This is a genomic window from Saccharibacillus endophyticus (assembly GCF_013185185.1).
Taxonomy (GTDB): Bacteria; Bacillota; Bacilli; order Paenibacillales; family Paenibacillaceae; genus Saccharibacillus; species Saccharibacillus endophyticus.
Map to the genome: position 1 here is coordinate 57,672 of NZ_JAAZWE010000001.1, position 230,686 is coordinate 288,357.

The window sequence follows — 230,686 nt, forward strand, 5'->3', positions numbered from 1 at the left end:
CCTTGCAGATGATCATGAACAGAGCGGGCGATCCGGTCGATCTGTTCCGCTTCATCTAACTCTTCGAGCGGATCGAACCCGACGATCAGCGCGATCTGATCCGGCTTTTGCAGTTCCACGCTATGCAGCTTCGCGCCCAGCTCCGGATATTCCGCCTCGGCCAGCATGGTCAGCATCAACTGCCAATCGCGCGTCTCGTCCGTCGTTGCGCCGGGGCGTTCGCGACCGATCAGCATCGTAAAATAGCGAGCGCGATCAAAGTTCAACCCGAACGATTGCAGCAGCTCGGGAGTCGGCTCTTCATCGCCGCCGTGGCGCAGCAGCATCAGCAAGAAATGATTGCGCGCATAAGGCTCCTGCAAATCCGCCTTCGCGCTATAAGCTTGCAGCGCCGAACGAATCCGATCCAATTCATTGCCCGGTGCCGCGTCATGAACCGGATCGGAATCGCCCGACCGCGAAGTCGGCTTGGACTCGGCAAACTCGGACAATTGGAAAATCGGGCTGTATTGCCGACGCGCGAGCAGCCACGCGCCGAGCGCGCCGAATACGACGACGATCGAGAAGAGCGCTGCGATAAAAGTACGAATATGCAGAACGCTGCTGAAAAATTGAGAGCTTGGCATCAGCGTCACGTATTCCCAGCCGTTCAGTTCGGATTTCACCGAGACGACGGAATGCGGAACGCCGTCGATCGCGATGCTATGCGTTCCGGTGGATAGCGAAACGAGGGAGCCGAGCGCGTCTTCTCCCAATGCTTTCTCCTGATTGCTTTTAACCGCCAGAACTTGTCCTTCCGAGTCGAAAATATAGGAAGACCCTTCATACCCGCCCAAGATCGAATCGATCAGGCCGGTCAGACTGGATTCTTTAACAAAGTACATTAATGTGCCGTGCGGATTCGGACTGTTCGGCACGATCGGAACCAAATAAGCCAGCGTCGACTGCTCGAAGCCGGAACCTCGACTTACCAGATCGGCAGGGCGCATCGTCGCGAAACGCGTCTCGTTCAGATCGGTTTCGACCGTGCCGGCTTGCCAGTTGCGGAACCGATATTTATCAGCAAATACGTCCAGATCATACATGCCCACACTGGAATAAATACGTGGATCCCCCCGGAAGTATAGAAACATCTCATCAATGATTGGACTTGCCGCTTTATAATTCCCTAACGCGTCGATCGCTTCAAGACTGTAATACGGATCATGCACGCGATAGCGGCTGAGCCTCGGATCATACGCCGCGCGCGAAGCGATATCGTTCAACTGCTGCAAATGAGTATCCACGATCGTCTCGGCCTGAGTGAGTTGGTTGAGATGGGATTGTTCGATTTGCGCGCGTAAATTGGCCGCCGTATTGTGATACAGCACGAACGTCAGACAGATCAGCGGAATGAGCAGAACGAACAGATAAGAGGAAATATATTTCAAGAAGAGCCGTGATTTGAAGTAACTCGGTTTCACTTTCATCTTCATTCTCCTTTCCCGGTCTCTGTTTTCAATAGCATCTTGTCAACGATAAAAGTACTGAATGTAAGCCTTTACCTTCTGTCTAAAGTGTACGAAAGTATGGGATTGTCGGACAATATGTAGAATTTGACCAATTACAGGAAGGATCAGCGGCGCTGTCTTTCGGTTTCGGATATGTTGTTTTTTACTTTTGGACAGAAATAGAAAACATTAATCTTTCTTCGCGATGTGAAATTTGATTGGTTTTTCATGAAAAAACCAGTGATTCTGTAATGTATTCTAACACATTTCCCAGTCGATGCGATTGTCAAAATTTCCGGCAGAGCCAAAACCACATATTTACGCTCCGCCTTTCGTTCTGTAAACTCGCTGTAAACCCAAATCAACGAAACGCGGAATGAAGGCAATGGAAATGCTTACAAAAAAATAGGCGCGCGCAAAATCCGATCAGAATATACGGGAATGCCGAAAAAAGGATGCGCCGGAAAGGAGAAGCACCTATAAAAACGCTTGTCAGGTAATATGACTCTTCCATATCTTAATGCGGCCTGATCGGCAAATTCATTTAAAAAGGGAGTGAAGACGATGATGCACGAGGGCGCAAAAGCGGTGCTTGATCAACAAGACGTACCGGCCAAACGAAAAGGCAAGAAGCTTTTCAAAAAAATCATGCGCAACTGGCAGCTGTACATCTTTATGGCTCCCGCGCTGCTGACCGTCATTATTTTCAACTATGTACCGATGTACGGGATTCAGATCGCGTTCAAAAATTACATCCCCGCGCTCGGCATGGCCGAAAGCAAATGGGTCGGCTTCGATCATTTCACCCGGTTTTTCGAATCGTACTATTTCTGGGATCTGATGTGGAATACGCTCAGTATCAGTTTGTACGGATTGCTGGTCGGATTTCCGCTGCCGATCCTGCTGGCGCTGGCGTTCAACGAGATTCGCACCGGTCCTTTCAAAAAGACGGTTCAGACCGTTACATATGCGCCGCACTTTATCTCGATGGTCGTCATGGCCGGCATGATCATCACGTTCCTGACGCCGTCGACCGGCATGATCGTCAATCTGCTCGAAGCGATCGGGGTCACGCCGCCGAGCTTCCTGACCGATCCGCGCTGGTTCAAGACCGTCTACGTGCTATCGGACGTCTGGCAGGCCACCGGCTGGGGAACGATCATTTATTTGGCCGCTTTGACTGCCGTCGATCCGGGACTGCACGAAGCCGCCATTCTCGACGGAGCTTCCAGGCTTCAGCGGATCCGGCATATCAATTTCCCGGTAATCATTCCGACGATTACGATTTTGTTGATCCTGAACATGGGCGGACTGCTCGGCGTAGGCTACGAAAAAATCCTGCTGCTGCAAAATCCGCTCAATATGGAAGCTTCCGACGTCATCGCCACTTCCGTTTACCGAACCGGCCTGCTCGAAGCGCAGTACAGCTACTCGACCGCCGTCGGTTTGTTCAACTCGATCGTGAACGCAATCCTGTTGATCGTGGTCAATCAGGTAGTGCGCCGCACGAGCGAGAACAGTCTCTGGTAAGCGTGAAAATGATGAATTCAGGGAGGGATGAAGGATGGTCAGTTCGATTAAAGAAACCAAGCAGGACAAAGTCTTTCTCGCTTTCGTGTATCTGATCTTGACGGTGGCGCTCGTGATCGTCGCGTATCCGCTGATTTATATCCTGAGCGCCTCGATCAGCAACCCGACCATCGTGGCCGCCGGGGAAATGTGGCTGCTGCCGAAAGATATCACGTTCGAAGGGTATCGCCGCGTGTTTCAGGACTCCAGCATCTGGAACGGTTATATGAACACGATCATCTATACCGTCGTCGGTACGCTGGTCAATCTGGTTGTTACGCTGCCGGCCGCTTACGCGCTGAGCCGCCGCGATTTCGTCGGACGCAACCTGTTCATGATTTTGTTCATCGTGACCATGTTCTTCGGCGGCGGATTGGTTCCGACTTATCTGGTCGTTCGCAGCCTCGGACTCGTCGACAGCATGTGGGCGCTGATTCTTCCGGGAGCGACCTCGGTTTGGAACCTGATCGTGTGCCGGACGTTTTTCCAGTCTTCGATTCCGCGAGAATTGCAGGAAGCGGCGGAAATGGACGGGTGCAGCAATTTCCGCCTGTATTTCCGCATCATCCTCCCGCTGTCGACCGCGCTGATTGCCGTCATGGCTCTCTTTTTCGGCGTCGGACATTGGAACAACTACTTCTCCGCCATGATCTATCTGAACCAGCAGGAGAAATATCCGCTTCAGCTGGTACTTCGGCAGATTCTGGTCCTGCAGCAAATGTCGGCGCAGGCCGGAACGATCGACGCGACCATGGCGACTTCGCTCAACAACAAAGCCGAAGTCGCCGCACTCGTCAAATATGCCGTCATCATCGTCGCGACGCTGCCGATCATCGCGGTGTATCCGTTCCTTCAGCGTTACTTCGTGCAAGGTGTCATGATCGGTTCCGTCAAGGGCTGATTTTGCATAGTAGGTGCTTGTCTCGCATAACCCGCAGGACCATCAGAAAAAAGGGGAGGATTTCGGTATGAAAAAGGGACGTAAAAAAGGAGCAATCGCATTATCCGGTTTGTTGTTGTTCTCGGTGCTGGCTTCGGCCTGTCAATCCGGAGGAACGTCGACGGAGAAAGCGGCGGAAACGGGCGGCGCGGTCAGCAAAGACGGATTCCCGATCGTCGAGCAGCCGATCACGCTGAGCGTGTTCGCGCCGAGCGCCGATATGGCGCCGTGGGACACCATGCCGGTCATCGAAGAGATGGAGAAGCTGTCCAATATCAAGATCGAGTTCCAGACCGCGCCGATCGACAGTTTCCCGACGAAAAAGAACTTGGTCTTCGCCAGCGGCGAACTGCCGGACATCCTCTATGCCGCGGACATCACGCCGGCCGAGCAGGTCAGCTACGGCACGCAGGGACAGCTCGTTCCGCTTGAAGACCTGATCGACAATTACGCGCCCAACCTGAAAAAAATCCTCGACGAAAATCCCAACGTGCGCAAATCGATCACGACGACGGACGGTCATATCTACGCGCTGCCGTTTATCGACACGACGGCGGTCTGGTACCGCGGCCCGATGTGGTACAACGGCGAATTCCTGGAAAAGCTGGGCGTGGAAGAGCCGAAAACGACCGACGAGCTGTACGAATACCTGAAACGCGTCAAAACCGAAGACCCGAACGGCAACGGCCAGGCCGACGAAATTCCGCTGACTTCGGTTAAGCTGGACGACCTGCGCATGTACTTCCTCGGTTTCTGGGGCATCTATAACGAAGTCTACTACGCGGACAAAGACGGCAAAGCGCACTACACGCCGCAGGAAGAAGGCTATAAAGGCTATCTGACCTTCCTGAACAAACTGTGGAATGAAGACCTGCTGGATCACGAGACGTTCTCGCAAACCGATGAGCAGAAAAAAGCCAAAGGCGCGAAAAACCAACTGGCGCTGTTCAGCGACTTCTATCCGTACTTCACGCTCGGCGGAACCGAAGAAACGATGGAAGATCCGATGATGACGCCGGTCAGCAGCGAAATCGCGGATACCCCGGTTTACGGCAAACATCCGGGCATGTCGTCCAACGGCACGTTCGCGATCTCGGTCACCAATCCGAATCCGGAAGCGAGCATGCGCTGGATCGATTATCAATACGGATATGACGGCGCGACGCTATGGACGCAAGGACCGAAAGGCATGATGTGGGATTACGTGGACGAAGCGACGCACGAGAAAAAGTATCTCGAAGTGCCGAACGGCGGCGACCGCGAGGAATTCCGCGCGACGCTGACGCCGAACTACGGCATCGTGACGCCGGGTGTCAATATCCCGGATCTGACCAACGGCCTGCGCAGCGAAGTGGAAGACTGGGTCGTGCAGCAAAACGAAGAAAAGCTCGTGCCGATCGCCAAAATTCCGTTCCCGAACGTGTATCTGACCAACGACGCGCAAACGGAAGTCTCCGCGCTGCTGTCCGATCTGAACACGTACGTGGAGCAGATGGAAGCGAAATTCGTTACCGGACAAGAACCGCTGAGCAACTGGGACGCCTATGTGGCGCAGCTGAAAAAAATGGGCAGCGACCGCATCGTGGAAATTTATCAGGAAGCCTACGATCAGTGGAACAGCGAAAACGCGCAGTAAACCGTTCGTAACGGATAGAAGAATGCGGCAGGCGTCGTTTGAAATCAAAAAACGACGCTTCGTCTAAGAAGTGAATCGAAGAAGCGAAAGATGAAGCGGCGGACTCCGTCTTCATTTTTCGCTTCTCGTTTTATCAAGGAGGACAATCGAACAATGACGGATATGAAAATGACGGAAGAAACTTCGGAAGTTGAAGAAACGGTCGTTCACGAAGGCGTGCACAATTACAGCAGCGAAGACGAATGGGTCAAGCCGGAAGATCCGTTGATTCTGGAGCGGCTGGAATGGTTCAAAGACCAGAAACTGGGACTGATGATGCACTGGGGACCTTATTCGCAGCTCGGCGTGGTGGAATCTTGGGCGCTCAGCGACGGCGATGCCGATTGGGCCAGAGACTGTATCGACTGGGGCGTGGAAGGCGAAGAGTTGAAGCGCGAATATTTCGATCTCGACAAAACGTTCAACCCTATCCGTTTTCAGCCGGAGCTGTGGGCCGATCTGGCCGCGGAAGGCGGATTCAAATATTTGACGTTCACGACCAAGCATCACGACGGCTTCTGCATGTGGGATACGCATACGACGGATTATCGCATTACCGGGCCCGAAACTCCGTTTCATCGTCATAAATACGCGGATATCTGCCGGAATCTGTTCGACGCGTTCCGCTCCCGGGGGCTTGCGATCTCGACCTATTTTTCCAAAGCGGATTGGCATACCAAAGACTACTGGGCACCCGGCATGGAGCGCGGCGAGAAAATGTGGCGCGGCCCGTCTTACGATCCGAAAGAGTACCCGTGGCTGTGGGAAAAATTCGTCCGGTTCACGCATGAACAGATCACCGAGCTGATGACGCGTTACGGACGCATCGATATGCTCTGGCTGGACGCGGGCTGGGTCAACGAGCGCAGCGGTCAGGATATCCGGCTCGGCGAGCTGGTCGACAATATCCGCCGCGAGCATCAGCCATGGCTGCTGTCTGCGGACCGGACGGTCGGCGGCGCGTACGAAAATATCATTACGCCGGAGCAAACGCTGCCCGAGCGCCCGCTGAACGTGCCGTGGGAAAGCTGCATCACGATGGGCACTTCGTTTTCGTTCAATTACGAAGATCGGTACAAAAGCGTGCGCGAGCTGGTTCATCTGCTGGTCGAGATCGTGGCGAAAGGCGGCAATTTGGCGCTCAACGTCGGCCCTCAGCCGGACGGGCGATTGCCTCGGGCGGCGATCGAAGGCATGAAGGGATTGGGCGCCTGGCTGAAGGTGAACGGGGAAGCGATCTACGGAACGCGAATCTGCGAGCCTTACGCTTCCGAGGATGAAAAGATTCGGTTTACGCGCAAAGGCGACGTTGTGTATGCGATCCGGTTGTACGGGGAAGGTGAAGCCGTCGAAACCGAGCTTGCCGTTCCGGCAGTCGGCGGGTTCGAACGGGCTTCGTTGGTCGGAACGGAAAGCGAACTGCCGATGCGAGGCACGGACGCGGGCGTAACCGTGACGCTGCCGGAATCGGCCGCGGCGGAAGGAACGCCGATCGCTCTGGCGATCCGGTTGGAGTAGAACGCAATATGGACAGGAGGAATACAGATGAATTTAAGCGGGATGCCGGAACCGGCGATTCCTTTCGCGCCGCTGTCGTATATCTGCAAGCGCGCGCCGGGCAAACTTGAACTGGACGGTCGCTTGGACAAAAAGTTCTGGGCCGACGCGCCGTGGACGGAAGACTTCGTCGATATCGAAGGCGATCTGAAGCGTAAGCCCTGGAAACGGACGCGAGTGAAAATGTTGTGGGACGACGAGTATTTTTATTTCGGCGCGGAATTGGAAGAAGACGAAATTTGGGCGACGCTGACGGAGCGGGAATCGGTCATTTTTTACGACAACGACTTCGAGATTTTTATCGATCCCGACGGCGACACGCATCAGTACTACGAGTTCGAGATCAACGCGCTGAACACGGTATGGGATTTGATGCTGGTCACGCCTTACCGTGACGGTGGACCGCCGATAAACGGCTGGGATATTCGCGGTTTGCGGACAGCGGTACATATCGACGGCAAGCTGAACGATCCGGGTGCCGACAACCGAAGCTGGAGCGTGGAAGTCGCGATGCCGTGGAATATTTTGCGCGAATGCGCGGAAGGGCAAAAACCGCCGCAAGCCGGGCAGTATTGGCGGGTGAATTTTTCGAGGGTGCAATGGCAGGTGGAGAAGGAGGACGGCGCGTATCGGAAAAAGATCAATCCGGAGACGGGCCGTCCATATCCCGAAGACAACTGGGTGTGGTCGCCGCAAGGCGTGATCAATATGCATTATCCGGAAATGTGGGGATTTGTGCAGTTTGCTGGAGACGAGATGTCCGGCGGCGCCGAGCCGTCGTTCGAACTTCCTGATGATGAGTACGTGAAATGGAAACTGCGCCGCTTGTATTACCGCCAACGGAACCACTATGAACGCTTCGGGGAATTCGCGGCCGAGCTGGCCCCGTTGTTGGAAGACGGCGACGAAGGCGGCGAACTTGCGGCATGGGGAAGTTCGGAACAAACGCCGTTGATCGAGACGACGACGAATTCGTTCCGGATCCGGGCCGTTTCGGCAGACGGAAGCGGGGCGTACTGGATACGCGAAGACGGGAAACTATGGAAGGAGTGAAGCGCCTATGAAAACAGACGAAAGCAAGCCGAAGTTCGGACGAAACGCAAGCTTAAAAGATTCGGGCGGCGAGCAATCGAACGCGTCGGGGAATCCCGGCGCGAAAAACGGTATTTTCTCACTGACTCCCGAACGGCTTGAAGCGATTAACGAAGCGTTCGAGCGGCGGCGAGAATTGGCCTCGGCGCGCGATCATGAACTGTTCGGCGTACTGGACGAGGAACATCTGAGCGACGAAGAACGTCTGGCTTTGATATTCCTGTATGCCCATATGCCGATCAACGATCTGGCCGATTACGAAGGGAAGCTGTTTTTAAGCCATGTTCGGCAGGCTCTTCATATGCGCCGTGCCATGCCGTGGGGAACCGACGTGCCGGACGAATTGTTTTTGCATTACGTGCTGCCGCCGCGCATCAATAACGAACGGATCGAAGATTACCGCGGCATCATCGCAGGCGAGTTGAGCGAGCGCGTTCGTTACTTGTCGATGAGCGAAGCGGTATTGGAGACCAATTACTGGTGTTATGAAAAAGCGACGTACACCGGCAGCGATGCGCGAACGATTTCGCCGCTCGGCATGATCGTCAGCGCGAAAGGACGCTGCGGCGAAGAATCGACGCTGGCGACGGCGGCGCTGCGCAGCATCGGCATACCCGCGCGTCAATGCTACACGCCGCGCTGGGCGCACGTGGATGACAATCATGCCTGGGTGGAAGCATGGGCAGACGGGAAGTGGCATTTTATCGGGGCTTGCGAACCGGAAGCGCAGCTCGACAAAGGCTGGTTCGACGGACCTGCCCGCCGGGCGATGTTGGTCCATACGCGAGTTCCGGCCGGATACGACGGACCCGAGCCGGTCACGCATACGGACGGGGCGCATACCGAGATCAATCTGCTGGCAAACTATGCGCCGGTACGGATGCTGTTTGTGCAGGTATCGGACACAGACGGTCTGCCTGTTTCCGGAGCCGAGGTGCAGTTTCAGCTTTACAACTATGCGGAGCTGCATCCGATCGCTTCGGTACGAACGGACGATAGTGGTAACGCTTCTTTTCTCACCGGATACGGCGATCTGGTCGTGCGCGCGGCGTCGAAAGGCAGCTGGGCGGAAGCTTGGATCAACGGCAGCGCGGAAAAATCGTCGGAGCAGCAGATCCGCCTGATACTGGACCGAAGCGGGCAGCCGGAAGGCACGGTCGATTTCGATCTGACGCCGCCGAAAGAAATACCCGCTCCGGCAGATCGGGAAGCGCCGGGCGAACAAGCGTTGGAAATCCACCGCCGTCGCATGGCTGAAGGCGAACGGATCCGCGCCGCTTACGAATCTGCTTTTGCCGACGAAGCGCAAGCCGGACAGCTGGCGGAGCTATGGGGGATGGAAGCGGATCGCTTGTTCAAGGTGCTGAGCGACGCGCGGGGAAATCACGGCGAAATCGCGGCTTTTTTGAACAAGCACGTGCCCGAGCACGGCGAATGGCCGCTGCGTTTGTTGGAAAGCCTGACCGCCAAAGATATGATCGATATCCGGCAAGAGACGTTAGAAGATCACCTGCTCGGCGGCCTGAAAGCTTTGCGCGATTACGAACGGGATCATCACGGCGAACTTTCCGGCGAGCTTTTCGTTTCGGAAGTGTTTTGCCCGCGCGTGCGTTGGGAGCGTCTTGTCCCTTACCGCGAGCAGCTGCAAGCCGCTTTTTCCATCGGGGAACAGACGGCGTTTCGGGCCGATCCGCAGTCGTTGGCGCGGCGGATCGCCGACGAATGGAGCGTCCGCGACGATCTGACGCCCGTTCCCGGCAAGGCGTCGCCGATCGGGACTTTCGCGTTGAAAGCGGGCGATCGGGAGTCGGTCGAGATTTTGCTGGTGGCGCTGTGCCGCAGCATCGGCATTCCGGCTCGGCTGCATCCCGCGACGCAGCGCCCGCAGGCCATGGCGGGCAGCGAATGGATCGATCTGGAGCGCCCCGCGTCCGCGGGCAAAAGCGAACCCGAGGTCGGCGAAATCCAAGCGGCAGTCAAGGCATCCGCTGCTGCTTCAACAGACAGACTTTCGGATGGAAATTCGGTCTCGACGCGCGGCACTTTGCGTCTGCTGCCGGATCTCGAAAGTTCGGATGCGGCCGTCGCAGTCGAAGCTTCTTACCGGGAAAATTTCACCTTGGCCCGTTTGGAAAACGGTTTGTATACGACGTTGAATTATCCTTTTCGGGAAAAAGACATTTATGCGCAGCCGTTCGAGCTGGAAGCGGGCGAATACCGAATGACGACGGGCATTCGTTTGCAAAACGGACGTGTGCTCGGACGGATGTTTTATTTCGCGATCCGGGCTGAGCGGGAAACAACGCTCGCGCCGATCTTCCGGCAGCCGGAAGAAGTCGTGCCGATACTGGGAAGCGCGCCCGAAAGTTCTCGGCTTACGCTGCCGGACGGAACGGGATCTCCGCTATCCGATCTTGTCGGCAGCGATGGCGCTTTGGTGGCCTGGATCGATTACCGGCTGGAGCCGACCCGACATCTGCTGCGCGAGGCGGGCGAAATGAAAGCGGAGCTGGAGGCGGCAAACGTGCCTTTGGTATTTATCGTAAGCGATCAAGGCGTCAATATGGACGAGATCGCGTCGTTTATTCCCAAACCGCTTCCGACCGGAGCGATCTTCGTTTGCGATGTTTCCGGCGAGGCTTTTGCGGCAATGAGTGCCGTGTGTCCGCCGCCGGGCACGGAATATCCGCATATTTTTGTACTTGATGCGCAGCGGCATATCCGTTATGCCGAATCCGGCTACAAGCCGGGCAGCTGCAGCGAAGCTTTGAGCATTTTACGCACGGTGCGTGCTTGACTTTCGGTTCCGACTATTTTACAGGAAAGAGGAAATGACATGAACGATCCCTTATCTACACAATCCGCAAACCCGAATCCGATCCGCACGGTGGGTTATGTCGGCCACAACGACCTGCCGGACCTCAAAACGGAAGACCTGCTCAAACTGACCCATATCAATATCGCGTTCGGCCATGTGCACGATGATCAGATCGTCACCGACCATTTGAACAACATGACCGAAATCGCCCGTTTGAAAAAAGAGCATCCGGGCATCCTGATTCTTCTGTCGGTCGGCGGTTGGAGCGCGGGCGGTTTTTCCGAAGCGGCATCCGGCGAGGCCGGGCGCCGTCGCATGGCCGAGTCTTCGCTGGCGGCTATCGACGCTTACGGATTGGACGGGATCGATCTCGACTGGGAATATCCGTGTTACGGCGAAGCCGGAATCGGAGCCGACCCGTCCGACCGCGAAAACTTCACGCATCTGCTGCGAACGATCCGCGAAGCGTTCGACGCGCGCGGCGCTTCCGACGGTCGGCATTATCTGCTGACGATCGCGGCGGGGGCCGATCAGTATTACATCGACGGCACGCATATGGACGAAGCCCAGCAATACCTCGATTACGTCCAGTTGATGACCTACGACATGCGCGGCGGTTTCCAGGTGCTGACCGGACATCATACCAATCTGCATACGCCGACGGGAGACTTGTTCCGAATCAGCGTCGAAGCGTCGGTCAACTTGTTCGTCAATGCCGGCGTACCGAGATCGAAGATCGTTATCGGGGTGGCTTTTTACTCCCGGATGTGGAAAGGCGTACCGAACGTGAACAACGGCCTGCATCAGATGGCGGCGACCGGCGGCGGCTACGGACCGGAATTCACCGAACTGCATGAAGCGTATATCGATCTTGGAGGCTTCCTCAGATTTTGGGACGACGAAGCCAAAGCGCCTTATCTGTACGACGGAGGAGAGCATGACGGCGGCACGTTCATTACCTATGACGACGAAGAATCGATTCATTGGAAATGCCGTTACGCGGTGCGGGAAGAACTGGGCGGCGTCATGTTCTGGGAATATCGCTGCGATCGGACCGGATTGCTGCTGGAAGCGATTCGGGCAGGAGTGGCCGGCGGGGAAAAGCCGGCTCCGTCCGCAACTTGAAGAGGATTGAAATACAAGGCGTTTGAGCAAAAATGATCGGGATATCCGTGATTATGGACAAGTTTCCTTTCTATCGCTACAATCGAATACAATGTCCGATAGCCCCGCTCCCGGCAGCGGGGCTGTCGGCATTTGCAGAACGCGGAAGCGGACGCCTGTTAGAGGCGAGCCTATCCGTTTCCCTGTTCGATTTTCGAATAACGCGTGAATAAGGAGCGAATGTACATTGTCGAGCCAATCCGAGCTTTTCGATCAACACGATAATAACGAAGAGTACGCAAATCCCGAGCGGTACGACCTGGAAAACGAACAGTGGAAACCCGAACTGCCGACGCTGCTGGAATACGCAAAGGCGGCAGCGGGAAGTACGGTTCTTGAAATCGGCTGCGGCACCGGGCGCACGGCGATTCCGCTGGCGGAAAACGGCTGCCGCGTCATCGGCGTCGATTTGCATGAAGGCATGTTGGAACTGGCGCGCCGAAAAGCCAAAGCCAAAAACGTTGAAGTTCAGTGGATCGCCGGAGACGTGTCCAAGCTGCATTTGCCGTCTCCCGCGGGTTTCGCTTACATGACAGGAAACGGATTTCAGCACTTTTTGACCAATGAAGATCAGAACGCGCTGCTGTCGGCCGTGTCCGACAATCTGCAAAGCGGCGGCGTGTTCCTGTTCGATACCCGTTTTCCCGGACAAGAAGAATTGATGCAGCCCGAGACCGAAGAGTATTGGCGTACGACGGTCGAAGCTGACGGAACCGAGACAAAGCTGTACACGATCGCCCGTTACGATGCCCTGACGCAGATTCAGCATTACGCGACGATACGCCGCAGCGCCGACGGTTCGGAAGAACGTACGCGTATCGATCTTCGTTATACGTATCCGCAGGAGCTGCATCGTTTGGCGGAAGGAGCCGGATTCGAGCTCGAGGGGATGTTTTCGGACTGGCAGCGTTCGCCGCTGGTTTCCGGCAGCTATTCGATGATCTGCGCGTGCCGCAAACGATAATTATCCCGATTTCCGAATAAACTTTCATTATGTTAACTAACCTGCCGCAAAAAGAAAAACTTTTACATTTGATCTGGTGAATCGTTCTTAAACTCGTTATACTTGAAAAATAGTCCGTACATCAGAGGAGGAAACGCATTGACGACTTTTCAGCAGTTTGACTACGTACGCCCAAATATTGACCAGTTGAAGATTAATTTTAAGGAATTGATCGCCAAGTTCGAAGCCGCGGGAAGCGTTGCGGAGCAGGAGTCCGTCATGCACGAGATCAACGCGCTGCGCAACAGCTTTGACACGCAGCATCAGCTCGTCAGCATCCGTCATTCGATCGATACCACCGACGAGTTTTACAAAAACGAGCAGGATTTCATGGATGAAGTCGGTCCGGTCGTGCAGGAGTACATATCCGATTACTACCGCGCGCTGACGACGTCGAAATTCCGCGGCGAGTTGGAAAGCAAATGGGGCACGCAGCTGTTTGCTTTGGCCGAAAGCGCGATTCGCACGTTCAGCCCGGAGATCATCGAAGATCTTCAGCTCGAAAACAAACTGTCGACCGAATACGATCAGCTGATCGCGTCGGCGAAAATTCCGTTCGAAGGCGAAGAGCGCACGCTGCCGCAGCTGCTGCCGTTCGAATTGTCGACGGATCGCGACATGCGCAAGCGCGCGTCGGAAGCCCGCTTCGGGTTCCTGAACGAAAAAGAACCCGAACTGGACCGCATCTATGACGAGCTGGTCAAAGTCCGTACCAAAATCGCGAAAAAACTCGGCTACCCGAGCTTCGTCGAGATGGGCTACGACCGCATGATGCGTACCGACTACAACGCCGAGATGGTCGCGAACTTCCGCAAGCAGGTGCAAGAAGAAATCGTGCCCGCGGCGACCCGTCTGCGCAAACGTCAGGAAGCGCGTATCGGCGTCGACGAACTGCGTTACTACGATAACGGATTCAGCTTCGAAAGCGGGAACCCGACGCCGAAAGGCGACCCGGATTGGATCGTCAAAAACGGCGAAGACATGTACAAAGAGTTGGCGCCGGAAACGGACGAGTTTTTCCAATTCATGCTGAAAAACGACTTGATGGACCTGGTGAGCAAAAAAGGCAAAGCGGGCGGCGGCTACTGCACGTACCTGCCGGATTACAAAGCGCCGTTCATCTTCTCGAACTTCAACGGCACGTCCGGCGATATCGACGTACTGACGCACGAAGCGGGACACGCGTTCCAAGTGTATTCCAGCCGCGGTCACGAAGTGCCGGAATACTTGTGGCCGACGTACGAATCCGCCGAAATCCATTCCATGAGCATGGAGTTCTTCACCTGGCCGTGGATGGAGAAGTTCTTCAAAGAAGACACCGACAAATACCGCTTCGACCACTTGGCTTCGAGCCTGCTGTTTATTCCTTACGGCGTCTCGGTCGACGAATTCCAGCATTTCGTGTACGCCAACCCGGACGCGACGCCGGACGAGCGCAAAAGCGCTTGGAGAGAAATCGAGAAGAAATACCTGCCGCATCTGAACTATGAAGGCAACGATTACCTGGAACGCGGCGGCTTCTGGCAAAAGCAGGGTCATATCTACGGCGCGCCGTTCTACTATATCGACTACACGCTGGCGCAGCTCTGCGCGTTCCAATTCTGGAAGCGTTCGAGAGAAAACTTCGAAGCCGCGTGGAAAGACTATGTTCACCTGTGCGGCTTGGGCGGCACGCAATCCTTTACCGGACTGGTCAAAGAAGCCGGCCTGATTTCCCCGTTCGAAGACGGCTGCGTATCCTCCGTCATCGGAACGATCGAAGAATGGCTAAACAGCGTGGACGATAAAGCATTGTAAAAAGAATTCGACGGTTCGCATCAACGCAACGCGATCGTAAGCCTGTTTGGATAAACCCGACGGGCCGTCAAAACCGCCGTTCACCCGAGTGTGAACGGCGGTTTTTTACATATTGAAGACAGGCAAGCCGCTACTCGCGTAACATCCGACAGAAGAGGAGTGCAGAAGAATGAAGCAGTCTTTTCACGATTTTCCGTATGTCCGCCCGGATATCGAGGCTTTCCGCCGAGATTTTCAGGCTGCGATCGCTTCTTTCGAATCCGCAAAGAACATCGAACAACAAATCGCGGCCAACCGCATTTACAATGAGCGGTATTCGGCGATTGCCACGCAGGTCACGCTGGTCAATATTCGGCATTCGATCGATACGACCGACAAGTTTTACCAAGACGAAAAAGCGTTCATGGACCGCAACATCCCGATCGTGCAGCAGATGGAAGCGAGTTATCATCAGGCATTGATCTCGTCAAAATTCCGACCCGAGCTTGAAAAGCTATGGGGGACGCAGCTGTTCGCTTTGGCCGATGCTTCGAGCCGCGCGTTCGACCCGGCGATCATCGAAGAGCTTCAGCGGGAAAACGAGCTGTCGACGAAGTATCAAATGCTGATCGCGTCGGCGAAAATTTCGTTCGAAGGCGAAGAGCGCACGTTGATGCAGCTGATGCCGTTCGAATTGTCGACCGACCGGGCCATGCGCAAAAAAGCTTCCGAAGCGCGTTACGCTTTCATGGAGGAACGCGAAGCCGAATTCGACGGCATCTACGACGAACTGGTTAAAGTCCGCACATCGATGGCCCGCAAACTGGGATATCCGAGCTATGTGGAAATGGGCTATGACCGGATGAAGCGAACGGATTACGATGCCGGAATGGTCGCGAATTTCCGCAAACAGGTATTGGACGAAATCGTGCCGGCGGCAAACGCTTTGCGCAAACGCCAGCAGGAGAGAATCGGCGTCGATACGCTTCGTTATTACGATAACGCCTTCAGTTTCGAAAGCGGCAACGCGACCCCGAAAGGCGACGCGGATTGGATCGTGCAAACCGGCGAACGAATGTATCGGGAGATGTCGCCGGAGACGGACGAGTTTTTCCAATTCATGCTGCAAAACGACATGATGGATCTGGTGAGCAAAAAAAGCAAAGCGGGCGGCGGTTACTGCACGATGCTGTTCGATTATAAAGCGCCGTTCATTTTTTCCAACTTCAACGGAACCTCGGCGGATATCGACGTGCTGACGCACGAGGCGGGACACGGGTTCCAGGATTACCGCAGCCGGAATTTCGAAAATAAAGCGTACTGCTTCCCGACGATGGAATCGGCGGAGATCCATTCCATGAGCATGGAGTTTTTCGCTTGGCCGTGGATGGAAAATTTCTTCGAAGAAGATACCGAAAAATACCTGTTCAATCATCTGGAGAGCGCGCTGCAATTTATTCCTTACGGCGTCTCGGTCGACGAATTCCAGCATTTCGTGTACGGCAACCCCGACGCGACGCCGGACGAGCGCAAAACGGCATGGCGGGAGATCGAGAACAAATACCTGCCGCATCTGAATTACGAAGGCAGCGATTATTTGGAACGAGGCGGCTTCTGGCACAGGCAAAGCCATATCTTCACCGCGCCGTTCTATTACATCGACTACACGTTGGCTCAGATCTGCGCGTTCCAGTTCTGGAAACGTTCGAGGGAAGACCGCGAAGCGGCTTGGGCGGATTACGTGCATTTGTGCGGCCTCGGCGGCAGCTTGTCGTTCACGAATTTGGTTCGCGAAGCAGGTTTGATCTCGCCGTTCGAAGACGGCTGCGTGTCGTCCGTGATCGGGCAGATCGAAGAATGGTTGAACGGAATCGACGATCGGGCATTGTGAAAAATTGAAAAGATAACGCGAAAAGGATGAACCCGAATTGTCGGTTCATCCTTTTGGTTTTATTATTAAATGATTAAATAGCGGACGACATGGCTTGTTTGCGAAAATCCTGAGGCGTCTGTCCCGTATGCTTATGGAAAACGTAAGCAAAGTAACTCGCCGATTGAAACCCGCAAGCGCCGGCTACTTCGGATACGGGGCGGTTGGTTTCTTTGAGCAGTTCGCAGCTTTTTTGAATGCGGTACTGCACGAGGTAATTGTTCGGCGTAAGGTAGAGATGCTTTTTGAACAATTCGCAGCATCGGCTGCGGCATACGGAGCCGGACGCCGCGATGTCGTCGGTGGTCAGCTTGGATTCGTAACGTCGATGAATATAGTCTGTCATATCATGAATAATGGCAAGATGGCGGATATCCGCAGAGGCACTCGATTTTTCTTGGATATGATCGGCAATGCATGCAGACAGATAGGAGCAGCGGGAGATGAGATGCAGCAGGTTGCCGGAATCGGTTTTCATTTGCGCGTTGATCTCGATCAGCAGGTTAATAATCTCTTGCTGCCAAGGGACTTCTTCGGACAAAAGAAAAAAGTCGTCGGCGTTCAATCCGAATTTTTGATTCAAAAAAGTTTTCCCTGCCGAAGTATGCTCGCCCAACAAAGTCGGATGCACGGTAACGATAATATGCGAGCAGTTGCCGTTATCGTTAAAAAAACCGCGATGTAGTCTTTTGCTATTCACGAAAATCGCATTTCCTTTTTCCAAACGGACCGTCTGATCGTTGACCAGATAGTTCATGGATCCTTCCAAAATCAATACGAATTCCAGGTCGGCATGCCAGTGATACGCAAAAGCATTCAAATCCTGGATGCGTCTCGAACCTTCATAAATACATACGGGAAACCCCGGCAGATTATACGACAGCTTCTCGGACAGATCCGAAGAAATTTCGAGCGGTTCAACCATATCAAAACCCTCTCATGAAAAAAATACGATATTGATAGCGAAATAGACTATTTTTAGCGCAAAATCGATAATTTTATTATACAATTTCGATAATCGAATGTGAACCGGATTCGAATAACGGAAAAGACAATCTCAAGTCTGCGGAAATAGGGAGGGGTGACGGATGAATACCTTGATTATTGCCGATGATGCCGAGGTCAAAAATACGATCAAGCAGGCGATTTGCGAGCTTGGGTTGGGGTGTACGATTTTCGAGACGTCTTCGCCCAAAGAAGCGCTAAAGCTGATGAAGTCGGATCGTATGCCTATCGTCTTTTCGGAGGTCGACATGCGCCAGATGAACGGCTTGTCTTTTGTCGAAACGCATAAGCGTGCTTTTCCCGGGACCTGCTGGTTGGTCATCTCGGCGTCCAAAAACTTCTACGACATCAAAAAGGCGATCGAGCTCGGCATTATCGATTATTTATTGAAACCCGTCGACGGATCGGAACTGCGCGACGTACTGAAAAATCGCGTCGTGGAGAAAACGAATCGATACGCGGGCAATCCTCATACATGCGCAGCTTGCCATTGAAGTCAAAGAGCCTTCTTTTTCAAAGAAGGTTCAAGGTGCCGAGAAAGTCCGACGTATCTGTAAGCGAGCCGACGGAGAGAAAAATTCAGTGAAGGAATGAAATGTTCGCCTTTGAAATCGAGAAAATTCCGCTAAAATTCAATCCTTTTCTCGATTTCAACACGCGACCGGAACGAATTTTTCTCGGAGTCGGCTCGCTTCCCGCGTCAAAGCCACTTTCTTGACAGCCTCAACCTTCTTTTTCAAAGAAGGTTCTTTTACTTATTCCAATAATCGACCGTTGTCATTCCACTGCCCGTACATGCGATTTTGCTGTGTATTGATGATGAATTTTTTAAGTCTGCTATTGAATAATTCCGGTTGTTTTCGATAGCTTTGAATATTGTCCAGCCGGATCCGTCGATATAATTCGGGAAAGGCGAGGAAGTTTTCAAGCGTTTGCGGATCTTCTCGCAGTCTTCGGTCGATCTCTTCATCTATGGAGAAAGAGTCCAAACCTCCTTTCGGAAAAACAAGTCGTCCGCTTTCATGCATAAGTCCCAGACGTTCCATGCGCAAAGCACGCTGCTTGTTAAGTTCGGTCCATGAGCTGCCGCGTGCCCTTGGCGAAAGACGCTGCATTACGCCGATGCCCGCCGCGGTCTTTTTCACGCCGTCGATCCAGCCGAAACATAAACATTCTTCGACAACATCCAGATACAGTAGCGTATCGGGACTTGGTTTCATGCTCACGGCGACCCAGCAGCAGTTTTGCGAAGCGTGATTCTCCTCCAGCCATTGCCGCAAATCTTCCCGCGTTTTGACCTCCGTTAACAAAGGCTGCATGTCCATCGTCCCGATTCCCCCTTTTTTCAACCGACCCGGTCGTGCTTTCTTAATTCGAATAAACCTGTGCTTCGTCTACCGGATTTTGATACCAGAATAACACATAATCCGTCATCGTCGAAGCATGCCCGAGCTGCCGCAGCATCGCCGAAATATTCCCCCGATGATACGTCCCGTGATTGACCATATGCAGCAAAATCTCCGATAAGCGCGTCTCGCGCTTGCCCGTATACGGATTTACCAGCAAAATGCTTCGTTCCAGATCAGGTTCAGTCCGAAGCCAATCTTCAACCTTGTGCGCGAGAGCTTCGAAAGCGGCAGCAAATTCTTCTGCGCCAAGACCGGACATCTCCTGCTCCAACGACATAAACTGATTCATGGCCTGCTGCATGTCCATGCCGGTCAGTACGTGATACCAGATCGTTTCCACCGCGAACATATGAGCGAATCCCCGGCCGATCGTCGGAAAAGAAGTATTCACCTCCTGATGCATGAGGGAAGAAGGAAGCTCTTTGATCCGTTTCAACAGCGTTTGCGTAGCCCAAGCGTCGTAAGTAAACATTTGTGCAGGATGATTCATTTTTGATGACCTCTTTTCAATAAGTGATGTAAACCGTCTTCAACAACAGAATACGAAAAGAAGACTGACAACAGCGTGTCAGTCTTCTTATTTCAGAGCCAATTCCTGCTCGGGGAAAGAAGCCGGAGACTACGTGGGAAATTGCCAGCATAGGCTTCCGAAGTGCATTTCTTCGAAATGCTTCACAAAACGCTGTTTCACCTGGAAAGTTGATTGAAGTTTTTGTGGAATTTTTCCAGGTTCAAAGGCGTTTTAAACTGAATTTCCCCCTCCGTTTCGCTTCATTTATAAATAAAATCAAAAAAAGACTGACAATGTAAGGTCAGTCTTAAGTCGCCGAGAAACTCTAACGTAGCTGGAAGCGAGAAGACGGAGAGAGAAATTCAGTGAAAGTCGCCTTTGAACTTGGAAAACTTCAACTACAAATTTCAATCGACTTTTCCAGGTGAGACAGCGAATTGAACGAATTTCTCTCGCAGTCTTCTCGCTTCCCCCGCCAACGTAACTTTCGAGAGCATCCTGAGACTGACAACGATGCAGCGTCAGTCTTTTTTTCCGTCGTACAGGAGCAATGCCTTTTGCAAATGATCGCGCAAAATGAACCGCAGCTCCGTCGGCTGCAAGACTTCCGCGCCGGGACCGAAGCCGAGCAGGATCGACCAGAGCCAGCGGGCTTCGAGAGGCTTGTGAATGCGCAGGCGCATCGTGAGGCTCCCGTCCGAATGAAAATTTTTGTCCGCTTGGGGGAATTGGTCGAGCGCACCCGACAGCGCTTCCGGGTAGATCCGAAACACGACATCGCAAGTCTGTTCGTCTTCTTCGTATACCGCCGGCGGTCGATCCGTCAAGCCTTCATCGTGCGCCGCAAAACGGTCTTCCGTCAACCGCACATCCAGCATGCGCGACAACCGGAACTCGCGATAATCGCGGCGCGTCCGGCAGAAGCCGTAGACGTACCAATTGCTGTGTTTGTAATGCAGGCGCAAAGGCTCCAGCGTTCGGGCGGTTCGTTCATTGTCCGCGCGGACGTAATCGAAGCGAACGGCGCGGCGCTCCGAGATTCCCGTTCGCAGCTTGGGCAGCGCTTCGGGATCGACGCGGCGGGTTTCCAGACTGACGGCCAACCCGGCAGCACCGTCCGAATTCGCGGAGATCGTTTGCAACCGTTCGATCGTGCCCTGCGCCCGCTCGTCTTCGAAGACCGAAGAGAGGCTGCGCAGCACGGTGAGCAGCGTCTCGACGTCGTAGGAGCCGAGCAGCGCTTTGTCCATTTTATAACCGTCCATGATGCCGTAGCCGCCATGCTGCCCCAATACGGACACGACCGGGAATCCGGCAGCGCACAGCACGTCGATATCCCGATAAATGGTACGCTGCGAGACTCCGTATTCATCCGCCAATACGGCCGCCGACAGCACCTCGTGATTGAGCAGCTTATAGATCATGGCAATTAATCGTTCCAATTTCATGGGTTTCTCCACCTGTTTTCCGAGTGACGTATCCGCATTATAGCACGCGGATTCGCCCGCAATAGCAAAACGTTCTTGTCGCAACACAAAAAAGACATAACTGCTTGCTACACTGACTCTTGTGATCGCAAAGTGATTAGGAGATGACGATAAATGAGAAAAATGATTCCTTCCGCGCTGACGTTGGCTAATCTGTTATTGGGATTTCTTGCCCTTTTGTTTATTTTCAAAGACGAGCTCGTGCCTGCGATTTGCTTGATTTTGCTTGGCTTATTATGCGATTTCTTCGACGGTTATTTCGCGCGCAAGCTGGATGCCGCATCGGAACTCGGCAAAGAGTTGGATTCCTTGGCCGATCTCGTCACCTTCGGCGTGGCGCCTGCCGCTCTGGTCTATGTCGCGTCGCTGCATGAGATTGCGGTGTTAGGAGCGCTGTGCTGCGTGATTTATCTTTGCTGCTGCGCGGTTCGCCTTGCCCGATTTAACGTGAAGCAGGCTTGTCTGGCGGGTTTTGTAGGCATGCCGACGCCGCTGGCCGCGATCCTGATTCTGCTGATCTCGGTTTTATCCACGCCCGGGGTAACGGCGATCGGGATGTTGGCGGTCGGCGCGTTGATGGTCAGTCGGATTTCTTTTCCCGGTTTGAAAAAGATGAAAAGTGAACCGGCGGAGGAGTATCGATGAACGCGGCGCTGCAATTTTTGTCGGATTACGGATATGCCGCCGTTTACGGTCTGCTTACGCTCGGGATCGTGGGCCTGCCGATACCGGACGAAATCTTGATGACGGGCGTCGGCTATCTGACCTTGATCGGCACGATGAAGCTGCCTTACGCGATCCTGTTCAGCTTCGCCGGGGCGATGAGCGGGATGATGATCAGCTATGCGATCGGCCATAAAGCCGGACGGCCGCTGCTGGATCGGTACGGAAAATGGGTAGGCATGAAGCCGCAGCGAATCGCCAAAGTCGAAGGATGGATGAATAAGTACGGGCCGATCTCGATCGTCGTCGGTTATTTTATCCCCGGCTTCCGGCATGTGACCTGCTACATGTGCGGAATCAGCCGGATGCCGCTGCGCAAATATATGCTGTTCGCCTCGGTGGGAGCCTTGGTTTGGTGCGTATTTTTTATTATGATGGGAAGGGTATTGGGATATGCAAATCATTGAACGGGGAAAAGGGATCTTGTACCGCTTGTTGATGCGCGTGCTCGGCGGAAAACTATGCAGCGGAACGTTAAAAAGATTTTGCGATTCGCGGTTCAGTCGGCATTTGATTCCTGCTTTTGTCAAAATCTATGCGATTTCCGAAAAAGAGATCGAGCAGCCTTTGACGGCTTTTCGTTCGCTTAGCGATTTTTTTATTCGGGAAATTCATCCGAGCCGGCGCCCGATTGACGGGGATTACTCCGCGATCGTCAGTCCGGTGGACGGTTATGTGCAGTCTTTCGGCGACATTGCGGAGGATCAGCGTTTTGAAGTGAAAGGAAAGAGCTATTCGTTCGAAGAGTTAACGTCGCTGAAGGCGGGAAGTTCGAATTACGGCGGCGGCAAGTTTATCATTTTATATTTGAGTCCGGCGCAATATCATCGCTTCCATAGCCCGTTGGCTGGAGAAGGAGCGCAAGTAGCGGAGCTGGGTCGGCGTTCGATGCCGGTTAACCGCAATGGCTGGAAATACGGAGGGCGCTTGCTGTCGTTCAATCATCGCGTCGTTTTCCGAATCCGACGTCGTTCGGCCGGTATGATGATGATTGCGGTCGGGGCTTTGAACGTCAACTCGGTCATTCAAAGCAATAGCTGTCCTTTTTGGGAAAAAGGGCAGGAAGTCGGTTATTTTTCGTTCGGTTCGACCGTCGTTTGCTTGTTTGAAAAAGGCGCGGCGGAGTGGATCGAAGGGTTGAAGGAAGAGGCTTATGTTCAGGTCGGGGAGCGGTTGGCGAATTGGCAATGTCCCGACTCGACGGAAGGAGGATACGGCTTTGACGAAAAAAGTACTGATTGTCGAAGATGAACGTCGAATCCGGGAGTTGATCTCGGATTATTTTGTTGCGCAAAATTGGTCGGTCTGCCAAGCGGCGGACGGCAGCGAAGGTTTGTATACGTTCGAGAACGAGATCCCCGATCTGGTCATTTTGGACCTGATGATGCCCGAAATGGACGGTTGGGAGCTGTGCCGCCGCATTCGCCGCCGCTCTGGGGTTCCGATCATCATTTTGACTGCGGTATCGGGCGATGACCGTCAGATCGAAGGGTATGAACTGGGTGCGGACGATTACGTCACCAAACCGTTCAGCCCCAAGGTGCTCGTCTCCAAGGCGGAAGTGCTGATGCGTCGGGTGGACGGTCATCTGATCTCCGCCTCGGAGACGCCGATCGGCTTCGGCGTTCGGCTCAACACGCGCAGCCGCAAGCTGGAGTACGCGGAAGAGTCTGTCGAATTGACGCCGAAAGAATACGGACTTCTGCAGCTGCTGCTGCGCAACCGGGGAATCGTGCTGTCGCGCGATACGATTCTCGGCTATATCTGGGGTTCGGAATACGAAGGGGACGTACGGGTCGTCGATACCCATATCAAGAAGCTGCGCGGGAAAATGGGTCCGGCGTCGGAGTGCATTCGAACGGTATTCGGCGTCGGATATACGTATGAGGAGAAGTCATGAACAGGAACGGCATCACGGCCAAGCTGTTCATGACGACGGCCGCTATTTTTATTTTGTTTTACATTGTCGTATTGTTGGCGCAGGTTCTGGTTTTTCCGCAATTTTATGAGCAGCGCAAGATGAACAAGCTGGAGCGAAGCGCGGAAGAGTTGGCTGCGGCGTACGCGGATAATCCCGATTCGCTTGCCAGATCCGATTCGCCTCTTGCTCTTCGTTTGCGCCGATCGGACGTGAATTTCGCATTGACCGACTTTTCGGGCAATACCGCCATGGATGATCCTTTTCGCATTCAAATCGCGCAGTCGGACGGCAGGAAGCTTGATGTTTCGCTTTTCTATCTGGTAGTGGCTTTCCGGAGTGAATTCGAGCGTTTGAAATTGACGGCCGGCGAGTCTGTTCAGGTATACGGGGAATACGGACAAGACGGGGACCGGGACACCTTTTATGCGTATTATATCGGAGTAACAGGCCGTGAAGGGGGAGCCGGGAAAGAAGCGGGAGAACGAGGCATGCAAGGCGAAGGCGATGTCGAGCGCGGTCGGCTCCTCACGTCCAAGCTGCCTGAGCTGAACAAGCTCGGACGGCGGGTAGGATTGCTTTATCTGGCGGCAGATGAATTTTTTCCTTTATCGGACGAGTATAAGCAGCGTCTGCAGCGGAAGGAACAAGTCGAACTGACATGGATCGATTCGTTCGGAGGCAATCGGGCCGGCATTATTTTGCAGCCCGTGCAGGATCCGAACGGAGAGGCCAAGCTGCTGCTTTTGGTGACTTCTTTGCAGGAGATCAAAGAAACCAATAGCGCGCTCCGCGTGTTTTTTATCTACTTGGGGGCCGGCGGACTTGTTCTGATTATCCTGCTGTCTATCTTGTATTCCAGAATCGTGACGCGTCCGCTGCTGCTTTTGAACAAGAAAGCAGAGCAAATGAAACGGCTTGAATTCTCGGAAGAGGAGCCGATGCGCCGCAAAGACGAGCTGGGCAGCCTGTCCAACACGTTGTTCGAGCTATCCAGCAAATTGGGGGTCACCCTGGATGAACTCGGTCGGACCAATGTCCGATTGAAAAAAGAAATCGAACAAAACAAAGAGCTGGAGCAGCTGCAAAAAGACTTTTTCGCCAATGCTTCCCATGAATTGAAGACGCCGCTGAGTATCGTGAGAGGCTTTGCGGAGGGCATGCAGGACGGAATCGGAGCCGGCAGGCAGGAACATTACATCGGCGTGATTTTGGAAGAGAGCGAGAAGATGGAACACCTTGTGCAGGATATGTTGGAACTGCTTCGCCTTGATTCTCCCGCCGTGAAATTATACAAATCGCCTGTGCTGTTAAGCGAATTGACCGAAGACGTGCTTCAGAAGCTGGTCTATCAAATGCGGGAAAAGGAACTCGTTGCACGGATCATCCGCCGCGATGAACAAGCCGTATCGGTGGATGCCGGCAAGATCGAACAAGTCGTGCTCAATCTGTTGACCAATGCGATTCGGCATGCCAAGCCGGGCAGTACCCTGGAGATTGGGGTCATCGGTGAGGCGGACGGCATGACTTACCATGTACACAATGAGGGGGATCCGATCCCCGAACCTTATTTAAGCCGGATCTGGGAACGCTTCTTCCGCGCGGAAGCTGCGCGTGACCGAGCCAGCGGCGGGACCGGATTGGGGCTTGCGATCGTGAAGCGGATTCTGGAACTGCATGATTGTCGGTATCAGGTGGAGAATAAGGAAGGAGGCGTGACGTTTACATTGCGCTTCCGGAATCGGGAATCGTAAAAGTTCTGCATACGAGTTAACCCCCAAGCCGCGAATCGACGGCTTGGGGGTTTTTATGGCATGGGTTCGAAATACGTTCGACGGTTATAATCGTTTCCTTTGATTGCGTCTATGTTTCTTCTCCGTCGAATTGTTCAGCGTCAGACCGAATCCGATGCCTAGAACGCCGCCAATGACAAATCCCATCGGGAAATTTTCAAAAGCGACTCCAAGCATGATCCCGAACGTGACGCCGAGCAGGATACCGAAGCCCGCGGCCTTGCGTCTGTTTTCCATATGCGATCCACTCCTTACTTATTATACGACACGTTCTGCTGCATTTTGGCCGCAGCGGGATGCGGCTGATCCAGCTTTAACCGAAGCGTAAGCAGACAGCACGACAGCGTAAGCAATGAAGATGCGCCATACACGACGAATAGCGAAGATACGTTCATCAGCAGTCCCGATACGCCGGTACCGAGCAGAATGCCCGCCATCATCATCGGAATCATGACGCCGTTGGCGCGCCCGATATATTCCTGCTTGACCTCCTGAATCATGAATGCCGTGAAGATGACTTGGAAAAAGGCCCCGCATAAGCCGGATAACACGCGCGCGCTTGCCGTGAGCGGCGTCCATACGGATAAGACCTCGACAAAAGTAAGCATCGACCAGATCAGCATGATCCCGGTCATGACGCCGCGACGGTGACGTCCGACCCATCCGGCGGATGCCGCTGCGGCAAGACCGCCTACCAGCATGCCGACGCCTTCGGAAGCGGTCAACCACTGGACGCCTTCTTTCGGCAGACCCAATCGTTCGATGACCAAAAATACGTCGAGCGGCTGCGTCAATCCGATCGACAGTCCGCTGATCAGGAACAAGGCAGCGGTGATTCGAAGATTCGAACGCTCCCATACGTAGTTCAAGCCGTCTTTCAGATCCGTCCAGGCGGAAGTGGGTTCGGGCCGGGCTTCCCGTTTGGCATCCGGGAGCAATAATTGGATGCCCGCAGCGGTCAGGAAGACGAGGATCAGCGCGATCAACGAGGCATCCAGCCCCAATTGCGTATAGATGAACGTACCGAGAATCGGTCCGAGAATCGTGAAGATCGCCATTAAGCTCTGCGTAATGCCGACGGCGCTGCCGACCTGTTCGACCGGAACGTGCTGCCGGAACAGTACCGAAGACGACGGCTGCGAAAATTGGCTGACGATCGCGGATACGACGGTCGCGACGAAGACGGCCTGCCACAGCCCCGCGAGTACCAACAGCAGAATCACCAATATGGAAACGGCGCTCAGCGCATCGCCTGCGATCACCGTTTTTTTCGGGTTCCAGCGGTCGGCGAACGTGCCCCCGATTAGGGAAAACAGGAAGATGGGCAGGTATTCCAGCGCGGTCAGCAGCGAGACGGCGACGGTATTGTTGCCGCTCTGCTCCATGACGTAGAACAGCAGCGCCATATTGCGTATCCAGATACCGATTTGCTGAAGCAGGTCGGCGCCGGCGACGATCAGGAAAACGCGGTTTTTAAATAGTGAAGTCATTGTGATGTTCTCCTAATCATAGTGTAGTGCGGGTACGGGTCATGGCGGAAACAGCGTTGATCGGAATCAGCTTGGGCTTGAAGAACAGGTACATTAGGAAGCCCATATGGATTTTGAACACGCGCAAAAACTCGTACGGAATCGGTTCGTCCCCTTTAACCAACACCTCATAACTTTCCGCGCCGTGCACCATACGGTATTGGGCATTCCGGTAGCCGTGGTTGAGATAGAAGCGTTTACGTTTGGCTCGTTGATCCGCGTTTTCGGCAGCGACTCCGGTTTCTTCGATATTCAATACCAGACGGTTGCCGCGATACTTTTCCGAAATAAGGCTGAGCACGGCGCCGCCGTAACCTTTGGAACGATGGGCAGGGTCGATCGCCAGATATTGAACGAAGGTAATGTCATTGTGCGAGATCATGTAGGCGAAGCCGATAAAGTCATCCGCGTCGTAAAAAGCAAGAAAGTCGACAAAGTCCTTTTTCGCTTTGCGGAGCAGGAAGCTCATCGGGATCCGTTCTCTTTCCGGGAAAGCCTTCTGATAGAGGCGATCGGCAAGCTCTGCTTTACGAGAATTTTTACGGACGGTTCTGATTTGCAGCATGGTTGTCAATCTCCTTTTATGCGTTTGCGGGTTGTCCTTTTTATTATAAAAAAGGCTTGTGTTTTTCTTGTGTCGTTTGCGGCCTGACCATGACTTTCTCGCCGTTCAGGTCCGACTCGCCGTTAAAGCGGAATCCGAACTTTTCGTATAAGCGCAAAGCGCCTTGATTATCGTCATATAGGCTCAGATAAATATCGCTCGGTCCGAATTGTTCCGTTAAACGATCAAGAAGCGCGCTGAGCATGATTCTGCCGAGTCCGCGTCCTTGATATTGCGCACCGATCAGGAAGCGGTCTAACCAGACGCGTCCCGATTCGTACTCGTCCGGGAAAAATCCGTACATCGCGAAGCCGACCAGCTCGTCGTCCGCATAGAGCGCCACCGGGACATAACATGAACATTCTTCGGCTTCCTGCAGGCATTGCGCCGTGCTTTCGATATAAGAAATTTGATCCGGCGCGACCCGAAGGTCAAGTACGGCTTGAAGATTCTCTACCGAGACGCTGTTGATTGAAATTTGCATAAGATTCACCTTGAATTTCCGGAGTTCCGTAAAGGAAGCTCCACATTTGATAAAGATATCGTTTAGAATAAGGTATACCGTAACCGGATAGTCAAGGAGGGCTTATGGACAAAACAAAAACGGAAATCTACCTGTCGACCGGAGAGTTTGCGAAGCTGTGCGGCGTGAATAAAAGGACGTTGTTTCACTATGACGACATCGGGCTGCTGAAGCCGGCTTTTACCGATGAAAAAGGGTACCGTTCTTACTCGCATCGTCAATTGGACGTTTTTTTGCTGATTCACGGCTTGAAAGAGCTGAAGTTTCCGTTGAAGAACGTGCGCGAATATATGAACAACCGGACGACGCGGCACATGATCGATATGGCGAATCGGGAGCTGCCGAATATTCAACGGGAGATCGAAAAATTGCAGGGAATCCGCAGAATGCTCGAAGAGACGATCGTCATGGGGGAAGAAGGACTTGCCGCCCCGAAAGGAGAATTCAGGCTGGAACATCATGAAGCGCAGCGATTGATCCGAAGCGGCCCGATCGCGAAAGGCGATCCGAGCGCCGGATATCTGGAATGGACGAACGAATTCCGTCAATTCGATCGGTTGACCCAATCCGAAGCCGCGTCTTTTATCGGAACGATGACGGCGGTCGAAGACTTACGGGATAACGAAGAGCCGACGATTTATTTCTTCGTGAAAGCCAAAAGCAAACGTCAAGGGCTGAGCACGTTCGTTAAACCGGAAGGCATGTACGCGGTCGGTTACCATCATGGCAGCTACGAGCGTCTGGACGATACGTACTCGAATATGCTGGCTTGGCTGGAACGGCAAAAGCTGTCTACGGGCGAGTTTTCGTACGAAGAATATTTGATTGACGACGTGGCGGTGCAAAACGAAACCGAGTACGTAACGAAGATCATGATCGAAATCGAAAAAATGGAAGAATAAGTATTTATATAGCTTCAAATTTGAGTTTTAAGAAGAAAATCTGAATATGAATCCCTAGGGATTCAACCTGATTTTCGTAGGGTTTAGGAGCGCCCTCAAACCCTTTAAAATCGATGTTTTTAACCTATATTTTCTGTGTTAATATGTAGCAGTCGATTCGAATCCGACTTACTTGAATAACGAGGAGTCGTGCGTATGGAATTTGTGTGGGTGCTTGTTTTGATTTTGCTCGGAACCAAGGCGGCCGGACATTTGTCGGTCCGTCTGGGTCAGCCGGCGGTGTTGGGAGAACTATTGGTCGGAATTCTGATGGGACCCGCGCTTCTCGGCTGGATCCATCAAGGTTCCTTTATCGAATACATGGCGGAGATCGGCGTGCTGCTGCTGATGTTCATGGCGGGTCTGGAAACGGATCTGGAGCAGTTGAAAAAGAACTGGAAACCGGCGATGGCCGTAGCGTTGGGCGGTATCGCGCTGCCGATGATCGGCGGCTACGGCGTCGGCCAGCTGTTCGGATTTTCCGCGGCGCATTCATTATTCCTGGGCGTTCTGTTCAGCGCGACTTCGGTCAGCATCACGGTCCAGGTATTGAAAGAAATGAACAAATTGGACTCCCGCGAAGCGACGACCATTCTGGGCGCCGCCGTCGTGGACGACGTGCTGGTGGTCGTTCTTCTGGCGGTGCTCACGAGCTTTTTCGCGACGGGAGACGGCGCGGAAGTATCGATCAGCCTGCTGTTGATCAAAAAGATCGCGTTCTTTGCCGTCGTTTTCTTGGCAGGTTGGCTGGTCGTTCCCCGCGTGCTGCGTTGGACATCGAAGTTCAGGGTCATGGAACCTGTCCTGACGTTCGCTTTGATTTTTTGCTTCGCGTTTGCGTATTTCGGCGAGAAAATGGGAATCGCGGGCATTATCGGCGCGTTTGCGGCAGGACTTGCGATCTCGCAAACTTCATTCAAGCACTCCGTAGAGAGCAAAGTCGAGCCGATTGCTTATTCGATCTTCGTGCCCGTATTTTTTGTCAGCATCGGACTTAATGTCTCGCTTGAAGGCGTAGGAAGCCAGATCGGGCTGCTCGCGATCCTGACGGTCATGGCCGTATTGACCAAGCTTCTCGGCGGGGGATTAGGCGCGGCGCTGACCGGATTCAAGCGGCGTTCGGCTTTGGCCGTAGGCGCAGGAATGGTCTCGCGCGGAGAGGTGGCTTTGATCATCGCGGCAACCGGCTTGAGTTCGGGTCTGCTGGAAGCGCGGTATTTCACGACGGTGATCATCACGGTCATCCTGACCACGCTGATCGCGCCGCCGATGCTCAAAGCGTTGTTTGGCGGCGGCGGGCCTCGGCTCCAATTACCGGACCAATGAATGTAAGTCGATCTCTCGCGAAAGGATGAACCTTACCGATTCAAGCGGACCAAGTCCAAATCGATCCGCCGGCGGATGGAAAATATTTGAGCATGGGAAAGAGCCTTTCGAGCGATGGAAGGCTCTTTTCTTATTTTCATTTGCGTATATAAGCATATGCTTATATAATGATTTCAGAAAGAAGAGCGAACGGGAAAGGGGGCATGCCGAATGAGCGCGATCCATGAAGAAGAACGCTTGGACCAAATGTCGAACACGCTCAAACTGCTCGGAGACAAGACCCGGCTGACGATCATGAAATTAGTCGACGAACAGGAATGCTGCGTGTGCGAGTTGGTGGAGATTTTCAAAGCGAGCCAGCCGTCGATCAGCCAGCATCTTCGCAAACTGAAGGATGCGGGCTTGGTCAAGGAAAACCGAAAAGGGCAATGGATTTTCTATTCGGTCAATCCCGACAGCAAGCAAAACGAATTGATTCGGTCTTTGCTGTCCTCGCTTCCTTCGCAAGTCTATAAGATCGAAGAATTAGAGAAAAAAGGATTGCGAATTTCTTGCGGATGACGGAGGAGGGACGGTTTGTTTTTAACCCTTTCAGCTATTTTGATTTTTTTGATCACTTTGATTTTTGTGATTTGGCAGCCTAAAGGACTGTCGATCGGATGGTCGGCTTGCGGCGGTGCCGTTTCGGCTCTGCTGCTCGGGGTCGTTAACATTCAAGACGTCCGGGACGTCACTCAGATCGTATGGAATGCGACACTGGCTTTTGTCGCCATCATTCTGATTTCCCTCATTCTCGACCGCATCGGATTTTTCGAATGGGCAGCGCTGCATATGGCGCGTGCCGCAGGCGGAAACGGCATTCGCATGTTCGTGTACATCAGTGTTTTGGGAGCGCTCGTAGCTGCGTTTTTCGCGAATGACGGCGCGGCGCTTATCCTGACGCCGATCGTGCTCGCCATGGTGCGCGCGTTAAATTTGGACGAGAAAAGAATATTCCCTTTCATTATCGCCAGCGGATTTATCGCCGACACGACGTCGCTTCCCCTCGTGGTCAGCAATTTGGTCAATATCGTGTCGGCCGATTACTTCGGTATTACGTTCATGGAATACGCGCGGCATATGGTCATACCTAACTTGTTTGCTTTGACCGCCAGCATTATGATGTTGTACTTGTTTTTCCGCAAAAGCATTCCTCGGACGTTCGAAGCGAAACAGCTCAAACATCCGAATCAAGCGATCCGCGACCCTCGAATGTTCAAGTGGTCGTGGTATGTGCTCGCGCTGCTGTTGATCGGCTACTTTGTTTGCGAGTTTTTCGATATTCCGGTCTCTATCGTGGCAGGAGCGATCGCGATTTTTTTTCTTCTTTTGGCATCGAAAAGCCCGGTCGTTCCGATTCCGGCGGTCGTCAAAGGCGCACCGTGGTCCATCGTTTTCTTCTCGATCGGAATGTATGTGGTCGTATACGGCCTGCGTAATGCAGGACTCACTAATTCGCTTGCCCGTATTATTCAGGCCATGGCGGACGAAGGCCTGTTTATCGCGACGATCGGCATGGGCTTCTTGTCCGCCGTTTTGTCCTCCTTCATGAACAATATGCCGACCGTGCTGATTGACGCGTTGGCGATCGACGCGACAACGACATCCGACAGCATCCGTGAAGCATTGATTTACGCGAACGTCATCGGGGCCGACCTGGGACCGAAGATTACGCCGATCGGATCTTTGGCGACTTTGTTGTGGCTGCATGTGCTCAGCACCAAAGGCATCAAGATCCCGTGGGGAGTCTACTTCAAGACGGGTATTATTCTCACGATTCCGACCCTGTTTATCACGTTGGTCGGTCTATATTTATGGCTGCTGGCAGTCTAAAAAAGGAGCAATCTACTTATGACGAAAAAAACGCTTTATTTTTTATGTACCGGAAATTCTTGCAGAAGCCAGATGGCCGAAGCCTGGGGCAAAAAATATTTGGGCGAAGAATGGAACGTGCTCAGCGCGGGTATCGAAGCCCACGGACTGAACCCGAACGCGGTCAAAGCGATGAAGGAAGCCGGTCTTGATATCTCGGCTCAGACGTCAGACGTTATTGATCCAAGCATTATGCAAAATGCCGACTTTATCGTGACTCTATGCGGAGACGCCGCCGATAAATGCCCGATTACGCCGCCGCATATTCGCCGCGAACATTGGGGGTTCGACGATCCGGCCAAAGCGAAGGGAAGCGAAGAAGAGAAGTGGGCCGTCTTCGGGCGCGTGCGTGATCAGATCGGCGATCGAATTCGGACTTTTGCGGAGACCGGGAAATAAGAATCGCAAACGTGCGCGTACCTGAAAAATTGATCCGTATCGTCCAAAAGCCGCCTCTTCCCGAATCGGAAGAAACGGCTTTTTTCGAACGACCGCTTTACCGGCCGCGAGGCCCCGTTTCGATCGGAGGAGCTCATACCTCAACCTAATCGGCTGCATTGATCCTGTTCGGAATAAGATCTTTATTCCGCCACGACCGCTTTGAACGATAAGCCTTGCGGTTCTTTTCTTTATCGAACAGATATGGAATGATAGAAGGTAAGGAGTTGAGCGAATGTTTAAAGATTTCAGGGCGGAAGGCGAAAGTCCGGCTTATATTCAATTGAAGGCGTACATCGAGACCTTGATCACGCAGGGCGTCATGCCTTTGCATCATAAACTGCCTTCCACGCGCGAGCTGTCCGGGCTGCTCGGAGTAAGCCGAACGACGGTCATCAGCGCGTATGAAGCGTTGGAGCGTACGGGCTGGATCGAAGCGATAAAAGGCAGAGGCAACTTTGTGTCGCGGGCTGCCGTGCACTTGAACGAGCCGCCGAGCATGATCGAATGGACGGAGCGGCTCGGGCCGCAGGCTTTTTTATCGGAAGAAATGGATTTGATGAAGCACGGAATCAAGTGGGAAAAAGGCATGATCGCGTTCACCAGCATTGCGCCCGATGAGCGATTGTTCGATATGAGCGGCGTCAAGCGTGCTTTTCTCGACCGGATGGCGCTTGAAGGCGACGTGCTGCTGAACTACGGCTATGCGCAGGGATATCGGCCGCTGATGCGTTATTTAATGAGCTACATGAAAGGCAAAGGCGTCGAGACGACAGGCAAAGACATTCTGATTACGAACGGATTTACCGAGGGCTTTGACCTGTTGTTGACGGCGATCGGCAAGCGGAGCGGACGTATCCTGTGCGAGAATCCGACCCATCAAACCGCGATCAAGATCATGAAGCTGCACGGATTCGAACCTGTCGGCGTTCGGATGGAGCGCGACGGCGTCAATATGGACGAACTGAAGCGGACGCTGGATGAAGGCGGCTTCGATCTGGCTTACTTGACTCCTTCTTATCATAATCCGACCGGCATCGTGACTTCTCCGGAGAAACGGATGGAGCTGCTGCGGCTGTTGGGCGAGCATGAGATTCCGGTAGTCGAGGACGGTTTCAACGAAGAGCTTCGCTATTCCGGCGCACATGCGGCTCCGCTGATCGCTTGCGCAGGTACCGGAAACTCGGTTGCGTACGTCGGAAGCTTTTCCAAGATCCTGTTCCCCGGTATCCGGGTAGGCTGGATCGTGGCGGACCGCAAGCTGATCGGCTATCTGGAGAGTCTGAAGCGGGCGCGGACCATTCATACTTCGACGCTCGATCAGGCGCTATTGTTCCAATATCTGCACAATGGCAATTTCGAACGTTATCTGAAACGGGCACGGACGGAGTATAAACGCAAGTACGAATCGGCTGTTCGGGGGTGCGCCGCGCATATCCCGATGAAAAGCATGAGCGGCGAAGGCGGGCTGCATGTGTTCGTCGAGCTGGATGAACGGCTGGATGCCCGCGTCATATTGGAAGACTGCCGCAAGCTCGGCGTCGTGTTTACGCCGGGCGATATCTTTTTCACCGACGGCGGCGGGCAGCACACGCTGCGAATCGGATTCTCGCGAGTGCCGGAGGAACGGATCGAAGAAGGGCTTCGAATCATCGGGACGGTGGTAAAAGAACACGTAAAGGCTTTAAATCATCGTATCGACGTATAGAAGAAAGGGGGACACGAGAATGGTTGATCGAAAAAAACGACTCAAGCCTTGGGCAGCATGTGCCGCGCTCGCATCCATTCTGCTGCTTGGCGGCTGTCTCCGTTTCGGTCCGCAAGAGGATGAGATGGCGAACACGACCCGCACGGAAACGGCGCAAACGCAGCAGCAAACCGATTCTGCAGATGCGCAACCCGCAGAGGCATCGGAAGATTCTGTTGCGGATGAATCCGCTGCGGAGTCGGTAGAATCTACAGAGCCCGAGGAAACGGAGCCTTCGAGCGATACGGAATCGACGGAGAGTACGACTCCGAGCACGTCACAGGAAGAAAAGAAAACCAAAGACGAGGATGAAGACCAGCGTGTCGAAGTGACGGTGAGCCGGGACGATTCACAGCAAATCATTGAATTTGACCTGCAGGTGCTTCCGGCAGGCTATTCGTTAGCGGGCATGTCCTGGGAGCCGGAGGCGGAAGAGCCGGCTTCCGCCGATCCCGGAGAAGACGAAGCAGCAGGAACAACGGCGGATAATGAAGGAACAACTTCAATGGATGAAGCGATATCCGGAACGGACGCGGACGAAGGTGCTGCTCCGACAGCCGAGCCGGAACGTGTCGCATCCACTTACTTAGATGCCGTGATCGCCGGCCAGGTCGGAACCGACGGATTTTTCATTGACGAGAACGGTCAGCGCATCGGCTATCGTTATGCGGCGGATCAGGCCGGGCGTACAGGAACGGTCCGACTGGATTTCCGCGACGGAGAAGGCGGAACTGCCGCGTGGGAAGCTCGAATTACGCTCGGGCTGCAGGCGGAAACGAGTCTTGAAGAAGCAGCGGATGAGGGTCAAGAGTAAATCTCGTTTCAAAGGCGAGGAAAATGGATAAACATGGATTACATCCGGTGTTAGCCGAAGCGCGGCCGGAGCGAAAAAAGGACTTCTTTTTTCCCGCTCCGCCTGCTAACTTTTCACTTGTTGCGGCCGATATAATAAGGGAGGAATAGCGGCACAAGTGTGTAAAGCCGCTTTTTTTATCCTAAAATTTGGAAGCGTTATCAGGCTATCACGCAAAAAGGAGATACACCTATGAGAGTACACGAATTTAAAATCGAAGGGGACTTCGATCGCGACGAACTGCTTCGAATCTCATCGCAGGCTTCGCAGTTTACCTCGGAAATCAAACTCGCCTTCGGAGAAGAGGACAATCAACGAATCGTAGACGTTAAAAGTTTGCTCGGCATGATGCTGCTTCCTATCCATAACGGCAATACCGTCCGGATCAGCGCGCGGGGTCGAGACGAACTGGCAGCGCTGGAATATATGTGCGAATTGTTTCAACATCACGGCTGCGCGCCTCACTAAGGCCGGGGAAAAAACGAAGCAGACCCATCCTCCTTTGAAGGAGCGGTGGGTTTCTTCTCGTTTTATGTAACAAGCGTTTTGTCATATACCGATATTTCATAAAAGGGAGTCGCGCGTGTCCGACATGTTTCGCGCCCGAAACCGATTTGAAAATGACAGCGTCAGGAGGAGTCCGTTCATTATGCTTCAACTTTCCTATAATCTCGGCAGTCTGCAAGAGATCGATTCCTGCCTGCAAGATGTCGGGTTGCAGCAGCATGCTTCTCGAAGTCGTTCCACGCTGGTTCAAATTTTCGCTTCCCGCATAGACCCGCAGCAGGTTCCTGGTTTGCATCGACGCATTGCCTCCTGCATGCCGCGGGCGGTCGTCGCCGGAATTACGACGGCCGGCGAAATTCATGAAGGAGAATCGGTCATCCGGCGTATCGTGGTAGTTTTTTCTTTTTTCGAAACGTCGGAGCTTCAACTGGTCTCGTACGGCTGTGAGCCGGAAAAGGAGCGGGAGGTCGGCCGACGCCTGGTCGATGCCATTCGATCCGAACAAGCCGCTGCCCCGATCAAAGGCATTCAATTGTATGCCACCACGCAGCGAATGAATGCGGCGGGATTATTGGAAGATCTGCAGCATCGGCTGGCCGAGATTCCGGTATTCGGCGCAGGCGCCAGCGCTTACCATAACCATGGAGAAGCTTGGATTTTCGCTGGAGAAAAGGTATACGAAGAAGGCGTGGCGGCCGTTGTGTTCCGCGGAAAAGAACTGGAGATCGAAGCTTACCCATGCTTGGGATGGGAGCCGTTAAGCCGCGCCATGACCGTTACGGAAATCGAAAGTCCGACAGTCTTGAAGACGCTTGACCATATTCCGGCAGCCCATGTTTACGAGAAGTATTTGGGCATTCAAAACGACGATAACTTTTTTAAAAACATGCTTGAATTTCCGCTCATGCTAAAACGAGGGACGGCTGCATTGGCCAGGGTTCCGTTGATACGCCGGGCAAACGGAAGCCTTCAAATGGTTGCGGACTTGCATGTGGGCGAGCAGGTCAGGATCACTTACGGCAATCCGAAGCATATCATCGAAGCCGCTTACGATCTGCAGCAAAAGCTGACTGAATTCCGTCCGCAGGGCATTCTGATTTATTCTTGCTATTGCCGGCAGGTTTATTTGCAGGAAGGATTGAATCTCGAAACGCAGGGCTTCCGTCAGATCGCGCCTTCGGCAGGATTTTATACGTACGGAGAATTTTACGGTCAAGGCGAAGAGTTGGTGCTGCATAACGCAACGATGGTGGCGGTAGGCATGCGCGAAGGTACCCCGGCTGATCCTCTGATCTCGAAAGAACCGGAGCAAGCCCGCTTATCGCAGTCCGAACCGATGGAGATGACGGCAAGACTTGCGCGCTTTGTCGGAGTCGTCGTCGAAGAACTGGAGCAGGCCAATCGCGAACTTCAGGAAATGATGCAGGCCGACGGCTTGACCGGCATCTATAACCGGCGCAAGATGGACGAACTGCTCGGCGAAGCCATCGATTCCGGCGAGTCGTTGTCCGTTGCGCTGCTTGATATTGATTGGTTCAAGCGAATCAACGATACCTACGGGCATCTTTGCGGAGACGAGGTCCTGAAACGTACGGCCGCGATTTTGCGCGAAGACGTCTGCGGAGCGGGAGAAGCGGGACGTTGGGGCGGCGAAGAATTCCTGCTGCTTTTGCCCAACACCAAGGCTGACGAGGCTGCGGCGATTGCCGAGAGGATTCGCGTCACGATGGAACAGACTGATTTCGGTGCCCCGGGCTCGGTAACGGCAAGCTTCGGAGTCACTGCGGCCGTACCCGGGGAAGAAATCAGGCAGCTGTTAAAACGCGCCGACGAGGCGCTTTATTCGGCCAAGCACAGCGGCCGCAATCGCGTGGTTTTGTTTTAGGAGAGGCATGGGGCTTGGCGGCTGCGGCAATGAAAAGGGAATTTTCGAAACCCGGAACCAAGCCTATTTTTTCGCCCCTTTAAAACTGAGTTCATGAAAAGTCTCGATGTGTTCGAATAGCTTTTTTCCGTCGCGGCCGAGCGGGCGAATTTTGCGTTCGTTCTCATTTTGCAGGTCGAGCAGCATGGCGCGATATTTTTCCGGAACCCAAACGTAGCTGTGGATATAGTCCGTGGACTCGAATCCGCATCGCTGCCAGAATCGCAATCGATTTCGGCCTTCTTCGCTGTCGTCGACCTCGGCTTCCAGCAGTAAGCCGTTTATTCCGTAATGTTCGCGGGCCCAGTCAGCCAAAGCGGCAACCGTTCCTTTTCCGATACCGTGTTCACGAAGCGACGGGGATACGGCGAGATAGTCCACGATAAGCAGCCGTTGGTCGGCGCTAAGGCCCGTTAAAGCCATAGAACAGGGTTGGCCTTCCGATATTCCGATATGCAAAAAAGCATTCATGTTTTTCAACATATTGCGTACGATACGCTCGGGTTTGCGAATATGTTTAGGGAAAGACGCTTCATAAATAGGAAGAATAAGATCCCAGAGGTCTTGGCTCCAGTCAGAGCTTGTTTGAAGTTCCACATGCAGCGGGCGAGGCTTGGGGTCCATATAAGCATTCCTTCTTTCCGTGATGTTTCTCTTCATTATATAAGGACAGATGCTCACGCAACAAACCCCTATGCTTATGGCATAGGGGTTTGTTGTGCTCACATGGCGGAAAGTTTGAACAATCCGAGATCCTTTTGCAATCCTATCGCCATATCGCTGAGTTCGCCTGCGGCGCTGCCGATTTCTTCGAGCGCGGCAAGCTGTTGCTGCGTTGAGGCGGCCATCGTCTGAGATTCTTCCGACGAATGCTGCGCGACGCGTGCGACTTCGGAAATGGAAGCCGTAACTTCTTCTACGCCTGCGGAAATTTCCTGCGAAGCCGCGGAGATTTCCTGAATTTGATCGCTGACGGCCCGGGCGCTGTGCCCGATCTGTCCGATAGCGCCGCTGGCACGATCGATGAAGGCCAAGCCTTCTGCCGTCTCGCTATCCGTGCGGCTCATCAATTGAACGGTTTCTCCGATCAAGCCGCGGATATCGCCGATTCGAAGAGAGATGGTTTCCACGGAAGTCTGCGTCTGCTCAGCCAGCTTACCTACCTCCGATGCAACAACGGCAAAGCCTCGACCATGTTCGCCGGCTCGGGCAGCTTCGATATTGGCATTCAGGGACAGAAGCTGGGTTTGACGGGCGATGGCTTTGATCGAAGAGACAATCTCGTCAATTTGCTGAGAGTGGGCATCGAGCCGGGAGACGCTGCCGGCCGATTGGCTGACCGAATCCCGGATGCTCCGCATTTGCCGTACGGCCGCAGTCAGTTCCTGATCGCCCGCTTCGGCTTTTTGAGTCGTTTCGGCGGCCGATTCGGCTGCGGAAGCCGAGGATTCTGCGATTCGCGAGATGCCGACGGCCATTTCGTTCATGGCAAGCGCGGTATCTTCGGTCATGCGGCGCTGCGATTCGGAACCGTCCGCTACCGATTGAACCGCATCGGCAACCTGACGCATGGCCAGAGAGGATTCCCGAGAAACTTCGCTGAGCTGTTCGGAAGCGGCCGCAGAATGTTCGGAAGCTTCCTGACTGCTGCGAAGCGTTTTGTTCAGAGCGACGATCATGCGGTTGAACGACTGGCCGACCTGCCCCAGCTCATCTCGTGTCTCAATTTGAATATCTCGAGACAAGTCGCCATTTGCCATCGCTGTCGCACGTTCGTTGAGTTGTTGAACTGCGGCATTAACACTGCGGTAGAACGCCATGTAGAAGAGCAGCACAAGCAGCAAAGCGGCAACGATCACGGCCACAACCAAGTTGCGTTGAGCTTCCAAACGGTCAATGCGCTGGTCAAGCAGCAATTCCAGCGTCTCAGAGGCTTGCTTGAAAAACGTATTGGAAACGTCGATCGTTGAGGTACCCGCCGAGAAGAAGGCAGCCGGATCCGACGTCAAGTTTTTATCGTCAAACAACTGCTGTTGAACGGCGGAAAGGAATTGTTCGATCGAAGTCGAAGTTTCCTGTCCCGAGGCGCTTATCAGAGCTGCCGCTTCCGGATTCAATTCCGTGATTCGTTGAAGTGCTTTATTCAATTCTCTCAATTCGCTTTCCGCTTGGGTTTTCTTGACGGCAACTTGAGTCAACGTCTGCGCTTCCGCTTGGCGTCGAGTCAGCATTCCGTTGCCCGTGCCGCGGATTTCCGCGGTTTCCTCGATCAGGGCCGGAATACGTTTGACGACCATGTCCATGAGGTAAAAGGAGTCGATTTCCGTATCGAGCGACAAGCCCGATTCATCCGCGCTTTCGACCACGAAGTCGAGCGCGCGTCCGATCAGTTCGCTGTGACGGGCGAAGCTTTCTTCGGCGGAAAGGGAAGTCGTTTCTTGTTCGAGTGTTTTCCATTCTCCGGCAAGGGCTTGCCAGGCGTCGGCGGAGCCGGATAAGCCCGATTTCCGAACCGCAAGGTCGATCGCCGCGGCGTTTTCATTCGTTTGCGCGGTCGCTTCGGAAAGCTTGCTTTCGCTGTCTGCTCCGCCGCCGTTCAAGAAGGCATTGGCTTGTCCGCGATGCTGCTGCAAGGAAAGGATAAACGGAAGAGAGGCTTCGATCTGCACCAGTCCGACTTTCTCTTCTTCGGCGGTACGAATTTTAGCCTGAGTGCCCGTAATCCACAAACTGAAAAGAAGCGCCAACGGAGCGGCAAATAACACGCTGATGAGTACGAATTTTTGCGCATATTTCAATCGGGATAATACGAACGTGAACGGATAAAGCAGCTTGGCCAACATGGGCATCCTCCTCTGTAGTACGCTGATTCTGTTTATTTTTTCATCAGCATAACGGGTTTCGAAAGGGTTCGTTCGACCCTGTACATGATTCTCTATATCTATATCGGAAGAAAACCCTAAAATGAATTGCTTCACCGCCTCAAAGTGAAAAAAAACAAAAATTTGTCGTAAAATGCAAAGCTTCTGCTCGAACGAGCGCTTTCAATGCACGCAAAAAGACCCCGCCCACACAAAACGTGTCGGCGGAGTCGGGATGAAAGGATAGCTAGGTTGGTCTGAATCTGAAATTGTACCCATTATTAATGCAAGCGTTCAAATCGTTTAACTGCCCAATAGGGAAGAGTCACGGAACGCTCCGCGGTGTTAACGGTAAAAAAACGAGTGTCGTTCATATCGGGAAAACAGGGCCCCGTATAAAACTCGCCGCTAACCAGATGTAGGCGCAGTACTTCTTCTTTGAATACGGCCTTTTTGATCTCTTGAACTGCCATGGTGCAGGCCCCCTTATCAGATAAATAAGGTCTTGCTAATTATTGAATACCTTACATTACCCCGCGTTACGATCCTCCAATCATATTGTAAGCAATATTAATGAATAATGTAAAAAATAATTTGAGATTGTAAAAATCAAGGCGGATTTACAATCGACAGCGCACCAAGTAGAATAAAAACAACCGAAAGAATCGGCCTCGTTTGGCAATTTGCCAATGGGGCCTTTTTGCATTTCCAAGGAGGCTATCATGAATGAAACACACTTACCGAGAACTCAAAACGGATAGCGAATTATTGGCAGCGGCAATGTTCGGCATGTTAGTCTACGTCGTTGATGCCTATGACTCCGAAGAGATGCACGAGCTCGGAGGCGTCATTGATGCTTATACGCCCAGACGCGTGCGAATCGATGAGGAATGGCATACTCGCGGGGACTGCTCGTTTCGGGTTGATATATGAAAAGAAGGCCCGCTCGTGTTTCAACTTGAGCGGGCCTTCAAAAGCATGTATTTAATGTAGCGTCAGTCATCGGTCTTACACGGAAATCTTCGAAGCGATAAGCTCCAAAACATGCGTTTCTCGTTCGATCGAAAATCCCATCGAAGCTTCCTGATCCGCAATTACTTTTCGATTATGCCGGATAGATTCATTTAGATCAACCCAAACCGCGGATGAACCGTTGGCAATTTCGTACTCTTCCGGTGCGGCTCGGCCCAAGTTTTGTCCGATGGAACATATATTATGAAGGAAGAGCACGCCTCTGCAAAAAAAAGAACCGTATTGGAAAAGTTGCTGCAAGATCTGCGGATCGGAGATATACTCGTCGTATCGAAGCTGTTTGTATTAGCGGATTCAACCCGACATTTAGTCGAAGTACTGGATGATTTGGAGAAGAAAGAAGCCTATTTGTTATCCGTGCACGATCGGATCGACACGCGAACGGCAGCCGGCCGAACTTTTCGCGCCAACGCGCATTCGCTATTGGGTTTGCAAAAAGACAGCAAGGCAGGCCGACCGCGTAAGATGGACGACAACGTAAAAAAAGCGATTCAGATGTACGAGAGCAAACAGTACAGTCTGGCACAAATCAAAGAGCAAACGGGGATCAGTAAAACGACTTTGTATCGCTACTTGGAGAATTGACCGTTCGCGAATCAAAACGTAAAGGCGGGATAAAATGACACCACAAGAGCTTCAACGAGTCGGATATACGACTTTACATATTGAGCATATTACCAACCTGGCCAAAACCAGTCATCTGCCGTTCGAGACTTCGATTTGGGAGATTCATAAATTAGCGCTTCGCAGAGGAATGGACTTCGTAAGCCAATACACAGACGTTTATGCGCTTTGCAGAGACGATAAGATGCTGACTGAAGTCGGAACAACGCTGTTGGAGTACGAGGGTAAGGTCACGGACTGAATCAGCCGAATCTTTTGATTCCGGAAAATACCTAAATAATATTCTCTATAAAAGACTCTTTCCTGATTTTATAGACGAATATTTTTTTGCCTGCTATACTGTTGATAATGATTTTCATTTAGGCTTACTTGGCGCGTAAGTTGATGCTCGTTGGCAGGATCCGCAACGCCATTAACGATAATGAACCTCATTTGGGCGCGTTTATGCGCATTTCCGGCGCGGACGTGGATGGAATCGGAAATGAAAAAGATGTTCATACATAATCCGGTGATCGAGGCCAAGCTGCCGGCGCCGGACGGGAGTTGTACCGCCAGCCTAAAGATAAAGACAGAATGTCCATGCAGCCTGGCGGCCGCGTATTGTCCATTTTCAATAGGCGGGCCGCATATGAAGGTTTTGGTGTTCATTCGGAAAAGGGTGATGTCGTGAAACAAATGCAAGCAGGCGCGAAAGCGTTGCGAAAAATCGGGCCGTCGCGCGGCGATAGGGAGGAAGGCATCCAATGAAACCTTCCGCTTTGCCTGAAGATCCGCAGCAGGCCGTTCAGCAGGTCAAGGTCCGTTCGAGACCGTGGGCCGCATCGCTGATTCTGGTCGGCGGCGTTATTTTGCTCGTGCTCGGAATGGCGGTCGCGATCGCGATCGGCGCCAAGGATATCGCGCTTCCCGACGTATGGGATGCCGTATTCCATTTCAATCCGGATCTGACCGAGCATCAGATCATTCGAGAGCTGCGCATGCCTCGCGTAATCGGCGCGGCGATCGTCGGTGCGGCTTTCGCGGTCGCGGGCGCGATCATGCAGGGGATGACCCGAAATCCGCTTGCCGATACCGGACTGCTCGGACTGAACGCCGGAGCCGGCTTCGCGCTGGCGCTGTGCTTCGCGTTCTTCCCGGGGATGTCTTTCCTCGGACTGATGCTGTATTCGTTCCTCGGAGCCGGTGCAGGCGTCGGGATCGTATACGGGATCGGTTCCAGGTCGAAAGGCGGCTTGACGCCGATTCGTCTCGTATTGGCGGGAGCGGCGGTCAGTGCGCTGTTTACCGCGCTCAGCGAAGGAGTGGCCTTATACTTCAAGATCGGGCAGGATTTGGCTTTCTGGTATGCGGGCGGGGTCGCCGGCACGCAGTGGGTTCAAATCCAGATCATTTTGCCGGCCGTGGTGATTGCGCTTTTGGCTGCCTTCGCCTTGGCGCGTTCGATCACGCTGCTCAGTCTGGGCGACGATATTGCGACCGGACTGGGTCAACGTACGGGCACCGTCCGCGTATTCGGCGTGATCATCGTACTGGTGCTGGCGGGTACAGCGGTGTCGATCGTCGGTTCGGTCGGCTTTGTGGGGCTGATCATTCCCCACTTGACGCGTAAACTGGTCGGCGTGGATTACCGCTGGATTATTCCTTGTTCGGCCGTGCTCGGCAGTTTGCTGATCGTGTTCGCGGATCTTGCGGCACGTACGATTAACCCGCCGCAGGAAACGCCGATCGGAGCGCTTGTCGCCCTGATCGGCGTACCGTTCTTCCTCTATCTGGCGGTTAAAGAAAGGAGGAGCCTGTAATGGAATCGATGATTCATCAGGCCGAGCGCCGCAAGCGCAGCCGCGGGCTCCTGGTTATCGGCATTTTCATCGTGCTTATTATCGTAGCGTTTATTATCAGCATGAATACCGGCTTTATCCGTTTGTCTCCAATGGAAGTGGTTCGGACGTTGTTCGGCGGAGGAACGGCGCAGCAGCATCTGATTCTGTTCGAATTCCGCTTGCCGCGCATCGTGATTTCGATTCTGATCGGCGCGGGTCTGGCCGTATCCGGCTGCGTGATGCAGGGACTTTCGCGTAATGCATTGGCTGACCCCGGCATCCTCGGCGTTAACGCGGGTGCGGGTCTTATGGTCATGCTGTATGTCTCGTTCTTTTCTTCGACGGTAAGCGGTTCGGTATTCCTTCTTCCGATCTTGGCATTGATCGGAGCCGGAGCAACAGCGGTATTGATCTACGTGTTGTCCTATAAAAAAGGAGAAGGCTTGATTCCGACCCGGATGCTGCTTGTCGGAATCGGGGTTGCGGCAGGGATCAGCGCGGCGATGATCGTGCTTACGCTTCGTCTTCGCCCGGAAGAATACCAGTTCGTCGCTTCATGGCTGGCCGGACGAATCTGGGGCACAAGCTGGAAGTTCGTTGTAGCCTTGCTTCCATGGCTGATTATTTTCCTGCCGTTCGTATTCTACAAAGCCAAAGTCATGAACGTGCTGAATATGGGCGATCAGACGGCGACCGGACTGGGTACTTCGATCGAACGCGAACGACTGCTGCTCCTGGCGGCGGCTGTCGGCCTTGCCGGAGCCTGCGTCGCGGTCAGCGGCGGCATCGGCTTCGTCGGCCTGATCGGCCCGCACTTGGGCCGACGCCTCGTCGGACCGAAGCACCAGATTCTGCTTCCCGTGTCGGCTTTGGCCGGTGCGCTCCTTGTCCTTGTCGCCGACACTCTCGGCCGCTGGATTCTCCAGCCGACCGATATCCCGACAGGCGTCGTCGTCGCCGTTATCGGCGCACCTTACTTCTTGTACCTGCTCGGCAAAAGCAAAATGTAAAATTCAAAACCCTCGCTTCACCCGAGCCGCTCTCCTTCCGGAGAGCGGCTTTTCTTATACAAATACGAAGCGTACATTCAAGCGAAAAATCGTCTGTTTTCAATTGCTTTTTATGGTTTTCTGTTGAATCCCATTCAACCCTATACCAGCGGAGGGCGAAACAGCGTCTTAAACGAATTTCTCCCTCCGCCCACAGGGTTTTACTCCCCCCGCCATTGAAAAAAATGAACGCTTAGCCTATCATGGAAGCGTTACCGAAATATCGAAACCGGTTTAGCGGTTAATCGATCCCAATCTAACCCGAGAGGTGAACAGCAATGAAATACAGAAGACTGGGCAAGACCGACTTGAACGTATCCGTCGTGGGCGTAGGTACCTGGCAGTTCGGCGGCGACTGGGGCAAAGACTACACGCAAAAAGACGCCGACGAAATCCTGATCCGCGCGAAAGAATTGGGCATCAACTTGATCGACACGGCCGAATGCTACGGGCCTCATCATATGTCGGAGACGTTCATCGGCGACTTTTTGTCCCGCGATCGGCGCGAAGATTGGGTGCTTGCTACCAAGTTCGGCCATCATTGGCACGAAAAATGGGAAAATGCGTGGAACGTCGATCAGATCCGCACCCAGCTCGAAGAATCGCTTCGCGCTTTGAAAACGGACTACGTCGATCTGTATCAGTTCCATTCCGGTTCGGACGAAGCGTTCGATAATGACGAGCTGTGGACGATGCTGGACAAGCAGGTGCAGGCCGGCAAAATCCGCAACCTGGGCATTTCGATCGGAAGCAACGACAATCTGTACCAAACGGATAAAGCGACCGAAGTGAATGCCAAAGCGATCCAGGTCGTGTATAACCGCATCGACCGCGTGCCGGAAGAACGGGTATTTCCGTCCTGCGAGCGTCAGGACCTCGGCGTGTTGGCGCGGGTTCCGCTGGCTAGCGGCTTCCTGAGCGGCAAATACAAGCCCGGCGCCGTATTCGAAGATAATGTGCGCAAAGGTCGCGACCGCGCCGATATCGACGAGAAACTGAAACAAGTGCAACAAATTCAAAACACCGAAGTACCTGAAGGCGTCGGCATGGCAGAATGGGCGCTGGCCTGGTGCTTGAAAAATCCGACCGTTAGCTGCGTAATTCCCGGCTGTAAAACGGTCGAACAGGTCGAATCGAATGCCCGCGCGGCCGAAATCGAGCTGTAAATTAGCTATATTGAAAAAAACCACATGACTTTTTTGCATTACTGTTGTAAAGTGGTTGCAGAACGGTTTCCGCGTCGAGTTCGGGCGCGGGGGCCGTTTTTTCTCGAAAACGTTTCATTTAAGCATAAAACGGACTGTAGGAGAAAGAGAGAAGGAGATTTCACATGAAGGGATATTGGCAAAAAATAGAAGCTTTACCCAAACGCAAGCGAATTCTATTCATGGGCGACAGCATCACGGAGAACGGGACTTATATTCGTGATCTGGATGCTATTTTTTTGAAATACATGCCTGAAAGTCAGCTTGAGTGGATAGGTCTCGGCGTCAGCAGCGAGACCGCTTCGGGTACGCAGGAAGCGGCACACCCATTTCCTCGTCCGTGTGTGCATGAGCGATTGGATCGGGCGCTGTCAGAGAGCAGGGCGGATTGGGCATTCCTTTGTTACGGGATGAACGACGGCGTATACAAACCGTTGTCCGACGAGGATTTTTCCGCTTATCGCTGTGGCATAGATAGAGCCGTGCAGAAGATCCAGGCTGCCGGAGCGCTACCGATTCTGGTGACACCGCCTCCGTTTGATATTTTTTCGGTGAACGGACGATTGCAGCCGGACGGAATGCCTGATTATGCGTTCGAAGAACCTTATGAGCGCTACGACGACGTATTGGAACACTACGCGGATTGGCTGCTGCAATATGGACGCGAACAGGGAATCAAAACGGTCGATATTCGTCGTCCGTTACTGGAATGGATCGCGACCGAACGCGCAGCCGATCCGAAATTCCGCTACGGAGACGGCGTTCATCCCCAACGGGAAGGGCATGCGGTGATTGCCCATACGATCTTGCGGCGGATCTTTCGTATCGAATGGGAAAAGATGCCGGAGTGGCTATTTTCGGATAGTGAATTTTTGCATAAGGTGACAGAGCGCCGCGAGTTATTGAAAGCGGCCTGGCGCGAACACGTAGGGCATACTAATCCGTACAAGTTTGAAGCTCTGCCGCTGGATGAAGCGCTAATACTGGCTGAACAGCATTTACCCGGCATTCGCGCAGCAGCAGAGCAGGAAGGCGGCGCGCTGGATGAACGAGTATCGGAATGGGAAGGATTCGTGCGCCGCGATTATGTTCGGAATGGACGAGCCTGCCTGATTGTTGAGCCCGAGTCGCCTGCACCCGGTCGTCCATGGATTTGGCGCACTGAATTTTTCGGACATTTCATGAACGCGGATTTGGAGTTGGTTCGGCAGGGCTGGCATATCGGGTATATTCGGTTGAGCGACTTGTACGGATCTCCTTTCTCCGCCGAAGCGATGGAAGATTTTCGGGATGATGCGGTTCGTCGTTTTGGGTTGGATGCCAAGCCCGTGTTATTCGGCTTTAGCCGAGGAGGGCTGTACGCTATCCGTTACGCCGAGACGTATTCGCAGCATGTTCGCGCGTTGTACGTAGATGCGCCGGTTGTCGATATTGCAAGCTGGCCGGGCGGACTCGGCGCAGGTACAGGTTCGCCGAACGAATGGAGAGACTGGGTGGATATTTACGGGATTTCTGTAGAGCGGCAGAACCCGGGTCCGGCGTCTGCCGAGGCCGATACCGTGACGGCGGAACGTGCTGCACAAGTCACGGAGCGTCTGCTGGAGCTTTTGCGTATTCCGGTCGAAGCCGATATTCCGCTGCTGTTAATCGCGGGCGGGGCAGACGAAGCCGTGCCTTTGGAGGAAAACGGGGACCGTTTGGACCGGCGTTATCGGGAGTTGGGCGGACGCATTACGCGAATCATCAAGCCGGACTGCGGGCATCACCCGCACGGCCTGACAAAATGGCCGCCGACGGTTACAATAGAAGCATATCTGTAGAAACGAAAGAGAGGGTTCCCATGCATAATCTTAATCCCCAGGAGCTGGACAGCAAGCTCGTGTACAAATTGATGACGGGCACGATCGTGCCGCGTCCGATCGCGTGGGTGACTTCGTTTTCGCGCGAACATGATGTCGTCAATGCGGCTCCGTTCAGCTATTTCAATATGGTCAGTTCGGACCCGCCTTTGGTAGCGATATCGGTGGTACGTCGTCCGGACGGACAGATGAAGGATACGGCCCGCAACGTGACGGAGCACGGCGAACTGGTCGTGCACATCTGCGACGAGTCGCTGGTGGAAGAAATGAACCGGACGGCCGCGATGCTGCCGCCGGGCAAAAGCGAGATCGATCTGACGAAGCTGACGCTGATCGACAGCGATGCGGTAAGCGTGCCGAGCATTGCCGAAGCAAAGGTGCGGTTGGAATGCCGGCTGGAGTCGCATCTGCCCATTAAGTCGGATGACGAACGGGTCACGCATGATCTGCTGATTGCCCGTATTTTGAGATTTCAGCTGGACGAATCGATCTACGACGCCGAGCACGGCTATGTGCTGACCGAAAATCTGCGTCCGGTCGCAAGGCTTGCGGGCAGCGAATATGCGGAGCTGGGGCGGTTGTTCAAGATCGAACGGCCGGTTCAACCGGGCGGCGGCGTCTAAGAGGATTGAACGGAAAGCCGAAGGGGCGGAAGCTCCGATCGATCGGAAAACGGATAGGAAGATCGAGCGACCGCGTCTGACGGAGCGTTGGCGCCCCTTGAGGCGGTAATGCTCCGATTCCTTTATTCGCGAAAAAATCCGCTTCAGGCGCCGTATGGGCGTGTCCGAAGCGGATTTTTTACCGGATAAAAAGGGGTTACAGAATCGGCGAGAACAGGCGTGTGAACGATTCGAGCAGTTTACGCAGCAGCGGACGCAGCTTGTACTGTTCGAGGGTCAGGATCTCGCTGTCTTCCATGTCTTTGCGGAACAGGGCTTCCAGCTCGCCGGCTTTTTGCGAATCGTAGACGATGGCGTTGACTTCGAAGTTCAGCTTGTAGCTGCGGATGTCCATGTTGGCGGTTCCGACCGAAGCGAGGCGTCCGTCGACGACCATCGTTTTGGCATGCAGGAAGCCTTTTTTGTACAAATAACAGTTGACGCCGAGATCGAGCAGTTCGCCGAGGTACGAATACGACGCCCAGTACACCATTTTGTGATCGGGAACTTTCGGAATCATCAGATGGACTTCGACGCCGGACAGGATCGCCATTTTCAGCGCGGTCATCATGCTTTCGTCGGGAATGAAGTACGGCGTCTGGATCATGATGCAATCGCGCGCTTCGTCCATCATTTTGATATAAGCCAGCTTAATCGTCTCCCGGCTCTGATCCGGACCGCTGGAGATGATCTGCGCGCCGACTTTGCCGGTGAACGGGCGGGTCACGCTGAGGAACAGGTTCTCCGGAAGCTTCTGCTTCACGGACAGGCTCCAGTCATGCAGGAAGATCGCGTGCATCTGGATCAGCGCCGTGCCTTCGATCCGCAGATGCGTGTCGCGCCAATAGCCGAATTTTTTGACCTCGCCGAGATATTCGTCACCGACGTTGAATCCGCCGATATACCCGCACGAGCCGTCAATGATGACCAGCTTGCGGTGATTGCGGTAATTCATTTTGAAGTTGATGAACGGAATCCGGGACGGGAAAAAGGGAGCGGCTATGCCGCCGGCTTCGCGGAACTTTTGCAGGAAGCGCCGATTGACCTTTTTGCTTCCCCAAGCATCGTACAAGACGCGGACTTCGAGACCCTGTTTCGCTTTTTCGGTCAAGGCGTCGATAAGGCGCCGGCCCAGGTTGTCGTTTTGCCAAATATAATACTGCACGTGGATGTACTTCTGCGCGCGGTCGATATCTGCAAGCAGGGCATCGAATTTCTCTTTGCCGTCCGAATATACGATGACGTCGTTATCCTGCGTGTACAACGAGAAGTCGCCGACCATGTTCATATGCAGCAGCTCGCGGTAACGGGCCGTGCGGGGATCGTTGAATTCCAGCTTCTCGTCGAGCAGCTGTTGACGCTGGACGGAGATGCCGGGCAGCAGAATCTTCTCCTGTTCACGGAATTGGTACCGCTTGACGCGGCTGAGATTTTGTCCGAAAAACAGATACAGGATGAACCCGATGATCGGCAGGAAAAAAAGAACCATCAACCAAGCCCAGGTGACCCCGATATCGCGCCGCTCCAAAAAGACGACAGTCATTGCCAGAAGAAGGTTCAAGACAAGCAAAAACCACGGAGCATGGTTAAACCAATATAATTCCAAATGCCGCGACCTCCGCTTTCTATAATGAAGTGTTTAAGACGATCATACATGCAACCAAGATATTAGTGTACCCGATTGTGATCAATAAGTGAACAATTCCGGGCATCAATCGGTTGAAAAAGTCGAAAAAGCGTCAAACGTAGCCCGAAAGGGCCATTTGTCGCGTTCGTTTTTTGGTTAAAATTTAATGGAAAGCTCGCGTGGTGAGTCAGGAAGGCTGGAAAATCATGAACTATACGCAAATCAAATGGCTGATTTTGTTTCTGCCCACCGTGGTCGTCGGCGTCTGGGAATACGTGCGGCACCAATTTTTGATGCCTGTGCTGTCGATGGACGCGGGCAACGTGCTGACGCCCGTGCTGGTCTTTCTCGTTAGCGTAACGCTGCTGCGTCGTCTGTTCGCCATGCTCGAACGCATGCAGCGGGAACTGGAGCAGGCGCGGACGGTCAAGGCGAATCTCGAAGCGCGCGAGGAATTGGCACGGGAATTGCATGACGGTATTGCCCAGTCGTTATTTCTTTTATCGGTCAAGCTGGATCGGATGGAAAGAGGAGCGGTCGAAGCAGGGCTGGGCAGCGAGCTGGAGACTGTCAGACGAACGGTGCATGAAGTAGATCGTTATGTAAGGCAGGCTCTGGCGAATCTGCGCGAGCCTGCCCGAAGCGGACTTGCCGTCGAAGCAGCAGCGGCAGTGCCGAATCTTCAAGGATCGGTTTCGTCCTCGCACGGATCGAATTTGTCGGGCATTCGCGGAAAGTCGCCGGTTAGCGAGAAGAACATGCAGCCTGAAGAGGCACGGAGAAAAACGTTGGTGACGGCGGACGCGAGAGGTTCCGATAATTCCGCTCCCGTGCATGATGTGACGGAAGAGTCCATGGCTGCGCGCGTCAGCCGACTGGCGGAGGAAGCCATGATCGACGTCAAAGTGGATTGGCATCTGCCGGACGATCAACTAGCCAGCCGTGAAAAAGCCGAACTGCTTGCCTGCATCCGTGAAGCGGTGATTAATGTGCGCAAGCATGCTCACGCGGCGCATGCCGAGGTGATCGGTCGCAGCAGCGGAAGCGGCTGGACGGTCGAAATCGCGGACGACGGACGTGGATTCGATGGCGATCCGTTAGCTGCATCCGGTCGATACGGACTTAAAATCATGGCGGATCGGGCGCAGGAGATGGGTTGGAGTTTTGAGCTGGATTCGAAGCCGGGCCGCACTTCGGTCAAGCTTGGACGAGAGGGGGAAGCGCGATGAACCGCTGCCGCGTACTGGTGGTCGATGATCATAAGCATGCACAGGAAGCGATCTGCGATATTTTGTCGTTGGATGCTGCCTTCGAAGTGATCGGCGTCGTGTCGGACGGAGCGGAAGCGATCGCTTTTACCGAACAATGGATGCCGGATTTGATTCTGATGGATATTCGGATGAGCGGAATGGGCGGTTTGGAGGCTACGGGGCGGATCAAGGTCTCTTATCCTTACGTAAAGATCGTGATCATCACGGTATCGGACGATATCGCTTACCTGCTCGAAGCGTTGAAGCAAGGGGCGCAAGGCTATCTGTTGAAAAATCTGGCCCCGTCGACCTGGATCGAATACCTCAAAGCGATCGTCAGCGAAGAAGCGCCGCTTAGCCGGGAATTGGCTTTTCAAATCCTCAAAGAATTCTCCGCGCCTGCCGCCGAGCCGGAAAGCGATACGCTAACGGCCAGGGAACGGGAAATATTGCGCCAGGTTGCTTCCGGGTTAACGAATCGCGAAGCGGCGGAAGTGCTGGGGATTTCGGAGCATACGGTGAAAAACCATTTGAAAAACATTTTGCAGAAGCTCCAATTACAGAATCGCGTGCAGTTAACCCGGTATGCCATGGAAAAAGGCTGGGTCGGGCGCGACGGATTCGGCGGCGAACGATGAGGGATGAAAGGAAGAATCACATGAAGGCAAGAGACACAAGGTGGAAACGATTGATTTTGCTTCCGCTGCTATCGGCCATTCTGATCGCGACGCTGGCTTTGCCGGGGTTAGCGTGGGCGCATGCGACGCTGACCTCGTCCACCCCGGCGGATCAGACCTCGATGGCGGAAATGCCGGAGTCGATCGAACTGGCATTCAACGAGACGATTCAGGGCGAGTTTTTGTCGATTAAGGTGACCAATACGGCTGGGGAAGAAATGCCTGTCGGTCAGGCCGAAGTATCGGCAAGCGATTTGCATCTCGTTACCGCTTCTGTCGAAGGTGAGTTTCCGGACGGCATCTATACGATGAACTGGCGCGTCGTCTCGGCAGACGGTCATCCGATTCGCGGCACGGTTCGTTTCGGCATCGGATCGGACGGCGTATTGACCGACGCGGGCGTGGCCGGCGGAGCGGCGGATTACACGCCGGGCGCCGATACGGTGGCGCACCGGGCTGCTTTGTACACGCTGCTTTCGCTGGTAGCCGGGGCGATCTTGTACTTGGGCTTTCTGCTTCCGGCAGGGCTGCGCGGTACGAAAAAGCTGACGCGTCCGGCCCGAATCGTATTTTGGGCGGCTATGGCGCTTTTGCTGCTTGTGATTTTGATCGGGCTGCCGCTTCAGGCGAAACTATTCGCGGACGTGCCATGGAGCGAAGCGTTCGGCAAAGAAATTTTAAGCCAGACCCTTGAAGGCACGTCCTCGGGACGAATGTTCCTGCTGCAAGTTCTCGTATGGCTGATGATCGCCGGCGCGGTCGTCGTCAACGATGTGATGGGCTGGGGCAAACGCGGCGGACATTGGACGATCGTGATGATCGGGTTCGTATTGCTGTTGGTGACCAAGGCGCTGACGGGACATGCGGCAGGATCGGAACATGTTTTCGGACAGGTGATGGCGGATACGCTGCATATGCTGGGCGCGACGGCCTGGATCGGCGGGCTGCTCATGCTGCTTATCAGTCTGTCAGCGACGGCGGGTGAAGGCCCGGCCTTTTGGAAAACGACGTTCCGTAGATTCGCGCCTTGGGCATTCGGGTCCGTTATCGCCTTGATCTTCAGCGGCGTGGTCATGAGCGTGACGCATGTGCCTGCCTGGTCGGATCTGTTCACCAGTCGTTACGGACAGCTGATCGTGGCCAAATCGGTGCTGCTGCTGGTCATGGGCATACTTGGATTTCTTCATTTCCGGCGTGCGCGCCGCGAAGGGGAAGAACGCCGAACGTGGTCTTTGGTTACGGAGCTTGCGGCAGGGATCATCATATTGGTTCTGGCAGGTCTGTTGACCAATGTGCCGACGCCGCAGCCTGCGGCCGCGGCGCCGGAAGCGTTCTCGGATGTTCAACCGGCCGAAGATGCGGAAAATGTGCGAATCTCGCTGGATGTACGTCCGCTGCAAGTGACGAAGTCGACCTTTACCGTTCGCTTCACGGATGCGGAGGGCGCGGCTCGAACCGACTGGCAGCAGGTAACGCTTCGGATCGCGCCTCAGGCCGCTTCGAGCGATTACACCGAGGTTCGCGCCGAAGCGCAGGAAGACGGCAGTTATGTCGCATCCGGCTTGTACTTCGGCAGTGCGGGAATTTGGAATGTCGAAGTACATGGATTGTCCGAGAAATTCGAACAAGCGGATCGGACCTTCACGATGGAAGTCAGCGAATAATCGTTTACACATACAAAAAAGGCGGGATTAACTCTAATGAAAACGACAAACATGAATCGAACGTTCAAAAAATTAATGGCTCTTGCAGCTCCGGCTTCGGCGGCTTTGCTGCTGTTCGCAACCGTAGCCAGCGCTCACGTTACCGTGCTTCCGAAAGAATCCGCTACGGGCGCTTGGGAAACGTACACGATGAAGGTCCCGGTGGAGAAAGACGTCAACACGAATAAAGTCGTTCTGAAAATGCCGGAAGGCGTCGAGTTCCAACAGTACGAGCCGATTCCGGGTTGGACCACGACTGTCGATGAATCTGCCGGCACCGTGACATGGGAAGCGGAAGGTGACGGAATCGCCGCCGGCGAATTCCAACGCTTTACCTTCGTTGCGAAAAATCCGGCGACTGAAGGCGAAGCGGCTTGGGATGCGTTCCAATACTACACGGACGGCAGCATCGTGGAGTGGACGGGCGACGAGAACGCGGATACGCCGCATTCGATCACGACGATCGGCGCAGCAGCGGGCGAAACGGCGGCTAACGCGCACGGCCAGACGGTAAGCACGGACGACGCGGCAGTCAGCGATCCGGCCGAAGCTCCGGCAGACGAGTCGACAACCGAGACGGCTGAAGAAACGACGGAAGCCGACGCGGCAACAACCGAACCTGCGGCGGATGCTTCGGCAGTCAGCGAACCGACCGAAGTCGCCGCGGACGCGCCTTCCGATGCGCCTGCGCAGACGAACAACGTGCTGCTGTACGTGACGCTGGCGTTGTCGATCGTGGCGATCGGATTGTCGGGAGCTGCGTTGGCGAGTCGCAAGCGTAAATAACTGATGGATTAAAAAGAAGCCTGCACGCGGAGATGGATTCCGCGTGCAGGCTTTTGGCTTTTTTGTGACGCGGGGTAACATTTTTTTTCTTTCGAACGTTCTATCTTTAGATCGACAAAAGCGAATCAATTCAATACGGCAGAATCGTGATTGTGGATGAACGGCGTCCAAGTACTGATGCTGACTTTCTATGGCTTAAGGAAGGCTTAGGCGAGGAAAAAAGAAAGAATCATATCACTATCTATGTTTTTCATGCAAAAAAACTGCTACAAAGCGAGATAACGTTCTTGTATCAGGTAGCTGAGCATCTCACTGATCATGTCGCACTGGCACATTGTCATGTGACCGTGCTTTTTCAGAAAGAAGCCGAGTATGATGCGGCTTTGGATCGTATTCTGGCATCCAAGGGGTATTCCGGTTCTGACGTAACAGCATTAGAGAAATTCTTCTACTTTTCGCAGGATGGATAGGACAGAATAATCTTTACCTTACTCTTACACATCTCTCGAACCCTCTTGACGCTGACGGCGTACCATGAACGGATAAAAGCGCGTTAAGCATAGGGATGATACGATAACGGAAACCGCTGTAACAATCGGCTTCTTCGCGTATCGGAACGAGAGGAGTTTTATCGAATGACAGCAATCCGGCAGCATACGATTCGCCAATTCGGCGTGAATAGCAGTGAACAGATGGAACCTTTAATGATGGGAATTGGCTTATCTGCCGCCCCGGCCCTGATTCTGCCGGATACGGCAACATGCGGAGAGACCCAGCGTTTGCTGCTTGAACAGCCGCAAGCCGCATGTATCGTGGTATGCGACCGGAAGCAGCGCCCCGTCGGGTTGGTGATGAGCGATGCGTTTTACATCCAAATGAATGCCGAGTACGAGCCTGAGCATCTGTACGAGCTTTCGATCAGCCGACTGATGAATCTGCATCCGTTAAAAGTCGATTTTGCCACGCCGCCGGGAATCGTGCGCGAACGCGCAGAGTCCCGTCCTTCCCGCACGCGGAAAGATGCAATCGTGGTGACTCGTGAAGGTGAATTCTTCGGCGTCATTCTGCCCGAGAATCTGTAAGTGAGAGCAGCATGCCCACCGTGCAATTTTTCGGAATGAAATAAAGGACCTCAACCCCGTAACCGCGGGAATTGAGGTCCTTTTTGCATAGTGAAGCCCAAAACAATCAGGTGCGATCCAGCCAGTCGAACATATCGTTCAGCACTCGTAAACGAATCTCCTGCGGCATATGATGACCTAATCCGTCCAGCGTCATCAACTCGGTCGTTTTGCCCAGCCTTTGCAACTCTTCATACATCCGTTCGCCGTGCCCGTATTCCACCTGCGCGTCTTCCGTTCCGTGCATAATAAGAACCGGGCATGAGAGGCGCCGGGCCATATGGATCGGAGAACGTTCCATGTAGGCTTCGGGGATTTTGTAAACGGAGCCGTTCATGACCCGCTTGAGCATTTTTCGCAGATCGATCCGTTCTTCATAGGTTCGACCCAGATCGGACAATCCGCCCCAGAGTACGAGCTGGGCGGCATGTTCCTCGATCGCGGCATCCGTGGCATTGATCGAACCGCGCGAGAAGCCGAGCACGGCGATTCGTTTCGGATCGGCTTGCGGAAAAACTCGGGCAATCCGCATGGCCACGCGCGAATCCTCCAAGTCTTCTCCTCCGAACCGGTCATGTCCGACGCCGCTTTCGCCGCCGCGGTAACAGGGGGCGACGACGATTCGGCCGAAGGACGCGAATTCGGCCAGCCAGTCCAGTCGTACCTTGCCCACTCGTCCGATCCCGCCGCGGCAATACACGAGTACCGGATAGGGCTCTTTACGCGGGGGCTTACTCATCGCTGACGGCAAGATGCAGGCGACAAGCTTCGCGCTCAATTCCTCGTCATTGAACTCGCGCCTCAAAAATCCGGTGAATGCTTCTTCCGTGAAACTCAATTCCGGCGGAAGGGCCGCATAACCGGCGACCCGCAGTCCTCCGGACAAATAAGTGAATCGATAGATCATGGCAGCCTCCTTTCGCGCTCGTGCGCATTGTGTATGATAGATATGGAATGGTAGCTTGTCCAAGTCAAACGTAAGGTTGATCAAGCTGCTCGTACCATGACCGCTTAAGATGTTAGGTTACGCCCATCGAAAACCCGCTTGAACCGTACGTGTTTCCGATGGACGCAAACCTCAAATGGAATGCGGTCAAAGTACTAGAATCCTTCTATTTTACCCTGTATAAAGCTTCATTTCGAATTTTAAAACTTTTTTTCGCGAATAGGGATACAAAATCCGGGAGGCCCCCGTCTTCTCAGTGTATATACGGCAAGGAAGAGCGGCCGCACTTCACAAGGAGGTTCACCGATGGACAATTTGAATACGGAATCCGACGCGTTCCGCGCGGTATTTCTCGAATATTATCCCGGCGTACGCCGGAAGCTGATCGCGATGGTCAAAGACGAGGCGACGGCGGAGGATTTGGCGCAGGAAGTATTTTTGCGGCTGTACCGCAATCCGCCGGACGATCCGAGAGTGATCGGAGCCTGGCTGCATCGGGTGCTGACCCGGATCGCTTACGACAACACGGATCGCCTGGTCAGACAGCGGAAACTTCAGGAGAAGCAGGAACAGTATTTCGATCGGGAAAAGACCTGGGAAAGCGGCGAAGAGGCGCTGGTGCGGAGCGAAGATCGCCAACAGATCAACGAGCTGCTCGGCGAACTGCCGGAACGGGATCGACAAGCGTTGATGCTGCGATACTCCGGCTACAGTTACGCGGAGATCGCCGAAGAAATTCGCGTCAGCCCGCCAAGAGTGGGATCGCTGCTCAACCGGGCCGCCGAGAAGCTGCGCAAACGCGCCTCGGGCAAGCGTAACGGATTGGAACTGTAACAGGTGAATAATACGAACTTTCGGGAGGGTTAAGCGATGACAACGAACAGAAGCAGCGAGCACGACGAACAAGCGCTTGCGAACCAGGCTTGGGAAAAGATGCAGGCGCGCTTGCGGGAAGAGCCGGTCAATCCGGCGTGGGCGACATGGGAAGAACGCAAAGCGACCTTGCACGGAACGAACAAGGAGGAAGAAAACAGCATGAATAACGACAAACCGGGCATTTCCGCCGCGGAAGATCAGCCGTCCGTTTTGAACGGTCAACCGAGCTTGCCTTTTACGCCTCAAGCTTCGAAAAAGAAACGCAAACGCGCCGTCCGTTTCGCGGTCGCGGCGGCAGCGGCGGCAGTGATCGTCACGGCGGTAACTCCGGCCGGCAACAACGCGCTGGCGAGCATCTTGAACACATTCACGATGCAGGATACCGTGGTCGTGCAGGAAGACGAAATGAGCAACATGATGCAGATGGTGTATAACGCCAACGATCATTACGAATCGATCAACGCGTACGGCAGTTTCGCCAGCACGGCGGAAGGTCATTTCGATCCGGAAATGACGGCGGAACAGATTCGGGCCGAACTGGGGTTCGAGCCGATCTCCGGTCCGGGGGGCGATACGGGAAGGCTGAGCGCTTCGATCGGCAGCAAGACCGAAATGAAGCTTAACGTGCAGGAGATGAACGAAACGCTGAAAAAACTCGGAGCGGATCATTTGTTCCCGGCGGAGGCCGACGGCAAAGCTATCACGATGACGCGCCCGGCTGCGGTCATTTACAACTTCGGCGACGACGAAGCGGAGTGGGCGGTGCTGAACCAATCGGAGATGCCTACCGTAGAGTTCGATCCGTCTTTCCCGGTCGAAGAAACGATGAATGCGGTCATCAATTTCCCTTACCTGCCGCAGGATTTGCGTACGAGTCTCCAAAAGGCAGCCGTATCAAGCGGACGCCTGCCGCTGCCGATGTACGCGAACGGCAAAGCGCAAAGTTTCGAAGTCGACGGCGTGAACGTCACCTATACGTTTAACGATAGCTATTCGCGCAACGCGTTTTGGATCAAAAACGATCAGCTGTTCGAATTCAACGCGGGCGAAAATTTCAAAGGCGGCGAAACCGGATTCCTCGATTTCGTGAAAGGACTGGCTGCCCAGTGAATAGCGTGATTCCTGCGATTCATACTCAAGCACTCAGCAAAATCTACGATAACGGACGCGGCTGCAGGAATATCACGTTGACGGTCGGACAAGGGGAAGCCTTCGGCTTCCTCGGTCCCAACGGCGCGGGTAAAAGCACTTTCGTCAAAACGCTTGTCGGGCTTGTTGCCGCGAGCGGCGGAAGCGGTTCGCTTCTCGGACATCCGATCGACTCGCTCGAAGCGCGCAAACACATCGGCTACCTGCCGGAACTGTACCGTTACCCCGAATGGCTGAGCGGCGAAGAAGTGATGAAATTCCATGCCGGGCTGCTCGGGATCAAAGGCGGCGAAGCCAAGCGGCGGATCCGCGAACGCCTCGACGAAGTCGGCATCGGCAAACGGGGTTCCGACCGGGTCAAACAGTATTCCAAAGGTATGCAGCAGCGGCTCGGCCTGGCCTGCGCGCTGCTCGGCGACCCGAAGCTTTTGTTTCTCGACGAGCCTTCGTCGGCGATGGACCCGGTCGGCAGGCGCGAAGTGCGCGAACTGCTGCTGGAGCTGAAAAAAAGAGGCACGACCCTGTTCCTCAACTCGCATCTGATGGAGGACGTGGAGACGGTCTGCGACCGCATGTCGCTGATGTTGAACGGCGACATGATCCGCAGCGGTTCCGTCGAAGACGTATTGAAAACGAAAGTCCGCTGGCGCTTCAAGGTCGGCGGCTTTTCGCCGCTTATTCTGGACTGGCTGCGCGAGGAAAGCGGTTTGAGCATCGCGTTGGCGGATCCGGCCCATGATGCGGAAGCCGCCTGGGACATGCCCGTGTGGCTGGAAGCGGATGTGTCGGACGAAAATCAGGCAGGCTTGTTGAACATGCTGCTGATCGAGCAGGGCATGACGCTGTACGAATCGTCCATGCAAAAAGAAAAACTCGAGGATTGGTTCGTGGAAACCGTATCCGGACGCGACCAAAGGGGGGAACGGGGATGAATACGATCATTGCTTCGACGTGGCAGGAAATGCTGCGCCGCAAAATGCTGCTGATCACCTTGATACTGACCGCGTTGTTCCTGGCCGTGTTTTGGTTTATCGCGGATACGGTCGGAGCGGATTCGACAGCCGGGGGAGACCTGCTTATGCAATATGCGCGGCGAAGTGCCATCTTGTCGCTCGGATTCTTTTTCGGCGGCTTCGTGGTGGCGTTCCTGGCGATCTTCAGCTCGTTCTCGGTCATTTCGGGCGAAGCCGAACAGGGCGTGCTTCAATCCGTGTTGACCCGTCCCATTCCGCGCTGGAAATGGTACGTCGGCCGCTGGATCGGATACGTTTCGCTGATCGGCGCGTATGCGCTGATATTGTTTGTAGCGATTTTGCTCATTACCAACGTCCATGCCGGCATGACTCGGGATTACGGCGATATTGCCGTTTCGCTGCTATTGTTCCTGGCTGCGGTTCCCGTTCTGGTCAGCGCTTCGATGGTCGGCTCGACGCTGTTCTCCGGTATCGGAAACGGCGTGTTCATGACGATGCTGTACGGGGCGGGCTGGCTCGGCGGAATGGTGGAGAAGGTGCGCGGCGCGCTGCCCGTCGAACCGGACGTGGAAGCGACATTGAGCCGGATCGGGGCGCTGCTGTCTTTGATCATGCCGGCCGACGGACTCAATCGCCGCATGCAGTACGTCTTGACGCAGGGAGCCGGAGAAACGATTCCTTTTCTGACGGGCGGAAATCCGCCGTCGAACGCGTTCGTTTGGTATGCGGGCGTTTTCGCGATTTTTGCTTTCGGTCTCGGATTGTGGTTATTTAAAAGAAAAGACTTTTAAAGCACCGCAAGTTTTTTACCGGGAAGGGGCAATGGCTTATGGGCCGACAAACGTATCACGTGCCGTTCGGGGCCGAACCTGCGAAACGAACGGTCAAAGGAACGCTGATCTTCTACGATTCGTTCGAGCAGGTTTCCGACGAGCAGTTGGAGCGAGCAGCCGAGCTGGCCATCGCCCGTTCGTTCTCGCAGCTGGTGCTGTATCCGCTGCATGAGGCGACGGTGAAGCGGCTGACGGGAGAGAACGCCAGCGCTTTTTACAAACGGGACGATCGAGTTCATGAGTGGCGGCGCAATCAACAGATCATGCGCAATGTGACGGTGGAGAACTGGGACGGCAAACGAAAAAAGTACACGCCGCTCGAAGCGGCACTGCGGTTTATGGACGAAAAGTATCCGTCGCCGCTGTTCCTGTATCTGACCGCCTATAACGCCAATCGCTTCGCGTCGTTCGCCACGTTCGAAGAATGGATCGCGAAGATCCGGCTGGTGCTGGACGAAACGCCGCAGCGCCTGCATCCGAGATTGGAAAAGTTCCGCCATCGTTGGGATACGGTCGGGGAACTGCTGGCGAAGGAGAAGCCGGAGGATCAGCCGGACGCCCGTCCGCGCAAACGTTAAGCAGGATTCACAATCGTTTCACACGTGCATCAGCCGGACCCGAGCCGTTTCCTTTACACTGAAGGAGACGGTTTTTCATATGCGAAAAGAGGAAAAGCGATGCCTACTATTTTTCAAAAAAGTTTCCCTTTGCTGACAATCCTGGCGATCTCCGCGTTGGTTCTATCCGGTTGTGAAAGTGGAGCGGGTTCCGTGTCGGCACAGCCCGCATCGATCGGACGCGGCGAGGACGTCACGCTGGCGGTAGCGACGGATATCCATTATCTGAGCGGACGGCTGACGGATCACGGCAAAGCCTTTGATACTTATGTCTATGCAGGCGACGGCAAGCAGCTCGATTACAGCGAGGAACTGCTTGATGCGTTTACGCAGCAGATAGCAGAAGAACGCCCGAACGTCCTGATTTTAAGCGGCGATTTGACCAACAACGGAGAACTGGAAAGCCATGAGGATCTAGCCGAGAAGCTGCAAAAGGTTGAACAGGCCGGAACCCGCGTTTATGTCATTCCGGGCAATCATGATCTTCTCAATCCGTGGGCGCGCAGCTTCAAGGGAGAGGATCAGTATAAGGCCGCCTCCGTCACCGAAGAGCAGTTTACCGAAATTTATGGAGCATACGGGTACGACGAAGCCGTATCCCGCGATTCGTCTTCGCTCAGTTATCTGGTTAAGCCTTCCGACGGTATTTGGCTGCTGATGCTGGATACGAGCAAGTACAAGAACAACGCCAAGCTGGGCTATCCGGAGACGGGCGGCGAGTTGAAGGCTGGCACGTTGAAGTGGATTCAGGACTGCGGTCAGCAAGCCAAACAAGTAGGTGCCCGAATCATCCCGGTCATGCACCATAACCTGACGGATCACAGCGATGTGGTGAAGGAGGGCTTTACGCTCGATAACGCGGCGGAGGTACAGGAAGTATTGGCTCAATATGAGATGACGCCGTCGCTCAGCGGACATATCCATATTCAACATATCGCGTCGGTCGAAAATGGCGGGCGCAAGTTGACCGATATCGTCACCGGGGCGCAGTCGGTGTCGCCGAATCGGTACGGGCTGCTCGCTTATGATGCCTCTGCCCATGAGCTTCATTACGAAGCGCGCATGACGGATGTTGAAGGCTGGGCGAAGAAGAGCGGCAGCACCGATAAGAATTTGTTGGGTTTCCGCGAGTATTCCCGAGATTTTTTTGCCGGATTCGGATATGACATGGCCTTCAAGCGTCTGATCGCGGACGATACGTACACATCCGAACAAGTCGAAGCAATGGCTCGGACGATGGCGGACGTGAACGTGAGTTACTTTGCGGGCACCCAGCAGCAGGATCGGGCGGCGATCATGGCGTCCGAAGGCTATCGGCTGTGGACAGAGTCGGAAGGGAACTTTACGAAAAGCTATGTGGAGAGCATCGTGGGGACGGAAGGAGCAGCGAATAATCTGTCGTTGACGACGGACTTTTCGTTACCGCGGCCATAAGTTTCGAGCGAAAAGGGTTTGTATTCGTACTCGCGCCGTATTAACATGGAAGCGAATACAAAAGGCGAGCGCTGCGGATTGCGCTGCGGTCATTCGCCATACATAGGAGGAACTCATGTTAAAAGGACTGACGCGTGCCGGATTGGGCAGCATCGAAAACGATGAGCAATTTTTGAAGTTGGCGTCCGACGCCGGATTTGACAGTGTGGATCTGAATGCAAGAGCGTTGATCGAGCAATACGGGGAAAAGGGCGCGATCGAGCTTTTTCAAAGGTATAATCTTCAACTCGGTTCGATCGATCTGCCCGTCGAATGGCGTGCGGATGAAGAAGCATTTCTGGCTGGCCTCCCGGCGCTGACCGAAGCGGCTGCGGCCGCACGCAAGCTGGGCTGTACACGCTGCTGCACCTACGTGCTGCCTTCAACCGACCAAATGTCTGCTCACTTTATGGCTTTGGCAACTCGTCGACTGCGCATCTGCGCACAAATTCTGGGCGCTTACGGCATCCGGCTCGGCTTGGAGTTCGTCGGCCCGCATCATCTTCGCACCGCCTGGAAATACCCGTTCATCTGGACGATGCAAGACACGCTGGATTGGATCGACGCAATCGGCGAACCCAACGTCGGCTTATTGCTGGACGCCTACCACTGGCATACCAACAACTTGACCGTCACGGATCTCGAACGACTACAGCCTCACCAGATCGTCCATGTCCATCTCAACGACGCCAAAGACCTGCCCGTCGACCAAATCCTGGACAACGACCGTATCTACCCCGGCGAAGGTATCATCGACTTGCCCGGATTCTTGCGCGCCTTGAACCAAATCGGCTACACCGACTTCGTGACCCAAGAAATCCTGACGCCGTCCGCGCCGAAGGAAAGTCCTGAAAAACTCGTGCAGCGCTCTAAAAAAGGCTACGATCAAGTGTTTTCCGCCGCAGGCTTGTAGCTAAAAAATAAAGCAATATCTTTCTGACAGCCTGTTCGATACGCTTTTTCCTCCTCTGCCTGTCTTGTCTGTCTTTCTATTTTGTCTTTGTATCCTACCCTTCTAAAAAGAACCCCATCCTAAAAAGAACCCCATCCCTTTCACGGGAAAGGAATGTTCCCCGGAAGCTATAGGCGGAGGGAGAAATTCGATTGAGGAAGCCTTTGAACTCGGAAAAAACAAATAAAAACTTCAATCTATTTTCCGAGTGAGACAGCGCCCGAAACGAATTTCTCCCGCAGCCGTCCAAGCTTCCCCCGAACAGGATCTCCCCGACTTCCGCGGATGGGTTTCTTTTCCCTCTCGCCAAAATGACGGTTTCCGGTTATAATGACGGGTGGCCCGATTGGCAACCGTTTGACAATCCCGCCAAATCCGCAAGATCAATGGAGGCTATCACCGCTTTGACCACTACTTATCCATTTGCGTTCGACCCCGCGGCCCCTTTTCTGGATCAGGCTTCTGACTGGATCGCGGACGTCTTTTACGATATTTTGCCCGAAGCCGGCTTCGAGACCCGTGACGAGCAGATCTTCATGGCGTTTCAATTGGAGCGCGCTTATAAAGAAAAGAAAACCATCTTTGCCGAAGCCGGAGTGGGAACAGGCAAGACGTTGGTCTACCTGCTCTACGCTTCGTTATATGCACGTTATACGCGCAAACCGGCCGTCATCGCTTGCGCCGACGAGTCGCTGATCGAGCAGCTCGTTAAACCGGAAGGCGATATTGCCAAGATTGCCCGCCATTTGAACTTGAACATCGACGTACGGCTTGGCAAATCCCAGGATCAATATTTGTGTTTGAACAAACTTGAAGAGGTCCGCGGACCGGGCAGCGAAAACGAAGTGTTCCAAAACATCTACGAAGAACTGCCGCCGTTCGTGCATTTTCCGGATACTCTTCAATCGTTCTATCCGTACGGAAGCCGTAAAGATTACCCGGAATTGGACGACAAGCAGTGGGATCAAGTCGGCTGGGACGTGTTCCAGGATTGTCTGATCTGTCCGCGCCGTCACCGCTGCGGACAAACGCTGTCGCGCGATCATTACCGCAAAGCGACGGATCTGATCGTTTGTTCGCACGACTTTTACATGGAGCATGTCTGGACCTACGAAGCGCGCAAGCGCGAAGGCCAGCTTCCGCTGCTGCCCGAGCACAGCTCGGTCGTCTTCGACGAAGGCCACCTGCTGGAGACCGCCGCGCAAAGCGCATTGACGTACAAACTCAAACATTCGGCTTTCGAATCGATCGTGACTCGCCTTCTTGAAGGCGAAGTTCGCGAATCGCTCGCGCTGGCGGTCGAACATGCCATCGAACGCAGCGACGATCTGTTCGAGCTGATCGGTCGCTACAGCACGCCGGTTCCGGCGTCGGCGCGCAACGAGTTGGAACTTTCCGCCGAGCTGATGAAGGGAGTGAACGCTTTCCGCGGAGCAGTCGACGCGATCGAGGAAGAGATCGTGTTCGAGAGCGGGATGTTCAGTCTCGACGAGTATCAACTGCGCATCGTGGAAGAGCACTTGGAGATGATGCAGACCGCGCTTGCGTTGTTCGCCAACCCGCGCGAGCTGATCTGCTGGACGCAAGACGACCAAGGGGATATGACGCTCGTGCTGATGCCGAAAAAGGTGAAGGAGATTCTGAACGAACGCGTCTTTTCGAAAAAGATGCCGATCATTTTCTCTTCCGCGACGCTGTCGGCCGACGAGTCGTTCGACTATATCGCGGACAGTCTCGGAGTCAGCGATTATCAGTCGTTTTCCGTCGCTTCGCCGTATGATTATGAAGAAAGCATGCAGGCAAGCTTGAGCACGGAAACATCCGTCGCGGTCAAGGCGGATCATGTGCTTTCCGCGTTGAAGCGCCGCGAAGGAGGCATGCTGCTGCTGTTCCCGTCCCGCGAATCGATGGAAGCTTTCCGTTTCGAAGCCGAGTCGCGTCCTGAGTTCGCGGAGTTCCCGATGCTGTACGAAGGCGATGCCGAAATCAGCCGCCTGATCTCGGAATTCCAAAACGGCAAATTCGTGAATCTCTGTGCCGTTACGCTGTGGGAAGGACTTGATGTACCGGGCGACTCGCTGAATCACGTCGTGATTTGGGAATTGCCGTTCCCGCCGAACGATCCGGTCTTTGCTTCCAAGCGTCGTGAGTCTGCCGATCCGTTCGGCGAAGTGGACATGCCGCATATGCTGCTGAGATTGCGCCAAGGCATCGGCCGCTTGATCCGCACCAGCGGGGATCGCGGACGCGTCGATATTTTCGGCGAAGCATTAAATCAACAGAACGTGCGCGAACGAGTGAGCAGCCTGCTGCCGGCCAGCGCCGCAAAGGAGAATGAATAATGGAATTTACGGAGTATACGGTAGAGAAAATTCGCGACGCTTTCGGCATCGTGCAGGGAGAACGTTACGAATTCGTGTTCGAATTCGAAGTGGACGAAGAAGACGAGCTTTACACGCCGCAAGGATTGCTGCTGCGCGTGATCTACAGCGTGAACGGGGAAGTCAAAAAAATCGTGAAACACGAGATCATCGAACGCGCTACGCAAAAGGTGCTTGAATTTGATCTCGAAGATGACGAACTGGAAGAAACCGAAGCTTTTTGCGCGGCGCACTACAACGAAGGCGAAGAGTCGTAAGCCTGCTTACCCGAAAAGGACGAGGATCGGGCGGAGTCTGAATCTGCGCGCGGTGCCTATTCGTGTCAAAAGAAGCCCATGTTCTTCATTCGAAGAACATGGGCTTCTCTGCATGCGGCGTCGCAACGAAAAAAGGGTACGTTATCCGGCGTCGGAAGGATTTTCCGTAAAGTCCAACGTCAGCAGGCTGAGGTCGTCTTCGAAAGCCCAATCCAAATAAGCGGCATTCAGCTTGCGGTTCAGCAATTTCCGAATCGGCAGTTCTTCCAAAAAGCGGTCCAGCTCCAATTCGCGCTTGGCGACTCGAAGTTGGCTGTTAAAGCCTTTTTTGACGAGCTTTTTTTCCAGATTGATCAATAATCCGCTTCGGATGATTAACAGCAGATTGTCCCGCAGCCAGAACGATTCGATGTTTACCGGCGACTTTTGGACCTTTTCGGTGACGGATTCCACTACGCGATGCAGTTCGGCTTTGCCTGCATACAGATCTTCGGCATAAGGCTGGTTATCGGGCTTCAGCAAGACGGCGATCAACGCGGTGTCGGATTCGATTTTCCAGTCGATATACGCCAAATCGGTTTTTCTGCCCGTTAATTTTTCGATCTTGGGACGAATGGAAGGGAAAATAAATTGTTCGAGCAAAATATAGATGTGCGTGTAGCATTCGTCGGGATCTTTGGGCAGGCGTTCGTCGCGGGCATCGGTCAAGCCTCGGTAAAAAAACAGAATCGAGCGTTCGTTCGAATGAATGTCGACGGACTCCGGAGGTTTGCCGAATTGGCTTTTGCATAAAAGGTTGGAATAGTCTTGAAGGTTTTGAAGCGTCTCGTTGTCCATCTGGATCGAACTCCTTTCCGTATGCCTACCCATTACCCGCAATCAAGATCGACAACATCTTGTCCGCAACAATTTTTTGAAGGGTTATGATTATCAAATAAACGTTTGCTTCCGATAATGAAAAGAAGAGAGCGATTTTGCATCGTGCAAGGAGAGAGACAACTATGATTCGCGACTTATTTATTAACTTCTGCTTGCTGTCTACTTTTCTTTTTTTCGGAGATATGGCGCATAATATGCTGCGTGTGCGGTTCAAGCTCAGTCCCTGGGTCCTCAAGGCGGTATCCGGGGCGGGTCTGGGCTTATTCGGCATTTTGCAGTTAATGTTTACTTTTGAGTTTTCCAACGGCATCTTGCTCGATTTTCGCCAGCTTTCGATCATGGTAGCGGCAGGTATCGGCGGACCGTGGGCAGCCTTGATCGCGACTTTGTTGATCGGAGCGGGGCGGGTTGCGATCGCCGGAGGATTTACGCCCGCATCGGTGCTCGGATTGGTAGCGACGCTGCTTACATTCGTGTTCGTGCTGCCGGCTTTTCTGGTCAAAGGTTCATTCCGGCGGCAGTGGACGTCGGCTGCTTTGTCGACCACGGTGCTCGCGCTCGGTTTGTTGTTGTACCGGCTGGGCGAATCGGGCATTCCGCTGATTTTGTTTTTAGCTGTCCTGCAAGCGGCGGGCTGCACGTTTACGTACCATATGATGCGTTATCTGCGAACGACCCGCGAGATTCAGGACGCGTTGAAGCAGGACATCGAGCACGATTTCTTAACGGGGCTTTACAATTCGCGGGGTTTTGAATCCAGGTATCGCCTCGCGATCGCTTCGGGTAGTCCGTTCGCGCTGCTGCTGTTGGATATCGACCATTTCAAAAAGGTGAACGATACGTACGGCCATCCGGCAGGCGACGCCGTGCTGGAACAGCTCGGCAAGCTGATCCGGGAATATGTCCGCAAAATCGGCTGCGCTTCGCGCAAAGGCGGCGAAGAATTCGCGGTGATCCTGAGGCCGTGCGATTCGAAACGCGCGATCGAAAGTGCGGATAAGCTGCGCGCGCAAATCGAACAGACGCCGTTTCTTTTGCCGGACGGTCAAATCATTCATATCACGATCTCGGTCGGAATCGGAATGTATCCGCGTTTCTCCGAAAGTATACTTGTCGAAGAAACCGACCGAGCCCTTTACCGCGCCAAGCAGGAAGGCCGCAATCGCGGCGTTTTGGCGGTTTGAATACGCTGTACCAAGCCGTTTGAATAACCTTTGCAAAAGCGAAAAATTCCCGCCGGGTCATATCCGGCGGGAATTTTTCGCTTATTGGGCCGCAGGAACGAAAGAGCGGTCGGAATTGGCGGTGCTGCCATTTTTTTTGATCCAATCTTCCAGCAATTCGGTGATGATTGCGCGACAAGGTTTGATTGCGTCGATAAATTGAATACCGCTGGAAACCGTGTTGATTCCTTCTTCCAATTGTCCGTCGAGCATGGCGGTTTTCAAGTTTCCGAGCTGCGCGAACGAAGTGTTGATTTCCGTATCGCTCAGAGCTTTCGCCGTCTGCGCGAGCTCGTGGGGAGTTGCCCGCCAAAATCCGCCGCGTCCGGTACGCACCAGAATCAAATCTTCGGCTCCATGTCGCAGAATATCTTGCTTGGCTTGCGAATGGGCCGGGGATTCATCGGAGGCGATAAAACGCGTCCCCAGATAAACGCCTTCGGCTCCCAGTGCGAAGGCCGCGTTTACGCCGCGTTTGTCCGCGATTCCTCCGGTTGCCATCACGGGGATTTTTACCGCGTCGACGATCATCGGCACGACGGTCATGGTTCCGAGCGGAATCTCCGGCGTCGATCCGCCTTCGTCGAAGCCCGTAGCCACGATAATGTCGGCGCCTGCTTGTTCTGCCGCTTGTGCGCCGGAAAAGGTGGGGTGCAGTTCCCGGAAAACAACCGTGAATCCGAGTGATTTCAATTTCCGGATCTCTGCCGTATTCACCGCTCCCACGACAACCAGAATATCGACTTTTTCTTCAAGCGCGACTTGCAGCGTATGTTCGCTGAACGGGCTTGTTTCGCTGCCTTCCGGCCCGGTGAAGTAATTCAGCCCGAACGGTTGATCCGTGAGCTGCCTGGTTTTGACGATCTCTTGCTTTAAACGAAGCGCATGCTCCGATAAATCTTTCGGCGCGCTCTGTTGTCCCGCATTCGGTCCGAGCGTCCCCATCCCGCCGGCATTTGAAACGGCGGCGACGAGTTCCGCGGACGTGACCCAAGACATCGGGGCTTGAATGATCGGATATCGGATACCCAAAATTTCGGTGATTCTGTTCATTGGATGATTCTCTCCTGTCTGATTGTCGATTGAACGTCACTTCTTTGTAAGCAACAAGTGTTGTATAGTTGATTGTGGAGCAGGAACGACCGCGATACAACCGTCAAAGTCGCCGAAATATCGCTTAGACGACACTCTTTGGATTTTGTCGCTTAATTAAGGAGAGAACGATGATGCCGACTTCCCCGGACAAGATCGATCCGCGCATTTTGCGTACGCAAAAACTGATTATTCAAGCTTTTCACAAACTTACTCTGGCCAAAGATTTCAAAGATATTACCGTCAAAGACATTACAGATGAAGCCACGATTAACCGTGCGACGTTTTATGCCCATTTCGCGGATAAGTACGAACTGATGGAGGAATCCATCCTGCGCATGATTTCCGAACGGATAGGCGGGGAATTGAAGCGCTTCGAACACCTGGGAAAAGAAACGGTGGCGGATGTTTTTCTGCTGATTGTCAAGTTTCAATCCGATTACGAAAGCAGACTTACTTCCCAGTGCAAAAGAAGCAGCCAATCGTTCGCTTACGTATTCGAATCCGCGATCAAATCGGAGCTGGAAAAGCTTTTTCGACGTCTTTTTCAAAGCAAAGATCCGGGGTTAAGCCCGAGTTCGGTCCGAATCGGAGCCGCCTTATTAAGTTCCAGCCTCTACGGAGCGACGCTGGATTGGAAAAACGAAGACCTGTCCGCAGAGCAGTATATCCGCTATGCGATTCCTTATCTGTCCGGCGAATATTTTTCGTGAGTCAGCCATAAAAAGCCGGCGCTGCGCCGGGAAAGGATGATTACATGCTTCAACTCCAACAAATCTCTAAAAGGTATACGACCGGGGACTTCACGCAGACTGCGCTGGACGGAGTCAGTTTGTCGTTTCGCCAAAGCGAGTTCGTCGCTATACTCGGTCCGAGCGGTTCGGGGAAAACGACCTGTCTGAATCTGATCGGGGGCTTGGATCGCTATGATGAAGGGGATTTGTTCATCAACGGGCAATCGACCAAGCGCTTCAAAGATCGGGATTGGGATGCGTACCGGAACAATAGCGTCGGGTTTGTTTTTCAAAGTTATAATCTGATCTCGCATATGAGCATCGTCGGCAACGTGGAGATGGGCATGACGCTCAGCGGCGTAAGCGCATCGGTACGTCGCCGTAAAGCGGAGGAGGTATTGGAGCGCGTCGGTTTGAAAGATCATATGCACAAAAAGCCGGGTCAGCTCTCGGGCGGGCAGATGCAGCGCGTTGCGATCGCACGCGCGCTCGCAAACGACCCGGATATCATTCTCGCCGACGAGCCTACAGGCGCGTTGGATACGGGGACGAGTGCCCAGATTATGGACCTGATTCGGGAGATTGCAGGAGACAAGCTGGTCATTATGGTCACGCATAATCCGGAATTGGCCGAACGTTATGCGGACCGAATCGTGCAATTCCGCGATGGTCAGGTCGTCTCGGACAGCAATCCGCCGGAGCAGGTCGAAGCCTCGCCGGAATACCGGTTGAAAAAGACGGCGATGAGCTATCTAACCGCACTGAAGCTTTCGGGCCGGAATATCGCAACGAAAAAATGGCGTACGGCGTTGACCGCTTTTGCGTCCAGTATCGGAATTATCGGCATCGCATTGATCTTGTCGCTCTCGAACGGCTTCGACAAGCAAATCAGCAAATACGAATCCGGCGCTTTGTCGAACTTTCCGGTTACGATCAGTCGCACGGCAGCGAATATCGACTTCACCGAGCCGCCGCCGGGCACGCCGGGCGGGGCAGAGGTCGAGCTTCCGGAATTTCCGCAGGAATCCGAGGTCTATCCTTACGATCCGACGCTGAATACGGTGCTGCATGCCAATACTATCACCGAAGCTTACCTGGATTATTTAAATGAGATTGATCCGTCTTTGCTTGACGGTATTTCTTATACGCGCGAAGCTAATCTAAATGTACTCAAGCAGACAGCGGACGGAAGCGTAACCGATGTCGACTTAGCCGAAGCAGGGTTTACCGCTTATCCGTCCAAGCCTGCGAGCGTATCGGGGAGTTACTTGGAGCAGGTCTATGATTTGCTGCAAGGCGAATTCCCTTCCGGGCCTACGGATCTGGTCATGGTCGTAGACGCATACAATCGGATCGATGCCTCGGCGTTGGAAGCGCTTGGCTTCGATTATGAGGCCGAGTCCGTTGACTTCAGCGATATCGTCGGCAAGACGTTCAAGCTGATTCCCAATGATCTTTTTTACCAAAGCAAGGGAGACGGTCTGTTCGAACGCGCGAGCGCATCGGATTTGAAAAGCATCTACGACGATTCGCAGGCGTTGACGTTAACCGTGTCGGGCATCATCCGGGAAAAACAGGATTCGCCGATGTCCACCATGGACGCCGGGATCGCGTATTCGGATGAATTGACCGAGCAATTCATTGCGGGAGCGCAAGCTTCCGAAGTCGTTCAAGCCCAGCAATCCAGCCCGACCTTGAACGTAGTGAGCGGACAAGCTTTCAGCCGAACCAGCCTTTTTTCCGCATTCGGCGGGATGAATTTCGGACCTCCGGGGATGGGCGGATCTTCGACGAGCAGCGCGATTGATCCGGCAGATGCGACCACGCAGCAGCAAGCCCTGTCCGCTCTCGGAGCTTCTTCCCAACCTGCGTCCATCTCTTTATATCCCAAAGACTTTAATGCCAAAGAGGATTTGACCGCCTATCTGGATGCCTGGAACGCAGGAAAGGAGACGGAGGATCAAGTCGTCTACACCGATCTTGCCGCAACCGTAACCAGCTTATCCAGCGGCATCATGAACGGCATTACTATCGTCCTGATTGCTTTCGCATCGATCTCTTTATTCGTTTCCCTCATCATGATCGGCATTATCACCTACATTTCCGTTCTGGAGCGGACCAAGGAAATCGGCGTGCTTCGAGCATTGGGCGCGCGCAAAAAAGACATTACCCGCGTCTTCAACGCCGAGACCTTCATCATCGGCGCCGCATCCGGCCTGCTCGGCATCACCATCGCCTATCTATTGACGCTTCCGATCAACGCCGTCCTCAAGTCGATGACCGACCTGTCCGGCGTAGCCGTGCTCAATCCGCTGCATGCTCTTGCGCTCGTCGTGCTCAGCGTGGCCTTGACGATGCTCGGCGGATTCATCCCGGCCAAATTCGCTTCACGCAAAGATCCGGTAGCCGCCCTGCGAAGCGAATAAAAGCTTATTCGTTCCATATCGATCCAACGTTTCACCCGCTCGCGCTTTGGGGAAATGGCAGTATAGCAAGACGGCTCAGCCGCTGCCATTTCCCCGAAGAGGAGGCCAAACACCATGAGAAAAATCATGCGCACTATCGGAACCATCGCCGCCGTAGTCACCACAGCCAAACAAGTCATCAACCTCGTCCAAAGTCTGCGCAAAAGACGTTAACATTTGCCTTCGAAAGTTACGTAGGCGGGGGAAGCGAGAAGACTGCGAGAGAAATCGCCAGCATAGGCTCCCGAAGTGCATTTCTTCAAAATGCTTCACAATCCGCTGTCTCACTCGGAAAAAGGATGGGATTTAACTAGGGCGTGTACGCAAACTCCGAAGGAAGCAGATTGGGCTGGATTTTTGTTCGCAGCAAGGAACTTTTCCGAAGGCGTGCCGGGGCACGTCGAGGGAAAGTGACGCAGAAGCGGTCAAAAAGGCAGTTCAAGATGCACGTCGTTGAGTTTGCGTACACGCCCTAAGGAATTTTCCGAGTTCAAAGGCGTCAACATGTGCTGAATGTTACCGCAGGTTTTCTTCGAAATCCTGTATTTCACTGAATTTCTCTCTCCGTCTTCTCGCTTCCAGCTACGTTTGATTTTCTTGGAACGTTATGTCTTTTCTTTTCAAGAAAGGCTACGAAATGCTCGCCCAGTTCGACCTGTCAAACCGTGAGGTTTTAGCCGATCGAGCTTACGACACGGATGCGATTCGGACTCTTTTAAGGGAACAAAACGCAATCGCTGTGATTCCCGGCAAGAAAAATCGCCGTGTGAAGCAGCCTTACGACCGCAGCGTTTATAAAGAACGGCACTTGGTCGAATGCTTTTTCAACAAAATGAAAAACTACCGACGCCTAGCGACTCGTTATGACAAGACAGCGAGCATGTTCAAGGCTTTTTTGGCTTTAATTTCGATTCGGATTTGGCTTAAATAGGTTTGCGTACACGCCCTAGTTCACGAAAATTTTCTATACATTTTTTCGCTTTCCGTTGCGCTAGAACTTTTTATAAAGGTAGAGTTTTCTTTGAAAGTTCGTAACGCATTGGAACTTGTACTTCCGGCGAGAGAGCCGAGCGGAGGGAGGAATTCAGTGTAGGAACGAAGTGTTCGCCTTTGCATTGGAGAAGCCTCCTTATGAAAATTCTAATCCGGCTTCCCAAATGCAACACGCGACCTAAAGCCTTTCGGAGAAAGGCACATCGAAAGCATAAGCTAACGAATTCCTCCCGTAGCGCCCGCCCTCGAACTTAAAAAGAACATGACCTCAAGCCCTTGTCGAAAGGGCTTTTTCTATTCCAAAAAAAGAAAGCGAAGAACGCTTGACATCATCATCAAAATGATTTATCTTTAATTCAAGAGATTTAAATTAAAAGATAATCGCATCAAGGAGGTGAGTTCAAATGACGGAACATGAAGATAAACAACAGGCTGATCCGCATGCCTCGTCAACAGCGGAAGAAGCAGCCTCGCTCAAGCTTTTCGTCGTCCTTTCCAAAGCCTACAAAAACATCATGGATCGCGCAGTGAAAGACATGAAGCGGCACGGCTTGTCGCCGTCCGAATTCACCATCCTTGAGGTGCTGTACAATAAAGGACGGTTTCCGCTTCAACAGATCGGCGAGAAGATCCTGATCACGAGCGGCAGCGTCACTTATAACATCGACAAGTTGGAGAAGCGCGAGCTGCTGCGGCGGGTACCGAGTCCGAGCGACCGTCGCGTCATCTATGCAGAGATCACGGATCAAGGGCGGGAATTATTCGACGTAATCTTTCCGCAGCATGCGGCAGAGGTGCATCAGATTATGAACGGTTTGAGCGCAGAGGAAACCGAGATGGCTTCGACGCTGCTCAAGAAGCTGGGCAAAGGGGCGGAACGCGGGTAGCGTTTCGCTTTACCGGAAAAACAAGTTTTCTTCAGGCCTAATATCTTTAAATTAAGAATTTTAAAAATAAATAATATCAATCAAAGGAGAGATTATCATGAGTTTGCAAACCGCAGGCATCCACCATATCACCGCTTTCGCAGGAGACCCTCAAGCCAACGTCGATTTTTACGCAGGGGTTCTGGGACTTCGCATGGTGAAAAAAACAATCAACTTCGACGCTCCCGACGTGTATCACCTGTACTTCGGCAATGAAGAAGGCGCACCGGGCACCGTCATCACGTTCTTCCCGTTCCCCGGAGCGCGCAGAGGCCGGATCGGCGGCGGACAGGTCGGTTTTACGACTTACGTCATTCCGCAAGGATCTTCGGCATTCTGGAAAGAGCGTCTGCACGGCTTCGGCATCTCGGTCGTTGAAGCAGATCGCTTCGGCGAACATTATCTGCAATTCAAAGACAACGAAGGCTTGCAGCTCGAGTTGGTTGAACGCGCGGAAGGCGCGGCATCGACCTGGTCGTTCGCCGGCGTTCCGGCGGAAATGGCCATCAAAGGCTTCGGCGGGGCAGTCTTGTACAGCGTGAATCCGGAGCGTACGGCTTTTGTGCTGGAATCGGTCATGGGCATGGAAAAAATCGGCGAATTCGCAGGCTTTGCCCGCTTCCGCGCGACAGGCGACTTGGGCAATCTGATCGACCTGCCGATGACGGCCGTTCCTCGCGGAGCAGGCGGCGCGGGAACCGTGCACCATATCGCTTGGCGCGCCAAAGACTTCGAGGAGCACGAAATGTGGCGCGGTATCGTGAACGGCGGAGGTTTCCAACCGACTCCGGTCATCGACCGCCAGTATTTCCATGCGGTATACTTCCGGGAGGAAGGCGGAATTCTGTTCGAGATCGCGACCGATCCTCCGGGCTTCGCCGTAGACGAGGAAATGGAAGCTTTGGGCGAACAATTGATGCTGCCCGCTTGGTACGAAGAACGCCGTCCGCAGATCGAACAAGGCCTGATGCCGATCACCGTAAGAGACCCGAAAAACGTAAACCTGTAATCGAGAGGAGACGATAATCATGAAACATATTTTCCAAAAAGGAACGAACGAAGCCTTGCCGACGGTAGTGGTCTTTCACGGAACGGGCGGTACCGAAAACGACTTGATTCCGCTCGCCGAGATGGTTGCGCCGGGAGCTTCGATCCTGTCGCTCCGCGGCAGCGTATCCGAGAACGGCATGTCGCGCTTCTTCCGCCGGTTGGCGGAAGGAGTATTCGACGAAGAAGATTTGGTCTTCCGCACGAACGAGATCCGCGATTTTCTGAACGAAGCGGCCGTGCAATACGGTTTCGATGCTTCGAATCTGGTGGCGCTCGGCTATTCCAACGGAGCGAACATCGCGACGAGCCTGATGTTCCACTTCGAAGGTGCTTTCAAAGGAGCGATACTGCATCACCCGATGGTGCCGATGCGCGGGCTGGAACTGCCGGATCTAAACGGCGTGCAGGTATTCGTAGGCGCAGGCCGCAACGACGGAATGGTACCGGCGGCGAATACGGAGGAATTGATCGAGCTATTGGAAGGCGCTGGCGCTGCGGTAAAAGCGAACTGGGAGCATTTCGGGCACCAGTTGACGCGGACCGAAGCGGAAGGGGCACACCGATGGTTTGGGGAACACTTCCTGGGATAAGGTGTTGCGGGTAGTTCCTATTCGAGAAGGCGAAGTTGGGGCGGCTGCGGGAGAAATTCGTTCGAGCCGTTGTCTCAGAAAGAAAGCTTTCAGCTTTCCTTCTTCAAAGGCGTCTCTCACTAAATTTCTCCCTCCGCCTAGGCTTCGCCGGAATAGGAATGCGCAAAAAGAACTCATCTTCGGATGGGTTCTTTTTTTGTAGGAAGAGAGAAAGACATTGGAATCTTGCTGCTGGGGGGAGTGGACGGTAAACTAGGAGGAAAGGGTTCGAAGGATTGCGGAAGGAGAGGAACCGGGTGGAGCATACGGAGATATCGGAGTGGGAACAACTTAGGAATATACAGAAAGAAGAGAAGATGCGGCAGCTTCTGGAGAAGCTGCCGGACGGGTTCGGGTTTAAAGCGATCAACACGTTCGGGCGATGGGGGCGAAGGCTGGAAACCGGGATATTTGTCTTCGAAGGGCGGTTTTCGTTGTGTTGACCGACTTTTTGCGGCAAAGAGATCCCGAATGTTTGAAACGACGCGGCGCTTGGTGGAAAACCGTACTGGAGCCAATCAATGGCGGATTGATTTAGCGCAGTCGGCGAAGAGGTTGTCATGTTCGCATACGGAAACGGAGGGGCTTTTTTTGACTACATACGACTTTACGGAGATCGACCGCGCGATCGAGCAGGGCGAAACCGAGTTTATTGAGATACTGCAAAAGCTGCTCCGCCAAAAAAGCATCAGCCATACCGGCGAAGGCATGGAAGAATGCGCGGAAGCGGTGCGTCTGCTGCTTGAGCAGGAAGGCTTCCGAACAACGGTGTACCGTCCGGGCGCGTATCCGATCGTGTACGGAGAGATCGCGGCTTCCGGGCAAGCGGTCGACGCGCCGACGGTGCTGCTATACGGACACTACGATGTGATGCCGCCGGACCCGCTGAACGAATGGAAATCCGATCCGTTCGAACCGCAAATCCGGGACGGCAAGATTTATGCGCGCGGAGCAGGCGATAACAAAGGCCAATTTTTGGCGCATGTTTTGGCGGTTCGGAATTACCTCAAGCTGCACGGCGGATTGCCGGTTACCCTCAAAATTCTGATCGAAGGCGAAGAAGAAACGGGCAGCCCGTCACTGGCGGATTTCGTGGCGAATCATCGCGAGCTGCTGAAGGCCGATCTGGTTTATACGTCCGACGGTCCCAAGCATGCAAGCGGCGCGCCGGTGGTACTGCTGGGCGTTCGCGGTGCTTTGTCGGCGCGTTTGACGTCGAAAGGAGCAGCTTGGGACAACCATTCCGGCAATAAAGGCAATATCGTGCCGAATCCGGTCTGGCCTCTGGTCGCTTTACTGCACGGCATGCGGTCCGACGACGGCACCGTGCAGATCGAAGGGTTTTATGACGGCATTCCCGAGGTGAGCGAAGCCGATGCGGAAGCGCTGCGGCGTTTGCCGTTCGATCTGGATGATTTGAAAAGGCAGGTGGGGCATGACGGCATCGATCTGGACGGGGAAACGTATTATCGGCGCTTGTCGCTGGAACCTACGTTCAACGTCTTCGGCCTGCACGCGGGAGGTCGGGATAAAGGGATCATTCCGGCTACGGCCGAAGCATATCTGGATGTTCGGTTGGTGTCCGGTCAGGACCCGCTCGATATGTATGCAAAGTTGGAACGCCATGTGAAAAAGCATGCGCCGGACATCGGCATCGAGCGCATCATGTCCGTGCCGCCGTCGAAAACGCCGATTGATCTGCCGATCATTCGCACCGTGATCGAGACCGTTACGGAAGCCTGCGCGCTGGAACCGGTCGTGCAGCCCGCAATGGGCGGAACGCTGCCGGACTACGTCTGGACCTCGGTATTAGGCGCGCCGTCCGTCATCGTTCCTTACGCGCCGTATGACGAAGCCAACCATTCGCCGAACGAAAACACGGGGATTGCCGACTTTTTGGAAGGGATTCGCTGCACCTATCATTTGATTCGCCGTTTGGCGGACTCGAGGTGCGGGGAATGAGAATAAGCGGAACTTTACTATTTTAGCGATAAAGGAAAGGACTGTTTATGGAAATTATTATTTTGATCGCCGTCGGGATGCTGGCCTCGTTATGCGGCGCTATCGCGGGTCTCGGCGGAGGCTTCATCATGGTCCCTATTCTGGCTCTGATGTACGTCATTCCGGTATCCGATATCTCCGGCACGTCGATGGCGGTATTGTTCGTCAGCGCCATCTCCAGCACGATCGCTTACGCGGGTCAAAAACGGATCGATTACCGAAGCGGATTGACGTTCGCCGTTGCCATGATTCCGGGTTCGATTCTCGGAGCTTGGACGACGGGAGTCATCGAAAATCGGGTATTCTTCGTATCGCTCGGCATCTTCCTGGTGCTGATGGCGATCTCGATCAACTTCAAACCGAAAAAGAGCCGCGACGGCTTTTTAAAACCGAACGTCAGCCGCAGCCTGCTCGATGCTTCGGGTCAGCGGCATGAATATTCGTTCAACATGACATTCGCCGCCGTAGTCGCCTTTTTCGTCGGCTTTCTGTCCAGTCTGTTCGGGATCGGCGGCGGATCGGTCATGGTGCCGACCATGATCCTGTTCCTGGCCTTCCCGCCGCATATCGCAACCGCCACCTCCATGTTCTCGATCCTGCTGTCCGCATTCGTCGGAACCGTCTCCCATGCGGTGCTGGGACACGTGATGTGGGACAAGTTCATTTGGTTGGCGATCGGGGCTTTGGCAGGCGGACAGATCGGCGCCCGCGTCGCATCCAAAATTCCCGCGATCGCTGTCGTTCGCGTTCTATCGGTATGTTTGCTGATCGCGGCTGTCCGATTGATGTTCAAAGGCTGAGCGTTCTTTCCGAACGAAGCGTACAATAATTTCTCCCGCAGCGTTCGGCGCTCTCGACCCGCCGAATAAGATCGAAGAAAAACCGGACAACCTGCTGTCCGGTTTTTCTTGATAACATACGAGCAACAAGCAAAGTAAAGCATAGGCGAAAGGGGCGAACCCATTGGCGCAAAAGGCGATTACATTGACGCTTGAACAGGCAAGATGCTTTTTATTCGATTATCATGGATTGTCGCATAAGTTCGATTCGGCAGGCAAAACAGGAATTTTGGAGTATATCCGCCGAGTCGGCTGCATTCAGTTCGATCCGTTGAACGTCGTGGGCACGAATCCCGAACTGGTGCTTCAATCGAGAATTTCGGATTTCAATCGTAACATGCTATGGGAATTACTTTACGAAGAAAGAAGCCTGGTCGATTATTGGGACAAAAATATGGCGATCTTCCCGATGGAGGACTGGCCGTTTTTCGAACGTCATCGCCGCAAACATCAAGCCTGGTTCCGGTCCAATCCGGCGGCAGCGACCGCGGCATTGGACGAGATCGCGCAGCGCGGCCCTTTATGTTCGGGAGATTTGCAATATAACGAAAAGGTCGATTGGGCGTGGGGGCCGACGAGACTGTCCCGCGCGGCGTTGGAAGGATCGTATTTCGCGGGCCGGTTGGTCGTGCATCATAAAACGTCCGGCCGCAAATACTACGAGTTGGCCGAGCGCATCGTGCCGGAGGAACTATATGGTTTGGAAGATCCTTTTTCCGATGATGCTTCTTATTATGAATGGTATCTCCTGCGTCGGATCGGCAGCGTAGGGCTGCTCTGGAATCGCCCGAGCGACGCATTGTTGATGACGGGAATCAAAGCTCCGCAGCGATTGGCCGCTTTTGCCGCTTTGATCGACCGAGGCGAAATTACGGAGGTGTCGGTAGAGGGGCTGGTCCATCCGTTGTATATTCGCGCAGGCGATATCCCGCTGTTGGAAGCATCATTGTCGGCCGGACCGCTAGAAGGGAAAGACGTAGAAACGGGACGTCCGATGCGGGCTTGCGTGTTGGCGCCGCTGGACAATTTGTTATGGGATCGAAAGTTGATTCGGGAATTGTTCGGTTTCGATTATCTTTGGGAGGTGTACAAACCGGCGGCCGAGCGCAGGTACGGTTACTACGTGCTTCCGGTTGCGGCCGACGGCCGATTCGTTGCCCGGTTCGAGCCGGAGAAGCAGCGCGGCACGGAGCCGCTTGTCATCAAGCAGTGGTGGTGGGAAGACGGGGGAACCGATTCGGAGATCCGCGCGAGCGTGGAGCGGGCGCTGCACCGGTTTGCGGCTTCGCTGGGGACGACGTTCGACGGAGCATTGCCGGTACCCGGGTAATCCCTATTTTTTGCTTTCCGTATTGACATTAACTCCTCCAACATCTAAACTTCTTTTGGATATGATAACGATTATCACTATTCGCAGATAAAGAATACAGACTTCAGGGGGATATCGGAATGATGAAAAAGAATTCGTATTGGGCAGCGGCGCTGCTGCTGCTTTTCGTGCTCGTACTGAGCGCTTGCGGCAATGCGCAAACGGAGTCAAGCGCTCCTGCGACGGAAACAACGGAAACTAGCGCGGAAGCGACGAATTCCGAACCGGCAGCGGCGGAAGAAACGGCATCGGGTACGGTAACGTACGAATCGGAAACCGGACCGGTGGAGGTTCCCGCCAATCCTTCGCGCATCGTCGCTTTGACGAATGCCCCGAACGTGCTGTCGCTCGGCGTAACTCCGGTAGGCGTCGATCAATGGACAGGGGAAAACCCGCTGTTTACCGATAAATTGAAAGACGTGGCGGTCGTAACCGAAGAACAACCCGAAACGGTAGCCGCTCAAGCTCCGGACCTGATTATCGCCGGCTCGACGACGAAGAATTTGGACCAACTCAGCAAAATCGCGCCGACGGTCGCATACACGTGGGGCAAACTGAATTATCTGGATCAGCAGGTCGAGATCGGCAAGCTGCTCGGCAAAGAAGCGGAAGCCCAAGCATGGGCGGACGACTTCTCGAAGCGCGCATCGGCGGTCGGCGAAAAGATCAAAGCGAAATACGGCGAAGACGTAACGGTATCCGTGATCGAAGTCGACGGAAAAAGCGCTTACGTCATGGGCGAAAGCTGGGCGCGCGGCACGGAAATCGTCTATCAGGCCATGGGACTGAAAATGCCGGAGAAAGTGAAAGAGGCGGTCTCGACGGAAGGCTACTACTCGCTGTCGCTCGAAGTGCTGCCGGAGTATATGGGCGATTTCGTTCTCGTGAGCCGCAAGCTGGACGCAAGCAACGAGATCGTCGGCTCCGATATCTGGAATCAGATTCCGGCTGTGAAAGAGGGACATGTGATCGAGTTCGAATCGAGAGCGTCTTCCTATAGCGATCCGACGACTTTGGAGAACCTGCTCGGTATTTTCGAAAAAGGATTTCTTGAAGACTCGAAGTAATCCGAATCGTTAGATAAACTTATATTCAAACGGAAAATGCCCGAGAGCATAAAGATTCGACTTGATCGAATCTCTGCGCTCCGGGCTTTTTACGTGCTTTGCACGGTTGGAGACCGTGATACATCGTGCAGGCCTAAGTTGACAGGGTCATCGCTTCCCGCGTATTCGCCGGATTTTGCGGCTGAGGAGGATGTACATCTTCCGGAATCGGACAGACATAAGGTTCTCCCGCCAGTTGAAGCGCCAGATCCTGCTTGGCGGCTGCAATCAGCTGCGGATCAAGCAAAGCTTCGATCGCGGTAGCCGCCATTGCTTTTCCGGCATACAACATCGCTTTGTGCGCATGAGGAGATTGCCCCTGAGCAACGGCTTGCCAGGAATGCCCGGGCGTCGAGAAGGCCCAAGTCGCGGTCGTGCATTGGATCGTCGGAACAAGCCAGCTCACATCGCCGACATCCGTGGAAGCGGACATCGGCATGCTGCCTTCGATCAGGGGAGCAAGTTCCGGCAGAAGAGGATTTTCCCGCAAAGCCGCTGCTTTTTCCCGACTCGTCCGACTGGCCGCAGACTGTTTATCCGGTTCCGGAATCGAAGCGAAAATACGCTGCGCGAACGCAATGTCTTCAGCGGAAGGCACCGGCGGAGCAATCTCCTCCATATGGCGATGCATCACGCGTTCCAACGTCGGATTCGGAATCAGGTCGGACGTCGCTCCGGTAACGAAAAATTCCATTCGAGTTCCGCTCATCAAAGCCGCGCCGCGAGCGACGTCTTTCACGCGCTCGAACAATTCGCGCACCTGCGCCGATTTCGGTGCCCGAATGGAATACAGTACTTCCGCTTCGGACTGAACCACGTTGGGTGCACTCCCGCCTGTATTCAGCACGGCATAATGAATACGCGCCTGATCGATCATATGCTCCCGCATATAGTTCACGCCGACGCTCATCAGCTCGACCGCGTCCAGCGAGCTTCGACCCAAATGAGGTTCAGCCGCGGCATGCGTGCTTTTTCCTAAAAAGCGAAAACGCACCGTCGTCGTTGCCAGCGAAGTGACCTGCATAATCGCATTGCTCGTACCCGGATGCCACGTGATCGCCGTATCCACGTCGTCGAACAATCCTTTTCGCGCCATAAAAGTCTTGCCCGCGCCGCTTTCCTCGGCCGGACAACCGTAGAAGCGCACCGTGCCCGGAACTTTATTCGCGATCAGATAATCCTTAACCGCAACCGCAGCAGCCAATGCCCCCGTGCCGAGCAGATTATGCCCGCATCCATGCCCGTGCCCGCCCGCAGCGACCGGATCAAAGTTATCTAATCCGGCCTGCTGACTCAATCCGGCTAACGCATCATATTCACCAAGCAGTGCAATCACCGGCTTGCCGCTTCCGAAGCTGGCGACAAATGCCGTTTGAATCCCCGCCGCCTGCCGCTCCACCGAAAAACCTTCCTGTTCCAACACCCGACTGAGCAGCTCCGCCGACTCAAACTCCTCATACCGAATCTCCGCGAACTCCCACACCCGATCACTGGCATCCGTGAACACTTTCTTTTTCCGTTCCACCAATTCCGATACCGTTTCCGCGAGACGCATATGCAACACCTACTTTCTTGGAATAAGGACCGAAGCCCGGTTGGATGTACAAAATACAGCGAGCGAAGCGCAAGCGGAGGGAGAATTCAGTGAAAGACGCCTTTGAACCGGGAAACATTCCACTAAATATCTAATCGAATTTTCCCGGTGAGACAGCGTCTTGAACGAATTTCTCCCGCAGCCTTTAGCCTTCAGCGAATAGGATTTTCACAGCCGACCGAGGGGCTGAGATCCTTATTCGCTCTTCTCCCACAGATACACATTGTTCAACATATCCGGACCGACTTTGCCGGTCAGGCTGTTCGACTGCGCGGACATCAAATTATCGACATACATCGCGAATTGAGGGACGTTTTCGTGAAAATATTGTTGGACTTGGTTATATGCTTCTTTGCGCGCCGCCGTATCGGTTTCTTTGGCGCCTTTTTCGATCAAGGCGGTCAATTCCGGATCGTCGATTCCGGTGAAGTTCATTGCGCTGGCCGGCGTGAAGTAATTGAAAACGGAACTTGGATCGGCGGTGTACGGGATGGTGACGACGCCGACTTCATAATCGTTGGAGACCAGCTTTTGCAGCAGGGTAGGGAAGTCGAACTTTTGGATTTCGACTTGCAGACCGATCGCTTTCCAGTCGGCGGCGACCAGTTCGGAAGCTTGCTCGCGGACTTTGTTGCCGACCGGGATCGAGAAGTGGATCACTTGGCCGAAGTCCCATCCGGCTTCTTCAAGCAATTTTTTCGCCGCATCCGGGTCGTAAGCGTACGGTTCGATACTGCTGTTGTAGAACGGGTGCGTGCTCGGCAGCATGTTATCGACGATCTCGCCGTTGCCTTTGAGCAGTTTGTCGACGATTTGCGGACGATTGACGGCCATTTCTAGCGCTTGGCGTACCTTCGGATCGGTCATTTTTTGCACGTTGAACATGACGGAGACCGGCGTGCTGATCGGCGAGAACGAAGACGTCACGTTGGTCATGTTCGACACTTTTTCGAAATCTTCGACCGGAATGAGTCCTGTGCGATCCATGTTCGCGTCTACCTCGCCGGTCTGAAGCTGCGCGACCATGTTCGGTGCCGTGAGGATCTTGACGTACAGTTCGGCCAGTTTCGGCGCGCCCAAGTAGTAGCTTTCATTGGCTTTGTATTGCACGTATTGGTCTTTCGCGAATTTCACGAAGCTGAACTGACCGATCGAGACGGTCGGGTTTTGCATGTACGGACTTTTGTCGAGATCCGCCGGAGCGGTATCCTTCAGCACATGCCGGGGCAGGAAACGGACTTTGCCGCTGAAGTTGTCGTTGAAATAAGTGATCTCGACCGGATATTTGGTGGTGATCGTAAACGTCTTGTCGTCGACCGCGGCGAAGCCGGATATTGCGGTCTGACCTTCCTCAAGCTTGCCGGAGTCATTCAAACCTTCGATGAAAGAGAGATTGATGTTGGTGGTTACGGCCGGAGCGGCGATCATGCCCAACGTGTATTCGACGTCTTCGGACGTGAAGTCGGTGCCGTCGTTCCAAACGGCTTTGTCTTGCAGATGAATCGTAAACGTCTGATTGTCTTCCGTCTCGATCGATTCCGCCAGCCTTGGATCGAATTCCAACTTGTCGTTCACCACCATCAAGCTGTCGTTCATGATCGAAATGGCTTGGGTCGAAGCGGTATCGTTGGGATTGATCGGATTAAGCGTCGTCGGCGGGTTAACGATCCCGATTACCGCCGTACCGCTGCCCGACGAGGAAGACGACGCTTCGGTCGCGGCGGCTTCGTTCGTGGTCGTATACCCGCTGCCTCCGCAGGCCGAAAGGGTCAGGGCAAAGGCTGCGGTGAGCAGCAGTCCCGTCCATCTTTTTTTGTTGTTCGTCATCAAATAGACCCCCTGTGAAAGTTCGGATGTAAAACGTCAGGCTAAGCTTGGGTTATGCGAAGTTGTACGATATGCGCGATCTTATTGCTTCGGATCAAGCGCGTCTCTCAGTCCGTCGCCGACGAAATTAATCGCCAGCACCGTCAGCAGAATGGCCATGCCGGCAGGCAGCCACAACCAAGGTTGACCGCTCAGCACGGAGATGGATTGGGCTTCGCTGAGCATATTGCCCCAGCTTGCGGTCGGCGGCTGCACGCCCATGCCGAGGAAGCTGAGTCCCGATTCGGTCAAGATCGCGGAAGCGACGCCGAACGTGGCATTGACGATGATCGGAGCCAATGCGCCGGGGAAAATATGCTGCCGGATAATGCGCGGCGTCTTCAACCCGAGCGAGACGGCGGCCCGAACATGGTCAGCCTGCTTAAGCGATAGCACGCTGCCGCGTACCAATCTCGCGATGCTCGGCCAAGAGAATAAAGCCAACACCGCAATGATGGTGAAAAGACTCGGCCCGACGACGCTGACTACGACGAGAATGACCATCATGAACGGAAAAGCCATGAACATGTCGGTAATCCGCATCACTAACGTATCGATCCAGCCGCCGTAATAAGCGGACAGCAATCCGACAACCGTGCCGAAAGCCACGTAGATGGCAACCGTCGCAAAGCCGACAAGGAGGGAGACTTGTGCTGCCGAAATCAACCGGCTGAGCACATCGCGTCCGATCTGATCCGTGCCGAGCCAATGTGCCGAACTCGGCGGAGCGGAGAAGTCGCCCGTCACCTGATCCGGCGGGTAAGGCTGGAGCAAAGGGGCGAACAATCCGACCGCGAACAGCAGAATGCAGAAGATCAATCCGGCCACGGCCATCTTGTTTTTTGAGAAACGGCGGGAAACTTGACGAAACCGGCTTTCCGAGTGTTCGATCTGTACGTTTGCCGGAGTTTGCACGTTTGCGGAAGACAGTGCCTGAAGCTTGGTTGAAGACATGGATGTCACCTCCTGAAATTGGGTGGAAAGCGTGAACAATGATGACGGACGAAAAGGCGGCGAGACAGTCGATTGTTAAGCATCAAGCCGGACTTAACCGACCTTGATACGAGGATCGGCTGCGGAATACAGAATATCCGTCAGCAGGTTGGCACCCAGCACGGCGATTGCGGCAATCAGATTGAGTGCCATAATCGTCGGATAATCGCGCGACATCATCGACTGGAGCGTCAACTGGCCGATGCCCGGCCACTGGAAGATCTGCTCCGTAATAATCGCGCCGCCCAGCAGAATGGGAATTTCCAGGCCGACGACGGTAATCACCGGCAGCAGCGCGTTGCGCAGGGCGTGCTTGTTGGTCACCCAAAATTCATGCACGCCTTTCGAACGGGCCGTGCGCAGATAATCCTGCTTGAGCACCTCCAGCATGCTGGCGCGAACATAGCGGACCTTGCGTCCGGCAATTCCGGTCGCAAGAACGATTGCGGGCAGGATCATATGCAGTATCCGATCTCCGAATCCGCCGTCCCCTCCGAGCTTCTGCATACCGCCCGTCGGCAGGATGCCGAGGTTGACGGCGAAGATGTAGATCAAAGCAAGCCCGAGGAAGAAATTCGGAATCGACGTGCCGATAAACGAAAGTCCCGTAACGAGATAATCGATCTTGGTGTTTTGTTTCAACGCGCTGATAATGCCGAGAGGCACGGCGATCAGCAGCGCAAGCACCAGAGCGGCGAGTCCGAGCGTGACGGTCGGCATGATCCGTTCGCCGACGAGCCGGGCCACAGGAGCGTAAGAACTCATCGAGTAACCGAGGTCTCCGGTAAGCAGCGTGCCGAGCCACTTGATGTACTGGACAAATAGCGGATCATTCAGGCCCAACGCTTCTTTTTTGGCTTCGGCGATCTCCGGCGACATATTCGGATCGATGTACATGTCGACCGGGTTGCCGGGAGCCATGTTGACGATGATAAAGTTAATGATCGTGATCCCGAGCAGCACCGGAATAAAAATCAGCAGCCGCCGCGCAATATAAGTCACCATGCGAAATCCCTCCTTTTGATTAGGCGTCAAGCACGTCCGATGCCGGCGAAACAGGTTTATTCAAAACGCGAAATGGCACGCTGCTGCGTGTCCGCTTGCATCTGCGGCAAGCGGCGGTTCTTCCTGACGACAAAGCTCCTGGGCAAACGGGCAGCGCGTATGGAAGCGACAGCCGGACGGAGGATTGGCCGGGGAAGGAACATCCCCTTGTACCACGATCTTTTCCCTTCCTCTCAAGCGAGGATTCGGAACCGGATAAGCATTCAATAATACCCGGGTATACGGATGCTTCGGATTGCGGAAAATGTCTTCTTTCGTTCCGATCTCGACCACCTTGCCGAGATACATGACCGCGATTCGCGTACTGATGTACTTGACCGCGCCCAGGCCGTGCGCGATGAACAAATAGGTCAGGCCCAGATCCTTTTGCAGTTGTTTGAGCAGGTTGAGAACCTGAGCCTGAATCGATACGTCCAGCGCGGATACCGGTTCGTCGCAGACGATAAACTTGGGGTTCAACGACAGCGCGCGCGCAATGCCGATCCGCTGCCGCTGTCCGCCGGAGAATTCATGCGCGTAGCGGTCTTTGTAGGAGCGGGGAATTCCTACGGCGTCCAGCAAGCGATCCACCTCGGCTTCCGCCGTGGCAGCGGTCGCTTTGCCATGGGCGAGCATCGGTTCTTTCAAAATATCCCGTACGCGCATCCAAGGATTAAGCGAGGAAAAAGGGTCCTGAAAAATCATTTGCATCTCGGTTCGAAGCGGTCGCATTTTCGAGATCGAGTAGCGGGTGATGTCTTCGCCCCGATAGCTGATCTGTCCGCCCGTCGACTCCTCCAGTCTCAGAATCGTGCGTCCGATCGTCGATTTTCCGCAGCCGGATTCGCCGACTAGCCCCAATGTTTCGCCTTCGCGAATATCCAGGCTGACGCCGTCGACGGCTTTCACATGGCCTTTGACCCGTCCCAGCAAACCTTTGCGAATCGGATAATAGGTGGTCAGTCCGTCCAAGCGCAGCAGAGTATCGGCCGTATCCGGTCTAACGGCGGCCATGGGCATTTCTTCAAATTCAATCATGTCGTCACTCCTTTCGCGGACGAAACCGGCACTGGACTCGCTGCTTCCGAATCCCCTTGAGCCACCCAGCAGCGAACGCGATGTCCTTCGCCCAAGTCGAGCAGCGGCGGCGCTTCGGCGCAGCATTTCTCGGTCGCGAGCGGGCAGCGGGTATGAAAGCGGCAGCCGGGAGGCATGTTTTGCAGCGGAGGCACGGTGCCCGGAATCGAGGCCAACGTCTCTTCGTCATCTCCGTCGAGGTGAGGGATCGAGCCCATAAGGCCCGTCGTGTACGGATGCAGCGGTTTGTCGAATAAAGTGAATACGTCCGCTTCTTCCACGACCTGTCCCGCGTACATGACGATGACCCGATCCGCCATCTCCGCCACGACGCCCAGATCGTGAGTGATCAGCATGATCGCCGTACCGGTTTCTTCCCGCAACTTTTTCATCAGATCCAGAATTTGTGCTTGGATGGTCACGTCGAGCGCGGTGGTCGGCTCGTCGGCGATCAGCAGTTTGGGTTCGCAGGCTAACGCGATGGCGATCATCACCCGCTGACGCATGCCGCCGGACAGCTTATGCGGATATTCATCCATGATTTCTTCCGGGCGCGAAATGCCGACTTTGCGCAGCATATCGATCGCGTGGTTGCGTGCCGTTTTTCCTTTTACATTCAGATGCAGCATGATCGATTCGACCAGTTGACTGCCTATGGTGAACACCGGGTTGAGCGACGTCATCGGGTCTTGAAAGATCATCGATACTTCGCTGCCTCGGATCTGACGCATGGCCGATTCGGCCAACCCCGTGATATTGCGTCCGTTCAGTCGAATCTCGCCTTTGCGGATCGAGCCGGTCTTGCCGAGCAGCCGCATGATGGAGAGCGAAGTGACGCTTTTGCCGCAGCCCGATTCGCCGACGATTCCGAGCGTCTCGCCTGCCTTGAGTCGGAAGCTGACGCCGTCGACCGAAGTCACTTCCCCGCGTTCCGTGCGAAACACCGTTTCGATTCCATCCACTTCGAGCAAATCGTTCATCGCGCCTGGCTCCTCTCTTATGTCAGGATAGCTTTCGTTGATGTCCTCATTGTAAGGAGAAGCTCTATTTTCTGAAAGTAACTTAGATTGGTTTTTGGGTCCTGGTTTGCAGAGAAAGTAGAGTTTAATGTGGAAAAAGTGTCATTACTTACGCAAGGGGCGTTTTTTTTATGCTTTAACGTTGCAGCGTAAGCGGCTATAATCGACGTAAAGCGTCATGGAACGACAAAGGAAGGAGAGTACGGTGTGAAGAAAGTTTACAGGACCTTTTTTGTTCGCAACCTTTCGTCCTTCATGCTGCCTGTCCTCATTCCGTTAATTATGCTGGGCGGATTATCGATCGCGATCATTCAGCGGTATGTGGGCATCGAGGCGCAGACGGCTAATCAAAATGTACTGGACCGCATGCAAGGGAATGTGGAGCTGTTGTTTGAAGAGTTGGATACGCTGCATATGCATGCGGTCTCCAGCGCGCTCGAATTCGATCGGCTGCGGAATATGTTGAATGAGCCGCTGCCGAGCGCCGAAGATTATCGGGAGTTGGCTTCATTCAAAAACTTCATCGACTCTCCGGCCATCGCCAGACCTTATATCGAATCGATCTATGTTTACGTGGAAAATGATCGCGGCCGCTTTATCTCTTCCACGACCGGAGGAACGATGGCGTTCGACGACACCTATGACGCGGAGTGGTACGGAAGTTATGCGGCTCATCGCGATACGGGCAAGGATAAGCAGTGGAGCGAGCCGCGTTCCTTCGACAAATACGGGTTGGCTACGTTTCGTACGGACGTCATTTCGTTGTATCAGATGCTCGATATTGAAGGGAAAAATGACGCCGTGATCGTTTTGAACGTGCGACTCGACTATTTGAAGGAACAGCTTTCGTTGATGCCGACTTCCTCCGACCAGCATCTGCTGATCACTGATTTGCAGCGTCAGGTGATCGTTCGCGGCGACGAGCCGAATCCGCCTTCCTTTACGCCTCGAACCTTGTTCGATCCGATGCGTCCCGAACGTTTGTATGGAGAAGCCGCGCTGGGATATGAGGTGTTGGAACTGCAATCGCCGCAGTACGGTCTGCATTTCGTGTCGGTCACGCCGAAGGCGGCTTTATACGAACTGCCGATTCGGCTTGCGTTATATACGGGAATCGCCGCTCTGCTATCCATCTTGGCTGCGGTCGCGGTGAGTTTGATTTTTGCCCGGCGCAACGTTCGCAATATTCGGCATATCGTGGATATGCTGCACGATGCCGAACAAGGAACCGAGCCGGCCGCGCGAGCGGGGAAAAACGACGTTAACGCTTATATCGTGCAGCAGATCCTGGCGAATTTTTTGGAGAAAAAGTATTTGAAAACGCAGCTTGCCCGACGTAAAGCAGTCAATGAGCTGATGGAGCTGAGCGCCCTGCAATCGCAGTTGAATCCGCATTTTCTGCTCAATACGCTGGAGACCGTAAAATGGAAAGCGGCGGCGCTGGCGGGCGGCATGGATAATGAACTGACACAGATGATCGAGCAGCTCGGCGAGATTTTGAAAGGCGCGTTGGATCTGGAAGAAAAAGAAGTCACGATCGAGGAGGAAATTCGCTATACCGAATCTTATCTGGCCATTCAGCGCATGCGAAGCGGCGAAGCTTTTGACGTGGTTTGGGACTGCCGTGCTCAAGGGGCCGAGATTCGGATCTTGAAGCTGTTGTTACAGCCTTTGGTCGAAAATAGTCTGATCCACGGCCTTCGCGGGCAGCAAGGCGGCGTTATTAAAATCAAACTTTACGAGAGTAGAGGGATGCTTCGTTTATCCGTGTTCGATAACGGCCGCGGAATGACGCCTCGACGGCTTCAGGAACTGCAAAGCAAACTAGAAGGTCCTTTCGGGCAGTCTGCGCATATCGGCGTATCCAATACCCATAAAAGATTAAAGCTTGCTTACGGAAAAAAATACGGACTCCGGATCTATAGCCGCGAAGGAAAAGGAACGCTGGTGCAAATCGTTATCCCTCTGGCACAGGTTAAAAAGGCAGGAGGAATAACTGGAAATTCAAATCACAGTGAAAGATTCGTGTAATATTTTCTGTAATTTTCTTGGTTGTAGAATCGTTAACTGTGTTATATAATCGATCAAAAAAAGGAGGTTGGTGCATGTATAAGCTGCTGATTGCGGACGACGAAGCGGAAATCAGACATGGATTGGGAAATTACTTCCCGTGGAGCGAAATGGGATTCGAAGTGGACGGATTTGCGCAAAACGGGCTCGAAGCGCTGGAATATATCGGCTGCCACTCCGTCGACGTTCTGCTGTGCGACGTGATGATGCCGGTCATGACCGGTATTGAGGTGGCCGAATACTTGCATAGACAAAAGACCTCTCCGCGCATCGTGTTTCTGAGCGCGCATCGGGATTTCGACGCGGCCTGCCGCGCGATGGAATTCGGGGTGCGCAGTTATATTCTGAAGCCGACGCGGTATCAGGAGCTGAAGGATATTTTCACGGCGCTGAAAGAAGCAATGGATCAGGAAGCGCAAACCGCCTTGGTATCGGAACCCGAGCAAACGAGCAGACCCTTATTTCCGCTGCAAGAAGGGGCTTCCGATCCGATCATCCTGCGCATCATGAAATACATCGAGGAAGATTGCTCGGAAGCGACGCTGGAAGGATCGGCGTTGGCCGTACGCATGAATCCCACTTATGTGAGCAAATATTTCAAACAGAAGACGGGTATTAATTTCTCGGAATACCTCAATGACGTGCGGATGTCCAAAGCGGCGGGAATGTTGGAAGCAAGCGGCTGTCGGACATACGAGGTCAGCGAAGCGGTAGGGTATCAGAATCCAAAAAACTTTACCCGTTCGTTCAAGCGCCGATTCGGGAAAACGCCGCGGGAATTCAGGCAAGGGCTGGGGCTGTAGAGGAACGTTAGAAGATCGGAGTTCGGTAAACGCGCCTTAAGCTGTCGAGAAGTTCTCGGCAGCTTTTTGGCATGAAGATTTTTCGCGGAAGCATGAATTTTATGAAGGAATAAGAAACTTTGCGATCAAATTCTACTTTTTGTATGTGAAGAAGGTATAATCAAAAATTGGGAACCGGTAACTTGCTTGAATTCAAACGACGTACGCGAGTTCGTCCGATTGAAGCAAGCTGCCGATTTGAAAAAATGAAATGATTAGAGGAGTGGGACAAATGGGGAAAAAGATCGCCAAATGGGCAGGGGTTGCTCTGGCGACCGTGTTGACGGCAAATGTGCTAGGGAGCGGATCGGCTGGAGCAGAAGGGGGTTCTGCGAATCCGTTCCGGGATATTCAATCCGATCATTGGGCAGCCGGCGGCATCAACAAGGGGGTAGCCAAAGGTTATGTCGCAGGCTATACGAACGGCACCTTTAAACCGGATGTGAACGTCACGCGGGCCGAATTCGTCAAAATGGTCGTATCGGCGCTGAATCTGCAAATAGAGTCGCAGTCGGACAAATGGTATACGCCTTATGTAGCGGCTGCCGGCGAACAAGGTTTGTATAAGACGGACGACTTCGCGAATACGGAAACCAACTGGAACAAGACGCTCACCCGCGAAGAAATGGCACGGATCGCAAGCCGGGCAATCGGCCAAAAAGAAAACGAAAAAGAACACCCCTGGATGTACATCCCGGAAGGCAAGTGGATGTATACCGCGACAAAGAACGGACTCATGACCGGAGTAGGCAGAGGAGAGATCGCGCCGGACAGAGCCACGACGAGAGCGCAAGCGGTCGTCGTCATCGAGCGGATTTTGGCGGCGAACGCCGGAGAACAATTGCCGGTCGACAAATACGCGGTCAGCAGTGCCGAAGTATATTGGCACGGAACGAATATTTTCACGGTGATGCCGGAAGTGTTTTACGCGCCGGAGAAATGGATCGGAAGCAATGGAAAAAACGAGTCTGCGGACTTTTGGAACGAGAAAAAAATGACGGTCAAATCGAGAGACGGACTATATGAAGGGAAGTTGGATATGTTGATCGCGATCGATCTTGCCGACCCTAATGATCCGAATTTGAAATTGCTTCCGCCGATCAAAGAACTGAAGTGGGACAATAACGTCGGCAATCAAAACATGAACGATCTTCCCGTTTCCAAGCAGATGAATAGCTATATTTTGTATTACAAAACAAGAACGATATCCAATAAAAGACCGGAAGTTTATTCCACTCATTTCCCTCCGCATTTCGAAATTAGTGGATTTAATAGTCCTAATCGGGATGATTTTTATAAGAAAGGAATACTGAACACCATAACTCGCGTATATCACAAAGAACTTTTTGATACCACGGCTTGGATTCTTCCCAAAAAAGGTTATGTGAGATCGAGTTCGATTTCGATCGGGGTTCGAACGCCGACCGGAGGTAATTACGGATACTTGGTTAGTGACGTGTTAGAGTTCAGGTATCCGCAATCGACCGGCGAATAAGCGAAAAGAAAGAATCAAAACGAGCTTTTTTTCAATGAAAAAAAGTCGGATTCCTTGGGAACCCGACTTTTTTGCGCAACTTGAAATTTTATACCGAAGCCGTCTCAACCGTCGTGGCTTCCACCCTAGCATTCAATCGCCCATCCACGATCGCCAGAAACGCTTTGGCCGACATCATCAGCGCACGTTCGTCGAAATCGAACTTCGGATGATGATGCGGGAAGTTTTCCTTGTCTTCGAAAGCCGCGCCGACCATCAGGAAGCTTCCCGGTTTTTCCTGAAGATAGTACGAGAAGTCCTCGCCGCCCATCATCGCCGGAAGCTCGACCAGCTTGGCGATGCCGCTGTCGGTCAAGATGCGAATGACTTCGTCCGTTTCTTTTTCATGATTAAACGTTGCCGGATAACCGCGCAGGTAGTCGATCTCGCACGTCGCGTCAAACGAATGACATAACCCTTCGCTCAAAGCGGTGATGCCCTGTTGAATCTTGTCGCGCGCTTCCTCTTGGAAGGTGCGCACGGTTCCGGTCATTCTGGCTTGATCGGCGATGACGTTGTGCGTCGTGCCTGCATGGAACGAGCCTACCGTTAAGACGGAAGGGTGCATCGGATCGACGCGGCGGCTGATCAGAAGCTGAAGCTCGTTAATGAGCTGTGCCCCGAGCGCTACGGCGTCGATCGAATGGTGCGGCGACGCGCCGTGCCCGCCTTTGCCCTGAATCAGAATCTCGAACAGATCGGCACTGGCTGTCAAAAATCCGTGCTTGTATCCGATCGAACCGTACGGCTGAAGCGAAGCGAGATGGATACCGTATACTTCATCCACGCCGTCCAAGCAGCCGTCTTCGATCATCGCCTTCGCTCCGCCCGGCGGCGCTTCTTCGGCATGCTGGTGCAGCAATACGATATTCCCGGCCAAGTCTTCCCGACATTCGCTCAACACTTGCGCCACTGCCAACAGGGAAGCCGTATGACCGTCGTGTCCGCAGGCATGCATCACTCCCGGCACCGTCGACTTGTAAGGCACATCTTTCTCATCTTGAATCGGCAGCGCATCGAAGTCCGCGCGCAAAGCAATCGTCGGCCCTGGCTTACCGCCGCGAATCGTCCCGACCACGCCATTGCCGCCAACGCCGGTTCGAACCTCAATTCCGCCAAACCCACTCAACGTCTCCGCGACAAAAGCCGCCGTAGCCGCTTCCTGAAACGATAACTCCGGATTTCGGTGCAGATGACGTCTCCATTCCACCATCGTACTTTCCAACTCAGCCAGTCTCGCAACCCATTTTTCCATGAAATCATCCTTTCCGGGAACGCCGATGCGCCATAATTTGAAATACGTCTTTCGTTGCTGCTTTCAGCTTAGAACGATGGAAGAAAAAGTAACAGCCCCGTCACTTCGCTTTCGTATCTCTAGTTATATCGTTTTAGAAAAAAGACTCCCGAATAGGATGCTCATTTTGGAAAAGGCCTTCACAGTTGACATTAAAAAAACGGAGCCGTTAATGGCTCCATGCGAAGTGTAAGGAAAACTATAATTACAAAGGTAGATTCATAACGCAGTAACGATTTTTTTAACTCCTAACTGTATAGCTTGTTAAGCTGTCCGGAAATGTCTTGAAGGCAGCAAAGCGACCCGGCGGAGGGAGAAATTCAGTGAAAGACGCCTTTGAACGAGGGAAGCTGAAAGCTTTCTTCGTGAGACAGCGGCTTGAACGAATTTTCCCCGCAGCGCCCAAGCTTTCCCGCCCGAACAGGACTTTCGTCAAACGGCTTAACGAAGCCGCCGCTCGCCGTTTTCGTCCAATCCCCGGAACATTTTCAACACCACGATCAAAATGATCACCATCACCAAAATCGGAATCCATATTGCGCTGAACGGCATATTAATCTCTGCCACTCCGGCCACCAAAGCCCCGAAGCAGTAAATCACGACCGCCGTAAAACGCAGCCAAGTCTCGCCGCCGATCTTCGACGTTTTCTCCTTGAGACGGAATCTTTTGCGGAAAAAGGCTACGAAGTCTTCGATCACGCTCGCCAGATTGTTGGTTAGAACCGTGGTAGAAATCCCGGCGATCCCGAGTTTGCGAGCGGCGGTCGTCTGCATGCCCATTGCGCTGCTGAGCAGCAGAATCAGTACATGCAGCAGCGTTTCGCTCATGACCGGACCTGCCAGCGCGGCGAAAATGAGGTAGAAGGCTAATTCGATCAACAAAATCAACGTAATCCGCGCAGGCCAGAAGCCTTTCGCTTTACCGCCGCTGAGCAGCACCGCTGCCGCCGCGTTCCCCGCGATAAAGCCGATGCAGGCCAATGCCGCCCGCAGGAAGGATAATTCCGCGACATGCGCGAACGACATCCCGAGAATCACGATATTTCCGGTCATATTCGCTGTAAAGACGCGGCCCAAATGAATATAGCCGATGACGTCGACGATTCCCGCCGACATGCACAGCAGCATCAAAATGCCGCTGCGCCAAGTTTTGACGTGCAAATCATTCATTCCTTTCGTGTAAACTCACCTCTCCGATTCTCGCAAGAAAGTCGGCATAATTCAAGAAAATGCAGAAAGAAAAATGAAAATACGGCTTTGTCGGCATTAAACAAAAGCAATAGCCGCATAAAGAGGATTTTTTCGTCAAAACGGTTATGATAAAAAGGGAAGCTTAAAAGATTCGTGCCGAGAACGCGGACGCAACCTTCGAACAGCTTAACGGCCTCGACGGAACGGCATACGTACTTCGGTCAAAATGACCTTCACCAAAGGAGGGGTTTTTTGCACGCGTTTTATCTGATCTTGAGTTGGTCGCTGGCCGCGATCGTGCTTGTACTCATCTTGTTGATTTTCATTTTCAGCATTCGCAACGGCATCACGCCCATGCCGACCAGTCGCCCCGTGCGTAGCATGGTCATGCGCGAGATCGACCGTTTGCCGGAAGGAAGCGAGGTCGTGGAGACCGGTTCGGGCTTCGGTACGTTGGCCGTGAATCTGGCGAGACGTTTTCCGTTAAGCCGCATCACGGGAGTGGAAAATTCGCTCGTACCGCTGTGGGGCTCCCGCTTGTTGGCGGCGGCCAACCGGTTGCCGAAGTCGCGATTGGCATTTCGGCGGGGGGATCTGTTCGAATATCCGTACGACGAGGTCGACCTGGTCGTCTGCTACCTGCATCCCGCCGCGATGCGTCGGCTCGGTCCCGTGCTGCGGGAGCGGGCGAAGAACGGGACGAGAATCGTGAGCGTATTCTTCGCTTTTGACGACTGGGAGCCGGCTTCGGTGGCGGTATGCAGCGATCTGTATCGCACCAAAGTGTACGTGTACCACGTCGGACGTCAGCATCCGCTGGATCTGAAGGTATAACGGTTGTAAGAAAGCGGCAAAGCGGCCGCGGCTTCAAACGTCTTCGTATCGGTAAAGCATATACAGCTCGCCTGATACGTTGACCAAGGTAAAAGTAAGGTTACGATCACCTGATTAAGCTCATTTAACGTGCTCGTGTTATCATTTCTCATCATAAAAGGAGCGATTGCGAAATGGAATATGCCAAATTGGGTCAAACGGGATTGGACGTCTCCAGATTGTGCCTCGGCTGCATGAGTTACGGGATTCCCGAGCGGGGCGCGCATGAATGGACGATGGGTGAAGAAGAAAGTCGTCCGTTTATCAAGCAGGCGTTGGAGCTTGGAATCAATTTTTTCGATACGGCCAATGTGTATTCGGACGGGACGAGCGAGGAAATCGTGGGGCGCGCGCTGAAGGATTACGCGGATCGCGACGAAATTGTAGTGGCGACCAAGGTACACGGCAAGATGCGCAAAGGGCCGAATGGCGGAGGGTTGTCGCGCAAGGTGATCATGACGGAAATCGACAATAGTTTGCGCCGGCTCGGCATGGACTACGTCGACTTGTATCAGATTCACCGCTGGGACCCGCTTACGCCGATCGAGGAAACGATGGAAGCTTTGCATGAAGTGGTCAAAGCGGGAAAAGCTCGTTATATCGGGGCGTCTTCGATGTACGCTTGGCAGTTCCTGAAGGCTCAGCACACGGCGGAACGGCACGGCTGGACAAAGTTCGTCAGCATGCAGAACTACGTCAACCTGCTGTACCGGGAGGAAGAGCGAGAGATGCTGCCGCTGTGCGACGCGGAAGGCGTCGGCGTGATTCCGTGGAGTCCGCTGGCGCGCGGGCGCCTGACGAGAGATTGGGAAGAAAGCAGCAAGCGTTCGGAAACGGACGCGTTCGGCAAAACGTTGTACGACAAGACGGAAGAGGCGGATCGACGCGTGGTCGAAGCGGTGGCGGCCGTCGCGAACGAACGCGGCGTGCCGAGAGCGCAGATCGCGCTGGCTTGGGTGCTGCAAAAACGTCCGGTAACCTCGCCGATCGTGGGGGCGACGAAAGCTCGCCATTTGGAAGATGCGGTCGCGGCGCTGTCGATCAAGCTGACGGATGAAGAGATTCGGCGGTTGGAAGAGCCTTACGTGCCGCATGCGGTGATCGGGCATCAGTAAGAGAGCTCGAAAGAGATAAAAAGTTGGAGCAGAGTCGAAGTTTTAAAAGCGGATCGCTTGTCGCGGTCCGCTTTTTTGTGTGAAGAAGCAAAAGGAGAACAAGGTGGAGATAACTGCGAAAATCCATTTATTTAGACGGAATTTAAGATTTAAAGATGAATACCTGCATATATCCAGTTAAGATGTCCAATTCGCACATCATAGCGGACGATCATGCAAAATAACTGGATCTACGTATTTATTTTTTTATATGTTTCGTGCTAAAAGAATTAACGGGATATATGCAGTTAATTCTTGATTGAATCGAATACAATCTTTTTACAAATAGTTGATCGCCGAGCTTTTTAGCACATAACGAGTGATTCGCTTGCCGCCGGTTCCAGTTACGCCTTCGAACAAATGTTTATCGCAAAGCGAGCCTAGCGCCTTGACCGCGGTTCGATGATCCAATCCGAGATGAGAGCTAACATCGATAGGACGGATCGGTCGACTGAGCGTGCAAGCCAGACGGATGATTTCGCGATCTGCTACGGTAATTTTTGCGTCAGCTTCAGAATGGTTTGTATACCGTGCCAACACCATCCGCATCAGCGTAATACATAACTCCGGGCGTTGAGCCACATCGTCGTAGGCAAAAGAAATGACTTGAAAACCCATTGCGGTCAGAAAAGTTTCACGGTTCAACTCCCGGCAGAATTTACGACGATCCATATCTTGGACGTGCGGGCCGAAGCCTTTGATCTCCACGATTAATTTCACATAAGGCGTAATCCAGGCGAAGTCGCAAAAGTAGGTCAGTCCTCGCCAATCCGTGACTTCATACTCCGGATGCAAATGGTCGAAGTTTTGCCGTAGCGGCCACCAGACGTTACGACAAAAAGCTGTTCGGCTTCGCGATGGCCTCGCTCCAGACGATCGCGGCGCTCACCGGAACGTTCCGCAAGGTGATCGTCGAGAAAAAAACGATGCGCAGATTCAAAATCCATGAATAAACCTCCTGAGTAAAAAAGTTAGTTTTGAGCAAGAATATGGGGCAAAAACTAGTAGCATTACGGATGATGAACAGGTAGAAGGGCAGCACAGAAAAGCAAAAAAACGCCCCGACTTCTTTTCCTGCCAAAGGAAAGAAGCGGGACGTTCTTCGTCGCCGATCCCTATGAAATTTCTGATTGGTTTTATTGTAAAACGACAAAGGGAAAAATGCAAAAAAAGAAGCCTCTCCATAAAAGAGAAGCTTCCGGGACTTTAAAACGATTTAAGAAGCCGAAGCGGCCAGAACCAATTCGATCACGGCGTCCGCTTCCGTCGGCAGAACCGTGCCTTTCGGCATGATGCTGCCCGGTTGAGCTTGGCTCAGAATTCCGGCTTGAACCAGCTGCGCGATCGGAGTTTTTGCGTAAGCCGCAACGCTCGAAGCGTCGTCGAATGCGCTCAGTACCGAAGCCGCGTTAACGGTCGGCAGTTGTTGTTTCAACACGTTAGCCAGGATCGAAGCCAGCTCTTGGCGAGTGATCGCTTGATCCGGGTTGAACTTGCCTGCGCCGTAGCCTTTGATGAAACCGGCATTGACGGCTTCGGCGATTGCGTCCGCGTAAGAAGCGTCGGCAGCTACGTCAGTGAAAGCGGTGCTTGGAGTGGAAACTGCGTTCAGATCCAAAGCTTCAACCAGTTTGGACACGAAGTCCGCACGGGAGATGCCTTCAGTCGACGGAGCGGAAGGGGCCGTTGCCGGGCCGTCCGCATCCGGAGCTTCCGCGCCTTCCAGAGGCGTGTTCACGATGCGGCCTTCAACTTTAGCCGTAATCGCGGAGCCTTTGAACGTGTCGACGATGTACGCGTAGAAGACGTCCAGGTCGATCGGGCCAGCCAACGAAGCGCTTGCTTTGGTCAGCACTTTGTAGTTGTCGCCGCCGCCCGCCATGAAGTTGTTCACGACTGCCGTGTACGACTTGGCCGGATCGATTGCCGTGCCGTCTGCCAATTGCAGGTCGCTAACGCGCTCGGCTACCGGTTTGTTCAAGTCGGCTTTGTATTTCAGGCCGGAGATTTGCAGCGTTTTGGTGTTCGGCGTGCCGTCCGCATTGGTTCCCCATTGCTGTTCCAGCAGCTCTTGCACTTGCGCGCCCGTCAGCGTCAGCTTCACGAGCGTGTTGCCGAACGGTTGGATCTTCGCCAGATCGGCAAAGGTTACGTCGCCCTTCGGCAGGTCGGCACGGATGCCGCCCGGGTTCATGAACGCGAAGTCGGCCGCTTCCGCGTTGTCGCCGAAATCGGCAGTACGCATGGCGTCGGCGATCAGGTTGCCCAGAGCCGCTTCGTTGTTGTAGGCATCCGTGCGCGTAACCGAACCGTCCGTCGTTCCGACTGGCTTAGTCAGTTCCGGGTGCTTCTCCAGGTATTTCTTGATGAGGGCCACGGATTCCGCGTCAGGCGTTACGCCTTCTTGGAACGTTGTCGTTACGGTAGCGGATTTCTCCGTTACGTCGCCTGTTTTCGGATCGATCAGCAATTTGATGTCTTCAAACGCCGTACCATAAGAGTAAGCTTGAACGATCAGCTTGCCGTTGACTTCGCCGTTCGCCAGAGCATGGTTGTCGCCCGCGACAATAACGTCGATCGGCGAATCGGCAGGAAGAGCTTTGGCCAGATCGGCCGCTTCGCCCGTCGTTACGCCTTCCTTCGTGGAAGCCGGGTCGTGCGCCAGAACGACGATCGTCTCGACGCCTTGGTCTTGCAGTTCTTTCGCGTATTTGTTGACCGCCGCGACTTCTTCTTCGACGCTCAGGAAACGAACGCCTTTGGTACCCGCAGGGGATACTTTGGCCGGAGTCGATTTGGTGACGAGACCGATAAAGCCGATCTTCACGCCGCCCACTTCTTTGATCACGTAAGGGTCGATCAGCGTTTTGCCTGTCGCTTCTTCGATCACGTTCGCGTTCACGTAGTCGAAGTTGGCTCCTTTATGCGTCACGACGCCGTCTTTCGGATCCAGGCCGCCGTTCAATTGTGCTTTGAGCGCGGCAATGCCTTGGTCGAATTCGTGGTTGCCCAGCGAGCCGACGTCGAAGCCCATCATGTTCATCCATTCGATGGTCGGTTCGTCGCGTTCCAGCGAAGAGATCGGAGCGGAAGCGCCGACGGAGTCGCCGTTGTGGAACAGAAGCGAATGCTCGTATTTAGCTTGAGCCTGCTTCAAATATGTAGCGAGAATAGGAGCCGTGCCTGCCGCTTTGTCGGCTACGATCGAAGTCGTGTCGAGTTGTCCGTGCAGATCGTTAATGCCCAGCAGGTGGACTTCGACGTCGCCTTCAGCTGCCGAAGCGGTTCCCGCGGCGCCCAATACCTGAGCCGAGAGCAGCGCTGCCGCCGCGAATCCGACGCTAGGTCTTCTCCAAGATTTCCAATTCATAAACGTGTATTCCCCCTAAGTGTTTGTCGGTGCCGTCATATTGTATCATAGGGATTTTTTTAAAATCAAAGGTTATGTAAGCGCTGTGTTAAATATTTTTAAAATCGTTTTCGAAAAAGGGGGATTTGACAGGTCGGCTGCGTCCGTGATATAAAGTGAATCAATAAGCGTCCGGCCTGCGGAGCTTTATACAAAGCGTTGAAGGGAATCCAGTAGTATTCAGATCCGTACTTTCAGAGAGCCGTCGGTTGGTGCGAGGCGGCAGGCGAATGAATGCGAATTACGTCCCGGAGCTTCCCGTTTCCGAACCCGCGAGAGCGGAAGGAGCGGGACGGAATCGTCCACGTTATCGGGCGTCAGAGTGGGAAACGCGCCTTCGCAAGTGTTGAAGCGCCTTTCCAATAAGGGTGGTACCGCGATTAAGACTCGTCCCTGCAGAAATGCAGCAGGCCGGGTCTTTTTTATTTTCCCATTTTGAAGGAGGACATTGATTATGACAACCGAACACACCCCGATCGAAGCCAACGCGCTGCTGGACGATCTCGAATACAGAGGGCTGATCTACCAAGTGACGCACCGCGAGGAGCTTCAGAAAAAGCTTAGCGAAGAAAGCGTCACGTTCTACAACGGTTTCGACCCGACGGCGGACAGCCTGCATATCGGCCACCTGCTGCCGGTTCTGACCATGCGCCGTTTCCAACTTGCCGGACACCGTCCGATCGCTCTCGTCGGCGGCGGCACGGGCATGATCGGCGACCCGAGCGGACGCTCCACCGAGCGCTCGCTGAACACCGCCGATACGGTAGCGGAATGGACGCTTAAGCTGCAAAACCAACTGTCGCGCTTCTTGGACTTCGGGAGCGGCGATGCGCCGGTAGCGGCGAAAATGGTCAGCAACTACGACTGGCTCGGTCCGATCTCGATGATCGACTTCCTGCGCGACGTGGGCAAGAACTTCACCGTTAACTACATGCTGGCAAAAGATTCCGTCGATTCCCGTCTTCAGCACGGCATCTCGTTCACGGAATTCTCCTACATGATCCTGCAAGCTTACGACTTCCAGCGTCTGCACGAAGACGAAAATTGCTCGCTGCAACTGGGCGGAAGCGACCAGTGGGGTAATATCACGGCAGGTCTGGATCTCATCGGCAAAACGGGCGGCGGCGACGCGTTCGGCATGACCATGCCTTTGGTCACGAAAAGCGACGGCAAAAAGTTCGGCAAATCCGAATCCGGCGCCGTCTGGCTCGACCGCAGCAAAACGAGCGCGTACGCCTTCTACCAGTTCTGGATCAACACCGACGACGCCGACGTGATCAAATTCCTGAAGTTCTTCACGTTCCTGACTCGCGAGGAGATCGCGCAACTCGAAACCGAGCATCTCCAGGCTCCTGAAAAACGCAACGCGCAGCGCGAACTTGCCCGCCGCGTGACGACATTGGTTCATGGCGAAGAAGCCGTAATCAGCGCCGAAAAAATCACGGCAGCCCTGTTCTCCGGTAGCTTTGCGGAACTGAGCGAGTCCGATCTGGCCGAAGCCTTAGCAGATATGCCGACCACTTCCGCAGACGCAGCGTCCGAGCCTCTGCTGATCGACCTGCTCGTCGAATCCGGCGCCGCTCCGTCCAAAGGCCAAGCGCGCAAAGACATCCAAAGCGGCGCAGTCTCCGTCAACGGCGAAAAACGCACGTCGATCGAAACGGTCATCACCGCAGAAGACCGCCTGCACGGCAAAACCCTTGTCCTGCGCCGCGGCAAAAAGAATTACTTCGTCGTGAAATTCGAAGGCTAATTTGGAAAGTATTTGCGTGAAGGATTTTGTGTTAGTGATTGGAATTTGCTAGAAAAAATTAAAATAAAAAAGATTCCCTTATTAAGCTGTGGAATGAGTCAAACAGCTTTTAAGGGAATCTTTTTTTATGGAATTTATGTGACAATGTAATTAAAATAAGTATTTAATTTATATTATGGTATAATTTTTAAAAAAAGTAGTAATTTTCTTTAAAATATTTTTTCACAAATAAAAAGAAAGAAGTGATCCTTATGAGAAAAAAGTTTCCAATCCCAAAAAAATCGATATTCCTCACGTTGACTTCAGTAGTCGCAATGACAAATTTTAATGCACCAGTTTCAGCAGCGTCATATATTCAAACTTGGAATTTGGTGGACTCTACTAAACATCTTGATTATGGCGGAACCAGTACATACATGATTTACTTTAAAACAGGAAGTTCCACATGGAATAGCTATAAAAGTGGAGTGATAAGAGAGGCTAGTGGCTCCGCAGGAAGAGATGTATTTATAAGTGACATAAATATTCAGAATGGCTATAACGGATTCACCTATCCAGACGGTAGATTAGAGATGAATAAGTATTATTTAGCGAGCGCAACAGGAAATCGGATCATCAATACAGCGACTCATGAACTTGGACATGCTCTTGGCTTAGACCACAGTACTTCGAAAGATATCATGGCTCCAAGTCAAACTGATATTTTATCGCTCTCTAAAAATGATAAAGACTCTTATGACGCGGCGTATAAGTACTACTGAGTTTAAACACCTAAGGAAAGGATGTTGTTTTATGAATTCTAAAAAAAAATTTATTTTGGCTTCTATCTTGTTGATTCTACTTGTAGTTTTAGGAATAAATATTCTTGACAACAATAATCAAAGTCAGTCTCTTACAGTGTCGACAAGTCAAAATCAACTTCCTATAGAACCAATAAGAGGAAGCTTTGTTGTTGACATTGATAACAAAAATGAGGTTGTCGGTCTTGTTGACTACGTTTTTGTAGCCAGGGTTGTGAGTGAAGAAGGAACTATTTATAAAAATGTAGTTACGATGGAAGATGAGAACGGCGAGACTCGAGAAGCCGGTTCCGCATACACAAACTATAAGATCGAAGTGTTGGATAATATAAAAGGCAATCTAAAAAAAGAAGAACCTTTTGAAATTTTAAAACAAGGAGGAATCTCTTTAGACAAAAAAACAATCCAGGTGTTTGAGGATGATTATCTGCCAGAAGTAAATAATTCTTATATTTTCTTAGGTTATGGACAGGAAGACGGATCCATTTTAATTTCCGGATCTAATTCCAATATACTTGTAAATACTCCCGATTCACCTAACGAGCAAAGTCTTTTGTCTGTCGAGAAAGAAATTACTGCTTCGGAAGAATATAAAGCTTACCAGGATGCATTTGAAAATCAGGTTGAAATCGTTCAAAGAGAGAGGTTTGCGTCTAAATTCGAGGAATAAATCGAGCAGTTAAGATTTATATATTTTTAAAATCTCATAGTATATAGTGTGAAACTCAAGCTACTAGAATCCTACACTATATGCTATGAGTTTTTTTGTTTAAGGAGTATCTAGAATTTAACGGACGAGCTCAAAGATGCCCCATCTCGATTGCCTGCCGAAACCGCGCCTCAAAACGTTCGACCCCCGCGCCGAGCGCACGCGTCTCCGACCGCAAAAAACCGATCCGCATCTCCGGCTGCGCCATGTCCGCGATCTCGATGATTTTCATGCATCCCGCCTTCCATGACGGATGCTGGTACAACGAGAAATCATGCCCGATGCTGGCCGCAAGCCCATTATTCAATACGCTCGTAATCGCTTCGGAATTATTCGTCCAGAACAAAACAGACAGCTCCCCGTAAACATCCGTAAACCGATCCACGAAATCATGCACGAACTGGTCGTTATAAAGCGCCAACTGATGCTGCATCAATTGCTTCGGCGTAATTCGGTTGTACTGCGCCAGCGGAGATTCATGATGCGCGCCGACGACGAGTTTTCCGCTGTACATCTCGCTGAAGTGCAGCCCGTTAAGCTTTTGCAGCTGCTTGTTATAGATCGCGATGAACCCAAGCTGGATGCGGCCTTGCCGAATATCCTCAACGATGTCCATCGAACCTTTTTCCTCAATCGAGATATGAAGCTGCGGATGTTCTTGTTTCATATAAGCGGTGGTTTCGATCAAATAAGGCATGACGCTCGGGAAAGTCGCGACTTGAATATGACCTTTGAGCCGTTTGTCAGGATCGCCGTTTATGCGCAGCAGCTCCACGCGCCGCAAAATCTCGATCGCCTGTTCGATAAACGCTTTCCCTTCCTCGGTCGGAACCGCACCCTGCCGGGACCGTTCGAATACCGTCAGTTCCAGCTCCTGCTCCAGTTTGCGCACGGATTGACTGATTGCGGACTGGGTCATATGCAATTGCGAAGCGGCGGCGGAGAAGGAACGCGTTTTGGCGATTTCGACAATATACTCGAGCTGTTCTAAATTCATATAGGCATCTCCTTGTATTAATTTTGTTAATGGAATCATTAGTATCTATTATTATAAATAAAAATTCGTTAGCGATATAATAAAATTTGAATAATGTATTACCTTGTCAACTCCTAATCAGAGGATTACGTTCGAATGAAAGGCACACGTTTCAGGTGCGTTTCATTCGGGCGTAACCTTACTTTTAGCGTTGACAAGGTAGGATTTTTGCAATGATTGATCGTTGAATCGAATTTATCTGTCGGAAAAGGAGAGGTTTATCATGAAAGCAGCAGTATGGTACGGCGCAAAAGACGTACGGGTCGAGGAACGCGAGGAGCGTCAGGTTCAATCCGGGCAGGTCAAAATCAAAGTCGAATACGCGGGGATTTGCGGCAGCGACCTGCATGCGTATCATCACGGCGTCGGCATCCAGGAAGGACAAGAGCACCCGTTATCCCGTCAAAAGGCCCCGCTTGTGCTCGGTCACGAATTTTCCGGAGTCGTTGCCGAAGTCGGAGAACATGTAAGCGGTATCGAAAAAGGGCAACGCGTGGTCATCGAGCCGTTGTACCATTGCGGAGTGTGCGAATATTGCCTGCACGGGAACTATAACCAATGCGTCGATTTCGGTTTTGTCGGATTGAACAGCGACGGCGGATTCGCGAATTACGTCGTGGTCGAAGCTTATATGGTACATGCTTTGCCGGACGAAGTATCGTTCGAAGAAGGCGCGCTGGTGGAGCCGACTGCGGTCGCCATGCACGCCGTGCGCCACAGCAGCTTGAAAGTCGGGCAAAAAGTCGTCGTTTACGGAGCCGGCCCGATCGGACTGCTTACCGTGCTGTGCGCCAAAGCCGCAGGCGCTTCGCAGGTGTATGCGGTGGACATCTTCGACGAACGCCTGCAGCTGGCGGAAAAGCTCGGCGCGATTCCGGTCAACAGTTCCAAAGTCGATGCGACCGAAGTCATCAACCGACAATCGGGCGGCATCGATGTCGCGTTCGAAGCCGCAGGCGTGCAGCCGACGATGGATAGTGCCGTATCGATCGTGAAAAAGGGAGGGCAGGTCGTCGTGATCGCCGCGATTGCCGAACCGTTGAAGGTAGATTTCTTCCAACTGCTGGTCAAAGAAGCGACGGTTACGGCAACATTGGCTTACCGTCATATTTTCCCGGAAATCATTGCGCTGATCGCCGCGGGCGCATTGGACGTCAAGCAGGTCATCACCCGCAAAATCGAGCTGGACGATATCGTGGAGGAGGGATTGGAACTGCTGCTCAGCGATAAAAGCCATGCGAAAATCCTGGTGAAGATCGGCGGCTGATCCTTTTTCCGAAAGCGGCTCGAAAAGAGTGGGGAATTACGAACTCTCAGTAATTCGGATATAATTAAAAGGTCGAAAATGCTCCGGAAAACGAACCGGCGCGGGCGAAAAGCCCGCGCCGGTTTTTGGCGATGCGGACATTTCTTTTTACTGCCTGAAGATCCGGATAAAGACGCGATGTCGCCTATTTCTTCTCTTTTTCAAAACGCATAAAAAAATTACCGAAATCTAGATTTTCTACAACAAAACCCGCCTCGCAATGACTATATTCTTATATTTTTCGTATAAGAATAAGGAAATTTAAACATGATTTCAAGCTCCGATTACGCTTTCGAACGAAAACGCTACCATCTTCTTCGAAGAGGAGCTTTTCTTTTTCATTAAGATCAGTGTACACTAGAGCCTAAGCACAGGTTCAGACATCAAAAGAAGTTTTCCATATTTGCTGACGAGGTGAAAAGAGATGTTTAAAAAATACAAATATGTCGCTCCCGAGAACGGTTATCCGGAGTGGAACAACAACCCTGAAATTTTTCAATTGAACCGCCTGGATGCCCGCGCGGCTTTGACTCCTTATGCGAACGCGGAAGAAGCGCTGAATAACAGCGACAATTCCAGCCGGGTGCAATCGTTAAACGGCACTTGGAAATTCCATCACGTAGACAAACCTGCGGATCGTCCGGAGACCTTTTATGAAACCGGTTACGATACGTCCGATTGGGCCGATATTCCGGTTCCTGCCCATTGGCAGCTGCACGGTTACGATTACCCTCACTATACGAACGTCCGCTATCCTTGGGAAGGACGCGAGGACATCCAGCCTCCGTTCGCGCCGACCGAGTTCAACCCTGTCGGTTCGTACGTGCGGACGTTCACGGTGCCGGAAGATTGGGAAGACCATCCGGTGTACATCAGCTTCCAAGGCGTGGAATCCTGCTTCTATGTATGGGTGAACGGCGATCTGGTCGGCTACAGCGAAGATACGTTCACGCCTGCGGAATTCCTGCTCACTCCTTACCTGCAAAAAGGCGAGAATAAGCTGGCCGTGCAGGTCTTCCATTGGTGCGACGCAAGCTGGCTGGAGGATCAGGACTTCTGGCGGATGAGCGGCATTTTCCGCGACGTATTCCTGTATGCCAAGCCGAAAGTCCAGATTGCCGACGTGCTGGCGACAGCCGAGTTGGATGACAATTTCGAGAACGGCTATTTGCAGGTCGGCGTGAAAGTCGGCAATCCGCTGGGCAAAAAGAACGGCGCGTATACGATTGAAGCCCGTTTGCTGGACGCGTCCGGACGCGAAGCGGTCTCGCGCATGACGTCTCAAGTAGAGATCGAAAAAGATTTCGTTTATGCTGCCGATTTGTCGGCTTCGCTGCCGAAACCCGCGCAGTGGTCGGCCGAAACTCCGAATCTGTACACGTTGGTGCTGACGCTTTCGGACGAAAACGGCGAAGTCGAAGCGGTGAAATTCCGCGTCGGATTCCGTCATTTCGCGATCCATGACGGCGTAATGAAGATTAACGGTAAGCGGATCGTGTTCAAAGGCGTTAACCGCCATGAATTCAACGCCGATCGCGGCCGCGTCGTAACGGAAGAAGACATGATCGCCGACATCAAGCTGATGAAAGCCTACAATGTCAACGCCGTACGCACGTCGCACTATCCGAATCAGCCTCGTTGGTATGATCTGTGCGACGAGCACGGACTGTACGTGATCGACGAGACCAACCTGGAGACGCACGGCAGCTGGGAATACGGGCAAACGGAAGAAGCGGTGCGTACCGTGCCGGGCAGCAAGCCGCATTGGCGCGCCAACGTGCTCGACCGGGCAAACTCGATGTATCAACGCGACAAAAACCACGCGTCGATCATCATCTGGTCGCTGGGCAACGAATCGTGGGGCGGCGACAACTTCATCCATATGGCGAACTTCTTCCGCGCCGTCGACAAAACGCGTCTGGTGCATTACGAAGGAACGTTCCATGCCCGCGAGTGGGATGCGGCTTCCGATATCGAAAGCCATATGTACACGACGCCGCAAAACGTGGAAGCTTACGCGAAAAACGATCCGAAAAAACCGTTCATCTTGTGCGAATACAGCCACGCGATGGGCAACTCCTGCGGCAACCTGTTCAAGTACACGGATCTGACGTATCAATATCCGGTTCTTCAAGGCGGCTTCATCTGGGACTGGATCGACCAAGCGATCCGTACGAAAACGGCCGACGGCGTGGAATACCTCGCTTACGGCGGCGATTTCGGCGAATCTCCTCACGACGGCACGTTCTGCGGCGACGGCCTGATCTTTGCGGACCGTACGATCACGCCGAAGCTGATCGAGCTGAAGACTTGCTACCAGAACGTTCGTTTCGAAGAGGTCGATCTGGAAAACGGCCGGGTCCGCTTGCGCAACGACTTCCTGTTTACGGACCTGAACCGTTACAAGCTGGTCTGGGAAACGGCGCGCGAAGGCGTAGTCGTTGAACGCGGTACGCTTCCGGTGCAATTGGCTCCGGGCGAAGCCGGCGAGATCGTCGTTCCGTTCACTTTGCCGGCGGAAGAAGGCGAGTTCACGCTCACCGTATCGCTGGTCGAACAGGAAGATCGTTTCTGGGCGGCAAGCGGACATGAGATCGCGTTCGGACAGTTCGTGCTTCCTGCCTATGAGACCGTAGGCGAAGACGCTGCGGAAGCGTCCGCCGCCTTGAATGTCTCGTTGAACACGGAAGAAAGCGACACGTCGCTGACGGTAACGGGAGAAGGCTTCACGGCCGTATTCGATAAGCAAAGCGGCGATTTGACTTCGCTGTCGCAAAACGGACGCGAGCTGCTGTTGGCGGCGGTTCGTCCGAACTTCTGGCGCGCGGTGACCGACAACGACCGCGGCAACAAGCTGGACGAGCGCAGCGCGACATGGCGCGAAGCGGGCCAAAAACGCACGCTGAGCAGCCTGGACACGGTTTCGACGGACAGCGGCGTGACCTTCAAGGCCGTGCTGACGATTCCTACGGAACCGGCTTCGCAAGCCGAAGTGACGTACGAAGTCAAAGGCGCGGGCGAGATCGTCGTATCGTTGACATTGACGCCGGGCGAAGGACTGCCGGAAATTCCGGAGATCGGGATGCTGCTGGAACTGTCCGGCGACCTGGATCATCTGAAATGGTACGGACGCGGTCCGCACGAGAACTATTGGGATCGTCACGAGAGCGCGCGCCTCGGTCTGTACGAAGGTCGCGTTTCCGAGCAGTTGACGCCGTATCTGCGGCCGCAGGAAGCGGGCAACAAGACCGGCGTTCGCTGGGCGGAGCTGACGGCTGCGGACGGAACCGGCCTTCGCATCGAAGGATCGCCGGAAGTGGAACTCAACGCGCTGCCGTATACGCCGGAGACGCTGGAAGCTTGCGACCACGGCTACAAGCTGCCGAAGTCCGATCGCACCGTGCTGCGCGTCAACCATCGTCAGATGGGCGTAGGCGGCGACGACAGCTGGCAGGCGCTCACGCACGAAGAGTTCACGCTGCCTGCGAACCAAACGTACGCGTACAGCTTCACGCTTCGCGGAATCTGATCCGATTCGCGGACTCTTCGGAGAATGGATTTCGAACGTGACCGTTACGGGAAAATAAGGTAAACTTTAAAACAGAAAACGAATGCGAACAGGAACGGCCTTGGTAGTTTGTCCCCTTTAAACAGGACAAGATACCCGGGTCGTTCCTTCATTCGTTGTATGGCTTTGCTCAGAATTCGGAACTGATCGCAAATAAGCAGGCTAAGCAGGAAAGAGGGAGTGCCTAATGATGGATAAGCTCGAACAGAAAGCAGGGTCAGGACATGCTTCAGGGGTATACCGCAGCGTGGCCGATTTGGTCGGCAATACGCCGATGGTTCGATTGGGCCGTACCGCGCCGAAGGATGCTGCTGACGTTTACGTCAAGCTGGAATATTTCAATCCGTCCGGCAGCGTCAAAGACCGGGCGGCGCGGAGTTTGATCGAAGCGGCGGAACGAAGCGGAGATTTGGGGCCGGGCAGCACGATTATCGAACCGACTAGCGGCAACACCGGAATCGGCCTGGCGATGATCGCGGCAGCTCGCGGTTATCGGGCGATCCTGATCATGCCGGATAATATGTCGCGCGAACGGATCAATCTGCTGAAAGCTTATGGGGCAAAGGTCGTTTTGACGCCCAGTGCGCAGCGTATGCCGGGGGCGATCACCAAAGCTTTGGAGCTGCAAGCCGATATTCCGGGCGGCTTCATTCCCCAACAGTTTGAAAATCCCGCCAATCCGGATGCTCATCGGGGTACGACGGCACTGGAGATTTTGGAGCAGACGGAAGGACGGCTGGATGCTTTTGTGGCAACGGCAGGTACGGGCGGAACGATTACAGGCACGGGAGAGACGTTAAAAGCTGCTTTGCCAGCGCTGCACATCGCCGTGGTTGAGCCGGAAGGCTCGCCTGTATTGTCAGGCGGCGTGCCGGGACCGCATAAGCTGGTCGGCACGAGCCCCGGTTTCGTGCCGTCGATTTTGAATACGGACGTCTACGACGAGATCATTCGTATTAAGGACGACGAAGCGCTCGGCACGATGCGGGATTTGGCAAAGCTTGAAGGCATGCTGCTCGGTCCGTCTTCGGGAGCTTCCGTTTACGCGGCGATGCGGGTCGCGAAACGTCTGGGTCCGGGGAAAGTCGTCGTCTGTATTGCCCCGGATACGGGAGAGCGGTACTTGAGCATGGGCGTGTTCGAATAAAAAACCGAAGGAGGCGCATAAAGTGAACGAACAGCGATTGGAAATCAAAGCTTTGCCGGGATACCCCGAAGAGATCGGGCGTCAGTTATGGATGATGGAAGACATTCGGCGGGATCTGCTGCAAAAGCTGGAAGGCTTGACGCAGGACGAACTGGATGCGGCGGAGGACGGAGATGTCACCACCGTCGGGGCGCTGCTGTATCATATTGCGGATGTGGAGACGAGTTGGCTTCATTTCGATATGCTGCTGCGGAAAAAGCTGGACCCTGAGCTTGAGCCGTGGTTTACGGCGCCGACCCGGAATGAGCGGGGAGAGGTCTGGTGTCCTCAGGGCGAAAGCCTGGAGCGGCATTTGGAACGACTTGCGGTGGTACGGCGAGACTTTTTGGAAAAGTTCCGTTCGGTCGATCTGGAGGATTGGCGGACGATTCGGGAGGTGCCGGGGGAGTACGATGTGACGCCGGAGTGGATCGTGTATCATCTGATCGAGCATGAGGCGCATCATCGGGGGCAGATTTTCCGGATGATCGGGAGGATGAGACGGAGGCGGCAGGGTTAGCCGCGGAGGTCCTATTCGGGGGAAGCTTGGGCGGCTGCGGGAGAAATTCGTTCAAGGCGCTGTCTCACGAAGAAAGCCTACGGCTTTCCTCGTTCAAAGGCGTCTTGAACTGAATTTCTCCCTCCGCCTATCGCTTCGCCCGATCGGACAGTGGCTAAAACTCCCGCCTCGTTGAGAGGTGAGAGTTTTTAGAACGTATTGCAAAACTGGATTCGCTGTCTGCTCATCCTAGTTTAAAGGACCATTCAATGTTGCCTTTTGATAAGTGCCGTTTATTTCGACCGCAATGGCTTCGCTTGGGGCGATTCCTTTGATTTCGAATAGTTTGCTTCCGACAGGTGTGTCGTTGGCTTCTTCATTCGCTTTAGGCATGACTTTGGCTATACGTTTGACTTCGCCGAGCTGATTTCCGATATTGTCTTGCGTGACCTTCTCTAACGAAACGCCGTACAGATTGCCATTCAAAGAAACAACATTCGGATAAGTGCCTTCGGATTGAGTTGAGCATCCCGTTACGAACAAAAGAGCAAGAAATACGGTAAATAGTGATTTCAATGCTTTGCACCTCCCTAACTATCCTATGAATCCATCATAAAAATGTGCGTTTATCGATCGGTCAAGATCGTGCCCGTGATGGCTTCGATCATGCGGACATGGTGGCCGGAGTCGCGAGAGACGAGCTTGTAGTGAGGAACGTATTGTCCCGATCGGGAGCCGTTTGGGTATTCGATGTTCCAGAACAACTGCGGACGGATGGCTTGAAGCAAGCGCTGTTTGGCATCGTCCGGTGAAAAGGCCGGAATCACGGAGATGCGTTGCAGCTCCTCTGCGGACAGGTCGGCATTCATATAGTGATTGATTTGTCCGGTTGTGCGGTTGACGCTGATGGATATGTGGTGCATGAAACCGGGTACGCCTTCTTTGGCAATCGGGAAATGGAAAATGGCCTTGGATTGATCTTCTTGGTCGAGGCTTGAATCGGCATCTCCTGCTTCCAACAGTAAATAAGGCGCGAGATCGGGTTCGATTGTCGCGATCAGGCGAAGAGCGATATCCAGGCAGGCACGGTTATCCAACGCATAAGAGCCTTGTTCCGCGTTCATGTTCATCGCACCCGTGAGTCGACCGCTTTCTTGATCCATCCGAATCTTGATCGTGCCTTCGTTGCGGGCTTCCATGTAACTTTCAAGCGTATGAGGGCCTTCTGAAGCTCCGGTTGGAGCGTTTGAATCGGCCTTCTTTTTTGCGTAGACGATTCTTTTTTCGATTTCGGAGCTTTCTTCGCGTATAATCGCATACTCTTCTTCATGAAAGCCCAAAAGTCGCAAAGGCGATAGAGAAGAAGGCATAGGTTCAATCGATTTTAGAAGGTCGGCAATCGGGATGGGTTCGGGTGAATCCGGCATTGAATCCGCAGTAGGCCGGAAAGCCGAATACCCGGTCAAGTAAGGCTCGGGAACGTAGACCAGATGCAGACGATCGTCGCCTTGCGCATATACGGAATCGTGCAGGCGAGTGATGTGCAGCTTCATTTCCACGGTTTGCGCCAGCCGCTCCATAATATGTTCGGGCGTTAAAAGGTCGGGAGGCAGAGTAGGTTCCGGCTGCTCGCCGAAATATTTAAAAGCCGTCACGAACCCCGAGCGATGCAGATCGATCCAATAACCGGAACGCGGTAACGGAATTCCGGCCGCGTATTGGCTATGCGTGCAAAACAACCGTTCGCCGCGATCTTCTTTTTCTATCGTCGCAAATCGTTCGGGGGCATCAGGACGATGATCGCGCACAAAACGTTCGCCGATCGCCAGCAGTTCTTCTTCCGTAAGATGCTGATCCGTATCCCGGCCCGCATACAGCTCGGGATCGACCGCATAATCAAGCAGATCGCCTTCAGGCGTGAGCGTGACCGATACGCCGATCTCGGTTCCCGGTTGGGTCCAGATAAACAAAAGCTCGCGCGTCACGCCGTTTTCCTCAAAAACATCTTCGATAAACGGCTCCATCGCCGTATCGGCGACCGCAAAATCCTTTTCGACCAGCGCTTTGGCGCGATCCCTCAGATGATGCAGCATTTCGGCAACTTCCATTTTGACTTCCCTCCATGAAAAAGATTTGGCAGGCTTGCGTACAAGCTGCCGGTCGGCAATCTCGTCTCGATAATGGTTGCGCAGCAGTTTCAGACCTTTGTTCTGATACGTCTTGATCGTCCCCAGCGGTTGACCCAGCAAAGCGGCGATATCCGTTAAACGAAGATCCTGCATATATTTGAGTAAAATGACGCGGCGATACTTGAGCGGCAATTCGGCAATCGCGTGCAGCAGATCGATTCGGCGGTCGGTGTCTTCGCCTGACGCTGCAAGATGCTCGGCGGCATCGCTCGAGGGAACGATTCGCTTTGAGCGTTCCAGCACGTTGAGAGAAGCATGGATGACGATCCGGGTGAGCCAGGTCCGAAAATACTTGGGCTCGCGAAGCGTAGACAGTGCGGCATACGCACGATACACCGCTTCTTGGACGGCATCTTCGGCGTCTGCGGAGCTGCGCACGTAGTAACCGGCCACTCGGAGCAGTTGAGGACGTTCAGCGACGATCAGCTCGGCGAACGCCGATGCGTCCCCGTTTATGGCAGATTGGACGAGTGGATCAACAGTAGCGGAATTCAAACTTTTCACTCCTTATCAAAACCGTATTCAATGATTGGACAAGCGAAAGCGGCAGATGGTTTTGGGCAAGACGAAAAAATTTCAAATCAGGCTCTGCCAAGCTCCGAACGGTTCATCCGCTAACGCGGCGGGTATATGGACTCCAAGCAAGGAAAGCCGGAAAACGAACGGATGCGAATCGGCGATTCTTGAGGTAAGGAGAGGATAGAATGGCAAAGCGCGACGCTTATTTCGACAACATGAAGGTTCTGCTGATTGCGCTGGTCGTGGTTGGGCATCTGATTGAACCCTTGAGCAGCAGTGAGGCTTACCGCCCGCTGTATCTGCTTATTTATTCGTTTCATATCCCGCTGTTCGTACTGATTTCGGGCTATTTTTGCAAAGAGATTACGAGCAGCGATTACCGGATCAAAGTCGTCGGGTCGTTGATCGTGCCTTATCTGATCTTTGAGACGCTGTATTCGTTATTCGATTATTTCGTGATAGGCGCTCAAGCGCTCAGATTCTCGTATTTCACGCCGTATTGGTTGATGTGGTTTATTTTCAGCATGATCATTTGGAAAATGCTGCTGCCGTATGCGGTTAAGATTCGCTGGGCGCTGCCGATTTCGTTCGTGATTGCCATTTTGGCAGGTTACGCGGTCGATGCCGAGTATTATGCCAGCATATCGCGCACGATCGTCTTTTTCCCATTTTTCCTGGCCGGCTATTATTTGGACAAAAAGCATATCGATGCGCTGCGCACGCTGCCTATGAAGATCGCTTCCGCAGCCGTGTTGGGTGCAGCCGTTCTTGTTATGATAAACTATGGAAGCGGAATTCGCCCGGAATGGTTCTATGGCAGCTTGCCGTACGCGGCGCTGGATCAGCCTTATTGGACAGCCGGACTGTACCGAATCGCGGCTTATGGAGCATCCGTACTGATCGGCGGCGCGGTGATGATCCTGATAACGGGGCGACCGCTGCCGTATATATCCGTGCTTGGACGCAATACGCTGTACGCTTATTTGCTGCACGGATTCCTGGTCAAAGGATTGATTGCTACCGGTTTCTACGAGACTTACGGCGAATCGGCATGGACGTGGCTGTTGATTCCGTTTGGCGTGCTGCTTGCAGCCGGTTTATCGTCAGAGTGGATGCGGGTGCGGTTCGCTTGGCTGCTGGAGCCGAATCTGGACCGGTTGTTCAAAAAGCAGAACCGGGACGGCAGGGCGGAAGCGCGGCGTTAAATGTTGAGTATTTATTCATATCGTTAAACGGAGGGAGATCGAAATGAGTCAATCGCAAGAATCGACGAACCTGAATTCGAAGTCGGAGAAAAAGCTCGGGGAGATCCCGATATCCGTACTTGATTTGTCCCAGATTGTAGAAGGCAAGACGGCGGCTGACGCGTTCAAAGACAGTCTGGATCTGGCCCGTCATGCCGAAAAATGGGGCTATAACCGTTACTGGGTAGCGGAGCATCACAATATGCCGGGCGTCGCAAGTTCGGCCACGTCGGTCGTGATCGGGTATCTGGCGGCCGGAACGTCGAGCATTCGTCTAGGCGCGGGGGGCATCATGCTGCCGAACCATGCGCCGCTCGTCATTGCCGAACAGTTCGGCACGCTGGAGTCCATGTATCCCGGCCGAATCGATCTGGGACTCGGACGGGCGCCGGGCAGCGATCGTCGAACGTCTATCGCACTGCGGCGTGATGTAACGGCGGACGATTTCCCGGAACTGGTAGAAGAGCTGCGCAGTTTCTTCGACGCGTCGAAGACTTCGTATCATGCGCCGATCCGGGCCGTGCCGGGCGAAGGGTTGGATATTCCGATCTGGCTGCTGGGGTCAAGCGACTTCAGCGCAAGACTGGCGGCTTATCAAGGACTGCCGTTTTCGTTCGCGGGTCATTTCTCGCCGGATTATTTGGATCGGGCGCTCGAAGTGTACCGGACCACGTTCCGGCCGTCGAAGACGCTGTCCGAACCGTATGTCATGCTGGGCGTGTCGTTGATCGCCGCGGATACGAATGAGCGTGCCGAGTTCTTGTCCACGACGATGCAGCAGCAAGTGGTGGCGCTGACGCGCGGCCGTCCCGGAAAAATCCAGCCGCCGGCCGATCTGTCGTCGCAGCTTGACCCGCTTGAACTGTCGGCGGTGCGCAAACGGATGGAATCGGCAATCGTCGGAGACCGTGACACCGTAGAACGCCGTTTGCAGGAACTATTGGCTCGAACGCAAGCGGATGAATTGATCGTAACGAGCGGGATCTACGATCAAGCCGAACGATTGCATTCCTACGAGATTTTGGCTGATATCGCGATCCCGTCCGGTAAAGCGACGTTGTAAAAAGATTCGACGTTTTGGCGATCTTTTTCGCGAATTCGCATATTTGGCCCCGACTCGGCATTCTCGGCAAAGCGCTTCAGGCTTGCCGAACCGGGTCGGGGCTTTTTGTCATGATTAACAACTTTCTAAACGAAAACGATTGAAATGCCGATTAAGAACATATGTGCGTAAATTCTTCGACGAATTTCGTTTTTCGTGCCAATTATCGGTATAAAAATGGTATAATAAAAAAATCACATGCAAGGCAAGGAGGAAGCGGTTTGGCAAAAGGTAAAGTAGCAAAGCGGCCGACCCGCGACGAGTTTGTTCTGGAAGAAATAGGGAATCAATTGACTGAAGCCTACCAGGAGAAATCCGTTGTGGAATTGACGGTCTGGGGAGTACCTGAAGCGGTTCGGGGAACGATCGTCAAGATGGACTCGAGAACCGGTAAAGTTCATGTCGAACAAGAAGAAGAAACGAAAAAAGTCTCTTTCATGGACATTATGGCCTTGAACTATCCGCGCGATTAGTGATTCCGATCACTCTGCACAGCCATGCACCGCGGAGGAACAAGCTGATTGAAATACAAAAAAAGCTCTGCCCGAGTTGAATGTTCTCGGATAGAGCCTTTTTTCTGACTAGGGAAGCTGAGGGGCTGCGCTGCGAGAGAAATTCGTTCAAGACGCTGTCTCACCCGGAAAGTTGAATTGGATTTAAGCAAGGAATCTTTCCGGGTTCAAAGGCGTCTTTCACTGAATTTCTCTCTCCGCTCCGCCTGTTAGCTTCCGGATTTGGAAAAGGCCTTCCTCGATGAGTTGAGGAAGGTCGAAAAATTACTTTTTTAAAGTATAGGGCTGGTAATTTGTTGTACTCTGTTCTTAGTGCTTGTCGCTTTTAAGGTTTGCCGTCTTTACAACCTTTAGCTCTTGCGTCGGGCAAAGCCCACGCCATATCTTTTGCGCGAAGTTAGGCACTTCGCAGAAAAAAAGCGAAAACCCAATCCCGTGCAAAGGGGATTGGATGTTTCCCCTACCTAAAAGCCATTCGGCGCGGGCGCAGCGGAGGGGCGGTGGAAGCTTGAGAAGCGGAGCGTTCGCCTTTAAAATCGGATTTCCCACCATAAACTTGTTTTATACAATAGGAGGAAATCCGATTTTGACAGCGATCGAAAGCTCCCCCGCCCCGCAGCGTCACCCAAGCGCAAAAAGTTAAATCGCCGCCACGGACTCCTTACACTCGTCCGAGCAGTAATGGCTGTGTTCATCCGAACACGACTCGCACACCAGATGCTGCAAGTTGCACACCGGGCAGTTTACATAAACGTCGGTCGGTTCGTCGCAGTGGTAGCATTTGCCGACGATGCTCGGCGCGACATGGTTGATCGGCACCGAAATGCGTTCGTCGAATACATAACATTTGCCGTCGAACAGGTCGCCTTGGACTTCTTCGTCTTTGCCGTACGTCACGATGCCGCCTTCGAGCTGGCCTACGTCCGTAAAGCCTTCGTCGATCATGAAGCCGGTCAGTTTTTCGCAGCGGATACCGCCCGTGCAGTAAGTGAGGATCGTTTTATCTTTGTGTTCGGCCATATTTTCGCGAATCCAGTTCGGGAAATCGCGGAACGAATCGATATTCGGGCGGATCGCGTTACGGAAATGACCCAGGTCATATTCGTAATCCGTGCGGCCGTCGAGTACAATAACATCGTCGCGCTGCAATTGTTCATGGAACTCTTTCGGAGACAGGCGTTTGCCGAACTTCACGTTCGGATCGAGTTCTTTTTCATAGCGGAACGTGACCAATTCTTCTTTATGGCGCACGAACAGCTTTTTGAACGCATGCTGTTCGGAATCGTCGATTTTAAAAACAGTGCCCTCGAAGCGCTTATCGGCCAGCAGATCTTTCATGTACTGCTCGGTCTGCTCGTACGTGCCGGACAGCGTGCCGTTGATGCCTTCGCTGGCGATCAGGATGCGTCCTTTGACGCCGAGGTCTTTGCAATATTGCAGATGTTGAGCGGTATAGACTTGCGGCTCGTCGATCTTGACGAATTTATAAAAAAGCAGAATGCGGTAAGGACTGTTTTCCATATCATATCACCCGTAATCTCATTGATTTTTGCCGCCGCTTCCTGTAGGATGCTTGCGTGCAACTTAAAATTTTAGACGTTTTATCGGCATTCGTCAATTGATTCGTTTGTTAACGGGTTGAACAAAACAAACGGAATAACTAATTATCTTGTCGACTCTTAATCAGAAGTTTATGTTCGCCTGGGACTTCGTACACGGGTTAGGTACGAAATTTCAGGTGATCGTATTCTTACCTTTGGTGTCGACAAGATAACATATATGAAGAACGTGAAGAGGAGAGTACCCCATATGACTTCGCAAAACCAACGATTTGAACAGCTATTCCAAAGCAACGTCAAGCTGTCTGCCTACTCGACATACGAAATTGGCGGGGAGGCTCGGCACTTGGCGCTTCCGCGAACAATAGAAGAACTTTCGACCATGCTGCACGGCGCGCGCACCAAAGGATTGAATCCGTTTTTGTTCGGCTCCGGTTCCAACACGCTGTTCCCGGATCATCCGGACGAGGAGATGTTGTTCTTTTCGCTCAAGGAACATATCGAATTCAAACTGCTGCCGGGACGATTGTTCGTTTCCGCAGGGACGCCTATGACGCTGCTGGCGTTGTTCGGGCTGTACACGGGTATCGACGCGTTCGATTTCACGTTCCTGCTGCCGGGTACGCTCGGAGCGGGAGTCTATATGAATGCCAAATATTTCAGCCACCAGATCAGCGACGTGTTGGAGACGGCTTACGTGATCGACAAGGAGCGTCCGGAAAAAGGAATTATTCCCGTGCCGCTCGGCAGCTGCGAATACGGCTACAAAAATTCCATCTTCATGCGCATGCCTTGGATCGTAGTCGGCGCGGATCTCAAGCTTCCCGTCGATCCGAAGCTGACGCCGCAGGAAACGGACGAGCTGTTTGCCAAATTGAAAGCCAAAAATCTGTCGACTTCGGTGCTGCCCGATTATTACCGTCATTATACGAACGAATTGAACGTCGCGGCCAAACAGGGGTTTCAGGTTCGTCAGGAGCTGCTCGACGTTATCGCGGACCGCGGCGGCAAGCTGCATTTCGACTTTCCTTCATGCGGTTCGGTATTCAAAAACAATTATACGATCGGCGAACCGATGGGCAAGCTGGTGGACCGGATCGGTTTGCGCGGCACGATAATCGGCGGCGCGATGATCTCGGATCATCACGGCAACATCATTCAAAATCGCGGCGGGGCAAAAGCGAGCGACATCGTGGACCTTGTTCATCTAGTTCAAGAGAAGGTGGAAGCCGAATTCGGTTTCGTACCTGAGCCTGAGCTTGTGATCGTTTAGTATTGGGTCATACGAACTAATATTTGCATTTTACAGGATTTTAACACTTTTTCTCAATTTTTTTACGAAACAATGAACTTTCCTGTTTGGACACATGCTAGAATGAGACGCAGATGGCTTGATACCAAAATCTTGCTATGCCCAAAAATGTTCTCAAAAAAAGGTTCAAACAGGAGGCGGTTAAAAAGTGGGTAAGTTTTCGCTTTTCAAATCTAAAGGACTGAAGGCTGTGTTGGCGCTGTCGGTCGTAGCATCGCTCGAAGTCGGGTTGTTCTCGTCGGTTCCGGCATCTGCCGAAACGGCAGCTGATCCGGCACCGTTCATCAACGCGAAGGTTGTGAACGAAAACGCGGGCAAAAAAGTGTTGTTCGACAACACGCATGCGCAAACGGCGGGTGCGGCGGACTGGGTCATTGACGGCGGCTTCTCCGATTTCGGTAACGGAATCGCGGGCGAAGGCTACTACGTCAAAGAACTGCGCAAAACGACGCCGATTACATATGCGGATCTGGCGGATTACGACGTCTTCGTGATTGCGGAGCCGAACATTCCGTACAAGGCAAGCGAACAAGCAGCGATGCTGCAATACGTAGAGCAAGGTGGCAGTATCTTCTTCGTGGGCGACCACTATAACGCGGACCGCAACAAAAACCGTTGGGACGGTTCCGAAGCGATCAACGGCTACCGCCGCGGCGCTTGGGAAGACCCGACAAAAGGCATGAGCACGGAAGAGAAAAATTCCGCCGCGATGCAGGGCGTAGTGAGCTCCGACTGGCTGGGCGAAAACTTCGGCGTTCGTTTCCGTTATAACGCGCTGGGCGATATCACGGCTAACAACATCGTAGCGGCTGATCAAGCATTCGGCATCACGGCAGGCGTGAAAGGCGTTGCCATGCATGCAGGCTCGACGCTGGCCATCATGGATCCGACCAAAGCAAAAGGCATCGTCTACCTGCCGAAAACGAACGCGGCTTGGGGCAACGCGGTTGACCAAGGCGTGTATAACGGCGGCGGCGTCGAAGAAGGTCCTTACGTGGCGGTTTCCAAAGTAGGACTGGGCAAAGCGGCATTCATCGGCGACTCTTCGCCGGTCGAAGACGCAACGCCGAAGTATCTGCGCGAAGAAACGGGCGCGAAAAAGACGACATACGACGGCTTCAAAGAAGTCGACGACGCGGCGCTGCTGCTGAACACGATCAATTGGCTGGCAGATCAGGAAGACTACACGGATCTGACGCAAGTCGACGGTCTGACGCTGGATCAACCGACGGCCCTGCTGCCGTTCGAAGATCCGGCCGCTTCGACCGAGCCGCAATCGGAACCATGGTCCAATCCGGCAGCCGGCTACAAATGGTGGGATCCATCCACGTTCAAGCCGGGTTCTTACGGATCGTCCGTAACGGTGACTCAGCCGGTATTCAACCTGATTCACCAGGAGCAGCTGCCGAATGCGGAGGAGTTCCAAATCCGCTTGAAGATCGACAACCTGGCACCTAACTCGACGACGTCGGGTTACAGCGCAGGGATCTACCTGACAGGCGGTACGCAAGTTGCGCAAATCCAGAATCCGGACGGTACTTGGCCGACTTCGTACGGATACAGCCAGGCGTTCAGCGTGACGGCAGATGCCAACGGTACGGCGTACCGCGATATCGGCGTACGCATCAAAGCGGGTACGAACGGCGCGGCCAGCCTGCGTCTGCGTCAAAACGGCACGAACCTGCTCACGAAGAGCGTAACAGTGGCGAATGTTCCGGCACAGCCTCTTCCGGAGATCGAGCAGCCGGGCAGCAGCATTCCCGAGTTGAGCACGATCGCGTCGGCTCGCACGCAAGCTGAAGGCACGCTGGTTACGTTGGAAGGCGTAGTTACGACTCAACCGGGTTCGTTCGGGGGGCAGGCGTTCTACCTTCAAGACGAAACGGCAGGCATTTACGTTTTCCAAAGCGAGAGCGGCTTTAACCAAGGCGACAAGATTCGCGTAACGGCACCGCTGGCGCTGTACAACACGGAACTTGAACTGACGACGCCGGTCGCGATCGAGAAAACGGGAACGGCAGAACTGCCGTCCCCGATTCTTGCGGATACGGTAACGGACGCTAACCAAGGTCAACTGATCCAACTGAAAAACGTAACGGTATCGAACGTCGTAGCGGCAACTCCTGCGGGCACGTTTGAATTCGATGCGACTTCGGATGCCGGCGTGGCTACGCATGTCCGCGTAGATGGCCGTACAGGTCTGACCCAAGATCAATTCGCTTATGCAGAGGGCGACAAGCTTGATATTACGGGCGTATCGGCAATCTTCCGCGGTGCTTTCCAACTGAAGCCGCGCGGCGCATCGGATATCGTTCCGGCAGCTTCGACTGAAGAACCGCCGGTTGAAGAGCCGGAACAGCCAGGTCAACCTGTCGACGGTCCGGCTACGGCAGCTCCGGGAACTCCGGTGCTGACTGACGACAACGGTCATGACACGGGCCTGCGCGACGGCAGTTACAATGTCACGATGAACCTGTGGTGGGGCAATAACGGTTCTTCGTACAAACTGTACGAAGACGGCAAAGTGATCAAAAGCGCTCTGCTGACCGACGCGACGCCGGGCGCGCAAAAAGTGTCCGTACCGGTAGAAGGCAAAACAAACGGCACGTATACGTACGAGCTGGAACTGACCAACCGTTTCGGCACGACGAAAAGCAATGTTCTGACCGTCAACGTAACGGATGCGGCTCCTGCAAAAGCGGTTCTGTCCCAAGACAACTGGGATCGTGACGGCAATTACAACGTGACGATGAACCTGTGGTGGGGAACGAACGCTTCTTCGTACGAACTGTATGAAAACGGCGAACTGGTTGATACGCAAAGCTTGAACGCGGCAACGCCGAGCGCTCAAAGCGCCGTAACGAAAATCAGCGGCAAAGCACCCGGTACTTACGAGTACAAAGCCGTGCTGAAAAACGCGGCTGGCGAAACTTCGACGCAAAGTATCAAAGTTGAAGTCGGCTCGTTTGCGAACGCTGCATAATTTTGCTTGCTGGGCGTTTTGGGCTGAAGCAGAGATGCAGGTAACTGAAAAGGATTCCTTTCTCCGGGTGGCGGGGAAGGGAATCCTTTTGTTTTTGGGCGACTATGACTTGGTGATATAGGCAATTCTCCATATCGTATTGCCTAGACATTCAAATACAAGGAAATGATTGTCCATCTCGTACCAACGCAGCGTATATTCGCCGATTTTGTTGACTTTCGGCTTGCCGTAAATCGCATCCAGATCGGTAGCGCGCTGTAAGTGCAAGTTGATATTGCGAAGCGTGCTGCTGCCGATTGCCGCATAAGCGTTTTTCAAACGGCCGTCTTTAAAAATAAGCGTCGTGTTCCCCGAATAGTAACCTTGCATGCCGACTGTTGGTTTAGCGACGACTTTTCCTTTTTCGACCTCGTAATACGAATTGTAAAAGACTTCGAATTCTTCGATAAACTCGTACTTTGCTGGATCGGCAGCGACTTGGCTTTCCGTCAAATCTTGCGTGAACAGACGCAGAACGTCGTAGCTATAGCGATCCGAAGTTGAGGCGTAATCCATAAAAGCAGCAACTACGCCCATAGATTCGTTGAGGCGTTCGAGCGGAATATAAGCTTTGCCTGCATAGAAAATGGCGTCTTTGTCCGATGCGGGAACGGTCAGTGTTTTGCTGCCTTTTGTAAGCGTGATGTTTGTTTTCGAACGGGTGAGCTTGGCATCGACTGCTTTGGCGAAGTCTCCTGCTTCAATATACCAGCGGTTGTCGTGAGTCATAAAAGGACCTTGTCCCGCAAAAGTAATCGCTCTTCCGTCTACATAAGTAGTAGGGGGAGGCTGAAGGCTCAGCAATCCCTGCGTAGAACCGGATAAAGCAGATTTGTTTTCGTACCGGTTGTTTGAGTTGGGCAGAACTTTGCTTATGAGACCCGTAGGTAAATGGAGATAAGCCATGGAGCTGATTGAAACTATATCTCCATCTACACGATCGAGAAGCCAACTCGGTGCTCCCGGAAGCACATTTTTGATGGTATGCAGAATTTTAGCCGTTCGAAGATCAATAATGATCAGATTCGAAGTGCTGTAGTCTGTTTTTCCGTTTGATTTAAGTTTCGGAAACTCGCGGATAACCAGATATTGATCATGGTTAGAGAGTTCGATTCGACTATGTGTTTGGCTTGAGGTGAGTGGGATGATTTTTTCGCTTTTACCTACTTTGTAGCCGACACGCCATAGGTTCGTCGCTTCGTTCTTGTAGGCGACATATTCATAAGATCCTGATTTGATTCTACTAGCTTCTGTACTCGGGAAAAGGTCTTCGTTAGCTATGGCTTTCCCGTCAAATGTGTAATATCGGGGTGGCGATTGATAGGTTTTCCCGGACACTTGATAATAAGAGTATTCTGGATTCTTGGAGGTGGTTAAGATATAGTCATGAACATCCAAGTATGGAATTTTGCGATAGACCCCTTCTTGAACCCATCCTTTTTCAGAAATACGAGTGATCAGTTTTTTGGTAGGTAAAGAAAAGACCTCGGTTGTACGTGCTTCATATTTGGCTTCGCCGTGTGGCACTCTTCGAATCATGTAGCCCGGAATATCAAGAAAAAGCGTTATCGCCGGATAAGCGGAAGGGTCAATCATTTTGCTGCTATTGAGTACAATAAGTTTTTCTGTTTTTGGATCAAATTCATAAATGAAATCATGTTGAAGAACTTTGGTAGCAGGTTTTTGTTTGGTATAAGAGTTAAGGTGAGCGACTACATAAACTTTCATTTGATTTTCAAAGGAAAATACGCGTGAAGAATCAAAATCTGCCGAAAAAGCTTCTGTCTTCGAAGAATCTTCTTTACTTTTATACTGTGCTTTTTTAGGGATCTTTTGACTTGCTTTCGGAAATTTCAGCACTTTGCTGGTCACCATACCGGTCTCAAAATCAAATTCAATCACCTTCGCTTGAGGAATGACCGAAGTCCCATCCGTTGACAATATGTATTCAAACTCAACTTCCAACCGTGAAGCTCCTGATGCTTGTACCTGCTTCACACATCCAAAGAGCGCGATCGCGGCTATTAAAATGACGACTGCAAAGCCTGCTTTTTGCCAGGCGCTTATTTTTCCCTTTAACATTCCTTCTGCTCCTTTTTATTGTTTTTGCTAACTAACTCAATTCTATCATTAAACCGACCATAAATCCCTTTATTTCCCGAATTTAAAAAGACGATTGTTTGGCAGCTTCTCTTACGGGTAATGGGGTTACGTAGAAGTAAGGAGGAGATCAGCATGAATCGAACACCTCGAACGAGTCCCTATTTACGCAAATCGCTGAAGCTGGCTCCCGCCGCGTTAATCGTGGCGCTTGCGCTCAGCGGCTGCGGGAATACGTCGGGCAACGCGCCGGAAGAAGCGAACGCGCCCGCCGATGCGGCAGCCGAAGACGGCGGAGCGAATGTCGTTCCCGGCACGGGACCGGCAACGAGCGGAGAAGACGCAGCGGAAAGTCCGGATGCACAGCAGACGGAAGAAGATTCTGCGGAAGGCACTGATCAGGCGGAAGATGCGAACGTGCCGGATGCGGAGGGCGTAATCGATCAAGTCCGCGCGCAGTTGAAGCTTCAAGATGCTGTGCTGCCGACGGAATTCGAGCTTGCGGACGGACATTATTTGACGGCTTCGATCGAGAAAAACGAAGAGGCCGCGTTCAACGTGGTCTTTTACGAGACAGAAGAAGTTGTGCCTGTAGACGATGACTCCCTGGCGCCGACCGGAGAGACGCCGATCCTTGCGATCGTGAACGCGGAGAGTTATGCCGATCCGTTAAGCCGCGAAGACATCTTTTTCCCGGCTTCCGATCTGGAGGATATTTCTTCGGAAATGGCGGTCGATCTGGGGAACGGTATTCAAGGCATGCAGGAAGGCGCGGCGGGTACGCAGTATCTAACCTGGAAAGAAGGACGCTGGGTGCTGCAAATCCAATCGCTGAGCGAAGATCAGATGGATCAACCGGGAATAGCGCGGAAAATGGTCGACTATCTGGAGACGCACTCGCTTCCGGCACCGGACGATGCGGGACGGATCAGCGCAAAGTATCAGCAAGGCGGAGACGCGGTGCAGAATATCGTAGCGTGGAACAAGGGAGACGTCGTGTATCAGATCGAGACGCAGCGCGTTCCGCTCGAAGCGTTAGCGATGACGGTATCGGTAAAATAAGACTCGGCATGAGCCAGTAGATTGACCAACCTTAATCATAGGTTTACGTTCGGCTGGGCGTAACTTTACATTTAACTTGGTAAAGCTACTAGTTGTCGGGGGCGATGCAGGGAAAAGGAGCAGAAGAAGCGAGAGATCGCTTCTTCTTTTTGCCGATTTTGCTATGTGCGCGGGGCGGATGATAGGATAAGGGATAAAGCCTGCCGTCTTCAAAGCGGGCGAATAACGGGGGGCTCAGCGATGGAAAAGGTTAATGTTTTCGACGTTTCTTCGGCGCTCATCGAGCGAATTCAGCGGGATTATGCAGAAGATGTCGCGATTGCGGCTTATTATGGTTCGTATACCGACGGTACGGCAACCGAATGCTCCGACCTGGACTTTTTCTATATTCCGGCAAATCCGAAAGGCTATAACGCCGGATTGTCTTTTATCCTGAACGGAATCAGCTTTGACTTCTGGCCGATCGATTGGGAACGGGCGGAACGCATGGCGCGGCTGGAGGACGGTAAAACCGGAATTTTGGCCGACTGCAAGCTGCTGTATGTGCGATCCGACGAGGATCTGGAGCGTTTCAATCATCTCAAGCTTCAAATCAAGGATATGCGTTCGTTCGAGGGAGAAGAGAAGTTTCTGGATATGGCGGAAGCAAAGTTGAAAAGCGTGTATCCGTTTTTGTGGGAAATGAGACGTGCAGGCATCGGGAAATCCCTTTCCTTTTACCGACTTCAGGCATTCGAGGTCGTGGCTCCGGTGCTGGAGGCGATTGCGCTGGTCAACCGGACTTATTTGCGCAAAGGGTGGGGCAAGAATCTCACGGAGATCTATAATCTGCCCGTTCGCCCAGCAGAGCTGGAACAGGTGATGAATACGATCATGCGAAGTGCGGAACCGCCTGCGATCATTGGAGCCTGCGAGTTTCTGGCGGATGCGGTGAAAGGGGTCATTGACGACCGGAGAAGCCTGCTTCAGCCTCCAACGCCCGATTATGCGCAAAGAGCCGAAGGGTTTTTCGAAGAGTTCAAAGGACTGCTGGATAAAGTGCAATCGGCTTGCGAACGCAAGGATTATGAGCTGGCCTTTTTCTCGGCGGTGCATGCGGAGAGCGAACTGAACAGCTTCCTCGTATTTTGCGAAACGGGGCACTGGAAAGTTGGGAAAAAAGCGCAAGAGGCGGGGCGAAAGATTGCCGAACAGGCCAAATTGCCTTCACTCGTATCGGTACTTGACCCTGCCAATCTGTTTGTGCTTCAATCCGCTGCGAACCGCTTGGAAGTGACGCTGGAACGCTTTTTCCGCGAGCAGGGCGTAGATATTCGGAAATTCGATAGTCTGACCGAATTCCGTGCGTTCTTGTTGGGATCGAAATCAGAGTGAGGCTGTACGATAGAATGAAAAAAGCACCGACCGAGTAGCTTGACCAAGTTAAATGTAAGGTTACGCCCGGCTGAAACGCACCTAAAGCGTGTGCGTTTCAGCCACACGTAAACCTATGATTAAGGTTGGTCAAGCTACCAGAACATGAATTTGTTCTTGGAACGGTGCTTTTTGGCGTGTTTTAGGCGTCGTGCATCGCGGAGCGCTTCAGCGACACGCTTGACTCCCGGACGATCAGACGCGGCTCGAACTGGACTTTTTCATAATCGCCGATGATTTGATCACGGATACGTTTGAGTAAAAGTTCTGCCGCCAATCGCGCCACTTCGCTGCCCATGATGGAAACGGAGCTGATTTGCGGGCTGCTGATCGTGGTCCATTGGTTGTTATCGACACCGACGACGGCAACTTCTTCCGGTACGCGCACGCCGAGTTCTTTGAAACGGTTCACGAGTCCGATCGCGACCATGTCATTCACCGCGTACACGGCATCCGGCATATGGGCCAACCCGTGAAAATAATCGGCGGCGCGTGTTCCGGTTTGCAACGAAAAGTCGTCGCCGAAATACACCAGTGAAGCGTCTACCCGATCCAGTGCGCGTTCATAGGCGAGGTAGCGGTCTTCGATGACGTCTTTTTGCGTGCCGGCATAAGCAATACGGCTGCGGCCGATCTGCTTGAGATGATCCATCACGAGCTGGCCTTCCAGCATGGACAAACACACGATGTCCGCTTGAAGCGTAGAGTCCAGCTGCTTACCGTAGTTGATCACAGAAATCGGCACGCCGGCTTTGTTGATCAGCTCGGGCAGCGTTTTCGGGTAGGCCAGCGGCATGATGATGAGTCCGTCCACATGCAGCTTTTTGATATCGCGAACCACTTCCAGCTCGGCCCGCGCGTTGCCCGCCGTGTTGATCTGGACGACCCGGTAACCGTGCGCTTTCGCGGCTTGCTCGACGGCCCAGGCAATATCCGGAATGATCGCGTTGCGGATATCCGGCACGGCGAGCGCGATTTGGTTGGTTAGACGAACCTTCAGGCTCTGCGCGGATGTATTGGGGACGAAGCCGAGTTCTTCTATCTTTTGGAGGATGCGGGTCCGGGTCTTGGCGCTAATCCCTTCGCCGTTGTTAATCGCCCGGGAAACGGTTGCGATCCCGACTCCGGCATGCCGGGCCACATCCTCGATCGTTACTTTCTTCGATGCCACATTGATCGCCTGCCTTATTCGGGTTTTCGGAATCGTTTCCGAAAAATTTTGAAAACTCTGTTATGTCTCTTTATTATATCATTCCATCCATAAGCAAGGTTGAAATTCGGGCATAACGGCTTTAAAAAGCTTGTTTTTAAGGTTTTTGATGATAAAAAGTCTATGAAACGCAAGGATATATCTGCTTGATTGGTTTGACAATGTGTCAGAACTGTGACATATTTGATTTCGGAAACGTTTCCGGAATAACCGGAATGCGTAGTGTGAAGACAATCGAAGGAGATGACCGGCAATGAAAGCATTGAGATGGCATGGACCGAAGGATTTGCGTCTGGAGACGATCGAGGAGCCGAAAGCTCTTCCCGGAAAAGTAAAGATCAAAGTGGAATGGTGCGGCATTTGCGGCAGCGATCTGCACGAATATACGGCAGGCCCTATCTTTATCCCGGCAAGCGATCCGCATCCGATCACGGGCGAAGTCGCTCCGGTCGTGATGGGGCATGAATTCTCCGGCCGCGTCGTGGAAACGGGCGAAGGCGTGACTCGCGTACAAGCCGGAGATCGCGTTGTGGTCGAACCGATTTATGCTTGCGGAACATGCGAAGCTTGTCGGAAAGGCAAATATAATCTGTGCGAAAAAATGGGCTTTCTCGGTCTCGCCGGAGGCGGAGGAGGATTCTCCGAATACGTAACGGCTGAAGATTATATGGTGCACAAAATTCCGGACAGCATTTCTTACGAGCAAGGCGCATTGGTTGAACCGTCTGCGGTTGCGCTGCATGCCGTGCGTCAAAGCAAACTGAAAGTCGGCGATAAAGCCGCGGTATTCGGCGCAGGTCCGATCGGTCTGCTGGTGATCGAAGCGCTCAAAGCATCCGGCGCTGCGGAAATCTATGCGGTCGAGCTATCCCCGGAACGTAAAGCGAAAGCAGCCGAACTAGGCGCGATCGTGCTTGATCCGAAAGAATTCGACGTTGTTGCCGAGCTGCATGCCCGTACGAACGGCGGCGTGGACGTCGCTTACGAAGTTACCGGCGTGCCTCCGGTTCTGACGCAAGCTCTGGAATCGACGAATATCGGCGGCGAGCTGATGATCGTCAGCATCTTCGAGACCGAAGCTCCGATCATGCCGAACCGCATCGTGATGAAAGAACGCACCGTGAACGGAATCATCGGCTACCGCGACGTGTTCCCTGCGGTTATCAGCCTGATGGATCAAGGCTACTTCCCGGCAGATAAGCTGGTAACGAAGCGGATCGGGTTGGATGAGGTGTTGAGCGAAGGATTCGAGACGCTGTTGAAAGAGAAGAATCAGGTGAAGATTCTGGTTAAGGCGGAGTAGATGGTAGTGGGCGGCCTATTCGTTTTAATAAGCCACTAGTGAAACGATTCTTACTTCGAGCAAAGGCCCCACCTTGTCTGGAAGTATAGAAGCAATAGCTGGCAGACTAATCCCGGAAACGTTAAAGAGACGTTTCCGGGATTTTTATTGTGAATGCAAATACGGGATGAATGCGAGCTTACAAAAGTGCGAACCTGAAGCTCACATAGAATCCCCGGCAGGTTCGCACTTTTGAGCCCTCAGAGCCTTGTTGGGCGAGGACTGAAAGTGGGTACTGTCGCTCCCTATACGGGAGTGCAGAATCGAAGCAGGTGCCTAAATGTATACTCTTTACTATGTTGAAACCACGGTAATTTCCCGTGGTTTCAACATGTCTATAAAGACTAACGTAGCTAGAAGCGAGAAGGTGGAGAGAGAAATTCAGTGAAGGAATGGAATGATCGCCTTTGAAATCGGGAAAATTCCGCTAAAAATTCAATCCTTTTTCCCGATTTCAACACGCGACCGGAACGAATTTCTCTCGGAGCCTTCTCGCTTCCCGCACAAACTTAACTTTCTCGACAGCCTAGAACTACGACATCATGCAGCACGGGATATTCGGCGGAGTCGGCAGCGCAGGCATGCAGCTGTCGATCGCCTCGATTTCCATACTGATCCTGCTGTCCCTGTCCATTTTGCTGTCGCTCAAGCTGTATGCCAGACAGGATATTTGATTCCAAGCGCACCAAGCTCGAAATTTGTAAAACTGCGGGGTAACCTCTATACTTAAAGTGACCGATATTCATGATATGACGAATATTTGACGGGCGGCCGGATGCCGAATTCGGTGCCCCCTGCAGAGAGGAACGGAAACAAATTTCATGGAAAACAATGCTTTGGATTTTACGAATAAAAGGATCCCGATGGAGCAGCTGAAGTCGTTCCGCGACGAAGTAACCCGCTTTATGATGACGTACAAGTTTGCACTCGACGAGATGGAAACCAAGATCGACATCCTGAAGCAGGAATTTCAGACGCTGCACGACTACAGTCCGATCGAGCATACCAAGTCGCGCCTCAAGTCGCCGGAGAGCATCGTGAACAAGCTGATTCGCAAGCAGCACGATATTTCCCTGACCTCGATCAAGGAGCATATCCGCGATATCGCCGGCCTGCGTATTACGTGTTCATTCATTTCCGATATCTACAAGGTCAGCGAGATGCTTCAGCAGCAGAACGACCTTAAAGTATTGGACATCAAGGACTACATTGCCCATCCGAAAAGCAACGGTTACCGCAGCCTGCATCTGTTGATCGAAGTGCCGGTGTTCTTGTCCGACCGGACGGAGCATGTGTGCGTGGAGCTTCAGATTCGCACCATCGCGATGGATTTCTGGGCCAGCCTGGAACATAAAATCTTCTACAAATACAATCAGGACGTGCCTAGCGAACTGTTGTCCGAGCTGAAAACGGCTGCGGATTCCGCCAGCTCGCTCGATCTGCAAATGGAACGTTTGCAGCATGAAGTACAGGCGATCAAGGACGCGCACGACGCCGAAGAACGCGAAATGTTGAAGACCATTCATATCAACGGCCAGCAATTCCGGATTCCGGGAACGCTGCTCGACATATTGGGACAAAATTGATCGTGTTAAAAAGACCAGGGCGGAAACATTCCATCCGGTCTTTTTTCCTATATTCATAGGTAAAATTTGCTTGGAAAATGCTTATGAAACCATTGATTTTAGCGCTAAAGGCCCGTAGTATATTGTATACTTAGTAATTGTGTACGCTAAAAAGGTAAACGATTCGAACGGAAAACGCTGCTGCGATGGGGGAGGAGTCACCTTGCCGGGACAACATATGTATAAAAAAGGCACACAGTTCAAACAGCCGGATTGGGGACTGCTTGATCGGGAGAGCGAATCGGAAGGCTGCACGGCCGAAGAATTTTCGCGCTTGCTGGACCTATTGGAAGTCCAGCCTTACCGCGACGTGAATTCGGCGATTGCGCCGGTTCAGCAGGCACTCGGTGTCGCCGCCAGATTGGACCGCGAGGATCTGACCCAACGAACTCGCCTCATCCATGCCGACGTACTGGGCCGCCAAGGGAAAATCGCCGAAAGCGGTCGTCTGATTCGCGAGATTAATGCGTGGGCCGCAGAGAATGACCATGAGTATATTTTGGCGCGCAGCCACCGCTTGCTTGCCGGGTTTTTCCGGCGGCTCGGGGATAATGACAGCTCGCTTGAGCACGCGCTGCGCGGGTTAAAGCATCTTCCCGGCGGCGTCGCACCGGCTACGCGTGCGGACCACTTGATGATGCTGGCGCTCGCGCTCGATGAATCGGGGGCTTACGACGACGCGAAGCAGCGTTTCGACGAAGTGCTCGAGATCGCGAATGCAACCCAGGACGTACAATTTGCTTTGTATGCGCTCAACAATATGGCGTTCACGTATTACGATCTGGGCGATCTGGAAAAGGCGGAAGAACTGATCGTGAAAATTCGCGATCTATCCGCCGTCCATGGATTCCCGCTTAACGCGATGCAGCTGGATACGATCGCGAAGGGAGAAATGCTGCTGGGTCGGCCGGAAGAGGCGGAGCGTACGTTACTGCCGGTCATTACCGATCCGTCCGAGCGTCGTTTGAGCGAGCTTGCTTCGCTGCCCGAATGCATGCTGACGATTGCTCAGGCTCAATTGCTTCAGGATAAGTTGGAAGAGTCCCAGGCGATGCTGGATGAAGCCAAGCATCTATGCGACGATCACGGTCTGGCGGCTTTGAGCGTACGCGTTCGTTTGCGTCAGTCGGAGCTGTATGCGGCGGCGGGTCGTTATAAGGAAGCGTACGAGGAGCACCGCTTGTTCCACGACGAATCCGAGGCGCTGCGTTCCGCGGAGCGCGAAGCCAAGGCCCATATTTTCCAAGCGGTATTCGAAGCCGAGGAAGCGCGCAAGAGCAGCGAGCATTTCCGCGAAATGGCGCTGCGCGATCCGCTTACGGGACTGCGTAATCGGCGCTTCATCGACGAGCATATCGACACCTTGCTGAAGGAAGCGAAAGAAACGGGCGAGGCTCTCACCATCGCGATTATCGACTTGGATCATTTTAAACGCGTCAACGATACGTTATCGCACGTCGTCGGTGATACCGTGCTGATCAACGTCGCCAAAATTTTGTCGGTGGCGGCGGCCGAACCGGCTGCGGTAGCGCGGATGGGCGGCGAAGAATTCGTGGCGTTGTTCCCGCGCGCGGACGAAAAACAAGGCCGCGAATTGGCGAATCGGTTGTGCCGGGCGATTCGCGGCGCGGACTGGAGTCCGATTACGGGCAGTCTGCCCGTAACCGCAAGCATCGGCGTGCACACCGTATACGGCGGTTCGATCGGACGAACCGAGCTGCTGGCGATCGCGGATCGGCGTTTGTATATGGCGAAGCATGCCGGCAAAGACTGCGTGGTATCCGAGGGATAGTCATTCAGCGAAAATTGAATTCGATTGCGCAGCCGTTAGCGCATAGCAGATCCGCTAACGGCTGTTTGCCGTGCCTGGGGAGGACGTTTCGCTGCTGCATGGAAGGTGGCAGCAACGGTACGTTTTTCGCAGGAGTCCGTTGACCGGGTATCGAATCAGGTTTTGGAGATTTGCGGGAGATCGTGTTTAATGGAGGAGAACAGCAAGCGGACAGGAGGAAGTCAGATGAGTAAAAAAGTGCTGGTCGTGGATGATGAGCCAGGTATTCGCAGCGCGATCGCGTATGCGTTAAAGCGCGAAGGATACGAAATCGAAACGGCGGCGGACGGCGTGGAAGCGTTGGAGAAGGTGGAGTCGTTCGGCCCTTTGGTGTTGGTGCTCGATGTGATGATGCCGAGGATGGACGGGTATGAGGTATGCCGTCGCCTGGAGAATCGCAGCGGGATCGGGATTATTTTGCTGACCGTCAAAAACGATATGGTCGATAAAATCGTCGGGCTGGAGCTTGGCGCGGACGATTATATGACGAAGCCGTTCGAAATTCGCGAGGTGCTGGCACGGGTGAAAGCGCTCATGCGCCGGGTGGAGAAACAGACGCCGGCCGTCGAAGCGCATGACATTGCGGCCGAAGAATTCGATGCCGACGATCGGGTGGAGCTGGGGCCGCTTCGTATCCGGATCTCCCACCGTTCGGCCGAGCTGGACGGGGAGGAGCTGGAGCTGACGCCGAAAGAGTTCGATCTGCTCACGCTGCTTGTGTCGCGTCCGGCACGGGTGTTTACCCGGGACGATCTGCTCGACCGCGTGTGGAGCATGGATTATGCAGGCGGAACGCGGACGGTGGATATTCATGTGCAGCGGCTGCGGAAAAAACTGGGCGAAGCTCATCAGGGGATGCTGCAAACGGTATACGGCGTCGGCTACAAGGCGACCGCGCCGTCATGAGGGTCAGCATTAAGCTGAAGTTTACGCTTTTTCTGGCGCTGCTGCTTAGTTTGACCGTCGGCGTCTTGAGCGTGCTGATTCTACAGGGAACGGAACGGAGCCAGACGCAGCAGATCGAAGACACGATGGCCCGGCAGACGCAATTGGCCAATCTTCGGGTGCGGCAGGAGTATTATACGCAAGAGCCGAGACTTGATCCGCCGGAGTTTTTGCAGCAGGAAGGAGTCCGGTTGTCGGACGAGTTGTCGGATCTGATCGGCATGCCGGTGACGTTGTACGATACCGAAGGCGAACGGATCGGGACTTCGCTGCCGGGCGAGATTCCGCCGCTGGAAGGCGATCCGTCCGGCGCTTCGTCGTTCCGTTACGCGATGGCCGGACAGGTGGCGTATTGGAAGCAGGGCAGTTCGCTGGAGTATTTCGCGCCGCTGGAAGGCCCGGAAGGTCAGGTCGGGGTGATTCGTTTCCGGTATTCGATTGCGAGTTATCAGGCGGCTTACGCGGATATTCGGGGGCTTTTTGTCAGCATCGGACTTGGCGTGGTCGGGTTGAGTTTTGTGCTGGGCTATTTGTTTTTCAATCGGTTTGCGGCGGGGATTATTCGTTTGAAAAGAACGGCGGATGCGATTCGGCGCGGCGAGTTCGTGCGCAGCGCGCCGCTGAGGCGCCGTCGGGACGAGCTGGGACAGTTGGGCGAAGGATTGTACGAGATGAGCGGAGCGATCGAGCGCAATATCGAGGCGATGCGGGAGGAGCAGCATAAGCTCAAGCTGGCCGTGGAGAAGCTTCAGGCGCTGGAAAAGCAGCAGAAAGAGTATATCGGCAGCATCAGCCACGAGTTCAAAACGCCGCTGACTTCGATCAAAGCGTACGTCGAGCTGCTGGAGATGTACGGCGACGATCCGAATTTGCTGGAAGAAGCGAGGAGTAATATCGGCAAAGAAGCGGAGCGACTATACGAGATGGTCGAGAAGGTGCTGCGTCTGGCCGAGCTGGAAAAGTACGATTTCGAGATCCAGGCGGGGGAAATGGATGCGGAGGAAGCGCTGCGGGACGTGGTCGGACGGATGCGCGGGAAGGCGGAAAGATTCGACCTGACGCTGCGTTTGGAGTCGGGGGCAGCGGCGTTCAAAGTAGATCAAGCGCCTCGTTTTCCGATCTGGTTCGACCGGGAGAGCTTTATGCATATCTTCGTGAATCTGCTGGATAATGCGATTAAGTATAACGTGCCGGACGGCACCGTTCTCGTGGAATTGCAGAAACGGTCGGCGCGGGAGGTGGAAGAGAAGCTTGTGAAGCGGCGTTCCGCAGCGGGTGCTGTTGAGGCGGCAGACACGGACACGCCTATTACGGCGGAGCATGTTCTGGCGATTCGCATCTTCAATACGGGACCCGCGATTCCGGAAGAGCTGCGGGAGCGGATCTTCGAGCCGTTTTTCACCGTTAACCGGGATCGCGCGCGGCAGTCCGGAGGAAGCGGGCTGGGATTGGCGCTCGTGAAAAGGTTGACCGAGGCGCAGGGAGGCAGCATCGAGCTGCTGTCTTCGGATGAACGGGGGACGGTGTTCGAGCTGACGTTTCCGTTGATGCACGACGTTTAGGGTGAGAGGGAAGAGTCATAGCGAAGTCGCGGGGAACCGCGGCTTTTTCTTTTTTTATCAGAACAAGAGGTTGAACATGTTATTGCAACGCGCTACTTACGTGTTCGAAACATTTTCGAAGCATTTGTTCGGTACACTGATTGCAATCACACAGATTCGACGAGGGGAAGGAATTCATATGAAGTCAATATATAGAGGAAAGTCTGGCGTCAGACTAGGGCGTGGCGTATCTCGCGTCAAAGGGATTGCGGCCGCGGCTGCTGTATTGGCCTTGCTCGCGGGGTGTGCTTCACCGTCGTCTCCATCCGGAGAAACGGTCGTCGTGCCTGATTCATCCGTCAGCCAAACCGATCCTTCGACTCAAGCGGCCACGCCGAGCATTACGGTTAAAGACAACACGAATGCTTCGGTTTACGCCGATCTGAAGCTTGAGGATATTCAACAGATCGACGGCGTGCGTGGGCAGGATTGGCTCAGCGAGGATGAAGTCGTGGTGAATCGTCAAAACGAGGCGGGCGAGCCGACCGAGTTCAGCGACGGAGAGATTTTGCCGCAGGGGTTATATGTGCATACTCTTGCCGGGGGTAAGGAGAAGACGATCATTGCGGACGATACCAACTGGGGAGGAGCCAAGCTGTCGCCGGACAAAAAGCATCTTTTTTACCAAGAGATCTTCGAAATGACCGGGGTGGGTTACATCATGGATCTGGAAACGGGAGAGTCGGTACAGATCGCGGACGGGCGCGAGATTCTGATCGACGGAGCCTGGTTGGGTGATGATCATTTCGTTTACGGGAATATCGAAGGACAGTTGTTCCAAACCGATCTGTCCGGGAAAAGCGAGCAGCTGCTGGATCTGGCCGATGCCGGGCAGCGCGCGAGCGGAATCCAGACTGTAGGCGATATTGTGTATTATACCGGATTGAACGAGCAGGAGTTGTTCGCTTATCATACGTCGACGAAAGAATTGGAACGGTTCGGCAGCGGCATTCTGTGGGCGATCCCGGCACCGGACGGCAGTCAGCTCGCGCTGGTGAAGCGGACAGGCGAGACGGAAATGACGCTGATGCTGACGGACTTGGCGGGAAACGAGAAGAAAACGCTGGCAACCGGAACGCAGGTGTTCGGGACAAGCTGGTCGCCGGACGGGAAACGGCTGGCGTATACGGTGACATCGGCAGATGACGGAAGCAAGGACGGGTTTTACATTTCGGACGTGAATACAGGAGAGGCGTTTATGATTTCGTCGGACCTGGCGGATGCGGGAGACGCGATGAAATGGAGTCCGTCGGGAACGAAGATTATGGTGAATAAAGTAGATCGGAAGAACGGAGAGATGCTGGCGCAGTCGTCGATTATTAAGGTGTCGTGGTGAGACGGGAGAGTCGGAGGTTTGCGAGAAGAAGCAGAGGATGGGCGATATGGGATAGAGGTGGAAAGCCTGCGCGATAGTGCGGGCTTTTTGCTTTGCGGCGCGGGAATGAAGACGAGAGGAGAGCGGTGAAAAAATGGTGTTCATGCTTGGTGGGTAGGGTTATACTGTAAGCGAAGGTGAAAGATGGGTGAGGTTCGTGAATACCACGATCAAAGCGTATATTCGGAAGTTCGTGAATATTGCGAATTGGAAGTATAGGCGAAGTTCGTGAATAAGACGTTATCGGAAATAACATGCAGATGAAAATGAAAGTAGGTATGTTAAATGAATTTTTCTATCATTCAAGTCAATCAAAAACATAAAGAAGTATTAGACAATCTCATGCAATTCTATATTTATGATTTTTCCGAATTCCTTGCATTTGATGTAGAAGAAAATGGACAGTACAGCCCCTACCCGTTAGATGATTATTTTGAAGAAGGAAACCACCAATTTGCTTATGTGATTAAACGAGAAGAGAAGTACATAGGATTTGTCTTAGTTCGTTTAATAGAAGACTTGGAAATTCGGCATTATTCAATTACAGAATTTTTTATATTAAAGAAGTATAGACGAGAAGGAATGGGAATGGCAGTAGCAACTGATCTATTTAACCGACATAAAGGGCCGTGGGAAGTACATCAAATTGAAAGTAATAAAGGAGCACAAATATTTTGGAAAAGAGTGATTAATGAATATACAAAAGGTCAATTTGAAGAGCGGGTTGAGAACGGAAAAACGATACAAACGTTTATTAGCTGATTCAAGAAGACATGTTACATCCGATAACATAATATTCACGCTGCGGACATCCGTCCTTGATCTGGCATTCGCCAGACACTCGACATGCGTCGAGTCGTGAATACAGGAACGTTAACTGAAACTCCTTAAAGGAGTGCTGATTTTAAAGATTAAAACAAATTTTTGTACTCTGAAGGGAGCATTCATATGTTTAGAAGTTTTATTTATGTTAATACTGAAAAAGTTTACGAATACTATAGTTTACTTGATCCTTCGATAAAAGAAAAAGCGATATCAAAAGAAAAAAGCACTACAAACAAAGCTGAGATTTCGAAATCGCCTATCGGATTTGAACATTCAAAAACAGAAACTATGAAAAGCGAAGTAAGCCAATATTTTTTATTGGATTACAACAACTTTGAAAGAGCTCTTACTAAATTAAATGGAGAAAATTATTTTGATTTAGTAGATAGTGATAATGACTATGACATTTCGACGATACCTCAATCTTCAATTGGAAAGATACAAAACAATTTCTGTGTGCCAGAGGAATTTGATTATATAGAATTAACTAATTTGTTCAAGCCCCTTTTAAAACAATCTTTGAACATTGAGGAATCAGAACAAGAATTATATGATGCATTTTTGGGGGATACTAAGGCTGATATTCCAATCCTTATAAAACATGAAGACAGCACTGTATTTGGAACTCTTGATACTAGATACTTAAATGAGCCTTATAATCAACTTGAAGAATATACAACAGATGAGGTAACTATTTTATTCAAAGCAGTCTCTCACAATTCAAGTGATAAAATCAAAATTTTCGATCCTTTTAAGGACTTTATTAAATTCAATCGAGCTATGCGTAGAAGTATGGATATAGAAAGTAGCTACACAAAAGAATTTTCGCCGATTATCGTCGATGGGCCAGTAGTGAAAGTAGAAATACTAGCAATATATAAATGAATAGATTACAGATAAAGAATCATTTTATCTAGTAAGATCTAGGAGCATCAGTTAACATAATATTCACACTGCGGGCATACGCCCTTGGTCTGGCATTTGCCAGACACTCGACATGCGTCGAGTCGTGAATACAGGAACGTTATCCGAAATCCTTTGAAGCATTTAAAAAATATCTAAAGACACAGGAGTAAAAAATTGATTGCAAATAAGAGACATATTCGGATAGGTGCAGAGGAATGGATGGAAGGTTTAGAAGATGCTCAAGTGGATGTGGTCGTAACATTCCCTAATTCAACAAAATGGATTTCAAATTTCTATACGATTAAATGTATTGAATCAATGAGAAAAGATTATTTAATGAATGGCCATTGCTTGAAGGGTGCATATTGGTGCGCTTCCTCGCCAATAATTATTGTAGATCGTATAAGTCGTGACAGAATTGAACAAGTCATTGACGAACTAATTGAAACAGGAGGATTTAGAGATCTATTTGATTACTTCGGGGCTGTTCAGGAAGAAGATATTATACGACATGAATATCCTGAAAACTTTTTTGATCAAAGTTCTAAATTAGATCCTTCATATGTTACCTCTCATGCAAGTCAGTTAGCCCAAATGTTAGATCAATCAAGTGAAGAGGTTAGAGAAACCGTATTGAAGGGCATATTAGGGTATCTCAAAGAAGCTAAGGACTTCGGATAACAATATATTCACGCTGCGGACATTCGTCCTTGGTCCGGCATACGCCGGACACTCGACATGCGTCGAGTCGTGAATACAGGAACGTTATCCGAAACCACCAAAAATCATTTAGAACTTAGGAGGAGATTATGACTGTCATAGAATACACTACAGGTATTTTTAATGATGAATATAAGTCTAAGATCGATGAGTTTTTTGGAGAGAGAATGAAAGAGCTATCTACCAATTTAGAGTTAAATACATTAGAGAGAATAATAGTATCAGGGAAATTCACAGATGATGTTTTAAAGGTTCAAGAAGAATATCAGATGAGTGAAAGAGGACATACTGATAGAGATGACGGGATTGCAGTTGCAAAAGTTCTCCATACCAAATTTAAAGGACAACTTAAACAAACAATTGTGATCAATGATTATCTGATTAATGGGCTGTTTATTCCTGAAGCTGCACAAATTTCACTTCATCTTTTACATCATGAATTCTGTCATATTCATGAAAATTATTATCAAAATGAAATGTTTACCTCAGAAGCAAGAAATGGACACGGAATGGATAGGCTTCAGCATACATTAATATGTAACGCGGAGCCAATATGGTCCGAATATTTTGCCGTAAGAAGTTCTTCAACGTCTTTAGTAATGAACGCCGATACTGATTTGTACTTTCCTTATTTGTTAGATTTGATAGATTTATGTAAAGAAAAAATAGAAGAAAGAATCTCTAAATATAGGTTGAATGGAAATCTTGATGATTTGTTTGCTTTTTTGCAGGAAGAAACATCTATGTTACTTAAAATAGCTGCCACTACTCAAGGATATATCGATGGTTTGGGCTTAGCCAAACACGAAATTTCTCATATGATTGAAGAACAATTACAGAAAACATATTTTTATGATATTTGGACTTCTCAGCAGAAAGTATTAAGAGAACTTTTTGATAAATTCCCTAATTGGAACGATGTATATGAACTAAGTGGGTTAGGTGAGGCGGTCAAAGAATGTTGGAGTGAAATGGGTATGTTTGTAACCTATGTTCAAGGTAGCGAAGGCATATATATCAATGTACCTTGGAAATAGAAGATTCATTAAACAACGTTAGAAGCTGGGGCATCGGATAACATAATATTCACGCTGCGGACATCCGTCCTTGGCCCGGCATTCGCCGGACACTCAGCATACGCTGAGTCGTGAATACGGGAACGTTATACGTAATTACGAAGGGCTGATTAAGAGCATTTGAATGATGATCTTTCCTTGAACGACGAGCCCTTTGATCGGCTCGAAGAAGGCGAATTGGAAAAGTAAAATGGGGAATCAAAAAACGGATAAGAAATAGGTAAAAGCAAAAAGTAAATTTGAATGAGAAGAACGATTGGAAGAAGAAGCGGAATCGAAGAGGTAAACGCCTCGGAGGGAAAGCATTTAAAACCCAGTGAAATTCAAAACGTAAACAGTGGGAAATGACATTTCAAGAACAGAAAACATGGAATAAAGAAATAGAATAAAGTGGAGTAAGACATTAGATATAAGAATAATTTTGGGAAGCCAATTCAAAGAAGATCGTAACTTCGTATAACATAATATTCACGCTGCGGGCATACGCCCTTGGTCTGGCATTCGCCAGACACTCGACATACATCGAGTCGTGAATACAGGAACGTTAGTTGAAATTCATTGAAGGGAATTGATCATAATGACATTTACCATTAATTACTCTAAATTAAAAGACGAGTATAAAGATTTTTCTCCTTATTTTGAAACGCATAGACAGTCATTAAACTTATTGTTTGAAACACTTTTGAATCAACAAGATTCAAACGCTATTAATAGTTATTTATCTCAAGCACCTAATCAAAACATAATGAATGAGATCAAACAAAAACTTGTATATAGTAGTACGCTATGTTTTTTTAGAGCATTTGATTTGTTCTTGGCTTATATAACTCTAGAGGATAAGAAATTTAAAACTTGGTCAGAGGTCACAGGATACTATAGTAAATTTTATATAATAAAAGCCATCAACTCTTTGCTCCTTAGAGGCTATGAAGTAATCGATTATGATAAAAGAGGTCAATTAGTAGACAGTAGAAGGGATGGATCTTTTTATTTTGCTTTTGATAATAATGGATTCAACTTATACAACAGTACTAAAATAGAGTACCAACAACTACAAAAAGACCCACAAACAAATCAAAGATATGGCTCTCATCAATTATGGTGGAGGCTCCTTGAAACAATTACAGATATAAAAGGAATTGAAAAATTCAGTAGACTAAATTATTTGCTTGATCAAAATTGGACTAATCCAAAACTACGAAATCAAATTAATTATTCACTAGAATATTTAGAAGGATTCCAAGAATTAGATTGGTTTGATGCAAATCTAAAAGGGCATCATAGCTGGAATTCTAAGGATAATAGAGACTTTACAAGTATGAAAAATTTCTTTAAAAATACTGATCCTGAAGATATAGATATGGGAGATTATTATACTGATTTAAGAGTTTACTTATGGGAGTCAATTATGTCCTATTTGGAGATTTACAAAGATGTTCTTGGGACAAATCGTATTTTCAGAATTGAGAATATTAATTATTTGATGCAAGCGCATGAGACTGACAAGGCAGTACCTGAAGCATCTAAAAACATGAAGAAAATGATAAATGAGTTATTTGGCATAGAAATTGAAGAAGATCCTTTTAGCTAATACACAGGAGCCAATGAACATCAACTAACATAATATTCACGCTGCGTACATTCGTCCTTGGTCTGGCATTCGCCAGACACTCGACATGCGTCGAGTCGTGAATATAGGAACGTTATCTGAAACTAGTTTAAAAACGAGGAGAATGAAGATATGAGTGAATATTTAACTTCTGAAATAGAATTTGATTTTGAAGAACATAAACAAAAAACTATTTTGGAATATTTACAACTGCAACCTCAATATGAAGCTTTTAGTTCGTCATTAAAAAGTATTCTAGAACATTGTCTAGAACAAAGTGGAGTTTATTACCATTCAATAGAGGCACGTGCAAAATCAATTCAAAGTGTTGGAGAAAAAGCAGCTAGGCCATCTAAAAGTGATCCTAATAGACCGAGGTATACTGAACCACTAAAAGAGATTACTGATTTAGCAGGAGTAAGAATCATCACATTTTTCACAAGTACTCTTCAACAGGTAGATGAGATAATAAAAAGAGAATTTGTTGTGTTAGAACGAAGCGACAAAAGCGAATTGCTTGATGAAAAGTTGGGCTACTTGAGTATTCATTATCTTGTAACACTCAATCATAATAGAAATAATTTGCTTGAGTATTCAAGGTTTAATCAGCTAATAGCTGAGATACAAGTTAGAACTATACTGCAACATGCGTGGGCAGAAATTGAACATGACATCCAATATAAATCGGAAGTCGCAATTACAAAATCAATAAGGAGACGTTTTACGGATCTAGCAGGCTTACTAGAAATAGCGGATAGAGAATTTCAATCTATTCAAGAAGAAGACGAGAAATCTCGAAATGAATCTCGTGCAAATGTTCGAGAAGGTCGATTAGCAGAAGTGGAGATTACTCCGGATGCGTTAAAGGAATATCTAAATAAAAAGTTCGGAATTGATGGTCGAATGACTGATTTTTCCTATAGGTATTTTGCTTCACATCTTATTGAAATGGGATTTAGTGATTTCAAACAAATAGATGATTGCATTAATGGTCTTGATTCAATTTCTATCAGCAGAACAATTTGGGGTCAGAGACAAGGACAGCTTTCTAGATTCGAAGATGCACTTCTAACTGGAATGGGTGAAAACTTTAAAAGATTGCACCCATATGCACAAAGGGAGAACAGAGAAGAGTGGTACTCTTTTTGGGATAGTAGATTTAAAAAACTTGAAGAAGCTGGTATTGAGATTGGTAATTATGATCCTAATGTTTCTTGAGTTATCAAGCATACTCGAAGGCGATACTAGCATCAGATAACATAATATTCACGTTGCGGGCATCCGCCCTGGGTCCGGCATTCGCCGGACACCCAGCATACGCTGGGTCGTGAATACAGGAACGTTATACGTAATTACGAAGGGCTGATTAAGAGCATTTTAGTGACAATCTTTTCTTGAATGACGAGCCCTTCGATCGGCTCGAAGAAGATGAATTGGAAAAGTAAAAGGTGAAATCAAAAAACAGATAAGAAATGGATAAAAGTAAAAGTGAATTTGGATTTAAGAACGATTGAAAGAAGAAGCGGAATCAAAGAGGTAAACGCCTCGGAGGGAAAGCCTTTCAAACCAAGCAAAATTCAAAACGAAAACAGTGGGAAATGACATTTTAAAAATAGGTAACACCGAATAAATAGAATAGAACTGAGTGAAGCATTAAAGATAAGAACGATTTTATGTAGCAGACTCAAAGAAGATCGTAACTACGTATAACATAATATTCACGCTGCGGACATTCGTCCTTGATCCGGCATACGCCGGATACTCGACAGTGGTCGAGCCGTGAATACAGGAACGTTATACGTAATACCGGAAAAACATATTTAAAAACTAGACCAGACAAAGAGTTAATCGATTTAACATTTTGCGTTATACTGTGAAGTAAGAATAGGAGGCGATTCCTCATGAGCCTGGAACAAAAATTGATTAACGACTTTTTATCTTTACCCCAAGAAAAACAAATGGAAGTCATTGATTTCGTAGAATTTCTAAAAACGAAAAATGCATCTCAAACAGAAGCTATGATGGACGACATCATTAACGAGAATTTAGAAGCGCTTAAAGAACTCGCCAAATGAAATCGATTACGATTGACCAATTGCTGGTCTATCATCAAAAGATCATGAAAGTAACCGGTGGAGCAGATGGAGTTAGAGATCAAGGATTGCTAGAAAGCGCATTGGGTAAAGCTGAACAGACCTTTGATGGTGAAGAGTTGTATCCAGGTCTAACAAGGAAAGTTTCTGTCGTGACTTTCTCCTTAATCAAAAACCATGGATTCGTGGATGGAAATAAACGTATTGGAGTAGCCGTTATGCTACTTTTACTTCGATTAAATGGATATTCTATTCGATATAGCCAAGATGAACTCGTTCAATTAGGATTGGGAACAGCAGAAGGAAAATTAAATGAAAAAGATATTGAGGAATGGATAATAAGGCATCGAGAATGAAGCTCGGTGTCTTATTCTATATCTTCTTGAATATTCAAGGAAGACCGGTACTACGTCTAACATCATATTCACGCTGCGGACATTCGTCCTTGGTCCGGCATACGCCGGACACCCGACATGCGTCGGTTCGTGAATACAGGAACGTTATCTGAAACAACCATAATAGCTTATATTTTGGAGGTTACTCATGGCAGTATGGGATTACCAAGTCATTTTATATCCTCAAGATAATAAAGCGATTATGACAGAGGAAGGCATTGATTTTGTAGGGATTCATGAATTTTCTTTTGATCAGATTGTTGAACAATTAGTATCAACAGGGAAGGTAAAGAAAGGCTCGGTACAAAGGCAATGGAATTCGTTTGCTGAAGATTGTTACTACATTTATAAGGATAGAACAAGTTTAATAGAAATTGAAATTAATGATGGAGTTAAAGAGGAGCAGGTTAGGACGCTATCGCTACGAACAAACATATATAAACCTGAGGGAGATATAAAATCACTAATTACACTGGCAAAGATGCTGAGTATTGAATTAGCTCTATCTATATGGGATATGAGACTAAAAAGTATAGTGGATAAAGAAGATGAAGAAAGCTTGCAAAGAACAATTCAAAATTATAATTCATACAAACAAAGATCGTAAGTATTTCAGGAAGCATGGTTGAATCAGATAACATAATATTCATGCTGCGGGCATTCGCCAGACACCCGACATACGTCGGGTCATGAATACAGGAACGTTATCGGACATACCAAAAAGCATAGAGGAGAAATTAATATAAATTTCAATATAGAGATTACTGATAAAGATGAGATTGAAACCTTTTATTCCCTACTGGTTTTGGGCTGCATAACAGCTATACGAGAAGATCTTCTGACTTGGGATCAAGTAGAAGAGCGGTTATTCAGTCCGAACACTTTAACAAAAATAGAAGAACTAAATCTTCACTCCACCCTCATCGAAATCACAAATCAAGGAATAATGGAACTGAATTTGCTTCAAAGATTAAATGCAATAGAATATGAAAAATCGATGGATGAAATAGAAAATCTTTTGAAGACATTTATAAAAGAACAAAAATAAGTGAAGGGGAATGGAAACATTGGATTAAATAAGATCGAGAAAAACTGAATGCAATTCGAGAAGAATGGTACGTCACATAACATAATATTCACGCTGCGGGCATTCGCCGGATACCCAGCATACGTTGTTGGATCGTGAATACAGGAACGTTATCGGAAATCATCGCAAAGGATTAAATTCTATTTTCAAGAAGGGGACATATGAATAACCTTATAAGCGAATTGTTAGCATCCAATAAATCTAATCGATTAATAATTGGGTTAGATGGATTAAGCCGATCCGGAAAAACGACATATGTGAAATCATTAATCAACGAGTTGAATCAAACCAAGAATAAAAATTGCGTTTTTCATCTTGATGATCATATAGAGCCGAGGAGCAAAAGATATAATACAGGAAATGAAGAATGGCGTGAATATTATTATCTTCAATGGAATGTTGAATACTTGAGAGAAGAGTTATTTGAAAAATTACATGAAGAGAATGAGATCAGTATTTTTTACTATGAATTCGAGTTTGATAGGCAATTATTGAAAAGAGTAAAAATTCCTAAACAATGTGTAATAATTATAGAAGGAGTATTTATACAACGGTCTGAGTGGCGAAATTATCTAGATTATGTAATTTATTTAGATTGCCCAAGAGAAACTCGATTCTTACGTGAAGGAAAGAATACAAGGGAAAATACTCAAAAGTTTAAAGATAGGTATTGGAAAGCAGAGGATTTCTATTTGGAAACAATAAAGCCGCAAGATATAGCCAATATTACAATAAAGAATTAGAGCAAGTTTGATTGTAGTTCGAAGAAGTCGCTGACATCCTATAAACCAGCTAATCAAAGTCAAGTCTTTCATAAAAAATCGTTGAGCTGTGTAAAGTGCTTAATGAGCTTGAAAGGCCGATCCGGAGTTCCACATGCCAAAAATAATGCGTAAAAGCTTATGTGAAGTCGCCACAATCGCGACTTTTGCCGGTTTGCCTTCGTCCCGTTTTTGCTGATAAAATTGAAAGAGAATCGAATTTCTCGGACCGTGAACCTTCTTTGAAATGCCGGCTACCGTCGCTTGATAAAGCGCCGTTCGAAGGTACGAAGAGCCCCGTTTCGAGATTCGATTCTTCTTGGATTTGAAGGTTCCCGATTCGTGAACAGCGGAGTCTAGCCCGGCAAAAGCTGTCAGCTGTTTCACGGAAGGGAACCTTTTTATATCTCCGATTTCAGCAATAAGCATGGCGGCTGTTAAGAGGCCTACACCTGGAATCGTGCGAAGCAGAGCATAGGTTTCAATCGATTCAGCGAGGGATTGCATCGCTTGTAAAAGCTCATCGATGCAATCCTGATACGTTTGTAGAAGGTGGATATAGTGCTTGAGAACTTCCTTTTGAGCCTCGATTCCATGAAGATCCGGCAGGCTCTGTCTGGCAATTTCAAGTAGCTGCTGGCGCTTGGTTTCGTTCCAAGCTCGACCCCGACGGTTGCGTAGCAGCAGGTTCAAAACCTCTTCTGGATCTGCGGATAGAAGCTCGGCAGGCGTAGGAAAACGAGAGAGAAGCTCCAAGGAAGTGCGGTTACAGACCTTTTGAAACGCTTGATCGTATCCGGGAAAAAGGAGATCCAAAACGGCGCGAAAATGAATCTGCGTCTGGCCGTATAAGGCCGTCCAATGTTGATATTGTCGGCCGATCACGCGGAGCTGCTGAACGTTCTCATTCAACTGGACGTGAGGCTGAGGATCTTGCAAGTAAAAAACGTGGGCAATCCGTATCGCATCGATGGGATCGGTTTTGACCTTGCGTACCGCCTTTTGTTTCAGTTGGTGAGTCAATAACGGATTTAGCAGAACGACCAAATAACCTTGGGAAGAAAAGAAGGAAGCCAGAGGCTTGGAATAGTTCCCCGTGGCTTCAAGAACGACTTTGGGTTCTTGGCCGGAAACGGATTTCAACTCCTTCAGAACAGCTAGAACTTGTTGAAGACCTTCTTGGGAATGATAAAATGTAAACGGTTTATACAGACAATTGTGGTAGGAAAGAAAAGCAACAGCTACGCTTTTACCTTTAGCAACGTCAATGCTGAGAACCGGTTGATTCATGAGGACCTCCTTTAATTTCACTGGAGCCGGCACTTTCATTCTCCACAGGTTGGCACGGTGATACGGGCTCTAGGCCCAACCAGCTAAATCGGGGTATGAACAAAAGGCGAGGAGCTATAACACTTTATAAGACGGGATCGGTGTCCCAACAAAACATGCGTTATTTTGCCCAGTGTTTCCTCCAGTATAAAGAAAAAGTTCATCCCCAAACGAGCTGGGGATGAACTGAGAATACCAACATAATATTCACGCTGCGGGCATACGCCTTTGATCCGGCATTCGCTGGACACCCGACATCCGTCGGGTCGTTAATACAGGAACGTTAAGTGAAATTCCAGTGAGAGTTATAGGCTTATGAAATGATATAATATAACCATCAAAAAAGAGGAGGGACAAAGATGAAGTGGCAAGAAGTTCAACAGATCTTTCCGAATCAATTTGTGAAATTCGAAGTTCTTCATTCAGAAGAAACCGATCATCAAGAGATCATTGATGATGTAGCGGTAATTGGTCCGATCAGTGATAAAGAAGCGACTCGTGAATTATTGAATAGCCGAGATAAAACGCTAGTTTATCATACTTCCAAAGATCAAGTCGTAGTGAAGGTACGGAAAAATATCGGGTTAAGGAGAAGTCTTTAAATGAATATCGAATATCGAGACGGACTGTTATTTACGGAAATAACAGTCCATTTTAATAAGCAACAGAAAGTCATATCGAACATCGTGATCGATACAGGAGCCAGTCACAGCTTAATTTCATAAGATGAAGTGGACAAGATCGGGATACAAGTGGACATGGACGATGAAATCACAACCAGTTACAGGATCGGAGGTAAAGAGCATGCCTTTAGTAAGAAAATTGAGGCCATACAAGTAGGGGGTTTTATTTTAAAAGATGTATACATAGACTTTACTTCATTCAAATATCACAACATTAACGGACTTTTGGGGCTTGATGTACTGACTGAAAGGGAATTTAATATTGATCTAAAAGCATTTAAATTACTTCGTTCATAAGAGATTAAGAAATTGAGTGAGTGATTCGATGAAGACTGGAACATGACTTGACAATATATGCACCCTGCGGGCATACGCCCTAGGTCTGCCATTCTCCATACACTCGACAGTCGTCGGGTCGTGAATACGGGAACGTTATAGGAAAGATCGAAAACCAAAAAAATAGAGTCATTCAAGTTGAATGACTACAAGTTTTCATTGTCTATTAAATTTTTCGAACTCGGATTCCGAACGAAAGATTCGTTTATTCAAAGAAGCAACCTCAGAATCTTTGTCCGTAAAGTTATGATGGATTTTTTCTAAGAGAGCAAAGATATCTTTAGGTTGTCCGTTCTCTAGGCGAACAGTAGATTGATAAATACTATGAATTTGAATAGACATTTGTTTTTGGTTCTGATCCAAAAGTATTTGATTTTGATTTAATTGTTGAACATCTTGTCTAAGGGCTTGAAGTTCTTGAAGGATCTGATTAAGAGTTTCTTCCATAAACCATCCCACCTTTCTTAATGATGATTATAATACGGATACAGAGATTGAAAATAAAAGAAAATTGAAAGACGAGATAAGAGAAATTGTGTAGGAACTTAAACCTTATAGAATGATAAGGACGTGTAGGAAATTTCGAAGAAGAACGATCCATCCTATAACATAATATTCATGCTGAGGGCATTCGCCCTTGGTCCGGAATACGCCAAACACCCGACATACGTCGGGTCGTGAATACAGGAACGTTATACGAAAGGACCGAGGCAAGTGATATTGAATAAGCCACTTGATCCATACGATTTCTTTATTGAATCTGAAGATAAGAAATCACATATCCTTTTTTCATTTCAGGACATTGAATTAGAGCGATATAAATCCATTAACTACTTGGTACATATTAAGGACGATCAGTTTGCTGGACAAGCCGAGATCTGGATTGAGCATGAAGAAATCCATGATTTTATGGAAGGACTTTTAAAAACTGAAAATAGCGAAGTCAAAACGATTCAGTTAAAAGCCATGAGTGATAAGGAATTTGAAATGAGTTTTATCGATCAAAAAATGGGGCATTACGAAATTGCCTATTCCATTACAAAGAGAAGATATTCAAGAGACGGATTAATAGAAACGACATTGAAAGGCTCTTTTGGCTACGATAGTGAATTTTTAAACCTACTGAAAGAGAGTTTGAAGAGAATTAATAGACTGTTGTCTTAAACATTTGTGAGCAATTCAAGGTCCCTTCGTATAACATAATATTCACGCTGCGGGCATCCGCCCTTGATGCGGCATTCGCCAAGTCGTGAACAGTCCCTATCGGTATTTTTACTTAGGCTTAGAACATTAAAAAAGTAATTACTTATATATGAAGGTGACTTTAACAAGGAGGAGTACCCATGGAGGATATTGAAAAGATTCATACACTAGCAAGAAAGTATTGTATGGTGAAAAGTACATATTGGGGAAGAAAATACTCAAAGCTGATTGAGGAAGGTACGTATAGATTAGACGGCGGTGGTTACACCTTAGAAGCAAAGCGATTATTTCCAAGATACATTGTGTTGAATGCAATTCTTCCAGAAATCGAACGATTTTTGCCCAATGACTTCTCCAACAAGGATGAAGTAAAAAATTCACTTTTGTATGCTATTCAAAATGCCCAAAATAGATTGACTGAAATTAATAATGATGATGCTACGTGTCAGGAAACAATGGATGAAGAGCGTCAGGCGTTTTACGATTTTATAGAAAAAAAGTGCATGGAAATACCTCAGAATGTTAGACCGTTATCATACAGACGTACGTTATCATCGCAAGAAAGTAAAATGTTATGGATTGAGTTGAATAAAAAGTGGAGCATAGAAGTAAATGATTACTGGTATCCGCTTATTAGTCATAAGCCAAATGATACAGAAGCATTTATGGATGATTACTTCTATTCAGAAGTAGGCATTGGCCACCTTATAAAGATACTGAAGAAGCGAAATGTCCAAAGGGTATTTGAGCTGAGAGAAGGTAGCATGTCCCCTGAGTATGAAATTGATTTAGAGAGTTTCAATTCAGCATATAATATAAATGGAGAAGGTTTTTGGTTTTCAAGCGACTTGGACTGGGTTATTTACGCATCACACGAAAATTCAATAACTATAGCAGGAGCATGGCTATTAGCTGAGATTAAAAAGATTTGGTTGAACTGGGAAGAACGAACTTGGTTAGATTGGAAAGAGAGATTAGAAAGAGGGTTATAATCAAAGACCAGACCCTTAAAAAAGGTTAGGGTTAGAAATGACGCTCGGATTTTTAAGGAAGCGCTTTATTATTTGAAACTTAGGAGGACCTCGAATGAATTATCAAAATTGGGCCGGCAACTTTACTTATGGAGCGACCGAAATGATCTATCCCGAAAGCGTGGAGCATTTGCAGCAACTGGTCAAAGAGCATGGAAAGATCAAGGTTTCGGGCAGCGGCCATACGTTCAATGCGATCACGGATACGAACGGGATTTTCGTTTCGCTGCGACATTGGAACCGCATGTTGGCCTTAACCGAAGAACGCGGCACGGTAACGGTCGAAGGAGGGATCACGTACGGGGAACTATGCGCGGAGCTTGCTCCGACCGATTATGCGCTTCATAATCTGGCATCGCTTCCTCATATCACGGTTGCCGGTGCCGTCGCTACGGCCACCCATGGGTCGGGCAGCCGTAACGGAAGCTTGGCGGCAGCGGTAGAAGGGATCGAACTGGTCGACGCGAACGGAGAGCTGCATACGTTCAGCCGCGGCGATGCGGAATTCGCCGGCGTTGTCGTAAACCTCGGCGCGCTCGGCATCGTGACGAAGCTGACGCTGAACGTCGTGCCGGCCTATCCCGTCAGACAGTTCGTTTATGAGAATCTGCCGCTTTCGCAGCTTGAAGAAAACGCGGAAGGTATATTTACGGACGCTTACAGCGTAAGTTTGTTCACGGATTGGCAGCAGCCGAGATTTCATCAGGTATGGACAAAATGCCGGGAAGAAGATGGCGTAAGCTATGCCGGACATGCGGACTATTACGGAGCGCTGCCTGCGACGGCCCCTGTGCATCCGCTGCCGGACATGCATGCGGAAAACTGCACGGAGCAGCTTGGCAAGCCGGGGATGTGGCATGAGCGGCTCGCGCATTTCCGTATGGAATTTACGCCGAGTGCCGGCAAAGAGCTGCAGAGCGAATACTTGATGCCGCGGGAGCATGTATATGAAGCGGCGCTGGCCGTTCACCAGCTGCGGGAGCATCTTGCGCCGATTTTGTTCGTCAGCGAATTGCGCACGATCGCTGCGGACGATTTGTGGCTGAGCCCTTTTTGCGATCAACCTTCGGTGGCGTTTCACTTCACGTGGCGGGACGACTGGCAGGCGGTCGAGCGCGTGCTTCCGCTGCTGGAAGCAGCGCTGGCGCCGTTTCACGCACGTCCGCATTGGGGCAAGCTGTTTACGGTACCGGCCGATGTCCTGCAGGGACAATTCGACAAGCTGCCGCAGTTTCGGAAGCTGATCGACAAGTATGACCCTAACGGAAAATTCAGCAATGCGTTTCTGGATACTTATGTTCGTCCAGCCCGGACGTCACGTTGAGGCTGAACGAGGCTTTCAGGAAATGAAAAGGCTGCCGCCTCGTCTCAAGCGGGACGAGGCGGCAGCCTTTTTTCGTCATATCGCAGAGTGGATTCCGCAGTCCGAAATGCGCTGCCGCAGTTGAAGTATCATATTCATGCTGCGGACATTCGTTCTAAGCCCGGCTTACGCCGGACACTCGACATGCGTCCGGTCATGAATACAGGAACGTTAGATAAAATTGCCTTAAGACCTAAGGAGTGAGTTGAATTATGCATAGAATTGCTAAAATATTTTTGGTTTTAATACTGTTGATAACGGTTTTTACGGGCTGTGTGAGCCAAAGAGGTGCGATTAGTTCGGTAACAACATTTCTGCGTGTGATTGAGAAGGATCACTCTGATGATTATAAAGAAAAATGGATTGTTGGTTATAATTCGAGTGCTAACGAAATAGATGAAGTACGAATAATGATAGAAGATGTGAGGGTTTGGAATCTTATTGAAGTAAATAAAGAGTATTTTGTTTCGTATCAGGGTTCTAAAGAGAGTGGTTATGTGTTAGGTCAAATCGAACATGTTGGAGACGAAAATACCTTAAGATGACTCGAGTAAGAAGGCAACATCATCTAACATATATTCATGCGACTGACATACATCGGGTCATGGATACAAGAACGTTATATGTAGTCTCTTGAAGAGCGTGAAGATCAAATTACTGCGGAAAGATTGAATATTGAAGATAGAACTTCATTTTTACTGGGTAGCGTTGCTCCAGATGCCGTTGCTACAAAAGATGACTCTCACTTCTACAGAGGAGAGCATCACGACTTTACAAGGCGCATAGATTATCAAGAATTTTTAGATAAGTATAGCGCCTATTCAAATAACAGGTATGTGCTCGGATATTTTGCACATTTAATTGCAGATGAGCAGTGGATGAAGGGGGTTTATATGCCTTGGCTGAGAAATCGAATGGAAGAAGATCCTGAAGTATATCCTTTGTATCATAATGATTTTAAATTACTGAACGGAAAGCTGTTAGAGCACTATGATTGCACGAAGGAAATGAGGGACGCGATCTCTGATGAAACTGGGGCGTGTACGCAAACTCCGCCGGGAGCAGATTGAGCTGAATTTTCGTTCTCGGCAAGGAATTTTTCTGAAGGCGTGCCGGGGCACGTCAAAGGAAAATGACGCTGCAGAGGGCGAAAAGGCAGGTCAAGGTGCACGGTGTTGAGTTTGCGTACACGGCCTAGTGAAGTTATAGATTTGGATGAAGTTAAGTCTCGCGAGGCACTCGACTTTATTCCTTATGTATTAGGGGATATGGAGTACGAAAAACAAAGTATAGATGAAGTGCTAAAGGTTTTTAGTTTTATACAGATCAAAGGATACATCGAAACATCAGTAAATATGGGAATCATGAATCTGCAAAAATATATGTAAAAAAGAGAATAGGTTAAATAGTGGATTGGGAGAAGACAGGGACAACCTACTACATCATATCCACGCTGCGGGCAGACGCCCTGCATCCGTCATTCTCCGCATACTCATGAATACAGAAACGTCATACAAAACTCCGGAACGAATAGTTAGAGGTGCGAGCATGAGACAAGAAGACATAGAACTGCTTTTGAAAAAGAAAAACCTAATTAACAAGCCGCTCATCGGTTGTACGGAAGAAGAGATCGTTAAATTAGAGGAAAAGGTTGGTTTTAAGCTGCCTGAAACGTATAAACAATTCTTGCTTGCGGCTGGACATGAATCAGGCAGATTATTTCAAGGAACGGCTGTTCATTATATCGATCTTATTGAAATTCAAGAATGGGCCAAAGAATTATTGGAAGAGAATCACAACCCTATTGCTTTACCGAATAGTTCATTAGTTTTTTCCATGCACCAAGGGTATGAAATCAAATTTTTTGATGTCGACATGGGCGAGAATCCGCCTGTATTTCTTTGGTACGAAGGAATGGAAAACCCGGCATCGGCTATTCGGTTATTTGAGACATTCGATGAATTCTTATTGCAAGAGATTAAAGATCATTCGAATGTAGATTGGAGAGATCAAAATGTTTGTGAGCGATAAGACTTCAATGCACAAAAATCAAAGATATAGAAGGTCTGAAAATCGCAGATGTTTGAAATGTATTCGAGAAAACAAATGATACCAAACTAATTAACAGGATCAAAAAGAATTTTAGAATTGGGTGCAAACCAACAACAGACTTTTACCGTTGATTTTATAGGGAAGCAAGAATCGAACGATACGAAGCAGGATCGGAATCCGCCTGAACAAATCGTGTTCGTGCCTGATTCGGCTAACGCCGAGGTATGAAGCGAAAGGCACAAGTATACATATGGGACATCCCGTCATGAAACTTCGGAAAAATTCTATGTTGATGATCAGACTGAAAAAAAGGAGAAGTTAAAGTGCGAAATTGTTCGAAGCCTATACAATCATTTATGGCGACGGTAAAAAAAGCGACATTGAAATTGACAGAGTAACCTACAGCGGCCGCAAAAAGTTCTTCATGCAGGAGGAGTACCCATGATATTGGAAAAAGTCATACCTGAACTCAATATACAACGTGAATATAAAGACTTCGTGGATGCCTATATCGATCAGATTCGCGCCGAATTCGAAGATAAGATCCATAGCGTCTACATGTGCGGGTCGATTCCGAAAGGAACGGCCGTACCTTTTAAATCGGATGCGGACTTTACGATCGTATGCGAAAATGCCGGAGATATCGATTACGGAAAACTGGAGACGATCAAAAATCAACTGGTAGAGAAATATCCATTTTTAACGAAGATTGATACGATTGTTTGTCCGGTCGACGATGTAGTCAGCAGACCCAACGAGTGGGGATTTTGGATCAAGGTCATTTGCATTTGCGTATACGGTGAAGATATCGGCGAACAAGTACCTCCGATCGTGATTTCTCCGGCGTTCATTTTAGAGTTGAATACGGATACCCCGGAGGAAATCGAGCGTATACGTCATTCGCTTTCCAATGCCGATGATCGCTCGCTGAAGACCAGGTACGTCAAAGGTTACTCCAAAAGATTGCTGCGCGCGTTGTATTCGTTGATTTTAGAAGATACGGGCGTATGGCAGGATGACATGTTGGAAATGAAAAATGACCTTTTAAAATATTGCGAGATCAACCCCGCCATCATTGAATATCTGTATGCTTGTTATTTGGACAGCCATGTATCCGTGGAAGAGTTTCTGGAAATCGCAGACGAAGCGTATTGCTATGTCGAGCAGGCTTTACAGGCAATGGAGATTTCCAGAGAAACCTAAAGCGTGGATACGAGGATACGGTGATTTCATAAGTGTCCAAGAGCGCGCCGTGTATCTGAAATATAGTTTTAATACAGCGGAAACTACGACATAAAATCATTCCATGATTCGAGCATTTCAAGCGTTGATTATGAAAAGGAGGAATCGTCTAATGCATAGATCCATTGGGATTCTTGCTGCATGTCTCTTATCGATTGCTTTGGTCGGGTGCTCGTCTGATCCGGTGCGCGCTTCGAACTACGAAGGAAAACCGGTTACGATCGGGATCATCGGAACGCCGCCGGCTATGCGAGAGCGGAACGTGAATTTCGAGCAAATAGACTTCGACCAGTTGGAGGAGGTGGACTCTTCATCCGGATATGATGCTGTTTTTATCACCGAAGAGCATTTATCTGAAGCCGCCGACTCGAAGTATGCCCCTATATATAAAACAGCGGGTGTGCCGTTTTTCTTTATCGAGTCCAAGAAGTCCCATTTGCCTTTTATCAGCGAGCAGCGGACGTATGAAGAGTTTCCGGATCTGAACACGGATGCTTATGTAAGCGGCTATTTTGGCGATAATCGAAACTCAAAATATTGGTCATACGGATTGCAAAATGACGAGCCGAATCGATCCGACATTGAAGACGTATACACTCGAATTTTTGAAACGATCACCCATATCGAAGCAGAGGTCAACTCATGAAGAGATGCCGGTTGATTCTTTTTTTGCTCCTGATTCTTCTTGTCGGCTGCGGCGGGACGAATGAAGATTCCGGTGCCGCAGAACAATTTATCACAGAGAAGGGCTATACGATTGTCAAAAAAGAAAAAGAGACCTACGAATATACGCTGACAAAAAGTCAGCTTACGGAAATGCCGTATATCCAATATTGGAGCGTACAAAGCGAAGCGCCAGATGTTTATATAGGCAAACAGATCCGTACGAGCAAATTCATTGTGAATCATCATCCGTTGGACGAACTTAGCGATCAGGCGAAAAAACAAACGGTCATCTATGTGATGGAATCGGGCGATGACGTTATCGGAGGCTACAGCATTCCGGATTATAAAGAACTGCATATGGGCTGGGTGTACAGCATTGACGGCGAGACGTTGGAAGAAATGACCGGGATGTCTTATCCAGGCTGGCTGGAAGAGTGGAACAAAGCGTATAAGTAGCCCTATTCGCAATTTCTAAGTTGAGGTGATGTTAATGGGCTTATCTAGTGATTCGATCAAAGTACTGCTTCCACCTGAAGAAAATTTTACCCCTACGGATCTCATTGAACATGTGGCAGGCGTGATGTATACGGAAGAGGCCCGTTCAATCAGGAACAGCATTGAAGAACTCCCTGAAATGCTGAGGATCATCATGTGGATCATTGATTTCGACACGGAATTAGCGATGAACGGAATTTTAGGTTTTTTGGAGAACTCTTCCGGCAGATACTTGAGCGAGACGGTGGCAGCCTTGCAATTGATCGGAGCTACAAAAGATGCAGCCCTATTGAAGGAGATAGAAAAGCAAGTTGAAGAAATTAACGTTGAAACCAAAATCGAATTAAACCCTTACCAAGTTACCTCGTTTGAAGATCGGCACTCTATCAATGAAGAAGCATTAAAAAAGATCGAGGAGCTGGCTGACCGATTATATCTGAATTCAGATTATCGCAATGTTTTTGACTACTTGGTGACGTATCTGTCCGATCATTGGAATCTGATAGGCAATCCTTTTAGAGAGGAAAAATGAACTTCATATGATCGAAAACCAGCAAATCTTCCCCATCTTACTCCAAGCCTACCCGTCTTATCTCAATAGATATGAAGCGTACATCGAACAGAACTATGAAATTGAAGAAGAAAGATTGCTGTACGTGGATATAGGCGACTTTACTGCATATATGATCGAATGTTATGCGAAGCGAAAGACGGATGAATTCGACGAAGCGTTTGACGCGATCGAGCAGATGCTTGTGCATGGAGATTCGTATGTCCAAGATTTTGCCGTAGTCGGCATTTTAGAAACGCTGCAAAATCAATTACTGGACAAGAAGATCGAACTCAATGAATTCGAAGCTTTGCTGCAACCGGAGTCGAAGGCAGCATGGCGTCATTTGATTGATTTTTGGAATGGAAAAGTTCAATAATTTAGCGATATCCCATCACGACGAAACGAGAAGATATTTGATGAACAAAAAAACAGTTTTTTACCGCGCTGCCGTTCTGCTTGCATTGATCGTCGTCATCTCTGCTTGTGCAGTCATGTCACTCAGCTTGAAAAAACAACATGAAAAGATCGAACTGCTGGAAAGCCGCGATACTGCGCTGCAGCAATCGTTGGATCAAGCGGTTGCGGCAAACAAGAGTTTAAAAGTGCAGATCGAAGAAAGCAAGCATCTGGGGGACTATCAAGGCAATGATGATTTTTCGACGATCATAAATGACAATCCGATAGATCGAGATTATGAGCAGGAGCGTAAAATTCTTCAAGAAAGTCCCGAAAGTACAACCTTGGCCTGGGGAGCTTTTGAGAGCAAGTATTTAACGAAATGGCAAAATGAAATGAACGCGGCGCTTGACGGTCTTTCCAAAATCTTAAATGAAGCAGATCGATCAAACCTGGAACAATCGCAAAAAAGTTGGCAATCTTATATGGATGATCAGGCCCAATTTGTTATGGGTCAATTTCTGGACACCCGATATTTCGGCACTCAAGGCGACGTACAATTTTTAGCGGCTCAATCCAAACAAACCAGAGAAAGAACGATCCGATTGATGGAGTATCTATTTAGCATCGACCGAGAAGCAATCGATTTTGCATATAAAAGTTGAGTAGACAAGCCGAATAAGCCGTTAATCCATTTCGAAAGGAGAACAAGATGGCAGAGAAGATTATCTTTTTTATTTTTCTGATTCCTTTGCTTGGGGTATTGGTCTGGAGCTACTTTGACCCTAGAGAAAGTCTGATATTCGGGAAAAGGTGGATGTTCAAAGAAGAACCTGAACCGTCGGAAGGGGCGATTCGTTATATCAAAGTGGCGTCGGCAATCAGCGTTGTTTTGCTTTTGCTTATAGGCGTTGCCGTTATTTTTGTGTGAGTTACTGCCTTACTCGACAGAATTAGGAGATGGTTATCCATGCCGCGTCACTGTTCATTGATCATTGACTTTCATCAAGAAACGGTCGAAGCGATTCATCTCAACGGATAAGCGAAGGTGATGGTATTGAAAGAAAAAATGAAAGAACTTATTGAGCTTTACCATCGACATGGTTTTGAAAATGAATCGATGTTGTATCGTGATTTGCAAGACTTACAGTATGATTTTGCCGAAGAATTCAAAAAATACGCGCCTCAGGAAATCATAAACGCGGACTTCAGCACGTACGCGGCCTTCACTCACGGATTGGCTTCAGGAGGTATCCGCACGAAACTTCAAGATCCTTTGGAGCGCAATAAGACGAGCGAATGGTTAAGCAAATCGTTCTTTGAATGGTTTCCCAAATACAGGTTTTTGGAGAGACATCGTTTGGATGAATATGAGAGCTTGAACCGAGAATTAAATACGGTCAATGAATGGAGAAAGCGGCTGATCGAGCTGATCGATTCGTAAATACACCAAGATCGGAGCCCGTGATGAAAAAGTTGACGATCGTCTTGTTGAGTCTCATTCTGCTTTTGGCAGGCTGCAGCACCACGCATCGTGTCCATACCGATTCGACCAAAGAATTGGTCAAAGATTTAAAAGAACTGTCTCCGTCGATCGAAAAAGTTCGGATCACGTTCACTCGCCCCGATCTTACTTACGCAATCGAGATGAACCAGGAACCGAGTCAGGAAGAGTTGGAATCGATCCTCGCCGGAATCGAAAAGTTTTCGACGGTGGAGCGGATCAACGAGATTGCTCGCAGCGTCAAATGGAATTCGGAAATATCGACCGTGCATCTTCGGATCAGTGCGGATGAAAATAAAGAAACTGACGAACATTCTTATTATGCCCGATATTTCAAAACATCGAACGCAAGCGATTATTCCGAAGAAAATATTGAGGCGTATCGAATTTGGCATGAAAACGATCTCAACCCGTAGCGGAATTTGGCTCCCGTTCGATTCATTTGTTATTCCTGCAGTACCACTTTAAAACTTGAGGACTCGATCGGAGTGAGAACGTTCCCGTCCTGCGAAACCCAAGCAACGTCGATGTCTAAATAGTCCTGATCGTTCAGATCAATATCGATCGATCTTCGCTGAAACTCGTCGAATAAACCTGTAGTTTTGATCACCGTATTTTTATCGAATATCTGACCGTCTGTCCCCCGAATCGTCACGTGAAAAATCCGATCGGGAATGTTCCGGGACGGGTCGGCCTGATATTTGTGCTTGCTGTAGCTTAATCCGAACTGAAGCTTTTTCGATTCCGGCAGATAGTAGAGCGGAGTCAGAGAAACACGGGGTTCGGATAACTGACTCGGACGAGTCGTAAGCATAATCGGCTCCTCCTGTTTTCCGTACGGATCATCCCATTGCAGCGGTAAGGTCATGCCTGTTTGAAGCGCGAGCAACGATCGGTCCGCATATACATAAACTCCGGTCAGCGTAAGGATTGCGGTCAGAATCAAAATCATAACCTTGCTTCGCATGGAATCCTCCTCGTCATGACGTGATCGGCCAACTATAAGCATACCTTACCCGTTTATGTTGAGTCGTGCCATCGATGACTTGTTAACGGATATCGCTTCGAAAGTACAAAAGCCGGATTGGAAACCTTTGTTTACAAATGTAGAGATCCAAGTCGTGGCTCTATCCAGGGATGAGAACAATACGGATACAGAAATACGATTAGCTACAAAAGAGAAAAGCTCGGATCGGATGGATTTTTAATATAACGGACAATATCCAGCGAATACCTATAGCAGAAAGTGGTGATTTTCTTTTGTACGGCGTCGTCCTGTCTTTTGATGCATATACGGAAAAAGCCATCCGAAAGTTGTGGAAAGAGTTAAGCGATCGCGGCATATCGCATTATGCGCAAGAGATCGAAAATCGGAAGCCCCATCTGACGATCGCGGACTATTCGGAATTGAACAACGAAGCCGAATACTGCGAACAGTTCGTTCGTTATTACGAATCGGCTTCGAAGATGTCTCTAGGCTTCGGCGCATTGGGAACATTCATCGACAGTGGGGCTTTGTTTTTGTCTCCGAACCCGACAAAGAAGCTGCTTGATTTTCACTTCGATCATCATCGGCATTTCCATGCCTATAGCAGCTTCTCAAATCCGGTCTATCATCCAGGGCAATGGATTCCTCACTGCATGATCGCAAACCGCCTGGATGACGTAAAGCTGTCGGAAGCCTTGCGCTTCGCCACAAAAAGCTTAACCGCGATAGAAGCCGAAGTCCAAGAAGTATCACTGATCAAAATCATACATGACGAAAATAAAAAAACGATTCGCACGCTGGCGAGTCAAAGCCTTGCCTGACTCACGACCATCCAATCCTCTTTTCAGAAAGGAATGCCGATTATGCCTTTGCCTATGGTTCACCTGGGAGTCGCCGACCGTTACTTTGCAGGAAGTCCCGTTCCCGACCCGTTCGTGCTCGGAAGCGTTGCGCCGGATGCCATTCATATGAGAAAAGGAACCGGCCGCGAAGACAAGCTGCGCACCCATTTCGGCGGCAAAGAAACGACTCCCGATCAGCTGGAGCGTCATTACGCGCAGTGGATCGGCCGAAATCCGAGCGAAGAATGGAAGCTGTACGTTCAAGGGTACTTTGCGCATATCTTGACCGATTATTTATGGGGACTTCGCGTTTATGCCGATTTCAAAGACCAAGCCCAGCAGGACGGAATTCCCGAGAGCGAGATCAAAACCGGTTACTATATCGACACGGACGGCGTAGACTTTGCGCTGTACGAAACTTCCGTTTGGAAAAAAGACCTTTGGGAAAGCCTGGTGCGGGTACCGGCCTGCGCGATGGATCCGCTGCTCAGCGAGCAGGAGATCGACGAGTGGAGAACCCGCACGATCCGCTGGTTCGAAGACGCGTCGAACAAACCGGCCAATCCGCCCCGATTCATCACGCGCGAAATCGTTGAAGTGTTTATCGAACAGGCAGGCGGCGAGATTCGAACGATTTTGGACGAATGGGACGCACGCCTGTCTTGCGGACCGTCGTCTTGATCGGGACTTGTCTTTATTTAGTGTTGACAAGGTACGAGCTGGTTCGCAGCAACTATAGATACTCGATAAGGAGTGGACAACCATGAAAGCCGTCATCGTCGAACGACAATCGAACATCAATACGCTGCAAGTTACGGAGCTCCCGATTCCTAAGCCCGCTTCGGGCGAACTATTGATCAACGTGCAGGCCGCGGCCGTCAACCGGACGGATATCGTCACGCGGGAAGGCCAGTCCGGTTACGCGACGAATCCGGTCCTCGGGGTAGAGATCGCGGGAATCGTGGAACAAGCGGAACAAGAAACCGGCTTTGCGCCCGGCGATCGGGTTATGGGCCTTGTCAACGGCGGAGGTTACGCGGAATACGCGGTGATGCCCGCGGACCGGGCGATCAAGATTCCGGCCGAATATTCGTTCGAACAGGCCGCGGCCGTGCCGGAAGTATTCCTGACCGCTTACCAGACGTTGTATACGATCGGAAGGCTTCAGCGGCATGAGTCGGTGCTGATTCATGCGGGCGCAAGCGGCGTGGGAACGGCGGCGATCCAACTGGCCCGCACGCTCAGTCAGGCGAAAGTGATCGTGACGGCCGGCTCGCAAAAAAAGCTCGATTTTTGCAAAGATTTGGGCGCGGACGTGCTGATCAACTATAAAGAACAATCTTTTGAGGAAGAAGTGCTGCGCGCCACGGACGGCAAAGGCGTCGATCTGATCCTGGATTTCGTCGGCGCGGATTACTGGGACAAAAACCTCGCCAGCATCAAAAAAGAAGGACGCTGGGTGCTGATCGGCATACTGGGCGGAGTGCAGGTGGAAAAAGTGAATCTGTTCGCCCTCATGTCCAAATGCGTGCAGCTGACCGGCACGCTGCTGACGCCGAGAAGCGACGAGTATAAAGCCAAGCTTACGGGCGATTTCGTCCGGGACGTCATGCCGCATATGAAAAAAGGCGAAATCAAGCCGATCGTCGACACGGTCTTTCCGCTCGCGGAAGCGATGGAAGCCCAGCGGCATATGGAGGAGAACCGGAATATCGGGAAAATCGTGCTCGGCGTAGGGAATTGAAAGCTTTGAAGGCGCAGCTTTTTTGAGGCGGGCAGATTTATTCCTATTCAATCCCTAACAACGAAGCGAGCGGAATCAAAATCGTTCTCTCGTATGGCGTGCGGTTCGGCGTATGCAGCGCGAGCATTTTTTCGCCTTCCGTCGTCTCGAAAATCATCCCGTGTCCGCCGTCGCTGCCGTACAGCGGCGTATCCTCATGCGTCCACGGGCCTTGCAGTGTGCCGGACTCCGATACCGCCAGTCCGAGCGCGTAGCGGTTGTCGATAAAGCTGGCCCAAATCAGGCAGAGCCGATCTTCGTTCCGGAACAGGAACGGCCCGTCCGTGACAAAGTTTTCCCGGCCCGGGTAGCGCTCGGCATAAAAGGGAGTGGCCCACGGCGCCGCCGAGGCATGGAACAAAGTTACCGGTTCTCCGGCCGCTGCGGTCAAGTCATGATCCAGCGGCATGGCGCATATCGTACCGTCCCCGATCTGCTGCCATTCCCTGCAAAACACCATCCACGGCTGCTGCTGTTCGTCCACGTATAACGTTCCGTCCAGCGAACTCCAATCTTCCGGCGTTACCGGACCTTGGCTGCGCGAGCGGTAAGGACCGAGAATATGATCCGCGTCCAGAATGGCCGTGCCGAGCAGCCCGTTGTCTTTGCGCCGAAAAGTAGCGAACATATAATACCGACCTTGATAAACATGTACCTCCGGCGCCCAAAAGTTCTTTTCGGCGAAAAAGTCCGGTTCCGGGCGGAACACGGGATGCGGACCTTCCCAATGCTCCAGATCCCGGCTGACATAAGCGTCGAAGCCCGTGCCTTCGTTCCAAATATCCCGATCGGTGCTGCCGAACAAATAATAGGCTCCAGCTTCCTTGTCCGTCACGATATACGGGTCCCGAATTTGAATTTCCGACAATAACATGAATCTGCTCCTTCCATAAGGCTGCGGACAGAGAGGGGACGCACTGCGCACCTGCTCCGTCCGCGGTCTTTTATGAATGTAATAATAGACCTAACCGTACGACGGATACGCGATCCCCGGATCGCCGACCGTACGGAAGCTTGGCTGCTGCTGCTCGTACTCTTGAATTTCATTGCCTTTGACGACAACTTCCAACTCCTGATTGTCATACCGTACGACGCCTCGTACCGTCTGCACGCTCATTCCGATACATGCCCGCAAATGCCCTGCGCGATCCGTCACGATTCGCAATCCGTAAGGAAAGCTGAGATGCGGCCTGCCGTTTTTGTACATGAAGCATCGATCCGGCGTGTTGACGAGTTCGTAATGAATCCCGTCCACCGTGCGGCTGTAGGCGGTATCTCCGGCGATCTCTTCGCCGTGGTCGTCGGCGCTCGGCAGCAGGCCCGTGAACGCCAACGTTCGGTCGGGCTGCGGCAGGATGCCGCAAAGCCGTTCCGCGATATCCAGCAGCGCCAGGATCGAAGGGGAGTACTGCTCCGTGAATCCCATCTCTCCGGTCCACGGACTGAGACATTGGGCGAACCGATCCGAGCGCGCGAACGCGCTTAAGATCGGATGCAGCACCCAGGACAATTCCACGTGCCGCTGATGATGCTCGAACGCGTGCGGCGTGCGAAGAATGGTCAAAAAGTTCGTCGGGCCCGACCAGCTGTTGTAATGATTGAACGGGTCGAAGCGGGGATTGTCCATCGCGATCGACGTCAACGGGTATTTGGCGAAAAACTTGGACGTGTTCAGCAGATAGCGCCGCAGCGTCTCCGCGAAAAATTCGCCGTCGCCCACTTCGCAGGCCAGTACCCGCAGCAGCACGTCCGACTGCACCCGCACCCACTGATCGTGACGGTCGCGGTCGTAAAAGAACCCGTCCTGTTCGTCGAAGCAGTATCGATACAGACTGTCCAGACTTTGCTTTGCCATCCGCAGCCAATCCTGACCGGCATCGGGATACTCCAGCCGATCCGCGATCTTCGACAGATACGTCCGCTGGCAAAAGATGTTCGCGGTCAGATCCGGAGCCAAAAAAGGGAGCAGCGGCGAATGCGGATCGCAAGCGGCGGCATCGCCCCGATACGGCACGTCCGGCACGTGCCAGAAGCGCGGCGACAGATCGTGTCCGGTATCGAACGTGCCGAACGCTTCGACGCATCCGGTGCCGCGCGTATCGCGATACGTGCCGATCCAACGGTCGTACCGCCGCATTGCTTCGTACATGACCGGGAGAAAATCCGAGGTATCCGCCGAGGTTTCTTTTTCATGCAAACGGCTATAGTTCCAGACCGAACGCGCCAGCGGCGTGACCAATTGAATCTGCCGGTAAGAAGGACCGTCCGCCGTGATCTTGTAAGGCAGCAATCCGTCTTCGCGCTGGAAAGCGGCGAAGCCCCGGTACGTATTTTCCGCAACTTCGGGCAAAAAGCGTGCCAGCACTTCCGTATTGATCGTGCCCGTGCTTTCCAGCCAGCAGCCGAAGTAGGTGCCGCCTTCATGCAGGATCGGTCCCAGTCCGGCCGTCGGCACGATACAATTCATGAGCTGCCGCCGAGCTTCGCGGTACCGGCTTTCCAGCTTGCCGGTCGACGTCGCGAAATTCACGCCGCTTTGCTGCCACTGTTCCGACAAGCGGATATGCAGCGAGCTGCTTTCTTCCTGCTGAGCGGGGGAAGGATTCCGCAGTTTTTGCAGCAGGGGAAGAATCTTTTCGGAAAACGGGGCGTCGGGATCGGCGTAAAGTTCCGTTCGTTCGTCGTTCATGTCCACGCTCCTTTGCGGCATCGATATCCAACCAAGGATTTACTGAGCCGAAGTTTTGTTTTTGGCGAAAATCTGCTGCGCGCCTTTGTAGAAATCCGATACGGCCTGCTCGACCGATTTGCGGCCGAAGCCGATCTCCTGAACGGTCGTTTCGCCCAGCTTGGTGAACTCGGCGCCGCCGGGGATATTATAGCTGACGACGAAGTTCTCTTTTTCGGCAGCTTCCGATACGCGGCTCGTATAATCGTACACGATCAGATCCGCCGGACTCGCGTCTTTTTGCAGCAATTCCCGATTGGCCGCCGTGACGGGAACGCCGCGATCGCTGCCGAGAATCTTCGCCGCATCGGCGTCGTTGATCCAGAAATCGATCAGTTTGGCGACGGCTTCCGGGTGTTCGGTTTTGGCATACGCGGACAAGCCTTGACTGGATTCGAACACGACGCCGGTACCTTTCGGACCTCGCGGCACTTGGACCAAGATCAGCTCGTCTTCGGTCAGGTTTTGAAAAGCGGCCAGTTGGTTCGAAGGAATCAACGTCATGCCGACGCCGCTCGTGATCAGCAGCGTTTTGGCAGTATCGTTCGGCGGATTCGATACCTGCATCTCCGGCGAGACGACGCCTCCGTTTTGGGTCGTTTCGTCCCAATATTGATACCACGGCAAAATGTCCGCTTCTTCGAAGCCCAACGCTTCATTTTCCATGTCGTACAGCTGCTTGCCGTTTTGCTTCAGGAAAATATCCATCCCGTCGAACGTGAAGTTGTACGTGCCGGCGACGCCGTCCAGCTTGTCGGACAACTCTTTGCTGATCCGCGCGTAATCGTCCCAGTTCCAGCCGTCTTCGGGGATCGGCATGCCGGCTTTTTCGAACAGCGTTTTATTGACGACGATCCCGCGGGCATTGGCTCCGGCGGAGACGTTCACCAGTTTGCCGCCGAGCGTGCCGTATTCCACCAGCGATTGGTCCATCTGCTCCAGCTTCAGCTCGTTTCCGACGTAAGGCGTCAGATCGAGCAGCACGCCTTTGCTGGCGTAATCCGTGACGTTGCCGCCGAGGAAAAAGACGTCCGGCGCGGTGCCGGAAGCGAGCTGCGTATTCAATTTGTCGAAGTATCCGGTCGAAGGCGCGAATTCGCCCATGACTTTGATATCCGGATTTTTTTGCTCGAACAATTTAATCGCCTGGTTGGTCGTGTCCGCCCGCTTCTGATCGCCCCACCACATCATGCGCAGTTCCGTTTGGCCGCCGGTCGTTTCGCTTGTTTCGCCGCCGCCTGCCTGCTGCGCCGCGGGACCGCCGCTGCCGCCTGAACAGGCGCTGAGCAGCAGCGTAACCGTCAGCGCGCTCAACCCCGTCATCCACCGTTTGCCTTTTTTGCTGAACATGCTCATCGAATCACTCCTCGTGTTTGGATAAAAGCTTTTTCATTTCAGTCCCGTCGTCGCGATTCCTTCCAGGAAGTAGCGTTGGAACGCCAGGAAGATGACGGTGATCGGCAGCAGCGACAAAGCGGACATCGCCAGCAGGCCGCCCCAATCGGATTGTCCCGACGGATCGAACAGCGAGCGGATGCCGAGCTGCACCGTGAACAGATTGATATCGCTGAGATAGATCATCTGGCTGAAGAAATCGTCCCACGACCAGATGAAGGTGAAGATCGCGGTCGAGATCAAGGCGGGAACCAGCAGCGGAAGAATGATCCGGAAATAAATCTGCCGCTGGCTGCATCCGTCGATGGTGGCGCTCTCGTCGAGTTCCTTCGGCAAGCCGCGGATAAACTGCACCATTAGCAGGATAAAGAAGGAGTCGTGGGCCAGCCATTTGGGCAGAATCAGCGGGAAGTACGTGTTGATCCATTCCAGCTTGCTGTAAATGACGTACTGCGGCACCAGCACCACATGATACGGCAGCATGATCGTGACCAGCATCAGGCTGAACCAGAGACCTTTGAAGCGGAAATTCAACCGTCCGAACGCGTAAGCGGCCATCGAGCACGTCACCAGATTGCCCAGCACGGACATGACGGAGATGAAGGCGGAGTTGGCGAAAAAGCGTCCGAACGATACGCCTTGCAGTCCTTTCCAGCCGTTGACGTAATTCTCGAACGTCCACGTCTGCGTGATCAGTCCGGGACTGCTGAAGATGATCTGATTCGGCTTGAACGAGCTGCTGATCAGCCAAAGTACCGGATACAACATCAGCAGGCCGAACCCGATAATGACGATATGCTTCAGCAGCGCCCGTAAGCGAACCGCCCGATGCGCCGTGCGGGAACGGGACATTTCGGAAGCGTTTGCAGAAGAATCGGCAGAAGTCGTTTTGATATTCATGTTCCGTTATCTCCCTTCCTGATCGCCGTAGAATACCCAGAATCGGGACGTCAAGAACACAAGCGCCGTGAATGCCCCGATGATGACCAGCATGATCCAAGCCAGCGCGGAAGCATATCCCATATCGAAAAACGAGAAGCCTTTCAAATACAGGTACAAGGTGTAAAACATCGTCGCATCAAGCGGACCGCCGCGCCCGTCGCCGATCACGTAAGCCGGGGTGAACGCTTGGAACGAATTGATGATGCTCATGACAAGGTTAAAAAACAACACCGGCGACAGCATGGGCAGCGTAATGCGGAAAAACTGCTTAACTTTGCCTGCTCCGTCGATCTGCGACGCTTCGTACAGATCGGCGGGAACCTGTTTCAAGCCGGCCAGGAAGATCACCATCGCGGAACCGAACTGCCACGTCGACAAGCTGACGATGGTATACACGATATAATCGGGATGCGAGATCCAGGACGGGCCGTTGATGCCGAACCAGGCTAGAAACTGATTCAGCGCGCCGCTTCCGTCGAAAATTTGCCGCCAGACGATCGCGATCGCCACGCTGCCTCCGAGCAGGGACGGAATATAGTAGACGGTGCGGTAGATGCCCAGCGCGCGAATGCCTTTGTTCAGCGCCAACGCGATCGCCAGGGCGAACATCAGCCGCAGCGGAACGGACAGGAACACATACTTGAACGTCAGCAGCAGCGAAGCCGTGAACGTGCCGTCCTGCGTGAAAATCTGTCGGTAATTCTCGGTTCCGATCCACTGCGGGGGAGAAAGCAGATTATACTGGGTCAGCGATAAATACAGCGAACCGAGCATGGGGCCCAGCGTCAGGCAAAAAAAGCCGATCAACCAGGGCGTCAAAAAAGCGTAAGCGGTCCAATTGGATTGCCGGCGTCGCGCGGATTTCATCAGTTCTCAGCTCCTTTTAACTATTCTGTCTATCCGGATAAGTCCATCATAGACAAAGGAGCGGGGCGCTTGAATGTCATTTCTTCGGCAAAGCGCTATCGTTTTTTTCGGATTGCCGCTGACGGTATTCGGACGGCGCGATGCCGTGCAGCTTTTTGAATTTGGAGCTGAAGTAGCTGGCATTGGAAAATCCCGTCAGTTCGGCGATGTCCCATAAATTCAGTTCGGTATGCCGGAGCAGGTGCATGGCTTGCTTCATGCGCGCTTCCGTCACATACCCGATAAAGGTCTGTCCGGTGCGATTTTTGAACAATTCCGAGAAATAGGAGGGATGATAATTGAACCGCTCGGCGATATCCGTCAAGCTCAGGTCGTACATATAGTTTTCGTCGATCCAATGCTGGGCTTGGCGGATCCGGGAACCGTCGTCGGACGTCTCGGCAGACTGTGTTTGCAGTTGCCGGTGCAGCTTGGACGCGATTTCGCGGATAAACGCGAAAGCCTCTTCCGTGCCGCGCAGTCCGAGCACCAGCTCGGGACGGATCCACAGCCGGTCGTGTTCGTACGATGCCAGCCGGTGCTCGTGAGCGAGATGTTCCAAACCGATACAGATCCGGAAGATCGTTTTCGCGAAATAAGGCCGGGATATTCGAAAAGCTTGCTCAAGTTCGGCTTGCAGCAGTCGATCGTAGGCTTCGGAATCTCCTTTTGCCAAGCAGAGATTCATTTCCTGAGTCCGATCCCGCATCGATTGCGGATAGTCGGTGCCTGCGGTGCCTGCCGGAATCTGATTCGCCAAAGAACCGTGGAGCTGCTGCTTCTCCTGCAAGTTCCAATCCAGCAGCGCGCCGATATACCCGTCTTTCCAGCAGGCCATGCCTTGGACCGACGGCCCTTGACCGAGCAGCGGCCGGATGCCGACGAGCTGTTCGGTCAATCCGATCAGCTCGCCCAGCTGAAGCGAAGCTTCCCGCCTGACGGATTCGTCTTGGTCATCGATCATGACATGCATCAGTTCGGGGTAAGCGGCATCGCGGAATACGGTCGCCGCCTGCTCCGTGCGCTGACCCCATTCCCGGCACAGCAGCTCGAACGGAAGACGCAGCTGATCGGCGGGACGCTGCGGCCTAGAATGATCCTGTTCACGAGACAGAGAAAGGGACAGCAGGGACTGACCGCGTTCGCCCAGTCCCAGCGTGACGAACGAAATCCGTCTGTCTTCCCAAGTATCCAGATGGAACAGCCGCGAGCGCTCCGCAAGTTGGCGGTCGGGGGTGAAGCGGTCTTTGATCAGGTGCACGATGAAATTTTCTTTCATCTCCTCGTAATAACGCGATAACCGCCATTCCTGCTCGCCTTGCTGCTGACGATCCGATCGCTTCCGGTCCAATTCCTTTTTCACTTTTTCCAAAGAAAGGGCCAATTCGTCTCTCGCGACCGGCTTCAGCAGATAGTCGCGGGCATGGCTGCGGATCGCCGCCCGGGCGTATTGAAAGTCCTCGTAGCCGGTAATGACGATGATCAGAATCTCCGGGAACCGCGATCGGCATTGTTCCAAAAATTCGACCCCGTTCATCAGCGGCATGTTCATGTCGGTCACCACGATGTCGACCGAACCCTGCTCCAATCGTTCGATCGCTTGCCGTCCGTTCGACGCTTCGGCAGCCACGGTCAAGCCTATCCGTTCCCAATCGACCTTTAATTTAAGACCTTGAATGATTTCCGGTTCGTCGTCGACGAGCATTACGGTATACATGGTTCAGCGCTCCTTTTTCATGGTTTCGATATCGGGGATTTCCGGTTTTTGAACATTTTCCGTAATGGGGATCATCAGCTCGATCCGGGTGCCTGACGCTGCTTGCTCGTTATCCTCGTCCAACGGGCGGGAGCGGATATGTACGTTGAAAGAATCTCCGTAATACAAGCGGCAGCGGGCCAGCACGTTGCCGAGCCCGATATGCCAACTGCTGCTGCTCAAGATCTGCTCCAGCCTGGCGGGCGAAGGCGCGTGCAGGAATTTGGCGATCGACTCGTCGGACATGCCGGGACCGTTATCCTGTACGACTAGATGAATATGCCGGTGCGCCCGATACACTTCGATGCTCACGATCGCTTCTTGGCGTTCAGGCAAGCTGTATTTGACCGCATTTTCGATCAGCGGCTGCAAAATGAACTTGATGGTCTTGAGCGAATCCAGTCCGGGCTGCTGCTGAAGGTTGATCTGCAGCCGTTCGCCGAACCGGATGCGCAAAATCGCGATATAATCCCGCACGTACTTCAATTCTTCTTTCAAAGGGGTCAGGTCATCGTTGATGTGTAAGGAGAAGCGCAGCATTTTGCCCAATGATTCGATCACGCTTACCGTATCGTCCGTCCGCTTTTGCATCGCCAGGCTGCTGAGCAGCTCCAGCGTATTGAACAGGAAATGCGGATTGATTTGCAGCAGCAGCGCTTTGTATTCGGCCTGCTGGCGCAGCAGCTTGAGTTCGAACTCCGTTTTGATATGTTCATTCAACTGCCGGGTCATCTCGCCGAACGTGAACGTCACGTATCCGATCTCGCTGTGAACAGGCAGAGCGGGAGGAATTTTGCGCTGGGCCTTGGCGAAGTCGCCGCGCTTGATGTCGTTCATGGCCGACACTAATCTTGAAAGCGGTTTCGTGATACTATAAGACAATAAGCTAGCCACGATGATCGACGTTACGAGCAGCACGGAAGCCGCGATGATGATACTGATCCGCAGTTTGAACAGGTTGGCGTACAGATCGGCTTCGGATACTTTGCCGATCAGCATCCAATCGGTCATGGCCAGCTTTTTGTATACGATGATGCTCGTTTGCCCTTGTTCATCCGATACGTACAACACTCCCTGTTTGGCGGGACCGCTGCGGATTTGCCGGACTCTCTCCCGGTCGGACGCGCTGATCTGAAAGCTCGACGGTTCCAGCAGCGGTTGACCGTTTTCGTCGAGCAGATAAATATTGCCTTTTTCGCCCAAATGTATCCGATCCAGCGGACGGGTAAAGTAGTCGGCGCCGATATTGATCTTCATGACGCTGCGGGTGCGCGAAGGCTCGAAGCTGCCGATCGGCATCAGCATGCTGACGACGGGATGCCGGTTATTCTGCTCCAGCTCCGCCTGATCCTGATGAGCGGCAGCCCAATGCTTTCCTTCGGCGAAAAATCGCGTGTACCAATCTTCCTGCTTGAAAAAATCTCCCGATTCCATCGGACTTGCGCTTCCGCTGCCGATCCACAGTCCTTCCTGCCGATAAATGCTCACGGAAGAAACGCTGGAGTAGCTGTTCGCGGCGCGGGTGAGAAACTGGCTCATTTGCAGATGCGCCAGCATCTTTTCCCCGCTGCCGAGGTCGGGGTTCGAGACGATCGAGTCCCATTCTTCGGTCGTGCTGCTGTTGAAAACAAGCGAAGCCAGATCGTAAATTTGCGTCTGCACCATATCCACGTAAGAACCGTATTCGTCCATTTTCTCCAAAGCCGACGACTCGATGTAGGAGCGGATGACGGAGCGGGCTTCGTTGAACAGCAGAATCGCCAAGGTGCTGAACGACAAAACAAGCAGGGTCACGAAAAACAAAATCAACCGATTGCGCAGCGAATAAAACATCGTTTGCCTCCTTTCGATAGCTCTGATTATAGTGCAAATCCGCAAACCCGAAAGACCGGATTTGCATATTTGCCGAAAAACCATAGAATGGAAGCAGAAGATTAAGAGTTTATTTTATGTGTATATCTGGATATTAGGGAGGGCCGGCTATGATAAAAAAAGGGAATATCTTCTTGCTGATCGCAATCGTTCTGGTGCTGACGGCCTGCCAATCTTCGCAGCAGCCGTTGCAGCCTACCAAACAAGAGACCGTTGATTTCGACAGAACCGCGGCGACGGAAATGGTGGAGAAAAAAGAACGAATGATCATGGATGCCGCTTCGAAAGGCACATTTACGAAACAGGAATACGACGAGTTGGAAAAAGCGTTCACGGAGGAGTTCGGAGATCGCGCCCAAGACTTTTTATCCATGTTGTTCGTTCTCGATCTGGATGCGGCGCCTGACGCGGACCTGAAAATTAATGAAAACATGCTGTATCCGACCGTGTTTCATGAAGGCATCAATATAACAAGCGCGACCGTTCATACGATTGAATACGAGGAGGGGGTTCTCAGCCTAACCAGCTTAACCGTGAAGGAAGAGTATGACGGTAACGACGAGAAGCTGCAAGGTTGGAATCGGGAATATATTTTTGAACCCGACGAGAATGAAAAATGGCAGCTCAAAAGTTTTTCCGGAACGATGAATTTTTCCGGAGAGGATTATACGATGGATTATTTGGAGTTGAAGTGATGAAGGAGCGTATGCATGAAATTCACATCCATACATAAGAAGACCCGGGGAATGCGCAAAAAAGCGCGGAATCTCGCCAGATGGCCGGAACATCACAAGGAACTGGATATCGAATCCTTGATTCGCCACCGTAAAGACTACGTGAAAATTTGGATCGATCCGTTTTACCGCCTCTATCAGATTACGCCTAATAAAATAGGAAAGAAAAATCCGAAGCATCGGTTCCAAAAACAGATTCTGTATCAATTGCTTGATATTTATTCGGCTTGGCAGAAGAAACTGGATGAGTTGGACCAGCCTTATTACCTGAAAATATGGATAGGCGATCCGGAATTCATGGATTCTCAGGTCGTTGCGGCGCTTGAACCGGAGATCGATTATTACAGCAAGCTTTTCCGAGACAAAGAACAGGGCAAAGAATTCCCGTTGGATATTCGGCATCCGTTGATGGAGCATTTCAAGTGGGAACGTTGTTGGAACGGCTATTATATTTGGGAAAGCGACCTGGACACGGCTGAGGAAATCCAGGAAGCGCAGCATAAAGCCATTGAAATCAGCGAAACTTTCTTTAACGGACGGTTGGAAAAATCGTATTTTATTCCTACCGGGGATATGTGGGTGGGGAGTATAAAGCAAAGCAAGAACGCCATTATTTTAAAAGGGGATCCCAATCATGGATAAAGGGAAAATTATCTTTTTGAACGGCGTCACAAGCTCAGGCAAAACTTCGATCGTGGATGCGATGCAGGCGTACACGGACCCATTTTTTTATGTAGTAGCCAATGATCTTTTCGAAAATACGATCGGCGATCAGCATCTGCAAAACGATTACTGGAAGTATCTGAGCGAAGCCGTAATCATGATGTACCATACGGCCAAAGTGTTTTCGGACAGAGGAAAGAACATTCTGATCGACGGGATTTTGGTAGAAAGACCCGAGCTTCAGCCGCACTACCGGCAGGTTCAGGAGATTTCCGCCGGGTATCCGCTGGAGATCGTGGAGGTCTATTGTCCGTTGGAAATTTGCCGAACCCGTAATCTGGAACGCGGAGACCGGGGTGAACACCAATCCGCCGAGCAGCACCGAATCATGGCATCGGATATCGCATATGATTTCTCGGTCGATACGAGTCTGCATACGCCTGAAGAGTGCGCGGAATTAATCACTGAAGCCTTATTTCAAAACGAATCGAAGATTGGACGTTAGGAGGCGCAAGCATGGCCATTTATTTGGTAAGGCACGGAGCGGATGACGAAAACTACCGCGGCGGCTGGAGTCAGCGAGGGCTGAATACGGAAGGGTACAGGCAGTCCGAGAAGCTCGGGAAATATCTCGAGGCGCGCAATTCAAGCACTTTTCGAATCGGTCGAATCATAAGCAGCGACTTGCAGCGCGCATTGGATACGGCAAACGAGATTTCTGCTTGCTTGGATGTTCCGGTCGAACGCGATGCGCAGTGGAGGGAGATGAACAACGGAGTCATTGCCGGAATGCCTAACGAGATCGTGAACGAGCGTTTTCCCGGCCTTTATTTTTCGAGCTTGCGAATGGACGAGCGTTATCCCGGCGGTGCGAGCCCGGCAGAATTTTATTCGCGAATCGAAACTGCTTTTAACCGGTTATGCGAGCAGCATTTAGCCCAAGACGGCGATTCGAACATCCTGCTCGTTACGCACGGCGGAGTCATCAACATCATTTACAGCATGCTGAAAGGCGTGACGTGGACGAATCGAAGCAAGTCATTCCCTTCGGCGCCTACCAGTCTGCATCGTATCGAGCATATGGGTGGAAAATGGGAGATTACGCTGGAGAATGCGGTGGATGATTTTGACGGAACCAAGCAGGTAGGGAAGATTTCAAGCACCGATTCCTAAAACAAGCTTTTCACCGATTGATCGAGCCGACCTTACATCTATGCATGAAGAAAGGTGAGAATATGAAACCTACTTTAGAACGTTATGCGATTGACTTCAATCCGGTAGGCGATCTCGACCAAGACGTCGCTTCATTTTTGACTTTACATCATAATGGATCAACGCTGGAGCATACGATAAAAGTGAAAAACGAAGCGAAGAAGATTGCCGAACTCTATGACGGGAGTCTGGTAGATAAATCCATTAAGGCAGCGCTGCTGCACGACATTAGTAATGTAGTGCCAATCTCGAAAATGCTGGAGTTCGCCAACCAACTTCAAATAGACATCATGGAGGAGGAATGGAAATACGCGAGAAGCGTTCATCAGAAACTGTCAGAAATCATGGCGAAAGAGATTTTCGGAATCACAGACATTGAAGTTTTGAATGCCATCAGAAGTCATACCACGCACAAAGCAAATGCATCAATGACGGATAAAATTTTGTTCGTGGCAGACAAAATTTCTTGGGAACTTCCAGGGACGCACCCTTATTTGGCGGAGATGAGAAAACAGGTATATGATTTCAAAATCGATCAAGCCATACTCCTTTATTTGGATGTGATTTGGGAGCAGCGAGACAAACTCAAATTGGTGCATCCATGGCTTATTGAAGCGAGAGAAGAACTTATTTTAAAGACAAACATTCGCTCGGGTGCAGAAAATGAAAAATAACCCGATGTTGAACGAGGTTGTTCTCGAACTTTGTTACTTGGTGCATTGCATGCGCCGAATCGGTCCGTTAGCCGTACCCGAGCACGAGATCGAATCGGTTTTAAGTAAAGCGGCTTCGAAAAACGTCGCAAGATTTATCAAAGACGGCATACAAATCATGAAAAGGGGAGGGATGTATGCATACTGGAAAAAATATTTGGAGTCAAACCTGCTCGAATATGTCCGCAACCCGGAGCTGAGTCCCGAAGAGTTAAAAGCCATACATTACGGCATGTACATGTTGGAATACTGTAGTCACGGGGACTTGGAAGAAGTCGTGCGGCATTGCAGATTGATCTTGCGCGAAGAAAATGAAGATCATGAACGCTCGAAAGATATGGATTACACGTACGAAGAACCGGTGAGGGTTAGAAGGGTTTTAGAGTTTTTGCGAGCAAGGGATTATGCCAACGAAGCGATCGATCGCGAAGAATTTGAAGCCTTCAAATCCAGCGGATGGGAACAAATCGTGGAAACGCCGGCGCTTTCGAGAAAAGAAATCCAACGTTTGCTGGATGAACATGATCAATCGATGCGGATGATGCGCGAAGAAGTCGTTAAAGGAAACGAAATGAAATTTCTCGCATCCGTAAGTGTAATCGTTCTCAACGAGCAAAACGAGATTTTATTGGCAAAAGGACACAGGGGATGGGACATGCCTCAAGGCTATGTGGAAGAAGGCGAGTCCATTCGGCAAGCGGCGGTTCGAAAGGTCAAAGAAGCAACCGGCGTCGATATGGAATTGGACAAATTCTGCGGGATCTTTTACAACGTGACGCGCGGCATAAGCAACCATATCTTTACCGGCAAGCCGATCGGAGGGACTCCGGAGGCCAGCGGCGAGAGCGAGGACGTCGGCTATTTCACGATGGAAGAAGCCAAGAAGAAGATCATCTGGGGTGACTTCAAAGAGCGGCTTCGTTGGGCATTGGACGAGAGCAGTCATCCTTTTTTGATCGAGCTTTGGGATGAGTAGCCAGTGATAGGAGGAAGCCGACGAGCAGCTTGCAGGGATTACGGTTCGCTCCCGATCTCTTCTTTCCATCCGTAAGCCAGCCACGTCATCAGCGGTTCGTCATAAAGTTTCCAACGCTCGATCGAGTCTTCTGCCAAAATCAGAAGCGAAGTTTGTCCTGTCGAGACGATGATGTTTTTGCCGTCCGTCAACGTAAGGACTAAAACGTTTCCCGGCATCGAAGTCATCGTAATGCCTTCATCGCCGACTTTTCCCTGGTTCTCCGCTTCATCCAGCCACCCGACGATTTTTTCGATGATTTCTTTACCGGAAGGACTGTCTGCATCCATGACTTTCGAGACGACTCCGGTATTCATTCCTTCTGCCACATAGAGCGACTGCACTTCGGATAATTCGGGAATCAATCCTGGCGGCGTTTTTTCCTGACAGCCCGTTAGAAGCAAGATGAACAGACAGCTGATTACAAGCATGTACGTTTTGCGCATGGTTCCTCCCAAGAATTTAAGATTTCTTTTAGGTTTTGCTTCATGCTGCATCGCAGGACGATTTCTGGGCCTTTCCCGCGGGAACCTATGGATTAGGCTCTGTTGCGGAAAATAAAGGAAAAGCTGGATAGGTTACATAAGCGAGTAACCCTATTATATACAGAGAAGGATGATTTTTTTGCAAAAAGGCATAATTTTATTCATGAACGGCACGTCCAGCGCAGGCAAGACCAGTATCGCGAAGGAGCTGCTGAAGCAAATCGAGATTCCTTTCCAGCATGTATCCGTAGACGATTTTTTTCATAATTATGACGAGTTTATCGACAAAAAGTATCCGAACCTTGAACCTGCGATCGAAGTCGAACAGCATACCGTCGCGCAAATCATTTTCGATCCGATCGGCTCTCTGTGCTATTCGACCGTCAAGCTGTTTTCGGAAATGGGCGTGAACGTCATTTTGGATACGGTAATCGATAACGAAAAATGGTTTAACGTATGCCAAGATCTATTTTCCGGTCATCCCACATTGTTCGTAGGCGTCATCTGCTCCAGAGAAGAGTTGGCAAGAAGAGAAGAAGCAAGAGGAGATCGAGCGATCGGATTGGCCAATGCGCAGTTCGATGGCGTGTATACGTTCGAAAAATACGACGTTGAAGTGAACACCGAAGAGCTGAGTCCGGAAGAATGCGCCGAAAAAATATTGAGCTTTATTCAAACAGGTCAGGCATATTCGACATTTGAGCAGTCCGGCAAAAGAGCGTTAGGGATGTGAGGTGAATACGATCTTATTTCCCGAATCGACGATGAAGGCGGTTCGATGATTCCTACAGCATATCCCAAATGCGAAAAGCACGACGTGTATTTGAACTGCCACGGATGTTTGCTGTGCAATAACGACGAGTGATCGCGCAAGCGTGCCTACCCGAAAGGAGCAGATCATCCAATGTCTGAATCTGAATTTTTTTTGTACGATTATATCAGTATTTACTCGGATGAGCGTTATGCAGGGCGGATCAAAACTATCGATATCGAGCGCTTTTTCATTGAAGTATTGGCGTTTGAAAAAACGGATAGCTTGAAGTTTTCCAAAGTCGTTTCCGGCGAACCTTTCAGGGCAACGGGATACTTGGCGAATGCTCAGGGAGGCTATGCTTTTGATACATTGGACGGAATCGAAGAGATCAACCTGATCGAGATCGATATCCCGCTTCAAATGAACATGGAGCTGGAAAAATTTATTCTGGCTGCCGCATATCAAATAGCTAAGCGATATTCGTGGATCGTGGATGAACGGAGAGAATATTGAAGCCGATCGGGACGATGCAAATCGGATCTAACTTTTATGTCGAATGATTCGTTTATGATATAACAACAAGTTCAATGCACATCGCATATGAGGAAGGAGAATCATATGGAAGCGATACGGATCGGATTGAGTCTATTGTTTTTTATCATGATCGCAGCGCTTTTTTTCGGGTTGATCCGTGCGTTCGTTATCAGGTATTTGGACGACTTTTATCAAAAAGCGTTCGAAAAGATGCGACATGGATTCAAAAGGACGCCTTCTAATGATTAAAGAGTTATGCATATAGCTTTTCAGTTCATGTCGACAATCCGGAAAGGTTGGGAATCAAATGGGCACGAAATTTGCAAACCTTCATATTCAAATGCAGGATCAACAGCTCGTACTCGACGCTTTAAGGCAATTGACCGATCAGGCCGGGCACGTATTGGTCAAGCCGATTTTAAATGAGTCGAGCATCCTCGATCAATATATCCAGCGAAAAGAAGACGGAAGCTCCAGCATCGAGACCGAGCCGCATGTGACGTATTATCTGCATCAAAGCGGCGAGTGGACGACCGTGCTCAACTATTATTTCGAATGGGGAACGGTCGAACAAGTCGGAGAGCTGCTGTCCACGTTTGTTTCGCAACCGGTAATGACCGTCGGATTTTTCGATGAAGATATTTTCGAATGGACGATATTCCAAGACGGCGAAGCGAGATCCAGAAAACTGTTTTGCGGAATGTGGGCTGCCGACGAGTATGAGCTTAAGCCGGAAATCGTGGATTTTACTTATTTGCAAGAAGTGGTCGGAATCAAACGCGCAGATCTCGATCGGTTATTCGACAGCGAAACTCCCGAGCAGGCCGTAGATGCGCTTTCGGAGCTGCTCAACGTGCATTTGTGGATCGATTATAAAGTCATGGATAGCGATTCGGAGTCGGCGAAAAGATATTCCCGAGTCGACCAAGATATAAGGAAGTGATCGATTGAACCCGACAGATCCTAACCCGGGCGAGGAATCAAGCTGGTACGCCGTCAAGATGCTGTTTGAATGCTTCATTACGGGCAGGCCGGACGCTTCCAAGATCGACGACGATTATACGGAAGACAAGACGTACGAAGAGAGCATCTACCTGATCCATGCAAATTCGCTCGAAACGGCATACGAGAAAGCGGAGCAAGAAGCTCGAAGTTACGAGATGTCTTATCAAAACGTATACAGGCAGGACGTGGAATGGAAGTTTGTGCGGTTCTTGGATGCTTTTCATTTATTCGATCAAGAGCCTGCGGATTTGACCGAAGTCTATTCCCGGCATATCAGCGCACCGAAGCGAACGAAAACGGAAGAGTTTGTGCGCAAGATGTTTCCCGAGACGGAAAAGCAAGATTAAGCACAGCCGACATTTCAGGAGGATTCCCTATTGAAAAGTTATTACGGAGAATTATGCACCAAAGTCTACGAGAGCGATAAGTCGTTAGCCGAAGGCGAAGAGTTGGAGTTCTATCTGTCCTTCGTAACCCGACCGGACATGCAGGTGCTGGAGCCGATGTGCGGCAACGGGCGGCTGCTGATTCCTTTCATGCAGCGCGGGATCGCGATCGAAGGGTTCGATATTTCGGAAGACATGCTGAAGGTGTGCAGGGAAAAAGGGCGCAGCCTGGGGTTGGAACCTCGTGTCGATCAGGCCAAACTCGAAGAATTCGTCAGCGACAAAAGTTTTGACCTGATCGTAATTCCGTTCGGTTCGTTCTCGCTGCTGCCGGATGAGCTTGTAGATCAAGGTCTTCGCCGGTTGAAAAAAGCTTTGAGCGATCAAGGGAAGCTGCTGTTGACGATCATGGTCGAGCCGCATCAGGGAGAGGACCTTGCGGAATGGACCGAATCGGGCATGACGCAGCTCGCAAACGAATCGATTAGGCTGTACAAGAAAACCCGGTATGATGCGGAAAAAGCAGTCCTGTTCACCGAATTGAAATACGAACTGGTCAAGGACGATCGCGTGCTGCGGACGGAGATCATGGAGTTTCCGGTTCGCTTTTACGGCATCGACGCCTTTAAGCAGATCCTTGAGCGGAATGGTTTTCGACAAGTTACGGTGCATGAGGTGGAGAACGGGTACGGCGAAGGGACTCTTTTCCACGTGTTCGAATGCGGTTAGCCGACTTGGATCATGGCCGCGTTCGATCATCCGATTCTATTGAAAGGCAGGCGATCCGTCGATGTTTTACGTCAATGCGCGAGCTTTTATCGAACGCGAAAGCGAAGGCATAATCGAGCTGCTGATCCAGACTCGCACCAAAACCGATCAACAATCATTGGAACTTCCGGGCGGACAGTTGGAGCCGTTCGAAGCAATCTTGGACGGGTTGAAGCGGGAAGTATTCGAAGAAACCGGATTGACGTTAGTCGAGGTCGAAGGCAGCGAGACCCGGATCGATACGAGAGGGATCAACCCGGATTTCGAAGTCGAGTGTCTGGCTCCCTATTGCGTCTATCAAACGGTAAAGGGTCCGATCGATTCGGTCGGCATGTATTTCATTGCGGAAGCTGAAGGCGAGTTATTGAAAACAGGCGATGAAACGGCGAATATTCGTTGGGTAGCGTTAGACGAGATCGATCGTCTCATGTCGGAAGATCCCCGACAGTTTTCGGACGTCGATCGTGCGGGGCTGATGTATTACCTGAAACATCGAGATCCGATAAGGAGGGATAAGCCATGAAGCCGAAAAAAGGAAGCTTCAAACCGATCTATCTGCTTGCCGTTCCGATTATCGCGGCACTCGTAATCTTGCAGTTCAATCAGCATGCCGATCCGCTAAGCTCCATCATGAATCGTCCGATAGACGTCGAAAAAATCTCCAGTACCGAGATGGGGAGATATGTGTATTCGAACCAGAACGGAGCCGGATTTGTTGAATTTGAATATATTCCGTTGGACGCCCAACAGATCGGTAATATCGCGACTTGGATAAACGAGGCTCCCGAATCCGCGATTACGATGCTAGACAACATGCCTTCGAATATTAGCGCCGGGATCGTTTTCAAAGTCAAATCCAACAAAGAAGTTCGAATCCAGTACAATCGGGATAAAGTCTACGTAACCCGCACGGACGTCAATCGGCAAATGCTTCGGTATTCGATCGAGCAGGCGGAATTGCAGAACTTCTTCGATGAGCAGCTCAAAGGATCCTATCTCGGCGAAGATCCGGTACCCGATGTGTAGAAAGCAAAGGAGTAGATTATCATGTACGATCATCATACGTTCAGCTCGGCGGAAGAAGTCGATCAGCTTTTTCGGCATTATCATATAGACCGGAAAGTGACTCATGCCGAGAAATTATCCGGGACTACCTCGGGTGTGGTATGGAAAGCCGTGACTCAATCCGGTGAAGCATACATTGTAAAACAGGATCATCCCGAGCAATTGGAAGCCGTTCAGCAATTTCTGGATACGCATAAAAATTCGAAGCTGCTGCCTGACGTGCTTTTCGCTGCCGAAGATCGGTCTTGCTTCGCTTACGTGTTTATCGAAGGAACCACCCACTTCAATCGAGGACTAAAACGGGAGTGGATGGCTGTATTGATCCGGGAGCTGCTTCATTCCTATCAGCCTCATCAAAATTTACGCGCCGGGGCTTGGGTGCCTCATTCGCAAGAAAGCTGGAAAGCGTTCAATCTGGCAGGCATCGAAGAAGCGCGGTCGAACATCGGCGATGCATTGTCGTCGGAAGACCATGAACAGGTTATGGAGCAAGCGGAAAAGCTGTTCGAGGATAACTTGGCAGGCGTCGAGCAATTTTTTCTTCACGGCGATACGGGCGTTCACAACTTCGTGTTCGATAAGTCCGCATTAATTGGAGTGATTGACCCTTCCCCGATGATCGGCCCGCTGCTGTACGATTTCCTGTATGCCTTTTGCTCTTCGCCGGACGATATCGACATGGAGACTCTGGAATATTGCGCAGCTTTTCTCGAACAGGGAAAAGCGGACATATCCCGACTATGGGAAGAAACGCTGATCCAGCTCTACTGCCGAATCGGTATTTGCATCAAGCATCATCCGCATGATCTGCCCGGCTATTTGCAAGCTTGGGAAGAATGGAAAAATGAATCAAGCCAACAAGGAGAACGTGAACGATGGAATGCTTAGGCTGCCGAATCGCGAACGGCTTGGAGCCGAATTTGAATATCGTATATGAAAATGAGCTTATAACCTGCGTGCTTGATATTGATCCTTTCAATGAAGGCCATACGTTGATTCTTCCTAAGAAGCATTGTCTGGATCTCGATGAGATGGACGCCGATACAAGTCACGCCGTTATGGATGCTGCGCGCATATTGACCGGAACACTGAAGCTGCTTTTCCGACCTGACGGTGTACGAGTATGCCAAGACGGAGGAATTTTCAACGATCTGACCCATTACCATATGCACTTGATTCCCAGATACGCAGAAGATCATTTTGTCTGGGGAGAGCCTGCCAGGCCGCATGATGCTGCGCAGCGATTGAGCCGGACGAAGGAAAAAATTGCGAATGCCTTATCAGTTGGAAAAAGGAGAGAATAAGATGACATTCCCCACTCATATCGTATCGGCAGGCGGGATCGTGGAAGACGGAAAAGGCAACATTTTATTAGTGAAGGCGCATGACGACGGGTGGGTGTATCCGGGCGGAATCACGGAGGTCGGAGAGAACCTGATCGACGGCGTGATTCGCGAGATCCGGGAAGAAAGCGGGATCGAAGCGGTCGTGACCCATATGGTGAACGTGATATCCAATACCGCCATACATAAATGGTACGACGGCGTAACCGATGTGCCGACCAAAGTCATGTTCGATTTTGCATGCAGGGCGATAGGTGGAACATTATCGACTTCGAACGAAACGAGCGACTGCCGATGGGTACCGAAAGAAGAAGTGCTGGATTTCATAACGCTGCCGGCGATCCGCTTGCGTTACGAAGCTTATTTGAAGTTTGAAGGCGCCGTAAACTACTTGGAATACGCGACCGCCACGAATACCGAATGCGAAGTCAAGCTGCAAAGACAGGTATAAGCATAAGCGTATAAATACACAGGAGGATTTCGAATGCAGTCATTTTCAATCATCTTCGATATGGACGGTACTTTATTTCAAACCGATCGCATTCTGGAAATCTCGCTGGAAGAGACGTTCGAGCATTTAAAGTCGCGCGATCTATGGGATAAAGAAGCTCCGAGTCCGATCGAAACGTACCGGGCGATCATGGGCGTGCCGCTGCCGCAGGTCTGGGAGACGCTGCTGCCCGAGCATAGCGACGAGATCCGTGCGGAGGTCGATCGGCACTTTTTGACAACCTTGATCGCCAATATTCAAAAGGGAAAAGGGGCCTTATATGCAGGAACCTTGGAAGTTCTTGCTTATTTAAAAGAAAACGGATTTCCGGTCTATATCGCAAGCAACGGGTTAAAGCCGTATCTGGCCGCGATCGTCCGCTATTACGGGCTGGATGCCTGGGTTACCGAGACGTTCAGCATCGAGCAGATCGATTCGTTGGACAAAGCGGAACTGGTGAGGTCCATCATTGAAAAATACGGGTTCGAAAAAGGAGCGGTTGTCGGAGATCGGCTTTCCGATATCCGCGCCGCTCAAACTAACGGATTGCTCGCGATCGGATGCCGGTTCGATTTCGCGCGCGAAGAAGAGTTGGCGCAGGCGGATATCGTGATCGATCATTTACAGGAGCTGAAAACGCTTATTCATCAATTCCGCGTTTAGAAACGGTTCGTCAAATATCGCTTTCTTCTCCCTCAGACAGGAGCATGCTCGGCACGTGATGAAGCTCGTTATACCGTTCCAGCTCATCGATTTCATGTTGAAGATCATCGAAGTTGAAGCGATGCGATCCCCATTGGCTTGCGATGATCCCGTCCGAATCTGGTTCTACGGTGAATTTCCCATCAGAAAGCCCCATTACGCCATAATCGAAATCTTCTTTATCGAGCCTGGAACCTTTGTTGGCGCTCAGGAACAAAACGACTTCTTCGCCGATCGTAAACATCGGGGTCACTTTTTCGTCTACGATCAAGATTTTATCGTCTGTCTCGCCTCCTGCTGTTCGAACTTCTACAACGTTGCCGGGATCTCCTTTATAAACAGTAAGTACTTGAACGAAAGTGTCAGTAGCCGGAAGTCCGGTAAAGTCGTTTTCCGTTTCTTGAGAAAGAACAGTACCATGAATGATAACATCCGAATCGCGCACCAGTTGATTCTTTTCCATTTTGGTCATCCAAGAACTGGCTTGAGCGATCTCTTTTTCACTACTTTCCTTCGTCGTTTCCATCGTTGCGGTTAGAGATTCCGTTCGATTCGAGGTTTGATCTCCACAAGCGGCAAGAACGCCTAACAAGGCAGTCCCCATCAGCAAAAGCATTCTGTTAGATCGCATCATTTTCCCTCCTGACTCCTGAATTGAATACCTATCTAATGAACGTCTTCTTTGCAAAGGACGTTATCTTTTTTATCCCTAAATCGAAAGGACGGTTCCTATGCTCCGTTTACAAACTTTCACCCCGGAAGACTTCGATCAACTCATTCAATGGAGCGGCGACGAAGCCTTTTTGCTCCAATGGTCCGGTCCCCAATTTCAATATCCGCTATCTATCGATCAGTTGGAAACCTACACGCAAGGAGCTAACAACAAAGATTCCTCCGATCGGCTCATTTACAAAGTCGTCGACGAGTCAATCAACGAAACCGTAGGCCACTTATGCCTAAGCCTGGACCGGGATAATCGTTCGGGACGAATCGGAAAAGTACTGCTCGGCGCAAACCATCAAGGCAAAGGCTACGGCGAACAAATGATCCGGGAAGCGCTGCGGATCGGATTCGACGACTATCATCTGCACCGCATCAGCCTGGGCGTATTCGATTTCAACCACTCCGCGATCCGCTGCTACGAAAAGTCAGGATTTGTTCAAGAAGGACTCATTCGGGATGCAAGAAGGTATAAAGACACCTTTTGGAATCTGATCGAAATGAGTATATTGGAAGAAGAATGGAAAAGGATGAGCAAAGCCGAATGATCCGAGGCGTCAGCGTAGAAATTCCGAACGAATACGGCAGCTTTCTCGGCGAATTGCTAAAACCTTTTCCCGTCGCGGCATACAACTGGTGGGTCGGAGCAGAAGAATCGTATCGGATCGTAAACGGCGAGTTTGAACCTATGTTCTAAGAACCAGTGGAATGCATGAACGGCGAAGTACTGAAAAACATCATCGAGAACCAAAAAACTATCTCATTTTCCAAGACCTGAAATCTTTCCCCAAAACCGCTCGCCCTATCGAAATCAATACGTATTCCGACTTCCTGACCAGCGAATGCGAATTATCCCTACTGGTCATCGATAGCAGCTACGTCACAATCTATTGCAAAGACATAAGGGTTACACACGACATACATACTCACGCCCAAGTCTTAAACTACAGAAATGTCCGCTACATCACCGACGAAAACGATTTTAGAACGAAGTTAACCGTCTACTAACCTAATACCCAAAATCCTTTCCTAAAAAGAAAAGCCCAGCGGAGCGAGAAATTCAGTGAATTATAGGTTTTCGAAGAAAACCTACGGTAACACGCTTGAAGTGTTGGCCTTTGAAGCCGGAAAATTCCTTAGTTAAATCCAATGCGTTTTACGGGTGAGACAGCGTCTTGTAAAGCATTTCGAAGAAATGCACTTCGGAAGCCTATGCTGGCAATTTCTCCCGCAGCCTCCCAGCTTTTTAAACCCAAACAGGATTTGCAATCTCTCACACAAGGAGTGGTTCAGATGAAAAACATCTTCGACCCTGCGCCGACCGAGGAAATTCTTACCCGGATCGATCAACTGCAACCGGATGCCGAGCCTTCATGGGGGAAAATGAGCGTCGCTCAAATGCTTGCGCATTGCTCAGCTTTTCAAGATATCGCCACCGGCGACTCCGTCAGCCCGAGAAGCTGGTTAGGCATAGTGGTTGGTCGTTTGGCTAAACCTGTTTTTTACAACGACAAGCCGCTTCCGCGAGACATGTCCACGATTCCGACGCTTATTATTACAGATCCACAAGCCTTTGATACAGAAAAAGCAATTCTGAGGCAGAAACTCAAAAAGTTACAAAGCATCGGACCTGACCAACAGCCGCTTCACCCTCATCCTTTCTTCGGCAAACTAAGCGCAGAAGAGTGGGGGAAAGGCATCTATAAACATCTGGATCATCATCTCCGGCAGTTTGGCGTCTAATTTAACCAAAGGAGAGGCCCAATCAATAATTACGATCTATTATTCGGCAATCAGTATCGGTTGATGCTAAGTAGTTGAGGTGCGTTGGTGCTAGAAAATCCGTCAAGGAGGATTCGAGGTCCGTTATGCCGAAGGGGTAGCGGACTATCGACGTCTGCGAATCGTGGCGATCAGAAAGTAAGAGATGCTGATTTGGAAGTTTGGATAAAGGATTAAAAAACTTGCACAAAAGTGCGGGTTTTTTACACGCAAGCCTAAACCCGCTCGCCAGGAGGTTCTGATATGCCCTATAGCTATCCGGTTTTGCACGTTGAACCTTATCACGAGCGTCCTGAGTGGTTGAACAGCGCGACGGAAGTCGAGGAATACATGCGGCTTTCGCCGCTTGCAGACGAACGCGAAGTCGAGTTATTCCTATACGTGCTTCTGGGAGCCAGTGATCTTGAGCTACGCCCGACCCCTCGGGAGATGCTGCAACAATTCATGGCGCTTGACGAGGAAGACGGAATCGCGCTTAGCGGCGGCATTGTTTTTTGCGAAAATGAAAACCGCCGCATCCTGCCCAGCTGCTGCGCGGGAGTCGAACAAATACCCGAGATTATAGAAGATGTGATCAATCGGCAAAGCCCGTGGCTGGGGCATGATCCATGGCCGACGATTACCTACGAAGGCGAGCAGGCGTATGTCTGGCCGGATCATGTTTCCGCTCAATTTCCCGATTCGGAATCGTTGAAGATCGAAGCCTCCGATGAACCGCCGATTGTCTATGCCTATAAGGAACTGCTGCAAAGCGTCCGCCGCTGCGCGTCTGAGCTTGAAGGCTTCATCGACGGACCGCTGTACCTTTGGTTAATCGCTAACAGTCCCGAACTAGCCGGAGCGGTGAGCGAACGTTTGAAGCGATTGCTTTTGCAAGAATAGTAAGATAGGAATACGGGTAATTCGTAGGAAGCGAAGAGGAGTGTACATTCTAAAACAGAAAGAAGGAGCCGAACATGATCCCTGCAAAAATCACGTTGGTTACGGTCGCGGCCGATAGCGTTCCGAAGCTGCGGGCCTTTTATCAGAGTTTGGGTTGGCCGGAGACGGATGTCAGCTCGGATAAGTACGCCGTATTCAAAACCGCAGGCGTGCTGCTGTCCATTTTTCCTATCGAAGAAGCGCTGCATGAAGCAGGATTGGAATCGATAACGTCCTCCTCCGAACTTCCTGTTTTCAAAGGAGTCACGCTGTCGCTCAACGTCGATACGCCCGAACAGGTCGATACAATCATCCGCCAAGTGAAGGAAAAGGGCGGCCGAATCCTTAACGGACCGAAAGACGCCGTTTGGGGAGGACGCATCGGACACTTTATGGACCCGGAAAACAATCTATGGGAAGTCGCTTGGAATCCGACGGCCGTATTTAACGAATATGGGGCGATGACTTCTTTTTGAAACATAAAATCAGGATTCCGATCGAGGTGAGCAGAATCAAGTTATTATTCGTATGCAGTCGCAATAAATGGAGAAGCCTGACCGCGGAAAAAATCTTCGATCCGCTGCCGGGCTATGACGTACGATCGGCCGGAACGGAGAACGGAGCGCGAATCAAAGTGACGGAAGGCCATGTGGGCTGGGCGGATCAGATTTTTGTCATGGAAAAAAAGCATGTCCGGCGTTTGCGTGAAAAGTTCGTTACGGAACTGCAAGGAAAGCCTCTGATCTGTCTGGATATTCCCGACGATTACGGCTACATGGACGAAGACCTGATCGAAATATTGAAATCTCGGGTATCTGAACACGTATTGCTTCCGGAAGACTTTTAAAGGCAGGCGCGACCGACAATAACAATGATACATATTACGGAGATCTACGAGCATAAGGAGGCATAGAGCGTGAGCAAAAAGGTCGATTATAAAAAGGACTACAAATCGTTATATCTTCCCAAGCCGGCCCCGGAGGTGCTAAAGATTCCGTCGATTCCTTTTTTCACGATTGAAGGAAGCGGCGATCCCAATGAAGCAGACTTTGCACAGGCTACGGAAGCCTTATACAGCCTGAGCTATGCCGTCAAAATGTCTTATAAAAGCGACGACATCCCGGAAGGGTATTACGAATATACGGTTTTCCCGTTAGAAGGAATCTGGGATTTGGTCGATTATTCGAAGCCTTCCACGGATAAAAGCAACCTGAAGTACAAAATCATGATTCGCCAACCGGACTTTTTGACCGACGAAGGTTTCGAACGGTTTTTGACGCAAACGAAAAAGAAAAAAACGAACCCGCGGCTGGATGAGGTGAGATTTGAACACGTGGAAGACGGGATGAGCTGTCAGATGATGCACGTCGGCAGCTTCGAAAACGAACCGGCGAGTTTTGCGCGCATGGAGCAGTTTTGTGCGGAGAACGGTTGGACGCGCAGCAGCAAGCTGCATCGCGAGATTTACATATCCGACCCGCGCAAGACCGTTCCGGAGAAACGGAGGACCGTTTTGCGATTCGGGGTGGAGAAATGAGCACCTAAAAAACCGGCCTGACAAAGCGCGCGCTCCGTCATCCGGCATTTTAGGTGCTGGCCCGGCGGTAGGGCCTGATCTGATTTACTTGTTCTCTTCGCTCGGCGCGCCTTGATCTTCCATAAACCACAGCGGGTCCATATTGTCTTCTTCGCCGTTGTAGTTGATCAGGATTTCGTCGCCGGCTTTGATGTTGGTGTAAGCGTAGAAATCGAACGTATGCTTTTCGAAGCTGATTTCGTAGGTCGCATTGGGCGTGTAGGAATGGTTGATCAGGCTTCCGTAGCCGAGCAGGATCGCCGTGTGGTTCGCGCCGTATTCGAAAACGTAATCTTCCAAAATCGTTTTCTCGATATGTTCGTGTTCCTCGTTCTCGTAAGCGACGACCGGAGCTTCATGGATCAGCTCGCCTTTTGCGATATCGCGGGTCGCGAAAACGCCTCTTGTAAACTCGCCGCCGCTGAGCGGGGAATGCTTGACTTCGATCATGGTTTCACCTTCGCATTTCCTGGATTATAGAAAGATCGCCCCTTGCGGGCATAACGATAATTGTAGCCCAATCTGATCGGAACGGCAAGGAAGATCGAGAGGGGAAAAGTAAGCCTGTCGTTTAAACGGAAAAGAAGCGGGAGGTGCATGAAATGAAATACGCCGCGACTTATTTGGACCGATATTTCGATTCGATCGAAGAGTACGGTTCCAAAGTAGAGCTAATGACCTTGGCAAAAACCGGCGGTGCCGCAATGTCCGAATCTGCTTGGATCAGGGGGATCGGCGAACTAATGAACTGGCAGGCCATGTCGGAGCGCTCCGGGGTATGGACTTATTACGAATCGGTAAATCCGCAAGCTGCCGAAACAACCGTTCTTTGGCTGGAGTCTCTGGACGGATCAGAAGGGTTCGCGCTTTATGCGCAAGGACTGAACCGATACGAAGATCAGATATTGATGGAACAGATCGATCACTGGATCGAGGAGCACCGCACCGATATAGACAACGCGACCAAGAGAGCTTTGCTCATGCATAAAAAGTGGTTCTATGAAGAGCTGGACGTATAAACGGAAGGAGAGAAGCCTTCAAGATGATCATATGGATCAACGGAGCGTTCGGTTCGGGAAAAACGACGACGGCAGAAGAGTTGGAACGACGCATCCCGGAATCGTTTTTGTACGATCCGGAGAACGTGGGCTATTTTATTCGGAACGTTTTTCCTGCTGGCCTGCTGAAGTCGGATTTTCAGGATCACAAGATATGGCGTGAGATGAATGTATCGCTACTCGGAGAGCTGGCGCGCCAATATTCCGGTACGATCATCGTTCCGATGACCCTCGTCAATCCGGATTATTTCGAGGAGCTGGTCGGGCAGCTTCGCTCGCAGGGAATCGAAGTCCGGCATTTTACGCTGATGGCCCAACGGGAGACTTTGTTGCAGCGTTTAACCAACAGGGGCGAGGAATCCAATTCATGGTCTGCCCGGCAGATCGGCCGCTGTCTTGCCTCGCTGTCGGCAGAACGTTTCGGTCAGCATATCGATACGGACGATCTGACGACGGAACAGATTATTGAGCGAATCGCAGCGGAATGCGAAATACAGTTGAATCCTAAAGCATAAAGCAGTGAAGCATGAAAGGAAGGATTGCCATGACGAATCAGGAAAAAAACGATCTGCCGATCGGAGAAAGCGTTCGAGACTATATTTTTTCCCGGACGTTGGACCGACGTGTTGCCGAGGTCGAATATCTGAAACGCTCTCAGCAGGTCGATAACTATTTTTACGGAAAAATCGTGAAAAGCAACATGCCCCCGCGTCTGGCCTGGTTAATTCAAGAATACGATGAACTGGTAAAAAACGTCGTCATCTCTTTGTTGGACGAAGTTGAGGAAGAAATTTATACCTACGATCTCCAGCTTGAAAGTTCAGGCGAGCGCGTCTCGGGCATTTCATTGATCGAAGACGATATTTCGTTCTTTTCCGGCCCTTCTGTTCACGACGAGTATCCCAACTATGACTCGGAAAACAAGGGGGCCGGATGAGGGCGAGCCGAGACAAAATTCTCATCATTGGCATCGTGGCAAGCGGAAAAACGACACTGGCCAGGCAGTTATCCGTCAAGCACGGCATACCCTGGCATGAGCTGGACAATATCGTGCACCGACGTATGGAGGAAGGAAGCCGTAAGCGCACGAGGGAGGAACAAATGGAATTGATCCGTCAAATCGACCGGGAAGGTCCCTGGATTATGGAAGGGGTCGACCGGTCTTCCTATGCGGCGCTGTACGAGATGGCGGATATCGTTATTTTTCTCGACCCTCCGTTGTGGAAACGGAAATTGCGGATTGTCAGGCGCTTTGCGAAGCAGAAACTGGGGCTTGAGCCTGCGCATTACAAGCCGGATCGGACCATTCTGAAAGCGATGTTCCGATGGACCGCGGATTTTGAACGGAATCGCCCGCAATTCGAAACCAAGCTTGCGGGTTATTCGCATAAGGTCGTGACGTTGAGGACGAGGCGCGAGATCGACCGGTATCAAAACGGAGGCGTATAAGCTTATGCAAAAAGATGCCGACTTACTGAAAATGATCGAAGAAAGCGGCTTGGAACGAATAGCCGATCCGATTCGAAATGCCGCATTGCTTTCGAACCGCATGATTACGTCTGCGGTCGATGCTGCCGAAGTTCCGACGGGCCGCTCCCGTATCGGAGGCCGACCCGATCTGCCGCATGAAGCGCAGTGGCCGACCTACCAAGGAAAACCGTTAAGCTTTATCGCGCAAATTCGATTGGAAGAAGTTCCTTGGAAGCCGGAAGACTTGCCGGAAAAAGGATTGCTGAGCTTTTTCTATAATGCAGACGACCAACCCTGGGGTTACGATCCCGAAGAAGCGGGGCAATGGAGGGTGTTATACCATGCGGAAGCGGATAAACTGGAACGCCGATCTCTTCCCGACGGACTAAAGCAATCCGATGAGTTCGGGGCGTCGGCGGTTGATTTTTCGGTGTAAACGACGCTTCCCGGCTGGAACGCGCTGGTGTTCCGGCGGCTGGGATTTGCCGAAAACGAGACCGAACGTTATATTGCGCTGACCGAACAGGTTACCGAACATAACGCGCCGGCATATCCGGTTCACCGCTTCTTAGGCAATCCCGATCAGGTGCAAGGCGAAATGCAGTTGAAATGCCAACTGGTGACGCACGGCATCGACTGTGGCGATCCGTCCGGCTATCAAGACCCGAGGCGCACGGAGTTGGAGCCGGGTGCGGCAGGGTGGGTGCTGCTGCTTCAGATCGATTCCGAGGATGAAACGGAGATGATCTGGGGAGATTTCGGTTCGATCTATTTCTGGATTCATGAAGAAGACTTGCGAAAAAGGGATTTTGAGAAAGCGTGGGTTATTTTGCAGTGCGGATAAGGATATAAAAAGAATGGGGCATTCTTAAATCGAACACTCCTGCTTGCCTTGCGCTGTAAATTCGAGCGTTGAAGAAGGGAATGGTGAAGCTGCGAAAAGCACCCGTTTATGTTCTGATCCTTGCCTTGCTGTTGACAGGTTGCGCTCCGAAATCTAAACCTATAGTCGAAGAATCGCCGAGTGCAGCCGTAACGTTACGCTGCGTGACGGAACTGGACGGTCTGCCTTGCGAGGATTTCGAATTTACGGAGCGCGAAGCTGTCGAAGCGTTCGAACAAGCGATTGCGAATGCGCAGCAGGAACCGGGCAACATGAATTACTCGGCGGAATACGAAATGCAATGGTCGAAGGATAGAGAAACTAAGTCCTATCATCTGTCATTAGGTGCGAAGCGCGACATGCAGGGATTGTTAGTGAAACTGCCGGATACGTTGACGGGTTACTCCATATCGGTTGAAGATTCGAATAAGCTTCGTGATATTTTAAGGAAATAGAGGATAAAGCGGGGCGGTAAAAGTGACGGATAGGAAAGAGGTACAAATAGGATGGGAACTGCGACCGCTGACGCTGCCGGATGCGAAAAGGATCAATCATTGGTCCTATGAGCCTCCGTATTCGATGTACAGCTTCAGCGGGGATCATGAAGATTTGCAAGACCTGATCAGCGAAAATTATTTGGGAGCTTATGACGCCGAAGGCGAATTGGTCGGATTTTTGTGTTCGGGCGAAGCCGCGCAGGTTCCGGGAGCAAGGTTGCAGGGCTTTACGATGTGCGGGGGTATCTCGACATCGGGCTTGGACTGCGTCCGGATCTGACAAGCAAAGGAATGGGCGAAGCCTTTTTACGGCATGGGATAAACGTCTTATCGGAACAATTCGGCGCGAAAAAATTTCGATTGGCGGTCGCCGCGTTCAACGAACGGGCCATCCAAGTCTATCGTCGCGCGGGGTTTCGGGAAGATGCCGAGTTCGTGAGCATGGTCGGGATCGAGAATGTTTCCTTTATCCAGATGCTTCGGGATGACGAATGATGCGAAAAAGGATTTCGGTACTTGTCTTAGTTGTTCTGGCCTTGTTTTTTACCGCTTGTACGAACAATTCTTCCGAGGGACCGGTTTCCGTGAATCGGATTAAATTAACGTGTAAAATTACCATAGGCGAGCCGCCTTGCGCAAACATCGAGTCTCAAGATCTAGATGTGATCGCCGTTGTCGAAACCGCGATCTCCAACGCCGAACAAATGCCGGGCATGCTGAATTATGCGGTTGAATCCATTTTGAGACTGTCGACCCAAGAAAAAACGGAGAGTTATTATTTGAACTTGGGATCGGATCGGGAGAGTTCTGCTTTATTGGTCAAGTGGCCGGACACGTCGACGGGATACGAGATTTCTACAGAAGATGCGAATCGGTTAAGGGACGTATTCGGCAGATAAGGAAGAGTCAGAAAGGAAAGATTCGATGGATTTAGACATTCGACTATGTAGTAGATTGATCAACCTTAATCAGAGGTTTACGTTTGTCTGAAACGCACACGCTTTAGGTGCGATTCAGACGGGCGTAACCTTACATTTAACTTGATCAAGCTATCAGGCTGCGTAGGGAGGACTACGATATCGTCTTGAGTTGGAGCCGGGACCCGATTTTCTGCGAAGCGAACGGGTGGGAGAAAAATCGTGATCCGGAAGAACTGAAGCAATGGTGGTCCTACTGCGTAGACATGGACAAGCCTTCTTTTATCCGCTTGGGAATCGAGTACGAAGGAACTTTGGTCGGATATGCCGATTTGGCCGAGATTCATGATAACCAAGCTGAACTCGGGATTGCCATCGGCGAACGTAAAGTATGGGGACGAGGAATCGGTCGACAAGCTGCATTGGCAATCATGGAATACGGGAAAACGACGCTAGGAATAAAAAGCTTCGCTGCCGAAACGCATGAATCCAATACCCGCTGTCAAAGCATGCTGGAAAAGGTCGGATTCGAAGAAATCGGCCGTGCAGGTCACGAGTGGTATTGCGGGCAGCACGATCGCTTGATCCAATATCTGCGGACCTGATCCCTAATTGCTTGCAGAATGCTTACCCGGATCCGCAGCAAGAAATTCGAATCGAAAGCGAGGAAAGGAACGATGCGGAAAATTGCTGTAATCGGCTCGCCGGGCTCCGGGAAATCGGTATTCTCCCGCAAACTCGGCGAGTCGTTGGGACTTCCGGTCATCCATCTGGATCGCCATTATTGGCACGACGGATGGACGCCTACTCCGCAGCGGGAATGGGATGAATTTCTCAGAGAAACGGTCGGCGGCCAAGCATGGATTATCGACGGGAACTATACGCGGACGCTGGATATTCGATTGGAAGCGGCGGATACCGTTATATTTTTGGACATGCCGCGCTTGCTGTGCATGTATCGCATCGTCAAGCGCCGGTTCATGTATCGAAGCAAAAGCCGACCTGATCTGAACGAAGGCTGCGAAGAAAAATTGGACGCCGATTTCGTAAAATGGGTATGGAATTACAGAGCCGAAGTTCGCCCGAAAGTCTTGGAAGCGATCAGCGCGCACGGAGAAAACAAACGGACGATCCTGCTCGGCTCCAGGAAACAAGTCCGGACTTTTTTGCAAGCAGAGGGATCGCGAATACATATGAAATAAGGAGAGAATGATTATGCCGTTAATCGATATGCCGCTGGAGCAATTGTATCAATATGAGGGACGCAACCCGATGCCCGCCGATTTCGACGACTATTGGAACCGCTCCCTAAACGAAATGAAGGCCGTCGATGCTCAAGTCGAGCTGGTGCCCGCTTCGTTTCAGGTTCCGCACGCCGAATGTTTCGATCTTTATTTTACCGGCGTAAGGGGCGCGCGCATTCATGCCAAGTATGTGCGTCCGAAGCATGTGCAGGGGCCTCTTCCCGCTGTTGTCAGTTTTCACGGTTATACGGGACGGAGTGCCGATTGGTCCGAATTGTTGGGCTATCCCTCGCTCGGCATCGCGATTTTCGCGATGGACTGCCGGGGACAAGGCGGATCGTCCGAAGATACCGGAGGCGTAAAAGGCACGACGCATAACGGGCATATCATTCGCGGCTTGGACTCGGGGGCGGACGATTTGCTGTTCCGCCATATCTTTTTGGATACGGCGCAGCTGGCGGGCATCGCGATGCAGCTTCCCGAGATCGATGAGAGCCGCGTCGGCGCGATCGGCGGTTCGCAAGGCGGAGCTTTGGCGATCGCCTGCGCGGCTTTGGAGCCGAGGATCAAGCGGGCTGCGCCGTTTTACCCGTTTCTCAGCGATTATCAAAGGGTCTGGGAAATGGATCTGGCCAAAGATGCCTACGAGGAACTCCGCACTTATTTCCGGCGGTTCGATCCCCTGCATGAGCGCGAAGCCGAGATTTTCGAACGTCTGGGTTATATCGATATTCAGCATCTTGCGCCGCGCATCGAAGCCGAAGTGCTGATGGCCGTTGGATTAATGGATACGATCTGCCCGCCGTCGACGCAGTTTGCGGCTTACAATAAAATCAAGGCGCCGAAGTCGCTGGAAATCTATCCCGACTTCGGTCATGAGTACCTGCCTTTTTTCCAGGATAAAACGATGCAGTTCATGCTCGGCCTATAGGAGGAACCCATCATGTCATCCCATCAACAAATTTACCGAAACCAGACCGAAGCCTACGAATTCATGATCGGCAGACAACCGAGCATGCTGCCTTTCATCAACGAAATTCGCCCGGTAAAGGGCCTGGACGTACTCGATCTGGGCGCAGGCTCGGGCCGGATCAGCGGCGTGATCGCCAAAGAAGCCAAGTCGATCGTCTGTACGGATGCTTCCGCCGAAATGCTGGAACTGCTGGATCGAAAACTCGTTGAGCTACCGCGCAATTGGAAAACAGTCGTAGCGGATCATCGCAGCCTGCCTATTCCCGACCGATCCGTAGATCTCGTCGTGTCGGGTTGGAGTATCTGTTATCTGGCCGATTCGGATGATCAAGCGTGGGCGGATCATTTGCGGCAGATCTTGACTGAAATCCGGCGCGTGCTGAGACCCGGAGGAACGGTCATTCTGTTCGAAACGATGGGTACAGGCACGGAAACGCCGAACCCGCCCCATTTCCTTGTTTCCTATTATGCCGCTTTGGAAAAAGAGTATGGATTCGAACATAAATGGACGCGTCTGGATTATGATTTCGACAATGTCGAACAAGCGAAAGACTGCACGGGATTTTTCTTCGGCGAAGAACTGACGCGAAAGATCGAAGAACGGAAGTGGGCGACCGTACCGGAATGCGCAGGCATTTGGTGGAAAACCTATAATGGATGAGACAAACTTCGCGCACGCGCTGCTGTATGAGCTGGATCAGCACTTTGACCCGGAAACGGGTTGGTCGGAAGCGTATCAAGACATGGCTTACGACATCGTTCAAGCGTTCCGAAAGTTCGAACAGCCCGCGCTTGCGGCCGAGCCGATTCTGCAATGCGTGGAAAGACAACTTACATCGGATCCCGACTGGTTCGCCGAGTTTCGAGTGTTTTTGGAAACGTTGGATACAGAGCTGTTGACGACCGAGTATGTGAAATCATTGCAGCGCCGCCCCACTTCGGTTTGCAAAGAATGGCTGCTTAGACTGGGGTATTCCGAATCGCAAATCGAAGAAATCGTGAATATCCGTCAACAGCGTTTTGCGACTATATTTACCCGAACCTAATCAAACAAGAGGAAGTGACCGACATGTCCCTAATTGCCGAATTCAAAAAAATGCCGATTTCCAAGTTCGAGGAATGGTGTCTCGCCGTCGCGATCGAAGGGATGGCCGGAGACACCATTGATTTTCTGCAAACGCATGCCAAGCCGTTAACCGAATATGACGGATCGGGTTACGTCTATTCCACTTTGCTGGAGTATCTGGCCGAGTCGGGGATCGACTTGGAGGAATCCGAATATGCTGCGCTTGCGTCGGAGTTGACCGAAGAGCATTATCCGCTGTGTACGGTATTGACCAACGAGCATAAGCTGACTTACTTGAACAAGCTGGATCTCGAGAATTTCGACGAAAACGAATTGAAGAATTATTATAACGAGTTCAACGGTACCGATGAAGATGAAGCGGGTTCGTTCATGTCGGAAGCGATTCGGGTGCTGCAATTCAACCTGCGCGAAGCGGACGAGACCTCCGTCGTGCTGCTCACGCTGTCGTGAATTATACCGGCGATACGCGCGTCATTTTTCTGGATATCGACGGCGTGCTCAATACGGATCGCTCCGTTCGCATGAATAGAAAAAGGAACCGAGTTGATTTTAAAAAATCGTAAAGGAGACCGAATCATGGCGCTTCGTCTATCGTTTCCTTGTTCCGTATGCGGAATCACGGTCGAGATGAATACGGATGATCCGCGCGGATTCGAGATCGTCGGCAAAGAAAACATCGTTCAATGGTCGGACTTTATTCATGAAGACGAGCTGCCGCAGCCCGATGTCGAAGTGTGGGAGCGTTCGGACGAAATGCCGCAGGTCGGTTCGACTCGGTTTGTCAAAGCTTCTTATCCGTTCAACGAACAAGTCGGGGAAAGGTTTTGGACATTGTTTATGCCCGCTTTGTCGGAGTTGAACGGTTGGGACTCTTACCCGGAAGAAATCGAAAAATCGGGAATGGCCGAATGTACCTTTTTGCGGGTGATTAGTCAAACCGAGAGGGAAGCTTGGATCGCTGTTCGTGTCGAAAAATTCGTTTCTTTAAGCGAGGCGAAACACGAATTCCGATCCCAGCATCGCGCCGATATTTTAAAAAGCTTCGAGCCTTTCGCTCCGCTGTATACGGCCGTGTCGGGAGACTGGATACTCCTTGAAGGCAATGTGCAAAGCAATCTCGGCGTCTGGGCGGTGATCGAAAAAACCGAAAGCGGCGGCCGGATGATTTTGTACGGCGAGTGGGAAATGCACAACGATTTGGTTTTCTGCGGGCATCTGGAACTGTCGAAGCAAGAACTGCTGAGCGTGCCGGAGTTGGCGGAGCTAATCAAATAGAAAAGGAGCAATAAACCCTTATGTTCGAATTTCACGGTTGGGCCTCGCTGCGTTATGATACGCACGATACGAATGAACAGCTGCAAGAACAAGCCGTACAGGACTTTCTCGCTTATCTGGATCAAGTCGATACGAGCAATCTGTGCCATGTTCACCGCTATAACGGGCAGGACTCGTTTCTGATTTCGGGTATGCATAATCACCGTTCATCATACGTCCCGGAAATTTTCGACTGGATCGCCTCGCGTCTCCCCGGTTCGTATGGGCTGCTGTATATCCAGGATGATGAAGACTCCGGCGAGAACTGGGATCATGAAAATGAATTTATCGTATGGAAATTGGCTCGCGGAGTCGTAACCCGGGAAAAAGATCCTTTCTTGTCTCCGTATATCCCGACCGTCGAAGATCCGTATGATCCGAGCCGCGAAAACTGATCTTCGAATATTGAATAGACTGAAGGAGGAAACCCTATGACTCCCTCTATCCATACCGAAATCTGCGATCTGCTGGGTATCCGTTACCCGATCTTTCTCGCTGGCATGGCGGGAATCGCGAACATGGCTTCTCTGGTGTCCGCCGTGTCGGAAGCGGGCGGCTTGGGCACGTTGGGTGCCGCCTATCTGGAGCCTGAGCAAATGCGCCAAGTTATCCGCGAAATCAAAAAACAGACCTCTGCTCCTTTTGCGGTTAATTTGTTTGCCCGTGTCGAACCGGATGATCTTACTCGTTTTGACGAGGTCAATCCGGCATTGAACGAGGTTCGGGACTCTCTCGGCCTTGCGCATCCTTCACATACGGATATTCGCACGCCCGACTTGTTCGAAGAAAAATTTACCGTGCTTTTGGAAGAAAAGGTGCCGATCGTCAGTCTGACCTTCGGCTTGCTGAACGAGTCTTACACAAGTCGAGCCAAGCAAGCCGGCATGAAAATCATTGCCACGGCCACGACGGTAGAGGAAGCGATTCAGGCCGAACAAGCGGGCTGCGACGCGATCGTGGCTCAAGGCAGCGAAGCGGGCGGTCATCGGGGAACGTTCGATACGACGATTCGGCGCATGGGAGCGAATATCGGCGCGATGGCGCTTGTTCCGCAAATGGTCGACTGCGTGCGAATCCCGGTCATCGCGGCAGGCGGCATCATGGACGGCAGAGGTCTCGCGGCTTCGCTGATGCTGGGAGCGGCAGGCGTGCAGATGGGAACTCGTTTCCTGACCTCCCATGAGTCCGGCGCGCATCCCGTTTATAAGCAGGCTTTGCTGAACAGCACGGAGGAAAGTACGGTCTTGACCGATGCTTTTTCGGGTCGTCCCGCCCGAGGAATACATAACGCGTTTATTCGCTCATGGGAGAACAGTCGTATCGCTCCCCTTCCTTTTCCTGCGCAAAATACATTGACCCGAGCAATCCGCAATGCTGCCGCTCGCGAGAATAATGCGGAGTACATGGCTTTATGGGCCGGTCAGGGAACCCGATTGCTTACCGAAGACCAGGCGGCAGGCGAGATCGTGGAGCAAGTGATGCGTGAAGCAATAGAAAAGTTATCCGCACATCGAAAATGAAAAACAAACAGGAAGTGTTGATATGCAGCGTATTCGAGCCGCTCGTACCTCGGAAGGCACCGCAATAACAGGCATCATCACAATAGTGGGCAACACTTTTACGTACAAGTCGAAATCCACGAGGATGGAACCTTCGATTGCTGGGAGCGCGTCGACTTAGCCGGCTTACAAGATACGTTCGAAGAAACGCTATACGACGTAGACGCCTCCGAGAAACGCAAAGAATTGATTGACGAAATGACTGCCTTACACGGAAATGAAACCTCCTCCGAAACTTGCCGGAAAGCTCATGTGGACTACCTGACCGAACCCAATGAATGGGCGAGAAAACGGCTCAAAGAAGCTTACAAAAAAGTACCCGAGCACCTACGCAGGTTCCTCGGCAGCATGGATGATAAAGATAGCGATTATGTGCAGATCATTTACTGCTCCAAAGAAAAAAGAGAAGTATAATCGCAAATAATTGCGATTCATACAAGAAAAGAGAGCGTTTTTGAGCGCTTTCAGAATGTCGAGAAAGTCAAACGTAGCTGAAGAAAGAAGGCGGAGAGAGAAATTCAGTGCAGGAGCAATAGCGTTCGCCTTTGAAATGGAGAAAATTCCGCTAAAAATTTAATCCTTTTCTCGATTTTAACACGCCACCGGAACGAATTTCTCTCGGAGTCTTCTCGCTTTACGCGCTAAAGTGACTTTTTCGACTGTCTGAAAGCGCCTTGAGCGCTTTTTTTCTTGCCATCTATTCACTAATCAACTATTATGGATATATAATATCTCTAATGAATCGAATCAACACTCCGGAAAGGTCATGGTGAACGCATAATGAAGCCTTTTTTCAACCCGACGATTTGGCAGCAAGAATGGAAAGAATACGGAGACGGCGCCGCGATTCGAATGAAACGTTCCGGCATCGATCCGGCAACGGCATTCAACAGTAAAGCGCAGAAGTTCAACGAGCAGTCCTTTAACGAAGAAGGCCGCAGACGCAGCGCTCGGATCGTGAATTGGCTGGCAAGCCGCGGCGTGAAATTCGAAGGAGCGTCCATACTGGACGTGGGCGCGGCTTCGGGCGTATTCACTGTACCTTTTGCCGAGCGCGGAGCTAGGGTCACCGCTTTCGAATCGTCACCTCCGCAGGTCGAATTGCTGAAGGAGAACACGGCGCGTTTTACGGAAAACAAAGTCGAGATCGTCTCCGGCGAATTCGAGCAGATCGATATCGAGGCAAAAGGCTGGAACGAAGCATTCGACCTGGTCTTCGTCTCGATGTGTCCGGTCGTGCATGATTGGGACAGCGTGGAACGTATTTTGAGCTGTGCTCGCCAATTCGCGTATATCAGCATGCCGGTCAGCTCCGCGGAAAGCAGCCTGGTGAGCGAAGTGGTGCCGTTGATTACCGGGGAAAAATTCCAACCGAAGATTACGGAAATGGCTTTTCTGCTTCATCTGCTCTGCTTGAACGGGTACGCTTACGAGACGTTGGTCACTCGCGAGCTCAAAACGACCGAGTTCACGCCCGAAGAAGCGCTGGAGCATGCGATGATATGGCTGAGCCATCATAATCTGCCTGCGGACGATCGGAGCCGAAGCATCGTAAAGCAGCATATCCGGCAAAATTACCCGGCGGATCGCGTCCAAATTCATGAAGGCGGGCGATTCGGCAAGGTGCTGATTCGTTTGCAAGAACAGAATATGTACGTGGAAGAATAACCTCATTTTGACCGAGCCGGCACGGATGTTCAATCGAACGTCTGTGCCGGATTTTTTGTGCGTAAAATGAATAACGGTCTTGGCTTTTTACGAAGAAAAACTTGCGGGAGGCGTGCACTTGCTTTTTTGTTCCGAGATCAGGGTCGACGACGAATTGATTATTTATCTGATTAAAGGATTGGATAGGCAATGGCAAAGGGGTTGACTGATACAAGCCGCTTTCAGAATTCCCGGCACACGAAATTTTTGCTCGGAAATAACGATCGAGTGCCTCGATGCGTTCAATAGATAAGAAGTCAGGAGGGAAGAACATGGGAGTGCTGCTCGCGATTGTCCTGCTTGTTGTCAACATTCCGGTGTACCGGTTTGTGTTCAAGCTGTGGTTTGCCGACGAAGAAGATTTCAACAAGTCTGTCCGCTACTCATTTACGCCCGATCTATTTTCTTTGTTCAAAGGAAAATATATCGAAGATCGGATTGCGTCGGCCAAGCTGTCTTTTTATATTTTCGTCTGCCTGGCGATCGTCGGGATTGAATTCGGAATCGTATACGGACTGATTGCATGAATAATGGGGTAAATGATGAAAAGGCCGGACCGCTGATCCCCTATTCGCCGTAATCCCGACTAAACTGTGTTAAAAAGGAGTTCTTATGTGATGTATGCTTCCTGATTAATTTACAGAGAAGCTCAGAAGAAATTGGCAGAAATGACGGACGGACTAGAAACGAAGGCTTCCGCGAAGTTGTCTTTCCTTTTTGAGGAAGTCGTTGACAACCATGAAGCTTTCCTCAAGAAAAAAAATTTTGAATTCAAAAAACGCCCAAAAGCAAATTACGGAAGACTGCAAGAAATTATCCGATCAGGAAAACACGGAAAAAGAAATCAAAAAACTTAAAAAATATCGTTCCAAACTCGAGCGAAAAACAGAGCGGTTGGAAAGTTTTGCAGGAACGTCCGGATTCAAAAAAAAGCTGGAGAAAAAAAGCGAGAAAATCATGCTTCACTCCAAATGCGTATACGTAATTGCCAAAGAGATCAATATCCGTCTCGAAGAGCAAGCGGGGGAGAAGATGGTTGAATACGCGACGTTCATGCATGATGCCTTTAAACTGATCGATTCTTCGTACAAGCATTCGATCAAATCGAGCAGTCTGCTCAAAGACTTGGCCGGAGAACATTTTTTTGAACGCGCATTAACAGAAAATGAATTAAGCCGAGTCGCAAGAGCCATTACGCTACATAACAAAAGAGAAAAAATGTATCAGGGAGCCCGCTATACCGAAGAAGAGCGATTAGCCTGCATTCTGCACGACGCGGATAAAATATCGAAGATTTTCAAAAAAAGTTCATGGTATAAAAAAGGCGAATACCTGAAAGTAGAAAAATATGAGAAAATCCAGAAGAAGATTCGCAAAAAGCTTTTGTTTATTGAATCCGAGAAGCTGCTCGAAGAATACCGGGGACTGATCCTTTCCAGAAAACGAAGGTCCGAACATGCGAGTTGCGAAAAGGCCGGATCGTCAGCAATTGATTCTGGATAGATGTTGCAGCGAACGTCCGTGCCGGATTTTTTGTGCGTCAAAAGAAGAAGCGGTATACTGAGAAGCATGAGACCTTACGAAAAGAGAAGGAATGAATGAGAAATCAGGCAAAGTTGCTCATGAGTTTGGGAATGGGAGAAATAGCGGCCGGCATCATTTTGGTCTGGGCTTTTTTCATGCTAGGCACTTATTGGGATTTGGGTACTGCCGGAGTTTCCGGTCTGTCCTTCCTGGTTTTTCTGTTGATGCAGGGCGGTACGTACTGGTTGATTCGGTACCGAAGTTTGAAGAAAAATACCGTAGTCGATCAAAAAATTATCGTGCTTTTTGCATCGTTTCGCAAAATCAACCGGCTGCTCGGCGTCGTGACGTTGATCGTGATCGTCTGTTTTTTCAAAAATTCGGCCGATCTGATATTCGGAACGCTATTGTACCTGTTTGCTCTACTTGAATACGTCAATTATTACGAATTCAGGCTGAGCTACGGCGTATCGGGATTCAATGTGTTCGAGCTGCGAAGGCATGGACTGAAAAGGTCCAGCTTGAACCGTCTGCTCCGCAATCGGAGGGGCTTATAAAGCATCTGTTCTTGTTTGTCTTATGCGGCTGGTTGCTGCTTAAAGAAAAGGAGGCCAATCGTGACGAAGGAGATCGAACGTGAATCTTTTTTATTGAGCGACGCCCTGTCTATCCTTTCGACCTGCAAAAAAGAAACGGGCGACATCTGGCAGGCTCATTTTGGTGCGGCTGCAATTGGAAGCTATTTTTTTGTGAAAAGCAATCCGTTGGATACGGATCTGCAGCAGCGGATTTTTGTCCAAGCGGAAGAAATGGTTTGTTCCGTGTTGAAGAAAGACCGCAGCTCCGACCTGAACAGAGACGGACCGATCATGGACTCTTTCGAAGCCGAAGCGATCATTTTAGCAGCATTGGGGCGCACGATCGACGGTCTGCATTGGGTAGGTCATAACGTGATTTACAGTGCGGCAAGCTTATCGGCGATCCGGGAGTTGCGCGGTTGGGGGACGGAAGAACAGATCGCGGGCATCGTCGATTTGATTCGTTCGTTCGAAAAAACGATTCCCGGACGTTCCTGGATCGGCTTTAACGCGTCTGAAGTGAAACGTTTCTCCATTACCCCTGAAGATCATTTCCCGATGATCCGTACGCCCGCAGCGTTATCGACTTTCGTTTTGGAGGAGCTGGCGTCGTTTCCGGTCATTTACCGCGCCGAAGCGCATCATGACCTGATCGGCCATCTGCTGACTTTCTCGCATGCGCTGAACGTTCTGCACGATCTCGGGTACGCGGACTTTTTCAAGCGCGGCATCATTCCTTTGTTGAAGTTGGCAAAAGCGCTGCGCGCCAGCCGTTCGATCTTGTCCATGGAGACGGTCAAGCTGGTTTCTCCCGTCGACCGGCTGCCTTTGCAGATCGCGAAACGCAGCGAATATTTGCCGACCGAACACGAATTTTGGGAGACGGATTACGCGGAAATCGAATGGGATTTCGGTCATGTTTTCAAATTCTCACATAGTTTTTATGATCATTTGGAACGCGCGAAGCTGCCAAAACCGTCTTACATAGAAGCTTTTCGTTATATCATCGCTCATTAAACCGAAAGAAGTGATCATTATGAGTCATCCGACGCTGCAAGCCGTTTTTTTGGATCGCGACGGAACATTGGGCGGAGGCGACGAGATGATTTTGCCGGGAAAATTCGAATGTTACCCGTCCGCGTTGGAGTCGATCGCTTCGCTCCGAGCGGCAGGCAAGCGCATCTACTCGTTTACCAACCAGCCGGTCATTGCCCGCGGCCAGGCTTGCATGGAGCAGTTCGAACAGGAGCTGCAAGCATTCGGCTTCGAAGGGGCATACGTGTGTCCGCATGAGCACGGAGAAGGCTGCGCATGCCGCAAACCTTCTACGGGCATGCTGCTTCTCGCCGCCGAAGAAAACGGGCTGGATCTGCACCGATGCGCAGTGGTCGGAGATCGCTGGACCGATATGATTGCCGCCAAAGAAGCAGGCTGTCTCGGCATTCTGGTTCGGACCGGAGCGGGACAAGCCGAACTTGATCGGTATGAACGGGGCGGGTTTTCGGAACGTTGGCAAGAGGCGTATCCTCTGTACGTCGCGGAAGATTTGAACGAAGCTGTTCGCTGGTTATTGGAAAAAGACCGGGAAGAGCGCGGCGCGACCCTCACCGATCCCGACTGGCCGGCATGGGCAACGGAAGTGATCGAAATCAAGCCTGCCGACCCGATCTGGTTGGAAAAAGGAACGCAAGAAGCCGAACATGTGAAAAAGCTGTTGTCCGTTCACCGGATTAGCGAAGTCGAGCATATCGGAAGCACTTCGATCCCCGGTCTTCCGGCGAAGCCGATTCTCGATCTGATGGCACGTATCCCGTCCTACGACGAACTGGACGACGTAATCGCGGCGTTGGCCGCGCAAGATTGGCACTATATACCGCCGGAGTTGGACGGAGTCCCTTCCCGGCGTTTTTTCGTCAAAGTCAAGAACGACAAACGGCAATGCCACCTTCATCTCATGCTGCCAAACGAGGAAAAATGGGACAAACAGCTATGTTTTCGGAACATTTTACGGGAACGCCCCGATCTGATCCAAGAGTATGCCGAGCTGAAAAGCAAACTGGCCGAACATTACAAAGACGACCGGGAAGCTTATACGCATGCGAAAACGGACTTCGTGCAGCGGGTACTGAATAGATAGCGGGAGGATCTCATCTATTGAAAAAGTATATCGAGATCGGCATCGGCAACCGCTGGTTCATTCGCACGGAAACCGAGCACGAAGACGGCACCGAGACCGAAGCCAGAGGAATCGTCGGACCGTTTTCGTGTCGAACAATCTATATCCGTATCTGGATCGGGAAAAAGGTATGGATACTGGATTCCGAAGAAGGATTCAAAGCAAGACCGAAAAGCCGCAAAGCGTTTAAAATAATCCTTGGTTTTTCGGGAGAAAAGGAGTCCTAATCATGAAGCTTGACCGCACAATCATTATTTTTGACCTGGAAGCGACTTGCAAGGAGAATGATCGAACCTTCGACAATGAAATCATCGAGATCGGAGCGGTAAAAGTTTCTTCGACGCTCGAAATTTCGGAGGAGTTTACCACGTTTGTGCAGCCGGTCGCCAATCCGAAGCTGACGTCTTTTTGCACGGAATTGACAACAATCACGCAAGCTGAAGTCGACGGAGCGCCACGTTTCCCTGAAGCTTTTCAAGCGTTTCGCGATTGGATCGGCGACATTCCTTTCTTGCTACTGTCCTGGGGAGCTTACGATCGCAAACAAATCGAGAAAGACTGCATACGCTGGCGGCTGGATGCGGACTGGGTCTCCCAGCATCACCTCAATCTGAAGCAACTCCATGCGGAGCAGGTGCTCGGCGGCAAAAAGCAGGTCGGCATGAGCAAAGCTTTGAGCTTGGCGGGACTGGAATTGAACGGCACGCATCATCGCGGTATCGACGATGCCCGCAATATTGCGGCTATTTTCATTCATGATCAAAAAAAATGGGACTTGGAGGCTTGGTGTAAATGAACGATTTCCTATCACCTTCGACAACGCAGATCGCCGCTATCGAACGCTCCGAAATCGACTATATGACCGACCGTATGCTCGCGATTCAATCCCGCCCCGGGAATCCGGAAGGCGTCGAGATCCGTAATTTTGGGAGTGCTGTCGCTTTTACGAGCAAAACCATGCCATGGCCTAGTTTTAACACTGTCAAAGGAATTACGGATGCCAGTATCGAACATTTAGAAGAGATTTTGGATTTTTATCGGGAAAACGAAGCAAAAGTCCAATTGGAAATTGTCCCTTCTCGGGTAGGACCTGACTTCCTGAGAAAAATGTCGGAGTCGGGTCTGTATCAGTCCGGGTTCCACTGTTCATTGGCGATGACTCCCGAGCAGGGGTCCATGACAACATCGGAGCAGGGCTCTGATATTGAGCGGATCGCGATTCGCAAGCTGGAAGCGGACGAATTCGAATTGTACGCGACCCTGCACTGCCGGGGAACCGGACTGCCCGACAACGGGATTTCGCATGTCAGAAGCAACAACGAAGTGCTGCATGATCGCGAAGGCTGGAACTTTTTCGCGGCCGAGCTGGACGGAGCGCCTGCGGCGACCGCCGTTTTGTTTGAAAAGGAGGGTTTGGCTTCGCTGACTTTTGCCGCGACGCTCCCGGAGTTTCGCAGACAAGGCTTGCAGCGCAGATTGTTGGAGCATCGCGTGACCGAAGCTTTTTCCCGTCCCAATAAACTCGTCGTCGGTCAATGTGCTTTTTTATCGCAAAGTCACCGCAATATGGAGCACGTCGGCATGAAACTCGGGTATATCCGCACCGCTTGGACCTCTTTATAAAGAAGCGAAAGGAGGCAAATCGCCATGACTATTGTGTATCACGATTATAAAGGCATTTCGCCCGAGGATATTTCGAGCGTTTTTCGGAAGTCCGGGATCAAGCGTCCGTATGAAGACCTGCAGCGCTTGGCCCGTATGGTCGAAGGCGCAGATATCGTCATCACGGCCTGGGACGGCGGGAAGATCGTCGGGATCGCCCGGGCGTTGACGGATTATGCTTACTGCTGCTATTTGTCGGATTTGGCCGTCGATACGGATTATCAGCAAAGCGGAATCGGACGAAAACTGATCGAGGAAGTGCAAGCCCGAATCGGCGAGGAATGCTCGTTACTGCTGCTCTCTGCTCCCGGCGCCGTGGATTATTACCCGAAGGTCGGTTTTGATCGTACGGATAAGGCTTTCGTTATCCCAAGAAAAAAGTGAGCTAATTAGCTGTTCCTATTTATAGCTAAAGATATCCATCGAAAACGAACAGGAGCGTGTTCCCATGAATGAAAGCAGTCCCAATTCGACCGGCCTTCTTCCCGAGATCGGGCAGTGCCGGAACTTGTTCAGAGCGGCGGCGATGCTGGATGCCATCCTGTCGCCCGAGTGGGAGTACCGGTACTATTCCTATAACAGTGCCTGGGACGCGGCGGAAGAAATGGCGTCGATGCGCGACGGAGAAGGCAGTCATTATTTTGCGTTGTTTACGCCGCGCGGATTGTACATCAAAGGCTTCGATAGCGAAAGGATAAAATCGGGCGAAGCCGTGTTGGGCGTAGGCGATGTGCCTGAAGACGTGACGAAGTTTCTGCAAGAGCCTGCTTTTATCGGCGACGAGACTACGTTTTGCATCTGGCGTTCGGTTGGAAAAGAATGGTCGGCGGACAAATCTTACGGTGAACAAGATCTACAGGTACTGCGTTTATTAACGGGCGGCGCAGCCTACTATTCGGAATGGGCATCGGAGTATTACGAGACCCGGCTTGATCCGCAGGCGGTACAGCGCATCTTCGATTTGGAACCGTTAACAACGGATTTATTGGCTATGCTCAACCCCGAAGTCAATCAGGCCAATATCGAAGAGGATCGGATTGAGATCGGTTATCCGCAAGCGGATAGCAAGGCAGGAAGTAACGAATGATCCGCGGCGTTCTGTTCGATCTGGATGGTACATTGCTTGATCGGGAGCTTTCCCTGCGCGATTTTCTGGATCGGCAGTATGAACGTTTTCCGGTAATGCACAACGTTTCGAAGCCTCGGTTCGTAGAACGCTTTTTACAATTGGACGAGAATGGTTATGTGTGGAAAGACAAAGTATACGCAAGCCTGATCGAGCAATTCGGTTGGCCTTGCGATCCGGCAGAGCTGTTGAACGATTATCTGTATACATTTCGCGATCACTGCGTAGGTTTTCCGTATTTGACCGAAATGCTGGACGAGTTGAAAGGCATGGGAGTGAAGCTGGGGATCGTTTCCAACGGTTTTGATGCTTTTCAACGCAGTAATCTTTCGGGACTCGGGATCACGGATGATTTTGACGCTATTCTGGTGTCCGAGTCGGAGGGGCTGCGCAAACCTGATCCCGCCATTTTTATGAGAGCGCTGCAGCGCCTGAATTTAGCACCGGAAGAAACGATGTTCGTCGGCGATCATCCCGTTAACGACGTGGAAGCTGGCGTACGGGCAGGATTATTGGGCGTTTGGAAAAAGAATGCCGTCTATGCGATGCCGGAATGTTCTTGCCTGATTTTGGATGATTTGATGCAAATTCCGGCCTGGGCGAGAGCGCGACGTTAAAAGGAAAAGAGGTTTCGACATGAAAGTGGAGCTGCGCCTTCTTACGGTAGGAGATGCTGATGTCATTCAATCGGCTTTCGAAGAGCAAGGATGGAATAAACCGGCCGAGTTGTATATGCGCTATGCCGACGAGCAGCAGCGAGGGACCAGAGTGACCTTGATCGCCGAAGCAGACGGAAAGTTCGCCGGTTACGGGAGTATCGTGTGGGCGTCTGATTATGCGGCGTTCCGCGAAGCCGGCGTGCCGGAAATCAAGGATCTTAACGTGCTGGTCAAGTACCGGAGACAGGGAATCGCTTCGAGGTTGATGGATGAGGCCGAAATCATCATTGCGGAGCGTTCGATCGTGGCGGGCATCGGCGTGGGGTTATTTTCCGACTACGGCAATGCGCAAATTCTTTACGTGAAACGCGGTTACGTACCGGACGGACGGGGGATCTACGTTGAACCCGGACATGTGAAGTATGGCGATACAGTCACGATGGACGATGATCTAGTCTTGTATTTGACGAAAAGGTTGAACGGATAGACGGCAAAAGCGAAGAAACCGCCTTGCCTGACCAGTTGCGCCACGAAATTTGCATAAGCTTGTTCATTCCGGGTAAATGTTAAATAAGACTAAACCTAGGAGGAATAAGTGATGAGCGAAAAAGGCTGCATCAAATGCGGAAGCACCAGCGCGGAAACCAAAGACGTGGCGATGACGGGAACGGGATTATCGAAAATGTTCGATATGCAGCATAACGAGTTTACGGTCGTCTACTGCACGAACTGCGGATATTCCGAATTTTATAACAAGCAGTCTTCGGCCGGATCGAATATTCTGGACTTGTTCTTCGGTTGAGATCCTGTTGGGAATGTTCAAGCTGTCCTTGAAAGTCACTTCGGCGAGGAAGCGAGAAGACTCCGAGACAAATTGCCAGCATACACTTCCGAAGTGCATTTCTTCGAAATGCTTCACAAGACGCTGTCTCACTCGGGAAATGGATTAGATTTAACTAGATCGTGTAAGCAAACTTACTGAAGTGCATCTTTGCCTGTCTTTTCGTCCTCTGCCGCGTCACAATTTCTCGACGTGCCCCGGCACGCCTTCGAAGTCGTTCCTTGCATAGATCGAAAATTCAGCCAAATCTGCTGCCTTCGAAGTTTGCGTACACGCCCTAAGGAATTTTCCGAGTTCAAAGCCGTCTTTCACTGAATTTCTCTCTCCGTCTTCTCGCTTTCAGCTGCAAGGACCCATACATATCCGCCTATCCCATACGCGGCGAGGCTGTTCAGCTGATTTAATCTTTGCTCCGCTTCAAAAAGGGATGTGCGTTTTAAAGTCGGTTCAAGGAGGGCTTCCTATGCTTCGATTGATTGCATGTCAACGTATTCTGATCGCCGCCGCGGTTCTCTCTATATTTCTGCTTGCGGCATGCGTCTCAGAAACTCAACCCCGTACCGTTCAAGTATCAACTACCGAAAATCCGACCGCAGCCGAATGGATAAAGTTAGAACCTGATGCTAGTTTGTTCCAATATAACGACACGATCTACGTAGCGGACGTATCTTGGGTAGACGACCTGGAACTCACCCGCGGCGATCCGGTTACGAAAGTACTTCGACAACATACGGACGAGGACTCTTTCCAAAACGGCGACGCCAACCGCCTGGAAAAAGGAACCCCGATCCATGAAACCGAAGAGCGCGGAGACATCCTGATCGTAGTGACGTCAAAAGGCGATATCCGCTTTTTGCAATTGGTCGAAGGCTAACGAGAACTTTAATATTTCCATAACTTATTCGTTACATAAAGTCCGGGAGAATTCTCCCGGGCTTATTTGTTTAAAAGTTCCGTCCGCCCCCGTACTCCTTTAAACAAATCTTTGTTTTGCTGTGAAACGAAGAGAGATGTTATTCCTTTGTTCGAGTATTCTGTTTATAATGAGGGGCATAAGATCAGGCCATCCATTTACAGAAGAAAGGGGAGGACAAGATGAGAGAAACCACATATCCCGCAGCGCAGGTGAGCACAGATGGAACAGACTAGACAGTGGCAGAGGCTGCGAACCAGACTGCGCATGCCGGGTACGACAAGACCAAGAACAGGGCGCTATTATCGCCGGAGTCTGATTTTGATTCTGCTGATCGTCAGCATACCGGGCTTGGTGACAGGAATCGTAATGCATCAGTTGGTGGTCACGCGGATGGAGCAGGAATTCAATCGCATGCATCAAAGCCAGATCAAGACGAGGGCACGCAATGTGGACGATCAATTGACCTATCTGGAAATGAGCTTATCGCACTGGGCGTTCGAGCCTAGGTTCGGAGAAGCACTGCGCACGAAAGACTTCGTGTATGATTTCAAAGGTACCGGGGAAATCGTCACCACGCTGTATGTGCTGGAAGGTTCGCATCCGTTGATTCGCTCCGCGCAGCTGTACCTGGATGAGCCTAAGCCTATCGTATTCAATCACGAATATACCGAACTGCAAGACCGGCAGCAGATTAGCGGATACGACAAGTATTTGAACAGAAGCGGTCATGTGTATTGGACAGACATGGAGGCCGCCGAACCGTCCAAAGAAACGGTCTCGTCGGATCACGATCTTTTGCTGACGGAAGCCGGAGCGCGCGGAAGCGGGCCGGACGAGGTATCGGATCGTGACGTTCAAAACGCTCCCGTACTTGTACATAAAATTCCCGGTGACAGTACGGACCCGTTCGGGACGTTGATTATCACTTTGGATAAAAGAAAAGTATCTTCGTTATTGAAAACGCTTACTCCTTATGATAAAGGAACGACGTTTCTAATGAACACCGAAAGGCGCACGCTGGCATCCGGTTCTTTGGAGCGTGATCCTGCAGAGCTTGCTTTCGAACGAAGGCTCAAGCAAGCGATAGCTGATCGCGAAGGGGAGACGGCTTCTTTTCTGCTGCGTTACGGCAGCGAAACGTATTCCGTATCTTATGGACCGATGAGTCGGGTAGATTCGGATTGGACGTACGTTTCCGCCGCGCCGATGTCTTCGGTTACCGCTCCGCTCAAACAGGTCTCGACGTTCATTCTGCTGCTTAGCGGTGCCGGACTGCTGCTCGGTCTGGTCTTATCTTGGTATGCTTCGCGTCGGATTTATTCGCCTGTTGCGCGTATGTTGGGCTTGTTGGTTCCTTCGCGAAGCGAAAACCATTCGTCGAATCGTTCGCGGCAGACGGCTCGTCTGGACGAATTCGAACTATTGGAAAGTCAGTGGCAGGAGCTGACCACGCAGCGCCTGTCCGCTCACCGCCAGTTGGAGGAGCAGCTGCCGCAGCTGCGCGAAAGCTTCATGCTGCAGCTGATCCGGGGCCATCTGTACGCTTACGACGAAGCAGGATTAAGGCGGAAAATGCAGGGATTGGGCTTTCATACGGAAGAACGCCAATTTTTACTGCTGGAAATGGCGTTTACCGGACATGCACGCATAGAAGGTCGATTCGGCAGCCAAGACACGGGGCTTGTGACGTTTGCGGCTGCCAATATGATCGAAGAAATGGCGCGCGAGCATCCAGATTTCGAGCAGATCGGCGTAGCGAACTTTCACGATCTGTCTGCTGCTTTACTGATCGTCGCTCCCCAAGCTGCCGATCTGAAAAGTCATGCCTTTCTATGGGGCGAAGAGCTGCTGGAGGCGATCGGGCGCGTGTTGAAAATGAACGTGACGCTGGTGATCGGTCGGTCGGTTGAGGTCGTGAAAGAACTGCCGGGCATTTTTGCGGAAATGGAACGGCTTGTTGCTTACCGCAGCATCGAACCCGGGGGTCAATTGCTTGATTTGGAGGATCAGAGCTGTTTCTATCGAACGCGGGAAGCCGCTTATCCGCTGGGATTGGAAAACGAGTTGATTCAGGCGATCCGGCGCGGACGTTCCGCGGAAGCGGAGCACGGATTGGAACGTTTTATGGCCGAAGCGACGCGTACGGGCGGAACCGAATTCCAGCTTCAGCAGATCATGCTTCAATTGCTCGGCAGTATTCAACATACGATGCTTCAGACCGGGGCGGCGCCGTATCGGCTATTCGGAGACGGGAACCGCTACGAGAAATTGTCTTCGATCCGCGAGCCGGAAGAAATGAAAAAGTGGATGATGCAGCAGGTGATTCGCCCTTATGCCGAAGAGATTCAATCCAGGGAAGAGGAACCGATGCGTCGAGTCGTGGACTCGGTCATGGAGGAGATTCGACGGGATTACAAATCGGAGATCTCGCTCGAAAGCTGCGCCGAATCCCGGCAGGTGACGCCGTATGCGCTGAGCAAAGCGTTCAAGCAGGAAGCCGGAGTGAACTTTATCGATTATTTGACGCGGATTCGTATGGATGAAGCCAAAAGGCTGCTGCGCGAAACGACGATGAAAATCAACGATATCGCGGCCGAGGTCGGATATCAGCCCAGCTACTTCAACCGTATTTTTAAAAAGAGGGAAGAAATAACGCCGAGCCGGTATCGGGAACGCTGGTCGGACGAGGCGTAGAACATGACCATCCTGCAAAAATGTTCAAGTCTATCGTTAAAAGCTTGGACATTTTTGCGCGAAAACACGTCGAACCCTTATTACGCAAGGCTTTATTGAACGATGCAAAAAATGAAGATTGCCGGAAAATCCCCTCCCCGGTAAGTTGGAAACAAGCAAAATGATAACGCTTACAAGTTGAAGGAGGGGAGAGACCGATGAACGAAAGAAATCGTTCCGCCGCGACGCTTCAAGCAGACGGCTCAGTCTTGAGCGGAAAAAAGAAGGAGGCGCGATGGAAAAAAGAACTTAGGCGCAACAAATGGTTGTACGTTCTGGTTGCGCCGGGATTTCTCTATTTTGCGGTATTCAAGCTGCTGCCGATGTGGGGAATCGTAATCGCGTTTCAGGATTATCAGCCTTTTCTGGGGATACGGGGTTCGGATTGGGTCGGCTTCGAGAATTTTACGACCTTTTTCTCCAATCCGGATTTCTTCCGGCTGCTGCGCAACACTTTGGTGCTGGCGATTTACGATCTGGTGTTCTTTTTCCCCGCCCCGATCTTGATCGCCCTGCTGCTGAATGAAGTCCGGTTCCATTGGTTCAAACGGACGGTGCAGACGTTGGTGTACGTGCCTCACTTTGTGTCGATGGTCATCATCGCCAGCATCACTTATGTCTTTCTGACTCCGCAAGGCGGCGTCTTGTACGAAATGATCGCTTGGATCACGGGGCGTCCCGTCGATGTGCTGTCGAATCCCGATACGTTCCGGCCGCTCATTATCGGGCAGATGATGTGGAAAGAAATGGGCTGGGGCACGATCATCTTCTTGGCGGCGCTGGCCGGGGTCGATACGGAGCAGTATGAAGCGGCCGTAGTGGACGGAGCGGGACGGATGCGCCGGATGTGGCACGTGACGCTGCCGGCGATTCGCGCGACGATCGTCATTTTATTGATTTTGCGGTTGGGGAATTTTCTCGATACCGGGTTTGAGCAGATTTATCTGATGACGAACTCGTTGAACCGCGACGTGGCCGATGTGTTCGATACGTACGTGTATACGGTCGGAATCACGCAGGGGGCGTTCAGCTACAGTACGGCGGTGGGTTTATTCAAATCGCTGGTGGGAATCGTGTTGGTGTTGGGGAGCAATCATATTGCGAAAAGATTCGGACACTCGGGAATTTACTGACCGCTTTAGAGACCCTGTTCGTGGGGGAAGCTCAAGCGCTACGGGAGAAATTCGTTTCGGTCGCGTGTTGCATTTGGAAAGCTGGATTGAAATTTAGCAAGGAGGCTTTCCAAATACAAAGGCGAACGCTGGCGCTCCTGCACTGAATTTCTCCCTCCGCTTGGCGCTTGCCCGGAAAAGGATCTTTAACAGTACGTAAATTCGCTCGTTATGTAAGGGGAGGAAAGGGAAGAAAAGCAAACAAGAAAGCAGGCAAAAAGGAGGGAAAGCTCGTGAACAGTAAGCTGTTCAATACGCCCGGGGGGCGGGTGTTTGATGTATTTAATGTGGTGTTGTTGGGGTTGTTGGGGATTTTGACGGTGCTGCCGTTCCTGTATATCGTGGGCAATTCGTTCGCGACGGAGGCGGAGATTACGGGGAGGAGTTTTTTCCTGATTCCTCGGGAGTTTTCGTTCAGCGCGTATGCATACATCTTTTCGTCTTCGACCATTTTTCGGAGTATCGGGGTTTCGATTTTCGTGACGGTGGCGGGGACGTTCATCAATTTGTTTTTTACGATGACGATGGCTTACCCGTTGTCGCGCAGCGATTTTTGGGGACGGAGCACGTTGATGAATATCGTTATTTTCTCGATGCTGTTCAGCGGGGGCATGATTCCGACGTATTTGGTGGTGCGGAGTCTGGGGTTGATCGATTCGTATTGGGCGCTCATGCTGCCGGGAGCGATCAGCGCGTTTAACCTCATCGTCGTCAAAAACTTTTTCCAGCAGATGCCCGCCGGACTGGAGGAGGCGGCGCGGATCGACGGATGTACGGATCTGGGCGTTCTATGGCGGATCGTGCTTCCGTTGTCGAAGCCGGTCATCGCGACGTTTGCTCTGTTTTACGCGGTCGGGCATTGGAATAATTTCTTTTCGGCGCTGCTGTATATCAACGACAGCGACAAATGGCCGCTTCAGATCATGCTGAGGCAGATCGTATTGCTGTCGCAGGGGACGGTCGGCGATATGGCGAACATGGACCCGAATTTCGTGCAGCCGCCGGAGCAGTCGATCAAAATGGCCGTCATTGTGGTCGGTACGATTCCGATTTTGCTGGTGTATCCGTTTTTGCAAAAGCATTTTGCGAAGGGCGTCATGTTGGGTTCGATCAAAGGCTAAAGCCGAGGAGGAGAACAAATGCATATGGGACAACGTAAACATTGGAAAAAAGCGGGACGGGCGGCGGGAGCTTCGCTGCTGACGTTGGCGATGCTGGCAGGATGTTCAAGTTCGGATTCGGGTACGGAAGCGGGCGGCGATACGGCGAACGCGGCGGGAGCGGACAAAGGAAAGCTGTCGATCATGCTGCCGAACTTCGAAGCGGAAAACCCGCCGGAGAACAGCCCCGTTATTTTGAAACTGGAAGAACTGACGAACACGGACGTGGACCTGCAATGGGTGCCGAGCAGCTCGTATGACGACAAATTCAATATCACGCTCGCTTCGGGCAAACTGCCGGACCTGATGGTCGTGTTGGGCAAATCGCCGAGCTTTATCAATGCCGCGCGGGCCGGGGCGTTCTGGGAACTGGACGCGTATCTGGCCGATTATCCGAATTTGAACGCCATGAACGAGATCGTGCGCAACAACGCCTCGATCGACGGCAAAACGTACGGCATTTACCGGGCGCGCGAATTGGGCCGTAACGGAGTCACCATACGCAAAGATTGGCTGGAAAATCTGGGGCTGGATGATCCGAAAACGCTGGATGAATTCTATGAAGTGATGCGCGCGTTCACGTTCGACGATCCGGACGGCAACGGCAAAGACGATACGTACGGATTGGTCGCCAGCAAATTCAACGGCCCGTGGGACAATATGCAAATTTGGTTCGGCGCGCCGAACAAATGGGGCGAAGACGGTCAGGGCAAACTTATTCCCGCACACGAAACAGAGGCGTACATGGAGGCGCTGCGTTTCTTCCGCAAGTTGTACGAAGAAGGTCTGGTCAACAAAGACTTTGCCGTCATGGACGCGACCAAGCTGCCCGATCCGTTCGTCAACGGTCAAGCCGGCGTCATGATCGACGTCGCGGACAACGCGCAGCGCATGGATCAGAAGATTTTGGAAAAAGACCCGAATGCCACGGACCGCGTCGACGTGCTGCAAGCGATGGAAGGCCCGGACGGACTGCGCGATATGCCAACCTCCGGCTACTCGGGTCTGATCGCCGTTTCGAAAAGCAGCGTGAAAACGGAAGACGAGTTAAAAAAGGTACTGAGCTTCCTTGACCAGTTGAACGAAGCCGAACTGCAAGATTTGCTGTATAACGGCATCGAAGGACAACAGTACGAGAAAAAAGGCGAGTATATCGTACCGACGACAGACAAACTGCTGCTTCGCGACCTGACAGGTCTTAACCAGATCTTGATGTTCGTGCCGGAAAACCGTTATCTGCCGATCGAAACGACCCCGGTGCGCGAAAAAGTAGCCGAAGTGCAGATCGCCAATCGCGACATTGTCATTCCGAATCCGGGCGAGCCGCTGATCTCGGACGTATACGCAAAAAAAGGTCCGCAGCTCGACAATATCATTAACGACGCGCGCACCAAGTTCATTGTCGGACAAATGGACGAAGCCGGATTCCAACAGGCGATCCAATTATGGAAAACGAGCGGAGGAGAGGAGTATGTGCAAGAGATTAATGAGCTGTACGCCGCGTTAAAAGAGTGAGGGAACAAAATGTAAGATTCAGGGAGGGAAACGGTTTTGTGGAATGAGACGTTTTTTAGGGAGCCCGGAGCGGAATATCGGATTCATCCGTTTTGGTTCTGGAACGGCGAGATGGAGCCTGACCAGATCGTCCATCAGATCGAAGAGATGCATGAAAAGGGAGTCGGAGGCTTCTTTGTTTGCCCGCGTCAAGGACTGAAGATTTCTTATTTATCAAGCGTTTGGTTCGACCGGGTTCGTCTGGCCGTACGCGAAGCCGAAGCGCGCGGCATGCAGGTGTGGTTGTACGACGAATATCCGTATCCGAGCGGCATGGCCGGAGGCGAGGTGCTGCTGGATTATCCCGAAGCCAATCAGCGTCCGCTCGGGCATCGGCATATCCAAGTAAAACCGGGCGAACAGGCACAGCTTGAACTACCCTGGGGACGGATTCTGTACGCGAAGGCAGTACCGATAGACGGCGAAGGCCGCATGTTATGGGAAAAAGCGGTCGAGCTCCGAAGCTATATCGGTAATGTGCAAAACGAACAGGTGTATCAGGAAACGGGACTGACCAGCTATAATCGCAAACGCTTTTTCACTTACGGAACGGCGTTTCGGCTGGATTGGACCGCGCCTGCGGGGGAAGAGTCGGAGTGGGAGATTACCGTGTTTCAGGAGGAGGAGATCGGCGACTTCAAATATTACGGAGGATTCGTCGATCCTTGCCACCGGGAAGCGATGAGCCGGTTTATCGAGTTGACGCATGAGCGGTACAAGGCGGAGATGGGCGAAACGTTCGGACAAACGGTCAAAGGGATTTTCACGGACGAAATCGCGCCGCTCGGTCATCTGCCGTGGTCGCCTCGCCTGCCGGAATTTTTCGAACGCCGCTGTGGATACGAATTGAAGGAAGCGCTTCCTGCTTTGCTGGATTATCGCTACCCGGACGCCGCGCGGATACGCTACGACTACTTCCAAAGCCTGCATCTGCTGCTGGGCGAGTCGTATCACAAACAGGTGGGCGATTGGTGCGAACAGGCGGGCATCCAGTACGCGTCGGAAGTGCCGGGCGTGCGCATGACGGCGCAGCGGTTCAGCCATATGCCGGGCGGCGATTCCGCGCATGAGAAAACGGGCCGCTCGCTGGAATGGATACTGGATCGCTACGGCGGCCGCATGCGCGACAATCCGAAGATGGTCAGCTCGCTGGCCCGGCAGCTGGATCGCCCGCGCAATCTGTCCGAGTGCTTCCACAGCGTCGGCTGGTCGATGACGCTTCAGGACGCCAAATGGATGATCGACCGGATGGCCGCGATGGGCACCAACTTTTACAACTTCCATGCCTTCTTCTACACGATCGGCGGCCTGACCAAGCACGATGCGCCGCCTTCGCAGTTTTTGCAAAATCCGTACTGGGCGCATTTTCGGCAGCTCGGCGATTATGTCGGACGTGTCAGCTATCTGATGAGCGAGGGAGAAGCGTATATTCCCGTGGCGCTGCTTGATCCGACGACGACGTTTTGGAGCTTGATGGGCAATCCGCTGCACGGTTTTGCTTACGGCGGGGAGAGTGAAGAGGAGCGTGAGAAGCTGGAACGATTGATCGCCGATTGGAAAGCGATCAGCTCGCAGCTGCTCAAGTCGCGCCGCGATTACGACCACCTCGATCCCGAACTGCTGTCGGAAGCGGATGTGTCGGACGGAGTCATCGCGATCGGAAAAGCCCGCTACGAAGTGTTGGTGCTGCCGCCGCTGCTCAATCTGGAAGCCGCGGCGTGGGAAAAGGTGCAGCGGTTCGCGAACGCGGGCGGAACGGTGATCAGTGTGGGACTTTTGCCTGCGCAAAATATTCAACCGGGCAGTCCGGCAGAAGATCAAGCGGCAGATTTTTTCGGGGTGAACGGCCAAGCAGGGTCGTCTTATTGGGAAAACGGAGCGGCGACGGAGTCAAAGTCGAAGCTTGACGCCGCCCCCGGACAGATTGAAAAAAGCTTTACCGAACAAGCTGCCGGGCGTTCGGCCTTTATTCCTTCATGCGGTTCCGCAGGCGGAGAAGCCGCTGCGAGAATGCTGATCGAACTGTTGGATGTCGTGCTCCCGAAGCCTGTTCGCTGGGAATCGGAAACGCCGTGCGAGACCGTATTGATGCAGCTTCGGCGGCTGCCTGGCGATGCGAACGAATCTTCCTGCTTTGCGGTTTTTCTTTCCAATCAGGAGGATCGGCAGGAGCAGGCGCGACTTATGGTCGATCCTAAGCGGCTCTGGCCGGAAGCGAGCTTCGGTGCCGATTCTTGTCTTCGGGTCGAACAGTTGGATCTGGAAACAGGAAAAGCGATAACGCTCGCGACTCTACGGGAAGAAAAGGAATCGCTTTGGTCGCTGCCGCTTCCTCTTGCGCCCTATGAAGCTAAAACCTTACGTTTATCGATCGCAAACACGTCAGCGAGCGTGGACGCAGACTCGACTCGGCAGCCGTCTATAGACCTTTTTGCGGCTAAGATCAGACCTTCAATAGAAGGCCCGTGGCAGATCCGTACAGTCCGGCCCAATGTACTTCGAATCGGGGAATTCCGTTTGCAAGCCGGGGATGTCGAAGGTGTTTTTTTGGATAAAGAAGGCTCTTCAGTCAAGCCGTTTATCGACCAGGTGGCGGATTCTACGGGTCGAAGCCGTGTTCCGCTTGCATTCGGGCAGGAATTCGGCACGCCGAAACGCTCTTCCGTTCATTATCCGATCGAAGCCGTTTATAGCGCCGTTTTCGAAGTTGATCCGCAGGTCGTGCAAACAGATATGGTCTTATTCATGGATGCGGAAGCCGTTTCGGGAACATGGACGATGGAGCTGAACGGGTACCGTTTGCGCAAAGAAAATTTCAGCGTGCTTGAGGTGAACGATCACCGGAATATCGCCTGTGATATGCAAGGATACATGCGAGCGGGAGAAAATAAACTGGTCATCCATGTACGGATCGAACGCGACGAGGACGGCCTGGTTGATCCGCTGTATATTAGAGGAGCCTTCGGCGTAGCGCTTCAAGCTTCGGCTCCGCCGAAACTCGCGCCTGAGCCGGATTCGGCCATGAGGATCGCACCCGAACCGCTGCCTGCTTATCCTTACTATGCAGGCGAGATGCGATATCGTCGAATGTTCGATCCGGAAGAATGCAGCGAAGGGATCGAACGGGGTTCGGATCTTCAAGCTGAACGTCGATTCGAATTGGAACTGGACGGTTGGAAGATTCAAGATGTAGCCGAGGTACTCGTTAACGGGCAAAGTCTTGGGGTACGCTGTTGGTCGCCGTATCGTTGGGCAGGGATGTTGAGCGATCTACGACCGGGTATGAACGAATTGGAGGTTCGGGTTACCAACACGCTGATCGGCCAACTGGAAGGGACCTATTTCGACGCGGACGAACATCGTCTATTGAACGTATTGGATCGAACGCGGTCAACGTAATCGGAAGTCGGACTCCGCCTGTGCGTTGACCGAATGCATCAGAAGCCAAAACGAAAGGAGCTGAAGGTTATTCGTTATTTTCATAAACACGACGTAATCGCCGAACGGGTAAACGATTCTATTCCTGCGGTACTGAACGCGATCGCCCAGCGGTATATCGGGGAGCATCCGCAGCACGGCGTTCAGCTTCGGATTCATCGCCAAGACGGATTCCGCCGCACCGGCGATTACCGATACGAGATGGACTTGGATCGCCGTTGGCCGAATGCCAAAGCCGGTCAGTATGTTAACGTATGGGGCAAGCTATGGAGCGAGCAAGATACCGTGCTGAATACCGGTTTGAATTGCCAAAGTCCCGTCACGATCTACGCTAACGAAGACGAAGTGTTCAAATCGGAGCTGCTTCAGGAGTTGTTCCCCGAACGGCGAACCGCGATTCCTTTGCCGGTTCGGCAGGGATGGAACGATATCGTGCTGCGCTTTGTGAAAACGGAAGTCGGATTCGGCGGTACGTACGGAACGGGATCGTTCAAAAACTTCCCGTTACATTTTTTGACGCCGGGACCGGATCGCGAAGGAGAAGAAGGTTGGTTGTATTCCGAACCATTTGATGAAGAAGAAGGATTGAGGCTGCCGGATCGCCATATGCACGAAGCGGACACCGGATTGTCCTGGTTCCCGCGCCGGCAATGGAGCGAAGCGGAATCGAAAGCCGGGAATTTCGGACGTATTTTTGGCGAAAAACAAACGTCAGGTACCGTCTACGCTTGGTCGCGCTTGGAAAGACTGCGTCCGAGTGCCGAACCGATCATATTGGAAGGCCGGCATGACGGAACATTGACTTTGTATGCGAACGGTATTCAAGTTTATGCGTCACCCGACAGCAGTACGTTCCGGATTGAATTGCAAAATATTCAAAGCGGAATTGATCTGATCGCTTGCAGCCGAACCCCCGCTGCGGACGCAGAACCGAACCATACAGATCTCGCTGTGGCAAATGTATCCGCTATAACATGGGGCTTCCGCTTGGATGATCCGCAGGTCGGCGCTTGGCGTCTGCGTTTGCCGCACCAAGTTGCCGGTTATGCCGGAAAATGGCTGTATGCCGGCGTGTTCCCGAAGGGGCGCGAGCCTGATCCGAGCCGAATGATCACCACGAGCCGCGTGTTCGACGACGGGGTTTTCGGAACTTATTGGCAGGCCGATCTGCCGGGAGGAGCCATTCGTCCGTTTTTGGAAAACACCCATTACGGCAAATGGAACTATCCGCTCGGCGTCACGCTGTTGGGACTGCTTCGCGTCGGACGGGAGCTGAATCGTCCGGCGTACATCCATTACACGCTGGATCATATCGGACTCAGCAGCTCGTTGGACCGCTATGCGCTATGGGATCGTCAGACCTACGGAGCGGCAGGCGTCAACAATCAATTGTCGGCAATCGACAGTCTGGACGACTGCGGTTCGTTCGGTGCCACGATGCTCGAAGCGATGGAACACGGCGATATCCCGGACGGACGCGCCGTAGCCGATCGCATCGCCCGTTATATGGCGGAAGATCAGGAACGTTTGCCGGACGGGGCTTTTTACCGGGTGCGGGGCAGCGGAGAAACGAGGCAGGAGACGATGTGGTGCGACGATCTGTATATGAGCACGCCGTTCCTGATGCGCTATGGCCGCTTGACGGGCGAACATGCTCACTGGGACGATGCGATCAATCAATTCTTGCGTTTTCGCGACTATCTGTTCCTGCCGGAGCAGGGCATCATGTCCCATGTGTACGACTTCGTTCGCGGCCGCGCCACCGGGATTCCGTGGGGACGGGGCAACGGTTGGGTGCTATTTTCGCTGACCGAGCTGCTGACCGTCTTACCTGAAGAGCATGAACGTCGAGAGGAGCTGTTAGCCTTTTACCGCGAGCTGTGTCGAGGTTCTCTGGCGCTGCAAGGCGAAAACGGATTATGGCATCAAGTGTTGGATCGAACCGATTCTTATGAAGAGACGTCCTGCACCTCCATGTTCGTGTATGCTTTCGCGCGCGGCATCCGGTTGGGCTGGCTCGAAGAGCCGGAAGCTTATCTGGACTCGGTTCGAAAAGCCTGGGAAGGCATGACGCGCATCTCGATCGATTGGAAAGGCAATATTTACGGCGTATGCCGAGGTTCCGGTTATTCGTTCACGGCACTCTATTACCGGGACGATCTGGGTTGGAATTTGAACGATACGCACGGGATAGGGATCGTTTTGTTGGCGGGAACGGAGCTGCTGCGGTTAAAACGCGAGCTGCCTGATTTACCGGATGATAAAACAGAGAGTGCTCATCGCGGAATCGGTACAGCTGCTCAAGTTTAATCGTCCGATTGAGCTTTACAAGGTTTGATTTCTAACGAATAGGAAGCGGCTGCCGGGTATCACGGTCAGCCGCTTTTCGGCGTGATTTTACTTTTAGCGTTGACAAGGCAGTGGGCGGATGGAAGCAGCGAATATACAGTGATAAAGTAATAATGAATTAGATTTTTTGTCTGCTCCAAACTTACATTGCCGAAAAATCAATGTACAGCGCTTAAATATTTTGATTTTCACGTTACGTTGCCGTTTTGGCAATGAAGCTTTCGAAAAGACTTGAATTACAGCTGTACGTTGCTTAAAAAGCAATCTGCCTACTATTTTAATCCGCTCGACTCCAACAGATCGCTAAAGTACCGAATGTCCGACTATCCAGTAGCTTGAACGCATTCCATTTAAGGTTTTCGAAGGGCGTAACCTAACATCTTAAGCGGTCAAGGCACTGGCGGGAGAAGGATGGAGTATACTAATAAGCATGAGAGATGTACAAATCCAGAAAATCGAATCGCTATGATTACGAGTTGAAAAGGTGAATGTATTGAATATTTCGTCCCTGATCGAACGTCTGCGAAGCTTCGATATCCGACTTGAACGCGGTTTGACGACCGAAGAGCTGCTGCGAGCGGAACAGACTTATGAGATCCGTTTTCCGCCCGATCTGCGCGAGTTGCTGCAGCAGGCGCTTCCCTATGGCGAATCTTTTCCCGACTGGCGAAATTTTTCCGCGCGCAACGTCAAATCGATTCGGGAAAGCTTGAACTGGCCGCTGGACGGGTTATTGTTCGATGTCGAGAATAATCGTTTCTGGCCGGAACGCTGGGGCCCAAGGCCGCAGCAGTTGGAGCAAGCCAAATCCGCAGCCAAAAAGCATTTCGAACATGTGCCGAAGCTTATTCCCGTCAGAGGACATCGATACCTGCCGGCAACGCCGTATGAAGCGGGGAATCCGGTTTTTTCGGTGCACCAGACCGATGTTATTCCTTACGGTGAGAATTTGGCGGACTACTTCGAAATCGAGTACCGCCATAAGCTTTATGAAGAGATGAATTTCGAACGAATCAAGCCGATCGATTTTTGGGGAGAACTCGGATGGTCGGACGAGGTATAGGGATAAGCGATCTGGAAAAAGGAGAAGCGAACATGCAGATTACGTTGAGTTTGGCCGGCGTTGAAGACGCGAATACGATCCATGCGATGCAGATTCATTCTTTTGCCCCGCTGTTGGAAAAGTATCAGGATACAAGCACCAGCCCAGCGCTGCAATCCGTCGAACATATTCGCGAACGGATTGAACAGCCTGCGACGGACTACTATATCATTCGCTGCGATGCTGAGACCGTAGGCGCGATTCGGATCGTGCGCAAAGAACAGTTTAACCGGGTCAGTCCCGTGTTCGTTTTACCGGAGTATCAGGGACGCGGTATCGCCAGAGCGGCGTTCGCGTTAGCCGAAGCGCATTACCCGGATGTTCGGCAATGGGAGCTGGATACCGTTTTGCAGGAGAAAGGGAATTGTCATCTGTACGAGTCGCTCGGCTATCGGCGTTACGGAGAAAAGAAGGCGATTAATCAGCGCATGACGCTGATCTTTTATGAAAAAGAAATCGTGCGCTGAGAAACGCTGCAATAAAAAGGAGGTGCGCGGCATGAACGGGGAACTGCATCAACTGCTGCTTCTGGCGGCGAACGCCAATCGATACCTACATATGAACGAATATCGACCGCTTGACGGCTTCGGCGATCATCAAGTGTTCAATCTTGCTTTTTACGATCAAGACGGGCATTCGATTTCAACCGTGCTCAAGACAAATCCCGTAAAAAGCTGGATAAAAGACTTGAAAAAAAGAGTCTGCCGAGGCGTGTTGGTAATTCAGGCCGACACAGCCGGAAAAGAACGGGAAAGCAGCGGATTTATCGGCGGAGGACGCAGATGGATAATGGTTGCGCGATTCGACGGGTTCGACGAGCATTGGTCCGCGCACTGGCAGTTGGGACAACGAGCGCCGACCACGCGCTGGGATATCGATTATCGCTGCCGTCGAACAACCTCTATCGCAATCGACCCGAATACGTATAACCTCGATGAGTCTAAGCGTCGATTGGAGCAGGCATTGACGAATATCGGACAACTGGCGCATGAGATCGGGGAAGAGCATTGGAAAGTAAACTTTTTCGACGCCGCATTAGGCATTCTGGAAGGATCGACTTCGTTCAAACGAGAATTGCCGGAAAGCTATTCGGAACAAGCCCAACGCGTATTCGCGGCCGTGTATCGGTGCTGGGTGTTCGGCGGCATGGGCTCCTGGAACGACGTTCCGCCTTACTCCGCGCATGAACACGGCAAGTCCGCCGAGTTCGACGCGTATTCGGATATTTTGTACAATGCGATGCAGAATGCGCTCGAAGCGGCAGTTAACGAAGCAGCAGTTATCCGATATGGAGAATCCAAATGACGCATTCGACGCGAAAAATAACCGTACAGGATCAGGAATATCGATATGCGTTACGCAACCGTTACGAGAACGGAAAGAATTTCGTGTCGCTGAAAATATTCGAAGCGCGGCGCCGGGACGGCGGGTGCGAATTTCGGTTTCGTACATGGGACGATCCTGTGTCGGGAAGTCCTTTAATGGTAGGAGTCGACCTGACTCGAAAGACGGACGAGGGAGTCGAACGTTGGAATATGCATCATCCGGCTCGGGTGCGTGACCTTTTGCTGTACGCGTTAGAGCAAGGTTGGAACGGTCGGCATGCACAGATCTTCAGCGACGGCGTTGCCGTTTTGAACAGATTAGGTTGGGAGGCGGATTGTTTGAGACCGGAATTCCGAGAAACCGAAAGACGCGAACCGGAAGTGGGCCGATTGATCTCCGCAACATTCGGGAGCAAACCGGACAATTTGGAGCAAATGACGTTCGGCCATCGGAACGTCGTATATCGGGCGGACGTCGAAGGTCGGTCGTTTATCGTCAGAACCAATGCAGATCGATCCGTCATGCGCCGCACGGCCGACAATATGACTGATCTGCGCGAGTTGGGCATTCCTGTTCCGAGGATCGTAGCGTATGACATCGAAGGTACGGACTATCCGTTTTCCTATATCATTCTGGAAGAGATTTCTGGCCGGGACCTGCGTTACGAACTGCCCGACATGACGGAAGAGCAGATGACGGCTGTCGCGGAAAAAGTCGTTTCGTTTCAACGCAGCGTCCGACGGATTCCGCGCGGCGAAGGCTACGGCTGGCGACCGATCGGGGAAAAAGGGCTTTTCGATTCGTGGCAGCAATTGATCGCACTGGATCGGGAAGATAATTTTCGTCAAAGCGGAGATATCGTCGGCGCTGAGCTGATGAGCAAGCTGGATCGAAGATTGGAGCTGCTGCATCCTTATTTTGCGGAGGTCGAGCCGATCTGCTTTCTTGACGATCTGACGATTAAAAACGTGATTGTGGAAAAAGGAGATTTGCGCGGCGTAGTTGATTTCGACGTCGTGTGCTACGGCGATCCGCTGTATTTTATCGCGCTGACGCAAACGGCGATTTTGTGCGATATCGGCGAGGAGCGGCTTTTTTACGCGGAAGAGTTGTGTCGGGCAATGGAGCTGGATGAGCGGCAGCGGCGGATCGTGGACGTGTATTCGGCTTTGTTCGTAGGTTCGTTTTTGGAATATGGCCGGGAAAACGAAGACGAGGCGGCGGAGCAGCGGTTATTGTCGTATATGGGGAAATGGCTTGAATAGCTGAGATTGATGGTGAAGCTTTAACATTGTTGACGTTTCGCACACATTTTCTTTCAAAATCGCCAACTTTTAAAAAAATGTTGACGTTACGTCAACAAACTTCGAGTGTTACGCCTATTTTAAGCGGATACGAGCAAATAGTTCTTTCCCATGCTTTTTTTCATTTCAGATTCATTTAAGCCACCTCTCTTATCATAAGCTCATCACAGAACAAGAAGAGGTGAGCTTCCCATGATGAGAGCAGACGAATCGATTCCGATCCAATCCAAAAAGAAGCGCAGATGGCCGATCATTGTACTGGTAATCGTACTTGCACTCGGCACCATCCTATACAGCTTGGCGAACCGTTACTTGATTCCGCACGTCGAAGTTGCCGTCGTGGACAGCACGTTGAACTCAAGCAGCGGGGACGGAGGAAGCTCGGGCACGACCGATGTCGTCACAGCCGCAGCCGAAGCGAACGCCGCGTCCGACGATTGGAGCTACAGCAGCGACGACGTGGATATCAGCATCGACAAAGTCGTCACCGGCAGCGGGTCCAATCAGATCACGTATTACGTCGCCGACGTGGTGCTCCAAGACGCAACTGACCTCAAAACAGCGCTCGCAGGCAACAGCTTCGGAACCAACATCACCGACACGACGTCGAACATCGCTTCAAACGCGGGCGCGATCCTGGCGATCAACGGCGACTACTACGGCTTCCGCGACGACGGGGTTATCATCCGCAACGGAACGCTGTACCGCGACGAACCGACCCGCGACGGCGTGGCATTGATGGACGACGGCACGATGCAGACCTACGACGAGACGACCACTTCCTCCTCCGAATTGCTGGAATCCGGCGCGCTTAACACTTTGTCATTCGGTCCGATTCTCGTGCAAAACGGAGAGATCGCCGGAGACTTCAGCAGCGTCAGCATCGACAAAAACTTCGGCAACCGCTCGATCCAGGACGCCAACCCGCGCACCGCGATCGGCATGATCTCCGCCAACCATTACGTGTTCG

Annotated in this window: 232 protein-coding genes, 2 pseudogenes and 1 other annotated feature (2 of these 235 only partly in view); of the genes and pseudogenes, 187 read left to right on the forward strand and 47 right to left on the reverse strand. The window is 51.5% G+C overall.

Going from position 1 to position 230,686, the window contains the following annotated elements; genetic code table 11:
• Nucleotides 1-1,469, reverse strand: partial view of a helix-turn-helix domain-containing protein gene (locus HRQ63_RS00250; protein ID WP_216673812.1) — the 5' portion only. Its footprint begins 838 nt before the window's first position; 1,469 of the gene's 2,307 nt are visible here — the first part of the coding sequence; the start codon lies at nt 1,467-1,469; the stop codon falls past the left edge of the window.
• A gap of 588 nt (nt 1,470-2,057) precedes the next feature.
• Here HRQ63_RS00250 and HRQ63_RS00255 point away from each other — a divergent pair.
• The 10 genes from HRQ63_RS00255 to HRQ63_RS00300 all read left to right on the forward strand — a co-directional run bounded on the left by HRQ63_RS00255 (nt 2,058) and on the right by HRQ63_RS00300 (nt 16,975).
• Nucleotides 2,058-3,020 (forward strand): ABC transporter permease, encoded by a 963-nt coding sequence (locus HRQ63_RS00255; RefSeq protein WP_172240417.1) that lies wholly within the window; start codon nt 2,058-2,060, stop codon nt 3,018-3,020.
• Between the two features lie 34 nt (nt 3,021-3,054).
• Nucleotides 3,055-3,960, forward strand: coding sequence for a carbohydrate ABC transporter permease (locus HRQ63_RS00260; protein ID WP_172237383.1), 906 nt, complete (start codon nt 3,055-3,057; stop codon nt 3,958-3,960).
• Between the two features lie 67 nt (nt 3,961-4,027).
• Complete coding sequence (locus HRQ63_RS00265) at nt 4,028-5,635, forward strand: type 2 periplasmic-binding domain-containing protein (protein ID WP_172237386.1); 1,608 nt, start codon at nt 4,028-4,030, stop codon at nt 5,633-5,635.
• Between the two features lie 153 nt (nt 5,636-5,788).
• Nucleotides 5,789-7,192, forward strand: coding sequence for an alpha-L-fucosidase (locus HRQ63_RS00270; RefSeq protein WP_172237389.1), 1,404 nt, complete (start codon nt 5,789-5,791; stop codon nt 7,190-7,192).
• Between the two features lie 27 nt (nt 7,193-7,219).
• The gene (locus HRQ63_RS00275; RefSeq protein ID WP_172237392.1) at nt 7,220-8,284 is read left to right on the forward strand and encodes a carbohydrate-binding family 9-like protein; all 1,065 of its coding nucleotides are present in this window, start codon (nt 7,220-7,222) and stop codon (nt 8,282-8,284) included.
• 7 nt (nt 8,285-8,291) lie between these two features.
• On the forward strand, nt 8,292-11,120 hold the full coding sequence (locus HRQ63_RS00280; RefSeq protein WP_172237395.1) for a transglutaminase domain-containing protein: 2,829 nt from the start codon (nt 8,292-8,294) through the stop codon (nt 11,118-11,120).
• Nucleotides 11,121-11,159: 39 nt separating this feature from the next.
• Entirely contained in the window at nt 11,160-12,266 is a 1,107-nt protein-coding gene (locus HRQ63_RS00285; RefSeq protein ID WP_172237421.1) for a glycoside hydrolase family 18 protein, read from the forward strand.
• 226 nt (nt 12,267-12,492) lie between these two features.
• Nucleotides 12,493-13,269 carry a class I SAM-dependent methyltransferase gene (locus tag HRQ63_RS00290; RefSeq protein ID WP_172237424.1) on the forward strand — a complete coding sequence of 259 codons (777 nt, stop codon included), beginning with the start codon at nt 12,493-12,495 and terminating at the stop codon, nt 13,267-13,269.
• 138 nt (nt 13,270-13,407) lie between these two features.
• Nucleotides 13,408-15,105: a M3 family oligoendopeptidase gene (locus tag HRQ63_RS00295; RefSeq protein WP_172237427.1), complete on the forward strand. Its 1,698-nt coding sequence runs from the start codon at nt 13,408-13,410 to the stop codon at nt 15,103-15,105.
• 169 nt (nt 15,106-15,274) lie between these two features.
• Complete coding sequence (locus HRQ63_RS00300) at nt 15,275-16,975, forward strand: M3 family oligoendopeptidase (RefSeq protein ID WP_172237430.1); 1,701 nt, start codon at nt 15,275-15,277, stop codon at nt 16,973-16,975.
• A 73-nt stretch (nt 16,976-17,048) separates the two neighbouring features.
• On the opposite strand, the gene HRQ63_RS00305 is transcribed toward HRQ63_RS00300, so the two are convergent.
• Nucleotides 17,049-17,939, reverse strand: a complete 891-nt coding sequence (locus HRQ63_RS00305; RefSeq protein ID WP_172237433.1) for a helix-turn-helix domain-containing protein — start codon at nt 17,937-17,939, stop codon at nt 17,049-17,051.
• A 163-nt stretch (nt 17,940-18,102) separates the two neighbouring features.
• Between HRQ63_RS00305 and HRQ63_RS00310 the strand changes: the two genes are divergently transcribed.
• Entirely contained in the window at nt 18,103-18,513 is a 411-nt protein-coding gene (locus HRQ63_RS00310; RefSeq protein WP_172237436.1) for a response regulator, read from the forward strand.
• 261 nt (nt 18,514-18,774) lie between these two features.
• Here HRQ63_RS00310 and HRQ63_RS00315 read toward each other — a convergent pair whose 3' ends face one another.
• The 3 genes from HRQ63_RS00315 to HRQ63_RS00325 all read right to left on the reverse strand — a co-directional run bounded on the left by HRQ63_RS00315 (nt 18,775) and on the right by HRQ63_RS00325 (nt 21,387).
• The gene (locus HRQ63_RS00315; protein ID WP_172237439.1) at nt 18,775-19,344 is read right to left on the reverse strand and encodes a YdeI/OmpD-associated family protein; all 570 of its coding nucleotides are present in this window, start codon (nt 19,342-19,344) and stop codon (nt 18,775-18,777) included.
• A gap of 43 nt (nt 19,345-19,387) precedes the next feature.
• Nucleotides 19,388-19,918: a DinB family protein gene (locus tag HRQ63_RS00320; RefSeq protein WP_172237442.1), complete on the reverse strand. Its 531-nt coding sequence runs from the start codon at nt 19,916-19,918 to the stop codon at nt 19,388-19,390.
• 542 nt (nt 19,919-20,460) lie between these two features.
• Nucleotides 20,461-21,387, reverse strand: a complete 927-nt coding sequence (locus HRQ63_RS00325; RefSeq protein ID WP_172237445.1) for a helix-turn-helix transcriptional regulator — start codon at nt 21,385-21,387, stop codon at nt 20,461-20,463.
• A 153-nt stretch (nt 21,388-21,540) separates the two neighbouring features.
• Between HRQ63_RS00325 and pssA the strand changes: the two genes are divergently transcribed.
• Genes pssA through HRQ63_RS00350 form a run of 5 tightly spaced genes read left to right on the forward strand, consistent with a single transcriptional unit; the run spans nt 21,541 to nt 25,821 of the window.
• Nucleotides 21,541-22,071 (forward strand): CDP-diacylglycerol--serine O-phosphatidyltransferase, encoded by a 531-nt coding sequence (gene pssA / locus HRQ63_RS00330; protein WP_172237448.1) that lies wholly within the window; start codon nt 21,541-21,543, stop codon nt 22,069-22,071.
• Nucleotides 22,068-22,556, forward strand: coding sequence for a DedA family protein (locus tag HRQ63_RS00335; RefSeq protein WP_172237451.1), 489 nt, complete (start codon nt 22,068-22,070; stop codon nt 22,554-22,556). Before pssA ends, HRQ63_RS00335 begins: the two co-directional genes overlap by 4 nt.
• Nucleotides 22,543-23,400 (forward strand): archaetidylserine decarboxylase, encoded by an 858-nt coding sequence (gene asd / locus HRQ63_RS00340; RefSeq protein ID WP_172237454.1) that lies wholly within the window; start codon nt 22,543-22,545, stop codon nt 23,398-23,400. The genes HRQ63_RS00335 and asd overlap by 14 nt, the downstream gene beginning before the upstream one ends.
• Nucleotides 23,369-24,049 (forward strand): response regulator transcription factor, encoded by a 681-nt coding sequence (locus HRQ63_RS00345; protein ID WP_172237457.1) that lies wholly within the window; start codon nt 23,369-23,371, stop codon nt 24,047-24,049. Before asd ends, HRQ63_RS00345 begins: the two co-directional genes overlap by 32 nt.
• Entirely contained in the window at nt 24,046-25,821 is a 1,776-nt protein-coding gene (locus HRQ63_RS00350) for a sensor histidine kinase (protein WP_172237460.1), read from the forward strand. The genes HRQ63_RS00345 and HRQ63_RS00350 overlap by 4 nt, the downstream gene beginning before the upstream one ends.
• An 84-nt stretch (nt 25,822-25,905) precedes the next feature.
• On the opposite strand, the gene HRQ63_RS00355 is transcribed toward HRQ63_RS00350, so the two are convergent.
• The 4 genes from HRQ63_RS00355 to HRQ63_RS00370 are packed head-to-tail and all read right to left on the reverse strand — an operon-like array spanning nt 25,906 to nt 28,477.
• Complete coding sequence (locus tag HRQ63_RS00355; protein WP_172237463.1) at nt 25,906-26,097, reverse strand: glycine zipper domain-containing protein; 192 nt, start codon at nt 26,095-26,097, stop codon at nt 25,906-25,908.
• A 14-nt stretch (nt 26,098-26,111) separates the two neighbouring features.
• The gene (locus HRQ63_RS00360) at nt 26,112-27,350 is read right to left on the reverse strand and encodes an MFS transporter (RefSeq protein WP_172237466.1); all 1,239 of its coding nucleotides are present in this window, start codon (nt 27,348-27,350) and stop codon (nt 26,112-26,114) included.
• A 16-nt stretch (nt 27,351-27,366) separates the two neighbouring features.
• Nucleotides 27,367-27,954 carry a GNAT family N-acetyltransferase gene (locus HRQ63_RS00365; RefSeq protein ID WP_172237469.1) on the reverse strand — a complete coding sequence of 196 codons (588 nt, stop codon included), beginning with the start codon at nt 27,952-27,954 and terminating at the stop codon, nt 27,367-27,369.
• A 43-nt stretch (nt 27,955-27,997) separates the two neighbouring features.
• Nucleotides 27,998-28,477 carry a GNAT family N-acetyltransferase gene (locus HRQ63_RS00370; protein WP_172237472.1) on the reverse strand — a complete coding sequence of 160 codons (480 nt, stop codon included), beginning with the start codon at nt 28,475-28,477 and terminating at the stop codon, nt 27,998-28,000.
• 104 nt (nt 28,478-28,581) lie between these two features.
• Between HRQ63_RS00370 and HRQ63_RS00375 the strand changes: the two genes are divergently transcribed.
• From HRQ63_RS00375 to HRQ63_RS00415, 9 genes are all read left to right on the forward strand, one after another.
• Complete coding sequence (locus tag HRQ63_RS00375) at nt 28,582-29,418, forward strand: MerR family transcriptional regulator (RefSeq protein ID WP_172237475.1); 837 nt, start codon at nt 28,582-28,584, stop codon at nt 29,416-29,418.
• 195 nt (nt 29,419-29,613) lie between these two features.
• The gene (locus HRQ63_RS00380; RefSeq protein ID WP_172237478.1) at nt 29,614-30,783 is read left to right on the forward strand and encodes a cation:proton antiporter; all 1,170 of its coding nucleotides are present in this window, start codon (nt 29,614-29,616) and stop codon (nt 30,781-30,783) included.
• 210 nt (nt 30,784-30,993) lie between these two features.
• Complete coding sequence (locus HRQ63_RS00385; protein ID WP_229714021.1) at nt 30,994-31,344, forward strand: ArsR/SmtB family transcription factor; 351 nt, start codon at nt 30,994-30,996, stop codon at nt 31,342-31,344.
• A 15-nt stretch (nt 31,345-31,359) separates the two neighbouring features.
• A complete protein-coding gene (locus HRQ63_RS00390) occupies nt 31,360-32,655 on the forward strand; it encodes an arsenic transporter (protein WP_172237481.1) in 1,296 nt (431 codons plus the stop codon).
• A gap of 18 nt (nt 32,656-32,673) precedes the next feature.
• Nucleotides 32,674-33,093 (forward strand): arsenate reductase (thioredoxin), encoded by a 420-nt coding sequence (gene arsC, locus HRQ63_RS00395; RefSeq protein WP_172237484.1) that lies wholly within the window; start codon nt 32,674-32,676, stop codon nt 33,091-33,093.
• Nucleotides 33,094-33,367: 274 nt separating this feature from the next.
• Nucleotides 33,368-34,840: an aminotransferase-like domain-containing protein gene (locus tag HRQ63_RS00400; protein ID WP_172237486.1), complete on the forward strand. Its 1,473-nt coding sequence runs from the start codon at nt 33,368-33,370 to the stop codon at nt 34,838-34,840.
• Nucleotides 34,841-34,859: 19 nt separating this feature from the next.
• On the forward strand, nt 34,860-35,693 hold the full coding sequence (locus HRQ63_RS00405) for a hypothetical protein (protein WP_172237489.1): 834 nt from the start codon (nt 34,860-34,862) through the stop codon (nt 35,691-35,693).
• A 231-nt stretch (nt 35,694-35,924) separates the two neighbouring features.
• Nucleotides 35,925-36,200 (forward strand): HPr family phosphocarrier protein, encoded by a 276-nt coding sequence (locus tag HRQ63_RS00410; protein WP_172237492.1) that lies wholly within the window; start codon nt 35,925-35,927, stop codon nt 36,198-36,200.
• Between the two features lie 181 nt (nt 36,201-36,381).
• Nucleotides 36,382-38,124 (forward strand): sensor domain-containing diguanylate cyclase, encoded by a 1,743-nt coding sequence (locus HRQ63_RS00415; RefSeq protein WP_172237495.1) that lies wholly within the window; start codon nt 36,382-36,384, stop codon nt 38,122-38,124.
• Between the two features lie 63 nt (nt 38,125-38,187).
• On the opposite strand, the gene HRQ63_RS00420 is transcribed toward HRQ63_RS00415, so the two are convergent.
• From HRQ63_RS00420 to HRQ63_RS00430, 3 genes are all read right to left on the reverse strand, one after another.
• Nucleotides 38,188-38,787 (reverse strand): GNAT family N-acetyltransferase, encoded by a 600-nt coding sequence (locus HRQ63_RS00420; RefSeq protein WP_172237498.1) that lies wholly within the window; start codon nt 38,785-38,787, stop codon nt 38,188-38,190.
• 98 nt (nt 38,788-38,885) lie between these two features.
• Complete coding sequence (locus HRQ63_RS00425; RefSeq protein WP_172237501.1) at nt 38,886-41,006, reverse strand: methyl-accepting chemotaxis protein; 2,121 nt, start codon at nt 41,004-41,006, stop codon at nt 38,886-38,888.
• 299 nt (nt 41,007-41,305) lie between these two features.
• Nucleotides 41,306-41,497, reverse strand: a complete 192-nt coding sequence (locus tag HRQ63_RS00430) for a hypothetical protein (RefSeq protein WP_037287539.1) — start codon at nt 41,495-41,497, stop codon at nt 41,306-41,308.
• Between the two features lie 253 nt (nt 41,498-41,750).
• On the opposite strand from HRQ63_RS00430, the gene HRQ63_RS00435 reads away from it, so the two are divergent.
• The 3 genes from HRQ63_RS00435 to HRQ63_RS00445 all read left to right on the forward strand — a co-directional run bounded on the left by HRQ63_RS00435 (nt 41,751) and on the right by HRQ63_RS00445 (nt 42,921).
• Nucleotides 41,751-41,957 carry a hypothetical protein gene (locus HRQ63_RS00435; RefSeq protein ID WP_172237504.1) on the forward strand — a complete coding sequence of 69 codons (207 nt, stop codon included), beginning with the start codon at nt 41,751-41,753 and terminating at the stop codon, nt 41,955-41,957.
• Between the two features lie 282 nt (nt 41,958-42,239).
• Nucleotides 42,240-42,641, forward strand: coding sequence for a recombinase family protein (locus HRQ63_RS00440; protein ID WP_172237507.1), 402 nt, complete (start codon nt 42,240-42,242; stop codon nt 42,639-42,641).
• 34 nt (nt 42,642-42,675) lie between these two features.
• The gene (locus HRQ63_RS00445; RefSeq protein WP_172237510.1) at nt 42,676-42,921 is read left to right on the forward strand and encodes a hypothetical protein; all 246 of its coding nucleotides are present in this window, start codon (nt 42,676-42,678) and stop codon (nt 42,919-42,921) included.
• A 68-nt stretch (nt 42,922-42,989) separates the two neighbouring features.
• Here the strand turns inward: HRQ63_RS00445 and HRQ63_RS00450 are convergent, their stop codons facing one another.
• The gene (locus HRQ63_RS00450) at nt 42,990-43,424 is read right to left on the reverse strand and encodes a hypothetical protein (RefSeq protein ID WP_172237512.1); all 435 of its coding nucleotides are present in this window, start codon (nt 43,422-43,424) and stop codon (nt 42,990-42,992) included.
• On the opposite strand from HRQ63_RS00450, the gene HRQ63_RS00455 reads away from it, so the two are divergent.
• The 5 genes from HRQ63_RS00455 (at nt 43,424) to HRQ63_RS00475 (ending at nt 49,236) form a co-directional block, all read left to right on the forward strand.
• Nucleotides 43,424-44,479 (forward strand): FecCD family ABC transporter permease, encoded by a 1,056-nt coding sequence (locus tag HRQ63_RS00455; RefSeq protein ID WP_172237514.1) that lies wholly within the window; start codon nt 43,424-43,426, stop codon nt 44,477-44,479. The two genes, HRQ63_RS00450 and HRQ63_RS00455, sit on opposite strands and share 1 nt — an antisense overlap.
• Nucleotides 44,479-45,510 carry a FecCD family ABC transporter permease gene (locus HRQ63_RS00460; RefSeq protein ID WP_172237516.1) on the forward strand — a complete coding sequence of 344 codons (1,032 nt, stop codon included), beginning with the start codon at nt 44,479-44,481 and terminating at the stop codon, nt 45,508-45,510. Before HRQ63_RS00455 ends, HRQ63_RS00460 begins: the two co-directional genes overlap by 1 nt.
• A 317-nt stretch (nt 45,511-45,827) precedes the next feature.
• A complete protein-coding gene (locus HRQ63_RS00465) occupies nt 45,828-46,715 on the forward strand; it encodes an aldo/keto reductase (protein ID WP_172237518.1) in 888 nt (295 codons plus the stop codon).
• A 164-nt stretch (nt 46,716-46,879) separates the two neighbouring features.
• Nucleotides 46,880-48,574: an alpha/beta fold hydrolase gene (locus tag HRQ63_RS00470; RefSeq protein ID WP_172237520.1), complete on the forward strand. Its 1,695-nt coding sequence runs from the start codon at nt 46,880-46,882 to the stop codon at nt 48,572-48,574.
• A 20-nt stretch (nt 48,575-48,594) separates the two neighbouring features.
• Nucleotides 48,595-49,236 carry a flavin reductase family protein gene (locus HRQ63_RS00475; protein ID WP_172237522.1) on the forward strand — a complete coding sequence of 214 codons (642 nt, stop codon included), beginning with the start codon at nt 48,595-48,597 and terminating at the stop codon, nt 49,234-49,236.
• A gap of 196 nt (nt 49,237-49,432) precedes the next feature.
• Here the strand turns inward: HRQ63_RS00475 and cls are convergent, their stop codons facing one another.
• Entirely contained in the window at nt 49,433-50,818 is a 1,386-nt protein-coding gene (gene cls, locus HRQ63_RS00480; protein ID WP_229714087.1) for a cardiolipin synthase, read from the reverse strand.
• A gap of 290 nt (nt 50,819-51,108) precedes the next feature.
• Here cls and HRQ63_RS00485 point away from each other — a divergent pair, with 290 nt between their 5' ends.
• The 6 genes from HRQ63_RS00485 to HRQ63_RS00510 all read left to right on the forward strand — a co-directional run bounded on the left by HRQ63_RS00485 (nt 51,109) and on the right by HRQ63_RS00510 (nt 56,400).
• On the forward strand, nt 51,109-52,131 hold the full coding sequence (locus HRQ63_RS00485) for a sensor histidine kinase (protein WP_172237526.1): 1,023 nt from the start codon (nt 51,109-51,111) through the stop codon (nt 52,129-52,131).
• Nucleotides 52,128-52,790 (forward strand): response regulator, encoded by a 663-nt coding sequence (locus tag HRQ63_RS00490; protein WP_172237529.1) that lies wholly within the window; start codon nt 52,128-52,130, stop codon nt 52,788-52,790. Before HRQ63_RS00485 ends, HRQ63_RS00490 begins: the two co-directional genes overlap by 4 nt.
• 20 nt (nt 52,791-52,810) lie before the next feature.
• Nucleotides 52,811-54,493, forward strand: a complete 1,683-nt coding sequence (locus HRQ63_RS00495) for a copper resistance CopC/CopD family protein (protein ID WP_172237532.1) — start codon at nt 52,811-52,813, stop codon at nt 54,491-54,493.
• 36 nt (nt 54,494-54,529) lie between these two features.
• Nucleotides 54,530-55,318 carry a YcnI family protein gene (locus HRQ63_RS00500; protein ID WP_371873167.1) on the forward strand — a complete coding sequence of 263 codons (789 nt, stop codon included), beginning with the start codon at nt 54,530-54,532 and terminating at the stop codon, nt 55,316-55,318.
• Nucleotides 55,319-55,464: 146 nt separating this feature from the next.
• On the forward strand, nt 55,465-55,788 hold the full coding sequence (locus tag HRQ63_RS00505; protein WP_172237535.1) for a hypothetical protein: 324 nt from the start codon (nt 55,465-55,467) through the stop codon (nt 55,786-55,788).
• A 165-nt stretch (nt 55,789-55,953) separates the two neighbouring features.
• Nucleotides 55,954-56,400 (forward strand): CBS domain-containing protein, encoded by a 447-nt coding sequence (locus HRQ63_RS00510; RefSeq protein ID WP_172237538.1) that lies wholly within the window; start codon nt 55,954-55,956, stop codon nt 56,398-56,400.
• A gap of 106 nt (nt 56,401-56,506) precedes the next feature.
• Here the strand turns inward: HRQ63_RS00510 and HRQ63_RS00515 are convergent, their stop codons facing one another.
• On the reverse strand, nt 56,507-57,346 hold the full coding sequence (locus HRQ63_RS00515; RefSeq protein ID WP_172237541.1) for an alpha/beta hydrolase family protein: 840 nt from the start codon (nt 57,344-57,346) through the stop codon (nt 56,507-56,509).
• A 345-nt stretch (nt 57,347-57,691) separates the two neighbouring features.
• On the opposite strand from HRQ63_RS00515, the gene HRQ63_RS00520 reads away from it, so the two are divergent.
• The 9 genes from HRQ63_RS00520 (at nt 57,692) to HRQ63_RS00560 (ending at nt 66,897) form a co-directional block, all read left to right on the forward strand.
• Nucleotides 57,692-58,219 (forward strand): sigma-70 family RNA polymerase sigma factor, encoded by a 528-nt coding sequence (locus HRQ63_RS00520; protein ID WP_172237544.1) that lies wholly within the window; start codon nt 57,692-57,694, stop codon nt 58,217-58,219.
• Nucleotides 58,220-58,255: 36 nt separating this feature from the next.
• On the forward strand, nt 58,256-59,371 hold the full coding sequence (locus HRQ63_RS00525; RefSeq protein ID WP_172237547.1) for a hypothetical protein: 1,116 nt from the start codon (nt 58,256-58,258) through the stop codon (nt 59,369-59,371).
• On the forward strand, nt 59,368-60,342 hold the full coding sequence (locus HRQ63_RS00530) for an ABC transporter ATP-binding protein (protein ID WP_308809894.1): 975 nt from the start codon (nt 59,368-59,370) through the stop codon (nt 60,340-60,342). Before HRQ63_RS00525 ends, HRQ63_RS00530 begins: the two co-directional genes overlap by 4 nt.
• On the forward strand, nt 60,339-61,175 hold the full coding sequence (locus HRQ63_RS00535) for an ABC transporter permease (protein ID WP_172237550.1): 837 nt from the start codon (nt 60,339-60,341) through the stop codon (nt 61,173-61,175). The genes HRQ63_RS00530 and HRQ63_RS00535 overlap by 4 nt, the downstream gene beginning before the upstream one ends.
• Nucleotides 61,176-61,213: 38 nt before the next feature.
• On the forward strand, nt 61,214-61,795 hold the full coding sequence (locus HRQ63_RS00540; RefSeq protein ID WP_172237553.1) for a hypothetical protein: 582 nt from the start codon (nt 61,214-61,216) through the stop codon (nt 61,793-61,795).
• A 99-nt stretch (nt 61,796-61,894) separates the two neighbouring features.
• Nucleotides 61,895-63,268 (forward strand): metallophosphoesterase, encoded by a 1,374-nt coding sequence (locus HRQ63_RS00545; RefSeq protein ID WP_172237556.1) that lies wholly within the window; start codon nt 61,895-61,897, stop codon nt 63,266-63,268.
• Nucleotides 63,269-63,383: 115 nt separating this feature from the next.
• The gene (locus tag HRQ63_RS00550; RefSeq protein WP_172237559.1) at nt 63,384-64,220 is read left to right on the forward strand and encodes a sugar phosphate isomerase/epimerase family protein; all 837 of its coding nucleotides are present in this window, start codon (nt 63,384-63,386) and stop codon (nt 64,218-64,220) included.
• A gap of 425 nt (nt 64,221-64,645) precedes the next feature.
• A complete protein-coding gene (locus HRQ63_RS00555) occupies nt 64,646-66,601 on the forward strand; it encodes an ATP-dependent DNA helicase (protein WP_172237562.1) in 1,956 nt (651 codons plus the stop codon).
• Complete coding sequence (locus HRQ63_RS00560) at nt 66,601-66,897, forward strand: DUF6509 family protein (RefSeq protein WP_172237565.1); 297 nt, start codon at nt 66,601-66,603, stop codon at nt 66,895-66,897. Before HRQ63_RS00555 ends, HRQ63_RS00560 begins: the two co-directional genes overlap by 1 nt.
• Before the next feature lie 141 nt (nt 66,898-67,038).
• On the opposite strand, the gene HRQ63_RS00565 is transcribed toward HRQ63_RS00560, so the two are convergent.
• Nucleotides 67,039-67,734: a hypothetical protein gene (locus HRQ63_RS00565; protein WP_172237568.1), complete on the reverse strand. Its 696-nt coding sequence runs from the start codon at nt 67,732-67,734 to the stop codon at nt 67,039-67,041.
• Nucleotides 67,735-67,898: 164 nt separating this feature from the next.
• On the opposite strand from HRQ63_RS00565, the gene HRQ63_RS00570 reads away from it, so the two are divergent.
• Nucleotides 67,899-68,960, forward strand: a complete 1,062-nt coding sequence (locus tag HRQ63_RS00570) for a GGDEF domain-containing protein (protein WP_172237589.1) — start codon at nt 67,899-67,901, stop codon at nt 68,958-68,960.
• 81 nt (nt 68,961-69,041) lie between these two features.
• On the opposite strand, the gene HRQ63_RS00575 is transcribed toward HRQ63_RS00570, so the two are convergent.
• The gene (locus tag HRQ63_RS00575; RefSeq protein WP_172237592.1) at nt 69,042-70,052 is read right to left on the reverse strand and encodes an NAD(P)H-dependent flavin oxidoreductase; all 1,011 of its coding nucleotides are present in this window, start codon (nt 70,050-70,052) and stop codon (nt 69,042-69,044) included.
• 170 nt (nt 70,053-70,222) lie between these two features.
• Here HRQ63_RS00575 and HRQ63_RS00580 point away from each other — a divergent pair, with 170 nt between their 5' ends.
• The 10 genes from HRQ63_RS00580 to HRQ63_RS00625 all read left to right on the forward strand — a co-directional run bounded on the left by HRQ63_RS00580 (nt 70,223) and on the right by HRQ63_RS00625 (nt 82,164).
• Nucleotides 70,223-70,804: a TetR family transcriptional regulator gene (locus HRQ63_RS00580; protein ID WP_172237595.1), complete on the forward strand. Its 582-nt coding sequence runs from the start codon at nt 70,223-70,225 to the stop codon at nt 70,802-70,804.
• Nucleotides 70,805-70,848: 44 nt separating this feature from the next.
• Nucleotides 70,849-73,251, forward strand: a complete 2,403-nt coding sequence (locus tag HRQ63_RS00585) for an ABC transporter ATP-binding protein/permease (protein WP_172237598.1) — start codon at nt 70,849-70,851, stop codon at nt 73,249-73,251.
• Between the two features lie 676 nt (nt 73,252-73,927).
• Nucleotides 73,928-74,221, forward strand: coding sequence for a transposase (locus HRQ63_RS00590; protein WP_172237601.1), 294 nt, complete (start codon nt 73,928-73,930; stop codon nt 74,219-74,221).
• A gap of 466 nt (nt 74,222-74,687) precedes the next feature.
• Nucleotides 74,688-75,170, forward strand: a complete 483-nt coding sequence (locus HRQ63_RS00595; protein ID WP_172237604.1) for a MarR family winged helix-turn-helix transcriptional regulator — start codon at nt 74,688-74,690, stop codon at nt 75,168-75,170.
• Nucleotides 75,171-75,267: 97 nt separating this feature from the next.
• On the forward strand, nt 75,268-76,218 hold the full coding sequence (locus HRQ63_RS00600) for a ring-cleaving dioxygenase (protein ID WP_172237607.1): 951 nt from the start codon (nt 75,268-75,270) through the stop codon (nt 76,216-76,218).
• Nucleotides 76,219-76,237: 19 nt separating this feature from the next.
• Entirely contained in the window at nt 76,238-76,849 is a 612-nt protein-coding gene (locus HRQ63_RS00605) for an alpha/beta hydrolase (protein WP_172237610.1), read from the forward strand.
• 630 nt (nt 76,850-77,479) lie between these two features.
• Nucleotides 77,480-78,850, forward strand: coding sequence for a M20/M25/M40 family metallo-hydrolase (locus tag HRQ63_RS00610; RefSeq protein ID WP_229714023.1), 1,371 nt, complete (start codon nt 77,480-77,482; stop codon nt 78,848-78,850).
• A 47-nt stretch (nt 78,851-78,897) separates the two neighbouring features.
• Entirely contained in the window at nt 78,898-79,689 is a 792-nt protein-coding gene (locus HRQ63_RS00615) for a sulfite exporter TauE/SafE family protein (RefSeq protein WP_172237616.1), read from the forward strand.
• Nucleotides 79,690-79,852: 163 nt separating this feature from the next.
• On the forward strand, nt 79,853-81,058 hold the full coding sequence (locus HRQ63_RS00620) for a winged helix-turn-helix domain-containing protein (protein ID WP_172237619.1): 1,206 nt from the start codon (nt 79,853-79,855) through the stop codon (nt 81,056-81,058).
• 122 nt (nt 81,059-81,180) lie between these two features.
• Nucleotides 81,181-82,164 carry an iron-hydroxamate ABC transporter substrate-binding protein gene (locus HRQ63_RS00625; RefSeq protein ID WP_172240429.1) on the forward strand — a complete coding sequence of 328 codons (984 nt, stop codon included), beginning with the start codon at nt 81,181-81,183 and terminating at the stop codon, nt 82,162-82,164.
• A 133-nt stretch (nt 82,165-82,297) separates the two neighbouring features.
• On the opposite strand, the gene HRQ63_RS00630 is transcribed toward HRQ63_RS00625, so the two are convergent.
• The 6 genes from HRQ63_RS00630 to HRQ63_RS00655 form a co-directional block, all read right to left on the reverse strand.
• Complete coding sequence (locus tag HRQ63_RS00630; protein WP_172237622.1) at nt 82,298-83,758, reverse strand: M20 family metallopeptidase; 1,461 nt, start codon at nt 83,756-83,758, stop codon at nt 82,298-82,300.
• A gap of 234 nt (nt 83,759-83,992) precedes the next feature.
• Nucleotides 83,993-85,624, reverse strand: coding sequence for an ABC transporter substrate-binding protein (locus HRQ63_RS00635; protein ID WP_172237625.1), 1,632 nt, complete (start codon nt 85,622-85,624; stop codon nt 83,993-83,995).
• Between the two features lie 81 nt (nt 85,625-85,705).
• Entirely contained in the window at nt 85,706-86,617 is a 912-nt protein-coding gene (gene opp4C / locus HRQ63_RS00640; RefSeq protein WP_172237628.1) for an oligopeptide ABC transporter permease, read from the reverse strand.
• A gap of 93 nt (nt 86,618-86,710) precedes the next feature.
• Entirely contained in the window at nt 86,711-87,661 is a 951-nt protein-coding gene (locus HRQ63_RS00645; protein ID WP_172237631.1) for an ABC transporter permease, read from the reverse strand.
• Nucleotides 87,662-87,721: 60 nt separating this feature from the next.
• Nucleotides 87,722-88,738 carry an ABC transporter ATP-binding protein gene (locus HRQ63_RS00650; RefSeq protein WP_172237634.1) on the reverse strand — a complete coding sequence of 339 codons (1,017 nt, stop codon included), beginning with the start codon at nt 88,736-88,738 and terminating at the stop codon, nt 87,722-87,724.
• Entirely contained in the window at nt 88,735-89,757 is a 1,023-nt protein-coding gene (locus HRQ63_RS00655; RefSeq protein ID WP_172237637.1) for an ABC transporter ATP-binding protein, read from the reverse strand. The genes HRQ63_RS00650 and HRQ63_RS00655 overlap by 4 nt, the downstream gene beginning before the upstream one ends.
• Before the next feature lie 246 nt (nt 89,758-90,003).
• Between HRQ63_RS00655 and HRQ63_RS26235 the strand changes: the two genes are divergently transcribed.
• The 3 genes from HRQ63_RS26235 (at nt 90,004) to HRQ63_RS00670 (ending at nt 94,203) form a co-directional block, all read left to right on the forward strand.
• Nucleotides 90,004-91,827: a cache domain-containing sensor histidine kinase gene (locus HRQ63_RS26235; protein WP_172237640.1), complete on the forward strand. Its 1,824-nt coding sequence runs from the start codon at nt 90,004-90,006 to the stop codon at nt 91,825-91,827.
• Between the two features lie 74 nt (nt 91,828-91,901).
• Entirely contained in the window at nt 91,902-92,669 is a 768-nt protein-coding gene (locus HRQ63_RS00665; protein ID WP_172237643.1) for a response regulator transcription factor, read from the forward strand.
• 271 nt (nt 92,670-92,940) lie between these two features.
• Complete coding sequence (locus tag HRQ63_RS00670; RefSeq protein WP_172237646.1) at nt 92,941-94,203, forward strand: S-layer homology domain-containing protein; 1,263 nt, start codon at nt 92,941-92,943, stop codon at nt 94,201-94,203.
• An 88-nt stretch (nt 94,204-94,291) separates the two neighbouring features.
• Here the strand turns inward: HRQ63_RS00670 and HRQ63_RS00675 are convergent, their stop codons facing one another.
• Nucleotides 94,292-95,497, reverse strand: coding sequence for an amidohydrolase (locus tag HRQ63_RS00675; RefSeq protein ID WP_172237649.1), 1,206 nt, complete (start codon nt 95,495-95,497; stop codon nt 94,292-94,294).
• 480 nt (nt 95,498-95,977) lie between these two features.
• Nucleotides 95,978-96,697, reverse strand: coding sequence for a YoaK family protein (locus HRQ63_RS00680; RefSeq protein ID WP_229714024.1), 720 nt, complete (start codon nt 96,695-96,697; stop codon nt 95,978-95,980).
• Nucleotides 96,698-96,979: 282 nt separating this feature from the next.
• On the opposite strand from HRQ63_RS00680, the gene HRQ63_RS00685 reads away from it, so the two are divergent.
• Both HRQ63_RS00685 and HRQ63_RS00690 read left to right on the forward strand, forming a co-directional pair.
• Nucleotides 96,980-97,561: a class I SAM-dependent methyltransferase gene (locus HRQ63_RS00685; RefSeq protein WP_229714025.1), complete on the forward strand. Its 582-nt coding sequence runs from the start codon at nt 96,980-96,982 to the stop codon at nt 97,559-97,561.
• Nucleotides 97,562-97,734: 173 nt separating this feature from the next.
• Nucleotides 97,735-98,715, forward strand: coding sequence for an aldo/keto reductase (locus HRQ63_RS00690; protein WP_172237655.1), 981 nt, complete (start codon nt 97,735-97,737; stop codon nt 98,713-98,715).
• Between the two features lie 318 nt (nt 98,716-99,033).
• On the opposite strand, the gene HRQ63_RS00695 is transcribed toward HRQ63_RS00690, so the two are convergent.
• The 3 genes from HRQ63_RS00695 to HRQ63_RS00700 form a co-directional block, all read right to left on the reverse strand.
• On the reverse strand, nt 99,034-99,474 hold the full coding sequence (locus HRQ63_RS00695) for an endonuclease domain-containing protein (RefSeq protein WP_229714026.1): 441 nt from the start codon (nt 99,472-99,474) through the stop codon (nt 99,034-99,036).
• Between the two features lie 35 nt (nt 99,475-99,509).
• The gene (locus HRQ63_RS25800; protein WP_229714027.1) at nt 99,510-99,701 is read right to left on the reverse strand and encodes a hypothetical protein; all 192 of its coding nucleotides are present in this window, start codon (nt 99,699-99,701) and stop codon (nt 99,510-99,512) included.
• A gap of 269 nt (nt 99,702-99,970) precedes the next feature.
• Complete coding sequence (locus HRQ63_RS00700; RefSeq protein WP_172237658.1) at nt 99,971-102,124, reverse strand: 5'-nucleotidase C-terminal domain-containing protein; 2,154 nt, start codon at nt 102,122-102,124, stop codon at nt 99,971-99,973.
• 189 nt (nt 102,125-102,313) lie between these two features.
• Nucleotides 102,314-102,561: a binding site (T-box leader), on the forward strand.
• 56 nt (nt 102,562-102,617) lie between these two features.
• On the opposite strand from HRQ63_RS00700, the gene tyrS reads away from it, so the two are divergent.
• The 3 genes from tyrS (at nt 102,618) to HRQ63_RS00715 (ending at nt 105,386) form a co-directional block, all read left to right on the forward strand.
• Complete coding sequence (gene tyrS / locus HRQ63_RS00705) at nt 102,618-103,916, forward strand: tyrosine--tRNA ligase (RefSeq protein ID WP_172237661.1); 1,299 nt, start codon at nt 102,618-102,620, stop codon at nt 103,914-103,916.
• Between the two features lie 251 nt (nt 103,917-104,167).
• Complete coding sequence (locus HRQ63_RS00710) at nt 104,168-104,677, forward strand: matrixin family metalloprotease (protein ID WP_229714028.1); 510 nt, start codon at nt 104,168-104,170, stop codon at nt 104,675-104,677.
• 31 nt (nt 104,678-104,708) lie between these two features.
• The gene (locus tag HRQ63_RS00715; protein ID WP_172237664.1) at nt 104,709-105,386 is read left to right on the forward strand and encodes a hypothetical protein; all 678 of its coding nucleotides are present in this window, start codon (nt 104,709-104,711) and stop codon (nt 105,384-105,386) included.
• A gap of 130 nt (nt 105,387-105,516) precedes the next feature.
• Here the strand turns inward: HRQ63_RS00715 and HRQ63_RS00720 are convergent, their stop codons facing one another.
• On the reverse strand, nt 105,517-106,422 hold the full coding sequence (locus tag HRQ63_RS00720) for a LysR family transcriptional regulator (protein ID WP_172237667.1): 906 nt from the start codon (nt 106,420-106,422) through the stop codon (nt 105,517-105,519).
• 262 nt (nt 106,423-106,684) lie between these two features.
• Between HRQ63_RS00720 and HRQ63_RS00725 the strand changes: the two genes are divergently transcribed.
• From HRQ63_RS00725 to HRQ63_RS00740, 4 genes are all read left to right on the forward strand, one after another.
• On the forward strand, nt 106,685-107,728 hold the full coding sequence (locus HRQ63_RS00725; RefSeq protein WP_172237670.1) for a 2,3-butanediol dehydrogenase: 1,044 nt from the start codon (nt 106,685-106,687) through the stop codon (nt 107,726-107,728).
• A 463-nt stretch (nt 107,729-108,191) separates the two neighbouring features.
• Complete coding sequence (gene lacZ / locus HRQ63_RS00730) at nt 108,192-111,296, forward strand: beta-galactosidase, LacZ type (RefSeq protein WP_172237673.1); 3,105 nt, start codon at nt 108,192-108,194, stop codon at nt 111,294-111,296.
• 229 nt (nt 111,297-111,525) lie between these two features.
• A complete protein-coding gene (cysK, locus tag HRQ63_RS00735; protein WP_172240438.1) occupies nt 111,526-112,482 on the forward strand; it encodes a cysteine synthase A in 957 nt (318 codons plus the stop codon).
• A 22-nt stretch (nt 112,483-112,504) separates the two neighbouring features.
• Nucleotides 112,505-113,041 carry a DinB family protein gene (locus HRQ63_RS00740; protein ID WP_229714029.1) on the forward strand — a complete coding sequence of 179 codons (537 nt, stop codon included), beginning with the start codon at nt 112,505-112,507 and terminating at the stop codon, nt 113,039-113,041.
• Nucleotides 113,042-113,269: 228 nt separating this feature from the next.
• Here the strand turns inward: HRQ63_RS00740 and HRQ63_RS00745 are convergent, their stop codons facing one another.
• On the reverse strand, nt 113,270-113,596 hold the full coding sequence (locus HRQ63_RS00745) for a NisI/SpaI family lantibiotic immunity lipoprotein (protein ID WP_172237676.1): 327 nt from the start codon (nt 113,594-113,596) through the stop codon (nt 113,270-113,272).
• 50 nt (nt 113,597-113,646) lie between these two features.
• Nucleotides 113,647-115,704: a sigma-70 family RNA polymerase sigma factor gene (locus HRQ63_RS00750; protein ID WP_172237679.1), complete on the reverse strand. Its 2,058-nt coding sequence runs from the start codon at nt 115,702-115,704 to the stop codon at nt 113,647-113,649.
• Nucleotides 115,705-115,913: 209 nt separating this feature from the next.
• On the opposite strand from HRQ63_RS00750, the gene HRQ63_RS00755 reads away from it, so the two are divergent.
• The 3 genes from HRQ63_RS00755 (at nt 115,914) to HRQ63_RS00765 (ending at nt 118,547) form a co-directional block, all read left to right on the forward strand.
• Nucleotides 115,914-116,933 carry an acyltransferase family protein gene (locus HRQ63_RS00755; RefSeq protein ID WP_172237682.1) on the forward strand — a complete coding sequence of 340 codons (1,020 nt, stop codon included), beginning with the start codon at nt 115,914-115,916 and terminating at the stop codon, nt 116,931-116,933.
• Nucleotides 116,934-116,976: 43 nt separating this feature from the next.
• Nucleotides 116,977-118,035, forward strand: a complete 1,059-nt coding sequence (locus HRQ63_RS00760; protein WP_172237685.1) for an LLM class flavin-dependent oxidoreductase — start codon at nt 116,977-116,979, stop codon at nt 118,033-118,035.
• A 260-nt stretch (nt 118,036-118,295) separates the two neighbouring features.
• On the forward strand, nt 118,296-118,547 hold the full coding sequence (locus HRQ63_RS00765; RefSeq protein ID WP_037287691.1) for a YolD-like family protein: 252 nt from the start codon (nt 118,296-118,298) through the stop codon (nt 118,545-118,547).
• A 678-nt stretch (nt 118,548-119,225) separates the two neighbouring features.
• Here HRQ63_RS00765 and trhO read toward each other — a convergent pair.
• Entirely contained in the window at nt 119,226-120,107 is an 882-nt protein-coding gene (trhO, locus tag HRQ63_RS00770) for an oxygen-dependent tRNA uridine(34) hydroxylase TrhO (protein ID WP_172237688.1), read from the reverse strand.
• A 288-nt stretch (nt 120,108-120,395) separates the two neighbouring features.
• Here trhO and murB point away from each other — a divergent pair, with 288 nt between their 5' ends.
• Together murB and HRQ63_RS00780 are read left to right on the forward strand one after the other, a co-directional pair.
• On the forward strand, nt 120,396-121,418 hold the full coding sequence (gene murB, locus HRQ63_RS00775) for a UDP-N-acetylmuramate dehydrogenase (protein ID WP_172237691.1): 1,023 nt from the start codon (nt 120,396-120,398) through the stop codon (nt 121,416-121,418).
• Between the two features lie 187 nt (nt 121,419-121,605).
• Entirely contained in the window at nt 121,606-124,440 is a 2,835-nt protein-coding gene (locus tag HRQ63_RS00780; RefSeq protein ID WP_172237694.1) for a chitinase N-terminal domain-containing protein, read from the forward strand.
• Nucleotides 124,441-124,542: 102 nt separating this feature from the next.
• Here HRQ63_RS00780 and HRQ63_RS00785 read toward each other — a convergent pair whose 3' ends face one another.
• Nucleotides 124,543-126,561, reverse strand: coding sequence for a hypothetical protein (locus tag HRQ63_RS00785; RefSeq protein ID WP_172237697.1), 2,019 nt, complete (start codon nt 126,559-126,561; stop codon nt 124,543-124,545).
• Between the two features lie 153 nt (nt 126,562-126,714).
• Here HRQ63_RS00785 and HRQ63_RS00790 point away from each other — a divergent pair, with 153 nt between their 5' ends.
• Together HRQ63_RS00790 and HRQ63_RS00795 are read left to right on the forward strand one after the other, a co-directional pair.
• Entirely contained in the window at nt 126,715-127,641 is a 927-nt protein-coding gene (locus HRQ63_RS00790) for a hypothetical protein (RefSeq protein ID WP_172237700.1), read from the forward strand.
• A gap of 240 nt (nt 127,642-127,881) precedes the next feature.
• Nucleotides 127,882-129,015: a nucleotidyltransferase domain-containing protein gene (locus HRQ63_RS00795; protein WP_172237703.1), complete on the forward strand. Its 1,134-nt coding sequence runs from the start codon at nt 127,882-127,884 to the stop codon at nt 129,013-129,015.
• Nucleotides 129,016-129,196: 181 nt separating this feature from the next.
• On the opposite strand, the gene HRQ63_RS00800 is transcribed toward HRQ63_RS00795, so the two are convergent.
• The gene (locus HRQ63_RS00800; RefSeq protein ID WP_172237706.1) at nt 129,197-130,225 is read right to left on the reverse strand and encodes a LacI family DNA-binding transcriptional regulator; all 1,029 of its coding nucleotides are present in this window, start codon (nt 130,223-130,225) and stop codon (nt 129,197-129,199) included.
• 292 nt (nt 130,226-130,517) lie between these two features.
• Between HRQ63_RS00800 and HRQ63_RS00805 the strand changes: the two genes are divergently transcribed.
• The 18 genes from HRQ63_RS00805 to HRQ63_RS00885 all read left to right on the forward strand — a co-directional run bounded on the left by HRQ63_RS00805 (nt 130,518) and on the right by HRQ63_RS00885 (nt 148,437).
• The gene (locus tag HRQ63_RS00805; RefSeq protein WP_172237709.1) at nt 130,518-131,567 is read left to right on the forward strand and encodes a 2,3-butanediol dehydrogenase; all 1,050 of its coding nucleotides are present in this window, start codon (nt 130,518-130,520) and stop codon (nt 131,565-131,567) included.
• A gap of 581 nt (nt 131,568-132,148) precedes the next feature.
• Nucleotides 132,149-132,280 (forward strand): hypothetical protein, encoded by a 132-nt coding sequence (locus HRQ63_RS26120; protein ID WP_268239411.1) that lies wholly within the window; start codon nt 132,149-132,151, stop codon nt 132,278-132,280.
• A gap of 147 nt (nt 132,281-132,427) precedes the next feature.
• Nucleotides 132,428-133,192, forward strand: coding sequence for a GTP pyrophosphokinase (locus HRQ63_RS00810; protein ID WP_172237712.1), 765 nt, complete (start codon nt 132,428-132,430; stop codon nt 133,190-133,192).
• A gap of 202 nt (nt 133,193-133,394) precedes the next feature.
• Nucleotides 133,395-135,023, forward strand: a complete 1,629-nt coding sequence (locus HRQ63_RS00815) for a tetratricopeptide repeat-containing diguanylate cyclase (protein WP_172237715.1) — start codon at nt 133,395-133,397, stop codon at nt 135,021-135,023.
• Nucleotides 135,024-135,248: 225 nt separating this feature from the next.
• Nucleotides 135,249-135,968: a response regulator transcription factor gene (locus HRQ63_RS00820; protein ID WP_172237718.1), complete on the forward strand. Its 720-nt coding sequence runs from the start codon at nt 135,249-135,251 to the stop codon at nt 135,966-135,968.
• Nucleotides 135,965-137,569, forward strand: coding sequence for a sensor histidine kinase (locus HRQ63_RS00825; protein ID WP_172237721.1), 1,605 nt, complete (start codon nt 135,965-135,967; stop codon nt 137,567-137,569). Before HRQ63_RS00820 ends, HRQ63_RS00825 begins: the two co-directional genes overlap by 4 nt.
• 322 nt (nt 137,570-137,891) lie before the next feature.
• Entirely contained in the window at nt 137,892-138,944 is a 1,053-nt protein-coding gene (locus HRQ63_RS00830) for a PD40 domain-containing protein (protein WP_172237724.1), read from the forward strand.
• A 324-nt stretch (nt 138,945-139,268) separates the two neighbouring features.
• The gene (locus HRQ63_RS00835) at nt 139,269-139,745 is read left to right on the forward strand and encodes a GNAT family N-acetyltransferase (protein WP_172237727.1); all 477 of its coding nucleotides are present in this window, start codon (nt 139,269-139,271) and stop codon (nt 139,743-139,745) included.
• A gap of 186 nt (nt 139,746-139,931) precedes the next feature.
• Nucleotides 139,932-140,693, forward strand: coding sequence for a DUF6414 family protein (locus tag HRQ63_RS00840; protein ID WP_172237730.1), 762 nt, complete (start codon nt 139,932-139,934; stop codon nt 140,691-140,693).
• Between the two features lie 195 nt (nt 140,694-140,888).
• Complete coding sequence (locus HRQ63_RS00845) at nt 140,889-141,395, forward strand: hypothetical protein (RefSeq protein WP_172237733.1); 507 nt, start codon at nt 140,889-140,891, stop codon at nt 141,393-141,395.
• Between the two features lie 128 nt (nt 141,396-141,523).
• A complete protein-coding gene (locus HRQ63_RS00850) occupies nt 141,524-142,471 on the forward strand; it encodes a hypothetical protein (RefSeq protein ID WP_172237736.1) in 948 nt (315 codons plus the stop codon).
• Between the two features lie 616 nt (nt 142,472-143,087).
• Entirely contained in the window at nt 143,088-144,101 is a 1,014-nt protein-coding gene (locus HRQ63_RS00855) for a hypothetical protein (RefSeq protein ID WP_172237739.1), read from the forward strand.
• Nucleotides 144,102-144,251: 150 nt separating this feature from the next.
• Nucleotides 144,252-145,337 (forward strand): GTP pyrophosphokinase, encoded by a 1,086-nt coding sequence (locus tag HRQ63_RS00860; protein ID WP_172237742.1) that lies wholly within the window; start codon nt 144,252-144,254, stop codon nt 145,335-145,337.
• A gap of 683 nt (nt 145,338-146,020) precedes the next feature.
• Nucleotides 146,021-146,194, forward strand: coding sequence for a DUF2281 domain-containing protein (locus tag HRQ63_RS00865; protein ID WP_172237745.1), 174 nt, complete (start codon nt 146,021-146,023; stop codon nt 146,192-146,194).
• A complete protein-coding gene (locus HRQ63_RS00870) occupies nt 146,191-146,568 on the forward strand; it encodes a type II toxin-antitoxin system death-on-curing family toxin (protein WP_172237748.1) in 378 nt (125 codons plus the stop codon). The genes HRQ63_RS00865 and HRQ63_RS00870 overlap by 4 nt, the downstream gene beginning before the upstream one ends.
• Nucleotides 146,569-146,755: 187 nt before the next feature.
• Nucleotides 146,756-147,214, forward strand: coding sequence for a hypothetical protein (locus HRQ63_RS00875; RefSeq protein WP_172237751.1), 459 nt, complete (start codon nt 146,756-146,758; stop codon nt 147,212-147,214).
• A gap of 171 nt (nt 147,215-147,385) precedes the next feature.
• The gene (locus HRQ63_RS26330) at nt 147,386-147,655 is read left to right on the forward strand and encodes a DUF3969 family protein (protein WP_371873194.1); all 270 of its coding nucleotides are present in this window, start codon (nt 147,386-147,388) and stop codon (nt 147,653-147,655) included.
• A 200-nt stretch (nt 147,656-147,855) separates the two neighbouring features.
• Entirely contained in the window at nt 147,856-148,437 is a 582-nt protein-coding gene (locus tag HRQ63_RS00885) for a kinase (protein ID WP_172237757.1), read from the forward strand.
• A gap of 99 nt (nt 148,438-148,536) precedes the next feature.
• Here the strand turns inward: HRQ63_RS00885 and HRQ63_RS00890 are convergent, their stop codons facing one another.
• The gene (locus tag HRQ63_RS00890; RefSeq protein ID WP_172237760.1) at nt 148,537-149,745 is read right to left on the reverse strand and encodes an IS110 family RNA-guided transposase; all 1,209 of its coding nucleotides are present in this window, start codon (nt 149,743-149,745) and stop codon (nt 148,537-148,539) included.
• Nucleotides 149,746-150,143: 398 nt separating this feature from the next.
• On the opposite strand from HRQ63_RS00890, the gene HRQ63_RS00895 reads away from it, so the two are divergent.
• Nucleotides 150,144-150,386, forward strand: a complete 243-nt coding sequence (locus tag HRQ63_RS00895; protein WP_172237763.1) for a hypothetical protein — start codon at nt 150,144-150,146, stop codon at nt 150,384-150,386.
• Nucleotides 150,387-150,542: 156 nt separating this feature from the next.
• Nucleotides 150,543-150,764 carry a pepsin/retropepsin-like aspartic protease family protein gene (locus HRQ63_RS25805; protein WP_229714030.1) on the forward strand — a complete coding sequence of 74 codons (222 nt, stop codon included), beginning with the start codon at nt 150,543-150,545 and terminating at the stop codon, nt 150,762-150,764.
• Nucleotides 150,765-150,959: 195 nt separating this feature from the next.
• Here HRQ63_RS25805 and HRQ63_RS00905 read toward each other — a convergent pair whose 3' ends face one another.
• Nucleotides 150,960-151,250 (reverse strand): hypothetical protein, encoded by a 291-nt coding sequence (locus HRQ63_RS00905; protein WP_172237766.1) that lies wholly within the window; start codon nt 151,248-151,250, stop codon nt 150,960-150,962.
• Nucleotides 151,251-151,523: 273 nt separating this feature from the next.
• Here HRQ63_RS00905 and HRQ63_RS00910 point away from each other — a divergent pair, with 273 nt between their 5' ends.
• The 15 genes from HRQ63_RS00910 (at nt 151,524) to HRQ63_RS00980 (ending at nt 161,724) form a co-directional block, all read left to right on the forward strand.
• A complete protein-coding gene (locus HRQ63_RS00910; RefSeq protein WP_172237769.1) occupies nt 151,524-151,967 on the forward strand; it encodes a hypothetical protein in 444 nt (147 codons plus the stop codon).
• A 179-nt stretch (nt 151,968-152,146) separates the two neighbouring features.
• Nucleotides 152,147-152,998, forward strand: coding sequence for a hypothetical protein (locus HRQ63_RS00915; RefSeq protein WP_172237772.1), 852 nt, complete (start codon nt 152,147-152,149; stop codon nt 152,996-152,998).
• Between the two features lie 94 nt (nt 152,999-153,092).
• Nucleotides 153,093-154,361 carry an FAD-binding protein gene (locus tag HRQ63_RS00920; protein WP_172237775.1) on the forward strand — a complete coding sequence of 423 codons (1,269 nt, stop codon included), beginning with the start codon at nt 153,093-153,095 and terminating at the stop codon, nt 154,359-154,361.
• 251 nt (nt 154,362-154,612) lie between these two features.
• Nucleotides 154,613-154,945: a hypothetical protein gene (locus HRQ63_RS00925; protein WP_172237778.1), complete on the forward strand. Its 333-nt coding sequence runs from the start codon at nt 154,613-154,615 to the stop codon at nt 154,943-154,945.
• Nucleotides 154,946-155,068: 123 nt separating this feature from the next.
• The gene (locus tag HRQ63_RS00930) at nt 155,069-155,470 is read left to right on the forward strand and encodes a zinc dependent phospholipase C family protein (RefSeq protein ID WP_188525534.1); all 402 of its coding nucleotides are present in this window, start codon (nt 155,069-155,071) and stop codon (nt 155,468-155,470) included.
• Nucleotides 155,471-155,948: 478 nt separating this feature from the next.
• A complete protein-coding gene (locus HRQ63_RS00935) occupies nt 155,949-156,431 on the forward strand; it encodes an SMI1/KNR4 family protein (RefSeq protein ID WP_172237781.1) in 483 nt (160 codons plus the stop codon).
• 462 nt (nt 156,432-156,893) lie between these two features.
• A complete protein-coding gene (locus HRQ63_RS00940) occupies nt 156,894-157,655 on the forward strand; it encodes a nucleotidyltransferase (RefSeq protein WP_172237784.1) in 762 nt (253 codons plus the stop codon).
• A 301-nt stretch (nt 157,656-157,956) separates the two neighbouring features.
• Complete coding sequence (locus tag HRQ63_RS00945) at nt 157,957-158,340, forward strand: hypothetical protein (RefSeq protein WP_172237787.1); 384 nt, start codon at nt 157,957-157,959, stop codon at nt 158,338-158,340.
• Nucleotides 158,337-158,816 carry a hypothetical protein gene (locus HRQ63_RS00950; RefSeq protein WP_172237790.1) on the forward strand — a complete coding sequence of 160 codons (480 nt, stop codon included), beginning with the start codon at nt 158,337-158,339 and terminating at the stop codon, nt 158,814-158,816. Before HRQ63_RS00945 ends, HRQ63_RS00950 begins: the two co-directional genes overlap by 4 nt.
• 34 nt (nt 158,817-158,850) lie before the next feature.
• Nucleotides 158,851-159,387 (forward strand): DMP19 family protein, encoded by a 537-nt coding sequence (locus HRQ63_RS00955; protein WP_172237793.1) that lies wholly within the window; start codon nt 158,851-158,853, stop codon nt 159,385-159,387.
• 7 nt (nt 159,388-159,394) lie between these two features.
• Complete coding sequence (locus HRQ63_RS00960; protein ID WP_172237796.1) at nt 159,395-159,784, forward strand: DUF7674 family protein; 390 nt, start codon at nt 159,395-159,397, stop codon at nt 159,782-159,784.
• Between the two features lie 40 nt (nt 159,785-159,824).
• On the forward strand, nt 159,825-160,469 hold the full coding sequence (locus tag HRQ63_RS00965) for a lysozyme inhibitor LprI family protein (protein ID WP_172237799.1): 645 nt from the start codon (nt 159,825-159,827) through the stop codon (nt 160,467-160,469).
• Between the two features lie 47 nt (nt 160,470-160,516).
• The gene (locus tag HRQ63_RS00970; RefSeq protein ID WP_172237802.1) at nt 160,517-160,735 is read left to right on the forward strand and encodes a DUF6199 family natural product biosynthesis protein; all 219 of its coding nucleotides are present in this window, start codon (nt 160,517-160,519) and stop codon (nt 160,733-160,735) included.
• Nucleotides 160,736-160,855: 120 nt separating this feature from the next.
• On the forward strand, nt 160,856-161,248 hold the full coding sequence (locus tag HRQ63_RS00975; protein WP_229714090.1) for a YxiJ-like family protein: 393 nt from the start codon (nt 160,856-160,858) through the stop codon (nt 161,246-161,248).
• 23 nt (nt 161,249-161,271) lie between these two features.
• A complete protein-coding gene (locus tag HRQ63_RS00980; protein ID WP_172237808.1) occupies nt 161,272-161,724 on the forward strand; it encodes a hypothetical protein in 453 nt (150 codons plus the stop codon).
• Between the two features lie 29 nt (nt 161,725-161,753).
• Here the strand turns inward: HRQ63_RS00980 and HRQ63_RS00985 are convergent, their stop codons facing one another.
• Nucleotides 161,754-162,275: a hypothetical protein gene (locus tag HRQ63_RS00985; RefSeq protein ID WP_172237811.1), complete on the reverse strand. Its 522-nt coding sequence runs from the start codon at nt 162,273-162,275 to the stop codon at nt 161,754-161,756.
• Between the two features lie 293 nt (nt 162,276-162,568).
• On the opposite strand from HRQ63_RS00985, the gene HRQ63_RS00990 reads away from it, so the two are divergent.
• The 3 genes from HRQ63_RS00990 to HRQ63_RS01000 all read left to right on the forward strand — a co-directional run bounded on the left by HRQ63_RS00990 (nt 162,569) and on the right by HRQ63_RS01000 (nt 164,882).
• Complete coding sequence (locus HRQ63_RS00990; protein ID WP_172237814.1) at nt 162,569-163,117, forward strand: 2'-5' RNA ligase family protein; 549 nt, start codon at nt 162,569-162,571, stop codon at nt 163,115-163,117.
• Between the two features lie 42 nt (nt 163,118-163,159).
• Nucleotides 163,160-163,819: a hypothetical protein gene (locus tag HRQ63_RS00995; protein ID WP_172237817.1), complete on the forward strand. Its 660-nt coding sequence runs from the start codon at nt 163,160-163,162 to the stop codon at nt 163,817-163,819.
• A gap of 82 nt (nt 163,820-163,901) precedes the next feature.
• Complete coding sequence (locus HRQ63_RS01000) at nt 163,902-164,882, forward strand: NAD(P)H-quinone oxidoreductase (protein ID WP_172237820.1); 981 nt, start codon at nt 163,902-163,904, stop codon at nt 164,880-164,882.
• 43 nt (nt 164,883-164,925) lie between these two features.
• On the opposite strand, the gene HRQ63_RS01005 is transcribed toward HRQ63_RS01000, so the two are convergent.
• From HRQ63_RS01005 to HRQ63_RS01035, 7 genes are all read right to left on the reverse strand, one after another.
• Nucleotides 164,926-165,795, reverse strand: coding sequence for a glycoside hydrolase family 43 protein (locus HRQ63_RS01005; protein ID WP_172237823.1), 870 nt, complete (start codon nt 165,793-165,795; stop codon nt 164,926-164,928).
• Between the two features lie 90 nt (nt 165,796-165,885).
• The gene (locus tag HRQ63_RS01010) at nt 165,886-167,610 is read right to left on the reverse strand and encodes an MGH1-like glycoside hydrolase domain-containing protein (RefSeq protein WP_229714031.1); all 1,725 of its coding nucleotides are present in this window, start codon (nt 167,608-167,610) and stop codon (nt 165,886-165,888) included.
• Between the two features lie 39 nt (nt 167,611-167,649).
• Nucleotides 167,650-168,999 (reverse strand): ABC transporter substrate-binding protein, encoded by a 1,350-nt coding sequence (locus HRQ63_RS01015; RefSeq protein WP_172240447.1) that lies wholly within the window; start codon nt 168,997-168,999, stop codon nt 167,650-167,652.
• A gap of 39 nt (nt 169,000-169,038) precedes the next feature.
• Nucleotides 169,039-169,896: a carbohydrate ABC transporter permease gene (locus HRQ63_RS01020; RefSeq protein WP_172240450.1), complete on the reverse strand. Its 858-nt coding sequence runs from the start codon at nt 169,894-169,896 to the stop codon at nt 169,039-169,041.
• A 54-nt stretch (nt 169,897-169,950) separates the two neighbouring features.
• Nucleotides 169,951-170,853: a carbohydrate ABC transporter permease gene (locus tag HRQ63_RS01025; RefSeq protein WP_172237826.1), complete on the reverse strand. Its 903-nt coding sequence runs from the start codon at nt 170,851-170,853 to the stop codon at nt 169,951-169,953.
• 76 nt (nt 170,854-170,929) lie between these two features.
• Nucleotides 170,930-172,609, reverse strand: a complete 1,680-nt coding sequence (locus tag HRQ63_RS01030) for a response regulator (RefSeq protein ID WP_172237829.1) — start codon at nt 172,607-172,609, stop codon at nt 170,930-170,932.
• A 3-nt stretch (nt 172,610-172,612) separates the two neighbouring features.
• A complete protein-coding gene (locus HRQ63_RS01035; RefSeq protein WP_172237832.1) occupies nt 172,613-174,481 on the reverse strand; it encodes a cache domain-containing sensor histidine kinase in 1,869 nt (622 codons plus the stop codon).
• 149 nt (nt 174,482-174,630) lie between these two features.
• Between HRQ63_RS01035 and HRQ63_RS01040 the strand changes: the two genes are divergently transcribed.
• The 6 genes from HRQ63_RS01040 to HRQ63_RS26240 all read left to right on the forward strand — a co-directional run bounded on the left by HRQ63_RS01040 (nt 174,631) and on the right by HRQ63_RS26240 (nt 178,818).
• Entirely contained in the window at nt 174,631-175,215 is a 585-nt protein-coding gene (locus HRQ63_RS01040; protein ID WP_216673814.1) for a hypothetical protein, read from the forward strand.
• A 15-nt stretch (nt 175,216-175,230) separates the two neighbouring features.
• Complete coding sequence (locus HRQ63_RS01045) at nt 175,231-175,896, forward strand: hypothetical protein (RefSeq protein WP_172237835.1); 666 nt, start codon at nt 175,231-175,233, stop codon at nt 175,894-175,896.
• A complete protein-coding gene (locus HRQ63_RS01050; RefSeq protein WP_172237838.1) occupies nt 175,889-176,422 on the forward strand; it encodes a phosphotransferase-like protein in 534 nt (177 codons plus the stop codon). The genes HRQ63_RS01045 and HRQ63_RS01050 overlap by 8 nt, the downstream gene beginning before the upstream one ends.
• An 11-nt stretch (nt 176,423-176,433) precedes the next feature.
• Nucleotides 176,434-177,090, forward strand: a complete 657-nt coding sequence (locus HRQ63_RS01055; RefSeq protein ID WP_172237841.1) for a histidine phosphatase family protein — start codon at nt 176,434-176,436, stop codon at nt 177,088-177,090.
• A 62-nt stretch (nt 177,091-177,152) separates the two neighbouring features.
• Nucleotides 177,153-177,803 (forward strand): HD domain-containing protein, encoded by a 651-nt coding sequence (locus tag HRQ63_RS01060; protein ID WP_172237844.1) that lies wholly within the window; start codon nt 177,153-177,155, stop codon nt 177,801-177,803.
• On the forward strand, nt 177,793-178,818 hold the full coding sequence (locus tag HRQ63_RS26240; protein WP_308809895.1) for an NUDIX hydrolase: 1,026 nt from the start codon (nt 177,793-177,795) through the stop codon (nt 178,816-178,818). The genes HRQ63_RS01060 and HRQ63_RS26240 overlap by 11 nt, the downstream gene beginning before the upstream one ends.
• A gap of 38 nt (nt 178,819-178,856) precedes the next feature.
• Here the strand turns inward: HRQ63_RS26240 and HRQ63_RS01070 are convergent, their stop codons facing one another.
• Nucleotides 178,857-179,303, reverse strand: coding sequence for a hypothetical protein (locus tag HRQ63_RS01070; RefSeq protein ID WP_172237847.1), 447 nt, complete (start codon nt 179,301-179,303; stop codon nt 178,857-178,859).
• Between the two features lie 178 nt (nt 179,304-179,481).
• Between HRQ63_RS01070 and HRQ63_RS01075 the strand changes: the two genes are divergently transcribed.
• The 11 genes from HRQ63_RS01075 (at nt 179,482) to HRQ63_RS01125 (ending at nt 186,350) form a co-directional block, all read left to right on the forward strand.
• Nucleotides 179,482-180,075 carry a chloramphenicol phosphotransferase CPT family protein gene (locus HRQ63_RS01075; protein WP_172237850.1) on the forward strand — a complete coding sequence of 198 codons (594 nt, stop codon included), beginning with the start codon at nt 179,482-179,484 and terminating at the stop codon, nt 180,073-180,075.
• A gap of 171 nt (nt 180,076-180,246) precedes the next feature.
• Entirely contained in the window at nt 180,247-180,609 is a 363-nt protein-coding gene (locus HRQ63_RS01080; RefSeq protein ID WP_172237853.1) for a hypothetical protein, read from the forward strand.
• Nucleotides 180,610-180,937: 328 nt separating this feature from the next.
• Entirely contained in the window at nt 180,938-181,573 is a 636-nt protein-coding gene (locus HRQ63_RS01085) for a hypothetical protein (protein WP_172237856.1), read from the forward strand.
• A gap of 4 nt (nt 181,574-181,577) precedes the next feature.
• Nucleotides 181,578-181,982 (forward strand): DUF4288 domain-containing protein, encoded by a 405-nt coding sequence (locus HRQ63_RS01090; protein WP_172237859.1) that lies wholly within the window; start codon nt 181,578-181,580, stop codon nt 181,980-181,982.
• 30 nt (nt 181,983-182,012) lie between these two features.
• Nucleotides 182,013-182,750: a class I SAM-dependent methyltransferase gene (locus HRQ63_RS01095; protein ID WP_172237862.1), complete on the forward strand. Its 738-nt coding sequence runs from the start codon at nt 182,013-182,015 to the stop codon at nt 182,748-182,750.
• A gap of 61 nt (nt 182,751-182,811) precedes the next feature.
• Nucleotides 182,812-183,312 carry an NUDIX hydrolase gene (locus tag HRQ63_RS01100; protein ID WP_172237865.1) on the forward strand — a complete coding sequence of 167 codons (501 nt, stop codon included), beginning with the start codon at nt 182,812-182,814 and terminating at the stop codon, nt 183,310-183,312.
• Nucleotides 183,309-183,815 (forward strand): hypothetical protein, encoded by a 507-nt coding sequence (locus HRQ63_RS01105; RefSeq protein ID WP_172237868.1) that lies wholly within the window; start codon nt 183,309-183,311, stop codon nt 183,813-183,815. The genes HRQ63_RS01100 and HRQ63_RS01105 overlap by 4 nt, the downstream gene beginning before the upstream one ends.
• A 21-nt stretch (nt 183,816-183,836) precedes the next feature.
• The gene (locus HRQ63_RS01110; RefSeq protein WP_172237871.1) at nt 183,837-184,742 is read left to right on the forward strand and encodes a phosphotransferase; all 906 of its coding nucleotides are present in this window, start codon (nt 183,837-183,839) and stop codon (nt 184,740-184,742) included.
• 32 nt (nt 184,743-184,774) lie between these two features.
• Nucleotides 184,775-185,158 (forward strand): HIT family protein, encoded by a 384-nt coding sequence (locus HRQ63_RS01115; RefSeq protein ID WP_308809896.1) that lies wholly within the window; start codon nt 184,775-184,777, stop codon nt 185,156-185,158.
• A 1-nt stretch (nt 185,159) separates the two neighbouring features.
• Complete coding sequence (locus HRQ63_RS01120; RefSeq protein ID WP_172237877.1) at nt 185,160-185,648, forward strand: NUDIX hydrolase; 489 nt, start codon at nt 185,160-185,162, stop codon at nt 185,646-185,648.
• Nucleotides 185,649-185,681: 33 nt separating this feature from the next.
• Nucleotides 185,682-186,350, forward strand: coding sequence for an HAD family hydrolase (locus tag HRQ63_RS01125; protein WP_172237880.1), 669 nt, complete (start codon nt 185,682-185,684; stop codon nt 186,348-186,350).
• Nucleotides 186,351-186,360: 10 nt separating this feature from the next.
• Here HRQ63_RS01125 and HRQ63_RS01130 read toward each other — a convergent pair whose 3' ends face one another.
• Nucleotides 186,361-187,023, reverse strand: a complete 663-nt coding sequence (locus tag HRQ63_RS01130) for a hypothetical protein (RefSeq protein WP_172237883.1) — start codon at nt 187,021-187,023, stop codon at nt 186,361-186,363.
• A 97-nt stretch (nt 187,024-187,120) separates the two neighbouring features.
• Here HRQ63_RS01130 and HRQ63_RS01135 point away from each other — a divergent pair, with 97 nt between their 5' ends.
• The 8 genes from HRQ63_RS01135 (at nt 187,121) to HRQ63_RS01165 (ending at nt 191,349) form a co-directional block, all read left to right on the forward strand.
• A complete protein-coding gene (locus tag HRQ63_RS01135) occupies nt 187,121-187,657 on the forward strand; it encodes a GNAT family N-acetyltransferase (RefSeq protein ID WP_172237886.1) in 537 nt (178 codons plus the stop codon).
• Nucleotides 187,654-187,806, forward strand: a complete 153-nt coding sequence (locus HRQ63_RS26125) for a DUF2691 family protein (protein ID WP_268239412.1) — start codon at nt 187,654-187,656, stop codon at nt 187,804-187,806. Before HRQ63_RS01135 ends, HRQ63_RS26125 begins: the two co-directional genes overlap by 4 nt.
• Before the next feature lie 11 nt (nt 187,807-187,817).
• On the forward strand, nt 187,818-188,117 hold the full coding sequence (locus HRQ63_RS26130) for a DUF2691 family protein (protein WP_268239413.1): 300 nt from the start codon (nt 187,818-187,820) through the stop codon (nt 188,115-188,117).
• 285 nt (nt 188,118-188,402) lie between these two features.
• A complete protein-coding gene (locus HRQ63_RS01145; protein WP_172237889.1) occupies nt 188,403-188,852 on the forward strand; it encodes a DUF1569 domain-containing protein in 450 nt (149 codons plus the stop codon).
• 282 nt (nt 188,853-189,134) lie between these two features.
• A complete protein-coding gene (locus HRQ63_RS01150; protein ID WP_172237892.1) occupies nt 189,135-189,773 on the forward strand; it encodes a hypothetical protein in 639 nt (212 codons plus the stop codon).
• Between the two features lie 74 nt (nt 189,774-189,847).
• Nucleotides 189,848-190,288, forward strand: coding sequence for a VOC family protein (locus HRQ63_RS01155; RefSeq protein WP_172237895.1), 441 nt, complete (start codon nt 189,848-189,850; stop codon nt 190,286-190,288).
• 35 nt (nt 190,289-190,323) lie between these two features.
• The gene (locus HRQ63_RS01160; protein ID WP_172240459.1) at nt 190,324-190,659 is read left to right on the forward strand and encodes a low molecular weight protein tyrosine phosphatase family protein; all 336 of its coding nucleotides are present in this window, start codon (nt 190,324-190,326) and stop codon (nt 190,657-190,659) included.
• Between the two features lie 69 nt (nt 190,660-190,728).
• Nucleotides 190,729-191,349 carry a GyrI-like domain-containing protein gene (locus HRQ63_RS01165; RefSeq protein ID WP_172237898.1) on the forward strand — a complete coding sequence of 207 codons (621 nt, stop codon included), beginning with the start codon at nt 190,729-190,731 and terminating at the stop codon, nt 191,347-191,349.
• A gap of 84 nt (nt 191,350-191,433) precedes the next feature.
• On the opposite strand, the gene HRQ63_RS01170 is transcribed toward HRQ63_RS01165, so the two are convergent.
• Nucleotides 191,434-191,838, reverse strand: coding sequence for an SET domain-containing protein (locus HRQ63_RS01170; protein WP_172237901.1), 405 nt, complete (start codon nt 191,836-191,838; stop codon nt 191,434-191,436).
• A gap of 152 nt (nt 191,839-191,990) precedes the next feature.
• Between HRQ63_RS01170 and HRQ63_RS01175 the strand changes: the two genes are divergently transcribed.
• The 46 genes and pseudogenes from HRQ63_RS01175 to HRQ63_RS01400 all read left to right on the forward strand — a co-directional run.
• The gene (locus tag HRQ63_RS01175; RefSeq protein ID WP_172237904.1) at nt 191,991-192,407 is read left to right on the forward strand and encodes a hypothetical protein; all 417 of its coding nucleotides are present in this window, start codon (nt 191,991-191,993) and stop codon (nt 192,405-192,407) included.
• Between the two features lie 23 nt (nt 192,408-192,430).
• Complete coding sequence (locus HRQ63_RS01180) at nt 192,431-192,961, forward strand: AAA family ATPase (protein WP_172237907.1); 531 nt, start codon at nt 192,431-192,433, stop codon at nt 192,959-192,961.
• 29 nt (nt 192,962-192,990) lie between these two features.
• Nucleotides 192,991-193,383: a hypothetical protein gene (locus tag HRQ63_RS01185; RefSeq protein ID WP_172237910.1), complete on the forward strand. Its 393-nt coding sequence runs from the start codon at nt 192,991-192,993 to the stop codon at nt 193,381-193,383.
• Nucleotides 193,380-193,895 (forward strand): P-loop NTPase family protein, encoded by a 516-nt coding sequence (locus tag HRQ63_RS01190; protein WP_172237913.1) that lies wholly within the window; start codon nt 193,380-193,382, stop codon nt 193,893-193,895. The genes HRQ63_RS01185 and HRQ63_RS01190 overlap by 4 nt, the downstream gene beginning before the upstream one ends.
• 100 nt (nt 193,896-193,995) lie before the next feature.
• A pseudogene (locus tag HRQ63_RS25810) lies at nt 193,996-194,760 on the forward strand (YwqG family protein).
• Between the two features lie 80 nt (nt 194,761-194,840).
• Nucleotides 194,841-195,254, forward strand: coding sequence for a YhfM domain-containing protein (locus HRQ63_RS01205; RefSeq protein WP_172237922.1), 414 nt, complete (start codon nt 194,841-194,843; stop codon nt 195,252-195,254).
• A 22-nt stretch (nt 195,255-195,276) separates the two neighbouring features.
• Nucleotides 195,277-195,576 (forward strand): hypothetical protein, encoded by a 300-nt coding sequence (locus tag HRQ63_RS01210; protein ID WP_172237925.1) that lies wholly within the window; start codon nt 195,277-195,279, stop codon nt 195,574-195,576.
• A complete protein-coding gene (locus HRQ63_RS01215) occupies nt 195,531-195,791 on the forward strand; it encodes a GNAT family N-acetyltransferase (protein ID WP_172237928.1) in 261 nt (86 codons plus the stop codon). The genes HRQ63_RS01210 and HRQ63_RS01215 overlap by 46 nt, the downstream gene beginning before the upstream one ends.
• Before the next feature lie 89 nt (nt 195,792-195,880).
• Nucleotides 195,881-196,195, forward strand: coding sequence for a hypothetical protein (locus HRQ63_RS01220; protein WP_172237931.1), 315 nt, complete (start codon nt 195,881-195,883; stop codon nt 196,193-196,195).
• A gap of 158 nt (nt 196,196-196,353) precedes the next feature.
• Nucleotides 196,354-196,818, forward strand: a complete 465-nt coding sequence (locus HRQ63_RS01225) for a GNAT family N-acetyltransferase (protein WP_216673830.1) — start codon at nt 196,354-196,356, stop codon at nt 196,816-196,818.
• Nucleotides 196,819-196,890: 72 nt separating this feature from the next.
• Complete coding sequence (locus tag HRQ63_RS01230) at nt 196,891-197,415, forward strand: DNA topology modulation protein (protein ID WP_172237934.1); 525 nt, start codon at nt 196,891-196,893, stop codon at nt 197,413-197,415.
• Nucleotides 197,416-197,428: 13 nt separating this feature from the next.
• Nucleotides 197,429-198,388, forward strand: coding sequence for an alpha/beta fold hydrolase (locus HRQ63_RS01235; RefSeq protein ID WP_172237937.1), 960 nt, complete (start codon nt 197,429-197,431; stop codon nt 198,386-198,388).
• Between the two features lie 12 nt (nt 198,389-198,400).
• Complete coding sequence (locus HRQ63_RS01240) at nt 198,401-199,090, forward strand: class I SAM-dependent methyltransferase (protein ID WP_172237939.1); 690 nt, start codon at nt 198,401-198,403, stop codon at nt 199,088-199,090.
• The gene (locus tag HRQ63_RS01245) at nt 199,083-199,475 is read left to right on the forward strand and encodes a hypothetical protein (RefSeq protein WP_172237942.1); all 393 of its coding nucleotides are present in this window, start codon (nt 199,083-199,085) and stop codon (nt 199,473-199,475) included. The genes HRQ63_RS01240 and HRQ63_RS01245 overlap by 8 nt, the downstream gene beginning before the upstream one ends.
• Nucleotides 199,476-199,498: 23 nt before the next feature.
• Nucleotides 199,499-199,966: a hypothetical protein gene (locus HRQ63_RS01250; protein ID WP_172237945.1), complete on the forward strand. Its 468-nt coding sequence runs from the start codon at nt 199,499-199,501 to the stop codon at nt 199,964-199,966.
• Nucleotides 199,967-200,092: 126 nt separating this feature from the next.
• Nucleotides 200,093-200,791, forward strand: coding sequence for a hypothetical protein (locus HRQ63_RS01255; RefSeq protein ID WP_172237948.1), 699 nt, complete (start codon nt 200,093-200,095; stop codon nt 200,789-200,791).
• Nucleotides 200,792-200,811: 20 nt separating this feature from the next.
• Nucleotides 200,812-201,225 (forward strand): Imm7 family immunity protein, encoded by a 414-nt coding sequence (locus HRQ63_RS01260; RefSeq protein WP_172237951.1) that lies wholly within the window; start codon nt 200,812-200,814, stop codon nt 201,223-201,225.
• A 36-nt stretch (nt 201,226-201,261) separates the two neighbouring features.
• A complete protein-coding gene (locus HRQ63_RS01265) occupies nt 201,262-202,350 on the forward strand; it encodes an NAD(P)H-dependent flavin oxidoreductase (RefSeq protein ID WP_172237954.1) in 1,089 nt (362 codons plus the stop codon).
• Between the two features lie 90 nt (nt 202,351-202,440).
• Nucleotides 202,441-202,803, forward strand: a pseudogene (locus tag HRQ63_RS26335) (DUF7639 domain-containing protein); the annotation flags it as partial.
• Between the two features lie 366 nt (nt 202,804-203,169).
• Nucleotides 203,170-204,057: a class I SAM-dependent methyltransferase gene (locus HRQ63_RS01270; protein ID WP_172237957.1), complete on the forward strand. Its 888-nt coding sequence runs from the start codon at nt 203,170-203,172 to the stop codon at nt 204,055-204,057.
• A gap of 311 nt (nt 204,058-204,368) precedes the next feature.
• A complete protein-coding gene (locus HRQ63_RS01275; protein ID WP_172237960.1) occupies nt 204,369-204,623 on the forward strand; it encodes a hypothetical protein in 255 nt (84 codons plus the stop codon).
• A 132-nt stretch (nt 204,624-204,755) separates the two neighbouring features.
• A complete protein-coding gene (locus tag HRQ63_RS01280) occupies nt 204,756-204,953 on the forward strand; it encodes a hypothetical protein (RefSeq protein ID WP_172237240.1) in 198 nt (65 codons plus the stop codon).
• A gap of 100 nt (nt 204,954-205,053) precedes the next feature.
• Nucleotides 205,054-205,599, forward strand: coding sequence for an HD domain-containing protein (locus HRQ63_RS01285; RefSeq protein WP_229714091.1), 546 nt, complete (start codon nt 205,054-205,056; stop codon nt 205,597-205,599).
• A gap of 95 nt (nt 205,600-205,694) precedes the next feature.
• A complete protein-coding gene (locus HRQ63_RS01290) occupies nt 205,695-206,177 on the forward strand; it encodes a hypothetical protein (RefSeq protein WP_172237966.1) in 483 nt (160 codons plus the stop codon).
• Nucleotides 206,178-206,237: 60 nt separating this feature from the next.
• Nucleotides 206,238-207,215 (forward strand): hypothetical protein, encoded by a 978-nt coding sequence (locus HRQ63_RS01295; RefSeq protein ID WP_308809897.1) that lies wholly within the window; start codon nt 206,238-206,240, stop codon nt 207,213-207,215.
• A gap of 19 nt (nt 207,216-207,234) precedes the next feature.
• Nucleotides 207,235-208,335, forward strand: coding sequence for an HAD-IIIA family hydrolase (locus HRQ63_RS26340; protein ID WP_371873169.1), 1,101 nt, complete (start codon nt 207,235-207,237; stop codon nt 208,333-208,335).
• Nucleotides 208,336-208,352: 17 nt separating this feature from the next.
• A complete protein-coding gene (locus HRQ63_RS01305) occupies nt 208,353-208,601 on the forward strand; it encodes a DUF3977 family protein (protein WP_172237969.1) in 249 nt (82 codons plus the stop codon).
• Between the two features lie 2 nt (nt 208,602-208,603).
• The gene (locus tag HRQ63_RS01310) at nt 208,604-209,170 is read left to right on the forward strand and encodes a 3'-5' exonuclease (RefSeq protein ID WP_172237972.1); all 567 of its coding nucleotides are present in this window, start codon (nt 208,604-208,606) and stop codon (nt 209,168-209,170) included.
• The gene (locus HRQ63_RS01315; RefSeq protein ID WP_172237975.1) at nt 209,167-209,997 is read left to right on the forward strand and encodes a GNAT family N-acetyltransferase; all 831 of its coding nucleotides are present in this window, start codon (nt 209,167-209,169) and stop codon (nt 209,995-209,997) included. The genes HRQ63_RS01310 and HRQ63_RS01315 overlap by 4 nt, the downstream gene beginning before the upstream one ends.
• A gap of 24 nt (nt 209,998-210,021) precedes the next feature.
• Nucleotides 210,022-210,420 carry a GNAT family N-acetyltransferase gene (locus HRQ63_RS01320; RefSeq protein WP_172237978.1) on the forward strand — a complete coding sequence of 133 codons (399 nt, stop codon included), beginning with the start codon at nt 210,022-210,024 and terminating at the stop codon, nt 210,418-210,420.
• A 64-nt stretch (nt 210,421-210,484) separates the two neighbouring features.
• Nucleotides 210,485-211,123: a hypothetical protein gene (locus tag HRQ63_RS01325; RefSeq protein ID WP_172237981.1), complete on the forward strand. Its 639-nt coding sequence runs from the start codon at nt 210,485-210,487 to the stop codon at nt 211,121-211,123.
• Nucleotides 211,120-211,779 carry an HAD family hydrolase gene (locus tag HRQ63_RS01330; protein ID WP_172237984.1) on the forward strand — a complete coding sequence of 220 codons (660 nt, stop codon included), beginning with the start codon at nt 211,120-211,122 and terminating at the stop codon, nt 211,777-211,779. Before HRQ63_RS01325 ends, HRQ63_RS01330 begins: the two co-directional genes overlap by 4 nt.
• Nucleotides 211,780-211,798: 19 nt before the next feature.
• Nucleotides 211,799-212,308 (forward strand): GNAT family N-acetyltransferase, encoded by a 510-nt coding sequence (locus tag HRQ63_RS01335; protein WP_172237987.1) that lies wholly within the window; start codon nt 211,799-211,801, stop codon nt 212,306-212,308.
• 111 nt (nt 212,309-212,419) lie between these two features.
• A complete protein-coding gene (locus HRQ63_RS01340; protein WP_172237990.1) occupies nt 212,420-212,623 on the forward strand; it encodes a zinc ribbon domain-containing protein in 204 nt (67 codons plus the stop codon).
• Between the two features lie 502 nt (nt 212,624-213,125).
• Nucleotides 213,126-213,536 (forward strand): hypothetical protein, encoded by a 411-nt coding sequence (locus HRQ63_RS01345; RefSeq protein WP_172237993.1) that lies wholly within the window; start codon nt 213,126-213,128, stop codon nt 213,534-213,536.
• 261 nt (nt 213,537-213,797) lie between these two features.
• Nucleotides 213,798-216,272 carry an AraC family transcriptional regulator gene (locus tag HRQ63_RS01350; RefSeq protein WP_172237996.1) on the forward strand — a complete coding sequence of 825 codons (2,475 nt, stop codon included), beginning with the start codon at nt 213,798-213,800 and terminating at the stop codon, nt 216,270-216,272.
• A gap of 197 nt (nt 216,273-216,469) precedes the next feature.
• Nucleotides 216,470-217,444, forward strand: coding sequence for an ABC transporter permease (locus HRQ63_RS01355; RefSeq protein WP_172237999.1), 975 nt, complete (start codon nt 216,470-216,472; stop codon nt 217,442-217,444).
• Between the two features lie 272 nt (nt 217,445-217,716).
• Complete coding sequence (locus HRQ63_RS01360) at nt 217,717-218,604, forward strand: carbohydrate ABC transporter permease (RefSeq protein WP_172238002.1); 888 nt, start codon at nt 217,717-217,719, stop codon at nt 218,602-218,604.
• 24 nt (nt 218,605-218,628) lie between these two features.
• Nucleotides 218,629-220,158, forward strand: coding sequence for an extracellular solute-binding protein (locus tag HRQ63_RS01365; RefSeq protein ID WP_172238005.1), 1,530 nt, complete (start codon nt 218,629-218,631; stop codon nt 220,156-220,158).
• Between the two features lie 36 nt (nt 220,159-220,194).
• Nucleotides 220,195-223,596, forward strand: coding sequence for a glycosyl hydrolase (locus HRQ63_RS01370; RefSeq protein WP_172238008.1), 3,402 nt, complete (start codon nt 220,195-220,197; stop codon nt 223,594-223,596).
• A gap of 33 nt (nt 223,597-223,629) precedes the next feature.
• Nucleotides 223,630-225,945, forward strand: coding sequence for a glycoside hydrolase family 88/105 protein (locus tag HRQ63_RS01375; protein WP_172238011.1), 2,316 nt, complete (start codon nt 223,630-223,632; stop codon nt 225,943-225,945).
• A 523-nt stretch (nt 225,946-226,468) separates the two neighbouring features.
• The gene (locus HRQ63_RS01380; protein WP_229714034.1) at nt 226,469-227,047 is read left to right on the forward strand and encodes an SMI1/KNR4 family protein; all 579 of its coding nucleotides are present in this window, start codon (nt 226,469-226,471) and stop codon (nt 227,045-227,047) included.
• A 32-nt stretch (nt 227,048-227,079) separates the two neighbouring features.
• On the forward strand, nt 227,080-227,553 hold the full coding sequence (locus HRQ63_RS01385; protein WP_172238014.1) for a GNAT family N-acetyltransferase: 474 nt from the start codon (nt 227,080-227,082) through the stop codon (nt 227,551-227,553).
• Between the two features lie 31 nt (nt 227,554-227,584).
• A complete protein-coding gene (locus HRQ63_RS25720; protein WP_216673815.1) occupies nt 227,585-228,391 on the forward strand; it encodes a hypothetical protein in 807 nt (268 codons plus the stop codon).
• Entirely contained in the window at nt 228,388-229,677 is a 1,290-nt protein-coding gene (locus tag HRQ63_RS01395) for a phosphotransferase family protein (RefSeq protein ID WP_172238017.1), read from the forward strand. Before HRQ63_RS25720 ends, HRQ63_RS01395 begins: the two co-directional genes overlap by 4 nt.
• A 231-nt stretch (nt 229,678-229,908) precedes the next feature.
• A protein-coding gene (locus tag HRQ63_RS01400) for a phosphodiester glycosidase family protein (RefSeq protein WP_229714035.1) crosses the window boundary here: on the forward strand, nt 229,909-230,686 show its 5' portion. Its footprint extends 212 nt past the window's final position; 778 of the gene's 990 nt are visible here — the first part of the coding sequence; the start codon lies at nt 229,909-229,911; its stop codon lies off the right edge, out of view.

Coding starts and splice junctions, on each gene's coding strand:
- HRQ63_RS00805 (WP_172237709.1), top strand. CDS start 130,518: ATGAAAGCATTGAGATGGCATGGACCGAAGGATTTGCGTCTGGAGACG.
- HRQ63_RS00355 (WP_172237463.1), bottom strand. CDS start 26,097: ATGGAAAACAGACGCAAGGCCGCGGGCTTCGGTATCCTGCTCGGCGTC.
- HRQ63_RS01320 (WP_172237978.1), top strand. CDS start 210,022: ATGACTATTGTGTATCACGATTATAAAGGCATTTCGCCCGAGGATATT.
- HRQ63_RS26130 (WP_268239413.1), top strand. CDS start 187,818: ATGCATGAACGGCGAAGTACTGAAAAACATCATCGAGAACCAAAAAAC.
- HRQ63_RS01130 (WP_172237883.1), bottom strand. CDS start 187,023: ATGATGCGATCTAACAGAATGCTTTTGCTGATGGGGACTGCCTTGTTA.
- HRQ63_RS00535 (WP_172237550.1), top strand. CDS start 60,339: ATGAATACGATCATTGCTTCGACGTGGCAGGAAATGCTGCGCCGCAAA.
- HRQ63_RS00570 (WP_172237589.1), top strand. CDS start 67,899: ATGATTCGCGACTTATTTATTAACTTCTGCTTGCTGTCTACTTTTCTT.
- HRQ63_RS01240 (WP_172237939.1), top strand. CDS start 198,401: ATGTCATCCCATCAACAAATTTACCGAAACCAGACCGAAGCCTACGAA.
- HRQ63_RS01100 (WP_172237865.1), top strand. CDS start 182,812: ATGTTTTACGTCAATGCGCGAGCTTTTATCGAACGCGAAAGCGAAGGC.
- HRQ63_RS01180 (WP_172237907.1), top strand. CDS start 192,431: ATGATCATATGGATCAACGGAGCGTTCGGTTCGGGAAAAACGACGACG.
- HRQ63_RS01185 (WP_172237910.1), top strand. CDS start 192,991: ATGACGAATCAGGAAAAAAACGATCTGCCGATCGGAGAAAGCGTTCGA.
- HRQ63_RS00645 (WP_172237631.1), bottom strand. CDS start 87,661: ATGGTGACTTATATTGCGCGGCGGCTGCTGATTTTTATTCCGGTGCTG.
- HRQ63_RS00385 (WP_229714021.1), top strand. CDS start 30,994: ATGAGCGCGATCCATGAAGAAGAACGCTTGGACCAAATGTCGAACACG.
- HRQ63_RS01275 (WP_172237960.1), top strand. CDS start 204,369: ATGGGAGTGCTGCTCGCGATTGTCCTGCTTGTTGTCAACATTCCGGTG.
- HRQ63_RS01310 (WP_172237972.1), top strand. CDS start 208,604: ATGAAGCTTGACCGCACAATCATTATTTTTGACCTGGAAGCGACTTGC.
- HRQ63_RS00420 (WP_172237498.1), bottom strand. CDS start 38,787: ATGGACCCCAAGCCTCGCCCGCTGCATGTGGAACTTCAAACAAGCTCT.
- HRQ63_RS26240 (WP_308809895.1), top strand. CDS start 177,793: ATGAAAAATAACCCGATGTTGAACGAGGTTGTTCTCGAACTTTGTTAC.
- HRQ63_RS01365 (WP_172238005.1), top strand. CDS start 218,629: ATGGGACAACGTAAACATTGGAAAAAAGCGGGACGGGCGGCGGGAGCT.
- pssA (WP_172237448.1), top strand. CDS start 21,541: ATGAGAAAAATGATTCCTTCCGCGCTGACGTTGGCTAATCTGTTATTG.
- HRQ63_RS00925 (WP_172237778.1), top strand. CDS start 154,613: ATGCATAGAATTGCTAAAATATTTTTGGTTTTAATACTGTTGATAACG.
- HRQ63_RS00890 (WP_172237760.1), bottom strand. CDS start 149,745: ATGAATCAACCGGTTCTCAGCATTGACGTTGCTAAAGGTAAAAGCGTA.
- HRQ63_RS00565 (WP_172237568.1), bottom strand. CDS start 67,734: ATGGACAACGAGACGCTTCAAAACCTTCAAGACTATTCCAACCTTTTA.
- HRQ63_RS01375 (WP_172238011.1), top strand. CDS start 223,630: ATGCATCAGAAGCCAAAACGAAAGGAGCTGAAGGTTATTCGTTATTTT.
- HRQ63_RS00540 (WP_172237553.1), top strand. CDS start 61,214: ATGGGCCGACAAACGTATCACGTGCCGTTCGGGGCCGAACCTGCGAAA.
- HRQ63_RS01350 (WP_172237996.1), top strand. CDS start 213,798: ATGGAACAGACTAGACAGTGGCAGAGGCTGCGAACCAGACTGCGCATG.
- HRQ63_RS00950 (WP_172237790.1), top strand. CDS start 158,337: ATGAAGAGATGCCGGTTGATTCTTTTTTTGCTCCTGATTCTTCTTGTC.
- HRQ63_RS01245 (WP_172237942.1), top strand. CDS start 199,083: ATGGATGAGACAAACTTCGCGCACGCGCTGCTGTATGAGCTGGATCAG.
- lacZ (WP_172237673.1), top strand. CDS start 108,192: ATGTTTAAAAAATACAAATATGTCGCTCCCGAGAACGGTTATCCGGAG.
- HRQ63_RS01120 (WP_172237877.1), top strand. CDS start 185,160: ATGACATTCCCCACTCATATCGTATCGGCAGGCGGGATCGTGGAAGAC.
- opp4C (WP_172237628.1), bottom strand. CDS start 86,617: ATGTCTTCAACCAAGCTTCAGGCACTGTCTTCCGCAAACGTGCAAACT.
- HRQ63_RS01340 (WP_172237990.1), top strand. CDS start 212,420: ATGAGCGAAAAAGGCTGCATCAAATGCGGAAGCACCAGCGCGGAAACC.
- HRQ63_RS01145 (WP_172237889.1), top strand. CDS start 188,403: ATGAAAAACATCTTCGACCCTGCGCCGACCGAGGAAATTCTTACCCGG.
- HRQ63_RS01050 (WP_172237838.1), top strand. CDS start 175,889: ATGGATAAAGGGAAAATTATCTTTTTGAACGGCGTCACAAGCTCAGGC.
- HRQ63_RS00490 (WP_172237529.1), top strand. CDS start 52,128: ATGAACCGCTGCCGCGTACTGGTGGTCGATGATCATAAGCATGCACAG.
- HRQ63_RS01150 (WP_172237892.1), top strand. CDS start 189,135: ATGCCCTATAGCTATCCGGTTTTGCACGTTGAACCTTATCACGAGCGT.
- HRQ63_RS01345 (WP_172237993.1), top strand. CDS start 213,126: ATGCTTCGATTGATTGCATGTCAACGTATTCTGATCGCCGCCGCGGTT.
- HRQ63_RS00850 (WP_172237736.1), top strand. CDS start 141,524: ATGACTGTCATAGAATACACTACAGGTATTTTTAATGATGAATATAAG.
- HRQ63_RS00790 (WP_172237700.1), top strand. CDS start 126,715: ATGAATCGAACACCTCGAACGAGTCCCTATTTACGCAAATCGCTGAAG.
- HRQ63_RS00690 (WP_172237655.1), top strand. CDS start 97,735: ATGGAATATGCCAAATTGGGTCAAACGGGATTGGACGTCTCCAGATTG.
- HRQ63_RS01335 (WP_172237987.1), top strand. CDS start 211,799: ATGAAAGTGGAGCTGCGCCTTCTTACGGTAGGAGATGCTGATGTCATT.
- HRQ63_RS00940 (WP_172237784.1), top strand. CDS start 156,894: ATGATATTGGAAAAAGTCATACCTGAACTCAATATACAACGTGAATAT.
- HRQ63_RS00875 (WP_172237751.1), top strand. CDS start 146,756: ATGGCAGTATGGGATTACCAAGTCATTTTATATCCTCAAGATAATAAA.
- HRQ63_RS00625 (WP_172240429.1), top strand. CDS start 81,181: ATGAAAAAGAATTCGTATTGGGCAGCGGCGCTGCTGCTGCTTTTCGTG.
- HRQ63_RS00305 (WP_172237433.1), bottom strand. CDS start 17,939: ATGGTTGAACCGCTCGAAATTTCTTCGGATCTGTCCGAGAAGCTGTCG.
- HRQ63_RS01270 (WP_172237957.1), top strand. CDS start 203,170: ATGAAGCCTTTTTTCAACCCGACGATTTGGCAGCAAGAATGGAAAGAA.
- HRQ63_RS26125 (WP_268239412.1), top strand. CDS start 187,654: ATGATCCGAGGCGTCAGCGTAGAAATTCCGAACGAATACGGCAGCTTT.
- HRQ63_RS00605 (WP_172237610.1), top strand. CDS start 76,238: ATGAAACATATTTTCCAAAAAGGAACGAACGAAGCCTTGCCGACGGTA.
- HRQ63_RS00260 (WP_172237383.1), top strand. CDS start 3,055: ATGGTCAGTTCGATTAAAGAAACCAAGCAGGACAAAGTCTTTCTCGCT.
- HRQ63_RS01030 (WP_172237829.1), bottom strand. CDS start 172,609: ATGTATACCGTAATGCTCGTCGACGACGAACCGGAAATCATTCAAGGT.
- HRQ63_RS00795 (WP_172237703.1), top strand. CDS start 127,882: ATGGAAAAGGTTAATGTTTTCGACGTTTCTTCGGCGCTCATCGAGCGA.
- HRQ63_RS00820 (WP_172237718.1), top strand. CDS start 135,249: ATGAGTAAAAAAGTGCTGGTCGTGGATGATGAGCCAGGTATTCGCAGC.
- HRQ63_RS00425 (WP_172237501.1), bottom strand. CDS start 41,006: ATGTTGGCCAAGCTGCTTTATCCGTTCACGTTCGTATTATCCCGATTG.
- HRQ63_RS01085 (WP_172237856.1), top strand. CDS start 180,938: ATGGGCACGAAATTTGCAAACCTTCATATTCAAATGCAGGATCAACAG.
- HRQ63_RS00785 (WP_172237697.1), bottom strand. CDS start 126,561: ATGTTAAAGGGAAAAATAAGCGCCTGGCAAAAAGCAGGCTTTGCAGTC.
- HRQ63_RS00590 (WP_172237601.1), top strand. CDS start 73,928: ATGCTCGCCCAGTTCGACCTGTCAAACCGTGAGGTTTTAGCCGATCGA.
- HRQ63_RS00760 (WP_172237685.1), top strand. CDS start 116,977: ATGAGTCAATCGCAAGAATCGACGAACCTGAATTCGAAGTCGGAGAAA.
- HRQ63_RS00600 (WP_172237607.1), top strand. CDS start 75,268: ATGAGTTTGCAAACCGCAGGCATCCACCATATCACCGCTTTCGCAGGA.
- HRQ63_RS00400 (WP_172237486.1), top strand. CDS start 33,368: ATGTTTAAAGATTTCAGGGCGGAAGGCGAAAGTCCGGCTTATATTCAA.
- HRQ63_RS00580 (WP_172237595.1), top strand. CDS start 70,223: ATGATGCCGACTTCCCCGGACAAGATCGATCCGCGCATTTTGCGTACG.
- HRQ63_RS00455 (WP_172237514.1), top strand. CDS start 43,424: ATGAAACCTTCCGCTTTGCCTGAAGATCCGCAGCAGGCCGTTCAGCAG.
- HRQ63_RS01040 (WP_216673814.1), top strand. CDS start 174,631: ATGATAAAAAAAGGGAATATCTTCTTGCTGATCGCAATCGTTCTGGTG.
- HRQ63_RS00440 (WP_172237507.1), top strand. CDS start 42,240: ATGAAGGAAGAGCACGCCTCTGCAAAAAAAAGAACCGTATTGGAAAAG.
- HRQ63_RS01035 (WP_172237832.1), bottom strand. CDS start 174,481: ATGTTTTATTCGCTGCGCAATCGGTTGATTTTGTTTTTCGTGACCCTG.
- HRQ63_RS00755 (WP_172237682.1), top strand. CDS start 115,914: ATGGCAAAGCGCGACGCTTATTTCGACAACATGAAGGTTCTGCTGATT.
- HRQ63_RS00470 (WP_172237520.1), top strand. CDS start 46,880: ATGAAGGGATATTGGCAAAAAATAGAAGCTTTACCCAAACGCAAGCGA.
- HRQ63_RS00520 (WP_172237544.1), top strand. CDS start 57,692: ATGGACAATTTGAATACGGAATCCGACGCGTTCCGCGCGGTATTTCTC.
- HRQ63_RS00485 (WP_172237526.1), top strand. CDS start 51,109: ATGAACTATACGCAAATCAAATGGCTGATTTTGTTTCTGCCCACCGTG.
- HRQ63_RS01010 (WP_229714031.1), bottom strand. CDS start 167,610: ATGAACGACGAACGAACGGAACTTTACGCCGATCCCGACGCCCCGTTT.
- HRQ63_RS01105 (WP_172237868.1), top strand. CDS start 183,309: ATGAAGCCGAAAAAAGGAAGCTTCAAACCGATCTATCTGCTTGCCGTT.
- HRQ63_RS01190 (WP_172237913.1), top strand. CDS start 193,380: ATGAGGGCGAGCCGAGACAAAATTCTCATCATTGGCATCGTGGCAAGC.
- HRQ63_RS00970 (WP_172237802.1), top strand. CDS start 160,517: ATGGCAGAGAAGATTATCTTTTTTATTTTTCTGATTCCTTTGCTTGGG.
- HRQ63_RS00550 (WP_172237559.1), top strand. CDS start 63,384: ATGTTAAAAGGACTGACGCGTGCCGGATTGGGCAGCATCGAAAACGAT.
- HRQ63_RS00270 (WP_172237389.1), top strand. CDS start 5,789: ATGACGGATATGAAAATGACGGAAGAAACTTCGGAAGTTGAAGAAACG.
- HRQ63_RS00500 (WP_371873167.1), top strand. CDS start 54,530: ATGAAAACGACAAACATGAATCGAACGTTCAAAAAATTAATGGCTCTT.
- HRQ63_RS01015 (WP_172240447.1), bottom strand. CDS start 168,999: ATGTTCAGCAAAAAAGGCAAACGGTGGATGACGGGGTTGAGCGCGCTG.
- HRQ63_RS00255 (WP_172240417.1), top strand. CDS start 2,058: ATGCACGAGGGCGCAAAAGCGGTGCTTGATCAACAAGACGTACCGGCC.
- HRQ63_RS00725 (WP_172237670.1), top strand. CDS start 106,685: ATGAAAGCAGCAGTATGGTACGGCGCAAAAGACGTACGGGTCGAGGAA.
- HRQ63_RS00865 (WP_172237745.1), top strand. CDS start 146,021: ATGAGCCTGGAACAAAAATTGATTAACGACTTTTTATCTTTACCCCAA.
- HRQ63_RS01170 (WP_172237901.1), bottom strand. CDS start 191,838: ATGATCGAAGTCAAGCATTCCCCGCTCAGCGGCGGCGAGTTTACAAGA.
- HRQ63_RS00985 (WP_172237811.1), bottom strand. CDS start 162,275: ATGCGAAGCAAGGTTATGATTTTGATTCTGACCGCAATCCTTACGCTG.
- HRQ63_RS00575 (WP_172237592.1), bottom strand. CDS start 70,052: ATGAACAGAATCACCGAAATTTTGGGTATCCGATATCCGATCATTCAA.
- HRQ63_RS00630 (WP_172237622.1), bottom strand. CDS start 83,758: ATGCGTCTCGCGGAAACGGTATCGGAATTGGTGGAACGGAAAAAGAAA.
- HRQ63_RS00635 (WP_172237625.1), bottom strand. CDS start 85,624: ATGACGAACAACAAAAAAAGATGGACGGGACTGCTGCTCACCGCAGCC.
- HRQ63_RS00710 (WP_229714028.1), top strand. CDS start 104,168: ATGAGAAAAAAGTTTCCAATCCCAAAAAAATCGATATTCCTCACGTTG.
- HRQ63_RS00915 (WP_172237772.1), top strand. CDS start 152,147: ATGGAGGATATTGAAAAGATTCATACACTAGCAAGAAAGTATTGTATG.
- HRQ63_RS00410 (WP_172237492.1), top strand. CDS start 35,925: ATGAGAGTACACGAATTTAAAATCGAAGGGGACTTCGATCGCGACGAA.
- HRQ63_RS00310 (WP_172237436.1), top strand. CDS start 18,103: ATGAATACCTTGATTATTGCCGATGATGCCGAGGTCAAAAATACGATC.
- HRQ63_RS01110 (WP_172237871.1), top strand. CDS start 183,837: ATGTACGATCATCATACGTTCAGCTCGGCGGAAGAAGTCGATCAGCTT.
- HRQ63_RS00510 (WP_172237538.1), top strand. CDS start 55,954: ATGACAGCAATCCGGCAGCATACGATTCGCCAATTCGGCGTGAATAGC.
- HRQ63_RS00315 (WP_172237439.1), bottom strand. CDS start 19,344: ATGGACATGCAGCCTTTGTTAACGGAGGTCAAAACGCGGGAAGATTTG.
- HRQ63_RS00430 (WP_037287539.1), bottom strand. CDS start 41,497: ATGGCAGTTCAAGAGATCAAAAAGGCCGTATTCAAAGAAGAAGTACTG.
- HRQ63_RS00405 (WP_172237489.1), top strand. CDS start 34,860: ATGGTTGATCGAAAAAAACGACTCAAGCCTTGGGCAGCATGTGCCGCG.
- HRQ63_RS00615 (WP_172237616.1), top strand. CDS start 78,898: ATGGAAATTATTATTTTGATCGCCGTCGGGATGCTGGCCTCGTTATGC.
- HRQ63_RS00585 (WP_172237598.1), top strand. CDS start 70,849: ATGCTTCAACTCCAACAAATCTCTAAAAGGTATACGACCGGGGACTTC.
- HRQ63_RS01080 (WP_172237853.1), top strand. CDS start 180,247: ATGTCTGAATCTGAATTTTTTTTGTACGATTATATCAGTATTTACTCG.
- HRQ63_RS00855 (WP_172237739.1), top strand. CDS start 143,088: ATGACATTTACCATTAATTACTCTAAATTAAAAGACGAGTATAAAGAT.
- HRQ63_RS01000 (WP_172237820.1), top strand. CDS start 163,902: ATGAAAGCCGTCATCGTCGAACGACAATCGAACATCAATACGCTGCAA.
- HRQ63_RS00840 (WP_172237730.1), top strand. CDS start 139,932: ATGTTTAGAAGTTTTATTTATGTTAATACTGAAAAAGTTTACGAATAC.
- HRQ63_RS00320 (WP_172237442.1), bottom strand. CDS start 19,918: ATGAATCATCCTGCACAAATGTTTACTTACGACGCTTGGGCTACGCAA.
- cysK (WP_172240438.1), top strand. CDS start 111,526: ATGGATAAGCTCGAACAGAAAGCAGGGTCAGGACATGCTTCAGGGGTA.
- HRQ63_RS00895 (WP_172237763.1), top strand. CDS start 150,144: ATGAAGTGGCAAGAAGTTCAACAGATCTTTCCGAATCAATTTGTGAAA.
- HRQ63_RS00515 (WP_172237541.1), bottom strand. CDS start 57,346: ATGATCTATCGATTCACTTATTTGTCCGGAGGACTGCGGGTCGCCGGT.
- HRQ63_RS01020 (WP_172240450.1), bottom strand. CDS start 169,896: ATGTCCCGTTCCCGCACGGCGCATCGGGCGGTTCGCTTACGGGCGCTG.
- HRQ63_RS01265 (WP_172237954.1), top strand. CDS start 201,262: ATGACTCCCTCTATCCATACCGAAATCTGCGATCTGCTGGGTATCCGT.
- HRQ63_RS00870 (WP_172237748.1), top strand. CDS start 146,191: ATGAAATCGATTACGATTGACCAATTGCTGGTCTATCATCAAAAGATC.
- HRQ63_RS00435 (WP_172237504.1), top strand. CDS start 41,751: ATGAAACACACTTACCGAGAACTCAAAACGGATAGCGAATTATTGGCA.
- HRQ63_RS01060 (WP_172237844.1), top strand. CDS start 177,153: ATGAAACCTACTTTAGAACGTTATGCGATTGACTTCAATCCGGTAGGC.
- HRQ63_RS00335 (WP_172237451.1), top strand. CDS start 22,068: ATGAACGCGGCGCTGCAATTTTTGTCGGATTACGGATATGCCGCCGTT.
- HRQ63_RS00595 (WP_172237604.1), top strand. CDS start 74,688: ATGACGGAACATGAAGATAAACAACAGGCTGATCCGCATGCCTCGTCA.
- HRQ63_RS01395 (WP_172238017.1), top strand. CDS start 228,388: ATGACGCATTCGACGCGAAAAATAACCGTACAGGATCAGGAATATCGA.
- HRQ63_RS00860 (WP_172237742.1), top strand. CDS start 144,252: ATGAGTGAATATTTAACTTCTGAAATAGAATTTGATTTTGAAGAACAT.
- HRQ63_RS01235 (WP_172237937.1), top strand. CDS start 197,429: ATGCCGTTAATCGATATGCCGCTGGAGCAATTGTATCAATATGAGGGA.
- HRQ63_RS00965 (WP_172237799.1), top strand. CDS start 159,825: ATGAACAAAAAAACAGTTTTTTACCGCGCTGCCGTTCTGCTTGCATTG.
- HRQ63_RS00475 (WP_172237522.1), top strand. CDS start 48,595: ATGCATAATCTTAATCCCCAGGAGCTGGACAGCAAGCTCGTGTACAAA.
- HRQ63_RS25805 (WP_229714030.1), top strand. CDS start 150,543: ATGGACGATGAAATCACAACCAGTTACAGGATCGGAGGTAAAGAGCAT.
- HRQ63_RS00460 (WP_172237516.1), top strand. CDS start 44,479: ATGGAATCGATGATTCATCAGGCCGAGCGCCGCAAGCGCAGCCGCGGG.
- HRQ63_RS00700 (WP_172237658.1), bottom strand. CDS start 102,124: ATGAATTGGAAATCTTGGAGAAGACCTAGCGTCGGATTCGCGGCGGCA.
- HRQ63_RS00885 (WP_172237757.1), top strand. CDS start 147,856: ATGAATAACCTTATAAGCGAATTGTTAGCATCCAATAAATCTAATCGA.
- HRQ63_RS00280 (WP_172237395.1), top strand. CDS start 8,292: ATGAAAACAGACGAAAGCAAGCCGAAGTTCGGACGAAACGCAAGCTTA.
- HRQ63_RS00980 (WP_172237808.1), top strand. CDS start 161,272: ATGAAAAAGTTGACGATCGTCTTGTTGAGTCTCATTCTGCTTTTGGCA.
- cls (WP_229714087.1), bottom strand. CDS start 50,818: ATGACTGTCGTCTTTTTGGAGCGGCGCGATATCGGGGTCACCTGGGCT.
- HRQ63_RS00265 (WP_172237386.1), top strand. CDS start 4,028: ATGAAAAAGGGACGTAAAAAAGGAGCAATCGCATTATCCGGTTTGTTG.
- HRQ63_RS01045 (WP_172237835.1), top strand. CDS start 175,231: ATGAAATTCACATCCATACATAAGAAGACCCGGGGAATGCGCAAAAAA.
- HRQ63_RS00835 (WP_172237727.1), top strand. CDS start 139,269: ATGAATTTTTCTATCATTCAAGTCAATCAAAAACATAAAGAAGTATTA.
- HRQ63_RS00810 (WP_172237712.1), top strand. CDS start 132,428: ATGGAAAACAATGCTTTGGATTTTACGAATAAAAGGATCCCGATGGAG.
- HRQ63_RS00650 (WP_172237634.1), bottom strand. CDS start 88,738: ATGATTGAATTTGAAGAAATGCCCATGGCCGCCGTTAGACCGGATACG.
- HRQ63_RS00375 (WP_172237475.1), top strand. CDS start 28,582: ATGGACAAAACAAAAACGGAAATCTACCTGTCGACCGGAGAGTTTGCG.
- HRQ63_RS00525 (WP_172237547.1), top strand. CDS start 58,256: ATGACAACGAACAGAAGCAGCGAGCACGACGAACAAGCGCTTGCGAAC.
- HRQ63_RS00365 (WP_172237469.1), bottom strand. CDS start 27,954: ATGCTGCAAATCAGAACCGTCCGTAAAAATTCTCGTAAAGCAGAGCTT.
- HRQ63_RS25720 (WP_216673815.1), top strand. CDS start 227,585: ATGAACGGGGAACTGCATCAACTGCTGCTTCTGGCGGCGAACGCCAAT.
- HRQ63_RS01230 (WP_172237934.1), top strand. CDS start 196,891: ATGCGGAAAATTGCTGTAATCGGCTCGCCGGGCTCCGGGAAATCGGTA.
- arsC (WP_172237484.1), top strand. CDS start 32,674: ATGACGAAAAAAACGCTTTATTTTTTATGTACCGGAAATTCTTGCAGA.
- trhO (WP_172237688.1), bottom strand. CDS start 120,107: ATGGAAAACAGTCCTTACCGCATTCTGCTTTTTTATAAATTCGTCAAG.
- HRQ63_RS00905 (WP_172237766.1), bottom strand. CDS start 151,250: ATGGAAGAAACTCTTAATCAGATCCTTCAAGAACTTCAAGCCCTTAGA.
- HRQ63_RS00415 (WP_172237495.1), top strand. CDS start 36,382: ATGCTTCAACTTTCCTATAATCTCGGCAGTCTGCAAGAGATCGATTCC.
- murB (WP_172237691.1), top strand. CDS start 120,396: ATGACTTCGCAAAACCAACGATTTGAACAGCTATTCCAAAGCAACGTC.
- HRQ63_RS00560 (WP_172237565.1), top strand. CDS start 66,601: ATGGAATTTACGGAGTATACGGTAGAGAAAATTCGCGACGCTTTCGGC.
- HRQ63_RS01260 (WP_172237951.1), top strand. CDS start 200,812: ATGTTCGAATTTCACGGTTGGGCCTCGCTGCGTTATGATACGCACGAT.
- HRQ63_RS00825 (WP_172237721.1), top strand. CDS start 135,965: ATGAGGGTCAGCATTAAGCTGAAGTTTACGCTTTTTCTGGCGCTGCTG.
- HRQ63_RS01025 (WP_172237826.1), bottom strand. CDS start 170,853: ATGAAATCCGCGCGACGCCGGCAATCCAATTGGACCGCTTACGCTTTT.
- tyrS (WP_172237661.1), top strand. CDS start 102,618: ATGACAACCGAACACACCCCGATCGAAGCCAACGCGCTGCTGGACGAT.
- HRQ63_RS00465 (WP_172237518.1), top strand. CDS start 45,828: ATGAAATACAGAAGACTGGGCAAGACCGACTTGAACGTATCCGTCGTG.
- HRQ63_RS26120 (WP_268239411.1), top strand. CDS start 132,149: ATGCAGCACGGGATATTCGGCGGAGTCGGCAGCGCAGGCATGCAGCTG.
- HRQ63_RS01255 (WP_172237948.1), top strand. CDS start 200,093: ATGGCGCTTCGTCTATCGTTTCCTTGTTCCGTATGCGGAATCACGGTC.
- HRQ63_RS26340 (WP_371873169.1), top strand. CDS start 207,235: ATGAGTCATCCGACGCTGCAAGCCGTTTTTTTGGATCGCGACGGAACA.
- HRQ63_RS01055 (WP_172237841.1), top strand. CDS start 176,434: ATGGCCATTTATTTGGTAAGGCACGGAGCGGATGACGAAAACTACCGC.
- HRQ63_RS00715 (WP_172237664.1), top strand. CDS start 104,709: ATGAATTCTAAAAAAAAATTTATTTTGGCTTCTATCTTGTTGATTCTA.
- HRQ63_RS00300 (WP_172237430.1), top strand. CDS start 15,275: ATGAAGCAGTCTTTTCACGATTTTCCGTATGTCCGCCCGGATATCGAG.
- HRQ63_RS01135 (WP_172237886.1), top strand. CDS start 187,121: ATGCTCCGTTTACAAACTTTCACCCCGGAAGACTTCGATCAACTCATT.
- HRQ63_RS00275 (WP_172237392.1), top strand. CDS start 7,220: ATGAATTTAAGCGGGATGCCGGAACCGGCGATTCCTTTCGCGCCGCTG.
- HRQ63_RS00955 (WP_172237793.1), top strand. CDS start 158,851: ATGGGCTTATCTAGTGATTCGATCAAAGTACTGCTTCCACCTGAAGAA.
- HRQ63_RS00920 (WP_172237775.1), top strand. CDS start 153,093: ATGAATTATCAAAATTGGGCCGGCAACTTTACTTATGGAGCGACCGAA.
- HRQ63_RS00675 (WP_172237649.1), bottom strand. CDS start 95,497: ATGGAAAAATGGGTTGCGAGACTGGCTGAGTTGGAAAGTACGATGGTG.
- HRQ63_RS00935 (WP_172237781.1), top strand. CDS start 155,949: ATGAGACAAGAAGACATAGAACTGCTTTTGAAAAAGAAAAACCTAATT.
- HRQ63_RS00285 (WP_172237421.1), top strand. CDS start 11,160: ATGAACGATCCCTTATCTACACAATCCGCAAACCCGAATCCGATCCGC.
- HRQ63_RS01070 (WP_172237847.1), bottom strand. CDS start 179,303: ATGCGCAAAACGTACATGCTTGTAATCAGCTGTCTGTTCATCTTGCTT.
- HRQ63_RS00370 (WP_172237472.1), bottom strand. CDS start 28,477: ATGCAAATTTCAATCAACAGCGTCTCGGTAGAGAATCTTCAAGCCGTA.
- HRQ63_RS00665 (WP_172237643.1), top strand. CDS start 91,902: ATGTATAAGCTGCTGATTGCGGACGACGAAGCGGAAATCAGACATGGA.
- HRQ63_RS01385 (WP_172238014.1), top strand. CDS start 227,080: ATGCAGATTACGTTGAGTTTGGCCGGCGTTGAAGACGCGAATACGATC.
- HRQ63_RS00380 (WP_172237478.1), top strand. CDS start 29,614: ATGGAATTTGTGTGGGTGCTTGTTTTGATTTTGCTCGGAACCAAGGCG.
- HRQ63_RS01290 (WP_172237966.1), top strand. CDS start 205,695: ATGAGAAATCAGGCAAAGTTGCTCATGAGTTTGGGAATGGGAGAAATA.
- HRQ63_RS00445 (WP_172237510.1), top strand. CDS start 42,676: ATGACACCACAAGAGCTTCAACGAGTCGGATATACGACTTTACATATT.
- HRQ63_RS01315 (WP_172237975.1), top strand. CDS start 209,167: ATGAACGATTTCCTATCACCTTCGACAACGCAGATCGCCGCTATCGAA.
- HRQ63_RS00995 (WP_172237817.1), top strand. CDS start 163,160: ATGCCTTTGCCTATGGTTCACCTGGGAGTCGCCGACCGTTACTTTGCA.
- HRQ63_RS00720 (WP_172237667.1), bottom strand. CDS start 106,422: ATGAATTTAGAACAGCTCGAGTATATTGTCGAAATCGCCAAAACGCGT.
- HRQ63_RS00655 (WP_172237637.1), bottom strand. CDS start 89,757: ATGAACGATTTGCTCGAAGTGGATGGAATCGAAACGGTGTTTCGCACG.
- HRQ63_RS00325 (WP_172237445.1), bottom strand. CDS start 21,387: ATGAAATTGGAACGATTAATTGCCATGATCTATAAGCTGCTCAATCAC.
- HRQ63_RS00360 (WP_172237466.1), bottom strand. CDS start 27,350: ATGACTTCACTATTTAAAAACCGCGTTTTCCTGATCGTCGCCGGCGCC.
- HRQ63_RS00555 (WP_172237562.1), top strand. CDS start 64,646: ATGGAGGCTATCACCGCTTTGACCACTACTTATCCATTTGCGTTCGAC.
- HRQ63_RS00670 (WP_172237646.1), top strand. CDS start 92,941: ATGGGGAAAAAGATCGCCAAATGGGCAGGGGTTGCTCTGGCGACCGTG.
- HRQ63_RS01355 (WP_172237999.1), top strand. CDS start 216,470: ATGAACGAAAGAAATCGTTCCGCCGCGACGCTTCAAGCAGACGGCTCA.
- HRQ63_RS00350 (WP_172237460.1), top strand. CDS start 24,046: ATGAACAGGAACGGCATCACGGCCAAGCTGTTCATGACGACGGCCGCT.
- HRQ63_RS01155 (WP_172237895.1), top strand. CDS start 189,848: ATGATCCCTGCAAAAATCACGTTGGTTACGGTCGCGGCCGATAGCGTT.
- HRQ63_RS01330 (WP_172237984.1), top strand. CDS start 211,120: ATGATCCGCGGCGTTCTGTTCGATCTGGATGGTACATTGCTTGATCGG.
- HRQ63_RS01285 (WP_229714091.1), top strand. CDS start 205,054: ATGCTTCACTCCAAATGCGTATACGTAATTGCCAAAGAGATCAATATC.
- HRQ63_RS01325 (WP_172237981.1), top strand. CDS start 210,485: ATGAATGAAAGCAGTCCCAATTCGACCGGCCTTCTTCCCGAGATCGGG.
- HRQ63_RS00545 (WP_172237556.1), top strand. CDS start 61,895: ATGCCTACTATTTTTCAAAAAAGTTTCCCTTTGCTGACAATCCTGGCG.
- HRQ63_RS01205 (WP_172237922.1), top strand. CDS start 194,841: ATGGTGAAGCTGCGAAAAGCACCCGTTTATGTTCTGATCCTTGCCTTG.
- HRQ63_RS00960 (WP_172237796.1), top strand. CDS start 159,395: ATGATCGAAAACCAGCAAATCTTCCCCATCTTACTCCAAGCCTACCCG.
- HRQ63_RS00495 (WP_172237532.1), top strand. CDS start 52,811: ATGAAGGCAAGAGACACAAGGTGGAAACGATTGATTTTGCTTCCGCTG.
- HRQ63_RS01125 (WP_172237880.1), top strand. CDS start 185,682: ATGCAGTCATTTTCAATCATCTTCGATATGGACGGTACTTTATTTCAA.
- HRQ63_RS01250 (WP_172237945.1), top strand. CDS start 199,499: ATGTCCCTAATTGCCGAATTCAAAAAAATGCCGATTTCCAAGTTCGAG.
- HRQ63_RS01175 (WP_172237904.1), top strand. CDS start 191,991: ATGAAATACGCCGCGACTTATTTGGACCGATATTTCGATTCGATCGAA.
- HRQ63_RS00975 (WP_229714090.1), top strand. CDS start 160,856: ATGGTATTGAAAGAAAAAATGAAAGAACTTATTGAGCTTTACCATCGA.
- HRQ63_RS01005 (WP_172237823.1), bottom strand. CDS start 165,795: ATGTTATTGTCGGAAATTCAAATTCGGGACCCGTATATCGTGACGGAC.
- HRQ63_RS25800 (WP_229714027.1), bottom strand. CDS start 99,701: ATGGATTTTGAATCTGCGCATCGTTTTTTTCTCGACGATCACCTTGCG.
- asd (WP_172237454.1), top strand. CDS start 22,543: ATGCAAATCATTGAACGGGGAAAAGGGATCTTGTACCGCTTGTTGATG.